Genomic DNA, 219,406 nt, shown 5'->3' with positions numbered 1-219,406 from the left:
ACTGTCCGGACCACCCGGTCCCAGGTGGGCTTCAGTAGCTTCCAACCTGCAAAGGTTGAGGCTAAGAAGTCTTTCTGGGGAGTTGACTCCGGGACCGGCCACTTGCGTGTCCGCGTCTCCCGCGCTGCCAACAGATGAAACTTTACGGTTGTGCGTCCAACGAGTCAAATCCAGGTGTCAAGGGCCGCCCGATCAGGCTAGATGGCGGTGTGGAATCGCGCCATCACAGAGTGGAACGGACTGGGGGCCCGTCCCCGGAACGGTGGACGGGCCCCCAGCGACGTCTGGCGATTTCGGGAGAGAGCTACTCCCCCACGAGCTCCAGAGCCGCCAGCTGACGCCGACCGCGACGCACCAGGATCCACCGGTCATGCAGCAGGTCCGCGGTACTGACCGTCGCGACCTCTCCCCCGGTCACCTTCACGTTGTTCACGTACGCGCCGCCGTCGGAGAGCGTGCGCCGGGCGTCGGACTTGCTCTTGGCCAGGCCCGCGGCCACCAGCACGTCGACGAGCAGGTGCTCGCCGCGTCGCAGCTGCGCCTTCGGCAGTTCCCCGAGCGCGTCGCCGAGCGTGCCGGCATCCAGGCCGGTCAGGTCTCCCCCACCGAAGAGCGCCTTGCTCGCCTCTTCCACCCGGGAGGCCGCCAGCTCACCGTGCACCAGCGAGGTCATGTCCCGGGCCAGGGCGCGCTGGGCCTCCCGGGCCTGCGGACGGCTGGTGGCCGACTCTTCCAGCTCGGCGATCTGCCCGGCCGTACGGAAGGTGAAGACCCGCAGGTAATCGATGATCTTCGCGTCCTCGCAGTTCAGCCAGAACTGGAAGAACGCGTAGGGCGAGGTCATCTCCGGGTCGAGCCAGACCGCGCCGCCCTCACTCTTGCCGAACTTGGAGCCGTCGGCCTTCGTGATGAGAGGGGTGGCCAGCGCGTGCACGGCCGCCTCGGGCCGGGCCTTGTGAATCAGGTCGGTGCCGGCGGTGAGGTTGCCCCACTGGTCGGAGCCACCGATCTGCAGCGTGCAGTCGTACCGCTTGTTCAGCTCCAGGAAGTCCATGGACTGCAGGATCTGGTAGCTGAACTCGGTGTAGCTGATGCCGGCCTCGGAGTTGAGACGGGTGCTCACGACGTCTTTCGCGAGCATCTTCCCGACCCGGAAGTGCTTGCCCACGTCGCGCAGGAACTCGATGGCGCTCAAGCCCGAGGTCCAGTCCAGGTTGTTCACCATGGTCGCGGCGTTCGGGCCGGTGAAGTCGAGGAACGGCTCGATCTGGCCGCGCAGGCGCTCCACCCAGCCGGCCACCACCTCGGGCGAGTTCAGCACCCGCTCCGCCGAGGGACGCGGGTCACCGATGAGGCCGGTGGCGCCACCGACCAGCGCGAGGGGACGGTGCCCCGCCTGCTGCAACCGGCGCATGGTGAGGATCTGCACGAGATGGCCGATGTGCAGGCTGGGCCCGGTCGGGTCGAACCCGGCGTAATAGGTGACCGATCCACTGCCGAGCGTCTTCCTCAGCTCTGCCTCGTCGGTGGAGATGGAGAGAAGGTTGCGCCACTTCAGCTCGTCAAGGACGTTGGCCGCCGGGGCGGAGGTCACGGGTTCGTCGGTGCTCACGGTCACGGGCCAACTCTAGGGCGGGGCGGCCACCACAGGAGAACCCCTTATCGGCGACGGCGCGGTACGGCCGGGCGATAGGCCGAGACCGTCGGGTCACCCTCGATCCAGTACCGCCACGGGGACTGCGCCCCGGCGGCGACCCCGACCCGCGGACCGCTCATCACCTTCCCTGCCCCCGAACCGGGCAGCACCAGAAGGGAACCGCCCCCACAGACGTCGCGACCGTCGTCCTCACGACCGAACCCCAGCGCACTGGCGAGCCGCGCCGGCCCCTGGGCCACATCGATGTCGCGTTTGCTGGCCGGGCGCCGCGAGCGGGCCACGTCGAGGCCGGTGATCACCTCCCCGGCCCGCAGCAGCACCCCGCCGGAGATGCCCTCGGGGCGGCAGACCAGGTTGGCGCAGTAGTGCATGCCGTAGGTGAAGTAGACGTAGAGGTGACCGGGCGGGCCCCACATCGTGGCGTTGCGGGGGCGCTTTCCGCGGTGGGAGTGGGAGGCGGGGTCTTCACCCTCACCGAGGTAGGCCTCCACCTCGGTCAGGCGGACCTCGACGACCTGGCCGGCCTGCGAGTGCCGGATCACCGTGCCGAGCAGGGCCGGTGCCACCACCAGGGGGTCGCGGTCGAAGAACGAGCGCGGCAGCGGGGTGGGTTCGGGCACGTCGGAGATGGTACGACGGGCGGCAAGAACCGACAGATGTAGGATTTGCGACCAGCCGACCTAGGGTTGTAAAGCCGCTTCAGGGGCCGCCGTTCAAGGATCTGAATGCGTGGACCGCGCCATTGCGACCCACGCACGGCTCAGTCTTGCCGCTGGTTCGCCGGCCGTAAAGACACCACTTTCCGCCCGGACGCGAAACCTCTTGATCCTCAAGAGGTTTGCTATTTCAGAAATGTTTCGCGGAGGGTTCGTGGCGATCGCTTTACGTAACAAACCTGACGGCTTGTCACCAGCGACCGCCACGGACCAGCAGTTTTACCGCTCATCTCCGTCCGGTGCGCCCCGGACGGATTCGATCACGGTTGCGTCTCAGCTGGACGCCCACTCCCGCAGGATCTTGATCTCGGCGGCGATTTCGGCCATCTGCTCGGCGACCCGGCGCGGTGACGTGCCACCCCGCCCGTCGCGGGAGCTGAGCGCACCCTCGAGGTTCAGCACCTCGCGCACGGCGGGCGTCAGGTGCGGCGACACCGCGGCCAGGTCTTCCTCGGTGAGGTCCCACAGCTCCACCGGGCGGCCCTCGGCGACGGCCCGCTGCTCACAGCGCTGCACGCAGGCCCCGGCGATCTCGTGCGCGTCGCGGAACGGCACCCGCTGCCGCACCAGCCACTCGGCGATGTCGGTGGCGAGCGCGAAGCCCTGCGGGGCCAGGTCGGCCATCCGCTCGGTGTGGAAGACCAGGGTCGAGACCAGGCCGGCCAGGGCGGGCAGGACCACCTCGAGGGTGTCGGCCGCGTCGAAGACCGGTTCCTTGTCTTCCTGGAGGTCACGGTTGTAGGCCAGGGGCAGGGCCTTGAGCGTGCCCAGCAGCCCGGCCAGGTCGCCGATCAGGCGGCCGGCCTTGCCCCGGGTCAGCTCGGCCACGTCCGGGTTCTTCTTCTGCGGCATGATGCTCGACCCGGTCGACCAGGCGTCGTCGAGCGACACGAAGGAGAACTCCTTCGTGGCCCAGATGACGATGTCCTCGGCCAGGCCGGAGATGTCGACGCCGACCATGGCGGCGACGAAGGCGAACTCGGCGCCCAGGTCGCGGGAGGCGGTGCCGTCGATCGAGTTCGCCACCGACGAGGCGAATCCCAGGTCGAGGGCGACGGCCTCGGGGTCGAGGCCGAGGGTCGAGCCGGCCAGCGCACCGGAACCGTAGGGCGAGACCGCGGCCCGGCGGTCGAAGTCCCGCAGCCGGTCGACGTCGCGCAGCAGCGGCCAGGCCCGGGCCAGCAGGTGGTGGGCCAGCAGCACGGGCTGGGCGTGCTGCATGTGGGTGCGTCCGGGCATCGGCGCGGTGGGGTGCGCGGCGGCCTGCCCGGCGAGGGCCTCGGCCAGGTCGAGCAGCAGGTTGGCGACCACCTTGGAGTGGTCGCGCAGGTACATCCGCAGGAGGGTGGCGATCTGGTCGTTGCGGGAGCGCCCGGCGCGCAGTCGTCCGCCCAGTTCCGGGCCGAGGCGCTCGATCAGGATGCGCTCCAGGGCGGAGTGCACGTCCTCGTCGTGCGGGGCCGGCGTGACGGCGCCGGAGGTGACGTCGGCGTCCAGACCGTCGATCCCGGTCAGCAGGCCGGTCAGGTCGTCGTCGGTCAGCAGCCCGGCGCGGTTCAGGGCGCGGGCGTGCGCCCGGGAGCCGGCCAGGTCGTAACGGGCCAGGCGCCAGTCGAAATGGGTCGAGACGGAGAGCGCGAACATGGCGTCCGCGGGACCGGCACTGAAACGTGAACCCCACAGGACCTTGGGCTCGGCGGTCACGATTGGCTCCTTCGTAGAAAGTCGGGGACGAAACACACCGGGCACCCAGGGCAGGGGCGACCCGTCGTCCAAAAGCAGATTAGTCAGGGCTACCGGTGGCGAGCGCCAGGAACCGGCTGGCGACCGCGTCGCCGCCCAGCGGGTCGCGGGTGACCACGAGGACGGTGTCGTCACCGGCGATGGTGCCGAGCACGTCGGGCAGCACCGAGTGGTCGATCGCCGAGGCGAGGAACTGCGCGGCGCCCGGGGGCGTGTGCAGCACCACCAGGTTGGCCGAGGCCTCGGCGGTGACCAGCAGTTCCTCGCAGAGCCGGGCCAGCCGGGCGACGAGCATCTCCTGTTCCTGGCCGGCCTGGGGAGTGCGGTCGCCTCCCTCCCCCGGCACGGCGTAGACCAGGCCGCCGTCGGGGTGGCGCACCTTCACCGCGCTCAGCTCGACCAGGTCGCGCGAGAGCGTGGCCTGGGTGACGGCCAGGCCGTCGGCGTTGAGCAGCTGCGCCAGCTCGACCTGAGAGCGCACCTGGCCCCGGCGCAGCAACTCGACGATGCGGCGATGCCGGGCGACCTTCGTGTGGGCCCGGCCCGCCGACTGGCTGGGAAACGTCATCCAGATCGCTCCAGCAACCAGACCAGCAAGGCCTTCTGGGCGTGCAGGCGATTCTCCGCCTCGTCCCAGACCACCGACTGCGGGCCGTCGATGACGGACGCGGAGATCTCCTTGCCGCGGTAGGCCGGCAGGCAGTGCAGCACGACGGCCTGCGGGTCGGCCTTGCCGAGCAGTGAGTCCTCGAGGCTGTAAGGAGCGAAGACCGAGACGTCGTCCTTCGTACCCTCCTCGCCCATCGAGACCCAGGTGTCGGTGGCGATCACGTCGGTACCGTCGACGGCCGCGGCCGGGTCGGTGGTGACCGAGACCGAACCACCGGTGTCGGAGGCCAGGGCCCAGGCCTGCTCGAGGATCGCGGGGTCGGGCTGGAAGGCCTGCGGGGCGCCGATCCGCACGTGCATCCCGGCATTGGCGCCGGCCAGCAGGTACGAGTGCGCCATGTTGTTGGCGCCGTCGCCCAGGTAGGACAGGGTCAGGCCGGCCAGCCGGCCCTTGTGCTCGCGCACGGTCTGCAGGTCGGCGAGCAGCTGGCAGGGGTGGTACTGGTCGGTGAGCGCGTTCACCACGGGCACGGTGGCCGCGGAGGCCATCGCCTCGATGCGGCTCTGGTCGCCGGTGCGCCAGACGATCGCGGCGGCCTGCCGGGTGAGCACGCGCGCGGTGTCCTCGATCGGCTCGCCGCGACCCAGCTGGCTGCTGCCCGAGTCGATGACCAGCGGGTACCCGCCCAGTTCGGCGATGCCGATGCTGAACGAGACCCGGGTGCGGGTGGAGGACTTGTCGAACAGGACGGCGACGGCCTTGGGGCCGTCCAGGGGACGCGTGTCGAGGACTCCGCGGGCGCGGTCGGCCTTGAGCCGGTCGGCCAGGTCGAGAACCTCGATCAGCTCGTCCGGGGAGAGGTCGTCGTCCTTGAGGAAGTGCCGGGTACTCATGAAAGCTCCTGCGCTGCAAGGTCCAGTGCGGCCGGGAGGGCCGCGGTGAACGAGTCCGCCTGGTCGGCGGTGAGAATCAGCGGCGGAGCCAGGCGGATCGCGTCGGGAGCCACCGGGTTCACGATGAAACCGGCATCCAGCAGGGCCGAGGCCACGGTCGCGGCCACCGGCTGCGTGAGCTGGATCGCCCGCAGGAGACCGAAACCCCGCACCCCGGAGACGAGAGGATGGCCGACCACCCCGTCTTCAATTCTCTGACCGACCGTGACCGCGTTGGCCAGCAACCCGTCCCGCTCGATCACGTGCAGGGTGGCCAGGCCGGCCGCGCACGCGACCGGGTTGCCACCGAACGTGGTGCCGTGCTGGCCGGGGTTCAGCAGGTGGGTGTTCGCGGTGCCGTAGACCACCGTCGCGCCCACCGGGATGCCTCCGCCGAGGCCCTTGGCCAGGGTCATGACGTCGGGGGTGACGTCTTCCCCACCGTTGAGTTCGGCCAGCTGGTGGGCGAACCAGGCGCCGGTACGGCCCACGCCGCTCTGCACCTCGTCGAGCACCAGCAGGGCGCCGTGCGCCCGGGTGAGACGCCGGGCCGCCGCCAGGTATCCGGCCGGGGCCGGGCGCACCCCGGCCTCGCCCTGCACGGGTTCCAGCACCACGGCGGCGGTCTCGTCGTCCACCGCCGCGGCCAGGGCGTCCACGTCGCCCCAGGGCACGTGCACGACGCCGGCCGGGAGCGGCTCGAACGGCTCGCGGTAGGCGGGCTTCCAGGTCATCGCCAGGGCGCCCAGGCTGCGGCCGTGGAACGCACCCTGGGCCGCGACGACCTTGGTGCGGCCGGTGCGCCGGGTCAGCTTGAACGCGGCCTCGTTGGCCTCGGTGCCGGAGTTGGAGAAGAAGACGGTCGAGCCCTCAGGGGCCTGGGCCAGCTCGAGAATCCGTTCGGCGAGCGCGATCTGGAGCGGGTTGGCGAAGAAGTTGGAGACGTGGCCGAGGGTGGCCAGCTGTGCGGTGACGGCCGAGACCAGGAACGGGTGGGCGTGGCCCAGGGCGTTCACGGCGATCCCGCCGAGCAGGTCGAGGTAGCGCCGGCCGTCGGCGTCCCAGACGTAGGCGCCCTCGCCCCGCACCAGCACGCGCTGGGGGGTGCCGAACACGCCCATCACGGAACGGGCGTACCGCTCCATCCACTGGGCCGAACCCTGTCCGGTGTCCACGAGTGCGTTGTTCTGTGCTGTGAGGTCGGTGCTCACGCCCCACCTCCGTCCTGGGTCGCCTTCTCGATGGGGGATGTTCCGTCCGGGCTGGTGCGGCGCTTCTCGCCGGGGACGGGGGACGGCACGACCATGGTGCCGACGCCGTCGGAGGTGAAGACCTCGAGCAGCAGGCTGTGCGGCACGCGGCCGTCGATGACGGTGGCGGTGGGCACTCCCCCGCGCACGGCGCGCAGGCACGCCTCCATCTTCGGCACCATGCCGGACCGGAGCTTCGGCAGCATGGCCTCGAGCTCGGTGTCGGTGACCTCGGCCAGCAGGGACGAGCGGTCGGGCCAGTTCGCGTACAGCCCCTCGACGTCGGTCAGCACCACGAACTTGCGGGCCTGCAACGCGATCGCGAGCGCGGCGGCCGCGGTGTCGGCATTGACGTTGAGCACCTGGCCGTCGTCGTCGGGCGCGACCGTGGAGACCACGGGGATGCGCCCGGCGTCGATCAGGTCGAGCACGGCGGCCGGGTCGACCTCCACCACGTCGCCCACCAGACCCACGTCAACGGGTGAACCGTCCACCACGGCGTCACGTTTCGCGGCGAGGAAAAGACCACCGTCTTCCCCGGACAGGCCGATGGCGAGGGGGCCGTGCTGGTTGATCAGGCCGACCAGCTCGCGGCTGACCTGACCGGTGAGCACCATGCGCACCACGTCCATGGTCTCGGGCGTGGTGACGCGCAGGCCGCCGCGGAACTCGCTCTCGATGCCCAGACGCTGGAGCATGGCCGAGATCTGCGGCCCGCCGCCGTGCACGACGACCGGCTTGAGGCCGGCCGCGCGCAGGAACACCACGTCCTCGGCGAAGGCCCGTTTCAGGTCGTCGTCGATCATCGCGTTGCCGCCGTACTTGATCACGGCGATCGCGCCCTGGAAGCGCCGCAGCCAGGGCAGCGCCTCGACCAGGACGTTCGCCTTCTGCTCGGCGGTCAGGTCCGGTAGGTCCATCATGACGAGTAGGCGCTGTTCTCGTGCACGTACGCGTGGGTGAGATCGTTCGTCCACACGGTCGCCGTCTCCGGGCCGGACTTCAGGTCGATCGTGACGCTGACGGCGCGGCCGCTCAGGTCGATGCCCTCGGGCGCCTGCGCGGGCGTGCTCTTGCGGCACACCCACACACCGTTCAGCGCGACGTCCAGGTCGGCCGGGTCGAACGTGGCCCGGGTGGTGCCGACCGAGGCCAGGATGCGGCCCCAGTTCGGGTCCTGGCCGAAGATCGCGGCCTTGAACAGGTTGCTGCGCGCGACCGACCGGCCGACCTCGAGGGCGTCGTCCTCGGTGGCGGCACCCCGCACCTCGATGGCGATCTCGTGGTCGGCGCCCTCGGCGTCGGCGAGCAGTTGCAGGGCCAGGTCGCGGCAGACCTCGGTGACGGCGGCGGCGAACTCGATCAGGTCGGGCGTGACCCCGGAGGCACCGGACGACAGCAGCACCACGGTGTCGTTGGTGGACTGGCAGCCGTCCGAGTCCAGGCGGTCGAAGGTGACGCGGGTGGCGGCGCGCAGCGCGGAGTCCAGCGCGGACGGCTCGACCTGGGCGTCGGTGGTGATGACGACGAGCATGGTGGCCAGGGCCGGCGCGAGCATGCCGGCGCCCTTGGCCATCCCGCCGATGCTCCAGCCGCCCGGCGAGGTGATCGCTGCCTGCTTGGCCACGGTGTCGGTGGTGCGGATGGCCTCGGCCGCGTCGGGGCCGCCCTCGGTGCGCAGCTTCGCGGTGGCGTCGGCGACGCCCGCGAGCATCTTCTCCTTCGACAGCCCCAGCCCGATCAGGCCGGTCGAGCACACCAGCACGTCCAGCGGGGACAGACCGCTGAGCCGGGCGACCTCCTCGGCGGTGGCGTGCGTGATCTGGAAACCCTCGGCGCCGGTGTAGCAGTTGGCCCCGCCCGAGTTCAGCACCACCGAGCGCAGGCGGCCGTCGGCGATGGCCCGCTCGCTCCACAGCACCGGGTTGGCCTTGCAGCGGTTGCTGGTGAAGACGGCAGCGGCCGCATCGTTCGGCCCGTCGTTCAGGACCAGCGCGAGATCGGGGGCGCCGGTGCTCTTCAGTCCGGCCGCAACCCCGGCGGCGCGGAAGCCCTTCGCCGTCGTGACGCTCATCTACGTTCCTTCCAGAGGTTCTTCATTCGGCGTCTTCGGTGACCGTGTAACCGGCGTGACGCCAGACCGAGGCCGCGACCACGGACTGGGCGGCCGGCACGAGCACCCAGTCGGTGTCGAAGGTGGACACGTTGAGCACCGGGATCCCGGCGTCGGCCAGCGGTTTCAGCAACCGCAGGAGCACGCCGATCTGGGAGAACTCCAGTGCCCCCGCGGCCCGGGTGACCGTGAACGGCCCCTCGACGGGGCCGGGGACCGGTTCGGGCAGGCTGTTGGTCGGGCAGACCACGCTGATCTCGTCGGTGGTGCGGGAGATGCTCACCAGCGGCGCCCCGACCGCCCAGGTGGGATCGGGACTGTCGGGCGCCAGGCGCACGAGGGCCATGGCCTGGCGGTACTGGATCAGATGCACGACAGCTCCTTGTTCCTGGTGGCGGTGTTCACGGCGCCACCCCCACCATCGGCAGGCCCAGGGTCTCGGGCAGGTCGAGCGCAAGGTTGGCCGACTGGATCGCCCCACCGGCCGTGCCCTTGGTCAGGTTGTCGATGGCGCTGACCGCGATCACGCGGCCCACCCGCTCGTCGACGGCGACCTGGATCAGCGCGGTGTTCGCGCCCAGGGTGTCAGCCGTGCGCGGCCACCGGCCCTCGGGCAGGACGTGCACGAATGCCTCGCCCTGATAAGTCTTTTCCCAGGCCTCGCGGACGGCTGCGCCGGTCACGCCCGGCTTCAGCTTCGCGGTGCCGGTGGCCAGGATGCCGCGGGACATCGGGGCCAGGGTCGGGGTGAAGGAGACCCGGACCTCTTCCTGACCCGCCAGACCCAGGTTCTGCTCGATCTCGGGGGTGTGCCGGTGCACGCCGCCGACGCCGTAGGGGCTCATCGAGCCCATCACCTCGCTGCCGATCATGTTCGGCCTGGCCGACTTCCCCGCGCCGGAGGTACCGCTGGCCGCGATCACCACCACGTCGTCGGGCTGCAGCAGACCGGCCGCGAAACCGGGGGCGAGGGCCAGGCTCGAGGCCGTCGGGTAACAGCCGGGCACCGCGATGCGCCGGGCGCCCCGCAGCTCGTCGCGCTGCCGGCCGCCGGGGCGGGGCAGTTCGGGCAGGCCGTAGGCCCAGGTGCCCGCGTGCTCGCCGCCGTAGAACTCTTCCCAGGCCTGCGCGCTCACCAGCCGGTGATCGGCGCCGCAGTCGACGACCACGGTCTCGGGCGGCAGCTGCGCGGCGATCTTCGCGCTGGCCCCGTGCGGGAGGGCGAGGAAGACCAGGTCGTGCCCCGCCAGCTCCTGCGGCGTGGTCGGCGCGAGCACCCGGTCGGCCAGGGGCAGCAGATGCGGCTGATGCTCGGCGAGCTTCGTGCCCGCGTTACCGCCTGCCGTTAGCGTGCCGATCTCGATCTGAGGGTGTTGCAGAAGGAGTCTCAGCAGCTCACCACCGGCGTACCCGCTTGCGCCTGCCACTGCCGCCGTGATGCCCATAACGTATGACTATACACACTGATGAAATTATATGCATAGGGCTTTTACGTCACACCCTGAATGCTGAACGGCACCCGTGGTGATGTCCAGGGGTGCCGTTCAGTATTTGTCGTTCGTTGTCACCTTTTTCGGTGACCCTTGAGCGTTCCGTCGTGATCCGCGTCCATAATCAGGGCTTTTGGACGCCGTCGGGCTCCCTTGGGTAGAGGGTCAGCTGCGCTGCACCGCGCCGGTACGCTCGGCGGCCGCCGCCACGGCGGCGTCGCGCGCGGACGCGGTCTCCTCCGCCGTCAGCGTGCGGTCGGGAGCCCGGAAGCGCAGGGCGAAAGCCAGCGACTTGTGGCCCTCCTCGATCGGCGCCTGGGCGTACACGTCGAACAGCCGCACCGACTCCAGCAGTTCACCCGCACCCTCCACCAGGGCCGCCTGCACGTCGCCGCTGGGCACCTCGTCCTTCACGACGAGCGCCACGTCTTCCTTGGCCAGCGGGAAGGTGGAGATCCGCTGTGCCGCCACGATGCCGCCCGACGCCTCGATCAGCACGTCCAGGTCGATCTCGGCCGCGACCGTGCGCGGGGGCAGTCCCAGGGCGGCGACGACCTTCGGGTGCAGCTCACCGGCATGACCGAAGAGCTTCCCGTTGATCTCCAGACGCGCGCAGCGACCCGGGTGCCAGGGAGCGTGGTTCTCCTCCTTGGTCACGGTCGGGGTCACGTGCACCGTACGCGCCACCAGGAGGGCGGCCTCCAGCGCGTCCGACCAGTCCGCGGCCCGGCCCGCACTGTCCCGGCCCGGCAGCTCCCGCTGACCGGTCAGGACGATCGCGGCGTGCAGCGGCTGGTGCGGGATCGCCGCGTTCAGCTGCTCCAGCTCCTGCGGCGTCGGGCGCTGCGACACGCTCGGGTGCCCGGCCTTCGGCTCGCCCCCGGCGGGACGGGTGACCGCGCCGACCTCGTACACCGCGAGATCGGTGAAACCCCGGCTGACATTGCGCTTCACCGCGTCGACCAGGGTCGCCAGCACCGACGTGCGCAGGTAGGGCTGCTCGTCGGACAGCGGGTTGACCAGCTTCAGGGCCGTGCGGCGCGGGTCGTCCGGCGGCAGGCCGAACGCGTCGTGCACCGCCGTGCCGATGAACGGGTAGGTGAGCACCTCGACCGCACCGTGCTCGGCCAGCGCCCGCGCCACCGAACGGCGCACCCGCTGGCCGTGCGTCAGACCCGTACCCGCCGGGGCGATCGGTAGCACCGACGGGATCTGGTCGTAACCGCGCAGCCGCGCGACCTCCTCGGCCAGGTCGACGCCCACGGTGAGGTCGGGACGCCAGCTCGGGGCCTTCACGGTGAGGACGTCGTCACCGGTGATCTCGCAGCCGATGGCCGTGAGGTTCTCGACGACCTGCTCGCGGGTCCAGTCCACACCGACAATGCGGCCCGGGAAGTCTGCCGCCATCTCGATGGTCGCGCCCGGCGCCGCCTCGCCGACATCGGTGGCCGCGCCGACCTCGACCCGGTCACCGCCGTACTCGACCAGCAGGCGCACCGTCAGCTCGGCGGCCACGTCGGCGAGCTGGGTGTCGACCCCGCGCTCGTACCGCTTGCCCGCCTCGGTGCTCAGCTTGTGCCGGCGCATCGTGCGGGCGACCGTGATCGGGTCCCAGTGCGCGGCCTCGATCAGCAGGTTCGTGGTGGTGGCGGAGACCTCGGTGTCCGCGCCGCCCATCACACCGGCGAGCGACAGCACCCGGCCGGCCGTCTTGCCGTCCGGGGAATCGGTGACCAGGAGGTCTTCGGGGTGAAGCTTGCGCTCGACGTCGTCGAGCGTGGTCAGCTTCTCCTTCGGCGCGGCCCGGCGCACCACGATCGGCGCGGCGAGCAGGTCCAGGTCGAAGGCGTGCAGCGGGTGCCCGACGGCGAGCATCACGTAGTTCGTGACGTCGACCGCGAGCGAGATCGGCCGCATCCCGGCCTGTTCCAGACGCCGCTGCATCCACCGCGGGCTCTGGGCCGTGGCGTCGACGTTTTTCACGATGCGCGCGACGAAACGGTCGCAGCCCGGCACACCGTTGATCGGGGCCTGGTCGTCGAGGACGACCTCGAAGCCGCCGTTCGCGGGGGCAGGCACCTCGATCAGCGCCGGGTCGGTGAACTCCGCACCGGTGGCGTGCGAGTACTCCCGGGCGATGCCGCGCAGGCTGAAGCAGTAGCCGCGGTCGGGCGTGACGTTGACCTCGACGGTCTCCTCGTCCAGCCCGAGCAGCGCGATCGCGTCGTCGCCGGGCTTGACGTCGTCGAGGCCCCACTCGGTCAGCCGGATGATCCCGTCGTGGTCTTCACCGAGGCCCAGTTCCAGCGAGCTGCAGATCATTCCGTCGGACTTGTGGCCGTAGGTCTTGCGCGCGGCGATCTTGAACCCGCCGGGCAGCACGGCGCCGGGCAGGCACACGACCACCAGGTCGTCCTTGAGGAAATTACCCGCGCCGCAGACGATCCCGCGCGGCCCGGCCTCACCGACGTCGATGGAGCACCAGCGGATCGTCTTGCCGTTCTTCTGCGGCTCGGGCGTGAAGTCGAGCACGCGGCCGACCACCAGCGGGCCGGTGACTCCGCCGCCGTGCACCGCCTCTTCCTCCAGGCCGACCTTCACCAGGTCGGCGGCGACCGCGAGAGCCGTTGTCCCGGCAGGGAGATCAACGTACTCGGCGAGCCAGGTCAGGGGGGCGCGCATCAGGCCTCCATTCCGTAGTGCAAGCTGAACCGGACATCGCCCTCGACCATGTCGTGCATGTCCTCGACGCCGTTGCGGAACATCAGGGCCCGCTCGATGCCGGCCCCGAAGGCGAAACCGGTGTAGACGTCCGGGTCGATACCGGCCGCGCGCAGCACGTTCGGGTTGACCATGCCGCAGCCCAGCCACTCGATCCAGCCGGTGCCCTTGCAGGTGCGGCAGTCGTCCTTGCGGCCGTCACAGACGAAGCAGCGCAGGTCGAGCTCGGCGCTCGGCTCGGTGAACGGGAAGAAGTTCGGGCGCAGCCGGGTGGTCACCTCGCGGCCGAGCAGCGACTTCACGAAGTGGTCGAGCGTGCCCTTGAGGTGCGCCATGGTCAGCCCCTTGTCCACGGCCAGGCCCTCGACCTGGGTGAACACCGGGGTGTGCGTGGCGTCGAGCTCGTCGGTGCGGTAGACCCGGCCGGGAACCACCACGTAGATGGGCGGCCGGCGGTCGAGCATCGTGCGCGCCTGCACCGGGGAGGTGTGGGTGCGCAGCACCAGGCCGCTGTCGACCGGCTCGACGAAGAACGTGTCCTGCATCTGGCGGGCCGGGTGGTCCGGGCCGAAGTTCAGGGCGTCGAAGTTGAACCAGTCGGCCTCGACCTCCGGGCCCTCCGCGATCTCCCAGCCCATCGAGACGAAGATGTCGCCGATGCGCTCGGAGATGGTCGAGATCGGGTGCCGGGCACCGGCCGGGCGGCGGTCGGCCGGCAGGGTGACGTCGACCGACTCCTCCACCAGCACCCGGGCGTCGCGCTCGGCCTCCAGCTCTTTCTGCCGGGCCGCCAGCGCCTTGCTGACCTGGCCGCGGGCCTTGCCGACACGCTTGCCCGCATCCGCCTTGGCGGCCGGGGGCAGGGCGCCGATCTCGCGGTTGGCCAGGGCCAGCGGGCTCTTGTCGCCGGCGTGCTCGAGCCGCGCCTGCTTCAGCGTCTCGAGGCTGCCGGCCGCGGCGAAGGCCTCCAGGGCCTGCGCGACGTATCCGGTCAGGGCGTCTTCGGAGAGCACCGCGACCTCCACCGGGTCGTAGTCCTTGGTACTCACAATGCGATCCTCACGTGCTTCATCGTCTCAGACGGCGGCCAGTGGATTTCCTCGCTGGCCTGCGGGCAGAAGTGAGTGGTCGGCGGAACCGGACCTCGATCAGAGTGCCCGGTCCGCCTTGGTAAATCGGCGTTCTTCCCGGCGCTGGGCGCGCGCGGTGGCGTAGAGGCAGACGGTGGCCGCGGTGCCGAGGTTCAGGCTCTCGGCCCGGCCGTGCACGGGTACCCGCACCACGGCGTCGGCCAGATCGCGGTCGGCCTGCGGGAGGCCCCAGGCCTCGTTGCCGAAGACCCAGGCGGCGGGGCTTTCCAGGTGCGGTTCACTGATTGAGGACGTCGTGGTCGCCCCGGTTGCGCCGGTCACCCGGGCGGGTACCCCGGTCGTGCGGTCCGGGCCGGACGCAGTGCGTCCGGCTTCGGCCTGGGTACCGGCTTCGGTCCGGGCACCGGGTTCGGTCCGGGCACCGGGTTCGGTCCGGGCACCGGCTTCGGTCCGGGCACCGGCTTCGGTCCGGGCACCGGGTTCGGCCTGGGCACCGGGTTCGGTCCTGCTGACGGCCCGGTCCTCGGCGTCGTCGGCCAGGTCGTCCAGGTCGTGGTCGCCCGCACCGTCCGCGGCCAGGATCTGCAGACCGGCCGCCCGGAGCCGCTCGACCGCCTCGGCCAGCGGGACACCGGTCACCACCGGGAGGTGGAACAGGCTTCCCGCGGTGGAGCGCACGCACTTGGGGTTGTGCACGTCGACGCTGGCGTCGGTGAGCACCACGGCATCGGCCCCGGCGGCGTCGGCCGCGCGGATCACGGTGCCGGCGTTGCCCGGGTCACGGACCTGTGAGAGCACGGCCACCAGCTTCGGCCGCCGCGCGAGGACCTCGTCCAGCGACACGGTGATCAGGTCGCACACCGCGAGCAGGCCCTGCGGGGTGGTCGTGCCCGCCCCGGCGAGCATCGTGGCCAGCACCTCGTCCGTGACGATGCGGGCCCAGACACCGGAATCGGCCGCGGCGTCGAGGATCTCGGGGTACCGGTCGGCGGCTTCCGGGGTGGCGTAGAGCTCGCGCAGGGCGCCCGGGGCGCTCCGGCGGGTCGCCCCGTGTTCGGCCACCGCTTCGCGCACACCCTGCGGACCCTCGACCAGGAACCGGCCGGCCCGCAGACGCGCGGAACGCCCGGACAGCCGGGCCACTGCCTTCACCCGGTCGGACCGGGGATTGGACAGTGCCTCGAGCGCCGGGCGTTCCGTCATCATGTTCGTCTCGCTGGTCCCGGGCCGATGCGGGGGCAGTTCAGCCCGGGGACGGCGAAAAGGCTCAGGCCGCAGTGGTGTCGGCGGTCGCCGGGAGGGCAGCCTTGGCCAGCACGACGAGGGCGGCGAACGCGGCCTCGTCGTTCACGGCCAGCTCGGCCAGCATGCGACGGTCGACCTCGATCTCCGCGGCCTTGAGGCCCTGGATGAACCGGTTGTAGGTCATGCCGTTCGCACGGGCGGCGGCGTTGATGCGCTGGATCCACAGCTTGCGGAAGTCACCCTTGCGCGCACGACGGTCGCGGTACGCGTAGACGAGCGAGTGGGTGACCTGCTCTTTGGCCTTGCGGTAGAGGCGTGAGCGCTGCCCGCGGTAACCGCTGGCGCGCTCGAGGACCTCGCGGCGCTTCTTCTGGGCGTTGACTGCCCGCTTGACGCGTGCCACGTGGAGTCTCCTTGGTTCTTGTCACCGGTCAGGACCGGCGACGGGGGTCAGTAAGCGGGGAATCAGCGGCCGAGCAGGCGCTTGGCGGCCTTCAGGTTGCCGGCGGCAACGGGCTCGTCCGAGGCCAGACGGCGCGTGCGGCTCGAGGGCTTGTGCTCGAACAGGTGGCGACGGTTGGCCTGCTCCCGCATCAGCTTGCCGCTGCCGGTCACCCGGAAGCGCTTCTTCGCACCGCTGTGCGTCTTGTTCTTCGGCACGTCTGTTTCTCCTCATCGATCCGCGCGCGGGGTGTCCGGCACGCGGAAGGTGGTCGGGACCGGGCGGACGGCACATCTCGTGTGTCCGCCCGGTCACCTGCTTAGCCTTCGTACAGGCTCAGCCTCTGCCCGTCAGGCGTCGGCTGATGTCTGCTCGGGGGTAGCTGCCGGCTTGGCGGCTTCCTCCGTGGGCTTGGTCTCCGCCGGCTTGGCCTCGGTGGGCTTCGCCTCGGCGGCCGGTCCCGGGGTGGGACGCGGGCCAGGCCCGGGGGCCGGACGCGGACCCGGTCCCGGGGTGGGACGCGGGCCGGGCCCGGGGGTGGGACGCGGGCCGATCGAGCCCGGGGTCGGGCGCGGTCCGACCGATCCCGGGGTGGGACGCGGCCCGGTGGCCGGGAGCGGACGCGGACCGGTGGCGGGACGGCCGGCGGCGGGAGCACCCGCACCGGAACCGGACGACACCGGACGCGGCGTACCCGTGGTCGCGGGCCGGGAGGACGGGCTCCCCGGACCGGAACCGAACGACGGACGCTCGCCCCGGTCGGGACGCGGACCGGACGGACGGTCGCCGCGGGGGCCACCGGGACCGGTACCGAACGACGGACGCTCGCCCCGGTCGGGACGCGGACCACGGTCCGGGCCCGAGCCGTACGGCGGGCGGGAACCACCCGGACGGTCGGAGCGGGGGCCGCCCCGGTCCGGGCGGGAGGACGAGTACGCGGGCGGGCCGGAGCTGCTCGAGGCGGGAGGCAGGGCCGACGGCGGCGGCGTCGCGCGCTTGATGAAGATGGGCTCCTCATCGCTGGCGGCAGCGTCCGGCGCGGCTGCCTCGTTCGCCTCGGCGACCTCGGCAGTCTTCTCCGCAGCCTGGGCGGCCTCCTCGCGGCGGCGCGCAACGCGTTCGGCCTTCTGCTCGGCCTGAATGTCCTTCTGCTCAGCCTTGGCGTCGGCCTTCTTCTTGTTCGGGCCGATCACCATGACCATGTTGCGGCCGTCTTGCTTCGGGTTGCTCTCGATGTAACCGAGCTCGACCACGTCGGCCGCCATGCGCTGGAGCAGGCGGTAACCCATCTCCGGGCGGGACTGCTCACGACCACGGAACATGATCATGACCTTGACCTTGTCGCCCTCATTGAGGAACCGCTCGACGTGCCCCTTCTTCGTGGAGTAGTCGTGCGGGTCGATCTTGAGGCGGAGCCTGATCTCCTTGAGGACGGTGTGGGCCTGGTTCTTCCGGGCCTCACGGTCCTTGATCGCAGACTCGTACTTGAACTTTCCGAAGTCCATGAGCTTGCAGACCGGCGGCCGCGCCTGGGGGGCGACTTCGACAAGGTCGAGGTCGGCCTCCTGGGCGAGACGCAGCGCGTCTTCGACCCGGACGATGCCGACCTGCTCCCCGTTGGGGCCGACCAGCCGCACCTCTGGGACGCGGATACGGTCGTTAATCCGGGGCTCGCTGATGTGTTACTCCTTCGTACGGTCTCGGTGACCGCCGGCAAACAGGAGAAGGCTCCCGGATGCAGGCGCTCGGGAGCCTCAGTAACGGTCGCACGGCAAACTGATCTTCCGTTCGCGTGCACCCCCACCAGTCACGGTAGAGGGCTCCTCCTGGTCGGGAGGAGCGGACCGGGACCCGATGTCATCGCACCGAAGTGCTGTGACGGCGGGTGGGAGAGACTCCACTTGGCGCACCAGGCTCTGTCGCGAACCCACCCGTGAGGGCAGGTCCAGCAGCGGAACTTGGTCGGTCAGTAGCCCAGGTTAGCAGGAGCAGGCCGATACCCGCGACACCAGCACCCCGGGGGACGCTCCCCCTTCGTTCGTGATCATGCACAAGGGGGGTGGATCAGACCGAGCGAACCGCCAGGCGGACCGAGTCGGTGCGCTCGGTGACGATCTGGTCGGTCAGCAGCAGCTCGCCGACCTGGGTGGTGGTGCTGCGGACCTGGTCGCGATCGAGGCCCGGGGGCAGGCCGAGCACGACCACCAGGCCGGCCTCCCCGTCGGGCTCGCAGCGGTGGGCCTTCACCTCGGGGACGGTGCCGATCAGGGCAGTGATGCCGTCGAGCAGCTCCGGGTCGTCGGCGGGCGGCAGCCAGTCGCGGCCCTGGGCCACGGCCCAGACGGCGGGGCGCGGCAGCTCGACCGCGGCGCCGGCCGGGTCGATGACGATGCGGGGGCACTCCTCGACCACCGCGGCCTGCGCGGCCCGGGCGGCCTCGACCGGAACCGGGCGGGCCTTCGGGTTCCACTCCAGCAACGCGGCGACGCTGGAGAAGACCGGGAGGATCCGGGACTCGTCCTCACCGACGAGGGTCACCAGGGCCATGTCGGAGCTCTTGTCCCCCTCCGACGCGACGAGCTCGGCGTCGTCGTCACCGAGCACGGCGACGATCGGGACCAGGACCCGGGTGGGGGCCCAGGCCCGGGTGATCGCGACCAGGTCGCCGTCGGCGAGCGCGGCGGTCAGGGCCGCGTCGGCGGTTCCGTCGTCACCCGGGAAGGGCTGCGCGGTCAGGGTGCGACCCGACCATGGGGTACCGGCCGAGTCGGTGTCGTGGTGCGGGTTGATGCCGTGTGCCATGTCGATCAGCTCCTGTCCGCTCCTGCCGGCCTGTTCAGCCGACTCAGCCGGCAACGTGCAGGGCCTGCTCCAGCGTGAAGGCCCCGTTGTAGAGCGCCTTCCCGACGATCGCCCCCTCGACGCCGATCTTCACCAGCGCGCGCAGGGCGGCGATGTCGTCGAGGTTCGCGATGCCGCCGGAGGCCACGACCGGCTTGCTGGTGCGGCTGCAGACCTCGGCGAGCAGGTCGAGGTTCGGACCCTGGAGCGTGCCGTCCTTGGTGACGTCGGTGACCACGTAGCGGGCACAGCCGTCCTCGTCGAGGCGGGCCAGGGTCTCGAACAGGTCGCCGCCCTTGCTGGTCCAGCCGCGGCCGGCCAGCTCGGTGCCGCGCACGTCGAGGCCGACGGCGATCCGGTCGCCGAACTCGGCGATGGCGTCACGCGTCCAGGACGGGTTCTCGATCGCGGCGGTGCCCAGGTTCACGCGGGCGCAGCCGGTGTCCATCGCGGCCCGCAGGCTCGCCTCGTCGCGGATCCCGCCGGACATCTCGACCTTCACCCCGAGCCCGCTCAGCTCGGCGCAGACCCGGGTGATCAGCTCGCGGTTGCTGCCCCGGCCGAACGCGGCGTCCAGGTCGACCAGGTGCAGCCACTGCGCCCCGGCCTTCTGCCAGGCCCGGGCCGCCTCCAGCGGATCGCCGTAGCCGGTCTCGCTGCCGGCTTCGCCCTGCACCAGGCGCACGGCCTGGCCGTCGGCGACGTCGACGGCGGGCAGCAGCTCGAGCCGGGCGGGAGCGGCGGCGGAGTCAGACATGGAAAACCCTTCGAAGGCGTGCGACCGGCCTGGTCATCCCGAGGCCGGTGAAGTCGGCGGCCACGCTATCGCGGCCCCCGGCAGCAGACAGGTGCAGCCCCGGGGACCGCGCGCGATCAAGAGCCGCCCGACCCCGTCGTGGTCATGCAAACGTTCCGGCGAGAGTTCTAGAACTCCGGGGAGGTTTTGCATGATCACGGACGAGAAAGTGGGCAGCGAGTCGCCAGGCCCATGCCCGGGCCCGTGCCCGGGCCAAGGCAGAACCTGGGCAGGGCGGGGTTCCGGGCCTGGGTTACAGGGTGGTCAGCCAGTTACGCAGGAGCTGGGCCCCGGCGGCGCCGGACTTCTCCGGGTGGAACTGGGTGGCGGTGAGGGGACCGTTCTCGACCGCGGCCACGAACCGGCCGCCGTGCTCGGACCAGGTGACCAGCGGCGGCTTGAGCGAGGCCAGGGGGTCGCCGGGGGACGGGAGTTCCCACTTCTGCACGGCGTAGGAGTGCACGAAGTAGAAGCGCTCGTGCTCGATACCGGCGAAGAGCCGAGAGCCCTCGGGGGTGTCGACGACGTTCCAGCCCATGTGCGGCACGACCCGGGACGGCAGCAGCTCGACGGTGCCGGGCCACTCCCCCAGGCCCTCGACATCATCGCGACCGAACTCGGCGGACTTCTCGAACAACACCTGCAGGCCGACGCAGATCCCGAGCACCGGACGGCCACCGGCCAGACGGCGCCCGATCAGCCGGTGCCCGCCGACAGCCCGCAACTGCTCGGCGACCGAGGCGAAGGCCCCCACACCGGGGACCACCAGGCCGTCGGCCTCCAGGGCGCGATGGAAGTCGGCGGTCAGCTCGACGGTCGCGCCGGCGCGCTCCAGCGCCCGCACGGCCGACCGGACGTTGCCGGAGCCGTAGTCCAGCACCACGACCTGGGGTGAAGTCATACCCAGAGTCTAGAAGAGCCCCGGACACCACCCGCACCGACCATGATCGCCGGGGAGGTTTTGCATGATCACGAGCAAAAGGAGAGCGGGGAAGGCCCGCATGATCATGCAGACCTTCCCCGCCCGGGCGGCTCAGGCCTTACGGCCGGACTTCACCGCGCGGCGGTACTCCTTGTTGAGGTTGGCGATGCTGACGAACGGGATCTCCTTGGGGCAGGACACCGTGCACATACCGGTGTTCGTGCACCCACCGAAGCCCTCCGCGTCCATCTGCTCGACCATGTCCAGCACCCGGGTCGTGCGCTCCGGCTGACCCTGGGGCAGCAGGTTGAGGTGCGTGACCTTGGCCGAGACGAAGAGCGAGGCCGAGCCGTTCGGGCAGGCCGCCACGCAGGCGCCGCAGCCGATGCAGGTGGCGTTGGCGAAGGCCTCGTCCGCGTCGGGCTTGGGGATGCGGGTGGAGTTGCCCTCCGGGGCCGAGCCGGTCGGGGCGGTGATGTAACCACCGGCGCCGATGATGCGGTCGAAGGCGCTGCGGTTGACCACCAGGTCTTTGATCACTGGGAAGGGGGCCGCGCGCCACGGCTCGATGATGATCTCCTCGCCGTCCGAGAAGGCGCGCATGTGCAGCTGGCAGGCGGTGGTCTGCTCCGGGCCGTGGGCCTCGCCGTTGATGACGACGCCACAGCTGCCGCAGATGCCCTCGCGGCAGTCGTGGTCGAACGCGACCGGGTCGTCACCATCGAGGATCAGCTTCTCGTTGAGCGTGTCGAGCATCTCCAGGAACGACATGTCCGGCGAGACGTTGTCGAGGTCGTAGTCGACCATGGCGCCGGCGTCGGCGCCGTTCTTCTGCCGCCAGATCTTCAGCTTGAGCTTCATCAGGCTTCCTTCAAAAATCGCAGGCTTAAAAGATCAGGCGTAGCTGCGCTGGGCCGGGTGGACGTAGTCGAAGATCAGCTCTTCCTGGTGCAGCACCGGGTCGCCGCTGACGGTGCCGAACCGGCCCTCGCCGCCGTACTCCCAGGCCGCGACGAACGAGAACTTGTCGTCCTGCCGCTCGGCCTCACCCTCGGCGGTCTGGCTCTCCTCGCGGAAGTGCCCGCCGCACGACTCCTCACGCATCAGCGCGTCGATGCACATCAGCTCGCCGAGCTCGATGAAGTCGGCGACCCGGTTGGCCTTCTCGAGTGACTGATTGAGCTCGGCGCCGGTACCGGGCACCTTCACCCGCTTCCAGAACTCGTCGCGCAGGTGCCGGATCTCGCTGATCGCCTTGCGCAGCCCGGCGTCGTTGCGGGCCATGCCGCAGTAGTCCCACATGATCTGGCCGAGCTCGCGGTGGAAGGAGTCGACCGTGCGGTCGCCCTGGATCGAGAGCAGTTTCTCGATCCGGTCTTTCACCAGGGTCTCGACCTCGGTGACCTCGGGCGCGTCGGTCGGCACCGGAGCGAACTTGTTGCTGCCGATGTAGTTGTTGAGCACCGTCGGCAGCACGAAGTAGCCGTCGGACAGACCCTGCATCAGCGCGGACGCACCGAGCCGGTTGGCGCCGTGGTCGGAGAAATTGGCCTCACCGGCGGCGAACAGGCCGGGGATGGTGGTCTGCAGGTCGTAGTCCACCCACAGGCCGCCCATCGTGTAGTGGACGGCCGGGTAGATGCGCATCGGCTGCTTGTACGGGTTCTCGGAGGTGATCCGGGCGTACATGTCGAAGAGGTTGCCGTACTTCTCCCGCACGGTCGCCTCCCCCATCCGCGCGATCGCGTCGGCGAAGTCCAGGTAGACGCCCTGGCCGCCGGGGCCGACGCCGCGGCCCTCGTCGCAGACGTTCTTCGCGGCGCGGGAGGCGATGTCCCGCGGCACCAGGTTGCCGAACGCCGGGTAGATGCGCTCCAGGTAGTAGTCGCGCTCGTCCTCGGGGATCTGGTCGGGCGAACGGGTGTCGCCCATCTCCTTCGGCACCCAGATCCGGCCGTCGTTGCGCAGCGACTCACTCATCAGCGTGAGCTTGGACTGGTGGTCGCCGGAGCGCGGGATGCAGGTCGGGTGGATCTGCGTGTAGCAGGGGTTCCCGAAGTAGGCGCCGCGCCGGTGGGCCCGCCAGATCGCCGAGGTGTTCGAGCCCTTGGCGTTGGTGGAGAGGAAGAAGACGTTGCCGTAGCCGCCGGTCGCCAGTACCACCGCGTCGCCGAGGTGGGTGGAGAGCTCACCGGTGACCAGGTTGCGCGCGACGATGCCGCGGGCCCGGCCGTCGATGATGATCAGATCGAGCATCTCGTGCCGGGCGTGCATCTCGACGTTGCCGGCGTCGATCTGCTTCGACAGCGCCTGGTAGGCGCCGATGAGCAGTTGCTGGCCCGTCTGGCCGCGGGCGTAGAAGGTGCGCTGCACCTGCACGCCGCCGAACGAGCGGGTGTCGAGCAGACCGGAGTACTCGCGGGCGAACGGCACGCCCTGCGCCACGCACTGGTCGATGATCTTCACGCTGTTCTCGGCCAGGCGGTAGATGTTCGACTCCCGGCCCCGGAAGTCGCCACCCTTCACCGTGTCGTAGAACAGCCGGTAGATCGAGTCACCGTCGTTGCGGTAGTTCTTCGCGGCGTTGATGCCACCCTGCGCGGCGATGGAGTGCGCGCGGCGGGGTGAGTCCTGGAAGCAGAACTGCACCACGTGGTAGCCCTGCTCGGCCAGCGAGGCACCCGCGGCGCCCCCGGCCAGGCCGGTGCCGACCACGATCACCTTGTGCTTGCGGCGGTTCGAGGGGTTCACCAGCTTGGAGGCGAACTTGCGCCGCTCCCAGCGGGTCTCGACGTCGCCGTCGGGCGCCTTGTCGTCGGCGATCGCCTCGCCGAGGCGGTAGAACTCACCCTCGCCGACGAATTTCGTCTGTTCCGACATCTCAATCCACCAACCCGAAGACGACGCTGTACGGAACGAGCAGGAAGCCGAAGCCGACGACCAGGGCCACGAACACCGCGAAGGTGCGGAACCCGGCCGTGGTGGCCCGGTTCCAGCCCAGCGTGTTGGCGGCGCTCCAGAGGCCGTGCCAGATGTGCAGGCACAGGGCCACCATCGCCAGCGTGTAGATGGCGACGTTCCACCACTGGTCGAACCCGGCGGTGATCCGCTCGTAGGGCTCGTGCGAGGTGGCCGGGTTCACCGTGCCGGTGGTCATGTCGAGGATGTGCCAGATGATGAAGAGCAGCAGCGTGACGCCGCCCCAGCGCATCGTCGAGGTGGCGTAGCCACCCTTGCGCTTGGCGTGGTATTTCACCGGCCGGGCGTTCACGTCGTGCCGCGACAGCGTCACGGCTGCCCAGATGTGCAGCACCAGCGCGACGGTGAGCACGGCCCTCTGGATCCAGAGGTACCAGGCCTCGTGCAGAGCGGGCTCACCGATGGTGCGCAGCCAGGCCGCGTACTCGTTGAACTCGGTCTCGCCGAAGAAGATCTTCAGGTTCCCGACCATGTGCACGACGACGAACGCCAGCATGATCAGGCCGGTGACGGCCATGATCATCTTCCGCCCGATGGTCGAGCGGTGGAGGGTGGCGAAGCCCGTCACACGCGGGTTCTTGCTCAGCGTCTCTACCACGATCGGCAAGGTATTCCCTAGAGGCTGATGAGGTCCAAGAGATGATGCGTAGGCTCTCAATAGTCAGGGCCTATCGATCTGGTTACGCTGTGCTCGTGCAACTGCAGCAGCTCGTATATTTCCTGACCGTCGCGGAGACGAAGCACTTCACCCGGGCCGCGCAGCTGCTCGAGATCGCACAACCATCGCTCTCGCAACAGATCCGGGCGTTGGAAGCATCACTGGGCGCGGAGCTCTTCGACCGGGTGCGCGGCAACATCACGCTGACCCCGGCCGGCGAGGCGCTACTGCCGATCGCCCAGCGGATCACCGTCGACGTGGAGTCGGCCCGCCAGGAGGTGCGCGAGCTGGTCGAGCTGCGCAGCGGGCGGGTGCGGCTGGGCGCCACCCCGAGTCTGCTCACCGGTCTGCTGCCGGAGGTCGCGCGTCGCTACCACCGTCGATACCCGGCGATCCGGCTCGTACTGGAGGAGAGCGGGTCACGCGACCTGGTGGCCAAGACCGCCTCCGGCCTGATCGACCTGTCCCTGCTCGTGCTGCCCCTGCACGCCGACGACCCGGCGCTGGAGACGGTACCCCTGCTGCGGGAAGACCTCGTCGTGGTGTCGTCCACCCGCGACCCGGGCCCCACCGACGGCCGCCCGATCGCGATCTCCCAGCTGCAGGGTCGTCCTCTGGTGATGTTCCGGGCCGGCTACGAACTGCGCGAGGTGACCGTGGGGGCCTGCCGCCGCGCCGGTTTCGCGCCCACCCTGGCGGTCGAGGGTGGCGAGATGGACGCGGTGCTGAGCATGGTCGAGGCCGGACTTGGGCTGGCCGTGGTGCCCAGCACCGTGGTCGCCGGACGCTCGGCCACCCACCGCGTCACCCCGATCGCCGCCCCCGGCCTGTCCCGCACGATCGGCCTGGCCCACCGCCGGGGGGCCCAGCCCTCCCGGGCCGCCCAGGAACTGCGGGCCGAACTGCTCGGCTACCTGGGCACCGCGTCCGTCGACGGCACTCTGCCCCAGGGCACCGAGCTGATCACCCCCTGAAACCCACCCACAACAAAATTGAGGACGAGTCGGCAGCTGCCGGCTCGTCCTCCATTTTGGGTCTACTACAGAGAGCCCTTGGTGCTAGGGATGCCGGTCACGCGCGGGTCGGGCTCGACCGCCACGCGCAGCGCCCGCGCGAGCGCCTTGAACTGGGCCTCGACGATGTGGTGCGGGTCGCGACCGCCCAGCACGCGCACGTGCAGGCCGATCGAGGCGTGGTGGGCGATGGATTCCAGCACGTGCCGGGTGAGCGAGCCGATGTACCGGTCGCCGATCACCACGTACTGCTGGCCCTCCGGCTCACCGGTCTGCACGCAGTAGGGACGACCGGACACGTCGACCACGGCGTGCACCAGCGCCTCGTCGAGCGGCACGGTGGCGTCGCCGAACCGGCGGATGCCGGCCTTGTCGCCGAGCGCGATCCTCAGCGCCTCGCCGATCACGATCGCCACGTCCTCCACCGTGTGGTGGGCGTCGATGTGCAGGTCACCGGTCGCGGTGACGGCCAGGTCGATCAGCGAGTGCTTGGACAGCGCGTTGAGCATGTGGTCGTAGAACCCCACCCCGGTGGAGATCTCGGCCTTGCCGGTGCCGTCCAGGTCCAGCTCGACGACGACACTGGATTCCTTGGTCGTCCGCTCGATCCGGGCGGTGCGGGACATCAGGTGCTCCTTGTTGTTGATTGAGGACGAAGTGGTCGGCTCACGCCGGTCAGGCGGGTACCGGCGCGTCGAGCAGGGAGTCCGCGAGAGCATCGAGGAACGTGGTGTTCTCGGCCGGGGTACCGGCGGTGACCCGGAGGAATCCGGGCAGGCCGACGTCGCGGATCAGCACCCCGCGCGAGAGCAGCGAGCGCCAGATCGCCTTCTCGTCGTTCAGGCCACCGATCAGGACGAAGTTGGCGTCGCTCGGGGCGGGGCTCAGGCCCAGCTCCCGCACCGAGGTGACGACGCGGTCGCGCTCGGACTTGATCACCTCGACGGTGTCGAGCAGCACGTCGGAGTGCCAGAGCGCGGCGCGGGCGGCGGCCTGGGTGAGCGAGGACAGGTGGTACGGCAGGCGCACCAGCCGGACCGCGTCGTTCACGGCAGGGTGTGCGGCCAGGTAGCCCAGACGCACGCCGGCCAGGGCGAACGCCTTACTCATCGTGCGGCTGACCACCAGGCGCTCCCGGCCCTCGAGCAGACTCAGGGCGCTGGGCGTACCGACGCGGGCGAACTCGTGGTAGGCCTCGTCGACGATCACGATGCCGTCGGTCGCGTCGTAGGCGGCCTTGACCACCTCGAGGTCGAGGGCGGTACCGGTGGGGTTGTTCGGGGAGCAGAGGAACGTGACGTGGGGCCGGTGCTCCTTGATCTGCGCGACGGTCTCCTCGACGTGCAGATCGAACTGGGCCGGGTCGTCCGTCGGCTGCACCTTCTTGCCCCGCTTGCCGTCGACCCAGGTGGCGCCGGTGCCGGCGGTGATGATCGGGTGCATCGAGTAGCTCGGGGTGAAGCCGAGCACCGTGCGCCCCGGGCCGGCGAATGCCTGGAGCAACTGCTGGAGCACCTCGTTCGAGCCGTTCGCGGCCCAGATCTGGTCGGCCTCCAGCTCGTGCCCGAGGTAGTTGGCCAGGTCTTCGCGCAGCCCGGTGAACTCCCGGTCGGGGTACCGGTTCAGATGACGGGCCTGCTGGCGGACGCCGTCGAGGATCGCGGCGACCACCTCCCCCGGCACGTCGTAGCTGTTCTCGTTGGTGTTCAGCCGCACCGGCACCTCGAGCTGTGGCGCACCGTAGGGAGTGCGTCCACGCAGATCGTCACGCAGGGGCAGACGGGCAAGAACCTCGGCCCGGGACTCGTTGCTCACGGTGGGGAGTCTAACGAGCGCAGCTGACACCGACACGTGTCGTTACAGGTCACGTGGCCCACACGCTCCTGGTGATCCAGATGTTCCCTACAGTGATCGGCGCAGGGGCGCGCGGTGGTTGCTCGGAGAAAGGCGGCTGGTGAACGAGGCCGACAGCAGTGGTGTGGTGACGGTGCTCGCGGCCGGCTGGGCGTTCCGGCGTCCGCAGGTGGCGACGGCCTACGAACGCGCGACCGGGGGCGACCGCGCCGAGGCGTACCTGACCTCGCGGGTGCTCACCCGGGAGGAGGTCACGGAACTCGCCGCCCTGGGCTGGACCCCGGCAGACCTGCGCCGGCTGGTGCGGTTCGAGCGCCCCCGCCGTCTGGTGCCCGACCCGGTGCCCGTCGACGCCGACCATCCGGACCCGGCCGCCCCCGAGCGCCGCTGGTCCCCGCCGCAGAGCCGCCCCGACCTGCCCCGACGGGCCCAGTTGCCGTTCGGGGACCTGGTGACCTGGGCCCGGGTCCGCCCGGGCGACCGCGCCTGGCTGGCCGGGATCACCAGCACCGAGCTGCGCTGGCTCGGGAAGCCGCACGTGCTCGACACCCTGCGGCCCTATCTGACCTCGGCCCTGGACGTCGACCCGGGCACCGCCCTGTTGCAGGCCCGCCGCTACGTGCCGTTCACCCTGTTCGAGACCGTGGTGAGGGCCCGCGGTGGTATCCAGGGCCTGCCCGGCGAGTGGATCGACCTGGTGCTCGGCGAGCGCTGGATCCATGAGGTGCCGGAATGGGAGACCGCGGGCTGGATCTCGCACCCGGCCCAGGCCCCGCTGCTGTTCGCGCCGGCCGGCGAGGGCCGGGACCCCTCCGAGCGCTGGGCCCGCTGGCACCCGGTCGCCCGCCTCGCCGGGCCCGGCGGCATCCACCCGGCCGACTGGTGGGCCGCCGGTTTCAGCACCGACGAGGCCCTGCGGGCGTTCGACCGGGGACGCGTGCCCGACCGTTCGGTGCTCGAGGCGATGGCCGTGGTACGGGGCAAGACCTCTCCTAGAGAACCCTGAGCGAGTACTCCCAGAGCCGCTGCGCCGCCTCGGGATCGAGCGCGTGCCCGGAGACCCCGTGCCGGGCCCCGATCCGGCCGCGCGGGGCCTCGTTGCAGTCGTCGAAGTACTTCCCGCTCACACCCTTCACCAGCGGTGAGGCCGCCAGCAGCACAGACGTCGCGGCTCCCTCCGGCGTGGTCTTCCAGCGCAGTTCCTCACCGTCGGAGGCCGCCGCCTTCCGCAGCGCCTCGAGTTCCGCGGGGTCGACGTGGCACTGCAGGTTCGTCCGGATCCCGCCCGGGTTCAGGGCGTTCACGGTGATGCCGTCGGGCGCCCAGCGCCGGGCCGCCTCCACCGCGAAGAGCACGTTGGCGGTCTTGGACTGCCCGTAGGCCGTCCACGGCCCGTATTCACGCCGCTCGAAATGGATGTCGTCGAAGTCGATGCCCGCGCGGTGGTGGGCGCTGCTGCTCACCGCGACCACCCGGGCGTCACCGGCCCGGGCCAGGGCGTCGTGCAGTCCCACCGCGAGCGCGAAGTGCCCGAGATGGTTGGTGGCGAACTGCGATTCCCAGCCCTCGGGGGTGCGGGCGAGAGGGCTGGCCATCACGCCGGCGTTGTTGACGAGGATGTGCAGCGGGCCTTCCCACCGCTGGGTGAAGGCCTTCACCGAGCCCTGGTCGGCCAGGTCGAGGAGCTCGACACGACTGTTCGGGATGCCCGCCGCGGTCTTCTCCCCCGCGTCGAGGTTCCGCACGGCCAGGGTGACCTCGGCCCCGACCGCCGCCAGGGCGCGGGCGGTCTCGACGCCGATGCCGCTGGCGGCGCCGGTGACGACGGCCCGCTTCCCGCTCAGGTCGGCACCCGCGATCACCTCGTCGGCGGTGGAGTATTCGCCGAAGGGGGTGGTGAACAGTTCTGACGTCATGATCGATGACCTTTCCGCCGTAATGGAGGCTCCTCCGGTTACAAACTAAGCGGAGGAGCCTCCGATAGGCAACCGGGCGTACTGGCGGGTCTGGCTCTGCGCCACAATGAGAGTTCGCGTCATCCAGGGCGCGGGTCCCAACGAACACGCGCGGAGGTGCGAGATGACGGCACCCGGCGAGCGGCCGCTGCGCGCGGACGCCCGGCGCAACCGGGAACGCCTGCTGCAGTCGGCGGTGAAGGCGTTCAGCGTGGACGGCACCGAGGCCTCGCTGGAGGGCATCGCCAAGGATGCCGGGGTGGGCATCGGCACGCTCTACCGCCACTTCCCCACCCGCGACGAACTGGTCGAGGCGGCCTACCGCAACGAGCTGGCCAAGCTCTGCGACTCGGCCCGGGAACTGCTCACCGAACGGGCCACCGACGAGGCCCTGCGCCGCTGGATGGACCGCTTCGTCGACTACATGGCCACCAAGCGCGAGATGGCCGACGCCCTGCGCGCGGTGATCGCGTCGGGCCGTAATCCCTACGCCACCAGTCGCGACCGGCTCACGACCGCGGTGCAGCTCCTGATCGAGGCCGGGGCCGCGGCCGGCACCCTGCGCGACGACGTGCAGCCGCTGGACGTACTCACGGCGGTGAGCGGTGTGGCGATGGCCGCGGGCACGCCCGAACAGGCCGGGCGCATCCTCGACCTGCTGATGGACGGGCTACGCCGTTGACGCGGCGAGCTTCTTCACCGTGTTCCAGTTCCGCGTGGTCGCAGGCACGCCCTTGACCTTGCCCACGGCGATCGCCAGCTTGCTGTCGGCGAAACCGTTCGGCAGGCGCAGGTACAGCTCGGTGCCGTGGGCGACGTACTCGTCCGGGGTGCAGGCCGCCGGGTCGAGCTTCGCCAGCTGCTCCTGATTCAGTGCACCCCGCAGGAAGACGACCGCATGACGGGAGCCGTCCGCGTCCGCTGTCGGGAAGGGGTTCGCCGCGACGACGCCCGCCATCTCGGGACCGGTGCGCACCATCACCTCGGTGCGCAGACCCGCCTCAGCGAGCAGCCGGGCCTCCAGCTCGGCGGCCACCTCCAGCGGGTCGCGGGAAGTGGTGACCACCGCCTGACCGCTCGCCAGGATCGTCGTCACGTCGGTGTGGCCGAGTTCGGTCAGCATCGAGCGCAGGTCGGCCATCGCCAGCTTGCGGCTGCCGCCGAGGTTGACGCCCCTCAGCAGCAGCGCGAGCCGGTTACTCACTGCGGGAAGCGGGCCGTGACGGCCTCACCGTGCGCCGGGAGGTCTTCGGCGTTGGCGAGGGCCACCACGTGATGGGCCACCCCCTCCAGTGCGGACCGGTCGTACGTCACGACGTGGATGCCCTTGAGGAACGACTGCACGCTGAGCCCACTGGAGAAACAGGCGCAGCCGCCGGTGGGGAGCACGTGGTTGGAACCCGCGCAGTAGTCGCCCAGGCTGACGGGTGAGTACGGGCCGACGAAGATCGCACCCGCGTTCCGCACGCGGGAGGCGACCTGGTCGGCGTCCCTCGTCTGGATCTCGAGGTGCTCCGCCGCGTAGGCGTCGACCACCGCGAGACCCGCGTCCACGTCGTCCACCAGCACGATCGCCGACTGCGGGCCGGACAGCGAGGTGGTGACGCGCTCGGTGTGTTTCGTGGCGTCGACCCGCGCGGCGACGGCGGTCTCGACCGTCGCGGCGAGCACCTCGGAGTCGGTGACCAGCACGGCCGCGGCCATCGGGTCGTGCTCGGCCTGGCTGATCAGGTCACTGGCGACGTGGTCGGCGTCGGCGCTGTCGTCGGCGAGCACCATGATCTCGGTCGGGCCGGCCTCGGAGTCGATGCCGATGATGCCCTTGAGTAAACGCTTGGCCGCCGTCACCCAGATGTTGCCGGGGCCGGTGACCAGGTCGGACGGCTCGCAGATCCAGCTGCCGTCGGTGTCTTTCACGCCGTAGGCGAACATCGCCACGGCCTGCGCGCCACCCACGGCGTACACCTCGTCGATGCCGAGCAGTGCGCACGCCGCGAGGATCGCCGGGTGCGGCAGACCCTCGAAACCGGCCGGGTTGTCGCGCTGCGGCGGGCTGGTGACCGCAATGCCCGGCACCCCGGCCGCCTGCGCGGGCACGACGTTCATCACCACGCTGCTCGGGTAGACCGCCCGGCCGCCGGGCACGTACAGCCCGACCCGGTCGACCGGCACCCAGCGCTCGGTGACCGTGCCCCCGGGCACGACCTGGGTGGTGGTGCTCTCGCGGCGCTGATCGTCATGCACCAGGCGGGCCCGGCGGATCGACTCCTCCAGGCCGGCGCGCACGGCCGGGTCGAGCTGCTCCAGCGCGCGCTTCAGGGCCTCTTCGGGCACCCGGATCGAGGTCAGCCTCACCCCGTCGAACTGCTCGGTGAGCTCGATCAGCGCGCTCACGCCCTGGTCCCGCACGCGCTCGCAGATCGGGCGCACGGTGCCCAGCGCATGCTCCACGTCCATCGCGGCGCGGGGAACCACGGCGCGCAGATCACGGGAGTTCAGGTGCTGGCCACGCAGGTCAAGTCGGCGGATCACGGGCAGCATTCTAAGGCTGCCGGGACCGGGCGGATGGCGACAGGTCGTTCGTCCTGGTGCTGAAGGGAACGCAAGGCCTGCGAGTTTGACTAGTTTGGTCCCGTGGCGACCCGGCTTCCCCTCTTTCCGCTCAGCACCGTGCTGGTGCCGGGTCTCGTACTGCCGCTGCACATCTTCGAGCAGCGCTACCGGATCCTGGTGCAGGCCCTGCTCGACCTGCCCGAGGGCGCGCCCCGGCACTTCGGGGTGATCGCGACGCGCCCGGGCCGTGACCCGGAGACGCTCGAGGGCCTGTACCCGGTGGGCTGCACGGCCCAGATCCGCGAGGCGACGCCCTACGACGACGGCCAGTTCGACCTGGTCACCGTGGGCAATGCGCGGTTCCGGCTGCACGGCCTGGACGACGAGGCGGGTGCGCCGTACCACACGGGGCTCGTCGACTTCCTCGACGAGCCGGACGGTCCCGGGGACCTGGACGCGGCCGCCGAGCTGGTTGCCCTGCGGTTCGCCGCCTACCGCGACCGGCTGCGGGTGGAGCAGTCCGGGGTGCCGACCGACCCGCGGGTGCTCTCCTACCTGGTGGCTGCCGCGGCCGTGCTGGAGCTGCCCGAACGGCAGTCGCTGCTCGAGGCGGCGAGCACCCACGAGCGGCTCACCGCCGAGCTGACGCTGCTGCGCCGGGAGATCGGGCTGCTCGACGCGTTCAGCTCACTGCCCGCGGTGGACCTGAACAAGGAACCCCCCACCCCGAACTGACGGCGTTGCGCCACAATCCCCTCGTGGCGAAGAAGAAGGACGCTGCCGGTGGCACCCCGGCGACCAAAGTGCTCACCGCTGCCGGCGTGACGTTCAGCACGCACACGTTCGAGGCCGAGGACCGCAGCCGGGCCGCGTCCTCGTCCACCCGTCTGGCGTTCGGTTCCGAGGCCGCCTCGGCCCTGGGTGTGGACGAGACGCGCGTGTACAAGACGCTGGTCGCCGAGGTGGACGGGTCGATGTGGGTGGCCGTGGTACCGGTCGCCGGGCAGCTCGACCTCAAGGCCCTGGCCGCGGCCGCGGACGGGAAGAAGGCCGTGATGGCCGACCCGGCCGCCGCCGAGCGCAGCAGCGGTTACGTGGTGGGCGGGATCAGCCCGCTCGGTCAGCGGCGGGCCCTGCCGACCGTGGTCGACGTCTCCGCACTGGACCATCCCACCGTGTTCGTCAGCGGTGGGCGGCGTGGACTCGATCTGGAGCTGACGCCGGCCGACCTGGTGCGCCTGACCCGGGCCCGGACCGCGCCGATCGGTCGTGCTTAGGGTTCCCGACGCCCGGGATGCTCCAGGCGCCGGGAGGTCCAGGGCAGGATCGCACCGACCATGATCACCACGGCCGTGGTGGCGGGCCAGACGAACGCCGCGCCGAGCGCCCGCAGGTGCGGGGTGCCCAGCTGGTCGCCCAGACCCCAGGAGATCGCGGCGCCGATCGTGCTCGTGATGAGCACCACCAGCACACGCCGCACCGGCGCGGCCCCGGGCCGGAACAGCGTGACCACGCTGATCACCACGCCCACGAACAGCCCCAGCCCTGCCAGCGTGCCGTCGACCGCGGCGGCGGTCTCCTGCTCGTCGCCGAACGACTCGGTGGTGGGCAGGAGCAGGCGCCAGGCCACGGCCAGCAGGATGCCCAGCATCAGCGGGCCGATCAGGGCAGCGGTCTCGCCGGCCAGCAGTTTTGGCGTGGCCGGCGACGGGGCCGGGCTGTCACCGGGGACACCGGGACGCTCTTCGATCATGCTCATCGGTCGTCGATCCTAGCCAACACCGGCATCCTTCGCCGGACGGGGGAGCCGGATCAGCCCGCGTCGCGGAGCCGTTCCAGGGCGACGGCCAGGTCGTCGGGGTACTCGCTCGCGTACTCGACCCACTCGCCCGTGCCCGGGTGGTCGAAGCCCAGCCGCACCGCGTGCAGCCACTGCCGGGTGAGTCCCAGCCGCGCGGTCAGGGTCGGGTCGGCGCCGTACATCGAGTCGCCCGCGCAGGGGTGCCGCAGCGCCGAGAAGTGCACGCGGATCTGGTGCGTGCGCCCGGTCTCCAGGTGCACCTCCACCAGTGACGCGGCCCGGAAGGCCTCCACCACCTCGTAGTGCGTGACGCTGGCTTTTCCCCCGGCCACGACCGCCCAGCGGTAGTCGTGCGTGGGATGCCGGCCGATCGGGGCGTCGATGGTGCCCCGCAGCGGATCGGGATGCCCCTGCACGACCGCGTTGTAGGTCTTCTCCACGGTGCGGTCACGGAACGCCTGCTTCAGCACCGAGTAGGCGTGCTCGCTCTTGGCCACGACCATCAGGCCACTCGTGCCCGCGTCGAGGCGGTGCACGATGCCCTGGCGTTCGGGGGCCCCCGAGGTGGCGATCGAGTACCCGGCCGCGGCCAGGCCCCGCGTCACCGTCGGGCCGGTCCAGCCCGGGCTGGAGTGCGCGGCCACACCGACCGGCTTGTCGATGACCACCAGGTCGTCGTCGTCGTGGACGATCCGCATGCCCTCGACCGGCTCCGGCGGGGCGGCGTCGGCCGGATCGGCGCCGGGCAGGGTGATCTCCAGCCAGGCCCCGGCGCGCAGCCGCTCGGACTTTCCGGCCGGCGAACCGTCGAGCAGGACCGCGCCGTCTCCGGCGAGGTCGGCGACCGCATTGCGGGACAGGCCGAAGAGACGGGACAGACCGGCGTCGAGCCGCTCCCCCGCCAGGCCGTCGGGCACGGGCATGGAACGGACGTCAGGCATTCTCGGGCTTCTCCGCAGTCTTCTTCTCCGAGGCTGTCTTCTCCGAGCTTGTCTTCTCCGAGCTTGTCTTCTCCGAGCTTGTCTTCTCCGAGCTTGTCTTCTCCGAGCTCACGCGCCGGCCGTCGATCCCGATGCCGATGATGCTGAGCACGGCGATGAGAACGGCCGCGCAGGTGATGGAGCAGTCGGCCAGGTTGAAGATCGGCCAGTTCGGCAGTTCGAGGAAGTCCACGACGTGCCCGCGGAACACCCCGGGCGTGCGGAACACCCGGTCGGTCAGGTTGCCGACGGCGCCACCGAGCAGCAGCCCGAGCGCCACGGCCCAGCCCCAGTGCCCGAGCGTGCGGGAGATCCGGATGATGAACACGGCCACCGCGATCGCGACGACCGAGAAGATCCAGGTCGAGCCGGTGGCCATGGAGAACGCGGCGCCGGGGTTGCGGATCAGGTAGAAGCCGAAGAGGTCACCGACCACGTCGACCCGGCCCTCGCCCGTCAGTTCCTTCACCGCGAGGTACTTGGTCAGCTGGTCAAGCCCCAGCACGACCAGGGCAATCAGTGGCACGGCGGCGGCGTAGGCCTTCTGACGCCGGGGTGTGGCACTCTCGGTGGGCCCAGGATCGACGGGTGATGTCGTGGGCGGGGTCGGCTCAGTCATCGTTCCCCTAGGGTGCCATGCCGCGACACGCCTTCATGCACCTGATGTCCCCCGGCTGTCTACCGGCGTTCCTGCCGCTGCTTGCACGTCACGCACAGGGCCGCCCGCGGGAAGGCCTCCAGCCGCGGCAGCGCGATCGGCTCCCCGCAGCTCTCGCAGACGCCGTAGGTACCCGCGTCGATCCGGGCGATGGCTTCCCGGGTGGCCCGGATCGCCTCGCTCACCCGGGTCAGCAGGGCCTGCTCGTGCTCCCGGCCGAAGGTCTTGCCGCTGGAGTCGGCCGGGTCGTCGCCGGAGCCGCCCTGGCTGTCGCGGATCACGTCGGCCAGCCCGTCCAGCACGACCTGGTGCTCGTTCTGGAGCTGGAGGAGTTCGGCGGCCAGCTCGTCGCGGATGCCGGCGAACGAGGTGACGGTACTGCGCTCGGCACCGGGCACGGGAGTGTCCTTTCCAGGGGCGGTCCAACGGGGCTGTTCGGCGGCAAACGCGAGCGGCGCCGGGCATGCAGGGGAAGCATGGGCCGGCACCGCGCGCAAAACGGCTCTGGCGGATTCAGACCAAGTCTGAACCCGCCGGGCCGTACTCGCTAGGGCTGTGTCAGTTCTGTCCGCCGAAGGGGTACTGCGCCGGCGCGTCGGAACCTGAGTCCGAGTATCCACCCCGCGTCGGGAGCGGCGCACCGTAGGGCGCGGCACCGACACCGGCGGGCTGGGACTGCGGCTGCTGCGGGCCCCGGGTGGGCACGACGGCCGCCTTGGACTCCAGCTCGCGGAGCTGACCTTCCAGGTACGACTTGAGCCGGCTGCGGTACTCGCGCTCGAAGGCCCGCAGCTCGTCGATCTTGCGCTCGAGGAGCGAACGCTCCTGCTCCAGGGAACCGAGCGTCTGGCGCTGCTTCTCCTCGGCCTCGCGGATCAGGCGGTTGGAGTGCTCACGAGCCTCACCGACGATGCGGTCGCGGGTCTGCTCACCGTTGCGCACGTACTCGTCGTGGAGCTTCTGGGCCAGGGCCAGCATGCCGGCGGCGGCCTCGGGACCCTGCGACTGGGCCTCCATGACGGCGGGGACCCGGATCGGCTCCGGCGCGACAGCGGCCACGGGCTGCGGCGCGGGCGGCGGGGTCGGCATCGGGGCGGGAGCCGGCTCCGGAGCGGACTCGCGGGCCACATTGGCGCGAGACAGTTCTCCGACGCGTCGCTCGCACGAGCTCAGCTTTCCGCGCAGCTCCTCGTTCTCCTCGCCCAGGCGGCGAAGTTCGTTGACGACCTCGTCCAGGAAGTCGTCGACCTCGTCCTGGTCGTAGCCTTCGCGGAACTTGGTCGCCTGGAAGCGCTTATTAACAACGTCTTCGGGCGTCAACGCCATCTGGTCACCTCGCGTTGGTCACTCATTCGGAAGTGCGGAGCCGCTGCTACGCCACCGTACCGGAACCAGACGCTACACAAGCCTGGCCCGGATCACCACTTCCGGAGCAACGGACGGTCATGTTTCACACACAATCTGTCACCTGAACGTGCGTCACCGAAGATCAGCGCGCTGCGTTCAGCACCTGCATCAAGATGCTCACTATGAGGAACAACACGATGAAGGCAAGATCCAGCTGAACTGCGCCGATACGGAGAGGTGGGAGCAGGCGACGCAGCGCCTTCAGCGGCGGATCGGTTCCCGAGTAGATCCCCTCGGCGATCACCAGCACCACGCCGCGCGGGCGCCAGTCCCGGGCGAAGACCTGGATCCAGTCGATCACCAGCCGGCCGATCAGGATGATGAAGAACAGGAAGACGACGTAGTAGAGCAGGTTGGCGATCAGGTTCACGGCGGTTGTGGCTCCGCTTGCACTCAGTGGTGGGACCGGGAGGCACCTGACCTGCCCGATGTGCTGCCGGCGATCGCCACCGGAATGGCGACCACAACCGTCAACGGGAGGTCAAGCCTGCCGCAGACGGACGAGCTGCGTCGAACTTCGTTCACCGTAGCGAACCGGACATGGCCAGAAGGCGCCCGGATCGCTTAGGATCACTGATGTTTCCCACGGGGTCGGCCGGATCGGCCACCCCCGGTCGGGATTCCATCGTCCTTCGCATCAGCCGGTACAACGTGCCGGCCCGCCGTCCGGTGCCCACCCTCGCCCGGACGGCCCTGTCCGGCCACCCCACCGGTACAGACCCGGTTCACCGGCCGGGCCGGTGAACTCTGCCCTTCCGGGCAGCGCTCAGCGCTGCCCGGTGCATGGTCATGCCCGCGAGCAGATCGTGGGCATGCAAAATAGAGCCGTCCGCACATGGTGCGACGGGAGTGCAGATCGGACCCGCTGACGCGGGCCTTCTCAGACCGTCAGGACTGGTTGAAGAAGGCCGCGCGATCGGGAGCCCGGGTCTTCTCCGGAGTCGCCACCTCGACGTTGGCCGGCGAGAGCAGGAAGACCTTGCCCGTCACCTTCTCGATCGAGCCGTGCAGACCGAAAACGAGCCCGGCGGAGAAGTCGACGAGACGCTTGGCGTCCGAGTCGTCCATGTCCGTCAGGTTCATGATCACCGGCGTACCCGAGCGGAAGCTCTCGCCGATGGTCTTGGCCTCGTTGTAGGTCCGGGGATGAATCGTCGTGATCCGGTGGATCTCGGCGGACGGGTGGGCAACCACCCGGGCCATCTGCCCCTGACCCTGAGCGCGGCCGATCGGCGTGACCGCCGCCCGGCGGGGCTCTTCACGTTCTTCTTCGTCGTCCACGACCGGATCGAAGTCCTCGTCCTCGTACTCGTCGTACGCCGAGTAGCGGTCGTCGTCCTCGGCAAGGCCCAGGTACACCATGGTCTTGCGCAGTGCGCCGCTCATCGAAACCTCCGCATGTTCGCTCACCCTGCGACGAAGCTACCCGAGCGGCGGCCTCTGGCCGAGGACCGCGCTTCCGACACGCAGGTGAGTTGCTCCGTGACGCAGAGCTTGCATGAAATCGCCGCTCATGCCACCCGAGATGTCAATTGCTTCGGGGTGTTGCTCTCTTAGATGCGCGGAGGCGTCCAAAAGATCTGAAAAAGCGCGATTTGGGTCCCAGGTCACAGGGGACACCGCCATCAGGCCCGCGAGCTGCAGGTTCTCCGACGCCGCGACGGCATCGGCGAGGGCCGGGACGTCTTGTGCAAGGGCCCCGCCACGGGAGGAGTCACCGTCGAGGCTGATCTGGAGGAAGCAGCGCACCGTGCGCCCGGCCTCGGCCGCACCGCGCTGCAGGCCGGAAATCAGGCCCGGGCGGTCGACGGAGTGTACGGAGTGTGCATAGCGGGCGACGTGCCTGGCCTTGTTGCTCTGCAGGCGGCCGATGAAATGCCAGTCCAGATTCAGGTCGGCGGACTCCTCGACCTTGGGGGACGCTTCCTGGTCACGGCTCTCGCCGACCTCGCGGACGCCCAGCCCGGCCAGCAATCTGATGTCACTGGCCGGGTAGGTCTTGGTGACGACGACGAGCGTTGCCCCCGCCGGGTCCCGCCCGGCCTCCGTACACGCCTTCGCCACCTGCGACCGGACCGATTCCAGGCCGATCGCCAGTTCTTCCTGCCGTTCCACCACGTCTCCTTAGAAAGGAGGGGTGACGTTACTTGAGGAAGTCGGGCACGTCGAGGTCGTCGTCGTCCAGAACGATCGGACGCGGGGTGCGCGGACGCGCGTCCGTCACCTCGATGACCCGGGGCGGCTCGGGCTGGGTCGGCTGCTCACCGGTCTGGGCCTCGAACTCCGGCTCCGGCGGGTTGAGCGGGGTCGGCTGGGTGTAACCGTTGGCCGGCGCGTAACCGTTGGTGTTCTGCTGGCCACCGATCTGCACGGGCACCGGCTGCTGCTGCGGCACCTGCGGGATCTGGCCGGTCGGGTGCTGACCGTGCAGACCGGGCTGGCCCGGCGGCGGGCTCGGGTTGAACTGGATCGCCGAGGCCGACTGCGGCTGCGCGTGGGCAGGACGCTGCTGGCCGGCCTGGTTCGCCTGGCCCCCGGAACCGGACTGACCCGACTGCGCGGACGACGGTAGCTGTTGCCGCCCGCTGACCTGGCCCAGCGCGTTCTCGTCCCGTCGCTTCGTCGGCGTACCCCCGTCGAAGCCGGCCGCGATCACCGTGACCCGCACCTCGTCGCCGAGGGCGTCGTCGATGACCGCACCGAAGATGATGTTGGCCTCCGGGTGCGCGGCCTCCTGCACCAGCCGGGCGGCCTCATTGATCTCGAAGAGACCCAGGTCGGAACCACCCTGGATGGAGAGCAGCACACCGTGGGCGCCGTCGACGCTGGCCTCGAGCAGCGGCGAGGAGATCGCGGTCTCGGCGGCCTGGATGGCGCGGTCCTCACCACGGGCCGAGCCGATACCCATCAGCGCGCTGCCGGCGCCCTGCATCACCGACTTCACGTCGGCGAAGTCGAGGTTGATCAGGCCCGGCGTGGTGATCAGGTCGGTGATGCCCTGCACACCGGAGAGGAGCACCTGGTCGGCCGACCGGAAGGCGTCGAGCACGCTGACGTGGCGATCGCTGATCGACAGCAGCCGGTCGTTCGGGATGGTGATGAGGGTGTCCACCTCCTCGCGCAGCGAGGTGATGCCCGAGTCGGCCTGCGTCGATCGACGCCGGCCCTCGAAGGTGAAGGGGCGCGTCACGACACCGATGGTCAGGGCGCCGAGGGAACGGGCGATCCGGGCGACCACGGGGGCGCCACCGGTACCGGTGCCACCACCCTCACCGGCGGTCACGAAGACCATGTCGGCGCCCTTGATCACTTCTTCGATCTCTTCGGCGTGGTCCTCGGCGGCCTTGCGGCCGACCTCCGGATCGGCGCCGGCCCCCAGGCCGCGCGTGAGCTCACGGCCGACGTCGAGTTTGACGTCGGCGTCGCTCATCAGCAGCGCCTGAGCATCGGTATTGATCGCGATGAACTCGACGCCCTTGAGTCCGACCTCGATCATCCGGTTGACTGCGTTGACGCCGCCGCCACCGATACCTACAACCTTGATGACCGCGAGGTAGTTCTGCGGAGCTGCCACGTCGGGGTGCCTCTCGCTCGCCGGATCCTTAGACCCTAACCCTCAACTGGAGGGTTATAGTTATGTCAGCCTGTACTGATAAGCGAACGTAGGTGCCCACCCGAGGCCTTTCAACGACCTCGCCGGTGTGTCGCCCGGCCGTCTCGATCAGCGTGATCGATCGAGCGGCGATGTGGGGACCGTCACCCACGGTCCGCCGGGCACTACGACGCGGTGGAAGGCATCTCCGGGGCCCGCACGTCGTAGGTCTTCGCCTTCTGCCGGAGCAGCGCGGTGAGAACCTTCGCCTTCTTGGCGCCCTGTTCCGAGTCGCCCCACTGCACGAGCACCGTGCGCTGTTTCGCGCCCTCGAGCGGTGCCGACAGCCGCAGCCAGATCCCGTCCGGCGAGCTGGTGCCGATCGCCTTCAGACGCGAGCTCAGGTTGCCGGGCAGCCCGTTCAGCACCGCCAGGGTGCCGCGCAGGTTGGCCACGCTCTGCTTCTCCCCCAGCGCGACCTCGATCCGGGGCAGTCCGGCCGGGATGCCCGGGGCCGGAACCGTCTCGATGACCACACCCTCGTCGTCCACCAGCTGCATCATCTGCACGGTGTCCGAGGTCTGGGCGTCTTCGTGGTTGCTGTTGGCCGCCACCTGGCTCGAGGGCAGGGCGGCCACCGGCTCGCGCTCGGTCACCTCGACCTCGAGCGTGCCCGGCCACGACCGGCTGACCTCGACGTGCTTCACCAGACGGAGCTTGCTCAGCTGCGCCGTGATGTCGGAGGTGCGGGCGAGCAGCATGGAATGACCGATCTCGGTGTCGGTGGTGTCGCGCACCGTCGACTCGGGCACCCGGTCCAGACCGGACACGGTCACCCGGTTCACCCGCGCCCACGGCGAGAGCACGGCCAGCCAGCTGCCACCACCGAGCACCATCACCGTGAACAGGCCGATCAGCAGCCGACGGCGACGGCGCGCCCGGGCCCGCGCGGCGAACCGCTTCGCGGACGTCTGCGAGACCACCGGCCGCGGGTACTGCGGCAGCAGCCCGGTCGAACGGCTCGCCGAGACCGGGCGGGTGCGCGAGGGCGGCTTCTTCCGGGCCACCGGCTTCTTGGCCACCGGCTTCCTGGCCACCTTCTGGGCCACCGGTTGCTTCGCAGCCGGCTTCTGGGCCACCACCTTCTTCACCGGCGGCTTCTTCGCCGCCGGGCGGGGAGTCGGCTTCGGGGTCGGCCTGGGTGTCTTCGCCGGCGGTTTCGGGGTCGCCTGGCCCGAGGACGCGGACGGGCCCGGCTTACGCCGGGGTGCCGGGTTCCGGGCGGCGGGGGCCCGGGCCGGGCGACGACCCGGCCCGCTCGACGAGGACGGCGTCATGCCGGCTGCTGGTCGCTGTCGCCGACGGAGCGGCCCGCCCGCAGGGCGTCCAGGATCACCGGGCCCAGGACGGTGACGTCACCGGCGCCGATGGTCATCACCAGGTCGCCCTTCTGGGCCCGTCGCAGCACCTCGTCGACGGCGGCCGACGCGGTGGGCCGGTACGCGACCTGCGCCGGGGGCAGCCGGACCGCGTTCGCCACGAGTTCACCGGTGACGCCGGGCTCGGGATCCTCCCGGGCGGCGTACACGTCGAGCACGATCACCTCGTCGGCCAGCGACAGGGCGGTGCCGAAGTCCTCGGCGAAGATCCGGGTACGGCTGAACAGGTGCGGCTGGAACACGGCCAGCACCCGGCCCTCGGTGACGCTGCGGGCCGCCTTCAGCACCGCGCGCACCTCGGTCGGGTGGTGGGCGTAGTCGTCGACGATGCGCACACCGTCGTGGGAGCCCTTGTCCTCGAACCGGCGACGGGTGCCGCCGAAGCTGCGCACCGCCGTCAGCGCGGGGGCCCCGGAGACCCCGAAGTGCCGGGCGACGCACCAGGCGGCGACGGCGTTCAGGGCGTTGTGCACGCCGGGCACGCGGAGGGTGACCGGGCCGATGCGGGTGCCGTCGGGCCGGGCCTCGATCGCGAAACTGACGCCGTCGGGGGTGTCGTCGATGTCGACCAGGCGCACGTCGTTGTCCTCGCCCAGGCCGTAGCGGCAGACCCGCACGGCGTGGACCGCGAGCTTGTCCGCAGCGCTCTCCATCACCCGGCGCACGCCCTCGTCGTCACCGCAGACCACGACCATGCCGCCGGGCTTGACCCGCTGGCAGAACTCGATGAAGGCGGCCTCGACCGCCTCCTGGCTGCCGTAGTGGTCGAGGTGGTCGGGCTCCACGTTGGTGATGACCGCGACCTCGGGCCGGTAGAGCAGGAACGAGCCGTCCGACTCGTCCGCCTCGGCCACGAAGATGTCGCCGGCGCCGTCGTGCGCACCCTGGCCACCCTCGGTCAGCTCGCCGCCGATCGCGAACGACGGGTCGAGCCCGCACTCGCGCAGCAGCACCGTGGTCATTCCGGTGGTGGTGGTCTTGCCGTGGGTACCGGCGATCGCCACCGGGCGGCGGCCGGTCATCAGCGCGGCCAGCGCCTCGGAGCGGTGCAGCACCCGCAGGTCCTGGGCCCGGGCCTCGACCAGCTCCGGGTTGTCCGGGCGCACGGCCGTGGAGATCACCACGGTGGACCCGGCCGGCACCTGGTCGGCGCGGTGGCCGATGAAGACAGCCGCGCCACCGGCCCGCAGGGCCGCCAGCACCGGGCTGTCCCGGTTGTCGCTGCCCGACACCACGACACCGCGCGCGAGGAGCAGCCGGGCAATGCCCGACATCCCGGCGCCGCCGATGCCGATCAGATGCGCGGACAGGATCGGGTCGTCCACCAGGGGAGCGCCGGAGGCGCTGGTGACGGTGGCCTCGTTGGACAGCCGGCCACCGACCCGGGAACCGGCCATGGTCGGCACGCTCGGGGTCGGGGAGCCGCCGGGCTCGCCTTCCACCTGGTCGTGGGGTTCAGGGCTCTGACTCATCGGGCTCCTCCACGTGAGGCCGCGACCTCGACCATCGACGCGAGCCGCTCATCGGCGTCGCGGATCCCGAACCGGGCGGCCGCGTCCCCCATGGCACTCAGCCGTCCCGGGTCGCTCAGCAGGGGCAACAGGGTGGTCTCGACCCAGCGCAGGTTGCACGCTTCGTTGTCGATCAGCAGGCCTCCGCCCGCCCGTACCACCGGCTCCGCGTTGAGGCGCTGCTCACCGTTGCCGATCGGCAGGGGCACGTACGCCGCGGGCAGACCCAGGGCGGTGACCTCGCTGACGTTGCCGGCGCCGGACCGGCACACCACGGCGTCGGCCGCCGCGTAGGCCAGGTCCATCCGGTCCAGGTACGGGGTGACGACGTAACCGGCCGGCTGCTCCCCCGGGAACGAAACGGTCTTGTCCCGGCCCGAGGTGTGCAGCACCTGGATGCCGGCGGCGGTCAGCATCTGCGCCGCCGCGCCGAACGTGTCGTTCAGCTGCTGCGCGCCGAGCGAGCCGCCGGTGACGAAGAGCGTGGTCTGGTTCGGCTTCAGGCCGAGGGCCACCCGGGCGGTCTCCCGCTGCTCCTGACGGTCCAGACCGGTGATCTGGGTGCGCAGCGGCAGTCCCATCACCTGTCCCCCGCGCAGCGGCGTGTCCGGGAAGGTGACGCCGACGTAGGGCGTGAACCGGGCGCCGAGCTTGTTCGCCAGGCCGGGCCGGGCGTTGGCCTCGTGCACCACGAACGGCACCTTCTTCAGCCGCGCCGCGATGTAGGCCGGCGACGACACGTAGCCACCGAAACCGACCAGCACGTCCGCGTCGTCCAGCACCGCGGCGGCCGCGTCGATGGCCGCCTTCAGGCGCTGGGGCAACCGGAGCAGGTCGGCCGAGGGCCGCCGGGGCATCGGCACGCGGGGCATCAGCTGGAGGTCGTAACCGGCGGCCGGGACCAGCCGGGCCTCCAGGCCCTCGGCCGTGCCCAGCGCGGTGATGCGGGTGTCCGGGTCACGGCGGCGCAGGCAGTCGGCCAGGGCCAGCAGCGGGGCGATGTGGCCGGTGGTTCCACCACCGGCGAGAACGACGGAGAGGCTCATCGGTTCCTCCCCTCACGCCGGACCGGGAGCACAGCCAGCGACCGCTGGACCAGGCCCACCCGGGCGGCCAGAGCCTGCGCGGCCCCGGTCTCCCGCCGGGCGAACCCGAGCACCATGCCCAGGGCCCCGAGCATCGTGATGAGCGCCGTGCCGCCGCTGGAGACCAGCGGCAGCGGCATCCCGACGATCGGCAGCAGGCCGATGACCCCACCGATGTTGATGACGGAGTGGGTGACCACCCAGATCAGAACTCCCGAAGTAGCAATTTTCACGAACAGGTCGTCGGTGCGCAGCACGATCCGGGCCAGGCCGAGACACAGGGTCAGCAGCAGGCCGATCACGAGCAGCGTCCCGACCAGGCCGAGCTCCTCGCCGACGATGGCGAAGATGAAGTCGTTGTGCGCCTCGGGCAGCAGGCCCCACTTCTCCCGGCTGGCGCCGAGGCCCACGCCCCACCACCCGCCGGAGGCCAGGGCCCACTGGCCGTGCACGCTCTGGAAGCAGGCACCCATGGCGTCCGCGCTGGTGGCGGAGCAGCCGTTCAGCCAGCTGCCGATCCGGTCGAGGCGGTTACCGGTCTGCGCCAGCGCGAGCACCGCCAGCAGCAGTACCCCCGAGGCCGCGGCGAAGATGCGCAGCGGGGCCCCGGCCACGAAGAGCAGCCCGGCCATGATCGCCATGACCACCATCGCCGTGCCCAGGTCTTTCCCGCCCAGGATGAGCAGGAGCAGTACACCGGCGCCCGGCACCACCGGGATCAGGGCGTGCAGCGGCTGGTCCATCAGCGGGCGCTTGCGCACCAGCACGGTGGCGCCCCAGACGATCAGGGCGAACTTGCCGACCTCGGCGGGCTGCAGGGTGAAACCGGCGATGAGGATCCAGCCGTGGTTGCCCTTGGCGCCGACACCGATGCCGGGCACGAAGGTGAGCATCTGCAGCACGAACGACAGGAGCAGCAGCGGCCACCCCAGCACCTGCCACGTGCGCACCGGGATGCGCATGGCCACGAGCATCGCCGGCACCCCGATCGCGGCGAACATCGCCTGCCGCCAGAACTCGGTGAACGGCGAGGCGCCGTCGGCGATCGACTCGACGCTGGAGCTGGACAGCACCATCACCAGACCGATGCAGGTCAGCGCGACAGTCGCCCCGAACACCAGGTAGTACGAGGTGAGCGGCGAGTTCAGCCGCCCGGCGACGCGCTGCGAGAGCGAGTCCCCGTCCCGGGCCCCGCCGACCAGCGGCGGTTCGACGGTGACCGTCACGCCGGCACGTCTTTCAGGGCGAGGGCGAACGCCTGGCCCCGGGCCGAGAACGGCTCACCCTCGCGGGCCGCGAGAACCGGTGAGTAGAGCACCGTGTCGCCGGGCCGGGCGAGGTCGCCGGCGCGTTCGACGGCAGACCGCATCACCGGCTCGATCTCAGGCATCCCCCCAGTCTCGGTGACGGCGGCATCCAGGACCGGGACATCCGGGGCGTGTCGGCCGAGGGCCTCCCGCAGCGCGGACGTGCCGTCGCCGGGCAGCAGCACGACCCCGCGCAGCCGGGCCGCGTACTTCTCGACCACCGCGTCCAGGTCGTCCGGAGCCGGTCCGTAGCCACCCGCGATCCAGACCACGGAGGCGAAACTCGCCAGCCCGGCCGCGGCCGCGTAGGCATCGGTGGCCGACGAGTCGTCCACCCAGTCCACGTCGTTCGTCTTCTGCAGCAGGTTCAGCCGGTGCGGCAACGGGTAGTAGTGACGCAGCCCGTCGCGCACGGCCGACGGGACGACGCCGAACGCCCGCGCCAGCGAGGCGGCGGCCAGGGCGTTGAGCACGTTGTGGGCGGCCAGCACGCCGGCCCCGGCGGTGCGCACGTCGTCGATCGTGCCCAGTTCGGCGGCCGCGGTGGCCCGCTGAGGCACGAACGCCCGATCGCAGAGCACGTCCTCGACCAGGCCGAGCATCGACACGGCGGGCACCCCACCGCTGAAACCGATGGCGCGGGCGCCCTCGATCACCTCGGCGTCGCGCACCAGCTGCTCGGTGGCCTCGTCGGCGACGTTGTAGACGCAGGCGATCTCGGTGTTGCGGTAGACCAGCCCGCGCGCGGCCAGGCTGCCGGTGTCGGCCGGGCCGACGTTCAGGCACACCGACGCCAGCGGCTGCACGCTGGACGACCAGCGCAGCTGGAACGCCGACAGCTGCACGGCGAGCACGTCGTACGGCTCCGGGTGCAGTACCGATTCCAGCAGCGAGGTGCCCGCCTGCCCGGTGGAGGTCGCGCGCCTGCCGTCGGCCGCCAGCATGGTGGCCAGCATCGTGGTGGTGGTGGCCTTGCCCCGGGTGCCGGTGACGGTCAGCCAGGGGGCCGGCCTCCCGGCGGGCCGCAGGCGCCAGGCCAGCTCGGCCTCGGCCCAGACCGGGATGCCCGCGGCGAGCGCGCCGGCGAGCACCGGCTGGTCGTCGGCCCAGCCCGGCGAGACGATCAGCAGCTGAGCGGGCTCGCCGTCCACGGCGGGCAGGGCGGTGACGTGCTCGGCGCCGAGGCGGATGTCCGCGCCCAGCATGCCCAGCACGGTGCCGCGCTCCCCGCGCGAGCCGGCATCGGTGTGATCCACCACGACGACCTGCGCGCCCCGCTCGAGCAGGGCGTCCGCACAGGCGAAACCGGAGATCCCGATCCCGGCGACGACGACCCGCAGGCCGTTCCACTCATGGGCCCGGGGGTCGCTCATATACCCACCACCCACTCGGCGTAGAAGACTCCGAGACCGAGCGCCACGAAGAGCCCGGCGATGATCCAGAACCGGATGACGATGGTGACCTCGCCCCACCCGACCAGTTCGAAGTGGTGTTGCAGGGGCGCCATGCGGAACACCCGTCTCCCGGTCAGTTTGAACGAGCCGACCTGGATGATGACCGACAGCGTGATCATGATGAACAGGCCGGCCAGCGGCACGAGAAGCAGCTCGGTGCGGGTGGTGATGGCCAGGCCGGCCAGGCCGCCGCCGAGGGCGAGCGAACCGGTGTCACCCATGAAGATCTTGGCCGGCGAGGCGTTCCACCAGAGGAAGCCGAAGCAGGCACCCATCACACAGGCCGCAACCACGGCCAGGTCACGCGGATCGCGCACCTCGTAGCACTGCGGTCCGGCGCCGGTGGCGAGCTGGCACGACTGGTTGGACTGCCAGATACCGATCATCACGTAGCCGCCGAACACCATCACGCTCGCGCCGGTGGCCAGGCCGTCCAGACCGTCGGTCAGGTTAACGCCGTTGCTGGCGCCCGCGATGATGATGTAGGTCCAGGCGATGTAGAGGATCAGACCGATCACCGGCCCGGCGAAGGCCAGGTCGACCGCGGTGTCACGGATGAACGAGATCGCCGTGGTGCCCGGGGTCCGGAAACCGTTGTCCGGGAACTGGAGCGTCAGGATCGCGAAGGTCACCGAGACGAACGACTGCCCGGCGAGCTTGCCGCCGGCCGTCAGTCCCAGACTTCGCTGCCTGCTGATCTTGATGAAGTCGTCGAGGAATCCGACCAGACCCAGACCCGTCATCAGGTAGAGCACCAGGACGCCCGACATCGTCGGGCCGTCCAGGGTGACGGCGTGCGCCACCGTGTAGCCGGTCAGGGTGGCGAGGATGATGACCGCGCCACCCATGGTCGGGGTGCCCCGCTTGACGTGGTGCGAGGTCGGGCCGTCGTCCCGGACGAACTGACCGTAACGGCGCTTGACCAGGAACCGGATGAAGATCGGGGTTCCGAAGAGCGCAAAGACCAGCGATACGGCCGCGGCGATCAGGACCGTTCTCACGACGCTGCCTCGGTCTCTCTCGTTCGTGTGGGGGTGGGAACCGGCGTGCTGCCGGGGGAAGCAGTGATCGAGCCGGACATCAGACGGACGGTCTCCTGTACCTGCCGGGGGCCCATGGGGCGGCGCTCACGGTACCGAGCCCGCGCGGTGCGCGCGTCACCGGTTCTGGCCCTGGGGCACCGGGGCGGCCACATTGCCGCCGGCCCGCCCGAGCACCTCGGCGAGCACCTCCCGGTCGTCGAACGGGTGCTTGACCCCCGCGATCTCCTGACCGCGTTCGTGCCCCTTGCCCGCGACCAGCACGATCCCGTCCGGCCCGGCGAGCCGGACGGCGGTCTCGATCGCCTGACGGCGGTCGGCGATCTCGAGCACATCAGGGGTGGCGGAGCCGGTTCCGCTCACCGATCGTGCCCCTTCGAGCACCGATGCGCGGATGTCGGCGGGGACCTCGGAACGGGGGTTGTCGTCGGTGACGACCACCACGTCGGCGTGCCGGGCGGCCTCGGCGCCCATCTTCGGGCGCTTGGCGCGGTCGCGGTCGCCACCGGCGCCGAGCACCACCACCAGCGGCCCCCCGGCAGCCCCCAGGGAGGGGCGCAGGGCGCGCAGAGCGGTCGCCACGGCGTCGGGGCTGTGGGCGTAGTCGACGACGGCCAGGGGCTGCCCGGGGGCGGCGCGGGAGATGAGTTCCATCCGGCCCGGCACCGCGGGGGCGTCGGCCAGCCAGCGGGCGGCATCGGCCGCCTCGATGCCTCCGGCCACCAGCATGAGCAGCGCGAGCACGGTGTTCGCCACGTTGAACTCGCCCGGCAGCGGGCAGCGGGCGTCCACGGTCACGCCGGCCGGGCCGGTCAGGACGAAGTCGGTGCCCCCGTCGTGCGGGCGGGCGGCGGTCACACGCCAGTCGGCCTCGATGATTGAGGACGAGGGTGGGCTCGCGTCGTCGGTTCCGGCCCACGGGCCGACGGTGGTGAAGGTCACGACCGGCACCCCCGCCTCCCGGGCCAGCCGTCGTCCCCACTCGTCGTCCACGCAGACCACGCCCTGCCGCGAGCGCTCCGGCGAGAACAGCTCCGCCTTCGCGGCGAAGTAGTCCTCCATCGTGGGGTGGAAGTCGAGGTGGTCCTGGCTGAGGTTGGTGAACCCGGCCACGTCGAAGCGGATGCCGTCGACCCGGCCGAGGGTGATCGCGTGGCTGGAGACCTCCATCGAGCAGACGTCCACACCCCGGGTCACCATCGTCGCCATCAGGGCGGCCAGGTCGGGGGCCTCCGGGGTGGTGCGCACGCTGTCGACCTGCTCGTCGAGGAACCGGGTGGTCACAGTGCCGATCAGCCCGGTGCGACGCTGCCCGGCGCGCAGCGCGCCGTCCAGCAGGAAGGTCGTGGTGGTCTTGCCGTTGGTGCCGGTCACGCCGAACATCAGCATCTTCTCGGCCGGGCGGCCGAACACCCAGGCGGCCAGGTCACCGAGCACCTGACGGGGGTGGGGAACGATCACCGCCGGCAATCCGGCGGCGGCCGCCAGTTCCGCCCCGTCGGGGTCGGTCAGCACCGCCGTCGCGCCCAGTTCTGCGGCACCGGCGGCGAAACGGGCGCCGTGGGTGCGCGCTCCGGGCAGCGCGGCGTACAGGTCACCGGGCCGTACTGCCCGGGAATCCAGGCAGACGCCAGTGATCACGACGTCACGCGCAGTGTCCGGCACGGTGGTACCGAGGACGCTCGCGACGTCGACGAGGGAACGGGCAGGCGCGGGTTCGCGCAGCGGGGCCGGCACAGTCGTGAATCTATCCGGTTTCGGGGACCTCTCAGGACCACTCGAGCGGAACGTCGGGCATCTTCGCCCCCGTCGGCTCGATGCCCTGCAAGGTCAGCGCGTAGGACATGATCTGCTGGAAGACGGGCGCCGCCAGGGTGCCGCCGTAGTGACCGTTCTGGGGCTGCTGCACGAAGACCGCGACCACCAGGGCCGGGTCGTCCGCCGGGGCCATCCCTACGAAACTGGCCGTGTACCCGTTGTAACAGCCGCAACTCTCGTCGTAGGCCTGCGCCGTACCGGTCTTGCCCGCCACCCGGTAGCCGGGGATCTCGGCGTTGACCGCCGTGCCGCCCTCACCGACGACGCTCTCCAGCATCAGGCGGACCTGCTCGGCCGTCCTGGTGCTGACCACCCGGGTCTTCTTGCCCTCGGGCTCCGGCTCGAGCTTGCCGTCGGCCCCGGTGACGGCCTTCACCAGTTTCGGCTGCACCCGCACACCGTCGTTGGCGATGGTGGCGAAGACCTCGGCCGACTGCAGCGCGGTCACCGACAGACCCTGACCGAACATCACGTTCAGCCGGGTGCGGCCGTCCCACTTGCCGGGCGGGCTGAGGATGCCCGCCGACTCGGTCATGCCGACCCCGGTCTTGCTGCCGATGCCGAACTTGGTCAGGTAGTCGTACATCGTCTGCGCGGACATCTTCTCGCCGACCTTGACCGTGCCGATGTTCGACGACTTGGCCAGAACCCCGGCGAAGGTCAGCTTCTCGACACCGTGCTCCTCGGAGTCGCGGATCACGCCGGCGGCGCCCCGGTCGAGCCGGTTGGGCACCGTGACGTGGGTCGACGGCGTCGCCACGCCCTCCTCGATGGCGGCCGCGGCCGTAATCACCTTGCTGGTCGACCCGGGCTCGAAAACATCGGTGAGGGCCCGGTTCCCGAGGTCGGCCGTCTTGGCCTTGTTGGGCGTGTTGGCGTTGTAGGTGGGGGCGTCGGCCAGGGCCAGGATCTCCCCGGTCCTGATGTTGAGCGCCACCAGCGTCGCGGAGGCGGCGTTGGCGTCCTTGACCACCTTGTCCAGCGCCTCCTGCGACTTCCACTGCAGGTCGCGGTCGAGGGTGAGCTGGACGTCCTTGCCGTCGACCGGTTCGGTCTCGGTGGTCATCCCGGTGGCGATCTGCTGACCGCCCTTGCCCTTCTCGTAGGTGAGCGTGCCGTCGGTGCCGTTCAGCAGCTCGTCCTGCGACCTCTCGATGCCGGACTGGGCCTCGCCCTGGCTGTTGATGAAACCGAGCACGTTCGAGGCGACCGAGTCGGCCGGATAGGTGCGGCGGCTGGCCGACTCGCTGAAGATGCCCGGGAGGCTGAGATCCGAGACATCGCGCCAGACGGTGGGTTCCACGTCCTTGGCGACGTAGTTGAAGCGCTTGTTGCCGGCCAGCGTCTGCGCGACCTCGGCGACCGGCTCGTTCAGGACCGGGGCGATCTTCCGGGCCGCCCCGACCGCGCCCTTCTCGTCGTTGGGCACCTTGGCCGTCTCGTTGTACGCGGACACCAGGGTCTGGTCGACGGTGATGTTGCGCCGTTCCACCGTGGTGGCGAGGACGCTGCCGTTCGTGTCGAGGATGTCGCCGCGGTGCGCGGGCAGGGGCTTGGTGATCGAGCGGCTCTCCAGCGCCTCGGCCGACAGCTTCTCGGCGTCGATGGCCTGTAGCTGCAACAGTTTTCCGGCGAACACGAGGAAGACCAGGACGACGGCACCGGTGACCCAGCGCAGCCGCACGTCCGGGCTGCCGGACCGGGGCGGGCCCAGCAGCGGGCGCCGGGGGCCGCCGGGACCCCCCGGGCCCCGCCCGCCGGTACGGCGTCTGGCTTGTGTACGAGCGGTTCTCACGGCCGGGCCGAGGGCCGAGCGAGTCAGCGTACGGGCCGTCTTCTTCGCACCCTGCCGCGAACTGCTCTTGCGGGCAACGGGTTTCGCGCCGGGCCGAGGAGCTTTATTCGGTAAGGGTTTCCGGCCGACGGCCTTCTTCGCCACCGGCCTCCCGGTGCCGGCCGGAGCCCGGCGGGGCTGGGAGCCCTGACGGGGCGGCTGGTTACGAGGCTGGCCACCACGGGCCGGAGAGGTGTCCCCACGCATGACGTTCCTGGCACTTCCCGACGAGCCGCCGGACGCGCCGGACCCGGATCCCGTCCTCGCGGACGACTGACCGCGTCCTGTTTTCTGCGCTTTCGGAACCGGCGTGGTGGCGCGTCCCGACTCCCGAGGGTCCCCGGACCGGGCGGCCGCGCCACCACCGGTACTCATCGCGCAGGCTCAGCCGACGCCGGGGAGGTCGCCGCCTCGGGCTCGCCCTTCACGCTGCCGTTGTCCGGGTCGAGGAACGCCGGGTTGGGCGCGGGCACCATGCCGAGCTTCTTGGCCTTGCCGGCGAGCTTGCCCGGGGCGCCCTGCGACTCGACCTGCTCGGTCAGCGACTGCTGCTGATCGGCGAGTTCCCGCTGCTTCTGCTGAAGCCCGGTGAGCTCGTAGGCACCCTTGCCGATGCTGATGTTGAGCAGCAGCAGGGCCAGGAGGCCGGCGCCGAGCAGGCCGACGCACAGCAGGGCGAGCCCGGTGCGCGAACGCCGGGGCGCGGGAACGACCCGCAGACGGGGACGCGGAACACGCAGCGGCGGCCGGGCCGGTTGCCGGGTGTTCTGCCGGGCCGCCGCGGCGCCCGAAAGGTATTCCGGTGCAACCCTCGCGGTCGCGGTGCTGGTGCTCATCCTGCGTCCCCTCCTCGTTGCCTGCGATAGCCCACAACATCTTTCGCGACGGCGGCCGGCGCCTCCCGGAGCCGTTCCACCGCCCGTAGCCTGGCCGAACCCGCGCGCGGGTTCTCCGCCGTCTCCGCCTCGTCCGGCACCTCGGCGCCCCGGGTCAGCAACTGCATGCGCGGGGCGTGCCCCTCGAGCTCGACCGGCAGGCCGGCCGGCGTGGTGCTGCGCACCTGGTCCGCGAACACCCGTTTCACGATGCGGTCTTCCAGGGAGTGGTAGGCCAGCACGGCGATCCGGCCGCCGACGGCGAGCGCATCCACCGCCGCGGGCACGGCCCGCTGCAGCACCTCGAGCTCCTGGTTGACCTCGATCCGCAGCGCCTGGAACGTGCGCTTGGCCGGGTTGCCACCGGTGCGCCGGGTGGCGGCCGGCACGTTGTCCCGGATCAGCTCGACCAGCCGGGCGCTGGTCGTGAACGGCCGGGCCGTCCGCTCGCGCACGATCGCCGAGACGATGCGCTTGGCGAACCGCTCCTCGCCGTAGTCACGCAGGATCCGGACCAGGTCGGCGGCGGCGTAGGTGTTGAGGACGTCGGCCGCGGAGACACCCTCGGTCTGGTTCATCCTCATGTCCAGCGGCGCGTCCACCGCATAGGCGAAGCCCCGGTCGCTCTCGTCCAGCTGGAGGGACGAGACGCCGAGGTCCATCAGGACACCGTCGACCTTGCCGATCCCCAGGTCGGTGAGGACCTGGGGGATGTCGTCGTAGACGGCGTGCGCCAGGCGCACGCGGTCACCGAAACCGGCCAGCCGGCGGCCGGCCAGTTCCAGGGCCTGCGGGTCGCGGTCGATACCGACCAGCGTGGCCTGCGGGCAGGCGCTGAGCAGGGCCTCGCTGTGGCCGCCCATACCGAGCGTGGCGTCCACCACGATCGATCCGGGCCTGTCCAGCGCGGGCGCCAGCAGTTCGACACAGCGGTCGCGCATGACGGGGACATGTCGTTCGTGGGCCTCGGCGACATCGTCGGCCGGGCCGGCCGGGTCAGGGCTGGTCATCGCGACCTCCCCTCGGGGGTGCGGCGCGGCCGGAGCATTTCTCCGGTCCGCAGAATGGTTTTCGTGGGCAGGGAAGCCGCTGGGGGCTGTGCGCGTTCGGCGATTACACTCCGTGACTGACTTCTTGTACGGGTCGTTGCGGGTGCGGCAGGGGTTCGCCGACCCGGCAGGGTGACAGAGATGTGGTGGGAAGTAGGCTGCAGGTGTCTCGTCAGAGGTGAGACCCGCGCTCCGGGGCGGGCCGACGTCCGCCGATCAGGTCTCCATCCGCTCCGACCGAACTGCGGCCTGACACCGGGGAAGGTGTGTCAGGACGCCTCGGGCGGCTGGAGACCTCATCGTCGGCGAGTCGGGCCGGCCATGAGTCAGCACTGGATGCTCGGTTCTGCTGCTGCGGCGTGGTGCTCCTGCGGGGTGGCACGAGATCAGGCGACATCAGAACAACCCGGGAACAACTTCCTCGGCCTGCTCGGCGAACGCCTGTTCCTGCTCCTCGAGGTACGACTCCCACGCCGCCAGGTCCCAGATCTCGATCCGCTGACCGGCGCCGATCACGGCGCAGTCGCGGGTCAGACCGGCATAGGTGCGCAACATGGCCGGGATGGTGATCCGGCCCTGTTTGTCGACCGCCTCGTCGGATGCCCCGGAGAGGAACACCCGTAGGTAGTCGCGCGCCTGCTTGCTGGTCACCGGTGCCTGGCGCAACTGGTCGGAGATCCGGGAGAACTCGTCGACGGGGAAGACATAGAGACAACGCTCCTGACCCCTGGTCACGATCACCCCTTCCTCCAGTTGCTCGCGGAACTTGGCCGGAAGGATCATCCGGCCCTTGTCGTCGAGGCGAGGTGTATGGGTACCGAGGAACATCTACGGTCCCCTTCCCTCGCCCCTCCCTATTCAGAACAGCTGGGGCGAGAGGTGTCATCCGTGAACTCCTCCCTGCTCCAGTGGCCTCCACATTACTCCACTTCCCCCCACACGCAATGGCGGAACGGTGGATTCCGCAGCCGCCAGTTGCACGAAAGTGCAGGTCAGCGGGCCGGATGCGAACGTGGGGGATGTTTGCGTCCGAGTGTCATCCACAGTCTTGACAGCGCTGCCCCAACGGTCATATGCCCCCTTCGGGGAGGGTCGGGGCACCCTCGACGGGCCGACGGGGAGCAAAGTGGGGACGCGGGGGGCGACAACTGCCCGCGGGTGGGGGGCGGTGGGGAATAGTGGACGAGGTGCTCTCCCGGCCCGCGCATGTGGGGGCGATCACGTGCGAACTGCGCGGGCCGCGCGCCGTCGCCGTCCGTATGTCCCGATAGGCCCTTCTTGCTGCGGATCGGCGAGTACCTATGAGTACGGACGGGTACCGGAGGGGCGGACGGGGCTACCGCTCCCCTCCTGACGCCCCGGAGGGACGCTGCAGGATGCTTCAGCGTTTGAGAGACTGATCAGCACCAAGCACCGCACACATATACCTGCACGACTTCTGCCGGGCCTACCCGGACGACAGGCACCCCCCGGACCGTGACGGTCCGGAGGCACGGAGGCTGCACACGTGACGACCATGGCCGGCCCGCGGGAACTCGAGTACCTCGCAGGCGTGACCGGAGCTATCAAGTCGGCGATCGAGTCGGTCATCGAGGGCAAACCCGACGTGGTGGACCTCGCCGTCACGGTTCTGCTGGCCGAGGGCCACCTGCTGGTGGAAGACGTGCCCGGCGTCGGTAAGACCATGCTGGCCAAGGCGCTCGGCCGGGCGGTCGACTGCACGGTCAAGCGCATCCAGTTCACGCCCGACCTGCTGCCCAGCGACGTCACCGGCGTCAGCATCTACCGGCAGGAACGGCACGAGTTCGAGTTCAAGCCCGGCGCCGTGTTCGCGAACATCGTGGTCGGTGACGAGATCAACCGCGCCAGCCCGAAGACGCAGTCCGCCCTCCTGGAGTGCATGGAGGAGCACCAGGTCACGGTCGACGGTGTGACCCACTACCTGGAGTCCCCCTTCATCGTGGTCGCGACCCAGAACCCGGTGGAGATGGAGGGCACCTTCCCGCTGCCCGAGGCCCAGCGCGACCGCTTCATGGCGCGGGTGTCGATGGGCTACCCCTCCGCCAACGCCGAGCTGGACATGCTCGGTCACCACGGCGAGCACGACCCGCTGTCCGGCCTGCGCCCGGCCTGCGACGCGAACACGGTGCGCTCCCTGATCGCGGTGAGCCGGTCGGTGTACGCCGCCGACGGCATCAAGGAGTACGTGGTCAACCTGGTCCGGGCCACCCGCTCGAACCCGGAGCTACGCCTGGGCGCCTCCCCGCGGTCGGCCCTGCACCTGCTGCGCGCCTCCAAGGCCCGGGCCGCGATGAGCGGCCGGGGTCACGTGATCCCCGACGACGTGCAGTCGCTCACCCCGCTGGTGCTGGCCCACCGCCTGATGCCGAGCGCCGAGGCGCAGCTGTCCCGCCGGGCCCCGGCCGACGTGCTCGCCTCGATCCTCAGCCAGGTGCCGGTGCCCGCCCCGCGCGCCGCCGCGAGCAACGGTTCCTGGCCGGCGTGAGGTCCGCCCTCTCCCGGGCCCGCGCGGCGCTGTCCGGGCTGACCACCCGGGGGCGGTCCTTCCTCTCCGCCGGGGTCGCCTCCGGCATCTGCGCGGTGGTACTCGGCCGTCAGGATCTGCTCCGGATCGCGGTCCTGCTGCTCGTCCTGCCGCTGGCCTGCGTGTACATGCTGACCCGGGCGCACTACCGGATCGGCCTGACCCGCACCACCACCCCGCCGCGGGTCTCGGTCGGCAGCCCGATGCGGGTGCGGCTGGAGCTGCAGAACCTGGCCTCGCTGCGCACCCGGGTGCTGCTGGCGGAAGACCGGGTGCCACCCGTGCTGGGTGCTCCCCCACGTTTCGTGCTCGACCGGATGCCCGGCGGCCAGCGGGCCGCCGTCACCTACTCGCTCACCGCGGCGATGCGCGGCAAGTACCCGATCGGCCCGCTGCGGCTGCGCGTCACCGATCCGTTCGGGATGTGCGAGCTGACCCGCTCCTTCACCGGTAACGACCACGTCGTGGTGGTGCCCCAGCTGCACCCGCTGGTGCCCCTGACCGCGGGCGGCACCTGGGGCGGCGCGGGCGACTCGCTGGCCCGGGCGGCCGCGGTCAGTGGTGAGGACGACATCGCCACCCGGGAGTACCGCGAGGGCGACGACCTGCGCCGCGTGCACTGGCGATCCACCGCCAAGCGCGGCGAGCTGATGGTGCGCCGCGAGGAACAGCCCCGGCAGATGCGCGCCACCGTGCTGCTCGACACCCGGGCCCGCGCCCACCGCGGGGACGGCCCGGGCTCCTCGTTCGAGTGGGCGGTCAGCGCGGCCGCGTCGATCGCCGTGCACTTCGCCGAAGAGAAGCACGGCATCCGCCTGATCGTGGACGGCACCCCCGCCGCCTGGTCCAACCCGCACTCCGGGGAGGCCTCCGGGGAGCTACTGGAACGGCTCGCCGTGGTACAGGCCGGCGACGACGACGTGCTGGACGACGCCGTGGCCACCATGCACCGTGCCGGGGGCGACGGTCTGGTCATCGCGGTGCTCGGCGACATCGACGAGTCGGTGGCCCTGAAGCTCGGGGAACTGGGCCTGGAGGGCCGCGGCGGGATCGCGGTGCTGCTGAACACGCCGGAGTGGGCGCAGAACGCGGCCCGGGGCTCCACCCAGAACCGCCAGCGGATGATGTCCCTGCTGCGGGGTGGCGGCTGGGCCGTCGTCGAGGCCGGGCCGCGGCAGATCATCACCGAGGTCTGGAGCAGCGCGGCGAGCACCGCGGTCGGAGCCGGCGCGGAGCTCGGGGCCGGGATCGGGGTCTCCCCACCGCCTGTGCCCGCGGGCGGCACAGCTTCGGCGTCTATGAATGGGACTCCGGGCTGGGCCGCGAACGGCGGGAACGGCCGTGCTGGTGGCCCGGCGAACGGCCCTGCGAACGGCCCTGCGAACGGCACGGCGAACGGCACGGCGAACGGCCAGAACGGTTCCGGCGACGGCTTTGGGCGGTTTCTGTGATGAGCAACGGTTCCGACGAGCGGATGGCGGTGACCGCCGCGGTCGCCAGCCTGGTGGCCGCGCTCACCCTCGCTCCCCTGATCAAGGGTTCCACCTGGCTGTTCGCCGCGGCGATCATGGTGCTGGCGGTGATGGTGACCGGCATCGTCGGGCGCCAGCTGGCCCGGGGCTGGTGGCCGGCCGTGGTCGGGCTCCAGGCCGTCGTGCTGTTCCTGGCGATCGTCGTGCTGTTCGCGCGCGGTGAGATCGCCGACCCGCCCGGCGCCGTCCGGATGCTCTCCGACCTGCTCGACACCGGTCTCCAGATCACCCAGAGCCAGTCCCCGCCGGTCGACGCGACGCGCGGGATCGTGCTGCTCGCCGCCGGGGGTACCGGGCTGGTCGCGCTGGCCGTCGACATCCTGGCCACCTCGTTCCGGCAGCCGGCCCTGGCCGGGCTGCCGCTGCTGGCGATGTACTGCGTGCCCGCCGCCCTTCTCGACGACGGTCTGCCCTGGTACCTGTTCCTGATCGCGGCCGCGGGTTTCCTGCTGCTGCTCTCCGCCGACGCCGGTGACCGGGTGCGCGCCTGGGGCCGGGTGCTGGCCTCGGCCGGGCAGCGTCCCGCCCGGGCCGGCGGCGACACCGGCCTGGCCCGGGGCGGTCGCCGGGTGGGCCTGGCCGCTGTGGCCCTGGCCGTGGCGATCCCCTCCTTCGTGCCCGGTCTGGACAACCAGCTGCTCGGCGGATCCGGCGACGGCTCCGACGGTTCCGGTGGCACCGTGATCACCCGGATCAACCCGATCCTCGACATGCGCCGCGACCTGAACGACCCGGTCGACACCGAACTGCTCGCCTACACCACCACGGTCGACAACCCGGACCCGCTGCGGATCGTCACCGACGACGAGTACGACGGCAAGACCTGGAAGCCGAGCGGGAAGAAGATCCCGCGCGCCAACAACATCAGCAAAGGGCTGCCCACGGCGCCCGGTCTGACCGCCGCGGTGAAGACCTCGAGTGAGACCAGTCAGATCCAGATCTACCGGCTGCGGGAGACCTACCTGCCCCTGCCCTACCCGGCGAGGACCGTCACCGGGCTGGACGGCGAGTGGCTGTACGACCCGGACACGCTGAACGTCATCGGCAACAAGGTCGACACCACCCAGGCCAACTACGGCGTCGAGTTCACCGAGGTCACGCCGACCGCCGACCAGCTGGCCAACGCCGGCACGGCCCCGGAGGGGATCGTCAAGCAGTACACCCAGCTGCCCGACGACATGCCCGCCGAGATCGAGCGGACCGCCCGTAACGTGGCCGGCAACGGATCCGCCTACGAGAAGGCCGTACGGCTCCAGGAGTGGTTCCGCACCGGCGGCGGCTTCGTCTACAACACCAAGGCACCCGAGACCAAGAACGGTGACGGCAGTGCCCAGGCGATCGTGGAGTTCCTCAAGGCCCGCGAGGGCTACTGCGTGCACTACGCCTCGACGATGGCCGTGATGGCGCGCCAGCTCGGCATTCCCGCCCGGGTCGCCGTCGGCTTCCTGCCCGGCAGCGTGCAGACCCAGAACACCCGCATCATCTCCTCGCGCGACGCCCACGCCTGGCCCGAGCTGTACTTCGCCGGTGTCGGCTGGGTGCGTTTCGAGCCGACGCCGCGCAGCGGTCAGGCTGCCCCCGACTGGACCCTGCCGAACACCGGCACGAACTCCGACACCCCCGACAGCCAGACCAGCACCACCACCGCGCCGGACACCAGCGAGGGCGACGCCAGTAGCACCGCCGAGGCCGAGGCCACGCAGGAGCAGCAGGAGGCCGCGGGTACCTCGTCCGACGGAGGCTTCTCGGTGCCGTGGCAGCCCGTGGTGCTGCTGCTGGTCGTGCTGCTCGGCCTGGCCGCGCCCCGCACGGCCTCCGTCGTGGCCGGACGGCGGCGCTGGCGGCAGGCCGTCACCGCGTCCGGCCTGGCCACCGCCGCGTGGGACGACCTGCGGCTCGGGCTGAGCGACCTGGGGGTGCGCTGGGCCGCGTCGTGGACGCCGCGCGCCGTCCGGCAACGTCTCAACGACGATTACCAGCTCGCACCCGAGCAGTCCGCCGCGCTGGACCGGCTGGTGGACGAACTGGAGAACGCCCTCTACGCCCCGCCGACCGACGAGCCGGGCCGGGCCGCGGCCGACCGGCGCCATGACGTCGCCCTCATTGTCGGGGCGGTGGCGGTGCAGAAGTCCGGCCGCACCCGGTGGACGGCCCGCCTGTGGCCCGGCTCCGGCCTCACCGCCCTGGCCGGGCTGACCCCCTGGATCACGTCACGCTTCCGGCGGGGATCGTCCTCCTCCGGACCGGACGAGGACGGAACCGCTGGGCGCAAGCCCCGGGAGAAGGCCGGCAGCACCCGCTCCTGACCCGGCCCGTCTCAGTCCCCCTGTTCGCGCGTCCCCCTTTTTGTGATCATGCAAAACCTCCCCGAGGTTCTAGAACTCTCAGCGACAGAGTTCTAGAACGCGGGGGAGGTTTTGCATGATCACGAACGAAAGGGCTGGGGACGCACCCAGGTGAGTTCGGGCGTCCACCATCAGGTTCTGTGCCCTGTTCTCCTCATGATCAGGCCCGGGCCGCCCCGTGGCAGGGCCGACCCGGGCCTGATCATGACGACGGGTTCGCTCGCCAAACAGCGCTAGGCGGCGCCGCACGAGTGCGGTACCGCCTCCATGAACCCTGCATTCAGCTTGTCGGCCCCGCCGGAGCGGGGCCCCTTGCCGTCAAGCATCTTTCATGTGCTGTCTGACGTGTTCACAGGAACGGTGCTGATCAGCGTTCATCCCTGCGACGATCCCAGCGCTGCTCTAGGCGCTGCATGAAGCTGCCCTTGCTGGCTTTGCGTTTCACCGGGGGACGGACGGCACCGGCCGCATTGACAACGCCTACTGGCCCTCTGCGCTTACTGGAAACGGCATAAGCCGTACCACCGAGCATGCAGACGAAGCCGAGCACCCCGACCGGGATGTTGTTATTGGCCACGCCAAAGACGAGCACTACGAGCCCGAGCACGATACCCGTGCCCCCAATAGCAAGCCGCCGACCGGCCCCTGGCCGTCGGTTGGCACCACGCATTGCCGAGGCGAACTTCGGATCCTCGGCATAGAGCGCGCGCTCCATCTGCTCAAGCAGACGCTGCTCGTTATCGGAGAGCGGCACTTCGACCTCCTGACGGTCACACCGGTCGTTCCACATGCGTTCCGGCGATGGTCACAGAATAGGTCGCACACGCCTACCGCGAAAGCCGATCGGCCATCCCACCCGGACGGTCTCCTCATTCTCGGCCATACGGATGTCTGGCTTGATACCGGAGGGGGCCATGACCGTCGCCGGAACGGGGGGCCCGGCGGTGCCGGGCAGTCTCCTCCGTCGCGGCAGGTTGTGCCACCAAGCTGGCCGGACGCACCGCCCCCGCACCGAACCGGGCACTGGCCCGGTCCACCGCCCTCTCTGCCTCCCGCCAGCCCAGGGGGCGTTCGTCCAGCGTCATCTGGTGGTGCCCCTCCGACGCCTCCCGGAGCCCTTCCAAACGCACTCCCACCAGCCTCAACCGTGCCCGGTCGAGGCCCAGCCGGGCATACAGGGCGAGCGCGGTGGCGTGCAGGACGCGCGCAAGATCGGTGTGCTCCGGCAGCGTGCGGGATCGGGTGATCGTGCTGAAATCGGCGAACCGGATCTTGATCACCACGGTGCGCCCGACCAGCCCGGCCGCCCGGGTCCGCGCCGCCACCCGCTCGCTGAGCCTTAGCAGTTCGCGGGATATCACGTCGGGGTCATCGATGTCTGTGCTGAAAGTCTCTTCGCCGCCGATGCTCTTCTCGACCGTTTCGGGTATCACCGGACGGGGGTCGAGGCCCCAGGCGAGGTCGTGCAGATGGGCGCCCGAGGCGTCGCCCAGCGCCCGGCGGAGGGTCGCCTTCGGGGTGTGGGCGATGTCGGCGACCGTCACCAGTCCCAGTCGCCGCAGCGCCTCCTCCGTCTTCTCCCCCACTCCCCACAGCGCACCGGCCGGCAGCCCGTGCAGGAACGTCACCGTCTCGTCGCGGGGCACCACCAGCACACCGTCCGGTTTGGCCTGGGCCGAGGCCAGCTTGGCCACGAACTTGGTGGCCGCGATCCCGACCGAGCAGGCGATGCGCTGCTCGTCCGCGATCCGGTCGCGGATCACCGCGGCAATCTGCGACGGCGTACCCGATCCCCGCACCGCGCCGGAGACATCGATGAACGCCTCGTCCAGGCTGAGAGGCTCGACCAGCGGCGTCACCGAGCGGAAGACCTCCATCACCCCGCGCGAGACCTCGGCGTACCGGTCGTGGTCGGGCTCGATCACCACAGCCTCCGGGCAGAGCCGCCGGGCCCGGCCCATCGGCATGGCCGCGTGCACACCGCTGCGCCGGGCCTCGTAGGTGGCCGAGAGCACCACCGACCGGCCTCCCCCGCCGACGATCACCGGCTGCCCCCGCAGATGCGGGCGGTCGATCAGCTCGACCGAGGCGTAGAAGGCGTCCATGTCCGCGTGCAGGATCAGGCATCCGCTGTCGTCCTGCGACAGACCCGCGCCGGTCCGGCGGTAGCTGCGGCGGCTCACCGGCCGGAACTTCCGGGGCTGGAGTGCCAGAGCTTGCGGGAAGGCTCACGCCGGCGGCGGGACTCCTCCTGACGGCGGAGGTTCTCCTGTTCCTCCGGCTCCGCGGTCATGTCCGGAGCCTCCTCCGTCCGGGTCCGATAGCGACGTTCCTCCTCCCGGCGCCGGCGTTCGCCCTGCGCGGCCTCCCGCTCGGTGGCCTGCATCCGGCGGGTCTCCCGGGTGTCGGTGCCCGCTGGTCTCAGGTCCGCGTAGGGCGACTGCCGGTAGCCACTGGGGTGCACGATCACGCGACGCGGGGACTGCTCCCCCTCTTTACCGGTTCTCTTCGCCGAGCCGTAGCTGTTCCGGTCTCCGCTGGGCAGACCGGTGGGTGCCTCCCAGTCGGTGGGCCCGGCGCCGGGCAGCGCACCGTCGTCGCGGCTGATGCCGAGCACCCGGCCGGGGGTCGCCTCCCCCACCTGGGCCGGGACGATCCCCGCGTGGAAGGCCGTCGCCGGCAGTCCGGCCGGCAGAGGGCGCCGGGACCTCCGCTCCGTCGGTTCGTCGGCCTGGAGAATTTCCAGCACCCCCGCCAGTCCGGACTCCACCCAGGCCTCCCACAGCACCGGCAGTTCCCAGGCCCCGGTCGCGCGCAGCGAGACCCCGCGCCGCCCGGTCTTGCGGAGCACCCCTCTCACCACCAGCAGCCAGGAGTGGAACACCGTGCCCGCGTACGGACCCTGCACGTCTTCGAAGAAGGTCGCGTCGACCGGGCCGGTCGAGTCGTCCAGGGTGAGGAACACGACGCGCCGGCCCGTCCGGACCGGTGGGGTCTGGGTGGCCACCTTCACCCCGGCGACGAGGATCTCCGCCCGGCTGCGCTGCCCGCGCACATCGCGGGCCCGGGTGATCGTGAGCGCCTTCAGCATCGGCTCGTAGAACTCCAGGACGTGACGGCTCGCATCCAGCCCCAGCACCTCCAGCTCGGCGCGGGTGCGCTCGGCGTTGGTCATCTCGGGCAGGCCGCTCGGGACGATCCGGTCCGGGGCATCGCCCAGGTCGAGCGCGAGCTGCACGGACTGGTCCGGGGCCGCGACCACAGGTAACGCCGACTGCGACTGCAACCCGGCGGCCCGGCGGACGCCGCTGCTGTCCCCGTCCCTACCTCCTCCATCACTCCCGCTCCGCAGGCCGTCCCTGACTCCGCTCCGGTTCCGGCCCTCGTCCCTGATGCCGTTCCAGCTCCCGGCGCCCGATTCCGATGGCCGTGGCGCCCCGGACCCTCCGGCCGGCCGGCCCGGACCTCTTCTCTTCCGGCTTCCGGCCCTCCCGTTCTCCAGGGAACGGCTCCACCGCTCCAGGTCGGCGAGCTGCAGCAACAGGTCACGACGGGTCGTCCGCCCGCGAGCCGGCACCGGCAGGGCATCGGTCAGGCCGTAGAGGGAGTCGAAGGCCCCGGTGATGATCAGCCTCTCCACGATCGGCCGGGAAATCCTGGCCCGCTGCCAGAAGTCGGCCAGCGACGGGTACGGACGGTTCGCCACCACCCGTTCCACCTCGGCCTCGCTGATGCCCTTCACCTCCGCCAGGGACAGGCGGATCCCGTACGGGCTGCCGTCGGGCAGGACCAGGGCACCGTTCTGGGACGTCGGGGTCGGGGAAGACGGAGTGGGGACGTCGGCCACGGCCAGCGGGTCTGTCGGAGCGGGCAGGGTGGTCGGGTTTGCCGGGATGCCAGAGGACGAGGTGGGTGCACCAAGCCGGTCGATCGAGTCCGGCGAGAAGATCGGGTGCTGTGGTCCGGTGTTCAGTGGATCAGCCTGATTCGAGGCCTCTTCGGGGTCGCTGGAGAAGCCCTCCGGAGTGCGGGAACCGGGGCGGATGTTCTGTCTGGGCTCTTCGGCCGGCCGGACCGCCTGTCCGGGCACGGCAGGAACGATCGATGCGGTGAGGACGCCGGATGCTGTCGGGTCCACGGGGTCACCGACGACGGCGGACGGGGTGGAGCCGGAAGGCGAGGCGCGGGGTTCGGAATGTGTGGTGCGGAGCGAGCCCGGGTCCCGCTCATCGAGCCGTTCCACCCGGTAGGAACCGTCGGAGTGGTTCACGTCGAGAGGGAGCACGGTGATGCCGAAATTGCGGGCGTCGTCGAGGATCAGGCGCTTGGGGTACATGCCCGGGTCGTGGGTGAGCACCCCGGCCAGGAACGCCGCCGGGTGGTGGGCCTTCAGCCAGGCCGACTGGTAGGTGGGCAACGCGAACGCCGCGGCATGGGCCTTACAGAAACCGAACGAGGCAAAAGCCTTCAGCACGGCCCAGATCCGGTCAATGTCATCGTCGTCGAACACCCGAGCACCGTCGGGGGTGTGCCGCCGGGCGGTGTGGTGCCGGAACCACGCCTCGTTCGTCTCGAGCTTGGCCGTCACACCCATCACCCGCCGGAACTCGTCCGCGTCGTCCAGACCGCAGCCGGTGGCGATACTGACGATCTGCAGCACCTGTTCGTGGAAGACGACCACCCCGCAGGTGTCTTCGAGGACCGACTTGAGGGCCGGGTGCAGGTACTCCGGTTCGTCCCAGCGCTGCCGGGCCCGCAGGAAGGGCGTGATCATGTCGGACTTCACCGGGCCGGGACGGAACAGCGAGATGTCGATGATCAGGTCGTGGAAGGTCTCGGGAGCGAACTTGCCCACGAGCTCCCGCTGACCGGGTGACTCGATCTGGAAACAGCCGAGCGTGCGGGTGCTCTGGATCAGGGAGAACGTGACCGGGTCGTCGTGCGGCACCGCGTCGAGGTCGATCAGGCCGGCCTGATCGATGAAGTCGGACGTCTCGTCGTGCTTCCCCGCCGCGACGGTGTCCGGACCGTCCACCCGGGCGATCTCCTGGATCGCGTAGGACATCGCGGACTGCATGCGGATACCGAGGATGTCGAGCTTGAGCAGCCCGAGCGACTCGACGTCGTCCTTGTCGAACTGGCTCATCGGGAAACCCATCCAGCTGGCCTCGACCGGTGTGCGATCGAGCAGCCGGTTGTCCGAGATCAGCACGCCGCAGGGGTGCAGCGCGACGTGCCGGGGCAGCCCGTCGAGGCGTTCGACCAGGTCGAACAGCAATCCCAGGCGGGGGTGGGCGAGCCCGGAGGCGCGTAGTTCGGGCAGTTCGGCGATGGCGGAACGGACGTCCCGGGCCCGGATGTGCGGGAACGACTTGGCGATGGTGTCGACCTCGCCGGGCGGCATGCCGAGCACGTTGCCGACGTCGCGGATGGCGTGCCGGGCCCGGTAGGTGTCCATCATCGAGACGCAGCTGACCCGGTCACCGCCGAAGACCTCGAGCAGCCTCTCGTACACGTCGGTGCGCCGGTCGGACTCGACGTCCAGGTCGATGTCGGGCAACTGGGCGCGGTGCCGGGTGGCGAAGCGCTCCATCAGCAGGTCGTGCCGCAGCGGGTCGACCCCGGAGATGCCGAGCAGGTGGTTGATCAGGCTGCCCGCCCCGGAACCCCGGGCCGCGACCCGGACCCCCATCTCCCGGATGAGGTCGCAGGCCTTCGCGATGGTGAGGAAGTACGTCGGGATGTCCATGGCCGCGACGAGATGCAGTTCCTGCTTCAGACGCTTGGTGATGCGCTCCAGATCGCGGCGGCTCGCCCGGGGGTAACACGTGTTGATCCGGTCGAGGCATCTCCGCTTCAGCTCGACGCCGGCGTCCTTGCCCGCCAGGCCGAGTACCTCGTCCTCGGGAAGGTGCGCCCGGCCCACTCCCAGTTCGAGCTCGGCGTTCATCAGGCAGCGCGAGGCCAGCGACTCGGTCAGGGCCAGCATCTGCCCCGCCGCCGCCGGGTCACCGGCCGCGACAGCGATGTCGTGCGCCCTGCGGGTCATCTCAGCGGCACCGACGAGGTAGCCCTCACTGGTGGTGCGGTCGAGGTGCCGGGAGTCGATGGCGACCAGGCGGCGGGCCGCGTCCAGCACGTCGACCGTGACCGCACCGTCGCGGCCGGCGTGCCGTACGGCATTGGTGAGAACGGTCGGCACCCCGGCCTGGCGGGCCAGGTTGAGCATCCGCGCGGCCTGCCCGAGACTGCCCGGAACCCCTTGCGGACCAAGGTGATACACGATCTCCACGGCCAGGCCGGCAGGTGGCAGCAGGGCGCGCCAGTGGTCGAGCACCGCCCGCGCCAGATCGGCCCGGCCGGCCAGCACCGCCCGGCCGTACTCGGAGGCGGGCCCGAGCAGGACGACGAGCGCGGGGACGCCGTCGAGCTGGGCGTGTTCGGTGATCAGTTCGACGGTGCTGACCGGCCGGCCCCGCTCACCTCTCAGGTGGGTGGCGGTGACCAGCCGGCACAGGCGACCCCAACCCTGGCCCGGCTGCAGTCCGGTGCCAGGGCCGGAGGCGAGTGCCAGCACGGTGACCCGGGGAAGACGAGGGTCCACGCTGGCACCGCCCCGCACCGGGACCCGTCGGACGGGCTCCGGAAGACCTTGCCCGGCGACCCCCGGCCGCCTCCTGCCGGCCGGAAGTACCGGCTCGACGGCAAGATCCACGCCGAGGGCCGGCTCGATCCCGGCCTCCTTGCAGGAGCTGAGGAACTTGACCGCGCCGTACAGGCCGTCACGGTCGGTCAGCGCCAGGGAGGTCAGACCCTCGGAGACGGCCTGCTCGACCAGCTGGCGCGGACTGGAGGCGCCGTACCGGAGGGAGTACCCGGAGGCGACGTGCAGGTGGGTGAAGGGGTGCGGCATCTCGTGGTCATTCGCAGCTCGGCAGGGTCAACGGGAGAACCTGCTGGTAGGGCAGGCCGAGCGTGGACTCGACCAGATGGTGGAAAGCCTCTGCCTCGCGGAGCAGATCGTCGGCCTCGCGGGCACTGACGACGCCGGTGCGACCGGCGTCGATCGCGGCCCGGCGGGAGGCGGTGGAGGCGAAGAACGAGGACCACTCGCCCAGTTCGGGAGCGACCCGGGGCAGGACCTCCCAGACGCTGCGGGGCCCGCCCCGGCCCCCGGGACGGCTGCGGACGGCGAGCACCGCGGCCGCGGCCCGCAGCGCCGCCAGGTGTGCGGTGACGTAGCGCTCGGACGCGGTGCGCGACGCACAGGCCTGCGCCAGGCCGGCCCGGGAACGGTCGAGCAGCATCCGGGCCGCGGTCGAGACGGGCGGCCGGGCCAGAGTGGTTGCCGACATGTCGGCCTCCTCGGGGTCGGGACGTTCAGGACGTTCGGACGGACGATCGGGTACGGCACCGCTGTGACCCTGATGAAGGGGCCGCCACGACGATGGAACTCGTGGGAGCTGCTGAGGTGGTGCCGTCCGTGGCGTGGGCCCTGACGGGCCTGGGTTTCCCGGGGCTGAGGTTTTCTGACACGGCGGCACGGAACCCGCCGGTGGACCGGATTCCGCGGGGCCGGAATCCTTGGGTCCAGAAGTGGTTCCGGAGTCGGTCATGAAGATCGGGCCGGAATTCGCGGGCGCTCAGTCGGCGACCTGGAGCAGGCGCCAGGAATCGGCCGACTGCTCCGTGGACGGTGTGCGGGAGAGGTCGTACACCCCGTTGCCGAAGGCCCGCCCGGTGCTCGCCTCCACCCTCCAGACCTCACACTCGCTGTCGAGCATGAACTCGTGGGGTTTTTCCGCAGATCCGGCCGATCCGGCCGGCCCGCTCGATCCGGCCTGTGCGCCCACCGGCCCGGAGTGGCGCCGAGCCGAGCCGGGCCGTTCGGCACCTCGCTCCGCCCCACCCCGTGACCGATGGTGAGAATGCTTGTGGGACCTGCCAACAGCGTCTTCAAGATGGTCTTCGCGGGCCCGCCCGGGAATACCGCCGGGCACTCCGCCAGGCAGTTCGCCGGAGGGTCCGGACGGCTGCCCGGACCAGACCGCGAAGGACGGCTCTTCCGTGGCCGAGGGTCGCCGGCCGTGCGAGTCCTCGCCGTGCAGGGCACGCGCGGCGGCGGTGGACCACCAGTCGCGCCGCTCGTGCCAGTGCCCGAGAACTTCACGCACAACGTAGAGACGACCTCGCCAGAGGAAGGCCATCGGCGCGTCACCCGTTTCCTGGACGACCCGGACATCAACCAATTCACTTACCCGACGAGCCATTTCGTTCTACACCTACGCTTCCCGCTACCGCTGCCGACTGGGATCGATGTGCCGACTGATACCTGACGCTGATCCGGATGCCGCACGAAAACTCTTACGGAGCAACCAGGCCCGGGGGAAGACGGGCTGCCACCGGCCCACGGTCCCCCTCTCCGCAGGCCGGTGAGACATGACACCGGGACGGCCGGCGACGAGGCGGGGTCGAGTTCGCCTCGTCACCGACCAACTCATCAAGGGCAGCCGGCGCGCTGTGATCCTTGACGAGCCCGTTCGAACACATGTTCGAACGATTCGAATGTACACCGACCTCCCGGGAATCCGTCAACCACAGATGCGCCCCCGTTCGGACGACGCTGGGTATCAGCCCGTTGACGAAGAGCGACCAGTGGTGGGAGTGCGGATGTAGAGAGGCCGGGCCGGAAGCAGGCTCAGGCCGCGCGCCACGCCGACGGGGCCACGGAGGGGTCGGCCAGGCCGTCGACGGCCCGCCCCAGACGCGCCAGCCACCAGGCCCGACGCGCCGGGTCGACCATCTCGGCCGCGGCGAGGGCGGCCTGGCCCGGAACCGGTGCAGCGGCCGGAACCCGAATGAAACCACCGTCCGGTCGCAGAGATTCACCCGGACGGGCGACATCCTCACGGAACAGGGAGACCGTGCCGAGGCCGCAGGCGAACGGGAGCTCCGGGAGCGCGGCCGCCAGGGCCACCTGGGCGGCCAGGCCCACGCTGGTCTCCAGCGCCGAGGAGACCACGCAGGGCAGCCCCGTCGACTCGGCCACCTCCATCGCCCGGCGAACGCCTCCGAGCGGCGTGCACTTGATCACCGCGACGTCCGCCGCCTCGCGCAGCCGAACCCGGGTGGGGTCGGCCGCCTGCCGGATGGACTCGTCGGCGGCGATCCGCACCTCCACCCGGCGGCGCACCTCGGCGAGCTCCTCGACGGTGCGACAGGGCTGCTCGGCGTACTCCAGCTCCCCCGCCACCCGGGTCAGCTCCCGCAGGGCGTGGACGGCCTCGTCGACGCCCCAGCGCATGTTCGCGTCCACCCGGACGGCCCCGTGCGGGCCGAGCGCCGAGCGCACCGCCTCGACCCGGGCCAGGTCGTCGGCGAGCGAGCCGGGCCGGTCCGCCACCTTGACCTTCGCGGTGGCGCAGCCCGAGGCGATCACCAGCTCGGCGGCGCGTTCGGGCGTGACGGCCGGAACGATGCAGTTCACCGGGATCAGGTCGCGCACCGGTGCCGGCCAGCCGACCGTGCAGGCCTCCACCGCAGTCGCCAGCCACCGGGACGCGACGGCGTCGTCGTACTCGGGGAACGGGCAGAACTCGCCCCATCCGTGAGGGCCCGACAGCAGGACCCCCTCGCGCACGGTGATCCCCCGGAACCGGTCGGTCAACCCGATCGCGTAGGGCACCACCGGGAAGTCTGCCTGGGCCGTCACCTGGGCAGGTTACGCCCGCCCCCAGACTGTCGGTGGGCCCGCGTAAGGTTGCGGCCGTTGGTGGGGAGAGCAGGATGACGACTCCGGCGAGACGGGCGGTGAGGTACCCATGACCTACGTGGTGCTCACGGTCTGGGGTGTGCCGATCTCCCGCCTGCCCCTGGCGCTGCTCCGGATGGGTACCGAGCGCCTGGCGCTGCGGTCCGTCCCCGGGCTGCGCTTCGCCAAACTTCTCGGCACCGGTGACGGGCGCACGTTCACCCTGCGCGACGCCGATCCCCGGCACTGGGGGCTGCTGACCGTCTGGGAGAGCCCGGAGCACGCCACCGCGTTCGCGGAGGGCGGGGTCCACCGCCGCTGGAACGCCATCGCCTCCGAGCGCCTCGAGATCACGATGAGCCCCCTGACCAGCCGGGGTGAGTGGGCCCGCACCGAGCCGTTCGGGACACCGGCACCACGCAGAATTGCAGACGACGCCCAGGTCGCCTCGATCACCCGGGCCCGCCTGCGGCCGAGTCGGGCGATGTCCTTCTGGCGTGCTGTCCCTCCGGTCTCGGCCGAGCTGTCCACCGTCGCCGGCCTGCGCCTGGCGCTCGGTGTCGGGGAGGCACCGATCGGCCTGCAGGGCACGTTCTCCCTGTGGGAATCGTCGTCCGCGCTGAACGACTTCGCCTACCATCGGGCCGGCCACGTCGACGTGGTCCGCCGCACCGGGCCCGAGCGCTGGTACGCGGAAGAGCTTTTCGCCCGCTTCGAGGTGCACTCGGTCACCGGGACCCTCGGCCCCTTCCGGGCCACCACACCGGCACCCGCGCCGGAGCCCAGCCGGCGGGGGGACGAATGACCAGGCCGCCGACGGCACCGGACGTTCCCGGTCACATCGTGATCGGCCTGCTGATCGCCGGCGTCCTGGCCCAGATCAGCTACCCGCTGCTGTCCGGCGCCCCCCTGCGCGTGGTCACCGTGCTCAGCGTGCTGCTGCTGACCTCGGCCGGGGTGCTGCACGCCGCCCTGCGCTGGAGCCCCCGGCACGCCGCGGTCCTGTTCGCGGTCGCGGGCGGCATCGGGCTGGCGGCCGAGACGATCGGCGTGCACACGGGATATCCGTTCGGCGAGTACGTCTACACCGGCCGGCTGGGCCTGAAGGTCGCCGGGGTGCCGGTGCTGGTCCCGATCGCCTGGACGATGATCGCCTACCCGGCCCTGTTGCTGGGCCGTCGCCTGGCCACCGGCATCGGCGGCACCAGGAGCCGGGCGCGTACGGCTCTGCTCGGCGGGTTCGCTCTCGCTGCCTGGGACCTCTACCTCGACCCACAGATGACCGCGCAGGACGCCTGGCGTTTCGCCGACCCGCATCCGGCGCTGCCCGGTGTGCCCGGCATCCCGCTGACCAACTACGCGGGCTGGCTGCTGGTGGCGCTGATCATCGTCGCCGCGCTCGACCGGGTGCTGCCCGACCGTCCGGACCGCCGACGAGGCTGGGAATGGCCCGCTGCCTCCGTGCTGGCCTGGACCTGGCTCGGGTCGGCCGTGGCCAACCTGTTCTTCTTCGGCCGGCCCTGGGTGGGGGTCTACGGAGGGCTGGTGATGGGCCTGACCGTCCTGCCCTACCTACACCGCCTGATCGCGGTCGCCGGGGCCGAGCCCGACGGCGAACCAGGATCCGGGTCGGACGCCGGACGTGGCGGGCAACCGGAGGCGGGACTGGGCCAGGGACTGGGCCAGTCCCTGGGTAACCGGCCGGACCATGAGCCAGATCAGGAGCAACGCCCTGACCGGGTGACCCACCGTGACCAGACTCGCACCCGCGAGCAGATCCCGGTGCCGGCCGGCAGACCGGGCCAGCGAGCGAGGACCGGGCAAGAAGCAGGATCTGGCAGCACCGGACCGGGCACCAGGCCGAGTTCAGCCGGTAGGCCGGGCTCGAGCGACAGGCCCGGCTCCGGCCATCGAGCTGGCTCGGGCAGCAGACCTGACCCCGGCAATCGGGCCGGCTCCGGTGGTAGGCCGGACCAGGACGACGACTCCAGGGACACGACCGCACGGATCGGGGAACGTTGACGAGACGGAGTACGGCACGCGCTGTCTGGCGCGGACTGGTTCGGGTAGGAAGCCTGACCGCGGTGGGGCTCACCGTGCACACGGCGTTCAATCTGCGGGCGTTACGGCAGCCGGAGAACGACCCCGACGAGGTCGGCGAGCGCGTCACCGTCCTGCTGCCGGTGCGTAACGAGGCCGGGCGGGTGGCGCCCTGCCTGGCGTCGTTGCTCGACCAGATCCGGGTGCCCTACCTGGAGATCCTCGTGATCGACGACGGCTCTACCGACGGCACGGCCGAGGTGGTACGGGCCACAGCGGCCGGGGACCCGCGGGTGCGGGTGATCAGTGCCGGGGACCCGCCCGAGGGCTGGCTGGGCAAGCCGAACGCGTGCCACGCCGGGGCCCGGCTGGCGTCGGGCTCGGTGCTGGTGTTCGTGGACGCCGACGTGCTGTTCGCGCCGCATGCCCTGGCCGCTGCCGTGAACCTGCTGAGAAAGTCTGATCTGCAACTGGTCTCGCCGTACCCGCGGCAGCTGGCCGGTACCGCGGGTGAGCGTCTCGTGCAGCCGCTGCTGCAGTGGTCCTGGCTCACCACCCTGCCTCTGAACAAGGCCGAGAACTCACCACGGGCGAGCCTTTCCGCGGCCAACGGCCAGTTCCTGGTGGTCGACACCGAGATCTACCGCGACAGCGGCGGGCACGCGGCGCCCACGGTGCGGGGCGCGGTGCTGGACGACATCGCCCTGCTGCGGTCCGTGAAGGCGGCCGGGGGGCGGGGCGGGGTCGTCGACGGCACCCACCTCGCGGTCTGCCGGATGTACGGCGACTGGGCGGAACTGCGTGACGGCTACACCAAGTCCCTCTGGTCGGCCTTCGGCGGCCGGGCCGGCGCCGGAGCGGTCGTCGCCGGGCTGGGCGTGGTCTACCTGGTGCCGCCCATCGCCGCGCTGACCGGCTCGTTGACCGGCTTCAGCGGATACCTGGCCGGAGTGGTCGGCCGTTACCTGGTGGCGGAACGCACCGACGGCCGCTCGCTGCCTGATGCCTTCGCACACCCGGCGTCGATCGGGGTGTTCGGCTGGCTGGTCGGGCGTTCGCTGCGGGCCAGCGGTCGCGGTGAGCTGTCGTGGCGCGGGCGGCCCGTCGGCCGTGGTTCCGCCCGGCAGCCGGCCTTCGTGCCGGGGACAGAACCCAGCACCACGACCAACCAGGTCTCTCCAGGCCTGCACACCGAACCCGAGCAGCCCGCCGTACCGAGCCTGCGCACCGAACCGGACCCGTCCGCCGTGCCTAGCCCACACCCCGAACCCAGCCAGCCCAGTACACCGGGCCCATACGCCGGGCCTGGCCAGCCTGCTGCCCCGGGCCCATACGCCGGGCCTGGCCAGCCTGCTGCCCCGGGCCCGCACACCCAACCCGACCAGCCCGCCGACTCTCCCAAGGGCCGCTGAGCATGGCCAGGGTGATCGTGGTCGGTGCCGGGCTCGGTGGGCTGTCCGCCGCGGCCCGTCTGGGGGCGCTGGGCCACCAGGTGACCGTGCTGGAGCAGGCCGAACAGATCGGCGGAAAGCTCGGGCTGCTGCGCCGTGAGGGGTTCGGCTTCGACACCGGGCCCAGCCTGCTCACGCTGCCGGCGGTCTATCGAGACCTGTTCCTGAAGACCGGTCAGCCGCTGGAAGACGTACTCGCGCTCGTGCCCCTCGATCCGGCGTGCCACTACCGCTTTCCCGGTGGACTCGAATGGGACATGCCGGGCAGCGGGCCGGCCGGGGTCTCCCGGGCCTGGGCCGAGGCTCTCGGGCCGAGGGCCGGGCAGGACTGGGCGGCCTTCCACCGGCGCGCGGCCGGCATCTGGGACCTGACCCGCGACCCGTTCCTGGAGTCGCCCCTCGACGGTATGCGCACGCTGCTCGGGCTGGCCCGCAACCCGGCCGACATCCGCACGGTCGCGCCCTGGCTCAGCTTGCGCGGGCTCGGCCGTCAGTACCTCCAGGCGCCCGAGCAGCGCATGTTCCTCGACCGCTACGCCACCTACACCGGCTCCGACCCGCGCCGGGCCCCGGCGGCCCTGGCCACGGTGCCGTTCGTGGAGCATGCCTTCGGCTCCTGGTACGTCCCGGGCGGGCTGTGGCAGCTCGGCGCGGCCGTGGCCGACCGGGCGACGTCGCACGGCGTCAAGATCCTCACCTCGTCGCCGGTCGAGCAGGTGATCGCCTCCCCCCAGGTCGAGGGGGTGCGGCTGGAGAGCGGCGAGACGTTGCCGGCCGACGTGGTGGTGTCGGGGGTCGAGGCAGCTCATCTGTACCGCGACCTGCTGCCCGGCGCCGAGGGCAAGGGCGGGCGGCGCGCGCTCGCGAAGGCCTCACCCTCGCTCTCGGGTTTCGTCATGCTCCTGGCCCTGCGGGGCCGCACGCCCGGCCTGCGGCACCACACCGTGCTGTTCCCCACCGACTACGACGCCGAGTTCGACCACGTGTTCGGCACCGGGAAACAGGCCGGGAAACCCTCACCGGTGCCTGATCCCACGGTGTACATCAGTGCCCCGGACGACCCGGCGCTCCGCCCGGACGACGACCACGAGGCCTGGTTCGTGCTCGTCAACGCCCCCCGCCACGCACCCGACGCCGGAATGGACTGGGACGCGCCCGGTCTCGCCGAGTCGTACGCCCACAAGATCCTGGGGCGGATGGCAGAGCGCGGCCTGGACGTGCGCGACCGCCTGCTCTGGAACGAGATCCGCACCCCGGCCGACCTGGAACGCAACACCCGCTCGACCGGCGGCGCGATCTACGGCTCGAGCAGCAACGGCGCGCGCTCGGCGTTCCTGCGCCCGGCCAACCGCAGCCCGGTACCCGGCCTGTTCCTGGTCGGCGGCTCGTCCCACCCCGGCGGCGGCCTCCCCCTGGTCGGGCTCTCCGCCGCCATCGTGGCCGACCTCATCGGCCCGGCCTGACCACCGGTACCGCCCGTCAGATCAGGCTGAGGTCCATCTCCACCGGAAAGGGAGCTGCCACCTTCAGAACACCGGCGACGAACTCACCATCGCGGTACCGCCCCGTAGCCGGATCAAGAACGTGAATGTACGCCAGAGAAACACCGGTAGCGGCCTGCTCGATCGGCCAGGAGAACTGAATTCCCGCCCGGGCGTCCTGCTCCGCCTTCACGGTCCGGTCGGTGGTCTCCGAACCAGGAGAAACGACCTCGATGACGAGCAGAACATGCTCGGGCCGGGTCGGGCTGACGTCGATCGTGTCGGCGCGACAGACCGTCACCTCTGGCCGGCGGTTGTTCAGCGGAGCATCCTGGAGCCGGGCATCGAAGTCGGTGTCCGCGTTCCACGACGCCCCCGCCGACACGTCCACGGCATTCGCCGGCACACGGGCCAGGCGGTGATGGCGCTTGGACCCACTCGGGCGCACGAGAACCATCCTGTCGCGAGGCCGGCGCACTGCTCCACGCCGCGTACTGCTCGGCCGTCACCTGATCATGCATCCCGGCCGGCGCCATCATCTCGACAGTCATCCGTATCTCTGGGGGCGGCCGGACGACCGAGCTCAAGGCTCCGCACGTAACTCCCCCGGTATCGGGCGCAGCGATCCGCACATCCACAACGCGACGGTCCTCGCCTCGCCCGTTCGGCTCCGCCAGGCGTCGCATCACCTGTCGTAGATCGGCCCAGGCCGCTTCGGGTCTTTCGCCATGTCAACGAGATTGCCAACCGCAGAAGCCACTTCACCCGACAGGAGAGAGACCTGGGAATATCCCGGACATCGTCTACGCCGGGGAATGCACGCCGACGATCAAGAAACCCTTGAGGTCACGAAAGCCCCCGCCGCACGGCCACAACCAACTGCAACAACCCAAGGGCCCCTGCCCCCGCCATGACGATTCCCCCGGCGGTGGACCAGGTTCCGGCCGACGCCGGGTAAACCCCCGCCGCCAGCACGAACATGGCCGCCACCAGCACCCGCGTCGGTCGCTCGGACACCGTGACGACACCGATCGACGTCATCCCCCGATGACGGGCCCACGAGCGCGTGAACTCGTGCAGCAGCCCGCAACAGGCGCCGGCCACCCACCAGACCCAGAACCCGCCCGCGAGTCCGAGACAGGCCGCGAAGCAGACGTCCGAACACCGGTCACAGACCCGGTCCAGCCGCGCCCCGAAGGACGAGACCCGGGAACTGAGCACGGCCACGGCCCCGTCCAGCCCGTCGAGCAGCGCGGACAGGCCGATCAGCGCCGCGGCGAGCAGAGGCCAGCGCGATCCCCCCGCCGCGGGCACCAGGGCGCACACCCCCACGAGCAGACCGAAGAACGTCACCACGTGCGGCGATATCCGCAGCAGCACCAGTGGTTTCGCCGTCAGATAGACAAAGCGCAGCCAGCCGCCGACCAGACCGGTGGGCGCCGCGTTCCCGTGCAGGGCCGACCATTCCGCGAATCCGGGCACCCGGCTGGGCTGTTCCGGGCCGGACCGCCCCGGGCCGGACTGCTCCGACATCAGAGTGCACCTTGGAACAAGAATGCCCCTTGGAGCAGAGGACGATGTGGGGTCTCCAGGGCGCGTTGTGAAAGTAGCGGCCGCAGCGAGGAGATGCCCGGGCAGCCCGGCAAACCCCTCCCCGACCGGCCCGCTCCCCCAGGTGACCTGGGAGACGCGGGCTGGTGGACGTCCACAAGCACCAAAACCCCTAGACGCGGGCGGTGAGCCCCAGCGCCTCGGCGACCTCGAGCGTCGCCGTGGACCGGTTCATGGTGATGAAGTGCAACCCGGGCGCACCTCCGTCGAGCAGCTCACGGGAGAGCTCGGTGGCGATCTCGACACCCACCTGCCGCACGGCCGCGGGCTCGTCGGCGACGGCGTGCAGCCGCTCGACGACGGGATCGGGAATGGCGACGCCGGTGAGCTCGGCGATGCGCGTGACCTGCTTCACGTTGGTGACGGGCATGATCCCCGGAATGATCGGGATGGTGCAGCCCAGGGACGCAGCGCGGTCGACCAGCTCGAAGTAGGTCGACGGCGTGAAGAACATCTGGGTGATCGCGAACTGCGCACCGGCCTCGGCCTTCATCGCCAGGACGCGGGCGTCGGCGTCCAGATCGGCGCTGGCGGGGTGGATGTCGGGGAAGGCCGCGACGCCCACACTGAAGTTGCCCAGTTCCCGCACCAGCGAGACCAGCTCGACGGCGTACCGCGGACCCCCCGGGTGCTGCACCCATTCGGCCCGCGGGCCACCGGCCGGGTCGCCCCGCACCACGAGAACGTTCTTCACACCCGCCGCGGCGTAGTCGGCGACCACGCCGCGCAGCTCCGCGAGGCTGGCACCGACGCAGGTCAGGTGGGCCATGGGCGTCAGCGTGGTGTCTTGCGCGATGCGCTGGGTGACGCGCGTGGTGCGATCCCGGCTCGACCCACCGGCCCCGTAGGTCACCGACACGAAAGTCGGGTTGAGCGGCTCGAGCCGACGGATCGACTGCCAGAGCGTCGCCTCCGCCTCGTCGGTCTTCGGCGGGAAGAACTCGAACGAGATCGAGGGGCGCTCTGCCGCGATGAGTTCGTGCAGCTGCTCGTGCAGGGCGGGTCGGTCCTGGGGCATGTCCGGGAGTTTACGCGTCCAGGGGTTCGTCACCCCGGTCGCGGCGTGCCCGATCACGAGCCGGAGGCCGGGAGTTGATCACGAACCGGTCAGCGGGTGGTCACGTTCGGGGTGGATCGCGGATGAACCGGCGGAAAACGTCGTTCTCACCAGGGTCGCAAGACCCTACCGACGCGCAGCGGGCGGGCGGACCTGAGAGGGTGGGACCCCGGCCGCCCACACGCCGGGCCCCGCGCGTCCCCCACCACGCGGGTGCAGGAGCAGCACGGAAGAAGGTCCCGCCAGCATGACGTCGCTCGCACCCTCGGCCGGCAGCCATCCCCTGCAGGCGGAGCATCTGCGGGAGCGGGTGGACACGGCGCTGCAGGACTTCCTGGCCCGCCGTTCGCTCGAGCTCGCCGAGGTCTCCCCGGAGTGCGTCGAGATCACCGACACCGTCTCGGTGATGACCAGCGCGGGCAAGCGCCTGCGCCCGGCGTTCCTCTACTGGGGCTGGCGGGGCGCGGGCGGTGAGAACTGCGAGGCTGCGGTGAAGGCGGCCGCGGCACTGGAGCTCTTCCAGGCGGCCGCTCTCATCCACGACGACCTGATCGACGCCTCCGACCTGCGACGCGGGATGCCCGCGGTGCACAAGCGGTTCGAGGGCCGGCACCGCGAACAGGGCTGGAACGGCGCCTCCGAGGCGTTCGGCCTGGCCGGCGCGGTGCTGGCCGGCGACCTGTGCCTGGTCTGGACCGAGGAGCTGTTCTCGGCGAGCGGCCTGTCGGCGGAGCAGCTGCTCCGGGCCCGGCCGATGTTCGACACGATGCGCACCGAACTGCTGGGCGGGCAGTACCTCGACGTGCTCAGCCAGGTGCTGCCGGAGAAAGACCCGGCCGTGATGGCAGAGCGTGCCCTGAGAGTGATCCGGTTCAAGAGCGCCAAGTACTCGGTGGAGCACCCCCTGCTCATCGGCGCCAGCGCGGCCGGGGCGGACGACAAGCTGCTGGCCGTCTACTCCGAGTTCGGCCTGGCGCTGGGCGAGGCGTTCCAGCTGCGCGACGACGTGCTCGGCGTGTTCGGCGACCCCGCCACCACCGGCAAACCCGCCGGTGACGACCTGCGGGAGGGCAAGCGCACCGTGCTCGTCGCCCGCACCCTGCAGAACAGCACTCCGACCCAGGCCGCGACCGTGCACCGGCTGCTGGGCGACCCGGCCCTGGACGCGGCCGGTGTGGAGACACTGCGTCAGATCATCGTCGAGACCGGCGCGGTGACGCAGATCGAGCAGATGATCGCCTCGTCCACGACCCGGGCCGAATCCGCACTCGCGGGGGCCGATCTCGCTGAGGGACCGGCCCGCGACGTGCTGGCCGGCCTGGTCGTCGCGGCCACAGCAAGGAAGCAGTGACTGATGCCCCTCCCCTCCATGAGCCGTAACCGCTTCGACGCCACCCCCCTGCGCAAGGGTCCCCGTACCGTCACCGGCCCCACCGACACCGTGGTGATCGTCGGGGCCGGTCTGGCCGGACTCTCGGCCGCCATGCGCCTGGCCCGCACCGGCCGCCAGATCATCGTGCTGGAGCGCGATCTGGTGCCCGGTGGACGGGCCGCGGTGCGCACGATCAGCGCCCCGAACGGCAATGGCGAGTACCGGTTCGACCCGGGCCCGACCGTGCTGACCATGCCCGACCTGATCGCCGACTGTTTCGACTCGCTCGGCGAGGACATGTCCGACTGGCTGAACCTGAAGCCGGTCGAGCCGCTGTACCGCACCACGTTCGCCGACGGTTCCTCGATCGACGTGCACTCCGACGTGGACCGGATGGCCGACGAGATCGAGCGCGTGATCGGGCCGGACGAGGCGGCCGGCTTCCGGCGCTACGTGAGGTTCGTGTCGCGGCTGTACAAGTACGAGATGCGGGACTTCATCGACCGCAACATCGACTCCCCGCTCGACCTGCTCACCGTGAACCTGGCCAAGCTGGCAGCGATCGGTGGCTTCCGGCGGATGGCGCCGAAGGTCGGCCAGTTCCTGAAAGACGACCGCACGCAGCGTATCTACTCGTTCCAGGCGCTGTACGCGGGCCTGTCACCCTACGACGCGATGGCCCTCTACGCGGTGATCGCCTACATGGACTCGGTGGCGGGCGTGTACTTCCCGGCCGGGGGCATGGCGGCGGTGCCGGCGGCGATGGCCGCCGCGGCGAAGAAGCACGGCGTGGAGTTCCGGTACGGCACCGAGGTGACGAAGGTCGAGCACTCCGGCGGCCGGGCCACGGCCGTGATCACCGCGGACGGCGAGCGCATTCCCGCCGACGTGGTGGTACTCAACCCCGATCTTCCCGTCGCCTACCGGGATCTGCTGGGCAAGACGCCGTTCCGGGTGAAGCGGCTGAAGTACTCGCCGTCCTGCTACCTGATGCTCGCCGGTACCCGGCAGAGCTGGCCGAGTGCGGCCCACCACAACATCCACTTCGGTGGGCCGTGGAAGGGCACGTTCGAGGAGCTGACGTCGGGCCGCCTGATGAGCGACCCGTCGTTCCTGGTGACGAACCCGACGGCCTCGGACGCGCGGCTCTCCCCGGCGAACCGGGAGATCTACTACGTGCTGTTCCCGACGCCGAACCTGGACTCGCCGATCGACTGGAAGCGCCTCAAGCCGGTGTACCGCGATCATGTGCTCGCACAGCTGGAGTCGCACGGGTACGAGGGTTTCGGCGACTCGATCGAGGTGGAAGACGTCACCACCCCGCTGGAGTGGGCCGAGCGCGGCATGGAGCGGGGCGCCCCGTTCGCGGCGGCGCACTCGTTCTTCCAGACCGGCCCGTTCCGCCCGGGAAACCTGTGGGGCGAGAACGTGGTGTTCACCGGCTCGGGCACCCAGCCGGGGGTCGGGGTGCCGATGGTGCTGGTGTCGGGGCGCCTGGCGGCGGAGCGGATCACCGGGCCCGATCCGGTGTACGCGTCGCGGGCGTGGCGCTGAGGGGCTTTCGGAGGGAATTGAGGACGCGCATGCCCACCGATGGTGGGTGTGCGGCGGTTGCGTCGGCCCTGGGTATGGAGGTCGGGCCTCCCCCGTTCTGACTACTCTCTGTTTCTGTCCGACCACCCCGGTAGTCTCTCCGGCGTGCGCCAGCCTGTCAGTCTTCACCCCCTCACGGGAGCACGCCGATGAGCATCATCGACAAGCTCGATCAACTGACGCCGCGAGCGATCGCGGAGATCCGGAAACTCACGCCCCGGGCGATCGCCGAGGCCCGGTTGGAGGCGCAGGCCGAGCGCCGGGCCGCTCAGGCCGCGGCCGCCGAGGCTGCCCATGAGGAAGCCACTCGGCTGGCCCACCAGGTCGAGGTCGCCGAGACGGTGAACCGGCCGTTCCTCCAAGCCACTGTCCGATGGGCAGAACCGGAATCCCTGGCGGCACGGCCAAAGTCCGTACGCGGTCCGCTGACCGAGATCACCCGGGCCGCACAGGCCCTACGCCAGGGGAACGATTCGGTCGCGATCATCTCCGGTGAACGCAGTTGGGTCGAGGCTCTTCCGTCCCTGGTGGAGAAGCTGCTGGAGGTTGCCGAAACGGCCCGGGGCAAAGACCCGCACCTCAGTCTGGAGATCACTGAAGTACTGCTGGCCGCCCGGCCCGCGTCACGGGCGTCGTGGCGGCAACGGGCACTCGCCGGTGAGCACGCCGGTGATCTGCCGACGGCCATGCACGCCCATCAGGCGTACCTGAATCTCACCTCCGGCGACCGTCTGGGTGTGAAGAACAAGCTGAGGGCTCTGGAAGAACGCGACGACCGGCGCCTGCGCCTGGTGACCGTGCTGGACGCCGCACTCAGGGCGGGCACGGGTCTGCGGGAACCGATGCAGCTGGTGCTCGGGCTGCTGAACCGTCCCACACCCCGCAAGGAACTGGACGCGGCCGTGGCCGTCCTGCTGGACCAGGTGCTGGCCCTCCCCCTCGCCGAGCTGGCCCGGCCCACCGAGCAAGACGTGTTGCACCACCTGAGCCGCTGGCAGCGCTACGCCACCCTGGACCCGGCCCCGCTGGCCGAGAACGTTGCCCGCAACCTGCGCGTGCTGCGACTCAACGACCTGCGTCAGCGGCTGGCCGGGAATCGGGTGTGCCTGGTGACGGACGACGCCCAGCGGTTGAAAGGATCCGGCCAGGGTGCCCGGGTGGACGACTACGACGTGGTGGTGCGCTTCGGACCCACGCGCAACAGCCCGGCGGACGGCGGCACGCGCACCGATGTCCAGGTGATCCGGCACGACGCGAAAATGGGCTGGAACACCCAGACCCGGTTGCGGCTGATCCTCTCCGACGATCCGGACGACGCCGACGACCTGGACGAGGCCGGGAGCCCCGGCGACTGGCTGGCTGCTGTGCGCTCGCAGCTCGTCCCTGGCCGCCAGCCGGCGATCGTCGAGAAGGCCCTGCGCAGGCCACTGCGCAACCCGGTGCGGGACGACACGGAACCGGTGGCCGGCACGGCGGAACAGCCTCTGCAGACCGATGCCTACCAGGTGCTCCGGCTGCTCGACCTGCTGGCCGTGTGCGAGGTGGTCGACCTGGTCGGTTTCCACCCGGAGCACGACTTCACCCATGCCGAGATGGCCTGGCTCAGGCCCCGGCTGGAACAGCTCGACGACCACGCGATCGGAGTGCGATGACCGCCCGGCCCGGCGACGTCACGAAGGACGACACGATCTCGGTGCAGAAAGACCTCGACCTGACCGTGTCGCCGGACGACCCGACCTCACCGGTGCCCACCGGCATACCCCGCTGGGGTGCCCGTCCGGCCGAGCTGCGCAAGGAGGGCAGCTTCCAGGAAGCCGCCCGGCTGGCCCGTGAAGAACTGCCGGAGAAACCTTCGGCGGCAGATCATCTCGAGGCCGGCCGGAGCCTGGCCGCGGTCTCGGACTACGACGCGGCGAACGCCCATCTTCTCCTGGCGAGCCTGGACCCGCGTCGAGCTCCGGATGCCCTGGCCAAGCTGGCCGAGATCGCCTGGGTGCGCCACGACCACGTTCGTGGGCGGGAGTTCGCCCTGGAGGGCCTGGAACTCGACCCGGGCCGGCGAGGCTGCCGGATTCAGTTGCGGCGCAACGAGAACTCCGAAGCGACGGCGAACGCGCTGGGCGACACCACCGGCATGGTCGCGCACGCCGCCTTCCACGCCGACCCGCACGGCAACGCGGGCGACCTGGCCCTGGTCGACTCGGTGCGGCGCGGTTTCGACCTGGAGTACGAACCGAAACCCCGCAAGGGGCTCGCGAAGAGCGCTCTGAAGAAGCCGGTCTCGTTCCCGCGCTGGTGGGACGTGCACGTGCACCAGCTGTTCGACGAGCAGCGCCTGGCCCAGGTGAACGCCGGTGACGGGCTCGTGCTCGGAGGTGGTGGGCTGTTCCTGCCCGACACCGCGCCGAACGGTAACTCCGGCTGGCAGTGGAACATCACCGACGAGATGCTGCGCCGGATCACGGTGCCGCTGGTGGTCTGGGCCGTCGGTTACAACACGTTCGAGGGTCAGGAGTTCGACGGCGGCCGGTTCGGCACCTCGCTGCGCACGCTGGTGGAGAGGGCCGGGTTCGTCGGTCTGCGTAACGCCGGGTCGGTGGAGCGGGTGCGGGCTCTGCTGCCGGACGCGCTGGCCGAGAAGGTGCGCTGGCAGCCCTGCCCGACCACGGTCATCTCGAAGCTCGGCGGACCGGCCTGGGAGGCGGAGCCGCACGACCGCGGCGAGACCGGGCCGGTGCTGCTGAACTGTGCCTACGACCGGTCGAACCGGCGCTTCGGCGACGGGTACGGAGAGTTCTTGGCCGGGATGCGCGACTGGATCCTGAGCATCCGGCACCGCGCCGAGGTGCGGTATGCGGCGCACTGCGTGGACGACGAGATCTTCGTCAACGACCTGCGCCGCGAGCACGGTCTGACGCTGCCGGTGATCCCGATGTACGACATGTCCGTCGAGGAGATCCACACCACCTACCGGCGCGCCGCGCTGGTGGCGGGGATGCGCGGGCACGCCGGGATGGTGCCGTTCGGCTGCGGCACCCCGATCATCAGCCTGATCTCGCACCCCAAGCTGACTTATTTCCTGGCCGACATCGGCCGCGAGGAGTGGGGCGTGCCGGTGAACGAGCCCGGTCTGGGGCGGCGGCTCGAGGAACTCACCGATCATCTGCTCGACCACCGGGCGAGCGTGGTGGACGACATCGGGCAGCTGCAACAGCGGTTGTTCGAGGTCACGCTGGAGAACCTGGCCACCGTGCCCGAGCCGTTACGGGTCATACCCACCCGTTGATCACCACCGACGGTGGCTGACCAGGGCGTTCAAGGTTAGTCTCCCGAAAGGGCTTGTATCAGGAGTGACGACGGGGAGCTTTTTGTGAGGCAGGAGGCGACATGCCGCGGGTGAGTGACAAGGCCCTGGACGCGGCCCGGATCGGCGATCTGAAGCTGCGTGCCGCTTATGAGCACTGCCGCCGGGTCAACGCCGAGCACGGCAAGACGTACTACCTGGCGACGATGCTGCTGCCGCCGGAGAAGCGCCCGTACGTCTGGGCGCAGTACGCGTTCGCCCGGTCCGCCGACGAGTTCGTCGACTCGCTGGTCGCGCCGAACCCGGCCGCCCTGGAGACGTGGGGCAACGAGTTCCTCGAGGCGCTGTCGGGTGGTGTGGTGCCGGAAGACCCGGCGACCGTGGCCATGCTGCACACGGTGCGGCGCTGGCAGGTGCCCCGGGTGCACATCGAGGCGTTCCTGGAATCCATGCAGATGGACGCCACGATCACCGGCTACCAGACGTATGCCGACCTGGAGCAGTACATGTACGGGTCGGCGGCGGTGATCGGCCTGCAGATGCTACCGATCCTCGAGCCGCAGACCCCGGAGGCCTCGGCCCGGGCCCGGGCCCTGGGCGAGGCCTTCCAGATGTCGAACTTCATCCGCGACGTCGGCGAAGACCTGCAGCGCGGTCGCGTGTACCTGCCGCAGGAAGACCTCGACAGCTTCGGCGTGACCCGCGAGGCCCTGCAGGCCGGCGAGGTCACCCCGATGATCCGCGAGCTGCTGAAGTTCGAGATCGAGCGCACCCGCCGGTTGTACGCGTTCGCCGAGCCGGGCATCGAGATGCTGCACCCGACCTCGCAGGACTGCGTGCGAACCGCGTTCGTCCTGTACGGCGAGATCCTCGACGCCGTGGAGAAGATCGACTACCAGGTGCTCAGCCGGAGGGCCTCGGTACCGCTGACGCGCCGGCTTTCCGTGGCCCTGCCGGCGGCCCGCCGGGCATCCCGGGCCCGGAAGGCGAACCGGCAGATCGTGCTGCCGTCGTCCCCCTCCTCGAAAGGCTCCAAGGAGGAGGACCCGGCGGGAGCTTCCCGCTGATCAGAACGCGAGGGCCTGCGCCCGGCGCCGCACCTCGGTCTTGCGGTGGCCGGTGCGCAGGGCGTCGACCGGCGTGCCGGGGTAGCCGTCCTCGGTGAACAACCAGCGCAGGGCCTCTTCGTCGGAGAAACCCGAGTCGAAGAGCACGACCAGAGTGCCCTGGAGATCGGGTAGCGGTGCCCCGTCGTTCAGCAGCTCCGCCGGCACGCTCATGATCTTGCGCTCGCCGCGGCGCAGGCCGATGAGCACGCGCTCCTGCAACATGCGGCGGACCTTGCCGACATCGGTACCGATCAGCTCGGCCACGTCGGGCAGGTTGAGCCAGACCCGCTCGCCGTCGGGGCCCTGGCTGAGGACGTCTTCGTTTTCGTGGGGTGTGTCTGACACGCGACTTAGGGTGCCACGTCCCACCGGCAAAACCAGAAACCACCCGGCCGCCGGTGGTGACGGCCGTCGGCAGAACATCCGCAGCTGAGAGGCCGACTCGGTGGCGGGCAAGGCCGGCGAGGGCCCCGCGTCCACCGGTTCTTCCGGGCACGTACACGTGACGCCAGCACCCGCCCGGAGTGGCGAGTACGCGTGGTTCGTCCCACCGGCAGCGAAAGAGAAGACCAAAGCCGTTGTTCTGTAAAGTAACTCGGAAGATCTGCGCCACCGGGCCATAGTCGTGCCCGGCTGCGCACGGATCGGCCCGGACCACGGCACAAGACATGCCCATGTCACCGGTCGTCGCTATTCCACTACCGTCTGTTGCACAATGACCTTGGAGTGACCGTACTGACCGAGGGACACGCACGAGACCGAGAGGATGCCCAGGCCCATGAGCGACCCGACCGCAGCTCTTCTCGGGGATCCCGCCGCACCGCGCCGACGGCGTGGGGCCGGCCCGAAACCCCTGTCCGACACCGTGCCCGACACCTTTGCGGAGCCCGAGACCCCCGGGGTGGTCGTCGCGGCGGCACACATCCAGGTCCCGCCACCACCGGCGCCCTCGGCACCCTCGTCCCGGCACCGCGTGCACCGGCCCGGCCCGGGCGTGCAGATGCTGCTGCGGCGCACCCGGCTCACGGTGCTCGTCGGTCTGGCACCGCCCGCCACCACGGTTCCTCCTCCCCCGGCGCCGCTGGTCCTGCTCAGCCGGCCCGGCACCACACCCGACTCGATCCCGCGCCTGGCGACGACGTCCACCATCGACGCACCGCCGCACCCGGCGGCCACGCTGCGCACCGTGGGCCTGCGCATCCTGTTCGACGCCCTGGTGAGCGCCGATCCCGATGACGCCGCCCTGGCCCGGCGCCGGGCGACCGCGGCCGGTCAGCCCCCGGCGGACGCCTCGGGCTCGCCGACCCTGGCCTACCGGGTCAAGCCCGGGGACGATCTGGAGAGCGTGGCGCGGGTGGCGGGGTGCTCGGGCCGGGCGGTACTCGCGGCCAACGACATGCGGCCCGGCGCGGTGCTGAAGACCGGCCAGCTGATCCGGCTCCCGGCCCTGGCGTCCGGGCCGGGGACGCAGGAGATCCCGGTCGGTACCGGGCCGCAGCGAAGACGGCCGTCCGCCGACACGACCCGGCAGATGGCCGCCCGGCGGCGCCGCACCCGGCGCGGTGAGGTGATCCCGGCAGGTGATCTTCCCCACCGTTCCTATCCGGCGGCTGTGACGACGGCGGCCTCGACCAACCGCGAGGTGCTGAAACAGGCGGACGTGCCCGACCGGGCCACGGTGAAGGGCCTGGTGCGGGCCACGGCCGTGCACTTCGGGGTCGACCCCGCCCTGGCCCTGGCGGTGGCCTCGATGGAGTCGGGATTCGACCAGCGGCTGGTCTCCCCCGCCAATGCGATCGGGGCCATGCAACTGCTGCCGTCGGTCGGCGCCTGGGCCGGTGAGCTGCTGGGACGTCCACTGGACCTGCTCGACACCAAGGACAACATCACCGCCGGGATGGTGCTGCTGCTGGCCCTGGGACGACACGCGGACGAGCAGACCGCGCTGGCCGGTTACTACCAGGGCCTGGCCTCGGTGCGGCGCCACGGCACTTTTCCTGACACCCGCCGGTACGTGGCCACCGTGCGCACTCTCAAGCTGCGTTTTCGCTGATCGCGGCCGATGAACGCCGTGCTCACAGGTAACGATGAGACCACCGGGATTCCCGGGATGTGGCAGAGCCGAACCCGGACGGCCTTAGACTGCCGAACGTGGACATGACACTCCAGGATCCACTGGTCGGCCGGCTGGTCGACGGGCGGTACCTGGTCCGGTCACGGATCGCGCGCGGTGGCATGGCTACGGTCTACCTCGCGGTGGACCGGAGGCTGGACCGGGAGGTCGCCCTCAAGGTCATGCACGAAAACCTGGCTGACGACCCCGAGTTCGTCTCCCGGTTCGTGCGTGAGGCCCGATCGGCCGCCAGGCTCTCCCACCCGAACGTCGTCGGTGTGTTCGACCAGGGCACCGACGAGACCTCCGGCGTGCTCTATCTCGCGATGGAGTACCTGCCGGGGCGCACGCTGCGTGACGTGTTGTCGGCACGTGGCGCGCTCACGCCCCGCGAGAGTGTCTCCGTGCTCGAACCGGTACTCGCCGCGCTCGGCGCCGCCCACCGGGCGGGCATCGTGCACCGCGACGTGAAGCCGGAGAACGTCATCCTCACGGACGACGGGCGCATCAAGGTCGCCGACTTCGGCCTGGCCGCCGCCGTCACCGCGCCGATCGCCACCGCTGCGACCGACGAGCTGCTCGGCACCGTCGCGTACCTGTCCCCCGAGCTGGTGGCCCACGGTCACGCCGACGCCCGGGCCGACGTCTACGCCGCCGGCATCATCCTGTTCGAGCTGCTCACCGGCCGTCAGCCGTTCACCGGCGACGACCCGCTGCAGGTGGCCTACCGCCACGTCTACGAGCGGGTGCCCACCCCCACCTCGATCGCGCCCAACCTGACCGGCGCTTTCGACCCGCTGGTGCTGAAGCTCACCGACACCAATCCGGACGTGCGCCCGCCCACGGCCGACGCCGCGCTCACCGAGCTGCGCATGACCCGGGCCTCGGTGCCCGCCGAGCTGCTCGACGTGCGCGCCGCCGACGCCGACGAGCTGCGCGGCCCGACGACCGACATCGACGACGTGACGCAGGAATTCGGCTCGGCGATGTCCGGGGCGGCTGCGGCCAATCAGACCGCGGTCTACTCGCGCTCGGAGCACCCGGAGTTCGGCTCGTCCGGACCCACGCGCGTCATCTCACCGAACAGCAGCGAGCTGACCGTGCGGCCCGGCGCCGACGACCAGGCCACCGCGCTCTACCAGCCGGTGCCCGGTGCGGCGCCGGCGCCCGCCCAGGGCCCGCAACCGACCCGCGCCCTGTCGCGGCGTCAGGAGAGGGGCATGACGCGGGAGCCGATGCTGCCGCGGCTGCGCGTGCACGAGGACGAGGAGGCACCTCCCGGCGACTTCGGCGGCGACCGTCGCCGCACGGCGATCACCGCCGCTGTCGGCTTGCTGATCGTCCTGGCCCTGGTGCTCACCGGTGTCTGGTGGTTCTCCGGCGGCCCGGGCTCCTATGTCCGGGTACCGGCCGTGGCCGGTCTGCTCCAGGCCGACGCCCAGCGGGTCGTGGTCGTGCAGGGCCTCACCGCCGAGGTGAATGAGGAGTTCAGCAGCGACGTCACCAACGGCATGGTGATCTCCTCGACCCCGGCCGGTGGCGACAAGGTCAAGAAGAACGGCACCGTGACCCTGATCGTCAGCAAGGGCCCGGAGATGACGACCGTGCCCAACGTGAAGGGCAAGACCCTCGACAAGGCCACGGAGGCCATCGAGGGCGCCGGCCTGAAGGTCGGCACGACCACGGAGAAGTTCAGCGCCAAGGTCGAAAAGGGCAAGGTCATCGCCAGCGCACCCACCGCCGGCAACAAGGTCACCCCGGGCCGCGAGGTCAAGCTCGTCATCAGCAAGGGCATCGAGCCGGTGGCGCTCGACAACGTGGTGAACCAGAACTTCGACCAGGCCAAGGCCCTGCTGGAGAGCAAGGGCCTCGTGGTCGAGCAGGTCGAGCAGGACTACGTGCAGGGCGGACCCAACCCCGGCACCGTGACCCAGCAGGAACCGGCGGCCACCGGCCAGCAGGTGGCCAAGGGCAGCACGGTGAAGCTCTACACGGTCAAGCAGCCCGCCCAGGTCGAGGTGCCGAACGTGGTGGGCCAGGACATCAACCAGGCCCAGGCCACGCTTCAGGGCCTCGGCTTCCAGGTGGAGCACCAGGGCTTCGGGTTCTCCAACACCGTGCGCGAGCAGAGCGTGACCGGGCCGGCCGACGTCGGTTCCAAGGTCATTCTGAAGACCTGGTGACGAACAAGGATGTGGTCCTCCGCGCCGTGGGCGTGGAGGACCTGCCCCTGCTGGAGCAATGGCGCGGCGACCGGGAGCACGAGACCGAGTTCGGCGATTTCCTGCCGATGGCCCGGCGCCAGAACACCTATCAGGATCGCTGGTACGCCGACGGGCTGCTCGGTGAGGACGAGGGTGTCATCCTGATCTGTCACGACGGCCTGCCGATCGGCTCGATCGGCTGGCACCCGGTGGGCTACGGCCCCAACCGCGGCAGCCAGGCCCTGAACATCGGCATCTCCATCGCCCCGGGCTCGCGGGGGAAGGGCATCGGCTCGATCGCCCAGCGCCTGGCCTACGAGTGGCTGTTCCGGCACATCCCGGTGCACCGGGTCGAGGCCAGTACCGATGTGGAGAACTTCGCCGAGCAGAAGGCTCTGGAGAAGGCCGGTTTCACCCGGGAAGGCATCCTGCGCGGCGCCCAGTTCCGGCGCGGCGAGTGGCACGACATGGTGTCTTACAGTCGGTTGCGCAGCGACCACTGACAACGGCGCCGGTTCCCTCGGGAACCGGCGCCGTTCGTCCGCCAAGGCAACTCAGACGTTCAGCGCCTGCTTCGCGATGGCCGGGAGTGCCTCGGTGGCCCGGCCCGCACCGCTCTCGTCGATGTCGAGATGGGTCACCAGGCGGACCACCCGGGCCCCGACCGCGCTGACCCGGATGCCCTCGTCGGCGCAACCGGCGATGAACGCCTGGGCAGCGGCCGCGGACGGCCATCGGGAGGCGACGATGTTGCTGCGCACCAGCTCCGGCTCGACGATCGAGTCGTCGACCCCGGCCAGAGCCTCCGCGATCGTGCGGGCCCGGGCGTGGTCGTCGGCGAGCCTTGCCACGTGGTGCTTCAGCGCGTACCGGCCGGCCGCCGCCAGCACGCCGACCTGCCGCATGCCGCCACCCATCCGCTTACGCCAGATACGGGCTTCGGCAATGCGCTCGGCGCTGGCCACCAGCAACGAGCCGACGGGCGCGCCCAGGCCCTTCGACAGGCAGACCGACACCGTGTCGGCGAACGAACCGTATTCCGACAGGGGGACGCCGGTGGCCACGTGGGCGTTCCACAGACGGGCACCGTCCATGTGCACGTCCAGTCCGAGAGCGGCCGCACCGGCCCGCAACCGGCGCAGCTCGTCCACGGACTGCACGGTGCCGCCACCGAAGTTGTGCGTGTCTTCGATGGCGATCGCGGCGGTGGAGACGAAGTACGGCCCGGCGTCGGGCACCGCCATACCGAGCGCCTGGTCCGCGTCGAGCTGCCCCCGCGAGGACTGCCAGGTGCGCGTGGTGACCTGACCGAACACGGCGTGGCCGCCCAGCTCGGCCCGCACGATGTGAGCCAGCGAGTCGCAGATGATCTCCTGCCCGGCGGGCACGAGGGCGCGCACGCCGAGCATGTTCGACATCGAGCCGGTCGGGCAGAACAACCCGGCCTCGTGTCCGAGCAGCTGCGCCACCTCGGCCTCAAGGGCGTTGACCTCCGGGTCTTCCCCGTAGACGTCGTCGCCCACCTCAGCGGTGGCAATGGCCTCGAGCATGCCGGTGGTCGGCCTGGTCAGCGTGTCGCTGCGCAGGTCGACGACGGGGTGCGCCATCCTCAGCGGCCCGTCAGCATCTCGGCCACCAGGAACGCCATCTCCAGCGACTGCTGGTGGTTCAGGCGCGGGTCGCACAGCGTCTCGTAGCGCATGGCCAGATCGGCGTCGTCGATGTGCTCGGCGCCCCCCATGCACTCGGTGACGTCGTCACCGGTGAGCTCGACGTGCAGGCCACCGGGGATGGTGCCGACGGCGTTGTGTACCTCGAAGAAGCCGCGCACCTCGTCCATCACGTCGTCGAAGCGGCGCGTCTTGTAGCCCGACGCCGACTCGAAGGTGTTGCCGTGCATCGGGTCACAGATCCAGAGAGCCGGCAGGCCCTCCTTCTTCGTGGTCTCGGCCAGGGCCGGCAGGTTGCTGCGGATCTTGCCCGCGCCCATCCGGCTGACCAGGGTCAGACGGCCCGGCTCGCGGTCGGGGTCGAGCTTGTCGACCAGGCGCATCAGGTCGTCGGGCGTGGTGGTCGGGCCGATCTTCACACCGATCGGGTTGCGCACGCGCGACATCAGGTCGACGTGAGCACCGTCGAGCTGACGGGTGCGCTCGCCGATCCAGACGAAGTGCGCGGACACGTTGTAGGGCGAGCCCGTGCGCGAGTCGATGCGGGTCAGGGCGCGCTCGTAGTCGAGCAGCAGACCCTCGTGGCTGGACCAGAAGTCGACGGTGCGCAGGGCGTCGGAGTCGCCACCGGCCGCGATCATGAACTTCATCGCGCGGTCGATGTCGCGGGCCATCGCCTCGTAGCGGGCGTTCGCCGGGCTGCTGACGAAGCCGCGGTTCCACTCGTGCACCTGGCGCAGGTCGGCGAAGCCACCCTTGGTGAAGGCGCGGATCAGGTTCAGCGTGGAACTGCTCGTGTGGTACGCCTTCAGCAGCCGCCTGGGGTCGGGCGTGCGCGACGCCTCGTCGAAACTGAAGCCGTTGATGGCATCGCCGCGGTAGGCAGGGAGGGTCACGCCCTGCCGCGTCTCCATCGTGCTGCTGCGCGGCTTGGAGTACTGCCCCGCCATCCGGCCGAGCTTGATCACCGGCATGCTGGCGCCGTAGGTCAGGACGACGGCCATCTGCAGCATCGTCTTGATCTTGTTGCGGATGCGGTCGGCCGTGGCCTCGGCAAAGGTCTCGGCGCAGTCACCGCCCTGGAGCAGAAATGCCTCGCCCCGCGCCGCGGCGGCCAGCTGGCCCCGCAGCAGGTCGCACTCCCCCGCGAACACCAGCGGCGGCACGGTGGCCAGCTCGGTGGCCACGGCCTCGAGCTCGGCCGGGTCGGGCCAGGCGGGCTGCTGTGCGGCGGGGAGGTCACGCCACAGGTCGAGCCCGGCCTCAAGAGCAGCGGCGGCCGTGTCCGGAGTGCTCGTGGGGTAGAGATCGGCACTGGTGATGGGATGCAGTGGGGCGCTCACGACGACAAGACTACGTGGCTGGCGCAAGCTCTTTCAGCATTATCACTTTTCGCGCCGGGAACGGCGTCCGGCCGGAGATTCTCCGGCCGGACGGGCGCCGGGCCCGCACCCTGACGGTTGCGGGCCCGGTCGGTGACGCCGGCCACTCAGGCCGCGTCGTCGTCCTTCTTCGCCTTCTTGACCTTGCGGCCCTTCTTCGCCTCGTCCTCGGAGCTCTCCTCGGCCGGGGCGCCGTGCCCGCCCGGGGTCACCGCCAGCTCGGCGTGACCGGAGGGCAGGCCCACGTCGGCACCACTGCGCTTGGCCGCGGCCAGGCGCTCTTTCATCGTGGCGGCGTAGATGTCCACGTACTCCTGGTTGGACAGCACCATCAGCTGGTACATGATCTCGTCGGTCACCGAACGCAGCACGAAGCGGTCGGTGCTCATGCCCTCGTAGCGGGAGAAGTCCAGCGGCTCGCCGATCACCACGCCGACCTTGCCCTTGGGCAGCAGCTGCGGGATGAGCTTGCCGGGGGGCTGCACCTCGAAGGTGGAGATCATCGCGACCGGGACGACCGGGATCCCCGACTCCAGGGCCATCCGGGCCACACCGGTGCGGCCTCGGTACAGCCGGCCGTCGGGCGAACGCGTGCCCTCCGGGTAGATACCCAGCAGCTCACCCTTGTCGAGCACCTTCATCCCGGTGCGCAGCGCGGCCTCGGAGGCCCGGCCCCCGGCGCGCTCGATCGGGATCTGGCCGACACCGCGGAAAAACATGGCCGTCAGACGTCCCTTGACGCCCCGGCCGTTGAAGTACTCGGCCTTGGCCAGGAAGGTGATCTTCCGGTTCACGTGCAGGGGCAGGAAGAAATGGTCCGAGAAGGACAGGTGATTGCTGGCCAGGATGACCGGGCCCTTCTTCGGGATGTTCTCCAGGCCTTTGACCCACGGCTTGTACAGCACCCGGATGAGAGGGCCGAGAAGAACGCGCCGCAGCAGCCAGTAGAGCATCGCCACCTCCTTGACCGCGTGCCAGTGCGCGTGCGCGCACCGGGCCACCGCGACCCGGCCGGCCGGGGACGCCTCACCCGACCGACGCACACTATCCATTGTTGCGCCCCGGACCGCCAAGATGCGTGGTCGTCAAATCCGCTTGGCGCGGATCGGGCGGCTCGCCGGACTTGACGTGAACGCGTACCTCGCCCACTTGTTCGCCGATCGCCGAACCACTCGATAAGTGCCCGGGTCCGTGTAACGATGGCGATCTGGCCCAATGATCGACGAGGGAGCCGCCGTGACCGTCCGTCCGGGAGCCGAGCCCTTCGCCCGGGACGGCGACGACGTCGGGGTGCTGCTCTGCCATGGCTTCACCGGCAACCCCTCCAGCCTCCTGAGCTGGGCCGAAGGTCTGGCCGAGGCCGGTCGTACGGTGCGTCTGCCCCGTCTGCCGGGCCACGGCACCAGCCCGCGCGACCTGGCCCTGACCGGCTGGTCCGACTGGTACGCGGAGGTCGACGCGGCTTTCCATGACCTGCGCCGGTCCTGCCGGGTGGTGGTCGTGGGCGGTCTGTCGATGGGCGGCGCCCTGGCCCTGCGACTGGCCCAGAAATACGGTCCGGCGATGAATCCCGGGCCGCTCCCGGGAGTGGACGGAGTGATTCTCGTCAACCCCGCGGTGCATCTGGACGACCGGCGGCTGGCGGCCCTGCCCGCGCTGCGGTGGGTACTGCCGTGGCTACCGCCTGTCGGTAACGACGTGAAACGGCCCGGCACGCAGGAAGACGCCTACGGCCGGATTCCGCCCCACGCCTTACACTCGATGCTGCGCGGCTTCCGCTCGGTGGCCGCGGACCTGCCCGCGGTGAGCCAGCCCGTGCTGCTCTTCCGATCAAGCGAGGACCACGTCGTGCCGGCCAGCAGCAGTGCTCTCATCCTTGACCGGGTGACCTCGGCCCGCGCCGGCGAAGTGATCCTGCGAGACAGTTATCACGTGGCGACGATCGACAACGACGCCGGCGAGATCCTCGGGCGCAGCCTGACCTTCATCGACGAACTCGCCGTCGGTACCCAGCCCACGACACGGACCACGGAAGGCGTGCGATGAGCACCGCCGGAGACCCGCCCGACCACGACGGCGACACCGAGCACACCCCCTCGAAGGGTGAGCCGGCCGACGCCGGGCGCCCCGGCGACGGTGAGAACCTCGACGTCGACGCCCGCTTCGCCGAGATCGTGGCGGGCTGGGGCGAGGAGCCGCCCACCTCCTGGCCGACGGCCGAGGAGGCCGCCGAGACCCGGCGGCACTACGAGGACGAGACCGACGCCCCGCCGGCCCCCGGCCGCGCGCCCGGGCCGGAGTGGGGCAACGACTGGGACTTCCCGGTCAAGGACCCGCTGCTCGGCAACCGTGAGGTGCGCGATCTCGGCCCGCTGGACGAGTACGACCCCGACGAGATGCCCGAGGAACTGCGCGGCGCCGGGCCCCGGGACTTCTCCCCCACGCCCGAGCCCGAGCACCGCTTCGAGCCGCCCGAGCCCCCGCCCCTGCCCAAGGGCGACCTGCTGAGCCGTCTGGCCTGGGCCGCGGTGATCGGCGGGCCGCTGTTCCTGCTCATCTCCGTGGTCGCCTGGCGCAGCGCCCCGCAGATGTATGTACTGGTGTCGCTGGCCTGTTTCGCCGGTGGTTTCGTCACGCTCGTCGCCCGGATGCCCAAGCACCGGGACGACGACGGTGACGACGGCGCAGTGGTCTAAGAGGCCAGTACCCGTAGCTCGGCGACCACCGGCAGGTGGTCGCTGGCGCGCCGGGCATCGGCCGGGTCCGGGCTCCACGCGCCGTATTCGAGCACCTCGATGCCCCGCCCGGCGAGGATCGCGTCGATGCGCCGGCGCGGTGACGCCGTGGAGTAGGTGACGGGCGCATCCGGCGCCGGGTCGGTGACGAGCGGTTCCAGCGCCTCCCAGGACGCGCCACCGGGGGGCTCGTTCAGGTCTCCGGCCAGCACCGCCGGCAGACCGAAGTCCCGTAGCTGCCGCGACAGCGAGCGCACGTGGGCCAGCCGCTGCCGGCCGTCGAGCGGCAGGTGCACCGAGGCGATGCGCAGCGGGTCACCACCGACGATCGGCTGCACGGTGGCCAGGACGGCACCGCGCCGGTTGTCTCGCCAGTGCCCGAGGGGGAAGGTGAAGGCCCCGACGTCGCGGGCCCGCACCCGGCCGGAGACGAAGATCGCGTTGCTGCCCGCGACTCGTCCCCCGGCCAGGTGGTGCAGACCGCAGGCTCCGGCCAGGCGCTGGAACTGCCGGTCGGAGCCCGGGAAGCGCGGTCCCTCCTGGACGCACAGCACGTCGGGCGCGGCGGCCTGCACCACCCGGTGCACCGCCAGGGGGTCGCCCTGGAGGTGCTGAAGGTTCCAGCTCATCACGCGGATCCGTGGTCCTGGCTCCAATGTCACTCCCCGGCCAGTGCGGCTGCCTGACGTCGCGCCAGGTCGGCGGCGCCGACCAGTCCTGCCTCGGGACCCAGATCGGCCTTCACGATGGAGGCGAACGGCCGGAACCCGCGGCCGGTCAGGGTGCGGCGGAAGGACGCCCGGGCCGGGGCGAGCAGCAGGTCGTCGGCGTCGGAGACCCCGCCGCCGATGACGAACAGGCCCGGGTCGAGAGCCGCGGCCAGGTTGGCCAGGCCGATGCCGAGCCAGTTACCGACCTCGTGGAACAGCTCGACCGCGGCCGGGTCGCCGTCCATCGCGGCCTCGGTGATGAGCGGCCCGACCAGGGCCGAGTGGTCGCCCTTCACACGCTGTACGAGGGGCACGGTGACCGGCGAGCCGGCCGCCGCCATCTCGCGGGCCTCGCGGCCGAGCACGTTGCCCGAGGCGTACTGCTCCAGGCATCCGCGGTTACCGCACTCGCAGCGACGGCCGTCGGGCACGACCACCATGTGCCCGAACTCGCCGGCCATCCCGTAGCGGCCGCGCTGGATCACGCCGTCGAAGACCATGCCGCCACCGATGCCGGTGCCGAGCGTGACCATGACCAGCCGGGACTCCGCGCGCCCGGCGCCGAAGCGCCACTCCGCCCAGGCCGCGGCGTTGGCGTCGTTCTCGACGACCACCGGCAGGCCGACGGCCGCCGCCACGCCGTCGCGCAGCGGCTCGTTGCGCCACGCCAGGTGCGGGGCGAACAGCACCCGGGCGCGGTCGGCGTCGACGAAACCGGCCGCGCCGATGCCGACACCGGTGATCTCGCGGCCCTGCCGCAATTCGTCGACCACGTCGGCGATGGTCGCCTCGACCACCCGGGCGTCCGCGTGCCGGGACGGCGTCGCCCGGCGGGCGCGGGCGATCACCGCACCGCTGGTGTCCACCACCCCGGCGGCCACCTTCGTACCCCCGATGTCCACACCGATGGCGAGGCCCCCCGCGGTGTCGGTCACCGCGACCGCGCCAGATCGGCCGCGCCGATGATGCCGGCGTCGTTGCCCATCAGGGCCGGGCGGATCTGCAGGTGGGGACGGTTGGCGCCACCGGACAGGTGCAGCGTGTAGGCCTTGCGGGCGGGCTCGAGCAGCAGGTCGCCGACCTCGGCCACGCCGCCGCCGATCACCACGACGGCCGGGTCGAGCACGTTGGCCAGGGCCGCGATGCCCTCGCCGAGCCAGCGGCCCAGCTCGCTGAACAGGCCGATCGCGGCCGGGTCACCGCTCAGGGCGACCTCGGTGATCATGCTGCCGACCAGCCCGTCGATCTTGCCGCCGGCGGCCTCGATCAGTGGGGCCGCGGCCTTCGGGTCGCGGATGGCCAGCTCGAACGCCGAGCGGGCCAGGGCCCGGCCGGAGGCGTACTGCTCCCAGCAGCCGGTCTGGCCGCAGCCGCAGGCGCGCCCGTTCGGCACGACCCGCAGGTGGCCGATCTCGGCCGCGATGCCGTAGGCGCCGCGGATCAGCTGGCCGTCGAGCACGATGCCGCCGCCCACGCCGGTGCCGACGGTGACGGTCGCGACGTCGGTGGAACCCCGGCCCGCGCCGAAGCGGTACTCGGCCCAGGCCGCGGCGTTGGCGTCGTTCTCGACGATCACCGGCAGCCCGGCCCGCTTGCCCACGGCCTCGGCCAGCGGGTGCTCACGCCAGGCGATGTTCGGCGCGAAGCGCACGACGGTGCGGTGCTCGTTCACGAAGCCGGCCGCGGCGACACCCACGGCGGCGACCTGACGACCTGTCTCGGTCTGCTTCAGCTGCTCGACGGCCTCGGCGATGCTGGCGTCGATCGCGTCGACGCTCTCCGGGGTCGGTACACGCAGCCGCTCGAGAATCCGCCCGTCGGCGTCCACGACGCCGGCGGCGATCTTCGTTCCGCCGACGTCCACCCCGATGGTCAGTTCCACGATCGGATACCCCTTGTTCAGTGTGCGGGTCCCGGTCTTCCCGGGACGGTCAGTGCCGGCGCTCAGTCAGAGACGTCGATCCGAACGGTAGTGGGCGGCTCCGGTCGGTGGGTGGGCAAGGTCCCCCGAACACCCTCCTGCCGGTCGTCCGTCGGTCCGGTTTCTCCCGGAACGCCCGCCGAACTCTCTTCCGGGGCGGCCTCGCGCAGGACCTGCGCCAGTCCGGCCGTCAGCGTCGAGACCCGGTCGAGCAGGCCGGGCCCGTGATCGCGGACCAGGGTCGCACCGAGGCAGACCGGGCAGGTGGTGCCCTCGCCGTCGTCGGAGGCCAGGGCGTCCTGGAGCGCGGTGATGGCCTGGCCGGCGTCGTGCGCCCATCCGGCGGGCAGACCGGCGGTGAGGGGGCCGGGATCGAGGTGACGATGACTCACAGCCGGATCACATCCATCGGGAGGGAAACTCGGCCGGATCGGGCACGAACGCGACCGCCAGCGTCCCCTCCCGCAGCGTGGCGTTCTCGACCCGGCAGCGGCGCAGCACCCCCGGAAGTGGCAGCACCTGCCGGTAGCCGTCGACGGTGACGACCAGGTCGTCGCCCCGGCGTCCCAGGTCGAGCGTCTCGCGGCGGGCCAGCGGCATCTCCAGGCGCAGGCTGAAACCGGTGTCGGTGCGCTCCACCCGAGGAGCCGCCGGCCCGGTCGGGGCCGGCGCCGGCCGGTCGCCGTAGAGCTCCAGCCCCAGGCGGGCCAGCTGCCCCGGCCCCTGGGGCTCGGCGGGCGCGTACGCCAGCCGCAGCACCGGTACCGGGTCGAACGCCGAGGCGATGCCGGCCAGCACGGCCTCCTGCGAGCGCCTCCAGCTGTCCAGCCAGTCGGTCGGCTGGCCCGTCGCCCGGCCAATGGTGGACGCGGGTGGGCCCGTCGGGAAGATCCGGTTCACCACGACGGCGTCGACGGTGAACCCGGACATCGTCAGGGCGGTGTACAGGCGCCGCGTCTGGGCCAGGGCGCTCGCCTCGGGGGTCAGGACCAGCCGCACCGAGGTGCTCCCGTCCACGAGCATCGAGCGCAGGCCGGCCAGTTCCCCGGTGAGCCGCTCGACGGCGTCCACCAGGGGATCGCCCTCCATCCCGCGGGCGCTGAGCCGGTCGAGACGCCGTTCCATCGGCAGCAGCCGGGCCAGCAGCCGGCCCAGCCGGCCGGGCGTCGCGAGCAGGCGGAAGGCCGCGGCGGAGGGAGCGCAGTCGACGACGACCAGGTCCCAGGGGCCGTCCCGGGTCTCCTCGCGCACGGCCAGCAGAGTGAGCAGGTCGTCCAGGCCGGGCAGGTCGGTGAGGTCCTCGGCGGCGAGCGGGTCGACGCCCAGGTCGTCCAGGGCGTCCAGGGCCGGGCGCCGGGCCGGTTCCCAGAGCCGCTGCGCCACCCGGTGCGGATCCACCTGCGACGCGAACAGCCCGGCCGCCACCTCGGACGGCTGCGGCCGTAGGGGCAGACCCAGCTGATCGGCCAGTGCGTGTGCCGGATCTGCGGACATCACCAGGGTTTTCACCCCCTGGGAGGCCGCGTGGGCAGCAGTCGCGGCGGCCGTCGTGGTCTTCCCCACCCCACCTTTACCGGTGAACACCACGAGGCGCACCGGTCAGGACTCCACGTGCTTCTTGAGCTCCTGGAGGGCCGTGTCGATGATCGTCTTCTCGGCCTTGCGGCGCAGCATGCCCAGCATCGGGATCCGCAGGTCGATGGCCAGGCAGTAGGTGACCTGGGTGCCGGCCGGGGTCGGCGTGAGCCGGTAGCTGCCGTCCATGGCCTTCATCACGCCGGACTGGTCGAGTTTCCAGGACAGTTCGCCGGTGCCGTCGTCCTCGACGTCCCAGGTGTAGTCGAGGGAGTAGGTGTCGCGCACCGCGCCCGCGTCGAGGATGAACCGCACCTTGGCGGCCCGGCCGTCGGGCAGCCGGTCGAGCACCTCGACCTCCTTCACGGCGCCGGTCCATTCGGGATAGCGCTCGAAGTCGGCGATGACACCGAGGACATCCCCCGGCTGTGAGTCGATGACGACGCTCGACTCGGTCTGGTCGGCCATGTGGGCCCTTCTCTGGCTCTGACTGCTGATCGGGAGGGGTGGTTCTGAACGTTACCGCCCAACTCACACCAGCACCGCCGCGCACGGTCGCACCTGTGTCAGAGCTGTTTCAGACCAGCAACCCCAGCACCGTCAGCCCGGCCATCAGGAGCACGAGCAGCAGCAGACCGCCGCCGAACGCGATCGCGTATTTTCCTCCCGGCAACTGCCCGAGCGCCAGGTGGGCCTTCATCACGGCCACGGCGGGACGGTTCGCCGACTCGTCCCGGGCCAGCCCGGCCACCAGTTCCGCGGGTTCCTCACCGGGTCCGGGATCGCGCACGTGCCGTCCCTTACGCCGTTCCGAGGGCCACACGACCTCACCCGCCGCCGGCGGGACCTCCCCGGGAGCCGCCCCCTCGGGACCGCCTCGAACCTCGTCCTCAATCACCGCGGCCACCGCCGTCGGGGTCAGGCACAGCGAGCACCACTCGACCCCCGGCGTGAGCCGGGCACCGCACTGACGGCAGCGCAGCGGGCCGCCGGTCGTCTGCGGTGGAGGTGGGGAGGCGGTCACGGCGACTACCTCGGCGGCCGGGGCCAGGAGCTTGAGCCGGGAGGTGATCCGGGGGACGCGATACCGGGTGGCACGAACTTCGGCCGGCATACCGTTCGCGGACCTTCGTCACGGTTTGCGCCGTGCGGTCGCCGAGAAACCCCGACCAGGACTCGGAATAAACCGGACGCGCAGCATAGGCTCGGCGTGTGCGAGAGATCATCGTCCCCCGGCAGTTCCACCTCGACGACGAGGAGAACCTCTGCGACGTCGTGGTGGGCAACGCCGAACAACGGCCCACCCACGTGGCGTTCCGTCGTCACGTCGCCGGCGCCTGGCAGGACGTGACGTCCGCCGAGTTCCTCGGTGAGGTCCTCGCCTCGGCCAAGGGCCTGGTCTCCCTGGGGGTGCAGCCCGGCGACCGCGTCGCCCTGATGGCCCGGACCCGTTACGAGTGGACGCTGCTCGACGTGGCCATCTGGTTCGCGGGCGCCGTCAGCGTACCGGTGTACGAGACCTCGTCGCCCGAGCAGGTGCGCTGGATCCTGTCCGACTCCGGCGCGGTCGCGATCGTGGTGGAGACCGCTGCGCACCGCGAGACCGTGGGGCAGCTGCGGGACGGTCTCAGCTCCCTGCGCGAGGTGCTGACCATCGACGACGGTGCGGTCACAACCCTCGCCGAGCTGGGCGCGGACGTGCCCGACGACGTGATCCACGCGCGCCGCCACCACGCGCGCCTGGACACGGTGCTGACGCTCATCTACACCTCCGGCACCACCGGCCGCCCCAAGGGCTGTGAGCTCACGCACAGCAACTTCGTGGCCGGCGGCCGCTCGGCCCTGGAGGCCTTCGGCGACCTGGTCGACCACCGGGCCAGCACTCTGCTGTTCCTGCCGCTGGCTCACGTCTTCGCCCGCTACATCCAGGCGCTGTGCCTGGTCACCGGCGCCACCATGGGCCACACGCCGACCACCTCGAACCTGCTCTCCGACCTGGACGGTTTCAAGCCGACCTTCTTGCTGGCCGTGCCCCGGGTGTTCGAGAAGATCTACAACGGCGCCGAGGCCCGGGCGATGGGGTCGGGCCGGGGCAGGATCTTCGCCCGCGCGGCCCGGGTCGCGATCAGCTACAGCCAGGCCCTCGACGCCTCCGGCCCCGGTCTGGGCCTGAAGCTGCAGCACACGGTCTTCGACCGGCTGGTCTACGCGAAGCTGCGCGCGGCCACCGGTGGCACGCTGCGGGCCTCGGTCTCCGGCGGGGCCCCGCTGGGGAAAGACCTCAGCCACTTCTTCCGCGGTATCGGCATGCCGGTGCTCGAGGGCTGGGGCCTGACCGAGACCACCGCGCCGGTCAGCTGCAACACCCCGGCCGAGAACCGGATCGGCACCGTCGGGCGTCCTCTGCCGGGCATGGGCGTCCGCATCGGTGACGACGGCGAGATCGAGGCCTTCGGCGTCGGCGTGATGCACGGCTACGCGAACAACCCGCAGGCCACGTCGGACGCGCTGCACGACGGCTGGTTCGGCACCGGCGACCTGGGCGCTCTCGACGCCGACGGCTTCCTGTCCATCACCGGCCGGAAGAAGGAGATGATCGTGACCGCCAACGGCAAGAACGTCATCCCCACCGTGCTGGAAGACGCGATGCGCAGCAACCCGCTGATCTCGCAGTGCATCGTCGTCGGTGACCAGAAACCGTTCATCGGTGCCCTCATCACCCTCGACGAGGAGATGCTGCCGACCTGGCTGACGAACCGCGGCAAGCCCGCGCTCGACGTCGCCGCGGCCACCAAGGACCCGGACGTGCTGGCCGAGCTCCAGAGTGCCGTGGACAAGGCCAACGGCCTGGTCAGCCGGGCCGAGTCGGTGCGCAAGTTCCGGGTGCTCACCGTCGACCTGACCGAGGAGTCGGGGCACCTCACGCCCAAGCAGAGCCTGCGGCGCGCCGTGATCCTCAAGGACTTCTCGGCCGACCTGGACGCGCTCTACTCCTGATCCGCCCACGAGCGGGTCGGCCAAAAAATACGGGAAAACCCCTCTTCGTTCAGAAAAATTGAGTCCCATTCCCCCACAAAATTGACACAAGCCCCACTGATCTCGTCAGCCCTGCCCTAAGTGCTCCGGAGATGGTGCAGACTGTCCGACACCGGATGACTGCGCAAAGTGAGCACGGATCGGGCAGGGAGGGTCGTGGTGCGCCTCGCAGAACCCAAGAACGCCGTGACCACGGCCGACCAGGGCGCCGTCGCCGTCGAGTTCGCCCTGGTGCTGCCGCTTCTCCTGTTGTTCCTGTTCGGCGTGATCCAGTACGGCTACGGGCTCTTCCAGCTCCAGTCGTTCGGCGCCGCGCTCGACGAGACCAGCCGCAACGCGTCGACCGGTATCACCGACTGCGCCGCCCTCGACCGGCTCCTCACCCGGGAGGTCAGCGAGAACGGGCTCAGCCCGGCCGATGTCAGCAGCGTGCAGCTGGAATGGCTGCGCGACGACAGCACGGTCACCACGGTTCCCGAGCGGATCCTCGGCCAGGTACGGGTCACAGCCACCTACAGGCCGTTCGACATCGGCATCCCCCTCATCCCCTTCCCCAGCACGATCACGCGCAGCTCCACCGCGACCGTGCAGAGCGTGCTGAGCGCCGACCTCACCGGCTGCGGAAGCTGATGGCCGTGCCGATTCTCCACGTGTCCCGGCCCGAATCGGGGGTGATCGCGATCGTGGTCACGCTGGCCGTCTCGACGTTCCTGCTCGGCATCGCGGCCCTGGCGGTCGACCTGGGCCAGGCCCATCTGCGGCAGAACGATTTACAGTCGCTGGCCGACCGCCTGGCACTCGCGGGGGCCAAGGGGCTGCCGGTGATCAACGAGCCGGAGGGGGCGATCGATCAGCTCACCACCACACTGTCCGCCGTCTGCGCCTCCGGCGAGGAGACCGGTGACCTGTGCCCGGCGGGCGGGATCACGGCGGCCCAGTGGACCGACGGCGACCCCACCAACGGCGAGCTCACCTTCTTCGCCGACCCCGACGCGGACGGCGCGGTCACGGCCTCGGACGTGGTGAGCGACCTGTCCACCCCGAGTCAGGCCCTGCGCGTCCTGCTGCCGCCCGCCACCGTGCAGTTCGGCCTGGCCGGGGTGCTCGGGTTCGACTCGGCGAAGATCCAGCGTTCGGCCACGGCCCGGGTCGGCACACCGCTCGGATCGGGGCTGCTGCCCTTCGCCCTCACGCCGGACGACGTGGCCCGGGGGACCTTCTGCATCGCCGGGGAACCGGCCCTCACCGAGGAATCCGGAAGCCTCTCCGCGTCCACAGGCACCTCGTCCCCCGTTCGCCTCACCCTGCGCACCCGCTTCCCCGACGGTGTTCCCGCCACCGGGGCCGACGCGTCCGTCACCCTGACCTCCAGCTCCTGGTCACGACTGCGGGGTGTGAGTTTTGAAGGGAGGACGCCCGGGGGCACCGAACGCTCGATGGTCGCGGTGCGCACGGGGTGGCGGACGTACCGGATCACCGTCCCACCGGGTGAGCCCGGGTCCACGGTGGAGATCCGGGCCCACGGACGCCGGGGACGCTCGTCCACCATTTTCACCACCGCCCCCCTCACCCTCACCTACACCGGCAGCCCACCCGCGACCGACCCGATCACCTGCGACAGCCCGCTCCCGATCCTCAACGTCGGCGATCTCGAGCGGAGCATCCGCTCCGGCCCCACGCCGCCGGTACTCGACAGCCTCCTGAACCTCACTTCCACACCGGAGATCTCGGACGCACTGACGAAGGGACTGCTCCAGAGCGAGGGCAACCGTCCGGGTCGTCTCATCGGCGACACCGGCCACGGCACCCTGACCACGAACGGGTACCCGAACGTGGACGCCACCGACCTGTTCAGGAGCGCCCACCTGATCGATCAGCGCTACGGGAGCGTGTCGTCCCTCAAGTCTCTTCTGCAACGCGGCAGCACGGCGAGCCCCACCGAACGGGGCTGGATCACCGCGGCCGCGGTGCGTAGCCACCGCCTGGCCGTACTTCCGGTGATGGACGACGAAAACTTAGAAAAAATAACGTCTTTCCGGTATATCTGGATCGACGGCGACTCCCCCGGCCGGGGACTTCTCTGGGAACAGGGGTATCTCACAGGACTGGAGGGGTACGTGATCGATCCCGGATACCTCCCGGCCGTGGTGTCCGGCTCGGGCTCGGTGGGCCCTTACCTGGGTTCCGGCATGCCCAAAGAAGCTCTCCTGACCAGTGATTTGGACAGCCGGCCGGGGTGAGCGCCACCATCGCACCGCTACAGCACAGCACTTCCACGGATCCGGGATGCGACAGACTGCCATCCCGACGAACAGAAACGACGGGACGGGCAGGGATGGGACGACGCACACTTCTCCTGATCACGTCGGTCCTGCTGGCCGCGGTCGGCACCGCCCTGGTCGCGGTCTACGTGCGGCAGGCGGACGAGCGCGCGGCCGGCGACGAGGCCACCGCGCTCTACCTGGTCGCGGCCCGGAAGATCGCGCAGGGCACCACGATCGCCGCCGGTGACCTGACCACGCGGGAGATGCGCGTGCGCGACGAGCCGACCACGAGCGTCACCGACCCGGACGCGGCGACCGGGCGGGCCGCCCTGACCGACATCCTCGAGGGCACCACGCTCGACACCCGCGATCTCGGGCGCCCCGGCGCCCAGGCCGAAGCCGCCATCCACCAGGGCGAACTCGGCGTCGACGTGTTGCTGCAAGATCCCAACCGGGCGGTCAGCCTGCTCGGGATCGGGTCGATGGTGCGCATCTACTACCTGGACGCCGACGGGCAGGCCCAGCAACTGGTCCGGCAGGCCCGGGTGATCTCGATCGGCGGCACGCTGCGGGAATCGGGGGCCGCCGGGCCGGACGGGACCAACCGCGTCGGCTCCGGCACCGTGCCCTCCTCGGTCGTCGGGCTGTCGGTGAGCCCGAAGGTGGCGCAGGCCGTCATCGGGGCCGTGGGGCGCCAGCAGCTGCTGTACTTCGCCGTCATCCCCAGCCGCGACGTGACCTCCGACCAGAGGAACGACTGATGCGCGGCACGGCGGTCTTCTTCGACCCGCATCCCCCGGTCGGGGCCGCGCTGGCCGTCGACAGCGGCAGCGTCGGGCCGGTGTTCAGCGAGGTCGTGGACCTGCGCGACCACGTGGAGGTGATGTCCGACGACGACACCCTGGTACTCGGGCCCGATCTGGCCGACGACGAGGCGTTCGAGGTCGCGCACTTCACCCGGGCCCACCGGCCCGGGGTGGAGGTGATCCTGGTGCGGCACGAGATCACCACGCCGCTGCTGCAAGAGGCCCTGCGCGCGCGGATGTCCGCGGTGATCGACCACCGCGACAGTCTTCAGCTGCGCACCGAGCTGCGGCGCAGCCTGAACCGCTCCCCCGGGCCCGACCAGCCGCTCCCGGAGAAGGCGGGCACCCGGCGCGGCCGCGTGCTGACGGTGTTCGCGGCCAAGGGCGGCTCCGGGAAGACCGTGCTGGCGGTCAATCTCGCGGCCACGCTGGCCGACCGGGGCCATCGCCGGGTCTGTGTGGTCGACCTCGACCTGGCCTTCGGCGACGTCGCCATCGCGATGCAGCTGTTCCCCGCCCACACCATCGCCGACGCGGTGCCGCTGGGCGGCGACATCGACTCCTCGGCGGTCGCGGCGATCCTCACCCAGCACTCGGCCGGGCTCAGCGCGATCGTCGCGCCGACCGAACCGGGCACGGCGGAATCGATTTCGCCGAAACTCATCGCGCACCTGCTCGACGTGCTGCGCGACGAGTTCGACTACGTCGTGGTCGACACCCCACCCGCGTTCGACGATCAGGTGCTGGCGGCCCTCGACGTCTCCGACCTGATCACCCTGATCGTCACTCCCGACGTACCGGCCCTGAAGACGCTGAAGATCACTGTGGAGACCCTGATCGAGCTGGGGTATCCCCGCGACCGGCTGCGGCTGGTGCTGAACCGCTCCGACTCCCGGGTGGGCATCAGTCACGCCGAGGTGGAGAAGACCGCGGTGATGCCCCTGGCCGGGCAGATCCCCAGCTCACGCGACGTGCCGGCCTCGGTGAACCGGGGCGTGCCGATCGTGCAGGACGACCCTCGGCACCCCGTCAGCCAGGCGATCGCCCAGTTCGCGCAGGACGAGGTGATCGGGGTCGGGGCACAGCGGCGGCCCCGACGGCGACGGTTCCTGCGATGAGCCTGGCCGACCGTCTGGCCCAGGCCCGGCTGGAGCGCACCGACCTGACGCCCGCCGGGCGCACGTCCCGGCCGCAGGCACCGCGTCCGCGCCGCCGGGCCGACCCGTTCGCCGACCTGCGCCGCACCGTGCACGTCACGCTGCTGGAGAGCCTGGGCCCGAAGCTCTACGACTCCCGGCTGAGCCAGCCCGAGCTGGAGCAGCGGGTGCGGACCACCCTGCAGGAGGTGTTGCAGGCCGGGCAGATCCCGCTGACGGTGACCGACCGCGCCCGCATCGCGCAGGAGATCGCCGACGACATCCTGGGTTACGGCCCGGTCGAGCCCTACCTGCGCGACCCGGAGATCACCGAGATCATGGTCAACGGGCCGGACCAGATCTACATCGAGCGCCGGGGCCAGATTTTCCCGGTGGACGGCCGTTTCGCCGACGAGGCGCACCTGCGGCGCACCATCGACAAGATCGTCGGGCGGGTCGGGCGGCGGGTCGACGAGGCGAGCCCGATGGTGGACGCGCGGTTGCAGGACGGCAGCCGGGTCAACGCGATCATCCCGCCGCTGGCGGTGGACGGGTCGCTGCTGACGATCCGGAAGTTCGCGGCCGACCCGTTCGAGGTGGACGACCTGATCCAGTTCGGCACACTGACGCGGGAGGTCGCCGGGGTGCTCGCGACGTGTGTGCGTGGCCGGCTGAACATCCTGGTCAGCGGCGGTACCGGGGCGGGCAAGACGACCACGCTGAACGTGCTCTCGGGCTTCATCCCGCCGACCGAGCGAGTGGTCACGATCGAGGACGCCGCCGAGCTCCAGCTGCACCAGGACCACGTGCTGCGCCTGGAGTCACGGCCGCCGAACATCGAGGGCAAGGGCGAGATCTCGATCCGCCAGCTGGTGCGTAACGCGCTGCGGATGCGGCCCGACCGGATCATCGTCGGCGAGATCCGCGACGCCGCCGCGCTGGACATGCTCCAGGCGATGAATGTGGGCCACGACGGCTCGATCTGCACGGTGCACGCCAACACCCCGCGCGACGTGCTGTCCCGGGTCGAGACGATGGTGCTGATGGCCGGGATGGACCTGCCGGTCAAGGCGATCCGCGAGCAGGTGTCGAGCGCGATCGACCTGATCGTGCAGCAGGCCCGCTTCCCCGACGGCACCCGCCGCATCACCGGGGTGGCCGAGGTGAGGGGTCTGGAGAACGACCTGATCATCCTGCAGGACCTGTTCCGCTACGACTACGCCGGGGGCGGGCTGCGCTGGACCGGTGTGTTCCCGGCCTTCCGGGAGAAGCTGTCCCGCGCGGGTGTCCACCTCGATCTGGATGCCTTCGAGGGGGACGCCCCGTGATGCTCATCGGTCTGCTGCTGCTCTTCGCCGCCCTCGCCCTCCTGATCTTCCTGACCGTCGGTGCCCTGACCGGCGCCGGACGGCAGGAGACGGAGGTGCTGCGGCGGATCTCGGTCTACTCGGCGGCCTCCCGCCGCCCGGGACCGGCGCCCGCCCTCGACGCCGGCTCGTCCGGTCTGGGCGACGGCCCGCTGACCCGTTCGGCGGTCGGGCTGATGGACCGCGTGGCCCGCACCGGCCGGGTCGACCGCGCGCTGGACGCCCGGCTGGAGTCGGCCGGGCTGCCCCTGCGCACCGGCGAGTGGATGCTGCTGCACGTCAGCGCCGCGGTCGGCACCGCGCTGCTGCTCGCCGTGATCGCCCGGGGCCGCCCGGCCGCCGCCGTGGCCGGCCTGTTCCTCGGCCTGGTCGTGCCGTGGGGGGTGCTGCTGGCGGCGAAGGCCCGGCGCGAGGCCCGGTTCCTGGCCCAGCTGCCCGACACGCTGCAACTGCTGGCCGGCGGCCTGGCCGTGGGCTACTCGCTCCCGCAGGCCATCGACTCGGTGGTGCGTGAGTCGCACGCCCCGATCCGTGGCGAGTTCAGCCGGGCCCTGATCGAGACCCGGCTGGGGATGCCGGCCGAGGACGCGCTGGACGGGATCGCCACCCGTACGAACAGCCGGGACTTCTCCTGGGTGGTCATGGCCATCCGGATCCAGCGCGAGGTCGGCGGCAACCTGGCCGAACTGCTCGGCTCGGTCGCGGAGACCCTGCGCGAACGCGAGCGCCTGCGCCGTCAGGTGGCGGCGCTGTCGGCCGAGGGCAAGCTCTCGGGGATCATCCTGGCCGCGCTGCCGGTGGTGTTCGCCCTCTACCTGATGGTGGCCCGGCCGGAGTACATCGATCCGCTGTTCAGCACCCCGCTGGGCCTCGCGCTGCTCGGGTTCGGGGTGTTCTCGCTGGCCGTCGGCGGGTTCTGGATGTCCAAGGTGATCCGGGTGGACGTATGACCCTGCTGCTCGCCGGTCTGGTCGTGCTGCTGGCCGGTCTGGCCGGGATCTTCGCCGTGCTGCTGCTGACGGGTGAGCAGCGCCACGCCGCCCGCACCCGCCGGGCCCTGCTGGAGAAGTTCCGGGCGGTGCCGGTGCCGTTGCGCCGGACCGAGCTCCAGGTGCCCTTCACCGAGCGGGTCGTCGCGCCGCTCGTCCGGCGGTTCTCCGGGGCCGGGCGGAAGCTGACCACCGACGGCCGGATCGAGCGGATCCGGGTTCGCCTGGACCTGGCCGGTAACCCCCCGGGGTGGGACGTCGACCGGGTGTTAGGACTGAAGGCCCTGGGCCTGGTGACCGGCGCATTACTGGGCCTGGCCCTCCCTCCCCTGTTCGGAGCAGGGCTCCGTGGGATGCTGCTCACATTCAGCGGGCTCTCAGCTCTCGGCTGGTTCGCTCCCTCGTTGTGGATCTATCAGGTCGGGTACGACCGCACGGAGCTCGTCCGGCGCGAGCTGCCGGACGCGATCGACCTGCTCACGATCTCCGTCGAAGCAGGTCTGGCCTTTGATGCCGCGCTCGCGCAGGTCGCCCGCAGCAGTGACGGGCCGCTGGCGAAAGAGCTCTTCCGCGTGCTCCAGGAGATGCAGCTGGGCACCGGAAGGCTCGACGCCTTGAGGGCCCTGGCCGATCGCACGGACGTCGAGGAGCTGCGGATCTTCGTCGCCGCTATGGTTCAGGCCGATACGTTGGGGATCCCCGTCGCCGGAGTACTGCGAGTGCAGTCGAAGGAGATGAGGGTCAAGAGAAGCCAGCGGGCAGAGGAGAAGGCACAGCAGGTGCCGGTCAAAATTCTCTTCCCCCTGATTTTCTGCATCCTGCCGGCCTTGTTTATCGTGGTCATGGGCCCGGCCGGGATCAAGATCTTCGAACAGTTCCGAGGTATGTGAGGGCGGATGGCGCGACTGCTGATCATCTCCCGTTCGCTCGCGCTCGGGATGCGGCTCACCGATCTGCATGAGGTGGACGAACGCTCGGCCGACGACCTGGAGCAGCACCTGCCCCAGGTCGAGGGTTTCGACGTGCTCGTGCTCGACGTGGGCGACCCGGTACTCGCCGTCAACACGGTCAACTCACTGCGTGAGGACGAGCAGGCCATCCCGGTCATGCTGATCTCCGGCTATCAGCCGGAGTGGGAGCAGGTCGAGGCGCAGCAGGTCGAGGGTGTCCACGTGGTGCCGCTGCCGATCACCCGGCAGGCGCTGCACCGTGGGGTGGGGGTACTGCTCGACGGCGACCCGGACGAGTTCATCGTCGAGCCGGCCGGTGCGATGCCGCCGGTCTCCCGGCCCGCGGTCGCTCCGGTTCCCGCCTCCTCCGCGGCGGACGACGAGGAGACCGTGCGGGTACCCACCGTTCCCACATCCACCGAAAAGCCGACAATGGTAGACGTTTCGGTCGCCCCGGCGGCGTCGCCCACCCATAACGCGTCCCGGCCCGGTCCGGCCCGGACGAAGGCCGGCCAGCCGGCCGTGAAGGCCGCGCCGCCCGAGACCGGCCCGGCTCCCGGCCCGGCCGACATCGCGGCGGCCAGGGCCGTGCAGAAGGCGCCCCCGGCGCCCGTCGAGCCGAACGCCCCGGCCACCGGCCCGATGTCACCCAGCACGGGCCGGCTCGGTCAGCAGATCGCGGCCCGCCGCTTGCAGCAGACCCAGTCGATGGAGCGGTTCGGCAGCCCGCAGCACGACCGCAACCGCCCGATGGGCCCGCGTCCGCAGATCCCGCGTCCGCCGACCGAGGCGATCGAGGTGACCGCCTCCCAGGTCGCCGGTCTGTCGTACTCCTCGCCAGTGGTGCGCCCGTTCTCCGAGCAGCCCCCGACCGGTCACCGGCCCGCCCCACAGCGCGACCAGAACCCGGCCGCACCGGCGGGTCAGGACGGTCAGTCCGCCCCCAGTCGCTGGCGTCCCGCGCCGGCGCCGGAGACCGGCAGCATCAACCTGAGCGGCAACATGGCGGCCAACCGGCGCATGCAGCGCCTGGGTGACCGGCCGCGCAAGTTCCAGCGACGCACCGGCCCGGCCGAGAACTCACCGCGCACCCCCGGTCGCGGTCTGGTCACCGACCCGCTGGGCCCGCGCACTGATCCCTATGGCTTCCCGGTCAGCGCCCTCGAGCGCCGGCTGGACGCCGAGGCCGCCGCGAGCCTGCGCCCGGGCCCCGACGGCGAGCCCGCCCTGCGCACCGGCGACCTGATCCGGATGCTGGCCGAGCGCACGAGCGAGCTGTACGGCGTCAGTGACACCTCGCAGGTGCTGGCCGACGACGTGATCGAGCGGGCCTCCGCCGACGCCGCCGCCGTGCTGGTGCCGGACGGCCCGCTCTGGCGGGTCAGCGGTGGTGTCGGGCTGCGCCCGGCCGAACGCCGCCTGGAGCTGAACGACACGCACTGGCTGATCACCGAGATCGGCGCGGGCGGGCGGGCGGTGCTGATCGACGACACCGACATCGTGCGGCAGCAGCTGGCGGGCGCTCCCCTGGCGGCCTGGCGGCACCTGCTCGCACTGCCGATGCCCGATGTGCGCGTCGTTGTCGTGATGGCGCGGGGAGACGAGGGCGAACCCTTCAGTCAGCGCGACCTGTCGGCCGTGTACCCACCCGTACGGGAGTCGGCGGTACTTCTCGCCCAGGCGATCGAGACCCGGCGACTGGCACGGGCTCTCGCACCGCTGCGGGAACCGGGGCCCGAGACCGACCGCTGAACCACCTCCCTAACGATGATCATGAAAAGTGTCCCCGGCGTTCACGAACGCCGGGGACTCTTTTCATGATCACCCAAGGACGAGGGGGCCACTTCGTCCTTCATCAGCGAGTCACCCTGTCGGCGGCTGGCGCTCCCCCGGCTGTCGTGCGTCCGGGCCGGAACGGATGAACCGGGGCCCGGTCCGGCCCGCGAAACGATCAAGAACAAATCCACCGGCACCGGGACCGAACCGGCAGATCGGTTCGTGGCATTCCCGAAACCTTGGGGGATCTAACGGTCGTATTGGACGATCCCAAGCCATGAGTATCCCTCGTGTGGCAGATTGTCACCGTGGCCGTGCTGGAACTCCGAGTGAAGAGCATCTTCGTGCCTCTCGTGATCCGCGCCGGAATCATTCTGATCTTCGCCAGTACCGCGGTTGCCCTCGGGATCCTGGCGGGCAGTTCGTTCGGTGACGGAGGGGGCGTCTCCCCCCGCGAGGCCGTGATCCCGGCGCTGATGCTGTTCTGCGTGGCGGCGCTCGCGTCGCTGCCCCTGCCCAGAGCCGTGCCCCCGATCATCCCGGCCCTGGCGGAAACCCTTTCGGCATCGGTGATCATCGGCGGCATCGGCACCAGCGGCCTGCTCTTCCTGCCCTACCTGACGGTTCCGCTCTTCATCGCCGGGCTGAGCACCGGGCTGGTCGCCGGGCTGGCCGCGGCGGCGACCGCCGTGGTGGCCTTCGGCGGCACGATCATCACGTCCAACGAGATCGACATCGACGAGCTGAACGGCAACAACTCGCTGCTCGCCTGGGTGTTCATCCTGGTCGCGGTGCCCGCCGTGGGTGCCTGGATCCGCCGGCTGCGGGCCGACGTCGCCCCCGACACCGAGCCCGCCTACGCCGACGCCCACCGCCTGCTCTCCGAGCTTCACGTGGTGGCGCGGCAACTCAGCCTCGGGCTGGACCCGCGCACGCTGGCCACGGCGCTCGCCGAAGACATCCGCGCGGTGGTGCCGCAGGCCGACGCGGTGGTGCTGGTGCGCTCGACCGGCGGCCGGTTCGTGGCACTCTCCGGGCACGAGGCCCCGGAGGCCGCCGAGCTGGCCATCGAAGACGCCTGGGTCAGTGCCCAGCCGGTGAAGCGCGAGGCGTCGGGCCGGTCGTTCGCCGCGGTGCCGGTGCTGATGGGCGAGCGTGTGGTGGCCCTGGTGCTGGTGATCACCGCGACCGGGCTGGACGCGGCGTCGCTGCGCAGCTGCCGCACGGTGATCGAGCAGTCCGGACCGCGACTGGCCTCGGCCATGCTCTTCGACGACGTGCGCCGGCTGGCCACCTCCGACGAGCGCATGCGCCTGGCCCGCGAGATCCACGACGGCATCGCGCAAGACCTGGCCTCGGTCGGCTACGCGCTCGACGACATCCGGCAGAACTCCGACCCGCAGGTGGCCCAGCAGGTCATGACCGTGCGCGAGCAGCTCCAGGCGATGGTGGCCGACCTGCGCATGAGCATCTTCGACCTGCGCCACGGCGTCAACGACACGGTCGGGCTGGGAGCCGCGCTGAGTGAGCACGCCCAGCGCATCGCGGCGCAGTCCGACCTCGCGATCCATCTGTCCATGGACGAGTCGCCCAAGCGGCTCCCGATCACCGTGGAGGTGGAACTGCTGAGGATCGTCCAGGAGGCGATCACCAACGTCCGCCGGCACGCCCAGGCCACGAACCTCTGGCTCACCGTGACCGTCGAGCCACCTCGTGCCCACATCACCGTCATCGACGACGGTCGTGGGCTGAAGCCCGGCCGGGCCGACAGTTTCGGCATCCAGGGGATGCGCGAACGGGCCCGCCGGATCGGTGCGAACCTGCACGTCGGCCCGGGGCCGGAGAACGGCACCCTGGTCGAGGTCGGGCTCGGCACCGAGACCGCGGCCTTCGAGCCGCGGCACCTGGCCCGTCCGGCGGTGACCCGCGTGGCACTCACCGACCCGCACGGTATTCCGACCATCAATCCGGCGGGTAATCCAGCCGGTCCAGCCAATCGGCAGACAACAAGACGGCCCCGGACGGCCTCACACGCCCGGGCCGACCAGGAGGTGACTAATTGACCAGCGCAACGGCGAACCTCCGGGTGGTGCTCGTCGACGACCATCAGCTGATCCGGGAAGGCCTTCGACGGGCCTTCGACCGGGCAGGTGACATCGAGGTCGTCGGTGAAGCGGCCTCGGTCGCGGACGCGCTCAGTGCCCTGGACCGGCTCCGGCCGGACGTTCTCGTGACCGACGTGCGTCTGCCGGACGGCGACGGGATCACGCTGACGACCCAGGTGCGGGCGAACAATCCGGCGATGGGCATCGTCGTCCTCACCATGTACGCCGGGGACGAGCAGGTTTTCGCCGCTCTGGACGCGGGCGCCTCGGGTTTCGTCGGGAAGGACGCTCCCGCCGAGGAGGTCGTGGCGGCCGCCCGGCACGCGGCGGCCAACCCACGGGCCTTCACCGCACGCGACCTGGCCGGCGCCATGCAGCGCCGGATGAGTGCCCCCGCGGGGCCGAAACTGTCTCCGCGGGAACGGGAAGTGCTCGACCTTCTGGTCGACGGCCTGGCCATCGCCCAGATCGCCCGGCGGCTCTACATCAGCGAGTCGACGGCCAAGACCCACGTGGCCAACATCTACGAGAAGCTGGGTGCGGGTAACCGCGCGCAGGCCGTCATGGCGGCCGTCCGGCTTGGTCTCGTGGACGACGCCAAGCGTCGCTAGTCACACGAGTTCTTTTCTGCAACAAGGGTTTTCGTAACACCAGCCCCAGTTCTCGCCCATTCGGACGAGGACTGGGGCTCTCTCTTTGCATGATCCCTTTCGCACCATGGGTACACACCGCGACGCACCTGGCACGCTGAGCCTGTCTTCGGAGGGATACACCCACCGATCACCCCCTCGAGCGCCCATTCAGGAGCACCCCCTCGAGTACCCAGGAAGGGATCCGCATGCTCAGCAACCTCCGTAAGGTGATGTCCGGCGCCAAAGACCGGGGCGCCTCGGCCGTCGAGTACGGCCTGATGGTCGCGGCGATCGCCGCCGTGATCGTCGCGGTCGTCTTCGGCCTCGGCACCATCGTCCAGAAGACATTCAGCGACACGTGCAACTCGTTCGCGAGCGGTGTGACGCCGTCCGGCAGCACCTCCGCCGACAACGGGTGCGACACCCCCGCCAAGACTGGGTAGGCAGCCTTCCCGCACGCCTCCTCCTCGACCGCCGTAGGCGAGCACAGAAAGAACCCGGAAAGCCCTTCGAGGCTTCCGGGTTCTTCTGCGTCCGGGCACTTTCACGGATTCGCAGCGGATGACGGCCCCTGGTCCGGTGTTACAAAAGTGAACACTGGGATTCGTTGACCCCCGGCAGATTCAGCTGGCGGTTAAGCCACGATCAAGGCACTCCCCTACTGATCGGGTGTTCAGCCGATCATTCCGGAGATGACTGAATGTCACGCCGGGCGTGTGTCAGTGTGTAGGTAGTGACGGGGGGCTACACCGGTGCGGTCCGCAGCCGCGCCGGACTCAAAGGAGGCACGGATGATTTCCCGGACCCGCCGGATAGTGCGCTCGGCCGGCGACCGAGGCGCCTCCGCCGTCGAATACGCCCTGATGGTTGCCGCCATCGCCGCCGTGATCGTCGCCGTGGTGTTCGGTTTCGGCAACCTGCTCAACAAGACCTTCCAGGGCACCTCGAACTGCATCGAGCACCGGCAGACGATGCCGAACTGTGACCCCAGTGAGGCGACCACCCCGTAAGACCTCCCCGTCGGCCCTCGCTCACGACGACCCCGTTCACCAGAGGCTTTTCGCAGCCGGTGACCGGGGTCGTCGAGGTTTCACGGTGCTTTCCACAGGCCGCGCGAGGGCTGCTCCACGGCCCTTAAGCTGGCCGCATGGTTCCACCCGCCGCCGATTCCCCTCCGCGCCGACAGCCCCGGCCGGGCCTGCGCCGCAGCTCTCCGCTGTCCACCGCCCTCGCCCTCGCGCTGCTGACCGCCGGCATGGCGGTGGCTACGCACAGTGTTGTTCGCTACCGGCTGTGGATCGTCGTGATCTACATCGTCATCGCCGTGGCTCTCGGCCTCTGGGTGGTCTCCGGCAGCGCCCGCCGGCCGGCCGACTCACCCGCCCCCTCCCTCACACGCGGTCTGCAACGCTCGGCCCAGGCCTCACCGTTGCCGTGGACCGGCGGTGCCCTGGCCCTCGCACTTGTCGTGATCGCCGGGCTTCACGTGACCATGCGGCCGTACACCTACCTCACCACCGGCCAGGGCTGGACGGTGCGCTGGCTCTTCGCGGCGGCCGCGCTGGTGCTGGCCGCGGGCGTCGCGGTCTCGACGGTGCGGCGCAGCCCACTGGCGGCCCACGGCGCTCTCGCGGTCACGGCCGCGATCTACGTGGTGGCCGCGGCCCTGCTGATCCATGGGGACCCGACCCCGAAGATCGACGTCTGGGTCACGCTCCAGCAGGCCGCCGACGGCATCCTCGACGGCAAGAACATGTACGCGCAGAACTGGACCAACTCCCCAGGCGTGCAAGACGCGTTCACCTACCTCCCCTTCACCGCGCTGCTCCTGGCGCCGGGCCGCTGGCTCGCCGGCGACGTGCGGTGGGCCCTGGTAGTCATCACGCTGCTCGGGGCGCTGGCCGTGCTGCTGCTCGGCCGCACCGGTAAACCCTCGTCCACCATGTCGATCCGCAACCTCGTCGGCCCCGCGGCCGCCGGGCTGCTGCTGGTGCTGCCGGGCACCGCCACCCAGGTCGAGCAGGCCTGGACCGAGCCGCTGCTGATGGCCTGCCTGGCCGGCTGGGCGCTGGCCGTGCGCCGCCGCCGGATGGTGCTCGCGATGGTCTTCCTGGCGCTGGGCCTGGCCAGCAAGCAGCACCTGGCCGTGCTGCTGCCGGTGCTCGCGGTCTGGCCGGTGTTCGGCTGGCGGCGCGCGATCGGCACGGCGGGCCTGGCCGGGGTGTTCGTGGCGCCCTGGTTCATCGCCTCGCCGAGCGACATGATCCACGACACCGTGACCATGCTGATCAACTTCCAGCCGCTGGTCTTCGCGAACACCGTGTTCATCGCGGCCATCAACGAGATCGACTGGACCCCGCCGTTCTACCTGACCGGCGCGGCCGTCCTCATCACCCTGGGCTCGGCGATCCTGCGCGTGCACCGGCAGCAGCCCGACCTCGCGAACGTGCTGCGCTGGGCCGCGATGGTGCTGCTCGTGGCGAACCTGGTGAACAAGCAGGCCTTCTACAACCAGTACTGGCTGGTGGCCGCGCTGATCGTGATCTCCCTGGCCGCAGCCCGCTACCCGCAGGTCTCCGCGTCCGAGGAGGCCGACCCGGTGACCCCCGCCGAGGAGACAGCCTCGGTCAGCTCCTCCACCACAACCTGACGCCCCCCAAACCCCTGTTCGTGATCATGCAGAACCTCCCCGGTGTTCCAGAACGCCGGGGAGGTTCTGCATTGTCACGGATGGGTCGGGGGTCAGTTGATCACGCGGTCGCCGGCGAGCATGCGCTGTAGCTGCACGGCGAGGTCGTCCCAGCGCCACTTCTCGCCGACCCACTCCCGGCCGCGCCGGCCGAACTTGGCGGCCAGGTCGCGGTCGAGCAGGAGCTCGGTGCAGCGATCGGCGACGGCCCGCGCGTCCGTGCCGTCGACCACGAAGCCGTTCTCGCCCTCCAGCACCGCGTCGGGCGCACCACCGGAGTCACCCGCCACCACGGGCAGGCCGGTCGCGGCCGCCTCGAGATAGCAGATGCCCAGGCCCTCCAGGTCGAACCCGGCCAGGCGGGTGCGGGCGGGCATGCAGAACACGTCACCGGCGGCGAAGTACTCGGGGATCCGTTCCCAGGACACCCGGCCCGTCACGAACACATGCTCGCCCAGCCGCGCCGCCGCGACCCGGCGCTCCACCTCGGACCGGTACGGACCGTCGCCGACCAGCAGCAACGCGGCACCGGGCACCTTCTCACGAATCAGCGGCAGCGCCTCGACCAGCACGTCCTGCCCCTTACGGGCGACCATCCGGGACACGCACACCACCACCGGGCGGTCTCCCAGCCCGAGCTCGGCCCGGACCTGGGCACCGTCGACGCCGGGATTGAACAAGACGTCGTCCACCCCCGGCGTCAGCTGCCGGAAGCGGGTGCGCGAGGCCGGGTCGAGAGCCGGTGCGATCCGGCTGCGGGTGTAGTCGCCGAGGTAGGTCAGCACGTCGACGTGCCGCCCGATCCGCCGCATCAGGCCGCGGGTGAACGGCACGACCGCCCACCACACCTCGTGCCCGTGCGTGGTCGCCACCATCCGCTCGATGCCGGCCGCGCGCAGTTTCGGCGCCATCAGGGCCAGCGGTGCCGCGGCGCCGAACCAGACCCGGTCGCAGCCGTGCTCCCGCGCGATCGCGATCGAGCGCCGGGTGATGCCCGGCGTCGGCAGCATGATCGGCGACTTGTCCCGGATCACCGGAAAATCCAGCTGCTCGTCGAACTCCGCCCCACCCTTGCGCCGCGCCGTGTGCACCACCACCTGGCCGGGCGGGAAGCGCTTGGCCAGGGCCAGTACGAACGACTCGATTCCGCCGGGCCGCGGCGGAAAATCATTCGTGATGACGAGAGTCCGTCCGCTCACAGCCCTACCACCCCGCCCGTTCCACGATCATCTGCCGCCCAACTCTCCCACCCGGCCCCGAATTCCCCCAACCTGCCAGAAAGTGGCGACACCTTGCGGCCAAAAGCGCCCCGGCCCCCATTCGTGATCATGCAAACCTTCCCGGCCGCCCTGGTCCACCGGGGCGATCCCTGCGGTCCCTCCCCATGTCCACCTTCTGCGAAAGCCTGTTATCGATCGAGGTGCGTCATCCGCTGTCGCACTGCCCGCACGAGAGCAGTGCGGCTAACGAAGCCCGCCGAGCGCAGCGCCTCGTCCGTCCCACTGTGCGCAGCCTTCTCGTACAGGCGCTTCAGCGCCGCATCGCTGCCGAGCCGGTCGGCGAGCACCGTGACCGCCACCCAGGCCTGCCCGTACGCGACCGCCGCGCCGGCATCCGAGGCGTCGAAGTCGTCCACTGCTGGAAGGGATTGCGGCAGTGGCGCAGCCAGCGCCTCACCGGCGATCTCGCGGGCCGACAGCCCGGTGCCGCGATAGGCCACGTAGTCCGCATAACCCTCCTCCAGCCACAGAGGAGCATCCGAGTCACCCGCGGCGCGGGCGGCCACATGCACCAGCTCGTGGGTGAGCACGACCTGACGGCCGAGATCGGTCAGCCCGTCGAACGCGGGACCGTTGATGAACACGGCATCGGCCGGGGCGTCGTGCGGGCCCACGGTGACAGCTGCGGTGTCGGTGAGGCCTTTGGTGTCATCGCGGCCGAGAAGCCCGGCCAGCTCGTTGATGTCACCGGCCACCACGAGCCGGGTGAGAACGCCGCCCCACTCCTCGCCCCAGGCCCGGTCGACGGTGCGCGCCGAACGCACGCACAGCGCGGCGAGCTCGTTCACGAGGGTTCGGGTGACGGCCGGGCCGGCCACCCGGCACCGGCTCGAGGTGGCGGTCACCTGTGCACTCATGGTGGACGAGGTCGAGCTCGCACCCGCAGTGGTCCGGGGGGCCGTAGAGGTACCCGGGTTCCGGGTGGCGGCCGGGACCGTCGTGCCGGTCCCGTTCCCGCCGGTCAGGGCGAAGGTCAGGGCGACGAGGAGGACGAAGGCGCCGATCGGGAGGAGACGGCGCATCCGCCCAGGTTACCCAGCACGACCACTGACCCGGCACGACCACGAAACTCGTGGGGTGCGTCCTCTGCTGAGATTCGCTGTCGGCAGATCTGCTGGTGCGGGGCTCCGGGAACCGGCGATGCTCGACTCAAGCCACGGGGAGGATGCACATGAGAGTCGCGGTTCTGGCCGACATCCACGGTCATCTGCCGGCGCTGGAGGCAGTGCTGGCCGATGCCGAGCGGGAGGGCGTCGACGCCTTCGTACTCAACGGGGACATGACGATCGGGCCGATGCCCGCACAAACCCTCGACCGGCTGGCCGAGCTCGGGGACCGCGCGGTATGGGTGCACGGCAACTGCGAGCGCGAAGTGCTGCACGCGATGGACGGCGGCGCCCCGTACGGGTCGATGCCCGCCGAGGTGTGGGCCACGTGCGCGTACACGGCCTCACAGCTGACCGGACGCCACCGTGACCTGATCGAGAACCTGCCGCTGTCGGTGGTACTGACGGTGGACGGTCTGGGTCCGGTGCGCTTCTGCCACGCCACCACCCGCAGCGACATCGAGATCGTGCTGGTCGACTCGCCGGTGATTGACTTCTCGCAGGGGTTCGCCGACTGCGACGAGCCGACGGTGGTGCTCGGTCACACCCACATGCCGTTCGACCGGCTCGCCGATCGGCGGCGCTTCGTCAATCCGGGCAGCGTCGGCATGCCGTACGGCGCCGGGCCGGGCGCGCACTGGGCCCTGCTGGGGCCGGGGGTGCAGCTGAGGCGCAGTGCGTACGACGTCGCGGCCGCCGTGCGGCAGTTCGAGGCCGAGGCGTCCGGGTATCCGGGCCTGACGGAATTCGTCGCGCAGAACGTGCTGGAGGTGCCGTCGGACGCGGAGGCGCTGGCAGTGTTCTCCGCGATGGCCCGCAAACAGTGAAACGGCCCTGACCATCGGGTCAGGGCCGTTTCCAGCAGTTCAGCGAGCCGTGATCAGCCGAGGCGGGCCGCGGCGGACGGAGTGGTCCAGACGGTGGCCACCTTCACCACGTCACCGGTCTGCGGTGCGTGCACCATCATGCCGTTGCCCAGGTAGATGCCCACGTGGTTGATCGGCGAGCCGAAGAACAGCAGGTCGCCGGCCACCGCCGCGGACGGGCTGACCGAGGTGCCGTACCCGGCCTGCATGCGGGAGCTGTGCGGCAGCGAGACGCCACCGGCCGCAAAGGCCTTCATGGTCAGACCGGAGCAGTCGTACGAGCCCGGGCCGTCGGCCGCCCAGACGTAGGGCAGACCACGCTGGTTGCAGGCGAACTGGATGGCTGCCTTCGCCGCGGAGGACGGGGCTGCCGCGATACCGCTGGCGCAGTCGCCGCCGCCACCACCGGTCGGGGTACCCCCACCGGAAGAGCTACCGCCACTGGGGTCGACGTCGGCCGCCGCGCGCTCGGCCGCCTGGAGGGTGCTGAGTTCAGCCTCGGCCGCGGCCAGCTTCCTCTCCGCGGTCTCCTTGGACTTCTTCATCTTGACCTGAGAGGCCTGGATGGTCTTGACCTGCTTCTCCATGGACTTCTGGGTGTCCAGGAGCGCCGTCTGCGCGTCGGCGAGGTTGTTCAGGGCGCCGCTCTGACGCTCGGCCAGCGAGGGCAGGTAGCCGGACTGGGCCAGCAGCGACTCGGGGTCGTCGGAGAGCAGCAGGCTGAGCGTGGAGAGCTCACCGCGCTTGTAGCTCTCGGAGGCCAGCAGACCGACCTGCTTCTTGAGCGCCGTGACCCGGTCTTCCTGCTTGCCGACGTTCTTCTTCGCGGCCTGCAGCTTGATCTTGGTCGACTTCAGCTTCTCGCGGGTCTCGACGTAGTCCTCGGCGGCGGTGTCCGCCTCCGACCGGAGCTTCTCGACCTTCTTCTTGACGCTGCTGACGCTCGGGTTCGGCGCCGCCGACGCGGTCGGCGAGGCCAGAACGGCCGAGCCGGCCAGGGCCAGCGGGAGCAGCACCCCGGCGAAGCGACGCCAGCCGGTCAGGCGCAGCAGGTTCGCGGGGTTACGGCGGCGGAAGAAGGAGATACCGCGGGGAGCGGTACCGCCCGTGGATCCGGGGCTGCTCGCGGAACGGGGGCTGCTCACGGGTCCGATCTCGGTGAGAGTGTCGGTCCCGGAGTCGCGCACGTTCTCACGCGTCTCGGAGTTGTGGGCCGCAGACCGCATTTCCGCAGGCTGCCCAAGTTTCGGACCGTCCGATCGCAAGGCGCGGGATCTCCGTTCTGGTGCCCGCGCGACGTTGTCTCGTCGCGGCGGGGACTGAGCCGTGCCACAGGTTCAGAGCGCAAAACTCTCATGACCCCGACAACGGTCTGTGAACGGAGGAAACATAGCGGGCGCGGACACGCCTACCAAAGCCAGCACATTGCCCCGGTAAGAGTGCAGAGCGTCATCTCCCCTGCTAGAGCGGTACTCAGCGGCATCATCCTTAACATTTCACAGGAATTTTTAACGTTCTGTAAATCTAGCCTTGAACCCTTTAGTCCGTTTTCGACCCAGTGACGCCCGGTATGCCTCAGCCGGCCGCCCGGTGATCGCTCCCTGACCCATAGTGACCACGGTGGCGTTCAGGGCGGACGGATTCGCCGGGCTCGTGCTCCCAGCTCAGAACACCCGCCTCATCGGGATCCACGGGACGGGCCACCAGACGCAGCGGTGGCACCAGCCCGGAGCCGGCGAGGGCAGCGATCGCCGCCTGCTCCTGGCGGTCCAGATCGATACCGGTGGCGGGTACGGGGCCACCGGGGACAGACGGGTGGCCGACGTGCCGGACCGGCGCCGCGGGCGCCCCCAGCAGAACGGAGACGACACAGTCACGGCAGGCCGGGCCACGGACGGCACAGGCGTCACAGTCGATCAGCATGGAGCCCCTCCGAAAATGCTCACGGGCCCGTGCAACTGCGATGGCCCGACCGGCTGGGTGCCGATGACAGGAACGCTAAGGGCGACCACCGACAGTCTTGGCCCGGCCACCGTCCGGAGAGCACCCGGAGCCCCCGGTGAGCGCGCCGGGGATGCCCGCCCCAAGACTGTCGGTGGCCGGGCATACCGTCCTCTCCATGAGCACCACACCCGAGGCCCCCACCCAGGAGGCGCTCTGGCCGGAAGAACTCGTGGTGTCCGGCGCGAGCGAGGCCGATCCGCAGATCCTGTCCGAGGTCACCTTCGTGGTGTTCGACCTGGAGACGACCGGCGGCGCCCCGGCCGACGGCGGCATCACCGAGATCGGCGCGGTGAAGGTCCGTGGCGGCGAGGTGCTCGGCGAGTTCCAGACCCTGGTCCGGCCCGAGAGCCCCATCCCCGCCTTCATCTCGCTCCTGACCGGCATCACCGACTCGATGGTCGCGGGCGCGCCCTCCCTGGGCGGCGTGCTGCCCTCGTTCCTGGAGTTCTGCGCCGGCAGCATCCTGGTGGCACACAATGCCCCGTACGACGTGGGTTTCGTGAAGGCGGCGTGCGACCGTCTGGGGCACGAGTGGCCGGCGCCCACGGTGATCGACACGGTGAAGCTGGCTCGGCACATCGTCAGCCGCGACGAGGCTCCCAACCGCAAACTGCACACCCTGGCCGCGCTCTTCGGCTCCCCCATCGAGCCCGACCACCGCGCCCTGCAGGACGCGCGGGCCACGGTGCACGTGCTGCACGCCCTGCTCGGCCGGATCGGCACCCTCGGTGTCACCACCCTCGGCGAGCTCCGCGGCTTCTCCGCGAAGGTGCCCGAGAGCACGCGCCGCAAGCGGCATCTCGCCGACGGTCTGCCGTCCGGCCCGGGCGTGTACATGTTCCGCGACGAGAAAGACCAGGTGCTCTACATCGGCACCTCGGTGAACATCCGCACCCGGGTGCGCAATTACTTCACGGCGTCCGAGCACCGCAGCCGCATGCGCGAGATGGTGGCCCGGGCAGCCCGGGTCACCCCGGTGCCGTGCGCCACCACGCTCGAGGCCCGGGTACGGGAGATCCGGCTGATCGCCGAGCATGCGCCGCCCTACAACCGCCGGTCCAGGAAGCCCGAGCGCAAGCCCTGGCTGAAGCTCACGGCCGAGGCCTACCCAAGACTCTCGGTGGTGCGTGACGTCCAGGCCGACGGTGCCACCTACACCGGGCCGTTCTCGTCGCAGGAGCAGGCGGAGCAGGCCGTGGCGGCCCTGCACGAGGCCTACCCCCTACGCCGCTGCACCCCGCGCCTGCCGAAGCGCCCGGCCAAGAACGCGAGTGCCTGCATCCTGGCCGAGATGGGCCGCTGCGGAGCCCCCTGCGTCGGCGGCATCGACATCATCGGCTACTCCGAGATCGTCACGCAGGTGCGCGAGGCCATGATCTCCGACGCCGGGCCGGTGGTGGAGGCCTCTCTGCGCCGCGCCACGTCGCTCTCGGAGCTACAGCGCTACGAGGAGGCCGCGGAGCACCGCGACCGCCTGCTTTCGTACCTGAAGGGCGCGGCCCGGGCCCAGCGCCTGGCGCCGATCGCGGCCGTCCCCCACCTCGTCGGCGCCCGCCGCCGCGACAGCGGCGGCTGGGAGTTCGCCCTCGTCCGCCACGGCCGTCTGGCCGGCACCAGCGTCTCCCCGCCCGGCGCCGACCCGATGCCCTACGTCGACGCCCTGAGCCTCACCGGCGAGATCGTCACGCCCCGCGAGGTGCCCTACCCCTCCGCCCACCCGGAAGAGACCGAGATCGTGCTCAACTGGCTCGAGCAGCCCGGCACCCGCCTGGTCGAGCTCGAGGGCACCTGGGCCTGGCCCGTGCGCGGCGCCGCCCACGCCCGGCACAGCCTGCCCCAGGAGGTCCACCGGACGATCGTCCTGGAGTAAAAGCCCCTGCCCGCACGGCAAGAGGAACAGTCAGAACGCTCACGCCGACCAGACTCGCACGCGGCCACGTTCGCGAGGCGGGACCGGCAACGGTGAAGGTCCTTGTCGGCGACACACCGTCCAGTTCGGTGGCCCGGCCCCGGTTCCCGCCCGGGCCCGCATCCACGATCGGGGAGATTGCGTGCGCCATCACCGCACGGAATCTCCCCAACCATGACTTGTTCGGCCCGCCCGGCGTACGCCGGTGGCATCGCACCAGACCTGCTTCATCAGTCGCTGCCGCGACACAGGCGGTGTCCGGCAACAGGCGTGTCTTGACCTGGAAAACAGACTCTGGCCCACCGCTGGTGTGAGGCCCTGGCCGTGGCGCGATGAGGCCCAGGGGTGTGCGGACGTGCACGTTACCCGGAACCGATCCTCCACTCAGCGGGCATCAGACCCCCGTCGGCTCGGCCTCCCGCGACACTCGATCGACGAACGTCGTTCACCACCCGCAACGAGTACACGCGACCACCGCGGGAGGGGAGCTCGTTGGCGTCCACCATCAGGAATGCCTCCCAAAACCCGAGGGCCGGCACCGATCCGGAGTGGATCGGTGCCGGCCCTCGCGAGGCTCAGCCGGAATCAGTGCCCGCTGCTGATGGCGTGCTTCTCGTCGCCACCGCCGCTGGCGGAGATCTCCTCGTGGTCACCGTGGTGGTGGGCCTCGGCCAGCTCGGCCGGGGTCACCGGGGCGACCCGGTCCTCGAAGTAGAACTTGCTGATCTTCTGGCGCACCTTCTCCAGCGCACCGCCCGGACGACGGACACCGGAGGAGTCCGTGGCCGGGAGGGCCTGGGCCGGCTCCGGGGAGTCGAAGCCGACGAGCAGCCAGCGGTCGTTGGCGGAGAGCGGGGCGTGCAGCTCGAACACCTCACCCTCCTCCGTGCGGAAGACACGGCCGGTCTCGCGGCCGTGCAGCACCTTCTCGCGGTCCTTGCGCTGCAGACCCAGGCAGATGCGCTTGGTGATCAGGTAGGCCAGCGGCGGGAAGACGAACACGATGACACGCAGCACATGCGTGATGTCGTTGATCGACAGGTGCAGGTGCGTGGCCACGATGTCGTTACCACCACTGATCCACAGCAGCGTGTAGAGCGTGATCGCCATGACGCCGAGACCGGTACGGGTCGGCTGGTTACGCGGGCGGTCGAGCAGGTGGTGCTCGCGCTTGTCACCGGTGACCCAGGCCTCGATCCACGGGTACAGCAGCGCCGGCGTCACCATCAGACCCGGCAGCACCAGGGTCGGCAGGAAGATGTTCGGCGAGACCGTGTGGCCCCAGACCGTGAACTCCACGAAGCCCGGCATGATGCGCACCGCGCCGTCGAGGAAGCCCATGTAGAAGTCGGGCTGGGCGCCGGCGCCGATCGGCGAGGGGTCGTACGGGCCGTAGACCCAGATGCCGTTGATGGTGAACAGCGCACCCATCAGGGCAGTGACACCGAACACGATGAAGAAGAACCCGCCGGCCTTGGCCGTGTAGATCGGGAACAGCGGGAAGCCGACCACGTTGCTGTTGGTCTTGCCCGGGCCGGGGTACTGCGTGTGCTTGTGCACGACCACCAGGATCAGGTGGAACGTGATCAGGGCCAGCATGATGGCCGGGATCAGCAGCACGTGCAGCGTGTAGAAGCGCGGGATGAACGCCTCGCCGGGGAACCCGCCCCCGAAGAGGAAGAAGCTGACGTACGAGCCGACCACCGGGATGCCCAGGACGATGCCCTGGGCGATGCGCAGGCCGTTACCGGAGAGCAGGTCGTCCGGCAGGGAGTAGCCGAGGAAGCCCTCGACCACGGCCAGGATCGCCAGGATCATGCCGATGACCCAGTTGATCTCGCGCGGCTTGCGGAACGCGCCGGTGAAGAAGATCCGGAACATGTGCACGATCATCGAGACGACGAAGATCAGCGCCGCCCAGTGGTGGATCTGCCGCATGAGCAGACCGCCACGGACCTCGAACGAGAGGTGCATCGTCGAGTCGAACGCCTCCGAGACGTGCTGTCCCGCGAGCGTCGTGTACGGGCCGTCGTAAACCACTTCGGCCGCACTGGGAACGAAGAAGAACGTCAGGAACGTTCCACTCAACAGCAGGATGACGAAGCTGTAGAGCGCGATCTCACCCAGCATGAACGACCAGTGGTCGGGGAAGACCTTGCGGGAGAAGCCCTTGACCACACCCGAGGCGCCGAGGCGCTCGTCGAGCCAGTTACCGGTCGTGGCTCCGACCTTGTTGATAGCACTGTCACTCATGAGCGCTCCCAGTAACTCGGGCCGGTGGGCTCGCTGAACGGCGCCGCGGCAACCAAGTATCCCTCGTCGTCCACAGTGATCGCGAGCTGAGGCAAAGCCCGTTTGGCCGGGCCGAAGATGACCTTGCAGTTCTGCGTGAGGTCGAAGGTTGACTGGTGGCACGGGCAGAGCAGGTGGTGGGTGCGCTGTTCGTACAGCGCCACCGGACAGCCCATGTGGGTGCAGATCTTGGAGTAGGCCACGATGCCGCCGTGCGCGCCCGGGAGCGACTCCGGCGCCAGCAGGTCTTCTTCCAGACGGATCAGGAGGACGGCGGCCTTCGCCTTCTCGTTCAGCGGGTGCTCAGCCTCCTCGATGCCCTCGGGGAGAACGTGCGCGACCGAGCCGAGGACCATGTCGGAGGCCTTGATCGGGCCACCCTCCGGGTCCAGCATGAGCCGGTCGCCGGCCTTCCAGAACGTGGTGGCCAGGTACTTGCCCGGCAGCGGGCCGGTGTCGCGGAACAGGATCAGGCCGGGCAGCGGGAACAGCGCCATGGCGCCGATCAGCGTGTTGCGGATCAGCGGACGGCGGGCGAAACCGCTCTCCTCGACACCGGTGGCCAGCATGTCGACGGCCTCGGCGCGGACCTCGTCCGAACCGCGCTGCAGGTGCCGGTAGTCGATGCGCTCCTCGTCGGGCATGAGCGTCTTGGCCCAGTGCACCGCACCGACGCCGATACCGAGCAGCGAGATCGCCATACCGATGCCAAGCAGCTTGTTCGACAGCTCGAGCCGGTTGAGGTAGTCGATGAAGCCCAGGTCGTGGTCCATCTTCACGGCGAAGTAGCCGACGATCATGACCAGCGTGCCGACCATCGACAGCACGAAGAGGAAGGCGACCTGACGCTCGGCGCGCTTGGCCGCCTTCGGGTCGGTGTCGGCCATCCGGTGCTGGTGCTCCGGGATACCCGGGTTCTCGAACCGGGCGGGAAGGTCACCCTCCTGGAGGGCCACGCCGTCCCCGCCGTGGTCCGGGTCGTTCGTACTCATCGTTCCACCCGTTTCGTTGCTCACGAGGACTTCGCCCCTAGCCAGACCGCGAAACCGATCAGCAGCGTCAGGCCGACGATCCAGGCGACGAGACCCTCGGACACCGGGCCGAGCTTCCCGAGGGCCATGCCACCGGGGTTCGGGGTCTCCCGGATCGTCGCGAGGTACGCGATGACGTCCGTCTTCTCGTCGGGCGTGATCGTCGTGTCCGGGAAGACCGGCATCGACTGCGGGCCGGTGACCATGGCCTCGTAGATGTGCTTGTAGCTGACGTCGTCCAGGTTGGGGGCGAACTTGCCCCGGGTCAGCGCACCGCCCGCGCCGGCCGCGTTGTGGCACATGGCACAGTTGGTGCGGAAGATCATGGCGCCCTTGGACGCGTCGCCCGCTTCGGGATCGAGCACGTCCTGCGACGGGATCGAGGGACCGGCACCGAGGCTGGCGACGTAGGCCGACAGCTGGGCGGTCTGCTCGTCGGACAGGCGGACCGGGGCCTCCTGGGCCTGCGGGCCGCTCATGGCGAGCGGCATGCGACCGGTACCGACCTGGAAGTCGACCGAGGCCGCGCCGACACCGATCAGCGAGGGGGCCTGGTTGCGGCCCTCCGCGTCGATGCCGTGGCAGGTCGAGCAGTTGGCCAGGAAGAGCTTCTTGCCCTGCTCGATGTCGTCGGCAGAGGCCGTGCTGGTCGACGCATCCGCCGTGCTGGGCATGACGGCGGCATAGCCCACGCCCGTCACGAGCAGGCCGAGCAGCACGATCAGTGCTGTGGCCAACGGGTGCCGCCGCCGGGCAGCGAGTGCGCTCACGATGTGAAACTCCTACGTTCCGAGGTACGAACGGCTGTCATCGACGGAATCACTTGATGACGTAGATGACGAAGAAGAGGCCGATCCAGACCACGTCGACGAAGTGCCAGTAGTACGACGTGACGATGGCACTGGTGGCTTCGGCGTGACCGAATCGCTTGGCCGCGAAGCTGCGGCCGATGATCAGCAAGAAGGCGATGAGACCACCGGTCACGTGAAGACCGTGGAAGCCGGTGGTCAGGTAGAACACTGAGCCGTACCCCGAGCTGCTGAGGGTGAGGCCCTCGGAGATCAGGTTCGCGTACTCGAAGACCTGGCCGCAGATGAAGATCGCGCCCGCGACGTAGGTCAGCAGGTACCACTCGCGCATGCCCCAGTTACGGAACCCGTGTTCCCGCGTCCACGGTGCCCACCAGGTGCCCAGGGCACTCGGCTGGAACCGCTCGGCGGCGAACACACCCATCTGGCACCAGACCGAGCTGAGCACCAGGTTGATCGTGTTGGCGGTCGAGAAGGGGATATCGAGCTTGAGCGGCTCTGTCGCCCACAGGTCGGGCTGCACGGCACGGATCGTGAAGTACATCGCGAAGAGACCCGCGAAGAACATCAGCTCACTGGAGAGCCAAACGATCGTGCCGACCTGAACCATGTTGGGTCGGTTGAGAGTCGCATGAACGTTCGGCCCAGCCGGGCCGTCTACTGCCGCTACGGATGCCACGGGCGTCATTATGGCCTCACGCCGATCCGGATGAAGGGCGGGGGGCCCTTGTGTGCCCCGCGCCGTGTCCTAACCGTGTCCTGATAGGGCTTCCCGCAGGTGATGCGGGGTTTCGCAAGTCCGGTGTTCCCTAATTTCCCGCCCCTGCGCGGAGAAGTGTCACCGGTCGCGAGGACCTGCTCGTCAAGGGACATCACGTCAGGCTTCTTCGGCGCTCTTGACGCATTTCTGTTGCCCCCACGGCCGTTCGGTCGGCAAATTCCGCCGACACGCCGGGATGTTCACCAGGCCTCCGCGTGATTTCCCCCGCCTCCGGCGTGTCGCCCGGCCGGCGACGGTCTTTCGCGGGGATTCGGGACCGGGACGGGACCAAGGTCACGGGTCCACGACGGCCGGTGACGCACTGATCCTCCGCTTCGGTACGATCGACCGTGACAGGCAGGCACTCGCCCGAGGCCCCCCGGCGTAGGGCGGACACACGGCCATCACTCCTGTCACAGCGACCAGGAGACGATCGATGACGACGACCCCGACCCGACCCGGCGCCGTGGCCACCACCGGGAACCACTCCGGTTCCGGGCTCGACCACGTGGCGACCGCACCGGCTGCCGATCACGAGGACGCCCGGCTCACCGGGGGTGCCCCGGTCTCGGGCACCCGGCCGATCTCGCTGCTGCTCTACAGCGACGATGTTGACACCCGCACCAAGGTCCGTACGGCCATCGGCAAGCGCCTGGCCGCCGACCTCCCCCCGGTCGAGTGGACCGAGGTGGCCACCCCGGCCGCCGTGGTGTCCGCGGCCGACGCCGGTGGTTTCGACGTGCTGATCCTCGACGGCGAGGCCGTGCCCGCCGGTGGCATGGGAATGTGCCGTCAGCTCAAGGAAGAGATCTTCGAGTGTCCGCCGGTGCTGGTGCTGACCGGCCGCCCCCAGGACGCCTGGCTGGCCACCTGGTCGCGCGCCGACGCCGCCGTGCCGCACCCGCTCGACCCCCGTGCCCTGGCCGAGGCCGTCTCGGTCCTCGCCCGTCGTCGTAGAGGCTGATCAATCGCATGCCCGCCACCTCCTGGCCCCTGCTCATCACCACGCTGATCTCCGGACAGGACCTGTCCCGGCCGGACACCGAGTGGGCGATGGAACAGGTCATGACCGACCGCTCCAACCCGGTGCAGCTGGCCGCCTTCCTGGTCGCGCTGCGGGCCAAGGGTGAGACGGTGCAGGAGCTGGGCGGGCTGGTCGACGTGATGCTGCGTCACGCCGTCCGGATCGAGATCCCCGGCCCCGCGGTCGACATCGTCGGGACCGGCGGTGACATGCACAAGACCGTGAACATCTCGACCATGTCGGCGATCGTCGCGGCGGGCGCCGGCGTGCAGGTGATCAAGCACGGCAACCGGGCCGCGTCCTCGTCCTCGGGTGCCGCCGACGTGCTGGAGTCGCTCGGCCTGCGGCTCGATCTGCCCAACGACCGGGTCGTGCAGGTCGCGCAGGAGGTCGGCATCACCTTCCTGTTCGCGATGAAGTTCCACCCGGCCCTGCGTTTCGCCGGCCCCACCCGGGCCGAGCTGAAGGTGCCGACCGCATTCAACTTCCTCGGGCCCCTCACCAACCCCGCGCAGCCCGGTGTCTCGGCGATCGGCTGCGCGAACCTGCGGATGGCCCCGATCATGGCCGGGGTGCTGGCCGAGCGGGGCGACCGGGCCCTGGTCTTCCGCGGGGAAGACGGCCTGGACGAGCTCTCCACCACCGGCCCCTCCCGGGTCTGGCAGGTGCGCGACGGGTCCGTCACCGAGTCCCTCTTCGACCCGGCCGACCTGGGCCTGCCCCGGGCCACGCTCGACGACCTGCGCGGCGGCGACCCGCAGCACAACGCCCAGGTGGTGCGCGACCTGCTGGGCGGCAAGACCGGTCCGGTGCGCGACGCCGTGCTGCTCAACGCCGGCGCGGCCCTGGCGGCCTCTGGGCCCGCCGACGGCGATCTGGTCAAGCAGATCAGCGAGAGTGTGCAGAAGGCCGCCGAATCGATCGACAGCGGCGCCGCAGCGGCGGTTCTGGAGCGCTGGGTGGCGGCCACCCACGCCTGAGTCCTGCCTTCGAAGGCCCGGTCGCGGTGCGGCCGGGCCTTCGTGCTGGGAGGACGAGGGTCACGGCGAGCGTTCGCCGTGGCCCTCGTCCTCCCGGCACGAAAGAAAAAGCCCGGTCCGCCTGAATCAGGCGGACCGGGCCTTCACGTTCTGGTGGCTCAGGCCTTCCAGTCCGAGTACGACTCGTTCCAGACGGTGTAGCCGTTGCCCCACTCCAGCTTGCGGGTGCTGTTCTTGTAGATCACCACGTCACCGACCTTGGAGCGGTCGAAGAGCCACTTGGCCGCGGCCGTGGTCATACCGGTGCAGCCGTGACTGACGTTCGCACTGCCCTGCGAGCTGCTCGACCACGGGGCGGCGTGGATGAACTCACCGCTGTAGGTGAGACGCATGGCGTACTTCGCGACCAGGTCGTAGCCGTCCGGGTCGTCCTCGTCGATACCGATCGTGGACGACCGCATGCGGTGTGAGGTCTCCCGGCTCATGACGACCTTGATGCCGTTGCGGGTGGCCATGTCGGCCTTGCCGGTGGTGACCGGGATGGTGCGGATGACCTTGCCGTTCTTGCGCACGGTCATCGTGTGGCCGGACACGTCGACGGTGCTGATCATCGAGTCGCCGATGGTGAACGCCGACTTGGCCTTCTGCTTCTTGCCCCAGACGCCGTCCTGCACCTCGACGCCGGTCAGGTCGGCCGTGACCTTCACGTCGGTACCGGGCTCCCAGTAGTCCTTCGGGCGCCACCAGACCTGCGTGGCGCTCATCCACTGCCAGGCACCCTCGACCTTGTCGTCGCCGGTGTCGACCTTCAGCGCGTCCACCACACCGTCACGCTTGCTCTGACTGACCGACTTGGACAGCTCCACGACGACGGGCATGCCGACGCCGACCTTCCACCCGTTACCGGGCACCACGTAGGCCGTGACCTGACCGTCGGGGACCAGCGTGGAGAACGACGAGGTCTTCTCCGCGTCGACCCCGTCGGCGTTCGCCGCGGTGACGGCGACCGTGTAACCCATGGCCGCCTTCAGAGCGGTCTTGCTGGTCCACTCCGTCTTGTCTTGGCTTAGGGTTCCCTTGAGCTTCTTGCCGGTCGCCGTCGCAACGTTGACCTCGGAAATGGTGCCCTGGGCGACGGAGACCTTGACCTTCTTCGCGGTCTTGACCTTCTTGTTGCCGTCGTCCGGCGTGATCGTGATCTCCGCCGGAGCGGCTGCGGCCTTCGTTCCGGACCCGCCCGAACCGCCCGAACCGGAGGCCCCGGAATCGCCGGACTGGCACCCGGCCAGGGCGATCATGGTCGCCATCGCTACCGCGACCACCATCGACCTTCGGGATCGGCCCCGACCGATGGCACGACTGATCACTTCGCTACCTACCTGACTCAAGAGGCTCCGACTGCACGTGCAACGTTTGTATAGACGCGTCGAACCGCGCATCGGTTGCAATGCTGCGCTAAATGAAGTCTATCGGTACCTCATGAGAACCACCTGAATCAATGCAGAATCGTCAAGCATTCCTGGGAAACCGACACGTTCGGCCTATCCATCATGACGCTTCGGGCATCGTCAGGACCGCAAAACGACCGGCGCCCACGGCCAGAAGACCGTGGGCGCCGGAACGCGGGAGGAGCGTCAGTGCGCGTGCTCGCCCCGGTAGAACTCGAAGACCCATCCGACCAGGGCGAGGCCCATCAGGACGGCGCCGATGGCCACCAGCCAGAAGCCGATCGCGGCACCGGCGAACACGATCGCGGCGCTGAAGGAGATCGCCAGCGGCCACCACGAGTGCGGTGCGAACTCACCGAGCTCACCGGCACCCTCGGCGATCTCACCGTAGGCGTTGTCCTCCGGGCGGGCGTCGATGTGCCGGGCCGTGAACGCCAGGTAGGCACCGATCATGATCGACAACCCAGCCGTGAGGAACAGGCAGGCCACGCCGACCGGCTCGTCCCACCCGGTCACCAGACCGTAGGCGATGGCGAAGGCCAGGAAGAGCGGCGTACCGCCGATGAAAATCCCGCTCTCGATCTTCACTTCTGCACCCCCTGGTTCCCGGCGTTGTTACCGGGCTCGTCGTCACCGTTCAGTCCCGGGCCCCGCTCGTGCACGTCACCCTCGCCGTAGACCTTGGCGAGCAGGCCCTTGTTCGGCGTGGGGTGATCGGCAGCCGCGATCTCGGGGTGGTGCAGGTCGAACGCGGGACGCTCGGACCGGATCCGCGGCAGCGAGTTGAAGTTGTGCCGCGGCGGCGGGCAGGACGTCGCCCACTCCAGCGTGCCGGCGTAGCCCCACGGGTCGTCGACCGTGATCATCGGGGCGGACTTCCAGGTCTTGTAGATGTTCCACGCGAACGGGACCACCGACAGCGCCAGGATGACCGAGCCGATCGTGGAGATCTGGTTGTAGAGCTCGAAGCCGTCTTCCGGCAGGTAGTCCGCGTACCGGCGGGGCATGCCCTCGACACCCAGCCAGTGCTGGATCAGGAAGGTTGTGTGGAAGCCGATGAACGTCAGCCAGAAGTGCACCTGGCCGAGCCGGTCGTCGAGCATCCGGCCGGTGAGCTTGGGCCACCAGAAGTAGAACCCGGCGTACATCGCGAACACCACGGTGCCGAACACCACGTAGTGGAAGTGCGCCACCACGAAGTACGAGTCCGACAGCGGGAAGTCCAGCGGCGGCGAGGACAGGATGACGCCGGTCAGGCCACCGAAGAGGAAGGTCACGAGGAAGCCGATGGCGAAGACCATCGGGGTCTCGAAGGTGATCGACCCGCCCCACATGGTGCCGATCCAGTTGAAGAACTTCACGCCGGTGGGCACCGCGATGAGCATCGTCATGAAGGCGAAGAACGGCAGCGCCACCTGGCCCGTGACGTACATGTGGTGGGCCCACACCGACACCGACAGGGCGGCGATGGTGATGGTCGCGAAGACCAGGGTCTTGTAACCGAAGATCGGCTTGCGACTGAAGACCGGCAGGATCTCGCTGATGATGCCGAAGAACGGCAGGGCGATGATGTAGACCTCGGGGTGCCCGAAGAACCAGAACAGGTGCTGCCACAGAATGGCGCCACCGTTCTCCGGTTCGAAGACCTGGGCCCCGAAGCGCCGGTCGGCACCCAGCGCGAGCAGCGCGGCGGCCAGCGGCGGGAAGGCCATGATCACCAGGATCGAGGTGATCAGCACGTTCCAGGTGAACAGGCCCATCCGGAACATCGTCATGCCCGGTGCGCGCATGCAGATGATCGTGGTGATGAAGTTGACCGCACCCAGGATGGTGCCCAGACCGCTCATCGCCAGACCGAAGACCCACAGGTCACCGCCCAGACCGGGCGAGTAGACCGCGTTGGACAGCGGCGCGTAGGCGAACCAGCCGAACGAGGCCGCACCCTGCGGGGTGAGGAAGCCGGAGACCGCGATCAGGCTGCCGAACAGGTAGAGCCAGTACGACAGCATGTTCAGACGCGGGAACGCGACGTCCGGGGCACCGATCTGCAGCGGCATGATCGCGTTGGCGAAGCCGGCGAACAGCGGTGTCGCGAACATCAGCAGCATCACCGTGCCGTGCATGGTGAAGAGCTGGTTGTACTGGTCCTTGCTGCTGACGACCTGTAGCCCGGGCTCGAAGAGCTCCAGACGGATCAGCACGGCCATCAGGCCGCCCAGCAGGAAGAACATGAACGAAGAGATCAGGTACAGATTCCCGATCACCTTGTGGTCGGTACTGGTCAGCCACTTGACCGCACTGCGGCCCGCGGTGAGCGGCACCGGCCGGGCGACATAGCTGCCATCGACTGCGTCTGCGTTGAAGGCTGCGGTCATTACTTCACCTCTGCCGTCGTCTTCGTGGCCGGCAGCGCATTGCTGTTGCCGGCTTCTTCTGCGTCCGAGTCCGACGGCGCCATCTCGCTGCGGTTCAGGTCTTCACCGAGCTGCCCGGTGTTGCCCTGGGCCTCGAGCTCGGCCATGTGCCGGTCGTAGTCGGCCTGGCTCACGACCCTGACGTTGAACAGCATCTCGGAGTGGTACTCACCGCACAGCTCCGCGCACTTGCCCTTGAACGTGCCCAGACGCTGCGGACGCACCTGGAACTTGTTCTCGAGGCCGGGAACCGTGTCCATCTTCATGAGGAACGCGGGCACCCAGAAGGAGTGGATGACGTCACGAGCGGTCAGGTCGAACTGGACCAGCCGGTTGATCGGCAGGTAGAGCGTGGGCAGTTCTTTCTCGGCCCCGTCGTTGCCGTCCAGCTGACCCATGACGCCGGTCTCGTAGACGTCGGAGTCCTTGTAGTTGAAGTCCCACGACCACTGCTTGCCCACGACGCCGATCGTGACGTCGGGCTTGGTGTCGGTGGAGATGAGGTCCGACTGGACGCTCGCGGTGTGACCGAACAGCACCGCCACCATCATCACCGGAATGATCGTGTACATCACCTCCAGCGGGAGGTGGTAACGGATCTGAGCCGGGAACCCGGTCTCGTCCTTACGGCGCCGGTAGACGATCATGCACCAGATCGTCAGGCCCCAGACGATGACGCCCACGATCAGGGCGGCGATCCAGGACCCGACCCACAGGTCCATGATCTTGGTGGTCTGGTTGGTCGTGCCCTTGGTGCTGGGCAGCCAGCCTCTCTGCACCTGATCGGTGCAGCCGGACAAAGTCAGTAGAGCAGCGCCGGTCAAACCCACGGCAACTGCACGGGCGCGCCGACGCGCCATGCCGAACCCCTCGTGCGAACGCAACGGCGGCCTTCCCACGGTCTCGTCCCGGTGCTGGATCAATGCCTGCGCACCGGGTGCTTTTGCTGAATGTTTCATGCTCCCGATTTCTCGTTCGTGAGCAGGGTAGCGGGTGCCCCGAGGCGGGCCCGCGATGGGTCGGGTTGGTTATCGGCGTGGCGCGCCAGAGACGAGAGACACTGCCGGGATGACTTCCGGCCCTCCTGCACGAGCCCCCCTCTCCCCCGGCCATCCTCACCCGTCCGGAGCATCGACACAACGGGCCTATCTGGACGCTTCGACGGTCGCGCCCCTCCTGCCCGCCGGCCGGGACGCCTGGCTGGCCGCGATCGACGAGGGCTGGGCCGACCCGCGACGCCTGCACCGTGAGGGACGCACGGCGCGGCTGCTGCTGGAGGGGGCCCGGGAGTCGATCGCCGCCGACCTGGGCGCCCGCACCGAGGAACTGGTCTTCACCGGCTCCCACACCGAGGCCGTGCACGCGGCCGTGCTCGGCACGCTGCGCGCCCGGCGGCGGGTGGGCACGCGTGTGGTGCTCTCCGCCGTCGAGCACTCCGCCGTTCTTCAGGCTACCCACTTCGCGGGTGAGCCACTTCTCATCGGTGTCACGGAGTCCGGGCGTGTCGATGTTTCAGGCTTCACGGACGAGGTGGGCGCCGAGGGCGTGGCCCTCGCCTGCCTGCAGAGCGCGAATGCCGAGGTGGGCACCCGGCAACCGGTGGCCGAGGTGGCCGAGGTGACCCGCTCGTCCTCCATTCCCCTTCTCGTGGACGCCGCGGCGACCGCCGGGCACGCCGCGGTGCCGGCGGGCTGGGACCTGCTGACCGCGGACCCGCGGTCGTGGGGCGCGCCGGCCGGGCTGGGCGTGCTGGCGATCGGGGCGAACACCCGGTGGGTGTCCCCCTCCCCCGCCGACGACGGCACCGAACGGGTTCCTGGTGCGGTCTCGGTACCGGCGGCCCTGGCCGCGGCGGTCGCACTGCGCACCGTGACGGCCGGCCGGGCGGAGTCGGACCGGCTGCGGCGCGGGCTCACCGACCGGATCCGGGCGGTGGCGGCGACGATCCCCGACACCGAGGTGGTGGGCGACCCGGAGCAGCGGCTGCCCCACCTCGTCACCTTCTCCTGTCTCTACGTGGACGGGGAGGCGATCGTCGACGACCTGGACCGGCTGGGGTTCGCGGTCGGGTCGGGCTCGGCCTGCACGGCCTCGACCCTGGAACCCAGTCACGTGCTGGCGGCGATGGGGGTGCTCACCCATGGCAACATCCGGGTCGGGCTCCCGGTGGGCGTCACCCCGGAGGCCGTCGACGAGTTCTGCGCCGTTCTGCCCGGCGCGGTCGCGCGGGTGCGGGCGATGCTGGGTGCCGAGGGTCTGTGAGGGGTTTCAAATGGTGGACGCGGATGAGCTCGGTTCCGAGGTGGACGCCAGGGGGATGAGGTGTCCCCTGCCGATCATCCGGCTGGCCGCCGCGGCGCGCCTGGCTGTACCGGGCAGCGTGGTGACCGTGCTCAGTACCGATCCGGCCGCCGAGCCCGACATCGCGGCCTGGTGCCGCATGCGGAACGCGGAACTGGTGGGTCAGGAATGGACGGCCGACGACACCGGCGATTTTCTGCGTAGCCGGGTGCGGGTGGGTTAGAGCCGGTCGAACGCGGCGGGCCGGGGCAGGTGCAGGGCCTGCTCGAGGCGTTCCCGGTAGTCGTGCCGCGGGATCTCCACGACCCCGAGCCCGGCCAGGTGATCGGTGCGCCACTGCACGTCCAGCAGACGGCGCTCGTCACCGTCCTCGAAGAGCATCCCGACCAGGGCGACCAGGGCGACCTTGGACGCGTCCGTCTCCCGGTGGAACATCGACTCCCCGGCGAACAGCCCCCCGCTGGCGACCCCGTACAGGCCACCGGCCAGCCGGCCGTCGCGCCAGCACTCGACCGAGTGCGCCCAGCCCAGGTCGTGCAGGCGGCGGTAGGCCTCGGCGATGCGCGGCGTGATCCAGCGGCCGGGCCGGCGCACGTCGGCACACCCGGCCACCACCTCGTCGAAGGCCGTATCCACCCGGATCTCGAAGGTCTTCACGGCCTTGCGCAGCGATCGGCTGACCTTCAGCCCGGCCAGCGGCAGCACGCCCCGCGGGTCGGGCGACCACCAGCCCAGCGGACCCCGGCCGTGCCGGCCCAGGCCCATCGGGAACACCGCGGACCGGTACCCGGCCAGCAACGTGCCCGGTTCCAGGTCGGCGCCGACACCGATGAGGTCTTCGCCCGGCACCGCCACCGACAGGTCGAAGGCGTATCTGCTCGGCACCGGTTCCACGGGCTGCGCGGTCATCTCAGCAGAACTCCCGAGGCTCCCGAAGAACGGTTCGTCACGCCGCGGCTGGTTCAGCCCGTGCTCCTCCTCGTCGGCCCGGTGGTGTGTCACTGCTGCGCCACGACCCGCCTACGGCCGGAAGGTGGTGAGGTGGGGCTCCAATTCTGCCGCCGCGGCTGCGCCGTAGACGGAGGCGAAGCGCTCGACGAAGGACGCGCGGGTCAGGTTGTATTCCTGCGGCCCGACTGTCTCCAGCACCAGGGTGGCGAGGGTGGCGCCGACCTGGGCGCTGCGCTCGGGGCTGAGCCCCCACGCGATACCGGCCAGGAAACCGGCGCGGAACGCGTCGCCGATGCCCGTCGGGTCGGCCAGCCGGGCGGCCGGGACGATCGGTACGTGCACCGTCTCGGCGCCCTTGACCTCGATGAACACGCCCTTCTCACCGTGGGTGGTGACGCGCATGCCCACCCGGTCGAGGATCTCGGCGGGGCTCCAGCCGGTCTTGGACTCGATCAGCCCGGCCTCGTAGTCGTTGCTGAAGAGGTAGGTGGCGCCCTCGACGTACTGGCGGATCAGCGGGCCGTCGGCCCAGGCGAGCTGCTGCGAGGGGTCCGCGGCGAACGGGATACCCCGGCTGCGGCACTCCTCGGTGTGGCGCAGCATCGCCTCGGGGTCGTTCGGGCTGATCACGACCAGGTCGATGGGAGCGTCGGCGCCGAGCGGGCCGAGCTCGATCTGGTTGGCCTCGGACATCGCCCCCGGGTAGAAGGAGGCGATCTGGGCCTGCTCGGAGTCGGTGGTGCAGACGAAGCGCGCGGTGTGCTGAGTCTGCGAGATCCGCACCCCCGAGCAGTCCACGTGGTGCCGCTCGAGCCACGAGCGGTAGTCGGCGAAGTCCTCGCCGGCCGATCCGACCAGCAGCGGGCGCAGCCCGAGGTTGCCGAGGCCGAAGGCGATGTTGCAGCCCACCCCGCCGCGCCGGATCTGCAGATCACCGACGAGGAACGAGAGGGACACCTTCTCCAGCTGCTCTTTCAGCAGGCTGTCGGCGAACCGGCCGTCGAAGGTCATCAGGTGGTCGGTCGCAATGGACCCGGTAACCGCGATACGCACAAGTGGGAACCTTACCCGTGCAGATGCCCCGGAATCCCTGCCCATGCCCACGATGTGCCGCGCAAAAGTGAAACCGGCCGCGCCCCAGGACGGGATACGGCCGGTTTCGTCGAACGATCAGTGGAAGCTGTCACCACATGCGCAGCTGCCCGCGGCGTTCGGGTTGTCGATGGTGAAGCCCTGCTTCTCGATCGTGTCGGCGAAGTCGATGGAGGCACCCTCGAGGTAGGGGGAGCTCATCCGGTCGACGACGACGCCGACACCGTCGAAGTCACGCACCAGGTCACCGTCGAGCGAACGCTCGTCGAAGTAGAGCTGGTACACCAGACCGGAGCAACCACCGGGCTGGACGGCGATGCGCAGGCGCAGGTCGTCGCGGCCCTCCTGCTCCAGCAGGCTCTTCACCTTGCCGGCGGCGACATCGGTGAGCAGCACACCGTGGGTCTTGGTCTCCGCGGAGGTCTGCTCGGTCTCGTTGACGGTCATGGGTAGATCTCCTGCTCGTCCGAACGGTCAGGTCGGCCAGTTCACTTGGGGGTGTGCCCATGCCCGGGCGGGCGTGAGCACCACGTCTGCACACCGATCAGCAGCGAGCCTTTCCGGGTAATTCCCGGTTCTCGCAGCGAATCTGCTGGCAGATCCACACTGAACGGCGGCGGCGTCACCGTGTCCGTGCCGTTCCAGCCTACGTCACCGGCGCGGCGACCAGGTGCGGGCCACCCGCTGGGCCCGGTCGGCCAGCCGCCCGGCCGGGTCGGCGAGCGATGCCCGCACCTCGGCCGGGTTGCGGGCCACCGGATAGGCCGACTCGACCCCGACCGTGAGCAGTTCGCGGCGCCCGACCTGGATCTGACCGGCGACCGCGACCGTAGGGACCGCCTGCTCCTGCGCGAGCCGCGCGACGGCGGTGATCACCGTGCCCCGCAGCGACTCCCAGTCCAGGTTGCCCTCACCGGTGACGACCACCCCGGCCCCCGCGAGCCGCCGGGACAGGCCCACGGCGTCCGCCACCAGCACCGCCCCGATCTCCCGGGTGGCGCCGAGCAGGAACAGCCCGAAGCCCAGGCCCCCTCCCGCGCCCGCACCGGCCAGGGCGACGAGTTTCTGCGGCTGGGCGGTGGCGTCGACCGCGGCCCGGGCGAAGTCGGCGAGGGCCAGGTCGAGTTCCTGGGCCTGCTCCGGGGTGGCTCCCTTGGCGGCCGCGTGCAGGGCGCTGACGCCCTTGAACCCGAGCAGCACCACGTCGGAGTCGGTGGCCGCGACCAGCTCGATACCGGCCAGGCGCTCGCGCAGGGGGTTGAGCACCTCCAGGTCCGCCGGGGTGATGCCGCGCAGAGCGGTGACGCCGCCGGTCAGCCGGCCGGCGAGAGCCTGGGCGCCGGGCAGGCCGAGGGCGGTGGCCAGGCCGGCGAGCAGGCCCGCACCACCGTCGTTGGTGGCCACTCCCCCGACGCCGACGACGATCCGGGTGGCCCCGGCCTCGAGCGCGGCGGCGATCAGGGTGCCCAGGCCGGTGCTGGTGGCCGTGCCGGGATCGCGCTCGGCGGGCGGCACCAGGTCGAGCCCGCAGGCCTGGGCCGACTCGAGATATGCGGTGACCTGCCCGGATTTCTCCGTTGTGACGAAAAGCACGGCGAGAGCGGGGAAACCGGCCGGACCGGTGACCTCGAGCGGGATCAGGCGGCCGTCCAGACCGGCGGCCAGGGCGTCGACGAAGCCCTGGCCACCGTCGGACAAAGGACAAAGATCCAGGTCATCGTCGGGTGCATGACGTCGCCAGCCGACGGCGAGCGCCTCCGCCGCGGCCGGGGAGGTCAGGGTGCCGGAGAAGCTGTCCGGAGCAATTACCACACGCACGCGAAAATCATGTCATGGGATGATGACCGAATGACTACGAGGACCGATGGACCGGTCGCGACGCTCGCACCGGCGTCCCTGGATCAGGGCACTCCCTCGTTCGCCGAACCGGCCTCCACCCCCGCTGCTCTGCTTCTCCTGGGTCGTGCGCAGGACCTGGGCAGCGAGCGTGGTGTGGAGTGCCCCGGCGACCTGCCTGCCGCCTCCGACCCCGACCTGGTGGCCCGGGCCCACGCCGCGCGCCAGACCCTGGGCAGCAACGCCTTCGTGCTCGGCCACCACTACCAGCGCGACGAGGTGATCGACTTCGCCGACGTCACCGGAGACTCGTTCAAGCTCGCCCGTGATGCCGCGAACCGGCCGGACGCCGAATTCATCGTGTTCTGCGGTGTGCACTTCATGGCCGAGAGCGCGGACATCCTGACCGCCTCGCACCAGCAGGTCGTGCTGCCCGACCTGGCCGCGGGCTGCTCGATGGCCGACATGGCCGCGATCGCCCAGGTCGAGGAGTGCTGGGACACCCTGGTCGAAGCCGGCATCGCCGAGGACGTCATCCCGGTCACCTATATGAACTCCTCGGCCGCGATCAAGGCCTTCACCGGTCGTCACGGCGGCACGGTGTGCACGTCGTCGAACTCGCGGGTGGCGCTGACCTGGGCCTTCGGCCGCCGTCCGGAAGGCCGGGGCAAGGTCCTGTTCCTGCCCGACCAGCACCTGGGCCGCAACACGGCGGTCTCGCAGATGGGTTTCTCGCTGGACGACTGCGTGGTCTACGACCCGCACAAGCCGATGGGTGGCCTCACCGTCGAGCAGCTGAAGAACGCCCGGATGATTCTGTGGCGCGGGCACTGCTCGGTGCACGGCCGTTTCACCGCCGAGAACGTCACCGCGGTGCGCGAGCGCGTGCCGGGCGTCAACGTGCTGGTGCACCCCGAGTGCCGGCACGACGTGGTCACCGCGGCCGACCAGGTCGGGTCGACCGAGTACATCATCCGCACGATCGAGGCGGCTCCCGCCGGTAGCTCGTGGGCCATCGGCACCGAGCTGAACCTGGTGCGGCGCCTGGCCCGCACCCACCCCGAGCTGGAGATCACCTACCTCGACCGCACGGTGTGCTTCTGCTCGACGATGAACCGCATCGACCTGCCGCACCTGGTGTGGACCCTGGAGTCGCTGGCGGCCGGGCGCAGCGTCAACCGCATCGTGGTCGACCCCGACGTCGCCCACTGGGCCCGGGTGGGCCTGGACCAGATGCTGGCCCTGCCGGGTATCTGAGACCGGGTCGGCCGGGGAAGGACCGCATGATCACGGAACCGTTTCCCGGTTCGCGATCAGGCGGTCCTTCCCCGTGCTGACTACTTCTCCGCGAGGGCCGCGAGCAGCAGGGCCTCGGCCAGGCAGGCCCGCTCGAACTCGCCCAGGTGCAGCGACTCGTTGGCGCCGTGGGCCCGGGAGTCCGGGTCCTCCACCCCGGTGAGCAGCACCGTCGACTTCGGGTAGAGCTCCTTCAGGTCGGCGATGAACGGGATCGACCCGCCGACACCGATGCTGACCGGGGCGGTACCCCAGGATTTCTCCAGGGCCCAGCGGGCGGCGTCGTAGACCGGCCCCTCCAGGTCGGCCCGGAACGACTGCCCCTGCTCGCCGTCGCCCACCTCGACCTGCGCGCCGAACGGGGCGTTGGCCTCGACGTGCGCGCGGATCGCCGCCATCGCCGCGGCCGGGTCCTGCCCGGGGGCGATGCGCATCGAGAACTTCACCGTGACGGCCGGGTTCAGCGTGTTCGACGACTCCGCCACGGTCGGCGCGTCGATGCCGATGACGGTCATCGCCGGGCGGGTCCAGATCCGCGACGTCAGCGTGCCGGTGCCGATCAGCTCCACACCGTCGAGAACGCCCGAATCCGAACGGAAGTCCGCCTCGGGGTAGTCCAGCGGCGCGCTCTCGCCCGACACCAGGCCGGCGATCGCGAGGGTGCCGTCCGGCGTCCAGAACGAGTCGAGCAGGCGCACCGTCGCCATCATGGCGTCGGGAACCGGGCCACCGTAGAGACCGGAGTGCACCGCGTGCTTGAGGGTGCGCACCGTGATCGTGCCGTCGACCAGGCCACGCAGCGTGGTGGTCAGGCCGGGCACGCCGACCTTCCAGTTCGCCGAGTCGGCCACGACGATCACGTCGGCCTCGAGGCGCTCGCGGTACTCGTGGAGGAAGGCGGAGAAGGTCGGCGAGCCGATCTCCTCCTCACCCTCGGAGAAGACGACCAGCCCGACGCCGAGCTCGTCGCCCAGCAGGCGCAGCGCGGCGATGTGGGCCATGATCCCGGCCTTGTCGTCCGCGGCACCCCGGCCATAGAGCCGGCCGTTGCGCTCGGTGGGCTCGAACGCCGGTGTCTCCCAGGCATCTTCGTCACCGGGAGGCTGAACGTCGTGATGTGCGTACAGCATCACGGTGGGGGCACCCTCGGGGCCGGGACGGCGGCCGACCACGGCGGGGCGGCCACCCTCGACCCGGAGGATCTCGACGTCGTCGACGCCGACGTCCCGCAGCAGGCCGGCGACCGCGGCCGCGCTGTCTTCCAGCGTGGACTGGTCGAACGCATCGGCAGACACGCTCCGGATCCGGACAAGTCGCTCCAGATCGGCCCGTACCGCGGGCATCAGCCCGGTCAGGCGCAGACGGAGGGACTCGACATCGGGGGAATACGGCTCGTGGCTCATCCCCCGAAACTATCCAGCAGCGACGGTGCGGCGCGAAACACCGTCGCTGCGCTGTGCGTGTGACCCACGTTCGGTCTGGATGTGAACCGGTGTGGTGTCTTCATCCGGAAGCAGGTGGCAACCGTGATGACCTCGTCGAGCTACTGCTGAAACCACTGCCCGGACCAAGTCGGCCCGGGTGCCCTACTCAGCCCAGAAGCTGTTTTCAGCCTGGCTGTTCGGCCAGGTCACGCTCGCGGTGGCCGACCGGCCGGCAGAGCCGGTCGAGCATGCCCACGAGATCTTCGGTGAAGGCGGCCGCCGCGAGCGAGTCGGCCTGGTTGGTGACCTCCCGGGCCCCGGCCGCGATGACCGAGCCGATGACCAGCAGATGAGCCTGGTTCAGCGGACGGCCGTCGGCCGACCTCAGGCCGGCCCCGCTGCGCTGCGCCCAGCCGGTGAAGCCGTTGCGCAGCACCTCGTCGAACCCGGGCGGACCGTCGCCGGTGAGGAACAACCGGGCCAGATCCCGCTCGGCCCAGGCTCCCTGGAGGAACGCCCGGGAACCGGCGGCCATCAGGGCGACCGGGTCCCACTCACCCTCCGCCATGGCCTCACGCACGGCGCCGTCGGCACGGGCGTCCTGCCTGGTCTGGAAACCGTCGTAGAGCGCGGTATACAGATCGGCCTTACCACCGAAATGGTGGTACATGCTGCCCACACTGGACCCGGCCCGCGACACCACCTCGGCAACGCTCGCATCGCTGTACCCCACGTCGGCGAACACCTGCCGAGCGGCGTGCAGCAACGCTGAGCGGGTGTCCTGGGCACGCCGCTGGATGACCGGCATCTCGACCCCCATTAGCTGTTGTTGCTCGAATACGGACAGTGCACGACACCTCGGATCCCAACGAGCCCGGGCACCGAGAGGTTCGGGCCCGGGAGCTGTCCCACGAATGCCCGTCGGGCGGGCGGGACATGCCTCCCGTTGTGCAACGCCGTGCCGTGCGTGATTCCTGACGCCCGCGGCGAACCGGCCCGGTGACGCCGCGGTCCCTCCACGCGTCGTTCCGTTGCCACCCCGTTGCTGCCGGCCCGCATTCCTCGGCCGGCCATTCCCCGCGTACGGCACCGTGCACCATCGCTGCCGACCCGCCCGGCGGGCTGCGGAAGCACGATGACCGCGGATCAACATTCCCACGTCCGGGGGGCCCTTGTCCGCTTCTTCGCACAGCCGGTTCCGGTCCGGTTCCTCTCCGTTGCCGAACCGGTGCCCCTCCCGTCCCGCACTCACCGCGAGATCCGCCGCTCGATCCGTCACCGCATCCGGAACCGGTTCGAGACCTTCCCGGGCCCGGGGGCCGGGCCCAGCACGTACTCAGGGCAGTTACCCTGATGGCGTGTTCGGACGTGACAAGACCGCCGCTCCTGAGGAGCCCCAGGCCGATCAGGTGGTCAAGGCAGGGGGCAAAGGCCGCCCCACCCCCAGCCGCCGTGAGTCGGAGGCGCGCAACCGGCGTCCCCTGATCGGTACGCCGCCGGCCCCGAAGGGGGCCACCCGGGCCGAGCGTAAGGCTGCCCGCCAGGCACGCTCCGCCGCCTCCCGCGAGGAGCGTCTCAAGGCCCGCGAGGCGATGAACCGCGGCGACGAGCGGTACCTGCCCGCCCGCGACAAGGGCCCGGCCCGCCGTTACGTGCGCGACTACATCGACGCCCGCCGCAACATCGGCGAGTACTTCCTGCCGATCGCGCTGTTCTCCCTGGTGCTCGGCATGGTGAATGTGCCGGTGCTGCGCCTGGTCTCACTGGTGCTGCTGTACGGCTTCGTGCTCGTCGTGGCCATCGACTCGTACCTGCTGCGCCGGCGTATCCAGAAGCGGGTCGACACCAAGTTCGAGGGTCGTACCGGGGTCGGGGCGCCCGGGGCCGGCACCTACGGCATGATGCGCGCGCTGCAGTTCCGCCGCGGCCGCATGCCCAAGCCGATGGTCGCGCGGGGCGAGTTCCCCTCCTGAACCGCCTCTGACCAGTGCCGACGCAAGTCTGTCGGGGGAGCGCAATAGGCTCCCCCGCATGGAGTATCGGTATCTCGGCCGCAGCGGCCTGAAAATCAGTGAGCTGACGTACGGCAACTGGATCACCCACGCGTCCCAGGTGGGCAACGACGTGGCCACCCAGTGCGTGCGGGCCGCGCTCGACGTCGGCATCACCTCGTTCGACACCGCGGACACGTACGCGAACACCGCCGCCGAGGTCGTGCTGGGTGACGCCCTGGCCTCCGAGCGCCGGGAGAGCCTGGAGATCTTCACCAAGGTCTACTGGGCCACCGGGCCCCAGGGCGCGAACGACGGCGGGCTCTCGCGCAAGCACATCATGGAGTCGATCAACGGCTCCCTGCGCCGGCTGAAGACCGACTACGTCGATCTCTACCAGGCCCACCGCTTCGACTCCGAGACCCCGCTCGAAGAGACCATGCTGGCGTTCGCCGACGTGGTGCGGTCGGGCAAGGCGCTCTACATCGGGGTCAGCGAGTGGACGGCCGACCAGATCCGGGCCGGCCGCGTGCTCGCCGACGACCTGGGCATCCACCTGATCTCGAACCAGCCGGAGTACTCGATGCTCTGGCGGGTCATCGACGACGAGGTGGTGCCCACCAGCCGTGACCTGGGCGTGTCGCAGATCGTCTTCTCACCGCTGGCCCAGGGCATCCTGACCGGCAAGTACCTCCCCGGTCAGGCCCCGCCCGCCGGGTCCCGCGCGACCGACACCAACGGGGGCGCCGACTTCATCTCCCGCTGGATGAAAGACGACGTGCTGCAGCGGGTTCAGGGCCTGGCCCCGATCGCCGCGGAGGCCGGTCTGTCGCTGGCCCAGCTCGGTGTGGCGTGGGTGCTGCAGAACCAGAACGTCGCCTCCGCCATCATCGGTGCCTCGCGGCCCGAGCAGGTGAAGGAGAACGTCAGCGCGGTCGGGGTGAAGCTCGACGCGGACCAGCTCTCCCGCATCGACGAGGTGCTCGGCGACGTCGTCAACCGCGACGCCACCTGGACCAGCCGGCGCGCGCCGAAAGGCCGCCCACCGGTCAGGCCACGCGTCTGAGAGTTCTCACCGGGGCCGGCCCGCGAACGGTGGGCCCCGGTGGGACTCCGGGTGGGACTCAGGCCAGAGGGCGCAGGCTCATCGGGCCGTAGATCTTGTCGTCGGCGTTGAACAGGTTCACCTGTTCCACACCGGCGGCGAGCAGGTCGTGCCAGCTCTCGCCGACCCAGCTCTCCGCGTCGGCCTGATTCGGGAATCCGGTGCGGGGAAGCTCCGGCCCCGTCATGACCGAGCCGTCCGCTGCCTCGTACTGCCAGGTCCATGAATTCACGTGCCTACGGTACGTGTGAATCCCGCCCCGGAGCCATCAGGTTCCGCACCTGTTCCTCCCGGTTTCCGGCGGCCGCCGGTCCGGACCGTTCGGCGAAAGAGGCGACGCATGCGGCTCACACTCACCGGAACCGGTCCGGCCGAGGGTTTCCCGGTGCCGGACTGCCCCTGCGCCGTGTGCGCCCGGGCCCGGCGCGACGGGGTCACCGCCGAGCCGGCCCGGCTCGTCTCCTCCGGCGGGTGGGAGATATCGGTGGACGGTGTGGTCACGGTGGACGATGCGGTCACCGGGCACGCTGCGGTCACCTCCGGCGGAACGGTCGACACGGGCCGGCCCGCAAGCTTCGCGACCGGCGCTCCCGCCCCGAACCCCCGGACCGGTGTCGCCCCGGACACCCCGGACAGCCACGCCGGTAAGAGCAGCGAGCCTCACCCCGGCACGTCCCGGCACTCCACCGGCGCCTCGCACGAGCTCGGGCCGGGAGAGGTTCTGACGCTCGACCGCCCGGCGCGCGGCACCCGATTCGAGGCCCTGGGCGAGGGTGTCGTCCTGATCCGCACCGCCGACCTGACCGTGGTGTGGGCACCGCAGGCGGGCGAGATCAGCGACTCCACGCTCGACGCGCTCGCAGCCCTGCTGCCTGCCCCTCTCCCGACCGCCCCCCGGACAGTGAGCCGGCCACCCGACGCCCTGGTGCTGGGGCCCGAGCCGGAGTCCTCCGCACCGCCCGGGGAGATGCCGTCGCTGGGCTGTGCCCGCACGATCGCCCGGTTGCGGGCCCGCGGAGTGATCGGCCGGCGCACCCGTTGCCTGCTCGTCGGGTTCGGGCACCGTGAGACCCATCCGGCCCGGCTCCAGGCCTGCCTGCCCGCCTGGGGGGCCGAGCTGGCCGTCGCCGGAACCGCTCCCGGCCTCCCGCATCCGCAGCACTCCCCGCTCCCGCACCTCGGGCGCGTCCTCGTGCTCGGTGGGTCGGGATCGGGCAAGTCCGCGTTCGCCGAGCAGTTGCTGTCCGCGGCCCCCCAGGTGGTCTACCTGGCCACCGGCCCGAAACCCGGGCGGTCCGGTGAGGAGACCGCGTCCACCGGCGACGACTCGTCCCCCACCGAGCACCCCGAGGACGACGAGTGGGCCTCCCGGGTGCGCAGGCACCAGGAACGGCGCCCCGGCTGGTGGAGCACGCTGGAGACCATCGATGTCGCCGGACCCCTGACCGGCGACGGCCGGGCGATCCTGCTGGACTCGGTGGGCACCTGGCTCAGCGGCGTCCTCGACCGCTGCGGCGCGTGGGACGACCGGCCGGGCTGGAAGGAACAGCTCGACGCCGAGACCGCGGCCCTGCTCACGGCCTGGCGCGAGTGTCCGGGACCGCTGGTGGCCGTGTCCGACGAGGTGGGCTGGTCGATCGTGCCGTCGACGGAGTCGGGACGGCTGTTCCGCGACCAGCTCGGGCGGCTCAACGGCAAGCTGGCCGAAGCCAGTGAAGACGTCCACGTCATCGTCGCCGGACGGTTGCTGCGGGCGGACGCGTGAGCGCCGGGCCCGGTTCACCGGCCCCGTGCGGCAGCACCGCTCCGGGACCGTCATGATGGGCGCCGTGCAGGTGGATGAACTCAACCGGATCGCGGCCCTCGTCACCACGCCCGACGGATCGCCGGGCGGTATGCGGGCCCGGCCGCGGGGCGGTGTGCCCTCGCCGGGCGGTGACCGGCTCGACGAACTGACCCGGTGGTGGGCCGGAGTGGTCGGCCGCGAACTCCCCCGGCGGGTCGAGCACTTCTGGCTGCCGCACACCGGCACCGCCGGGCCGGTGCGCTCGCAGGTCGTGCTGCACCGCTTCACCGCGCCCCGCGAGGCACAAGATGCCATCGACTGGGGCCTGGCCACCGCCGACGACGCCGTGGACGACGGCACCGACCTGATCCTGCTCAGCATCCCCGCCCGCCCGGACGACATCGCCTGGCAGGTCGCGGCGGCGCAGGTGCTCGGGCTGGACGCGGTCGAGGCGATGGGCTGGCCCACCCCGGGCCTGACCGACCGCACCTGGATCGAGCGGGTCACCCGGATCCGCGACGGTCTGAAGGCCGTGCACGGCAACCGTAAAGACCCGCTGCGTCTGCTCCAGCTCCTGGAACACCGAGAGCTGCTGGCCGGCACCGGTCTGCTGTTGCAGGCCGCCGCGCGCCGCACTCCCGCGATCATCGACGGCCCGATCGCCACCACGTGCGCCCTGCTCGCCGCCCGCCTGGCCCCCGCCGCCCGCAGCTGGTGGCTGGCCGCCGACTCCGGCGGTGCCGCGCTCACCCGCCGGATGCTCGAGGAACTACGCCTCGTCGCCGTCACCGACCTCGGCCTGGACGACGGCGACGGCACCGGCGCCCGGCTGACCCTCCAGCTCCTCGAGACCGCCGTGCTGCGGGCGCAGGAACGCAACGACGAAATTGAGGACGACTCCTCTGCTTCCGCCGGCATCGAACCGGCCGCCGGGGTCGGGGAAGCAGGAGTGACCGAGGCCCGGCCGGCGGAAGAGACGCTGGTCACCGAGGAAACGCCGGCCACCGAGGCGTCGGCCACCGGACGGACGCAGGAGCCGGACGCCGCGGCGATCGACGGTGCGGCGATCGACGCTGCGGCGATCGACGGTGCGGACTTCGTGAGCGCGCTACCGGATCCGGACTTCGACGGCGGGTCCACCTTCGCGGCGATCCCCGACCCGGACGAGCAGGCGACGCCGGATCCCGCCGTCCCCAGTAACCCCGGCGTCGCAGACCACCCACCGGCCGACGCAGCAGACCGCGAGCCCCTGCCCGACGAGTCCGATCTGGCCCCAGGGCCGCCCCCGGGCACCGCATCCGACACCAGCCGCCCCACCGGCAACGGCGAACGGCGCTGAGTGCCCGAGTCGCGCAATGCCGCGGGCTCTCCCGGGAGCACCCTGACTGATGCCCTGAGGCTCGCGTTCGGGACCTTGACCGCGTTCCCTGTCCCCCCACCGACCACCGTCGCCCCACCCGTCCCGGGCCGGGCCATGGCCCTCGCTCCGCTGGCGGGGGTCGTCCCCGGACTGACCGGCTGGCTGGTGGCGTTCGGGGCGATCCGGCTGGGCCTCACCCCCCTGGTGGTGGCCGTGCTGGTGGTGGGGGTGTTCGCGCTGAGCACGCGGGCACTGCACCTGGACGGTCTGGCCGACACCGCCGACGGTTTCACCGCGAGCTACGACCGCGACAAGGCACTGACCGTGATGCGGCGCGGCGACAGCGGACCGGCCGGTGTGGTGATGGTCGTGATCGTGCTGATGCTCCAGGTCACCGCCCTGAACCAGGTGCTGGTGACCGCCGGCATCAGCACGGTCGCGGTCGGCTGGCGCAACGAGCTGGCGGCCACGTTCGCCGTGGTGACCGTGGCGGTGACGGCCCGGGTCGCGATCCCGGTGATCTGCCGTTCGGGTGTTCCCCCGGCCCGGCCGGAGGGTCTGGGGGCGATGGTCGCCGGCGCCGTGCCGAACCCGCTGCTGGCGACCTGCCTGATCGTGACCGCCCTGGTCACCGCCTGGTCCGGGTGGGCCGCCGGGCTGACCTGGTGGGCCGGGCCGGTGGCCGTCGGGGCGACCGTCGTCGCAGCTGCGGTGCTGGTGCGGCGCTCGACGAGGCGCCTGGGCGGCATCACCGGCGACATCATCGGCGCGGGCGTGGAGATCGGCACGGCGGTGGCTGCGCTGGCCCTGATCGCGTCCACCCACGCAAGCTGAGACGCGTCCTCAATTCCGGGTAGTGGTCGCCCCCTACGCACGGCGGGCACCCGGGCGGAACCATGTTCTGCGGTCCGACCGGGGACAGGCCTAGGATTCTCGACGGAAAGCCCGTTGACGTCGAAGGATTCTCGTTGCCCACGCTCAGTGTCACCGCCAAGGAAGCTGTCAGTCAGTCCGCCGATGCCCTCGTCATCGGGGTCGGCACCAACAAGGCCGGTGCCGTGCTCGCCGGGGCGCCGGCCCTCCCCGCACCGGTGCGCACGGCGCTGACCCAGGCGGTCAAGGCCGTGGGCGCCACCGGCGCCAAGGGCACGCTGCACCGCATCCCGCCCGTGGCCGGGGTGTCCGCCAAATCGGTGGTCCTCGTCGGCCTCGGCGCACCGGCGCAGATCGACCACGAGACCCTGCGCCGCGCCGCCGGTGCCGCCACCCGCGAGCTCGCGGGCCTGGCCAAGGTCGTGTTCGGTCTGCCCACCACCACGGGTGAAGACGTCACGGCGGTCGCCGAGGGCGCCCTGTTCGGCGCCTACGCGTACAACCGCTACCGCACCGGTGACTCGGTCAGGACGCCCGTCGGCACGATCGTCGTGTCCGCCCCGGCCGCCGCGAACACCGCCGCCCGGGCCGGGATCCGCCGCGCCAAGGTGCTCGCCGACGCCGTGCACGGCACCCGTGACCTGATCAACGCGGCGCCGATCGACCTGTTCCCGGCCCAGTTCGCCGACGACGCCCAGCGCGTGGTCAAGGACCTGCCGGTCACGGTCACCGTGCTCGACGAGAAGAAGCTGCTCAAGGGCGGTTACGGCGGCCTGATCGGGGTCGGCCAGGGCTCGTCGCGCCCGCCGCGCCTGGTGAAGCTGGAGTACAAGCCGGCCGGCGCCGCCACCCACGTCGCACTTGTCGGCAAGGGCATCACGTTCGACTCCGGCGGTATCTCGATCAAGCCCGCCGCGAGCATGGACGACATGAAGAGCGACATGTCGGGTGCGGCCGCGGTGCTGCACGCGGTCGCCGCGATCGCCGAGCTCCGCCTGCCCGTGCACGTCACCGGCTGGCTCGCGCTCGCCGAGAACATGCCCTCCGGCACCGCCCAGCGTCCCTCCGACGTGATCACGATCCGCGGCGGCCGCACGGTGGAGGTGCTCAACACCGACGCCGAGGGCCGGCTGGTGCTCGCCGACGCGATCGTCGCCGCCGGTGAGACGAACCCCGACGTGATCGTCGACATCGCCACCCTGACCGGTGCGCAGATCGTGGCGCTCGGCAGCCGCACGTCCGCGATCATGTCCAACGACGACGACCTGCGGAACCTGGTGCACACCGTGTCCGGCGAGGCCGGTGAGGCCTTCTGGCCGATGCCGCTCCCGCCGGAGCTGCGTCCCAGCATGGACTCCCGGGTCGCCGACATCGCGAACATCGGCGAGCGGTTCGGCGGCATGCTGGTCGCCGGGCTGTTCCTGAAGGAGTTCGTGCCGTCCACCGACGACGGCGCGCAGACCCCGTGGGCGCACCTGGACATCGCCGGCCCGTCGTACAACACGGGTTCCGCCTACGGCTACACGCCGACCGGTGGCACCGGGCACGGCGTGCGCACGATGGTGGCGCTGTGCGAGTCGCTGGCGACCACGCCGCTGCGCTGAGTCCGGTCACCGCCCTCTCATGACTGCCGGCCCGGCCGGTACCGGCCGGGCCGGCAGTCATGTTTGAGGACGATCTGGTCGCCTATTGCGGCCAGGGTGGCAGTTCGGTGTCTTCCACCGGCTGCGGCTCGCCCCGCTTGGCGCGCGCGTTCCAGTCCCGCATGCGCTGCGGGTAACCCACCTGCTGAATGTCGTAGACCGGGATCATCAGTCGCTCCGACAGCTCGCGCAGTACCCCGGGGTGCAGCACCCGGCGCCTCGTCCACTCCCCCGTCGACGCGATGAGCAGCACCGTCGGCGGGTTCATCGTGGTGGCGGGCTCGACGAACGCCTCCACCCCACGACGGGTCCGGATGAACTCCTCGAGGTGCTCACGCACCCGGTTCACCTCGGCCCGCTGCTCGGCCCGGCTCTCCACCGGGGCCGCCTTACGTCGTGAAAACCAGCCCATGCGCCACCTCCCTCACCGGGCGAGAGTTTCTCACGCGACTCCTCACCTTTTCTCCCACCGTCAACGATGCGCCCGGCGGCACCGTTCCCGATCGCCGGCCCACCGGGCTGCTACCGGCCCTGGACCTGCCCATGATCATGGCGTGGATCGGGGGCCGGGCGTTCATCAGGCCCACCGGTCCCGGGGCCCTCCGGACGCCACCGAAAGCGACGACCGGCCCGTTCGGTACCGGGGTGTTTGTGTCCCACGACTCATTGACGTGACGAATGACGCGGCCCGGGCACGCCGGATCCGACGTGACCACCCATCCCGGTGATGACAGGATGGCGGGAGGCTCACCGGCAACCAGGGCGCCGGTGGCGTTGAAACGCGAGGGAGCACCCAGGTGTCCGAATCCGGCCCCGGCCAGATCCACGACGTTGTGATCCTCGGAGGCGGCAGCGGCGGTTACGCCGCGGCACTGCGTGCTTCCCAGCTGGGTCTCGACGTCGTGCTGATCGAGAAGGACAAGGTCGGCGGCACCTGCCTGCACCGGGGGTGTATCCCGACCAAGGCCCTGCTGCACGCGGCCGAGGTCGCCGACTCGGCCCGCGAGAGCGAGCGCTTCGGGGTCAAGGCGAGCTTCGAGTCGATCGACATGCCTGGTGTGAACAAGTACAAGGACGGCGTCATCGGCCGCCTGTACAAGGGCCTGCAGGGTCTGGTCTCCGCTGCGAAGGTGACCTACATGGAGGGCGAGGGCCGGCTGGTCGCGCCCGGTACGGTCGAGGTCGCGGGCACCCGCTACCAGGGCCGCAACGTCGTCCTGGCGACCGGTTCGTACTCGCGCTCGCTGCCCGGCCTGGACATCGGCGGCCGGATCGTCACCAGTGACCAGGCCCTGAACCTCGACTCCGTCCCGCAGAGCGTCATCGTGCTCGGCGGCGGCGTGATCGGGGTCGAGTTCGCCAGTGTGTGGCGGTCGTTCGGCGCCGAGGTGACGATTGTCGAGGCGCTGCCGAGGCTCGTTCCCGCGGAAGACCCGGCCGCGTCGAAGGCCCTTGAGCGGGCCTTCCGCAAGCGTGGCATAGCGTTCAGGACAGGGATCCGGTTCTCCGGGGCCCAGCAGGACGACGAGGGAGTCACCGTCTCGCTGGAGTCCGGTGACACCCTGCGGGCGGATCTGCTGCTGGTCGCGGTCGGGCGGGGCCCGAACGCGGACGGTTTCGGTTACCAGGAGGCGGGGGTGAACATGGACCGGGGCTTCGTGCTCACCGACGAGCGGCTGCGCACGAACGTGGAGGGAATCTTCGCGGTCGGCGACATCGTCCCGGGGCTCCAGCTCGCCCACCGTGGTTTCGCCCAGGGCATCTTCGTCGCCGAGGAGATCGCCGGGCTGGCCCCGGCCCCCCTGGTCGAGTCAGGCATCCCCCGGGTCACATACTGCGACCCGGAGGTCGCCTCGGTCGGACTGACCGAGGCACAGGCGCGCGAGCGTCACGGCGACGACAACGTGCAGACCTACGAGTACAACCTGGCGGGCAACGGCAAGAGCCAGATCCTGGCCACCGCCGGCTTCGTCAAGCTGGTCCGCCAGAAGGACGGCCCAGTGCTGGGTGTACACATGGTCGGCGCACGGGTCGGGGAACTCATCGGGGAGAGCCAGCTGATCGTCAACTGGGAGGCCTTCCCGGAAGAGGTCGCCCAGCTGGTGCACGCCCACCCCACCCAGAACGAGGCTCTGGGCGAGGCGCACCTCGCACTCGCCGGGAAGCCGCTCCACGCGCACGCCTGACCGCCCTCACAGCACGACCTGAAAACAAATGTGCACCACCAGATGTACCCGCTCTCCCAGTACCCCGAGCGGTTGACCACAACACTTCAACGGCGCCATTGACGCCGACGAAACACGAAGGAGAGCGGAGAACAGATGTCGGACTCCGTGCAGATGCCCGCGCTGGGTGAAAGCGTCACCGAAGGCACCGTGACCCGGTGGCTGAAGCAGGTGGGTGAGCGGGTCGAGGTCGACGAGCCCCTGCTGGAGGTCTCGACCGACAAGGTCGACACCGAGATCCCCTCGCCGTTCGCGGGTGTGATCGAGCAGATCCTGGTCTCGGAGGACGAGACCGTGGAGATCGGCGCTCAGCTCGCCGTCATCGGTGACGGCTCCGGTGGTGGTTCTGCCCCCGCGCAGGAGACCCCGGCCGCAGCCCCGGCTGCCGCCCAGCCCGAGCCTCAGGCCGCTCCCGAGCAGCCCGCTGCCCCCGCCCCAAAAGACTCCTCCGCCTCTTCCGACGGTGGAGAGGGCACCACGGTCTCGATGCCGGCCCTCGGTGAGAGCGTCACCGAAGGCACCGTCACCCGCTGGCTGAAGCAGGTCGGTGAGTCGGTCGAGGTCGACGAGCCCCTGCTCGAGGTCTCGACGGACAAGGTCGACACCGAGATCCCCTCGCCTGTCGGCGGCACCGTGCAGAAGATTCTGGTGAACGAGGACGAGACCGTCGAGGTCGGTGCCGCCCTGGCGGTCATCGGCTCCGGCGCCGCGGCCCCGGCTGCACCCGCTGCCCCGGCCCAGCCCGCTGCCGCTCCGGCACCGGCTCCGGCGCCCACTCCGGCACCGGCTCCCACTCCGGCACCGGCCGCTGCTCCGGCTCCGGCCGCTGCTCCGGCTCCGGCGGCCGCCCCGGCCCCCGCTGCCGCTCCGGCCCCCTCGGCTGCTCCGGCCGAGTCCAACGGCTCGTCGCAGGACGGCCCGGGTTACGTCACCCCGCTGGTGCGCCGCATGGCCGCCGAGCAGGGTGTGGATCTCTCCGCCATCACCGGTACCGGTGTCGGCGGACGGATCCGCAAGCAGGACGTGATCGACGCCGCAAAGGCCAAGGAGACCAGCCCGCCGGCTGCTCCCGAGGCCGCCCCGGCCCCGGCGGCCGCTGCTTCCCCGAGCGCCCCGGCCAAGCCGAAGCAGATCCAGGTCTCGGAGCTGCGCGGCACCACCGAGAAGATGTCGCGTCTTCGCAAGGTGCTCGCCAAGCGCATGGTCGAGTCGCTGCAGACCTCCGCCCAGCTGACCAGCGTGGTCGAGGTCGACGTCACCCGGATCGCGCGCCTGCGCGACCGGGCCAAGGGCCCGTTCCTGGCCCGCGAGGGCGTGAAGCTCTCGTTCATGCCGTTCTTCGCCCTGGCCGCGATCGAGGCGCTGAAGCAGCACCCGAAGCTCAACGCCAGCATCGACGGCGAGAACGTGGTTTACCACGCGCAGGAGAACCTGGCGATCGCCGTGGACGCCGAGCGGGGTCTGACCGCGCCGGTCATCCAGAACGCCGGTGACCTCAACATCGCCGGTCTGGCCCGCAAGATCGTCGATGTCGCCGAGCGCACGCGCACCAACAAGCTCAGCATGGACGACCTGGCCGGCGGCACGTTCACGCTGACGAACACCGGCAGCCGCGGCGCCCTGTTCGACACGCCGATCCTGTTCCCGCCGCAGACCGGCATCCTCGGCACCGGTGTCGTGGTCAAGCGCCCGGTCGTGGTGAAGGACGCAGACGGTGCGGAGAGCATCGGCATCCGCTCAATCGTCTACCTGGCGCTGTCGTACGACCACCGCCTGGTCGACGGCGCCGACGCCGCCCGGTTCCTCGGCACCATGAAGTCCCGGCTCGAAGAAGGCGCCTTCGAGGGCGACCTCGGTCTCTGAGAATCTCACCTCGGAGAACGGCTCTGACCGAACGGCCGGTTCCTGTCCCCTTCGGGACGGGGGCGGCCGTTCGGCCTTTGCCTGCTCGGCGGGCGGGATCGCCGGCGGCACGGCAGGCTGGACCATCCGGGCCTGCCCGGAAAGACATTCCCTGAGAACGCAAAGGACACACCCATGAAGGTCGCGGTCACCGGCTCGCACGGCCTGATCGGCTCCGCCCTCGTCGAGCGCCTGAGCGCGCGCGGGGACGAAGTGATCAAGCTGGTGCGCTCAACTCCCTCCGGACCCGGTGAGGTGCAGTGGGACCCGGCCGGCGGCAGCGTCGACCTGGCCGGCCTGGCCGGCGTCGAGGGCGTGGTGCATCTGGCCGGCGCCGGCGTGGGTGACCACCGCTGGACAGCCGCGTACAAGCGTGAGATCCGGGACTCCCGGGCCCTGGGTACGCGCACCCTGGTCCGGGCGCTGACCGCGCTCGAGACCCCGCCCCGGGTGCTCGTGAGTGGTTCGGCCATGGGCTACTACGGCGAGCGCGGCGAGGAGATCCTCACCGAGCAGTCCGGACCGGGCGAGGGTTTCCTGGTCAGCGTGGTCGAGGTGTGGGAGGCCGAGGCCGCTCCCGCGGCCGACGCCGGAATCCGGGTCGTGCACCCGCGCTTCGGGCTGGTCATGGCCCGGAACGGCGGCGCCTTCAAGCAGTTGCTGCTGCTCGCGAAGCTCGGTCTGGCCGGGCCGATGGGCAACGGACGCCAGTGGTGGAGCTGGGTCACCCTGCCCGACGCCCTCGCCGCCCTGGAACTCATGCTCGACGGCGACCTGACCGGCCCGGTGAACGTGGTCGGCCCCGAGCCCGCCCGCAACGTCGACGTGATGAAGGCCGTCGCCGGGGCCCTGCACCGCCCCGCGCTGGTACCCGCCCCCGCCTTCGCCCTCAAGGCCGTGCTCGGGGAGTTCGCCGGTGAGGTTCTCGCCAGCCAGCGGGTGGACCCGGGAAAGCTGCGCGCCGCGGGCTTCCGGTGGGAGCACGACACCCTCGCCAAGGCCGCGACCTGGACCGCCGGTCAGTAGTCCGCCCGGACCTGGCCCGGGCCTTCACTCGGGGACACCGGCCAGGGCCTTCACTCGGGGACACCGGCCAGGGCCTTTCCGCGACACCGCCGGATCTGCGGACGCAGGACACCTCGCTCGGGTCACCCAGCCAGGTGACTTTCGGTCCGCTCGCTCCGCGCACCGCCCAGGTCGTCTCCCGGGCAACGTCAGGAGACCGTCTTCGCCGCCGCACATCACTCGCCGTTGCGGATGTCGTACACCCGCCAGCGCCCGGCCCCTTCCTCCGCCGGACCGACCGCGCGGAGTGTGAACACCAGCGGTGCCGCCTCGGCCGGGGGCACACCGGCGGAGAAGTCACCGCTCACGCGTACCTGCCGATGGGCCGTGGTGCTGACCACGGCGCGCACCTGTGCCGTGCTGTCCCCCGCCGTCAGCACCTCCACCCGACCGAACCGGTAGTCCAGGGCCTCCAACCGGTACCCATTGCGACGCAGGCGTTTCAACAGCCCCTGATCGGCTCCTTCGGCGGGCGAACCCGGATCGTCGGCCAGAGCCAGCTTCTGCTGCGACACCATCTCGAACGCCTGCGCCCGGGCCCGGCCGATCCGGGTGAGGGCCTCGGCCAGTTCGACGTCGAGCGGTTCCCTCTGCCGGATCCCGCCTTGCCTGGCTCCCCCTGGCCCGGCCTCTCCCTGCCCGGTCCTCTCCTGCCCGGTCCTCTCCTGCCTGGCTCCTTCCCGCCGGCTCCCTCCCTGCTGAACCTCCGCCTCGGTGAGCCGGACCGACGGAGCCTTGGCGGTGTCTTCCGGCCGGCTCCCGTTCGCCGTGGCCGGACCCTCACCCGTCGCCCGCAGCATGTGCCGGCCCACCCCCGCCGTGACGGCGCCGAGCAGGCCGACCGCCGCCAGGAGGGCCAGCAATCGGGTCATCGGGACCGTTCGCCGCGCCGGAGCAACCTCTGGGAGAGGAACTTTCGCTGCGCCAAGGACGCTCTGACGGGGTGGCGGAACCCGGCGCGTCGTCAGCACTTGTACGGGCGGAGCGCCGGCCCCGCTCTTCAGCCGGATCGGTGCGGGACGAGCCGCCCGCCACGCCAGATCGGCGAACTCGGCCAGGCCGGGCCGCTGTTGCGGATCCGTCGCCAGACAGCGTGCCAGCACCTGGCGCAGATCGTCGGGCGGCTCGGTCGGGTCGACCGTATCGACCGAGCCGACCTCGGGTGGATGGACCGGCGAATGGCCGGTCAAGGCGAACCAGCACGACGCCGCCAGGGCCCAGACGTCCGCGGCGCGCAGGACCGCAGCATCCACCGGACCGTCTCCAGCCTCCGCCGCCGCTGGATCTGTGAAACCGGGTGTGCCCCAAAGATCTTCATGACGCTCACCCAGTATCCGGGCCACCCCCAGATCGCCCAGCCGCGGGCAGCCGTCGGCCGCCAGCAGGATGTTGCCCGGCGAGACATCACCATGGGTGAGCCCACTCCGGTGAAGGTGCTCCAGGGCGGAGACCATCGGGATGACCACGGTGACGACCTCTTCCGGCGTCAGCGGGCCCCGGGCCGCCACCAGCGCGGCGAGACTGCCGCCGCCGGCGAGGTCGAGCACGAGCGCCAGGCGGTCGTCGGGAAGCACGACCACCCGCTGCATCCTCACGATGTGCGGGTGCTCGATGCGGGAGAGCAGGGCAGTCTCGTACTCCGGGCCGGAAAACGATTGCTCGGAGCCGAATTCGACCGGGTCGCGGCGGCGGCCGATCTTCAGCGCCACCTCGTCGCCCAGGACCAGGTCTTCCGCTCGCCAGACCTCGCCGTGCGCGCCGAATCCCAGCAGCACGGACAGGCGGAAGCCGGGCACCTCGGGCGGTTCGGCGAAGGGCGTGAGATCCATGCCGCCACTGTGCCCCGAAGTACCGACTGCCCGTTTTGGATATCCACAGGGGCCCGGTTATCCACAGGCCCGAGAGGCCGCCCTTGCCGGAGCCGCCGAACCTGACATGCTTCGAGGCGGAAACGCATCGCTGACAACGAGCACCGGAGGCCGCCGTGTCCGAGCAGAGCCCACCGCAGACCGTACCGCCGCGCGACCTACCCACGGCGGCCGATGTCGTCGTGGTGGGTGCGGGTCTCGCCGGTCTGGCCTGCGCCCGGCAGCTCTCCCGCCGGGGTATCGACGTGGTCGTGCTGGAAGCCTCCGACGCTCCCGGTGGCCGCGTCCGCACCGACGTGGTCGGCGGTTTCCTCTGCGACCGGGGTTTTCAGCTGCTCAATCCCGCGTATCCCGAGGTACGCCGGGCGCTCGACGTCGGCGCACTGCGACTGCAGTCCTTCCCGGCCGCCCTGGTGGTCACCGGATCGCGTGGCCGCCAGGTCCTGGCCGACCCGCGTCGCTCCCCCGGCCTGCTGCCGCTCACCGCCGCCGGTCTGGTCCGCGAGCGCACCGGAAGCTGGCGCGAGAAGGCCGCTTTCGTCCGGTGGGCACTGGAGGCCGCCCAGAAAGACCCGGAAAGGCTGCTGTCCGAGCCGGATCTGCCCTGGGGCGAAGCGCTCGCCCGGCGCGGGGTCGACGGCGAACTGCGCAACCGGGTGGTCGTGCCGTTCCTGGCCGGGGTGCTGGGTGAGGACGCCGGGGTCACCTCGCACCAGTTCGTCCAGTTGCTGGTGCGGTCGTTCGTGCGGGGCACGCCGGCGGTGCCGTGGCGCGGCATGCGAGCCGTACCGGAACAGCTGGCCGCCCAGGTGCCCAGCATCCACTACGGGGTACGGGCCGGGTCGGCCGGTCCCGGGCTCGTGCGGTCCGAGGCCGGTGACATCCAGGCCCGGGCCGTGGTGGTGGCGACGGATCCGAGCAGTGCCACCGCCCTGCTGGACCTGCCCGCGGTGCAGTCGCGCGGCCTCACCACCTACTGGCACGCGGCCCCCGAGGCCCCCACCCGCTCCGGCGCCCTGCACGTCGACGGCGAGCGGCGCGGCCCGGTGGTCAACACCATCGTCATCAGCAACCGGGCCCGCAGCTACAGCCCGGACGAACGAGCCCTGATCGCGACCACGGTGCTCGGCGGAGACCCGGACCTCAGCACCGAGCGCGCGGTCATGGCCCAGCTCGGCGAGATCTACAGCCGGCCCACGCACTGGTGGGAGCTGGTCCGGCGCGACGCCGTGCCCGAAGCCCTGACGGCCATGCCCGCACCGCTCCAGGTGCGCAGGCCGGTCGCCCTGGGCGAAGGGGTCTTCGTGACGGGCGACCACCGCGACACCGCCTCGCTCCAGGGCGCTCTGGTCTCCGGCCGCCGCACCGCCGACGCGGTGCTGGCCGATCTGGGCCTGCCCGCCGTCCCCCGGGAACCACTCAGAACCAGATGAACGGCTCCCCAGGTCGGTGGCACGGGCCAGTACAGGCCGCCCGGCCCCGTTCGTTCCGGTCCTGCGCCCGACCGGACCGGGGCCCGGGTCTGAGCGGGGCCCGGGTCTGAGCGGGGCCCGGGTCTGAGCGGGGCCCGGGTCTGAGCGGGGCCCGGGTCTGAGCGGGAAGCCTGCTGCGCTACTGCACGACCATCCGCCGGACCAGCCCGTCACGGAACCAGTACCGGTGGCGGAGCTCGTACTGATCGGCCAGGACCTCACCGCCCAGACCGCGCACCTCGTGCTCGACCACGGCCACGATCTCGTCGTCGGTGGCACCGGGTTCGAAGTCCGTCGGCACGGCCTGGGGGTCGGAGACCGCGAACTGGCCCTGCCAGTACTCGCGGATCTCGTCCTTGCCCCGCAGGACCCTGCCCCCGGGCAGGTCGGGCCATTCCACGTCGTCCGTCATCATTGACAGCAGCCCCTCGACGTCCCGCCCGTTGAAGCAGCGGTACGCGTCGATCAGAAGCGCCTTGCGAGCGTCCATGGTCCACCAGCGTAGTGATCTTCCCTGAGCATCCGTGCCCGTGCTCACAGATCACCCGGCCGATCCGGCCCCGAACGCCGCGTAGGCTCGACGGCATGGGTTCGCTGCGGATCGAGCATCTGGGTTTCGGCGCCGGCGCCGTGGAGTACACGGCCGGCTGGGAACGTCAGCGTGAGGTCCATGCCGAGGTCGCGGCGGGAGCCGACGACACCGTGCTGCTGCTCGAGCACCAAGCGGTCTACACCGCGGGCAGACGCACCGAGCCGCACGAGCGTCCGTTCGACGGCACCCCGGTGATCGACGTCGACCGCGGCGGCAAGATCACCTGGCACGGTCCGGGCCAGCTGGTCGGCTACCCGATCGTCCACCTGGCCAAGCCGGTCGACGTGGTGGCCTACGTGCGCCGCATCGAGCAGCTGATCATCGACGTCTGCGCCGGAATCGGCGTGCACGGCACCCGGGTCGAGGGCCGTAGCGGCGTCTGGATCCCGGCGGGCGCGGGCCGGCCGGAGCGCAAGGTGGCGGCCATCGGCATCCGCGTCGCGCGCGGCGTCACCATGCACGGCTTCTCCCTGACCTGCGACTCCGACCTGGGCGCCTTCGGTCAGATCGTGCCCTGCGGCATCGCCGACGCCGGGGTGACCTCGCTCAGCGCCGAGGCCGGCCGCGTCGTCACCGTGCAGGAGATGCTGCCCCTGATCGAGGCCGCCCTGCCCGACGGCGACCTGCCCGGTCACCACCACCGGCGCGTACCGAAGAACCGGAAGCCCGACGCCCCGAAGATCGAGACGATCAGCGGCGCCATCAGCACTCTGACCCAGGAACTGAGCCGGTCGCCGCGCTGAGTGCGGCGACCCCGGAGGCCAGCCACCTTCGGTTCACCATCAGGCGATCCCCCTGCTTCCGGCCGCGATCAGGCAGACCTCCCCCGGGAAAGTTTGCCTATCACGCTCAAGAGAACGGGCGAGTGTTCGCGCCCCTGCACGACTACTGCGCGCCTTCAAAGCAACACTCCAACAGACTAAGGTCAACCTAACCAGCCGCTGGCTCCCACCCCGCCCGCTCGCTATCATCGGCACATGGCGATACCAACCGGGCTGACCAATGCCGCACACGGACAGAAGGCCAGCGCCGCCTCCCCCGAGGGCGATGAGGACGTGACCGCGGCGGCCTACCTCTTCCGCACCCTCGGCGACCCGACCCGGTTGCTGATCCTTCGCCATCTGGCCCGCGGCGAGCACCGAGTCGTCGATCTGATGTCCCACCTCGGCCTGGCCCAGTCCACGGTCTCCGGTCACCTGGCCTGCCTGCGCGACTGCGGCCTGGTGCAGTCCCGGGCCCGGGGCCGGGCGTCGCTGTACTCGCTGGCCCGGCCGGAGCTCCTGGCCCTGTTCGGCGCCACCGAGTCGTTCCTGGAGGCCACCGGCGAGCGCGTCGTCCTGCACCACACCTCGGTGCGCGCCCGCACCGGCCACGAGCACGACGGCCCGCACGATCACGCCCAGCCGCGCAACGGCGAGCCGCGCCCCGGGCTTGAACTGGCCCACGAGAACGTGGAGCGCACCGCATGACCACGCATCCCGGCCAGGAGCACGAGCCCCGTCACGACCACGAGCACGGGACGACGAGACGAACGTCCTGCGGTCCCGGCGGTCTGAAGGCTCCCTGCGCCCCGGAGAGCAAGGCCCCGAAACCCGAGAACGACGACGCGGGCCATGGTCACGGACATGGGCACGGACACGCCCTTCCGCGGGGAGCGGGAGCCCGCAAACGCCTGTCCCTCGTACTGGGCCTCACCGTCGCGGTGCTGATCCTGGAGACGATCGGCGCAGTGGTCACGGGCAGCCTCGCCCTGCTGGCCGACGCCGGGCACATGCTCACCGACACCGCCGGCCTGACCCTGTCGCTGATCGTCGCGATGCTCGCCGAGCGCCCGCCCACGGCCCGGCTGACCTGGGGCTGGAAGCGGGCCGAGGTGCTGTCCGCAGCGCTTCAGGCCACCGCACTGCTGGCGATCGGCGTCTACATCCTGGTCGAGGGCGTGCAGCGGCTGATCGACCCGCCCGAGGTCGCCAGCGCCGGGATGATCGTGTTCGGGGCGATCGGCCTGGCGGCCAACGCCGCGGCGATCCTGATCCTGCTCAAGGGGCAGGCCGAGAACATGAACACCCGCGCGGCCTTCCTCGAGGTGGTGAACGACGCGCTGGGCTCGGTCGCCGTGCTGATCGCGGCGGCGGCCATCTGGATCACCGGCTGGGACCGCGCCGACGCCGTGGCCTCGATCCTGATCGGATCGCTGATCCTGCCCCGCTGCTGGATGCTGCTGCGCCAGGCGGTGACGGTGCTGCTGGAGGCCACCCCGATGACGGTCGACCTGGACGAGGTGCGCACCCACGTGCTCGGGGTGCCGCACGTGCGCGGGGTGCACGACCTGCACGCCTCGATGGTCGCGACCGGCCTGCCGATCCTGTCGGCACACGTGGTGGTCGAGGACGACTGTTTCCACGACGGGCACCTCACCGTGATGCTCGACGAACTCCAGAGCTGCCTGGCCGGGCACTTCGACGTCGAGCACTCCACTTTCCAGTTCGAGGCGGAGACGCACGCCGACCACGAGCACCCCACGCACGCGTGATCACCCCCACGTCCGCACCGGGCCTGGAATGAGGCACCCGCGGGGGCGCTTAGAGTTGGGGCAGGGCAACGGCCGGCCAGGTGCGGGTCGCTGCCCACCAGACCGGCGGTCAACGGCAGGCCGGTGAGTAGCCAGACCCGGGTGACCCCCGGGAACGTGCGAACAGGGAGCACAGGTGACGATCGCACCCGAGGGCAGGCGGCTTCTGAGGGTCGAGGCCCGCAATGCCGAGACCCCGATCGAGCGGAAGCCCCCGTGGATCCGCACCACCGCGAAGATGGGCCCGGAGTACACCTCGCTCACCAGCCTGGTGAAGAAGGAGGGCCTGCACACGGTCTGCCAGGAGGCGGGCTGCCCCAACATCTTCGAGTGCTGGGAAGACCGCGAGGCCACCTTCCTGATCGGCGGCGACCAGTGCAGCCGCCGCTGCGACTTCTGCCAGATCCACAGCGGTAAGCCCTCCCCGCTCGACCGCGACGAGCCGCGCCGCGTGGCCGAGAGCGTGGCCACGATGGGCCTGCGCTACGCCACGGTCACCGGTGTCGCCCGCGACGACCTGGAGGACGAGGGCGCCTGGCTGTACGCCGAGACGATCCGGGCGATCCACCAGCAGTCCCCCGACACCGGGGTCGAGATCCTGGTGCCCGACTTCTCCGGCCGGCCCGAGCTGCTGCAGCAGGTGTTCGACGCGCGGCCGCAGGTGTTCGCCCACAACCTGGAGACGGTGCCGCGGATCTTCCGTCGCATCCGCCCCGCCTTCAAGTACGAACGGTCGCTGGAGGTCCTGCGGCTGGCCCGGGAGAAGGGCCAGGTGACCAAGTCCAACCTGATCCTGGGCATGGGCGAGACCCGTGAAGAGGTCTCCCAGGCGCTGGCCGACCTGCACGACAACGGTTGTGACCTGATCACGATCACGCAGTACCTGCGTCCCTCGCCGCTGCACCACCCGGTCGACCGCTGGGTGCGGCCCGAGGAGTTCGTCGACTTCAAGGACGAGGCCGAGGCCCTGGGTTTCGCCGGGGTGATGGCCGGGCCGCTGGTGCGCTCGTCCTACCGGGCGGGCCGGCTGTGGGCGCAGGCGATGACCAAGCGCGGCGAGCAGATCCCGGCCGGCCTGGCGCATCTCGCCCAGGAAACCACCGCGCGCCAGGAGGCCACGAGCCTTCTGGGACGCGCGTCACTCTGACCACCCCCGCGGAAGTATCCTTCGCTCATGGCTCGCAACACTCCCTCACAACCCGTCGACCCGGAGTCGATGGGCCGGTTCGCCCAGTTCCGCGCGGTGTTCTCGATGCTGCGCAAGGCCGACCCGATGGCGGTCGTCTGGATGCTGGTCGCGCTGGTCGGCCTCACGGCCGCCGGCATCCTCATCGGCCTGGCCGTGGGGCACCCGATCTACGTGGGCATTCTCGGCTTCATGGTCGGGCTCCTGCTCGCGATCGTCATCATGGGCCGCCGCGCCGAACGCGCCGCGTACACCCAGATCGGTGACCGCAAGGGCGTCGTCGGCTACGCGCTGAAGGGCCTGCGGCGCGGCTGGAACGTCGAGGAGCAGCCGGTCGGCGTCGACCCGCGCACGCAGGACCTGCTCTTCCGCGCCGTGGGCCGTCCGGGTGTCGTGCTGGTCACCGAAGGCCCGATGCCCCGCGTCGCGAGGCTCGCCGAGACCGAGCGCAAGCGCACGGCCCGGCTGCTGCCCGAGGTCCCGGTCATCGTGGTCCACGCCGGCGAAGGCCCCGACCAGGTCCCGATGCAGAAGCTCGTGCGTCACCTGATGCGCAAGAAGCCGGTGATCACCAAGCAGGAGGTCTCCGAGGTGAGCAAGCGACTGCGCGCCCTCGGCGCCGCCCGCCTGCCCATCCCCAAGGGCGTCGACCCGACGCGCATGCGGCCCGACCGTCGCGCCAGCAAGGGCCGCTGACCTTCCCGAGCCACACCACAGAATTGAGGACGTTGTCGAGACTCGAGTCTCGACAACGTCCTCAATTGGTTGGGTTCAGTTCTTGGTGACGACCGAACTCGAGAGCAGGTCGTGCAGGCCCCGCCGGTCGACGTCCCATCCCATCGTCAGCGGCGGGATCACCAGCGACAGCAGCACGGCGCGGTAAAAGCTGCGCACCAGGCCGATCGGCCCCCCGCCGACCACCCGCTCGACGTGCACGCCCATCACCCGCTGACCCACCGTGTAGCCCGCCGTGCCGACGAGCAGCAGGTTCTCCAGGGCCAGGAGGGCAACGGGGATGAAGGTGCCCAGGCCCTGGGTGACCGTCTCGGCACCGAAGAAGCCCCGCGCGATCACCAGGCAGAGCACCCAGTCGATGAGGACGCCGGCGAACCGGCGCCCGGGGCGGGCCAGCGATCCGGGACCGTGTTCCGGCCGTTCCAGACGCTCGCCCGGATACCCGGAGACGCCCGTCACCGCCTCGGGTCCCTGGAGCCACGACCCGACGTCCCGCCTGTCAACCGCCACGCCTCGAGCATAAGGGGCGGCCTGCCGGAAGGCGCCGGGCCTCCCGGTCGGGGCGCTTACCAGAACTTCTGGGTACAAGTAAAAGTGAGATACGCGCCATTGCTGATTAATTGTTTCCACCGTGTCACGTGGAAATTTCCTGGCGATGTCAAAAACACTCGCCGGGGCCGGAGAGTGACCGGGAGAGACCCATTTCGCGTAGTTGGAAGTCGTGAGAAGAACGTGTTCCGACCCGTGACCCCCGTGTTGCCCACGAGCGATAGGGTCAGGTCCACGTACCCCACGATCAGCGTCGATCGCAGGTGACGGCACTTCCAGGTCGCTCTGCGCCTGAAGATCGGAGCAGCCCGGAACCGTCACCTGCTCGACATGACGGGGCACGGCCGAAAATCGCCGGTAAATGTCCGGAGCTCTCCCCCGGACGTAAACCGGCGGTATAAGACGTCAGCACCACCGACGGTTCCCGCCCCGTAGACCGCGACCGATCCCCGACCGTGGAGGTTGGATTGTTCAGCAACGCCGAAGAGGTGACCAAGTTCATCGCAGAGAACGACGTCAAGTTCGTTGACGTCCGGTTCTGCGACCTGCCCGGTGTGATGCAGCACTTCAATGTGCCGGCGTCCACCGTGGGCGAGGACTTCTTCAACGACGGCCAGATGTTCGACGGTTCCTCGATCCGCGGCTTCCAGGCGATCAACGAGTCCGACATGAAGCTCATGCCGGACCTGCACACCGCCTACATCGACCCGTTCCGTGTCGAGAAGACGCTCAACATCAACATGAGCATCGTCGACCCGTACACGAACGAGCCGTACAGCCGCGACCCGCGTCAGGTCGCCGCCAAGGCCGAGGCCTACCTCAAGTCGACGGGGATCGCCGACACGGCGTTCTTCGCCCCCGAGGCCGAGTTCTACATCTTCGACGACGTGCGCTTCGAGACGAAGCAGAACCTGTCGTTCTACGAGATCGACTCGATCGAGGCCGCCTGGAACACCGCCCGTAAGGAAGACGGCGGCAACCTGGGCCACAAGACCCCCTACAAGGGTGGCTACTTCCCGGTCCCGCCGGTCGACCACTACGCCGACCTGCGTGACCAGATGGTCATCGCGCTCGACAACCTGGGCCTCGAGGTCGAGCGGAGCCACCACGAGGTGGGCACCGCCGGTCAGGCCGAGATCAACTACCGCTTCGACAGCCTGGCCAAGTCCGCGGACAAGGTCATGCTGTTCAAGTACGTGATCAAGAGCGTCGCGCACGCCGCGGGCAAGACGGTCACGTTCATGCCCAAGCCGATCTTCCAGGACAACGGCTCGGGTATGCACTGCCACCAGTCGCTCTGGAAGGACGGCTCGCCGCTCTTCTACGACGAGAGCGGTTACGGCGGCCTGTCCGACATCGCCCGCTGGTACATCGGCGGCCTCCTGCACCACGCCCCGTCGCTGCTGGCCTTCACCAACCCGACGGTGAACTCGTACCACCGTCTGGTGCCGGGCTACGAGGCGCCGGTCAACCTGGTCTACTCGGCCCGTAACCGCAGCGCCTGCGTGCGTATCCCGGTCACCGGCTCGAACCCGAAGGCCAAGCGCATCGAGTTCCGCGTGCCCGACCCGTCGAGCAACCCGTACCTGGCGTTCTCGGCGATGCTGATGGCCGGCATCGACGGCATCAAGAACCGCATCGAGCCGCCGGCCCCGGTCGACAAGGACCTCTACGAGCTGCCGCCGGAGGAGCACGCGGGCATCGCCCAGGTGCCGGCGTCGCTCAGCGAGGCCCTCGACAACCTCGAGAAGGACCACGCCTACCTCGTCGAGGGTGGCGTCTTCACCGAGGACCTGATCGAGACCTGGATCGCGTTCAAGCGCGAGGCGGAGATCGACCCGATCCGTCTGCGCCCGCACCCGCACGAGTTCGAGCTGTACTACGACGTCTGATCCAGACGCAGGTCAGCCCGGCTAGCCGGGTCCTGGGCCGTCCTGGGGCCGTCGGCCGTGGTGTTCCGCTTCCGGAACACCACGGCCGACGGCCCCTCGTGCTTTCGGCCCGGTCCTCCGCGGCAGGTGGTCGTGGCAGGTGACGGCCGGTCCGGCCCCGGCACGAGAACCACTCCGGACCTCCCATCCGCGCAGTGGCCTACAGCACAGCCATTGCTGCATCCGGAATCGGGTCCTGCCGGTCTGGCTGGGCATATGCGAGCGCGACGCCCGGCCCCTCCCGGGTCAGACCCCAGACATTCACCCATGACGCGTGGCGGCATCGGGAAGTAGAGCGTAGAACCGGCTTATGACTGTCGAGCGCGCTCTCGCGACGGTGCGGGACGCACCCTTCATCGTCGACGTCCTGCGAGCCGCGGACGACCTCGCCCTCGCCGCCTCCCGCAACGGAGGGCGACGGGCAGCCCGCACGCTGACCCGAGCGATCCACGATCCCGCCGACCAGCTCACCGCCATCGCCGCCGTCCACGCCCTCGGCCGGGTCTTCGACGACGAGGCCGACGCCGTGCTCTCCGACCTGCTGTCCCACCCGCAGGGCTTCCTGCGGGAGCACGCGTCCTGGACGCTGGGGGCTCGGCTGCCCCGGCTGGACGCGATCGGACGGCTCGTCGCCGTGGTCGCCACCGGCGGGGGTTTCGCCGGCATGCTGGCCCAGCGCACGCTGATCAGCTGGGCCCGTTCGGCGTCCGATCACGTCGCCCTGGCTCTGGAAGGAGCAATCGCGGCCGACCTCGACCACCAGGCCCGGGCCCGGCTGGTGGAGACGCTCGGCCTGGTCCCGGGCGAGCTGGCCGGCCGGGCCGTGATCCGGATCGCCGCCGACCCGGGCGAGCAGCCCGCCAGCCGGCTGGCGGCGCTCGCCGCGCTGGGCGAGCGTGGGTCGGACCCGGCCGCCGTGGAACTGGTCCGCCGACTGACCGGTCGCGACACCATCGGCGCGACGGGCCAGGGGCCGGCGGACGACGGCACCGACGATGCGCAGCAGCTTCGGGCCGTCGCGCGGCTGGCCGCCCTGGACCTGGGCCTGATCCGGCCCGGGCCGCCCTCCGCATCACCGGTCCGCCCGACGGTGGCCCAGCTCTTCCTGCACGCCGACATCGACCGCGAACTGACCCGCTCCGGGGTCGGTGACAACGGCGGGGTGGCTACCCTGCTGCTGCGCCTGGGCGATGCGCTCGCCGCCGAGACCCAGGTCGGACGAGTTCTGACGCTGTCACGCGGATCGGCCGCCGCCTCGTTCGCCGCGCTGACCGAACCGGCGGACGGCGGGCCGGATCATCTGCTCTCCCCGGTGCCGCTGTTGCAGACCCCCAGCGGGGCCGCCGCGGCCTGGCCGACCCGGATCGCGGCCGAACGTGCCGTCCGCCGGGCCCTGCGGCATCACGGACCGGTCGATGTCCTGCACCTGCGGATGGCCGACGTCGGCAGCCTGGCCGCGGATGCGGTGGCCCACGAGCTCGGTATCCCGGTGGTCTTCACCCTGGCCCCCGATCCCCATGCGGTGATCCACTCGCTGGACATGACCGGCGCTCTGTCCCGGGCCGACTTCGGTGTCGTGGACGAGCAGGAGCACTACTGGTTCCGCGCGCGCCTGGTGCAGCGACTGGCCGCCAACGCCGCGCACAACGTCCTGTTCCCCCGCCCGGAACTGGAGCACGACCTGCACGATCTGCTCGGGATCGACATCTCGGCCGAGCCGCACCGATACACCGTGGTGCCCGAGGGGATCGACATCGCGGTCAGCGCTGCTGCCCACGCCGACCTGGTCACCGCCACCACCACCGCCACCGGTGGTGCACCGGCACTGACCGCCCTGAGCGAGCAGATCGCCGGGTTACCGGTTCATCGGCACGGCCTGCCGCTGGCGATCAGCGTCGGCCGGCTGCACCGGGTGAAGGGAATGGCCACCGTGGTCGAGGCCTGGGCCACCGACCCGGAGCTGCGGGAACGCTGCAACCTGGTGATCGTCGGGGGTGACCTGGCCAGTCCTTCCCCGGACGAGCAGGGACAGCTGGAGCTGATCCGGACGCTGCTGGCCAGCAACCCGGCCGCCGCCGAGGGTCTGGTTCTGGCCGGGCACCGGCCGAACGACGACGTCGCCCGCTGGCTGGCCGCGGCCCGCTCCGGTCTGCCGCCCCTGCTCGGCGCCCATGGCATCTACGTCTGCGGAAGCCTGAAGGAGGAATTCGGGCTGGCTGTTCTGGAGGCGATGGCCGCCGGTCTGGTCGCTGTCGCTCCCGACGGCGGTGGCCCCGCCACCTACATCGAGTCAGGCGTCACCGGTCTGCTGGTGAACACCCGGGAACCGGCCGCCGTGGCCGCCGGGATGGCTGCGGCGCTGGAACTGGCCGCCCGCCCGGACCGCGATCAACGGGTCGAAACCGCCACGACGCTGATCCGCGACCGGTTCACCGTCCAGGCCATGGCCGCGACCCTGGCCGGCGTGTACGCCGGCGTCACCGAACCCTCGCGCCGATGACGCTCTTGGTGATCAGCCCCGACTACGCCTCGCACCTTCTGCCGCTGGCGACCATCGCCACCGCCCAACGGCGGCCCGGGGAGCGGGTGGTGGTGGCCACCGGTCCGGCAACGACCGCGGTGGTTGCCGACTTCGGCTTCGAGCGCATCCATCTGGTCCTGGGACGGGGGTCGAACCCGGGCGTCATCCGGGCCGAGCAGCAGCCCACCGGCGAGGACGACGCGCTGCGCGGCTTTTTCGCCGCGACCCACCACGGGATGGTGGCGACCCTGACCTATCAGGCCGAGGCCCGGCGCAACGACCTGCTCTGGGCGCCGGTTCCGACGGCCCGGGCGGTGCTACAGGTCGTCGAGCAGGTGAAACCGGACCGGATCATCGTCGACCATCTGGCCTTCAGTGCCACCCTTGCCCTGCGCACTGCCGGGATTCCCTTCCAGGATGTTGTTCTCGGCCATCCGACGGCACTACCGGTCGGAACCGAGATCTACGGGTACCCGTCCACCTGGCCCGATCAGTTCCACCCCGAACCGGTGGAACTGGATTCTCTGCAACGGCTCTGCCGCAGCGTTCGGGACGAGTTCACGGACGAGGTGAACGCCGTGGTGGCAGTCCTCGATCCGGGCGCCGCCGCGTCGGACGATGCGTTCGCCGACCACGGCCACACCGTCCTGTTCAACTACCCCGCCGCGCTGCACCCGGCCCGGCGGACGGCCCTCCTGCCCCCGCACCACTTCCTGGGATCGTCGATCCGGACCGAGAAGGTGGCGCAGGACGTCCGTCGATGGCTGGACGAGGACGACGACCGGCCTGTGGTGTATGTCAGTTTCGGCAGCTTCCTGTCGGCCCGCGCCGACGTGCTGGCCCGCGTGGTCGAGGCCTTGCGGAAACTGCCGGTGCGGGTCGCCCTGGCCACCGGTTCGGCCGACTCGGCGGTGCTCGGCGAGTTACCCGCTGCCTGGCTGGTCCGGAGCTTCTTGCCCCAGGTCGCGATCCTGGAACGGTCTGCGCTGGCGATCAGCCACGGGGGCAACAACAGCATCACCGAGGCGCTCCATTTCGAGGTCCCGTTGCTGGTGCTGCCGTTCTCCACGGATCAGTTCGCCGGGGCCGCCGCGATCGAGACCGCCCACCGTGGTGTGGTTCTCGACCCCAACACGGCCACCCCCGGAGACCTTCTCCGGGTGGTCGGCACCGCTCTACGGCGCTGAGTAAGATCCAGGCCGACCCGGGGTCGGAGGCTGAGCGGCGAGAGCACGCGCCAGGCCGTACGGATCACTTCTTCGACGTCTGATCGTCACCCCGGCTCGACCGACCGCCGCTCCTGTCTTTCCAGCCGGGGCGGCGGTCGGTTTTGCCGGGCCCACGCATGCAACATTCCTGCCCTCAGATCCCTCTTGACGGCATGGACACCTCATCGCTGGGTTTCGTCGGCGTCGGCCTCTTCGTCATCATCTGGCTCGCCGTGCTCGTCGCCATCATCGCCCTGACGGTCTACGGGGCGATCGTCACCTACCGGCTGACGCAGTTCTACGTCCAGCCGCAGTCCCCCGAGCAGGCCGGCCTCATCGCGGCCCTGGTCACCGTCGCCTCCGTCATCTTCGGGCTGGCCCCGGTCGTGGGCCTCGTCGGCCTCGTCCTGCAGTTCACCGGGAACCTGCCCTACGCGCCGAAGGTGCGCTGAGTCTTCTCAGACCCGCCGCGGCAGCTGCCCGGCCGGATGGGTCCCGGCCAGGTCGTCCGGCTGCGGTGAGATTTCCGCCAGGAGACAGGCGATCTCGACGTTCGGCGGGTAGGCCACCCGGGACTTCACATCGGCCCAGCGCCCCGCCTCGAGCAGACGCTGGATGAATCCCCGCAGCGGCTCCCCGGCCGGCGGCTCCACCGCCGGCAGGTCGGTGTCCGGGTCATCGGTCGCAAACACCTGGGCACCGTCGCGCGAATAGACGAATTCCGCCTCCGCGTTGGGGCCCTCGGCGGCGGCAGCCACCTCGAACCCGCCCTCCTCCAGCTGCTCCACCGAGTCCCACATCATTCCCAGCGGCTCGAAAAGCATCGTCCACCCGCCGAAACCGATGGCCAGCACGAGCCGCGTCGTCTCATCGGCACGGTCGTAGGCCTCCGCGATCGTCATCCGGGTCAGCTCGCCCGCGCCCAGAGCCTCCAGCGCGGCCTGCGGCTCCAGTCCCCGCACCAGCATGATCGCGAACCAGTCCACCTCGGTCGATTCCAGCCACGCGCCGTCCTTCCTCACCTGTTCCAGCGCCTCCGGGGCCATCCGCCACGGCGTTGGATCCCCGAACTGGCACGACCAGACGCGGGCCCCGTCAGCGTCGACGAGCTCCACCAGCCGCCCGTCCCGCAGGATGAACTCAGTCCCGAACTTCTGGTAGAAGTCCTGCCCGTAGAACCACGACCACGACCGGCCGTCCGGACCGAGCAGCCGGGGAGTGCCCGCCTCGTCCAGGCCCAGGCGGGTCGGGACATTGCTGACGCCGCCCATCGTGATCAGCATCCGGTGGCCGTCCACGTGCAGCCAGGTGATGCCGTCGGGGTGATGACTGAGCACCGTCCGCCCGTCCGGCGAGGTCAGAACGTCGTCCCCACCGATGGACTCGCCCCGGCGCAGCCGATCGCGCACCACCGGGCCGTCCGCCCGGGCACCGGGACGGACCAGCACCTCATAGACCGACGCGACCCGCTCGTCCCCACCGACGGCGATGTTGGCCCCGCCGAAACCCGGCCGGATCTTGCCGGGCAGCAGCACGCGGGCGCCCGTCGCCTGGTCCGTCACCCGGGCGCGGGCGGCGTACAAGACCTCACCCCCGCCCTCGGCACCCACCGGGTAGGCCTCGTCCGGCACCGCGCCGTCGTGGTGACGCACCCACACCCCGGCGTCCAGCAGGACCTCGTAGCTGTCCGTCAGCTCCTCGCCGCCCCCGTAGGCGATCACCGCGCCGCCCCGCCGGGGGCTCACCAGGCCCGGGTGCACACCCCCGCCCAGACGCGCCCGGGCCACCCACACCGGCTTGCCCTCCGCGTCCCTCCCGTGTGACACCGCGCCTTCCGGCACCGCGCCACCGGAGGCGGCCACCCACGCATACTCCGCCGGTGCGTCGCTCTCCTCCACCACGACCGCGCGCCCCCGGTAGCCCAGCGCCCCCTCGTTGGGGTTCTGGGCGTGACCGACGAACGTCCGCGCGTCGTCCGCCAAGACCACCACCGCCGAACGACCCGTCGCCTCGCGCCACCCCACCCGAGCCGTCTGCGCGTTCCCGATCCTCACGAAAACGCTCAGCTCGCCCGCGTCATGCCAGGCGTTGCCCCAGTTCACCTCGACGGTGAACCGCTGCCCCGGCTCGTCGAACGCCGCCCGCCGGTCCACCAGGGCACCCCGCCACTGCGACAGCGTGCCGTCGGCCTCCCGGAACTCGCCCAGGAATACGTTCCGCTCGGCCGTGAAACAGGCGCTGCCCTCCTCACCCGCACGGCCCCGCCACGAGAGGTCCGACGGAAGCACCGGCAGGCCACCCTGCACGATGCCCATCCGCACCGTCGGACCGGGCCGCCACTCGCCACCGTCCTCGCCCAGACGAGTCTCGTACGTCAGCGCCGGCTCGCGCGTCTCCTCGGCCCGGAAAGCGTTCTCGGCCGCGTCCCGGTCCCACACCGACTCCAGGAATACCTGGTAGAGCCACAGCATCGACCGGGCGTCCGCACCCGAACGGATCTCCAGGATGTTCGCCTCCCCCACCAGACAGAAACCCGGCACGGAGAACGTCATCGTCTGCGGCAGGTCACCCCCGCCCGGGATCCGCAGCCGATCGGCCACCACCTGCCCGTTCACCAGCACGGTCAACGGCGCGAACCCGGTCTGCGCACCCAGTTTCGACACCAGGGCGCGGATCTTCAGGGTGAGCTCGTCGTCCTGGCGGTCACCGGCGAACAGCAGACGCACGTGGCCACCCGCGCCGATCAGGCCCCGGCCGCCGGTCGCCGACGCTCCCGACAACCTCACCTCGGTACGACCTGTACGCGGTGGGGACGAGGTGAAATCGGCGAACAACGGATTCAAGGTCATATCCGATCCACGAGCCGGGACCGGTTCGCGGTTCGCGGTGCGACGGGCCTTGCCCGGGAACGGGATCGACCGGTGCTCTCATCAGCCCTTTCAGGCACCTACCGATTTACCGACATCACAGCGCGTGAAGGTGCATGATCGTTGGGTCAACGTAGACACACTGGGACGGGGTGGGGCATGGACCTGGATGTGCTGGACAGTGGTCAGGTGACGGGGCACATGGTGCTGCGGGCCGATCTGGGGGTGCTGGGGCGGCAGCTGGTGGTGCTGTCAGGCATCGCCAACCCCGGCTGGGAGGTCGACGGCGACGAGGTGCAGCGTGACGTCTGCCGGGTGCTGCTGCGCGAGACCGCCGAGCAACTGGAGCAGGCGACGGTACATGTCGGCCTGTCCAGCGTGGCCAACGAAGACACCTCGTTCGTGTTCGCCACCGACCAGGCCACGCTGGAAACCGGGCCGGACGGCCTGCTCGTACTCGTCACGAACCTCGCCGTGCAGGGCGAACCTTCTACCCTGCAAGGGTTCTCGTACCAGGTGGTGCTGACCAAACGGGTGGTCACCACGGAGATCTCGGGCACGATCAGCTGGCCGACCGCGTGGCTGCGGCCCCCCTCCCCCACCCCGGCCGGGATCTCGGGCGTCTTCACGATCCTCGCGAACCTGCGCACCACCACGACCGGTCCGGGCCCCTTCGGCGGAGAGATCGAGCACCTGGTCCCGGTCACGCCGGGTGAGATCCTGTCGGTCACGATCGCCGGTGACACCTGCCACGCCATCTACCGGATCACCGAGCCCCCGAAAAACGCCGAGCTGCGGGTCATGGTCACCCAGAACGGGCTCCCGGGAACTGTCTTGATGGCGAGCACCGTCGCCGGCAGCGACATCTTCACCCTGACCCCGGTCTTCCCCACCCGCACCGGCGTCGACTTCCACGCCATCGCGCCCCGGGCGCCGAAATGAGCGGCGAGATCATCGACGGGTACTCCCATCTGCCGTACCCCTACCCGCTGATCGACCTCCAGCCGGTGGTGCGGATCCCGGTCGCCGGACCGGCGCCGTACAACACGCTCGCGGTAGTGCGGACCGTGACCTTCCTCGGCGAGATCTCCTACAGCGACGGAACACTCCGCCATCACACGTTCGACGTGGCCACTGCGCTGTACCTCACGGACTACCGGCCCGACCGACCGCAGCAACAGCAGGTCCAGCACTCCAGCACCGGCACCGTCCGGCTGATGGACGTCGGGAAGCAGGGCGGCGGCAACCCCTTCCTCGACTCCAACACCGACTTCGTCATCTCCCTCGACAGCATCGACACCGAGTCCTCGATCGATGAAGACGGGCGCTGGTCCGTGCGCTGTCACGCCTCCGATTCCTACGACCAGGTCTGGGCCACCGCACAGGCCGAGATCACCAGCTGGGTGCTGTGTTACGAGCCACCAGACGCCAGACCCCGGCCCCGGCCCTGACCTCAGACCACCTCGAAGTTGGCCATCATCATCATGTCCTCGTGCTCGAGGTTGTGGCAGTGCAGCACGTATTTACCCCGGTGACCGTCGAAGCGCACGAGAAGCTCGGCCTGGCCACCGTTGTCGAGGTTCACGGTGTCTTTCCAGCCTCTGGTCCCGCCTCCCGGACCGGACCGGGCCACCACCTGGAAGGCGCCCAGATGCACGTGGAAGGGATGCTCGGCGTTCTGCGCCGTCACGATCCACTTCTCCACCGTGCCCAGGCGCGGCCGGGCGATCACGTGGTCGGGGTCGAAGGCCAGGTTGTTGACCGTCCAGAGATTCAGGCCGTGGGCCTGGGCCCCTCCGCGGCGGAACGTGAACTCGCGGGTGGCCACCACGTCCGCCTCCCGGAGCGTCTCCAGCTCGGGCAGACCGGTCAGCTCAGCGGGCGGCACGCTCGGGTCGTCTGCCGTCCCGGTCACCACGAACCGCATGACCTGCGCCGTTCCCCCCGAACCACGCTCGTTCACCATCGTCACCTCGTCCCCGGCCCGCCGCCCGGAGAAGTCGACCACCACGTCGAACCGCTCGCCCTGGGCCACGTCGATCCGCACCTGCTCGACCGGCTCGGGCAGGAGCCCCTGGTCGCTGCCGATCTGGACGAACGCGGGACCGTCCTGCAGGCGCAGCCGGAACCGGCGGGCGTTGGCCGCGTTCAGGATCCGGAAGCGGTACCGCACGGCCCTGACCTCCATCACCGGCCACGGCGCACCGTTGACCAGCACACAGTCGCCGAGCACCCCACTCATGTAGTCCTCGCTCACCCCCGGCGTCCTGGTCAGGGTCGGGTCGGTCGAGGGGTAGAGGAACGAGCCATCGGCGGCGAACGAGCGGTCGGCGATCAGCAAGGGGACGTCCCGGTCGCCTTCGGGTAGTCCGAGCCCCTTTTCGACGTCGTCGGTGACCAGGTGGAAACCGGCCAGGCCGCGGTAGACCTGCGGGCCGGTGAAGTCCATCCGGTGATCGTGGTACCAGAGCGTGGCCGCGGGCTGGTCGATGTCGTAGACGTAGTCGCGGGCACCCGTGCGCGCGACCATCTCGCCCTGCTCGTCCAGGTCCCCCTGGCCGGCGTCGGCGGGGTGCAGCAGGTCGGTGGGGTACCCGTCCTGGTCGGCCGCGATCCGTCCGCCGTGCAGATGCACCGAGACCGGTACGGGCAGTTCGTTCACGTGCCGCACCACGGTGCGCGCACCCCGGCGGGAGACGATCGTGGGCCCGGGAAAGGTGCCGTCGTAGCCCCAGACCGGGGTCTTCGGGCCGTCGAGAATCTGCGAGTTTCCCGCCTTCTGGGTGATCTCGTAGTACTCGGTGGTGCCGTCGGTCCGAACCGGCGCCAGGACGCGGGGCACGGGCAGGGCGCGCACGAACGGTTCCGGCAGGGTCGCCTCACTGGGCAGGAGCCGGCCGGCGCTGCCCTGCGTGCTGACGTTCGCGCTCTCCCGCACGCCCGAACCGCATCCGGCCAGAAGCACCGGGGCCGTCAGCGCCAGGCCACCGATCCGGAACAGGTCACGACGGCTGGGGGCCGCAAGAGCAGGCATGGGACCAGTGTCCCCTCACCCGTCCGGTGTACTCCGTCCGGGTCGGGGAGCCCGGAATGCCCGTTGCCCGGTCACCCTGAGCTTCCTGAATCAGCTTCCACGTGACGATCGTTACCACCGAACGGAGCAAACGTAACCCCGGGCAATCATTCACACTCGAACCGTGACCGCCTTCGCTACGCCCGAACCGACCTGGACCGCCATCGTCAACGCCCTGGACGAGGACCCGTCCGACGCCGTCTGGGCCCTCAAACTGATCGTCCAGTGCCGTAATCACCTGCGGCACGCCCTGCACCAGGCCGGGAACGACGCCGACCTGGTCCCCACCTCGGACCCGGCGAGCTGGTCGAAGGACCCGGCCCGCAAGGCACCGCGCCGGACCGAGAACCCCCACCGGGTGCGGCGTCCGTCGACGGACATCCCGGGCGGACCGGAGGGGGCCAGGGGCTTCTACGAGCGCTGGCACGTGCTGCTGGGAGTGCTCATCGCCCACGAGTACGAGGAGGTCGGCCGCCCGGCGCCCGCCTGGACCGGGCGGCTGCGCATGAAGAAGGACTGGGTGCTGCCGACCCCGTCGATGACCGACACCCAGGTCCGCAACAGCACCCCGCCCTGGCTCGCCGAGCGCGGCCTGTTCGTCAGCCCCCGCGAGCTCGCGCACGCCTGAGGCTCACCACCCCGGGTAGCGCGTGGCCCAGTTCGGGTCGTCCGGGGCACTGACCGACGACCCGCCCGGGTTGGCGTTCAGCTGCCGCACCAGGTCACGGGCGAGAGTGTCGAGGGCCCAGACCAGTTCGTGCCGCACCAGCATCGGCACCGGCCAGACCTCGACACCGTACAGCGAGCCCAGCACCGCTCCGGTCATCGCCGACACCCCCTGCCCGGCCCGTGCGGTCGCAGCGAATTTCAAGGCCTGATCGATGTTTTCCGGTCCGGGAAAACTAGCGGCGGCGTAGATGCCGCCCATCAGCACCGACGGCGCACCGGCGCTCGGCGCCAGACTGAAGAGCACCTCGCGCTGGCCCGGCCGGGTGCCGGCCGCCCACAGGGCCGTGCGCAACCCGGCGGCGACCTCCTCATCCAGTCCGGGAAGGGCGTCCGTAACCAGGGCGGGCAGGTCGTCGTCACCGGTCCCGGCGGCGAGCAGACGGTTGAGCAGACGGACGCCCGCGGCGGCGGTCGTCCACGACCGCGGGTGCCCATGGGTGAGGGCGGCGCACTCGGAGGCCATCAGCACGTCCGACCAGTGCGCCTGCGCGGACAGGGCCGCGAACGGCAGGCCCCGCACGAGGGCGTGCCAGCCCAGGCTGCCGCCGGCCGGGGCGTCCGGACTACCTGGCCGGTTTCCCTGCAGGGCCGAGACGGTGGCCGGGGCGTCCCCGGCGCGACGGCCCAGCTGGGACACCTGGGCCAGCCAGCCGTCCGGCGGCGCGTCGCGCTCGAGCACCCCCTGGAGCTGCCCCCATCGGCCGTAGGCCGACCAGAGCACCGACGGCGGGTGGCAGATGCCGCGGTGCAGCGAGCGCATCGCGGCCCGGATCGTTCCTTCGACAGTGAAAGCGGCCAGCTGGGTACAGGTTCCAGCGGGCAGGGGATCTGACTCGAGCCGGTCGAAGGCCAGGCTCTCACCGAGCGCGAGCCCGAGAAGGCTTCCGCGGACACGGCTCTCCCAGACCAGCGGGTGGGGCTCCAGGGCGTTGGTCACGGTCCCGATTGTGACTTACCCGGCATCCGGCAGAAAACCTGAGCAGATCGTGGCGATCAGGTCACTGCATCCAGTCGACGACCTCGTCCATCAACGTCGGGTGACTCTCCTCGATCCGGCGGGCGTAGTCGCTCATGTGATCGCCCATCACCCGCTCCGCCTCCTGCGCCCGGCCGCCCCGGATGGCGTCGGCGATCTGCCCGTGGGTACGCAGGATCTCTGCCCGGTCGGCACCGGGCACGATCAGTTCCCGCACCCGGACCCGGAAGACCTCCTTCAGCGCCAGCGCGAACATCCCGATCACGCCGCTGCTCGCCGTCTCCACCACCAGGGTGTGGAAATCGTCGGTGGCCCGGCGGTACTCGGAGTCCTGCAGGGGGTCGGCGGTCGCGGCCAGGCCGAGGCGAGCCGCGTCCTGGCTCGAGCGCCGGGTGGCCGCGAGCCGCGCGGCGACCGGTTCCAGGAGCAGCCGGGCCTCGACCAGCTCGCGCAGCGTCAGACCGCGCGACTGCAGGAACAACGATGCGGTGCGGCCGAAGTCGTGGGCCGAGAACTCACGCACCATCGGGCCGCCCCCGGGCCCCGGGCGGATCGCGATCAGCCCGTTCACCTCGAGGATGCGCAGGGCCTCGCGCAGGGTGCTGCGCCCGACCCGGTACTCCGTCATCATTTGCGCCTCGGGCGGCAGACGGGTACCGGGCGTGAGGCGCTGCCGCGTGATCCGGCTCAGGATCTCGCGGGCCACGGCATCGCCGACCTTCACCCCTCGACCGCTCCTGCCCGCTCTGCCGGGTCCTCCGGCCGATCCAACATCGGACATAAGGGGCATCGTAGGGGAAAATGTGCATCATTCGGAGGGTAAGAAGGCCTTGATTCCCGTTCCACCCCCACCGACGGGGTTCAGGGGACACGTTCAGGCGGAGCGATCCCTTCCTGATGCTCTTCTACCCTCGGGCTCATGACCTCGCCCATCACGGCCCGGCAGCTGAACCGGGCCACGCTCGCCCGCCAGCATCTGCTCGCCCGGGCACCTCTGACCGCTCTGCAGATGATCGAGCACCTGGTCGGGATGCAGTCACAGGATCCGCAGGCGGCGTACGGCGGGCTCTGGGCCCGGATCGAGAACTTCGACCCGCACGAGCTGTCCGCGCTGATCGAGACCCGGCAGGCCGTACGGATCATGGCCATGCGCAGCACCATTCACCTGTTCAGCGCCGACGACTGCCGGGGCCTGCGGCCGTTGATGCAGCCGATGCTCGACCGGGTCTGCCTGCCCGTCCGGGTGCGGCAGGCCGTCGGTGACGTGGACGAGCTCGAGCAGCGCACCCGGGAGCTCCTGTCGGCCGGTCCGCTCAACGCCACCGTACTGAACCGGGCCGTCGCTGCGCACTACCCCGACGCGACGGTCGACCAGATCGGCCTGGCCGTGCGCGGTCACGTGCCGCTGGTGCAGGTGCCGCCGCGGGCCCTGTGGGGCCGGGGCGGGCAGACCACCTACGTGACGGCCGAGGACTGGCTCGGCGCCCCGCTGCGGGCCCACGACCTGAAAGACGTGATCCGCCGCTACCTGGGTGCCTTCGGACCGGCCTCGGTCGCCGACGTACAGGCCTGGTGCAAGCTCACCCGGTTGCGCGAGATCACCGATGCCATGACCGATCTCGTGCACCTGCAGGACGGCCTCCTGGATCTGCCGGATGCTCCCCGGCCGCCCGAAGATGCTCCCGCGCCGGTGCGGATGCTGTCCGAGTTCGACAATCTCCTGCTCTCCCACGCCGATCGCACCCGGGTGGTGAGTGACGACGACCGGCAGCGCATGGCCACCCTGAACGGCATCGTGCCGGCCACCGTGCTCGTGGACGGCCGGGTCGCGGCCTCCTGGCGCCTCGACCGCCGGCAGAAACTGCTCACGGTCACGCCCTTCCGCCGCCTGCCGAAGCGCGACCTCAGCGCTATCGAGGACGAGGCCCACCGGGCCGCGGGCTTCCAGCAGCCGGGCTCCGAGGTACGGATGCTGCCCTTCGATCGTTGAGGCCATCTATGTGGACAGCGCTTGCCATCCATATAGACCGAGCGCATCATCGCGACTATGACCACCGTCACACTGACCTTCGACCCTGACAACCCGGCCGAGGTGGAGAAGGCCCGGGCCCTGCTCGACCGCCTGGTCCCGGCCCGGTCGGCGCCCGACCCGGAGACCGTGCGCCAGCGGGTGATCGCCCTGCTGCGCGGTTACGGCGAGAAGCGCACGGAGTACATCCGCCACGTGGCCCGGGCCTCTCCCGGCTCCGCCGACTACGACGACCTGGTCGCCATCGTCGGTTCACCCAAGGCCGTCGGGGGCACCCACTCGGCCATCGAGAGGGCCTGGCGCGCGAAGAACATGCCCGGCCCCTTCATCGCCACCGACGACCTGGGCAGCGCCCACATGGACGAGACCCTCGCCGACATCGTGCTCGCGGTCCTGCACGACGTGATCGACGAACCGGACCCGTTGCGGGCAGCCACTTTCTGAGCTGATCGGCGGCACGTGCAACGCCCCGAACCGCAACTCCCGTGACCTCACCGACCGATCATCCCCCGGTGCGCACCACCCCGGCGTTCGCGTCGCCGCCACTGCCCGTACCCCGCCATCATCGGCAGGATCATCCCCTACCGGTGACCGGTGAGACCGGCGCTCACCGTCGTCCTCAATTCCGGAGACAGACGCGAGAGGCCCGCGACCGGTGACCGGCCGCGGACCTCTCTGACGGGCCGGCGGATCACTCGCCCGCGAGCGCCGCGCAGCAGGTGGTGATCAGCAGGCGCGAGACCACGTAGGGGTCGACGTTGGCGTTGGGGCGGCGGTCTTCGAGCCAGCCCTTCTTCGCCTTCTCGACGGCCCACGGGATGCGGATGGACGCGGAGCGGTCGGAGGCGCCCCAGCTGAATTCCCGGTAGCTGGCGGTCTCGTGGGCGCCGGTGAGACGGTCTTCGATGCCGGAGCCGTAGGCGGCGACGTGCTCGGCGGCCTTCTTGCCCAGGGCCTCGCACGCGGTGACGATGGCGTCGTAGCTCTCCATCGTGGCGGCGGTGGAGAAGTTGGTGTGGGCGCCGGCACCGTTCCAGTCGCCCTTGACCGGCTTGGCGTCGAAACTGACCTCGACGTCGTAGTCCTCGGCGATCCGGGCGAGCAGCCAGCGGGCGACCCAGATGTGGTCACCGATGAGCGGGGCGGGGAGCACGCCGATCTGGAACTCCCACTGGCCCATCATCACCTCGGCGTTGGTGCCCTCGATGGCCAGGCCGGCCTTCAGGCACGCGTCGGTGTGCTTCTCGACGATCTCGCGACCGACCATCTTGCCGCCGCCGACACCGCAGTAGTACGGGCCCTGCGGGGCCGGGTAACCGACCGCGGGCCAGCCCAGGGGCCGGCCGTCCTGGATGAACGTGTATTCCTGCTCGATGCCGAACATCGGGCTCTGGTCGGCGTACTTCTCGGCGGCCGCGACGTTGGCGGCGCGGGTGTTGGTGGGGTGCGGGGTGAAGTCGGTGAGCTCGACCTCGCAGAGCACGAGCACGTCGTTCTCGCCGCGCAGCGGGTCGGGGCAGGTGAACACCGGACGCAGCACGCAGTCCGAGTTCTCGCCCGGCGCCTGGTTGGTGCTGGAGCCGTCGAAGCCCCAGATCTCCGGTTCGGTGCCGTCGGCGACGATGCGGGTCTTGCTGCGCATCAGCGGGGTCGGCTCGGTGCCGTCGATCCAGATGTATTCAGCGCGGTAGGGCATTCTTCGGGCTCCTCGTACTCAGTGGCGTCTCCCCCGCAGTTGCCTGCGGGGGAGACACTTTCCTGGTCCGAGCCTCGTGCGAAGATGCTGCGAAATGATTGCCGCAGCGTGAAGAACTGGTTTCCCCGGTTACGAGGAGGTTTCCGCCTTCACCGGGGAACCCCGGTCGACACCCTCCCCGTCGTCGTTGCCGGGCATGTCGGTCATCAGTTCCGGGCGCTCCGGCAGCCAGCGGCCGAAGCCCTTCTCCACGAGCACCGCGAACTCGTCACTGCGGCTGGCCGCCAGCGGGCCGAGGATGGCCAGGATCAGCACGTAGCCTGCGACGAACGCGGTGATTCTCGGGTCCAGTCCGGCAACCGCCGCCATCGAGGCCAGGATCAGCGCGAACTCACCCCGGGCAAGTACGGTCAGCGAGACGAAACTTGCTCTCTGCGGCCCGAATCCGTAGATCCGGGACGACAGGGTGCCGGCCAGCAGGTTGCCGAACACGGTGACCAGGACGGCCAGGGTGATCGGGATCCACACGCCCAGGATGTCTCCCGGGTCGATGGTCAGGCCGAAGGTGAAGAAGAACAGGGCGGCGAAGGCGTCGCGCAGCGGGTGCACGAGCTTCTGGATCCGGACGCCGGCCTTGCCCGACCCGAGGATCAGGCCGATCATGAACGCGCCGATCGCGTCGGACACGCCGAGCTTCTCGGCGACACCGGCGCTGAGCACGGCCAGGCCGACGAAGGTGACGATCAGCAGCTCGTCGTCGCGGGTCTCGACCAGGCGCCCGACCAGACCGGCACCCCAGCGGGCGATCGCGGTGAGCACGACCAGGAACCCGAAGGCGATACCGAACTTCTGCGCGGCCTCGCCGAATCCGCTGGCGTCACTAAGAACCGGCTGCAGCAGAGCCAGGTACAGGGCCAGGAAGACGTCCTCGACGACCACGATGCCGAGCACCAGCTTGCTCTCCGGACGGCCGAGCCGGCCGGTCTCGACGAGCACCTTGGTGACGATCGCCGAGCTGGAGATGCCGATCACACCGGCGAGGACGAACGCCTCGCGGCTGCCCCAGCCCAGGGCGAACCCGAAGCCGAGACCGAGACCGACGTTGATCAGCAGGTAGATACCACCGGCGGCCAGAAGTTTGCGGCCACCGCCGATCAGGTCGTCGAGGTGGAACTCCAGGCCCAGGTAGAAGAGCAGCAGGATCAGGCCGAGCGAGGACAGCAGGGCGAACTCGGTCGGGTCCTCGACCAGGGCCAGACCGGGGGTGTTGGGGCCGAGCAGCAGCCCGGCCAGCATGAAGAGGGGGATGGTGGGCAGGCCGACGCGCCGGCCCAGGCGGGCGGCCAGCCCGGCGGCGAGGAACGCGCCGCCCAGGGCGATCAGAGTTTCAGCGAGGTGCATCTACAGTCCTGTCGTCGGTTCGACCGGAAGGGATATGGGCATAGGGGTCAACGGACGATCGGGTCACCGGACGAGGTCCGGGGCGGTTGTCGTCGGGGTCGGGGTCGAGGTCGGTCCGGGTGTCGTCGGGCCAGAACCGTTCCAGCCCGATGGCCAGCGGCGAGGCCGTGAAGACGCTGGACAGGGTGCCGACGACCAGGCCGATGAGCAGCGCCAGGGCGAAGTCGGTGAGCGAGTCGCCACCCAGCACGGTCAGTGCGGCGAGGATGAACATGGCACCCAGGCCGGTGTTGATCGTGCGCGGAACCGTCTGCAGGATGGCGTTGTTCACCACCCGGCCGAACGGTTCACCGGGTTGCGAGCGCCGCATCTCCCGCACCCGGTCGAACACGACGACGGTGTCGTTGACGCTCAGGCCGATGACGGTGAGGGCCGCGGCCAGGAACACGCCGTCGATCGGCTTGCCCAGCCAGGCGAAGATTCCGACCACCGCCAGCACATCGTGGAACATGGTCAGGGCAGCCGATATTCCGAAGGTCCAGCGGAAACGTAGTGCCAGGTAAATCATCTGGGCCAGAATGGCGGCCCCGAGGGCGATCAGGGCCTTGGTGCGCAGTTCGTCGCCGAGGCTCGGGCCGATCAGCTCGTCGGTCTCCTTGCTGACCTCACCGCCGATCGAGCCCAGGGCCTCCTGGATCGAGAGGGCCTCGTCGTTGGTCAGTTCCTCGGTGCGCACGCTGATGGTCTCGGCCGCTCCCCCGGTCGGGGACGACGTCTGCACCACCGCGCGCGGGAAACCGGCCTCACCGACCACTTCTCGCGCCTGGTCGGCCGTGACGGCCTGGCTGGTGCTGAAGGTCAGCAGCCGGCCGCCGGTGAACTCGACCCCGAGGTTCAGGCCGCGCACCAGGATGCCCGCGACCGACACGACCACGATGGCCAGCGAGACGCCGAGCCAGATCCGGCCCCGGCCCATCAGGTCCGGGCCGCTCGTCTCCAGCCACTGCCGCAGCCGGCCGTTGCCGGCCAGACCGCTGAGGCCGGGCCGCCGGCGCAGCATCTGCCGCCGCACCGCCCATTCGGTGAACACCCGGGCGATGATCAGCGCGGACACCATCGAGGCGATCACGCCGATGGACAGCGTGACCCCGAAACCCCGGACCGGGCCGGTGGCCAGGAAGAAGAGCAGGCCGGCGGCCAGCAGGGTGGTGACGTTGGTGTCGATGATCGCGGTCCAGGCCTTGTCGAAGCCCGTCTTCAGGGCGTTCGGCAGAGCGCCCTGGCCGTTGCGCCGTTGCGGCGGCAGGGCCCCGAACTCCTCCCGGGCCCGCTCGAACACCAGCACGTTGGCGTCGATCGCCATCCCGATGGCCAGCACGAATCCGGCCAGGCCGGGCAGGGTCAGGGTGGCCCCGAGCATCACCAGGAAGGCGTACGAGATCAGCGCGTAGCAGGCCAGGGCCAGCGTCGCGAGGAACCCGACCACCCGGTAGACGAGCGTGATGAACAGACCGGTGAGGATCAGGCCGACGATCGCGGCCTTGATCGAGGCGTCGATCGCGTCCGCGCCCAGCGTCGGGCCGACGGTGCGCTGCTCGATCACCTCGACCGGGATCGGCAGGGCGCCACCCTTGATCAGCACGGCCAGGTCCTGCGCCTGCCCGGCGCTGAACTGCCCGGTGATCTCGGTGCTGCTGCCGGTCATCCCGACGTCGCAGGCGATCGAGGGATCGACCTGCGGCGAGGAGATCACCTCGTCGTCCAGCACGATGGCGATCCGCCGCTGCGGGTCGCCGGCCACCGCGCAGGCGGCGTCGGCGGTCAGCTGACGCCAGGCGTCACCCCCCGCGTCCTTGAAGTCGATCGTGACGAACCAGCCGGGGCCCCGGGACGGGTCGTTGAGGCCGGCGGCGTCGCCGACCCCCTCGCCCGTCATCACCGAGGCGCCGACGACCAGGGGCTGCCCGTCCTCGTCGACGAGCCGCTGCTGGCCCTTCGGGAGCTTCTCGTCCTCGGCCGCCGGCTGCGCCGAGACCACCGGATGGAAGGTGAGCTGCGCGGTGCGGCCCACCACCTCGGCCGCCTCGCGCGGATCCTGCACACCGGGAAGTTCGATGATGATGCGGTTCTCGCCCGAGCGGGTGACGCTCGGGTCGGTGACGCCGAGGGCGTCGATGCGGTTACGCAGCACACTCAGGGCCCGGTCGGTCGCGTCGGCGTTCGCCTCGACGGTCTCGGTGCTCTTGCCCTGCAGCACGATCTGGGTTCCGCCGCGCAGGTCGAGTCCCAGACGGGGGGACATCGTCAGGGCGACGAACAGGGATGTGGCGATGACGGCCAGTGCCAGGGCCGCGCGCACCACGGGGACAGCTCTCATGGCTCCTCCGGGTAGGGGTGAGGCACCCCGCCCGGACGATGTCAGGAGGGGTGTGTCAGGTGCTGTACCCGGATGCCGGTGGCGCGCGGCCTCGGTGCGAGACGCTCACGGTGGCCGCGACCACCTGGGCGAACGCGTCGATCGGCAGGTCGATCAGATCGGTGGGCGGGAACCACGGACGGCCGGAGAGAGTGGCCGGTACGTCGGGCGATCCGCCCGGGAAGTGGATTTCCGCGCCCTGGCCCGCGACCGTGGTCGTCAGCCGCCGCTCGGCGGTCTGGACGGACGAGCGGTGGGACGCGGGTGAGGCGATCGGGTGGGGAGGGTTCTGGACGCGGTGTGACGGGAGGGCGTCGGTCGAGACGGTGCTCACGGCAACCGGGTCGTGCCCGTTCCGGGTGACCAGACCGGTCACACTCAGCAGGGCCAGGAGGACGGCGACAAACGTGATCAGCGCGGCTGGGCGCGCGCTGATACGGGAAGTCATCACGGCCAGTCTACCGGTGAACCCTCAACCGTCTCGTCGGCCACCCCCGTGAACCTGAACACGAGCTGTGCCCCGCCTCAGACATCCCAGCCGTAGAACAAACGCTCGACGACCGTGCGGGCCCGCCGCGTCGTCCTCTGGTAGTCGTCGTCGAACCGGCCCGCGCTGGCGGGCGGATAGCCCATGATCCGCGCGATGCCGTCCAGCGAGGTGTGGTTGGTCGGCGGCACGTCGCCGGCGTTGCCCTTCCACAGCATGATCGCGTTGCGGAAGCGGGCGGCGAAACGCCAGGCCTGCGCCAGCACCTCCCCGTCCCCCTCGGAAACCAGACCCGACGAGACCGCGGCGGCCAGCGCGTCCATCGTTCCCGTCACCCTCAGCCCGGGGATTTCGTGGGCGTGCTGCAACTGGACCAGCTGGACGGTCCACTCCACGTCGGCGAGCGCGCCCCGGCCGAGCTTGAGGTGGCGGTGGGGGTCGGCGCCGCGAGGCAGCCGCTCGCTCTCGACCCGGGCCTTGATCCGGCGGATCTCCTTGAGCTCGGCGGCGTTCAGGCCGCCCCGACGCCAGCGCAACGGGTCGATCAGCTCGACGAACTGCTCACCGAGGTCGGCCTCCCCGGCGATCGGGCGGGCACGAGTGAGTGCCTGGGCCTCCCAGGGCGCCGACCAGCGGGCGTAGTAGTCGCGGTAGGACGCCAGCGAACGGACGAGGGGCCCGTTGCGGCCCTCGGGACGCAGGTTGGCATCGACGGCGAGGGCCGGCTCCGGACCGGTCATCGAGAGCAGGCGGCGCAGTTCCGAACACAGGTGGACGGCGGCGGCCTGGGCCTCGTGGGCCGGCACGCCGGGAATCGGGTCGGCGACGAACATGACATCGGCGTCGCTGGAGTAGCTGATCTCGCGCCCGCCGAGCCGGCCCATCGCGATCACGGCCATGCGTACCGGCAGGCCGCCCCGTTTCGCGCGCACCGAGTCGGCCGCCGCGACCAGGGCCCCGTCGAGCGCCGCGACCGCGCAGTCGCTGAGCGCGTGGCCGACCGTGTCGACGTCGCTGAGCCCGACCACGTCGGCGACCCCGGTGCGGATGATCTCGCGCCGCCGCACGGCCCGCGCCGCCGTCGCCGCGGCCACCGGATCACCCTCGTGCCGGGCCGCTCCCCGGCGCACCGAGCTGATCATCGCCTTCAGCGGCTGCGGCTGGAGCACCTCGTCGGTCTCCAGCAGGGCCACGGCCTCGGGACTGCGCTGCAGCAGCTCGGCGACCAGCTGGCTGGACGACAGCACGTGGGCCAGGCGCTCGGCCGCGGCGCCGGAGTCCCGCAGCATCTTCAGGTACCAGTGGGTGGAGCCGAGCGCGTCGGACAGGCGGCGGAAGTCGAGCAGCCCGGCGTCGGGATCGGCGCCGTCGGCGAACCAGCCGAGCATCACCGGCAGCAGCTGCCGCTGGATCGCCGCGCGCCGTGAGACACCGGTGGTGAGGGCGCTGATGTGGCGCAGCGCACCGGCCGGGTCGCGGTAGCCGAGGGCGGCCAGGCGCACCCGCGCGGCCTCCGGCGTGAGCCGGGCCTCATCGCTGGTGAGCTCGGCCGCGGCCGCGAGAAGCGGCCGGTAGAAGAGCTTCTCGTGCAGCCGACGGACCTCGCGGGCCTGTCGCCGCCAGAGGTCGGTGAGCTGGTCGGCCGGATCGGCGCGGAACCCGAACTCGCGGCCCAGGCGACGCAGGTCGTTGGTGCCGCTGGGCACCACGTGGGTGCGCTGCAACCGGAACAGCTGGATCCGGTGCTCCAGCGCGCGCAGCATGCGGTAGGCCCGGTCGAACTCGGCCGCGTCGGCCCGGGCCACGTAGCCGAAGGTGCTCAGGGCCTCCAGGCCGAGCAGGGTGTTGGGGGTGCGCAGCCGGGAGTCGATGCGCCCGTGCACGAGTTGCAGCAGCTGCACCGAGAACTCGACGTCGCGCAGCCCGCCGGCGCCGAGCTTGAGCTCGCGGTCGGCGTCGGGCCCCTTGAGCTGCTCCTCCACCCGGCGGCGCATGGCCTGCACGTCGGGCACGAAGTTCTCCCGCTCGGCGGCCTGCCACACCATCGGCTCGATACCGGCCAGGTACCGCGCGCCCAGATCGGCGTCGCCGGCGACCAGGCGGGCCTTGAGCAGGGCCTGGAACTCCCAGGTCTGCGCCCAGCGCTCGTAGTAGGCCAGGTGGCTGGCCAGGGTGCGCACCAGCGGGCCGTTACGGCCCTCCGGGCGGAGGTTGGGGTCGACCGGCCAGAGGGTGCCCTCCGGCGTGGCCTTCGAGCAGACCAGGCCAAGAGTGCTGGCCAGCCGGGTGCCCTCGGAGATCGCCTTCTGGTCCTCCGCCCCCTCGACCGGTTCCACCACGTAGATCACGTCGACGTCACTGACGTAGTTGAGCTCGCGCCCGCCGCACTTGCCCATCCCGATCACGGCCATCCGGCAGTTCGAGCCGTGGCCCGGCAGGGCGCCCCGGGCCACCGCGAGCGCGGCCTCCAGCGAGGCCGAGGCCAGGTCGGCGAGGATCGCGGCGACGGTGGGCAGGATGCCCAGCGGGTTGTCGGCGGCCAGGTCGCGGGCGGCCAGGCCGAGCAGGCGGCGGCGGTAGGCCACGCGCAGGGCGTCGGTGCCCTCGTCCTGCGTGAGGGTGCTGACGGGGGTCGCGGCGCCGGGATCGGCGCCGACCGCACGCAGCAGCTCGGCCCGCAGCCCGTCCGCGGTGAACGAGGAGAAAGGCGGCGGCGGAGCCCCTTCGAGGTACTCCCGGGCGTGGCCGTGGTGGTCGACGGTGTGGTCGGCCTGATCACCCGGCCGGGTCACCGGGAAGTCGTCGTCACCGCCCAGCTCGCCGTCGATGACGGGCCACTGCCAGGGATGACGGACGAGGTGGTCACCCAGGGCGCCCGATCCCCCGAGGACGGCGAACAGCCGGCGGGCGGTGAGGTCGTCGCGGTGCAGGGCGTGGGACAGCTGGACGACGGCCCCGCCGCCCTGCGACAGACGTTCCAGCACGTCGGGTGTGAGACCACCCAGACCGCCGGGCACCTTGTCGCAGTTGGCCAGCGACTCGACCATCCGGCCCAGCGCGGTCAGGGCCAGGTCGGGGTCGGGGCTGTCGGCCAGGGCGCTCAGCAGCCGCTCACCGGGCAGGGGGCGTTCGCCGGTGAGCACGCCCGGCTCACCGGCCGGCTCGGCCTCGAGCATCTCGATCAGGCCCGGCGTGCCCAGCACCCGCTCCGCGGCGCCGGGATCGGCGAAGCCGAACCGGGCCAGACGGGCGGCGAAACTTGCCTGGCGCGCAGTTGTCACACGACCCACCGTAATGCGCCCGTGCTCGCCACGCGGAGGAGACCGCCGGTAAACGCCATTTCCTCCGTGATCATGCAAAACCTCCCCAGAGTTCTAGAACTCTGGGGAGGTTTTGCATGATCACGGAAAAGAAAATGGGGGACGCGTGTCAGCTCGGTTCGGCTTCGGCTTCGATTCGGTCAGCTGAGCTGGGCGGCGAAGGCCGCTGCGTGGGCCAGGGAGGTCCGGGCCTGGATCGCTTGCGTCGCGTGGATCTGGGCCATCACGGCCTCCGGGTCGGCCGGCCGGCCGTTGCTCGCGAATCCCTGGTCCACCCACTCACCGAAGCCGGCGTCGGGGACCTCCGGGTGGTACTGCACCGCCCAGGCGTTCTCCCCCACCCGGAAACCCTGATGCGGATACACCTTTCCGGTCACCAGGAGTTCGGCGTCGGGCGGCAGGACGGTGACGGCGTCGCCGTGGAAGTTCCGCACCGGCCACTGCGCGGAGCCCAGCCGGTCGCCGACGGCACCGAAGTACGGGTCGGCGCCGGCCTGCGGCAGCGCGGTCACAGTGGTCACGCCGATCTCGAAACCGGCGCTCCCCCTCGCGACCTCACCGCCGCAGGCGAGCGCCAGCAGCTGAGCGCCCAGGCAGATGCCCAGGGTCGGCACCCGGTCCGTGACCGCCCGCGCCATCAGCGTGCGGACGGCCGGGAGCCACGGGGCGACCTCGTCGTCCCACGCCGCCATCTCGCCACCCAGCACGACCAGGCCCGTGTACCGGTCCAGGTCGTCGGGCAGCCGGTCACCGCGATACGGGCGCACGACCTGCGAACCGACGCCGGAGGAGTCCAGCCCGGCACCGAACAGCGCGGGCGGACAGGTGCTCTCGTGCTCGACAACCAGGATCACAAGCAGCATCCAAGCATGCGTCCGAACGTCCCGGCCGCCCGGATCGGCCCCGATCGGGTCTCAGAGCAGGGGCAGGTAGCGCTTGAGCTCGAACGGCGTGACCTGGCTGCGGTACTCGGCCCACTCCGCACGCTTGTTGCGCAGGAAGAAGTCGAACACGCCCTCGCCCAGGGTCTCCGCGACGAACTCGGAGTCCTCCATGATCGAGATCGCCCGGTCGAGGTTCTCCGGCAGCCGGGTGATGCCCATGGCCCGGCGCTCGGCCTCGGTCAGCGACCAGACGTTGTCGTCGGCGCCCTCGGGCAGTTCCAGGCCCTGCTCGATGCCCCGCATACCGGCCGAGAGCATCAGCGCGTAGGCCAGGTACGGGTTGCAGGCGCTGTCCAGGCCGCGGTACTCGATGCGGGTGGACTGGCCCTTGCCCGGCTTGTACATCGGCACCCGGATCAGCGCCGAGCGGTTGTTGTGCCCCCAGCAGACGTAGGCCGGGGCCTCGGCGCCGCCCCAGATGCGCTTGTACGAGTTCACCCACTGGTTGGTGACCGCGGTGATCTCGGCGGCGTGCGTGAGCAGACCGGCGATGAACTGCCGGCCGATCTTGCTGAGCTGGTACTCGGCGCCGGCCTCGTGGAAGGCGTTCTGGTCGCCCTCGAACAGCGAGACGTGGGTGTGCATGCCCGAGCCCGGGTGCTCGTTCAGCGGCTTGGGCATGAACGAGGCGAACAGCCCCTGCTCCAGCGCCACCTCCTTCACCACGGTGCGGAAGGTCATGACGTTGTCGGCCATGGTCAGCGCGTCGGCGTACCGCAGGTCGATCTCGTTCTGGCCCGGGCCGGCCTCGTGGTGGCTGAACTCGACGGAGATGCCCATCGACTCCAGCACACCGATCGCGGCGCGGCGGAAGTCGTGCGTGGTGCCGCGCGGCACGTGGTCGAAGTAGCCCGCCTGGTCGACCGGCTCCGGCTCCACGCCGTCCGAGTTCGGCTCCTTGAAGAGGTAGAACTCGATCTCGGGGTGGGTGTAGAAGCTCAGGCCGTGCTCGGCGGCCTTGTTCAGCGAGCGCTTGAGCACGTTGCGCGGGTCCATCATCGCGGGTTCGCTGCCCGGGGTGAGGATGTCGCAGAACATCCGGGCGGTGCCGTGCGACTCACCGCGCCAGGGCAGCACCTGGAACGTCGAGGGGTCGGGCTTGGCCAGCATGTCGGCCTCGTGCACGCGGGCCAGGCCCTCGATGGCCGAGCCGTCGAAGCCGATGCCCTCCGCGAACGCGCCCTCGAGTTCAGCCGGGGCGATCGACACGCTCTTCAGCGAGCCGAGGATGTCGGTGAACCAGAGCCGGATGAACCGGATGTCCCGCTCCTCGATCGAGCGGAGGATGAACTCCTGCTGCCTGTCCATGCCGGTCCCTTCCTTGTTCCGTAGCGCGTGCCGGTGTGATTCCACCGGTACTGCGGAGCCTGCCAGATCCAGGGTTCATCAGAGCACTCGCCGTACCGCTCCGTTGCCCCCAGGCACCCTACGGTGGCGTAACTACTCCCCCGGCTCCAGGGGGCCGGAGGGTGTCCCCACTCCCCCTCAGGTCGGTTCGGTACCCGGAACCCCCAGGTGAACGGAAAGGGTGTGATCGCCCGCACGCTCCACCCCGTCCCCGGGAGTCCACGCAGGAGGACCATGGAGACGGGCCCGCCCGACCGGCGGGCGCATCCAGGTCTGCCACGGAAGGACACCGCTGATGAACCAGCAGCCCGAGGAACCGGCGCCGTACGGCGGCGCCCGGACCACGCCCGACGCCACCGATGTCGTGCTGAAGAAGATCCGCATCCCGCACCTGCACCAGATGAAGGCCCGCGGCGAGCGCTGGGCGATGCTGACCGCGTACGACCAGCTGTCGGCGGCCGTGTTCGACGCCGCGGGCATCCCGGTGCTCCTGGTCGGCGACTCGGCCGCGAACAACGTCTACGGCCACAGCACCACGCTGCCGGTCACGCTCGACGAGCTGATCCCGCTGGTGCGGGCCGTGGCCGGGGCCGCCTCGCACGCGCTGGTGGTGGCCGACCTGCCGTTCGGCAGCTACCAGGGCTCACCCCAGCAGGCGTTCGAGAGCGCCGTGCGGCTGATGAAGGAGGGGCTGGCGCACGCGGTGAAACTGGAGGGCGGCGCGGCGATGGCCCCCACGGTCAGGCTGCTCACCGACGCCGGCATACCGGTGATGGCGCACATCGGTTTCACCCCGCAGAGCGAGCACACGCTGGGCGGTTACCGGGTGCAGGGGCGCGGTGAGAACGCGCAGAGCCTGGTGGACGACGCCCTGGCGCTCCAGGAGGCCGGGGCGTTCTCACTGGTGATGGAGATGGTTCCGGCCCCGGCGGCGGGTGCGGTGACCAAGGCCCTGGACATCCCCACCGTGGGGATCGGGGCCGGGCCCGACTGCGACGCGCAGGTGCTGGTCTGGACCGACATGGCCGGCTTCACCGACCATCCGGCGGGGAAGACGCCGCGCTTCGTGAAGAAGTACGCCGACCTGCGCGGCATCCTGACCCAGGCTGCGCAGGAGTACGCCCGCGACGTGCGGCACGGCACCTTCCCGGCACCGGAACACTCCTTCGAGGAGTAGCTCCTACTTGTCGTCCCAGCGACGGTCTTCCTCGTCCCACGCCTCGGTGCGGGCGCGGGCCGACTCCAGGGCCTGCTGGGCGGCAGCGCGGGTGGGGTAAGGACCCATCACGTCCTTGCCCTGCCCCTTGCCGGTGGCGGACTCCACCTGTCCGGTCGACAGGTTGTACCAGTACTGCACAGCACCTTCGCTCATGATCACGACGATAGCCCGGGCCCGCCCGGCCCGCCCCCGCAGCGACATCGTGACTGGCCACGGGCACGGCAGGTGCCACCTCGTCCTCAATTTCGGGCTCGGGGGAAAAAGGCGTTCAAGCACCCGCGGGTAGGCACCGATGTTGGCTGCATCACCTTCCGCTCTCACGGATGAGACCGGCCGTGAGACACCTTGCCCGGGGGAATCTTCGTCATGGACCTACGCATCGGTGGGACACCTCTGTCCGCCGCCCAGATCGCCCTGTCGTCGGCCAACCCCGACGGCAACCCGGCCGGTTCGCAGCCCGGCGCCGGGTCGTCGGCCACCGGCGACCCGGACCAGAACCCTTCTCGGGGAAAGGGCTTCGGCTCGATCGCGGACGGGTTCGGCGAGGCCGCGGCGACCGACGGCGACACCTACCTGACCGCGATGTTCGAGCAGTACGTCAACTACCGCGGCCCCAAGCGCGGCACCGTGGAGAACCCGTTCTCCCCGAACCGCATCACCGCCGTGCAGACCGTCGCCATGAACCGCCTGGAGGGAGGCCGGCTGGACGTCCGCGTCTGAGGCCCGGCCGACACCGCCGGCACCGGCATCCACCTGCACCCCCTGGCATCTCCGAACTGCCCGACCCGCCCACAGCCCTAGACTGCCGGGCTATGAGCACGATGTCGGGAAGCAAGCCGTCCGCCCCGCTGGGCACGCTGGTGCCCGGAACGGTCAGCCCGCGCCGGGCCGTGCCCGCCGACATCCCCCGCCCGGAGTACGTGGACAAGCCCGCTCCGGCGAAGTACACCGGCTCCGAGATCAAGGACGCCGCCACCATCGAGCTGATGCGCGAGGCCGGCCGGATCGCCGGCGCCGCGCTCGCCGAGGTGGGCCGGCACGTCGAGCCGGGCGTCACCACCGACGAACTCGACCGCATCGGGCACGAGTTCCTGCTCGACCATCACGTGTACCCGTCCACGCTGGGCTACAAGGGCTTCCCGAAGTCGTTGTGCACCAGCCTGAACGAGGTCATCTGCCACGGCATCCCGGACTCCACGGTGGTGCGTGACGGCGACATCATCAACATCGACATCACCGGCTACCTGACCCGCGACGGGCTCGGCGTGCACGGCGACTGCGACGCGACGTTCCTGGCCGGAGACGTGGACGAGGAATCGCGCCTGCTGGTCGAGCGCACCCACGAGGCGATGATGCGCGGTATCAAGGCCGTGCGCCCCGGCCGCCAGATCAACGTGATCGGGCGCGTGATCGAGGCCTACGCCAAGCGTTTCGGCTACGGCGTGGTCCGTGACTTCACCGGGCACGGCATCGGCACCGGGTTCCACACCGGCCTGGTGATCCCGCACTACGACGCGGCGCCCCGGTTCGACACCGTGATCGAGCCCGGCATGACCTTCACCATCGAGCCGATGCTCACCCTCGGCCCGCCCGAGTACGACATGTGGGCCGACGCCTGGACGGTCGTCACGAAAGACCGCAGGCGCACGGCCCAGTTCGAGCACACGCTCCTGGTGACCGAGACCGGCGCCGAGATCCTCACCCTGCCCTGAACCTCCCTGACTGTCAGCCTGTCGAAGGAAGTCATGAGCTCTTCTGAAATTAACGTTCCCACCGGCGGTTTCGGTATCGACATTGGCGGGTCCGGCATCAAGGGCGCCCCGGTCGACCTGACCGCGGGCCGCTTCGCGGCCGATCGCCTGCGCATTCCCACGCCGTCGCCGTCCACCCCCGGTGCGGTCGCCGACGTGGTGGCGCAGATCGTCGAGAGCTTTGCGGACGAGTCGGGCACCGGTCCGGTCGGCGTCACCTTCCCGGCGGTGATCCAGCACGGGATCGCCCGCACCGCGGCGAACGTGGACGACGCGTGGATCGACACCGACGTGGACACGCTGTTCAGCGCCCGGCTGGGCCGCAGCGTGCACGTGGTGAACGACGCCGACGCGGCCGGGGTGGCCGAGGCCCGCTTCGGCGCCGCGAAGAACACCAAGGGCCTGGTCATCGTGGCCACGCTCGGCACCGGGATCGGCTCGGCCGTGCTGCTCGACGGCCGGCTGGTGCCCAACACCGAGCTGGGGCACCTGGAGATCGACGGGCACGACGCCGAGCACCGGGCCGCCGACAGCGCCCGCGAGCGCGAAGACCTGTCCTGGGAGAAGTGGGCCCACCGCCTGCAGACCTATTTCCGCACGGTGGAGAACCTGTTCTGGCCCGACCTGTTCGTGATCGGTGGCGGGGTGAGCAAGAAGAGTGCGAAGTTCCTGCCGCTGCTCGACATCCGCACACCGATCGTGCCGGCGGAGCTGCTGAACGACGCGGGCATCATCGGGGCGGCGGTGCTGGCGGCCGAGGCCCCCGAGGCCCCGGCCACACCGGCTGTCTGATGCCTTCGGGCCGGGCTGCTCAGTCGAGCGGCTCGGCCAGGCTGGCGCTGGTCTCGGCGACCATGCGGAAGTAGTCCATCGCGCCGTCCTCCCCCATGTGCTTGCTGGCGATCGTCGCCGACAGCGAGGCGAGAGCGGTGACGAAGGACAGCTGCTCGGTGCCCTCCAGCTCGCGCAGGATGAAGGACATCGCCTCGTGGTCGCCCAGCATCTGGAACCGGATGAAGGCGGCGGCACGCTGATTCGCGAGGGCGGCAGCCCGTTGCTCTGCGGAAAACACGAGAACCCTTCTGGTCGACTCCCCGTGTCACCAGTATGCGGACGCCCCGGTCCCCGCAGTCACTATTCGTAGACAAACACCCGCCAGGGTGAATGCCGTCGGTGACAGCGCGTGGCGTTCAGTGGCGAACGAGGTGGACTGTAAGCCGGATCTTGTACCGGACCGGGTGAACCCGGGCCGGCGACGACCATCCATCTCGGGGCGACGTTGCCGTCACCCTCATGCGGCCTACCCGGATGCTCGGCGGGCAGCCTCGAACGCATCCTGTCTGGCCTTGCTCCGGGTGGGGTTTACCTAGCCGCTCCGGTCACCCGGAGCGCTGGTGGTCTCTTACACCACCGTTTCACCCTTACCGGCGGCTCTTGCGAGCAGCCGGCGGTCTGTTTTCTGTGGCACTGTCCCGCGGGTCACCCCGGGTGGGCGTTACCCACCACCCTTGCCCTGTGGAGTCCGGACTTTCCTCGGCGAACGGCAAGCCGTCCGACGCGGTCGCCCGTCCACCTCGTCCGCCGGGGACATCCTAGGGCCTGCGTTGTCGACCCGGCGCAACCCCCACCGGTTCGTGCCTTCATTGCGCCGTCACCGCGACAACCGCACACGATCCGATCGTCCCGCCACCCCACCGCCACTGTCCCCGGACATCCCCGGCGCTCACCCGCGTCCTCCGGCCCGGAGCCTCGTTCATCTCGCGGCCTCTCTCCCGTCATTGCTGCCCCACGCGTCATTTGTCCCTTAACCACCTCATCCTTCCCTTCGCCTACTGGTCGCTCACTGCACACGTTCGTTCACCCGGCGCTTAACGGACTTGGACAAGCTTGGTGGGACGGGGGTGCGTCCGGGTGGACCGCTCCCTCCCTGACGAGCTGCGCGGAGGTACGGGACATGACTGCTTCAGACGGGGCGGCGGGCGGTAAGGGCCGACGGGTGAGGATGGGCGTCGTGCTGAGCGTGGCGGCGACGATCGGGATCACCACCTGGGCGACGACCACCGCCCACGCGACGGTTTCCGCGCCGGCGAGTACGACGTCCACCATCCCGGCGAAGGCCGCGGCGAAGACCGTGACCGCCCAGCTGCTGGCGTTCAACGACCTGCACGGCCACATGACCTCGGACGGCCTGTCGATCAGCGCGAAGACCTCCACCTCGAAGGGCGCGGGCTACGTCACCGCGGGCGGGGTGGCCTGGCTGGCCGCGAAGATCGCGAAGGCGAAGAAGGACAACCCGAACTCGCTGGTGCTGTCGGTCGGTGACCAGATCGGTGGCAGCCCGCTGATCTCGGGGTATTACCACGACGAGGGCACGATCGAGTCGATGAACAAGTTCGTCGACGTCGCCGTGGTGGGTAACCACGAGTTCGACGAGGGCACGGCCGAGCTGCGCCGCATCGTGAACGGCGGCTGCCACCCGACCGACGGCTGCTCCCCCGTGTCGCCGAAGTTCAAGGGCGCCTCGTTCGACATGCTCGCGGCCAACGTGATCAGCCGCAAGACCGGTAAGTCGATGCTGCCGGGCTACGTGATCAAGAAGGTGGGCGGGGCGAAGATCGGCATCATCGGCACGGTCACCCCCGACACGGTCGACCTGGTCGACAAGGCCGGCATCAAAGACGTGAAGTTCGTCGCCGAGGCCCCGGTGATCAAGAAGCTGGCCAGGCAGCTGCGGGCCCAGGGCGTGGACGCGGTGATCGCCATGACCCACAACGGCGCCGACCCGACGCCCCGCAGCCCGATCAACTCCTGCGTGAACCTGGCCGGCCCGGTGAAGGACCTGACGAAGCAGGTCGCGGGCTCGGTGGACGCCGTGCTCAGCGCCCACACCCACCAGGCCTTCATCTGCAAGGTCAACGGCACCCTGCTGACCAGCGCGGCGTCGTACGGGCGGCTGCTGACCAAGATCAAGGTCACGATGAACACGACCACGCACCAGGTCACGAAGATCAGCGCGGGGAACGTGGTGATCAGCCACTCGGGCACGAGCAACAAGACCGTGCGCACGGTGGTGAACCGCTACCAGAAGGCCACCGACAAGATCGCGGCGAAGAAGGTCACGACGCTCAAGCAGGACCTCAACCGCACCCTGACCCGCAACGGTGAGTCGTACCTGGGCCGCACCATCGCCGACGCCCAGCTGGCCGCCACGAAGCCGAAGTCCAAGGGCGGGGCGCAGATCTCGATCATCAACCGCGGCCTGGCCCGGATGAACCTGGAGAAGGGCAAGGTCACCTACGGCCAGGTCTACGACGCCCAGCCGTTCGGGTTCCACCTGGTCACGATGACCATGACCGGCACCCAGATCGACGCCATGCTGGAGAGCACGTTCTGCCAGGAAGCCGCGGTGGACAACGACAACCGCATGCCCATCGAGGTGAGCAAGAGCTTCTACTACAGCTTCGACATGGACAAGAAGTGCGGGCACATGATCCGGATCCGCGACATGCGCCTGGGCGGCAAGCGCATGTACGCGGCGAAGAAGTACCGGGTCACGACCATCGACTTCTTCTCCAACGGCGGTAGCAGCCTGAAGGGCTTCAAGGACGGCACGAACAAGGTCACCGGGATCCTCGAGCGCGACGCCCTGGCGCAGTACCTGAAGAAGCACCCGAACCTGGGCCTGCCGCACGGCACCCGGATCAAGTCGCTGTGAACCCTGTCGTGATCATGCAAACTTTCCCCGGGGAGAGTTTGCATGATCACGACGTTGGTTGCGGACGACGTAAACTCCCGGCGTGCTCGTCTTGCTACCCCCCTCGGAGTCCAAGGCCGTTCCCCCGAAACGGGGTACGGCCGTCGCGGTCGACCAGCTGTCGTTCCCCGAGCTGACCGATCTGCGCAAGCAGGTGCTGGAGGCGCTCACCGAGGTCAGCGCCCGCCCGGACGCCCTCGAACGGCTCGGGGTGGGTGCATCCCTCGCCGACGAGGTGGCGCGTAACCTCACGCTGCACACCGCCCCGGCCCGGCCGGCCCACCAGGTCTACACCGGCGTCCTCTATGACGCCCTGGACTGGGCCACGCTCTCCACCGAGGCCCGACGGCGGGGCAACAAGCGGGTGCTCGTCATCTCGGCGCTGTGGGGAGCCCTGCGCCCCGGCGACAAGGTGCCCTCGTACCGGCTGTCGATGGACGGTGAACTCCCCACCCTCGGCCCGCTGGCCCGGCACTGGCGCAGTGAGCTGCCCGGGGTGCTGGCCGCGGCCGCCGGGAAGCGCGGCGTGATCGTCGACTGCCGGTCCGGTCCTTACGTGGCCGCCGCCCCGGTCTCGTCGTTCCCCACCGACGTGGCGGCGCGTACCGTCGCCGTGCGGGTGCTGCGCGAGACCGACGGCAGGCGCTCGGTGGTGAGTCACCTGGCCAAGCACACCCGCGGCGAGGTCACCCGGTACCTGCTGGAACAGGACGCCGATCCGCGGTCGGCGCCCGAGCTGCAGGAAGTCGTCGGCGGACGCTGGCCGGCGGAGCTGACCGAACCCGCCCGGCCCGGCGCCCCCTGGACGCTCGACGTGATCCTGCGCGGCTGACCCGTGTCCCCCTACCCGTCCCCGTGATCATGCAGAACCTCCCCGGGGAATCCTGGCCTGATCACGAACGAGGAGATGCCCCATGAACCCCGAGGAGTTCCGGACCGCCGGCCACGAGCTGATCGACTGGATCGCCGACTACCGCACCCGCATCCCCGATCTACCGGTGCAGGCGCAGGTGACGCCGGGTGAGGTGACGGACGCGCTGCCCTCGACACCTCCTGCGGAACCGGTCGGGATCGACTCGCTGCTCAAGGATCTCGACGAGATCATCGTGCCCGGCCTGATGATGGTGCAGCACCCGCGGCACACCGGCTGGTTCCCCTCGAATGCCTCTCTCGCATCGGTTCTCGGGGACATCGCCGCGTCGGGCATCGGGGCGCTGGGCATCTCCTGGCAGTCGGCGCCCGCGCTGACCGAGCTGGAAGAGGTGGTCTGCGACTGGATGCGGCGGCTCACCGGCCTTTCCGAGGGCTGGAAGGGCGTCATCCAGGACACCGCGTCGACCGGTTGCCTGGTCGCGCTGCTGGCCGCCCGCGAGCGCGCCGCCGACTACGTGAGCGAGCGGGGCGGGATGCAGTCGCTGCCCGCCCCGCTGACCGTGTACGCGTCCGAGCACGCCCACTCGGCCATTCCGAAAGCCGCTCTGCTGGCCGGTTTCGGTCGGGACAACATCCGCAGTATCCCGACCGGCTCGTCCTTTGCTCTCGACACCGCCTTGCTGCGCGCGGCGATCGAGAAAGACGTCCATGAAGGACGCGTACCAGCAGCGATCGTGGTCAGCCTCGGCACTACGGCGACAACGGCTTTCGACCCGCTCGCCGAGATCCTGGAGATTGCCGCCGGGTACGGCATCTGGGTGCACGTCGACGCCGCGATGGCCGGATCGGCCCTGCTGCTGCCCGAGTACCGCTGGATCGTCGAGGGGATCGAGGGTTTCACGACCCCTGACGGCGTCGTGGTGCCGCCCGCCGACTCCCTGGGCTGGAACCCGCACAAGTGGATGGGCACGATCCTCGATACCTCGCTGCTCTACGTGCGCGAGCCCGAGCGGCTGGTGCGGGTGATGTCGACGAACCCGAGCTTCCTGCGCAACGCCGTACCGGGCGAGCGCGTCGCGACCGAGTACCGTGACTGGGGAATCCCGCTGGGCCGCCGTTTTCGCGCCCTGAAGCTGTGGTTCCACCTGCGGCTGGACGGGGTGGCCGCGATCCAGGACCGCCTGCGCCGCGACCTGGCCAATGCCCACCGCCTGGCCGCGCTGGTCTCGGCGGAACCGGGCTGGACCGTGGTGGCCCCGGTGCAGTTGCAGACCGTGTGCGTGCGGCACGAACCGCTGGTGGCGAGTCAGATGGTGGACGCGGGTGGGCTCCGCAGCACAGCTGGGCCCGGCACGATGGCCGGGTCCGACAGCATGGCCGGACTCGACAGCATGGCCGGGCCCAACAGCATGACCGGATCCGACGCCGTTGCCGGGCCCGACGCTGTCAGCGAGCCCAGCACTGTCGGCGAGCCCAGCACTGTCGGCGAGCCCAGCACTGTCGGCGAGCCCAGCACTGTCGGCGAGCCCAGCACTGTCGGCGAGCCCAGCACTGTCGGCGAGCCCCGGAACCTGGAGGGTCGGCCCCTGAGCGGCGAGGCCCTGGACGCGCACACCCTGGCCTGGGCCGATGCCCTCAACCGCAGCGGCGTGGGCACGGTGACTCCCGCGGTGGTGGGCGGACGCTGGATGGTGCGGATCTCCATCGGCGTGGAGACCACCGAGTGGCCGGACGTCGAGGCGGTCTGGGCCGCCGCCAGGAAGCTGGCCGCCGAGCGGGCGGTCAGCCTGTCGGCCGGGTGATGATGAGGGCATGCCCGATTCAGCGCCGAATGCCGAGCCGAGGTCTGTGCCACACGCCGAGCCGAGTTCCGCGCCATACCCCGAGCCGAATTCCGCGCCACACCCCGAGCCGGCCTCCGGTCGCCGCACCGCCGTCGAGCTGATCCGTGCGCCCGCCCTGTCCGACGTGGCCGAATACGCCTACGCCGCAACCGCTCCCCCGGGTGCCCGGCTGATCTTCCTGGCCGGGTCCTGTCCGCTGAACGACGACGGCTCCACCGCGGCCGTCGGTGACCACGCGGGGCAGGCCGCGGTCTGCCTGCAGAACCTGGTCGTGGCGCTGGCGGCCGCCGGGGCCCGGCTCCACGACGTGATCAGCACCCGGGTGCTGGTGGCGTCGTCACGGCAGCCCGATCTGGTGGCCGCGTGGCAAGTCGTGCGCGATGCGTTCGGCGACCACGACGTGCCGAGCACCCTGATGGGTGTCACGGTGCTCGGCTACGACGATCAGCTCGTGGAGATCGAGGCAATCGCCGCCGTCGTGGACTGAACCGCCCGGGCCGGTCAGCGCTGTTCCGGTCAGCCCAGGGCGCGGTCGAGGTCTTCGAGCAGGTCGTCGATGTCTTCCAGGCCCACCGAGATGCGCACCGTGCCGTCGGTGATGCCGGCGGCGAGGCGGGCCTCGGGGGTGAGGCGGCGGTGGGTGGTGGTCGCCGGGTGGGTGGTCATCGACTTGGAGTCGCCCAGGTTGTTGGAGATGTCGACGATCTGGAGCCGGTCGAGGAAGGCGAACGCGGCGTCCTTGCGGCCCTCACCCGACCCCAGCTCGAAGGTGACGACCGTGCCGCCGGCGCTCATCTGCGTCTTCGCCAGCTCGTACTGCGGGTGGCTGGGCAGGTGCGGGTAGGTGACCCGGCCGACGCGGGAGTCGCCCTCGAGGAACTCCGCGATCCGCAGCGCCGAGACGCACTGGTGATCGACGCGCAGGCGCAGCGTCTCCAGGCCCTTCAGCAGCACCCAGGCGTTGAACGGGCTCATCGAGGGGCCCGTGTGGCGCATCAGGTTCTGCACCTTCTCGTTGATGAAGTCTTCCGGGCCGAGGATGGCCCCACCGAGCACGCGGCCCTGGCCGTCGATGTGCTTCGTGGCCGAGTAGACGACGATGTCGGCGCCCAGCTCCAGCGGCTTCTGCAGCAGCGGGGTGGCGAACACGTTGTCCACCACCACCTTCGCGCCCGCCGCGTGGGCCAGCTCGCTGACGGCCCGGATGTCGACCAGCTCCTGCGAGGGGTTGGACGGCGACTCGAAGAACACCGCCTGGGTGGGCACGCTCAGCGCCTTCTCCCACTGGGCCAGGTCGGGACCGTCGACGAACACGGTCTCCACACCCCAGCGCGGCAGGATCTCGTCGAGGATGACGAAGCACGAGCCGAACAGCGCCTTCGACGCCACGATCCGGTCACCGGCACCGAGCAGCGCGGCCAGGGCGTTGAACACCGCGGACATACCGGTGGCGGTGGCGAACGCCGCCGGGGCACCCTCGATGAGCCGCAGGCGCTCCTCGAACATCGACACCGTGGGGTTGCCGTAGCGCGAGTAGACGAAGTGGTCGAGCTCGCCCTTGAACGCGGACTCGGCCTCCCCCGCCGACTCGTAGGTGTAGCCCTGCGTCAGGAACAGCGCCTCGGACATCTCCGCGAAGTTCGACCGGACGAGGCCACCCCGCACGCTGAGCGTGGCGGGACGGCGGGTGTCGGGAGTATCGGGGGTGTCGTTGGTCATCTGCTCGTCTCTCGAAAATGGTGGACGTTCTGCGCACCCGGCGAGGATCCGCCGGGTTGCCGTGGGTGGCCGGGTTCGGACCGGCCGGGTCAGCCCTGCTTCCAGGGCAGGCCCCGCACCTTCCAGCCGGCCGAGTTGCCCCGGTGGTTCTGGCCGTCGGGCGGGCCCTCGAAGCCTTCCAGAATGTTGTACGCCTCGGTGTAACCGGCGGCCGTGGCGGCCTCGGCGGCGGCCACCGACCGCACCCCGGACCGGCACAGGAACAGCACCGGCGCGGACTTGTCGGCCGAGGCGGCACCCACCTGGTCGAGGAACGACCCGTTGCGCGCGCCCTCGGGGAAGGTCGTCCACTCCACCAGGGCCACGTCCTTGGCCAGGGCGGTCAGATCGGGCACCCCGACGTACGACCACTCGGCGCGGGTGCGTACGTCGACCAGCACCGCGGCCGGGTTCGACTGCACCAGCTCCCAGGCCTGCTCGGGGGAAAGATCACCGGCGTATGCCATGTCGTCATGCCTCCTGGATGTTGGCCACGGCGGGTGCGGGCAGGACCACGGCCTGCCCGGCGACCACCCGCTCGCCGTCGAAAGTCAGGGTGGGCGGACCGTACAGCTCGTACCCCTCGGCCAGCGCCGCACTGACACGTTCGCAGAACGAGCGGTCGTCGGGGCCGGTCAGCAACCTGTACCTGAGCCGCTCGTCGTCTGCCACGGATCCAGTTCTACCCCAGCCCCCTGACAGCCATAAGACCAGGACCCATTCGCATGCGTGATCAACCCGCCGGAACGAAGGCCCCGAGCCCTCGTCGAACCCCACCCAAACCTCCGTGATCATGCAGAACCTCCCCGGCGTTCTAGAACTGTGGCGGTAAGAGTTCTAGAACTCCAGGGAGGTTTTGCATGATCACGGAGAAGGAAAGGGGGTGGCGGCTGCGTTCACCGCTGCCACCTCGACCCCGCCGTCCGCCCAGTACCTCAGGGTTGTGACGCTGGCCGGGTCGATGCGCAGGCGCCAGAAGGCGGCCGGGCCGGCGTCGAGAGCGCTCGCGACCGCGGCGCGGATCGGGCCGGTGTGCGTGACCACGACCACCGACCGGCCGGCGTGCTCCGAGCGCAACCGGGCCACGGCGTCCGCAATTCGGCTCTGCAGGTCGAGCACCGACTCACCCCCCGGGGGCCTCGCCGCTGCGGACTCGCGCCACTGCGCGTACTCCTGGGGCCAGCGGGCGGCGATCTCCCGGTAGGACAGGCCGTTCCAGTCGCCCAGCCGTAGCTCGGCCCAGTCCGGCGCGACCCGCGACGGCAGGCCCAGCGCCTCGGCCGTCTGCCGGGCCCGCAGCATGGGCGAGGACAGCAGGACGCCGGTGGAGGGCAGGGACAGGGCCCGGGCCTCGGAGAGACCCGACGGGCTCAGCTGCGGGCCGACCTCGTCACCACCGCTGGGCACCCGGCCGGTGACCGCGGTGCTCGCGTGCCGGACCAGGCGCAGGGTGAGCGGCTCACCCAGGTCGGCTGTGCTCAGAGCCCGGATTCCGCCGTGCGCACCAGGATCCGGCTGCACTCCTCGCAGCGCACGACCTCGTTCTGCGGGGCGTTGCGGATCCGGGCCAGGTCGTTCGGCGGCAGGGTCATCCGGCAGCCCTCACAGCGGCGCTGGTAGAGCTTGGCCGCCCCGACGCCGTGGTTGCTCTCCCGGATGCGCTCGTACAGGGCGAGAAGATCTTTCGGGATGCCGGCGGCGGCGTTCTCGCGGTCGTGGGCCTCGGCGTCGCTCTCGTCGGTCAGGGCCTCGAGCGCCTTGTCGCGGGCGGCGGCCACCACGGCGACCTCGGCGACGACCTGCTCACGCTTCTCGGTGGCGCCCCGGACGGCCGCCTCGGCGGTCTCCTGGCGCTCCATCACCTCGAGCTCGGCGTCTTCCAGCACACCCTGCCGGTTCGCGAGACTCTCCAGCTCGTGCTGGATGGCCTGGAGGTCTTTGGAGTTGCCCTGACCGGAGTCGAGCCGGGCCTGGTTGCGCGCGACCCGCTGGCGCACCTGCTCGACGTCACCCTCGGCCTTGGTCAGGTCGCGGGCCGCGTCGGTGGCCACCGTACGGGCCTTGATCAGCACGTCGTCGACGTCCGCGAGCTTCTTCTCGAGCTCGGCGATCTTCGCGAGCTCGGGCAGCGAACGCTGCTTGTGCGCGATCTGGGTGAGCCGGATGTCGTGCGCCTGCACGTCCAGCAGCCGCCACTGATCCTGAGCCGCCGCGGTCACCACAGAAATAATCCTCCTAGCCGAAACATCCCCCCGGATACCCCCAGCTTAGGGGGTTCAACGGACCATGCTGCCCGGGCTCGGGACGCGGAAGGTCCACGGGTCGGTGCTGCGGGTGGAGACGAGCACCTCGACCGGCTGCCCGGCGTCGGCCAGGGCACCCTCCAGCCGGTTGGAAACACCGGCCAGCCAGGGCCATTCGCTGGCCCAGTGCGCCACGTCGACCAGGTAGGGCGGACCGTCGCCGGCCGTGTCGCGGGCCTCGGACGCCGGGTGGTGCCGCAGGTCGGCGGTGACGTAGACGTCGGCGTCGGCCGCGCGCACGGCGTCGAACAGCGAGTCACCGGCGCCCCCGCAGACCGCCACCCGGCGCACCTCGGCGGTCGGGTCACCGGCCACGCGCACCCCCTGGGACGTGCTGGGCAGGGCCTCGGCGACGAGCATCGCGAACTCGCGCAGGCTGGTCGGCTGCTCCAGCGTGCCGACCCGGCCGATCCCCCGGGGGCGCGACCAGGCGGCCAGCTCGTACAGGTCGACGGCGGGCTCCTCGTAGGGGTGCGCGGTACGCAGCGCGGCCAGGGCCTCGTGACGGCGGCGGCGCGGCAGCACCATCTCGATGCGGCGCTCCTCGACCGTCTGGCGCTCACCCGGCGAGCCGACCGCGGGACCGGCGCCGGAACCCGGCACGAAGGTGCCCGTGCCCACCGCGGTCCAGGCGCAGCGCCCGTACTCGCCGATCTCCCCCGCACCGGCCGCCGAGAGGGCGTCGAGCACCTTCTCCACGGCCGTCTCGGGCACGAAGGTGACGAGCTTGTCCACCGGGTCGGCGGGGTCGGCCGACAGCGGCACCAGGTCGGTCAGGCCGAGCACGCGAGCCAGGGCGTCGGAGACGCCCGGCGCGGCCGCGTCGGCGTTGGTGTGCGCGGTGTAGAGCGCGCAGCCGCCGCGGATGAGCTGGTGGATCGTGCGGCCCTTGGGCGTGGTGACCGGCACGCCGTGGACGCCGCGCAGCAGCAGCGGATGATGGGTGATGAGGAGGTCGGCGCGCCAGGCGAGCGCCTCTTCGATGACCGCCGGGGCCGGGTCGATCGCGAGCAGGATCCGGCGCACCTGCGCGCCCGGGTCACCGCACACGAGACCCACGGCGTCCCAGTCACGCGCCCAGGCCGGGTCGTACATCCGCTCCATGACGGCAATGACGTCGGAGAGGGAAGGAGAAACGGCTTCGGAGGTCACTCTCAGACTCTATCGGGCACAGCGCGTTCATGTGTCATGACTTGGCGTGGTCTTCGACAAGCGTCCAAAGACATTAGTCAAAGCTTCAGGAACCGGGTTCGGTGGGACGGGCGGCCAGTTCCGTCCCACCGGGGAACACCGGAAACTCAGAACTCGGTCTGCCCCAGGCGCAGTCCGTCGACGAACGATGCGGCGTCATCGTCGACCATGGCTTCGAGCTCGAGCACCACGAGGCGGTTCTTGCCCGCCCTCGTCACCGGGCCGGGTACGTACAGGGTCTGCGTGGGTCCCTTGCGCCAGTACCGCCCGAGGTTGAACCCGTTGATCCAGGCCAGCCCCTTACCCATGTCATCGGTCGTGAGGAACAGGTCACTCGGGGCGTCCAGCTCGAACTCGGCGGCCAGCACGGTGGGACCGTTGTCCGTCATCCGGCCGGAGAGATCCAGCGAGGGCAGGAGGTCCACGTCGAGCGGACGGGCCGTCCAGCCCAGAAGCTTCTCGCCGTTCAGCCAGGCCGGCCCGATGAGCCCCTTCGCCTCGCCCAGCCGTTCGCCGTAGTTCACCCGGCCCTGGTCCTCCACCAGGATCGACAGCGTGGAACCGGCGAGCGGCAGACGGATCGCCCGCTCGTGTGCGTCCCGCGCCATCACCCCGACCGGAACACCGTCGATGTAGACGTAGGCCCGGTCGCGCACCTCCTCCTCGATGACCAGCACGCCCGGCGCCCGGCCCTCGATCGAGGTCTCGTAGAGCACGAACCCGGTGTCCTGCCCGAGCTCCTCGTACGTGGGCGCGACGTCGGCGGCGACCGGCTCGCCCAGCGAGCCCACCGATCCCAGGAGGCCTGCCTTCTCCGTGAAGACCACCGAGAAACCAGGCGCCGGAGTCGCCTCCGCCGGCACCTCGTCCGGCACCGGCGCGTACTTGGCGATGGTCTTGCGGAACGCGTGGTACTTCGCGGTCGGGTTACCCGCCTCGTCCAGCGGGGCGTCGTAGTCGTACGACGTCACCAGCGGCACGTAGGCGCCCTTGTCGTTGGCACCGTTCGTCATCCCGAAGTTGGTGCCGCCGTGGAACATGTAGAAGTTCACCGAGCCGCCGGCCGAGAGGATCTCGTCCAGCGCGGTGTCGGAGTCCTCCACCGTGGTGGTGTGGTGGTGGAAGCCCCAGCTGTCGAACCAGCCGTTCCAGAACTCCATGCACATCAGCGGCCCGGTGGGCTGGAATTCCCGCAGCGTCCGGAACCGCTCGGTGCTGCGCGATCCGAACGACGCCGTCATGTGCAGACCGGGCAGGCTGCCGTCGGCGAGCATGTCCGGCTGCGGCTGGTCGATCGTGTTGAGCGGCACGGTGATACCGGCCTCGCGGGTGACGCGCGCCAGCTCGGCCAGGTACTCCTTGTCGGAACCGTAGGCGCCGTACTCATTCTCGATCTGGACCAGGAAAACCGGACCGCCCCGGTCGATCTGCAGCGGGGCGACGATCCGGTAGACGGACTCCAGGTACTCGGTGACCGCCTCCAGGTACTGCGGCTCGGAGCGGCGCAGACCGATGCCCGGGATGCGCAGCAGCCACGGCGGCAGGCCACCGTTGCTCCACTCCGCGCAGATGTACGGGCCGGGCCGCACGATCGCGTGCATGCCTTCCGCCGCCACCAGTTTCAGGAAGCGCTCGAGGTCCAGGCCGCCCTCGGTGACGAACTCGCCCCGCGAGGGCGAGTGCGCGTTCCAGGGCACGTAGGTCTCGATCGTGTTCAGGCCCATCAGGCGGGCCTTGTGGATGCGGTCGGCCCACAGGTCCGGGTGCACCCGGAAGTAGTGCAGGGCACCGGAGAGGATCTGGTAGGGCTCGCCGTCGAGAAGGAAGTCCTTCTCGCCGATGGTCAGCTCAGACAAGGGGGTTCTCTTTCACAGCGGCAGCCGGGCGCAGCGTGAGCACCGACCAGGAGATGGGGGGCAGGGTGAGCGACAGCCGGGTGGCGTCACCGGCGGTCGAGCAGTGGACGCCGTCGAGGGTCACGGGGGCGACCGGCTGCGAGGTCTGGGTGTTGGTGGAGAAGCGGTCTCCGCCCTCCGGCACCGTCAGCACCTGGGCGTCCTGGAGAATGAGGGACGCACCGGTCAGTTCGGTGGTCAGCGACACCGTTTCGGTGGTGGAACGGTTGACGACGAACAGCGAGACGGAACCGTCGTCGGCGACGACGCTCACCGCGTCCACCAATTCGACGTCACCGTACCGGCTCGTCCCGACAGTGGGCGCCGTGAGATCGGAGCGCACCACCCGGCCCCGGCCGCGGGCCGAGGTCAGGGCGAAGGGGAAGAAGGTGGTCTGGCGCCACGCCGGACCGTCGGGCTCGCAACGGATCGGGGCGATCACGTTGACCAGCTGGGCCAGGTTGGCCATCGACACCCGGTCGCTGTGCCGCAGCAGGGAGATCAGCAGCGAGCCGACGACCACCGCGTCGGTGACGTTGTACTCGTCCTCGATCAGGCGGGGGGCCTGCGGCCAGTCGCCGGAGAGCACGGAGTCCTTGTGGTTCTCGTTCCAGTCGCGCTGGTACCAGACGTTCCACTCGTCGACGCTGATCCCGATCTGCTTGTCCAGACCCAGCTCCCGCAGGACCTCGTCGATGATGCCCGCGACGGTGTCGAGGTAGCGGTCCAGCCCGGCCCCGGAGGCCAGGAAGCTGGCGGCGTCGCCGTCGAACTCCTCGTAGTAGGCGTGCACCGAGATGTGGTCGGCCAGCTCCGCGGTGTGCCGCAGAACGGTGCGCTCCCACTCCCCGAAGGTCGGCATCTCCATGTTCGAGCTGCCGGCCACCACGAGTTCGACCCGGTGGTCGAGAAAACGCATGTAGCGGGCGGTCTCGGCGGCCAGACGACCGTACTCGTCCGCCGTCTTGTGCCCGATCTGCCAGGGGCCGTCCATCTCGTTGCCCAGGCACCACAGGGTGATGCCGAACGGCTCGTCGGCGCCGTTGGTGCGGCGCTGCTCACTGAGGGCGGTACCGGCCGGGTGGTTGGAGTACTCCAGCAGGTCACCGGCCTCCAGAACGCCCCGGGTGCCGAGGTTCACGGCCTGCATCACCTCGACGCCGGCGCGCTGCGCCCAGCCCGCGAACTCGTGCAGGCCGACCTCGTTGGTCTCGGTGCTGTGCCAGGCCGCCTCCAGACGCACGGGCCGCTGCGCGAGCGGGCCCACCCCGTCCTCCCAGCGGTATCCCGACACGAAGTTGCCACCCGGGTACCGCGCCACGGTGACCCCGAGCTCGCGGACCAGCTCCAGGACGTCCTCGCGGAATCCGTGGGCGTCCGCGCTGGGATGACCCGGTTCGTAGATGCCCTGGTAGACGCACCGGCCCATGTGCTCGACGAAACCGCCGAACAACCGGGGCGGAACCGCCGCCACCGTCTCGCCGAGGTGGACCCGTAGGTCGACCGGGATCATCGCTTACCTCGTTCCTGCTGTTGCTCAGAGCGTTTTTGGGCAAAGAACGGGCCGGGCCATGGTGCAGCCCGGCCCGTTCTCGTGCAGAACTACTTGACGGTGAAGCCCTGCTGCTTCGCGTAGGTGTCGAGCGCAGCCTTCCACTTCGCCAGACCGGCGTTGATGTCGCCGTTCTTGGTGTAGGACTCCTTGCCGGCGGTGTCACCGAAGATGGTGAACGCGTACGCCTGGATCGGCAGGTAGTTCCAGTTCGGCGCCACGGTGCTGGCCGCAGCGGCCAGAACCTTGTTGACTTCCTGGTTGCCGAAGTACTTCGACTTGGTCTCGGTGAAGGCCGGGTCGCCGAGCTCGGCGGTGGTCGACGGGAATCCGCCGCTCTTCAGGAAGACCTCGATGCTGGCCGGGTCGTGGTTCAGCCAGCGGACGAACGCCGTGGCCAGGGCCGGGTTCTTGCTCTGCTTGATGACGGACTGCGCAGAGCCACCGTTCTCGGCCGTGACAGCGGTGGTGCCGTCGTAGGTCGGGATCGGCGCGACGGCCCAGTCACCGGACGCACCGGCGGCGTTGGCCTCCAGGTTGCCCGGCATCCAGGCACCCGTGATCAGCGAGGCGATGCTGCCGTCGGTCAGGCCCCGGAACCACTCGTCGGTCCAGCCCGGGGTGTCGGACAGCAGTCCGGCCGTGTGGAGCTGGTTCCACATCGTGGTGAACTTCTTGGTGCCCTCGTCCTCGAAGTTGACGTTGAGGGTGTTGCCGTCCACGTTGAACGGGTGGCCGCCGGCCTGCCAGATCATGCTGCTGGTGAAGCCGCCGTCACCGCTGTCCGCGGTGATGAAGTTCTTCGGGTTCTTGGCGTGGATCTTCTTCGCCGCGTCGATGTACTCGGCCCAGGTGGTGGGGGCCTTGGTGACACCGGCCTCGGTGAAGATCTTCTTGTTGTAGAACATCGCCATGGGGCCCGAGTCCTGCGGAAGGCCGTAGAGCTTGCCGTCGACCGAGACCGAACCCCAGGTCGAGGCCGTGTACGACGACTCGAGCTCGTTCAGGCCGTAGGTGTTCAGGTCGAGCAGCGAGTCCGACAGCGCGTACTGCGGCACCGCGTAGTACTCGATCTGGGCCACGTCCGGGGCGCCGGAACCGGCGTTGATCGCGTTCGTCAGCTTCGTGTACTGGTCCGTGTTGGTACCGGCGTTGACGAGCTTGACCTTGACCTTGGGATAGGCCTTCTCGAACGCGGCGACCTGGTCCTTGGCCGAGGGCGTCCAGCTCCAGTACGTGATCTCGCCACCCTTGGCGAGCGCGGCGTCGAGGTCGGACTGGGTACCGGCGACGGTTCCCTCGTCACTGCCCGAGCTGGAGCCGCCGCCACAGGCGGCCAGGGAGCCGAGCGCGAGGACGGCGCCGGTGACGACGACCAATCGCGTCAGGGGGTTACGGAACTTACGGGACATCGGGGGGTGTTCCCTTCACTTCGCTGTGGTACGGGAGCCCGGCGCAGGGGGGTACGCCGGGACGACGGGGAGTTGGCTGATCGCGTGGAGCAGCTACTTCAGGCCTTGACGCTTCCGGCAGACAGACCGGACTGCCACTGACGCTGCAGGACGAGGAACGCGGCGATGATCGGGATGATCGACAGCAGCGAACCGGTCAGGACCAGGTTGAAGATCGGCTGTGATCCGGCACTCTGGGCCTGGGCATTCCATTGGTTGAGACCGACGGTCAATGGGTACCAATCCGGGTCGCTCAGCATGATCAGTGGCAGGAAGTAGTTGTTCCAGGTCGCCACAGTAGTGAACAACAGCACCGTCACGATGCCGGGGGCCAGGAGCCGTATCGAAATTGTGAAGAAGGTCCTCAGCTCACCCGCCCCATCGACCCGCGCCGCCTCGAGAATCTCGTTGGGGACAGCCTCCACCGCGTAGGTCCACATGAGATAGAGGCCGAAAGGGCTGATCAGCGACGGGATGATGACGGCCCACGGGGTGTTCGTGAGGTCCAGCTTGCTGAACATCAGGAAGGTCGGGACGGCCAGGGCGGTACCGGGCACGGCCACCGCGCCGAGGACGATCGCGAACACCGCGCCGCGCCCCGGGAACCGGAACTTGGCCAGGCCGTAGCCGGCCAGCGTGGACAGCAGGGTGGCGCCACCGGCGCCGACCACCACGTAGAGCAGGGTGTTCAGGATCCAGCGGACGAAGATGCCGTCGTTGTACGACAGGGTGTCGCCGATGTTGGTGAACAGCGAGAACGAGCTGGAGAACCAGAGACCGAACGAGTCGAACAGGTCGGCCTGCGTCTTGGACGCGTTGATCACCAGCCAGACCAGCGGCAGCACGGTGTAGACCAGGAACGCGACCATGAGGATGGTCAGCGCGACGGACTTCTGGGCACCGGGACGACCCGGTTCCTTGGCCCCACGGGCGTGCCGGCTGGCCTTGTTACGACCGCGGGCCTGCGCCCGGGTGATGGTGGGTGAGCTCATCTCAGAGGTCCTCCGTCCGCGAACCGCGCAGCTGCACCACGTACGCGATGACGGCCGTGACGACACCCATCACGATCGCGACGGTGGCGGCGTAGTTCTGCTGCTGCCCGCTGAAGGCCAGGTTGTAGGCGTACATGTTCGGGGTGTAGTCGGTGGTGATGATGTTCTCCTTCAACGGCCGCAGGATGTTCGGCTCGTTGAAGAGCTGGAAGCTGCCGATGATCGAGAAGATCGTCGCGATCACCAGCGAACCCCGCAGGGCCGGCAGCTTGATCGCGCGGATGATCCAGAACTGGCCCGCACCGTCGAGTTCCGCGGCCTCGTAGAGCTCGGCCGGGATCGTCTTCAGCGTGGTGTAGAAGATCAGCATGTTGTAGCCGACGAACGACCAGGTGACGATGTTGCCGATCGAGACCAGGATCCAGCTGCTGGAGAACGGGTCCAGCCCGGTGCCGATGGCGTCGTTCAGCTGGCCGACGAGGCCGAACTGGTCGCCGTAGATGAAGCCCCACATCAGCACGGCCACGACGGCCGGCACGGCGTAGGGAAGGAAGAGGGCGATCCGGAACAGGTTCGCGCCGTAGAGCCGGGCGCTGTCGATCGCCATCGCCGCGCCGAGCGCGATGATCAGCATGATCGGGACCTGGATCACCAGGAACAGCAGGACGCGGATCAGCGAGTGCCAGAAGCTCGCGTCATGCAGGAGCTGCGTGTAGTTGTCGAGCCCGACGAAGCTGTTCCCGCCGATGAGCTGGTTGCGGAAGGTGCTCAGGTACACCGCGTAGGCCAGCGGCGCGATGAACACCAGAGCGAAGACAGCCATGAACGGTCCGACGAAAATCCAGCCACGCCAGTCCTTGCGCGACTTACGCCGTACCGGCGGCCGCGAGGGCGGGACCGAACGAACGGTGCCCGACGCCATCGTCATCTCTTTACCTCTCTGGAAAGAACACCAGAATGTTTACGTCAACATTTTGGTGTGGGGAAGCTAGCATGTTTACGTGAACATGACCAAGGGCCGACGACGATGACGCCTCCGGAAGACACGGTAGAAGCACACGAAAGCCCCACCGTGGAACCAGGAATTCGCCGACGTGGCCCATCCATGGCGGACGTGGCCCGGGAGGCCGGAGTCTCCGGGCAGACAGTCTCCCGCGTGGCGAACGGTCGATCGAACGTGGACGAGGGCACGCGCAGTCGCGTACTGGATGCGATGCGCAAGGTCGGCTACCACCCGAACAATGCCGCTCGCGCTCTGCGACTGGGCCGTTTCGGCAACATCGGCGTGATCATGTTCACGCTCTCGTCGTTCGGCAACATGCGCACGCTGGACTCCATCGCCATGGCGGCGTCGGACCACAACTACTCGCTCACGCTGATACCCGTTCGGCGCCCCTCACAGAAAGACGTGACCCGGGCCTTCGCGCGGCTGCACCGTCAGGCGGTCGACGGCGTCATCATCGTCATCGAGACTGCCCTCATAGACACCGCTGAGGTGCACTGGCCCGCAGGCCTGCCGGTCGTGGTCATCGACGCCGGGGCCGATCTCCCGCACCCGATCGTCGACACCGACCAGTCCGAGGGCGCCCGGCTGGCCACCGAGCACCTGCTCGATCAGGGTCACTCGACGGTCTGGCACGTGTCCGGGCCGGCGAACTCCTACTCGGCCACCCGCCGCCGGCAGTCGTGGTCCGACACCCTCCGGCACCACGGCCGATCAGTGCCGGCACCGGTCGACGGCGACTGGACCTCCGACTCCGGCTACCGGGCGGGGCTCGTACTGGCCGAGAACAGCGACGTCACCGCGGTCTTCACCGCCAACGACCAGATGGCGCTGGGAGTGCTGCGGGCCCTGCACGAACGCGGGCGGGCGGTACCGGGCCAGGTCAGCGTGGTGGGCTTCGACGACATGTCCGAGTCGAAGAACTTCTGGCCGCCGCTGACCACCGTGCGGCAGAACTTCGAGGGGGTCGGGCGGCGCAGCGTGGAGATGCTGCTGCACGGGATCCGGCACGGCACCAGCACGCCCGCGAACGTGCTGGTGCCCACCCACCTGGTCCGGCGGGAGAGCACGGCTCCCCCGGCTTCCTAGACCTGCCTAGTCGTCGTCCTTCTTGCTGGAGCCCGCCATGTCAAGAGCCAGGACGGAGGCGAGGATCAGCAGGTGGTCCTCGCCCTCGGCGACCCGCACGGCATAGGTGTCACGGATCCTGAACCACCGCTTGGACACGTTCGCGACCTCCCGGCCGCCCCGTTCGACCGAGTACTCGTGGTCGAGCAGGTTGCCCTTCATCGTCAGGTCGTCCGGTCCGGGCACGTCGATGGTGAAGCGGTCACCGAACGGGGTGAAGAACTTCTTCTTCACCTCGGCGGCCTTCTGGTCGCCCACGGTGATCGTGTAGGTCTCGCGCAGGGAGATCAGCTGCCGGTGCACCGAGGCCACCTCCTGGCCGGAGGGGTCCTCGATCACCAGCCGCCCACGCAGACTCAGGACCTTGCCGTCGACGTGCAGCACCGGACGGCCGTCCTCGTCGGTGATGTCGAAGTCGTCACCGATGTCGAAGAAACGTTCCTTGATCAGGTACATGCCGTTCATTGTGCCGCGAGCTCATCCGTCACGCCTTCCCCAGTGCCATGAGCGCCGCCATGGCCTCCGGGCGGCAGGTCCGGGTCATCGTCCAGACCTGACCCACCAGGGCCGTCTGCCGGGCCTCGGGCAGGGCCCGCAGGGCCTGGATCGCCCGGTCGGCCTGGTCGATCTCGTCGGGCCCCCAGATCAGCACCGTGCGGTCGCCGAAGTTGTCGTCCGGGTGCGGCTCGAGCAGCGATCCGGCCCCGGCCAGCCAGGCCCCGACCACGGCCACGCCCAGGTAGTAGTCGTCCTCGATCGTGCTGACGTCACAGTCCGGTGCGAATGCCTGATCGGCCAGACCCTGCTGGAAAGCCGCGACGCTGAAGCCCTCGTCCGAGCGGTAGGTGGCGTAGGCGTCGGTGAAGGAGATCGTGTCGGCGGGACCCGTCACGGGCAGGCCGGACCGGTCGTCCATCATCGTCTCAGCCGCCCGGGTGGGCGCGCCGGGCACGACGGTCAGGCGGGTCAGCACCTGCTGGGCCGGGGCGGTGATCTCGTCCAGCTGGTAGTCGTGCACCGCGATGACGCAGACCGACGGCCCGGCGTCGGTGCAGCGCGGTACGAGCGCCCGGGCGTCGTCGGCCAGGGCGGCGCCGCTCGTCGCGGGAAGCAGCAGCGCGGCCCCGGCCAGTCCGGCCACCGCCGGGACCAGAGCCGGTGCGATCCCCCGGCGACCGACCGAGGCCAGCAACAGGCCGGTGGCGGCCAGACCCAGCAGCGCGATCGTCTGGAGCAGGCCGATCCGGCCGGTCACGGTCTCGAAGTCCTGCACGGTGAAGGTCCAGACCGGGGTCAGCCACAGGGCCGGTGGCACCGAGTCCACGTCGAACGAGGAGTCGTGCACGAGCATGGGCCCGATCCCCGTGAGACCGGCCGTCAGCACCACGAGCACCGGGATCACGATCAGCCGGGGCAGGGCGCGGCCGGCGGCCAGGCCGAGCCAGCCGGCGGCGACGAGGGAGAGCGCCCCGACGGCCGTCAACGACAGCGTGGCCACCGGGAAATAGCCGGCGCGGCCGAGCACGAAGGGCATTCCCGCCGCGAAGCCGGCCAGGTAGGCCGCCGCGACCAGCCCGGCCAGGCCGATCGCCAGCGGCCGGATCCGCCCGGCGCGGGGCCGGGGGGTACTGGCGAGCAGTTCGCCCAGATGATGGCGGTGCTCCCGCATCCCCAGCCAGGCCCCGCCGCCGACGACCAGGGGAAGAGCCAGCTGCAGCACCGTGCGCACGGCGACGGCGAGCCGCAGCCACCGCCCGTCGTAGTAGGAGGTGGAGGCGATCATCAGGGCCGCCGCGGGCACGGCCACGAGCAGTGCCACCGGCACGACGCCCGAACGTCGTGTCTCGATGCCGATGATCCGGTTCAGAGAGGTCACGCCGCACGCTCCGGGCATCCGTAGAAGGTGTAGGCCGTGGCTCCGGCGACCGCCAGTACCGCGGCGCAGACGGTCGCGGCCGTGGTGCCCGAGGTCTGCACGGTCCAGGTCGCCGCCTGGGTCAGGACGTCCGGGCTGGGCCCGCTGAACGGGAGCACCCCGATCAGGGTCCACACCGCCGCCCCGAGCCAGGACAGGTCGGGCCCGAGCACGACGGCGCCGAGCGCCGTCAGGCCGAGCAGGCCGACGACGTTGCGCAGCACGACCGGGAAGGGTTCGAAATGGGCGGGGCCCAGACGGGTGGCCAGCGCCAGGGCCACGAGCACGCCGAGGGCCAGCAGCAGGTGCAGGGCGCGGCGCCGCGGCCAGTGGTGGGCCGCCGGCCGGTTCAGCTCCTCGTCGACGGTGCCGAGGGTGAGCCCGAGCACCGCCGCACCCAGCATGACGCTCGTCGTCATCAGCCGGTCGCTGACCGTGGGGTCGTCGCTGAACACGGCCCAGAGCAGACAGGCGAGCGCCACGGAGGCGAGCGCGACGAACAGCGACCGGGGTACCTGCCGGGACCGGGCGTAGAGCGTCATCCACCTCATCGGACGGCCTGCTCACGGTAGCGGCCCAGCACCGTGGCGTAGCCGCGCTCGGTCGGGCTGTCGCCGGGAGCGCTGTCGGCCCCGGCGGCGGCGAGCTCTTCGGGCGTGCCGGTCCAGGCCGTGCGGCCCTCGTGGATCATCACCACGTCGGTGCAGGCCGCCGCCACGTCCTCGACCAGGTGGGTCGACACCAGCAGGCAGCTCTCGACGCCGAGAGTGCGCAGCAGGTCGCGGAAGTCGAGGCGCTGCTCGGGGTCCAGGCCGACGGTCGGCTCGTCGAGCAGCAGCACCGCGGGGTCGTTGACGATGGCCTGGGCGATGCCGGCCCGGCGCAGCATGCCGCCCGAGAGCGACTTCATTTTCGCGTCGGCCTTGGCCTCCAGCCCGACCCGCTCGACCGCGCGCTGCACGGCCCCCGGGATATCTTGCGCGGGCGTCTCTTTCAGCCAGGCCACGTACTCGACGAACTCCCGCACGGTGAATCGCGGGTAGTAGCCGAACGCCTGGGGCAGGTAGCCCAGGTCGCGGCGGATCCCGCGCAGCCGGGAACCGCGCGACACCTCGGCGCCGAGCAGGCTCAGTTCTCCTCCGGCGGGCTGGATCACGGTGGCGAGGCAACGCATCAGGGTGGTCTTCCCGGCGCCGTTGGCACCGAGCAGGCCGTGCACACCGATGCCCAGGCTCAGGTCGAGACCGTTGACGGCCTGGTGCCGGCCGGCCTTGACCGTGAGATTGCGGGCCTCGATCGACCATCGGTAGGTCTGCGGCGCGATGTCGGCCGCGCGGACGGTACGCATGAAGGGCTCTCCAGGTAGTAGGTCTTGCTCAGTGCGAGAAATCGCCGCGGTGTCG

At 70.4% G+C, this 219,406-nt stretch carries 194 protein-coding genes, 1 other RNA gene and 2 pseudogenes (1 of these 197 only partly in view); 76 read left to right on the top strand and 121 right to left on the bottom strand.

What is annotated here, in order from left to right; translation table 11 throughout:
- Nucleotides 1–304: 304 nt before the first annotated feature.
- The 22 genes from tyrS to LR393_RS16515 all read right to left on the bottom strand — a co-directional run bounded on the left by tyrS (nt 305) and on the right by LR393_RS16515 (nt 24,071).
- Entirely contained in the window at nt 305–1,612 is a 1,308-nt protein-coding gene (tyrS, locus tag LR393_RS16620) for a tyrosine--tRNA ligase (protein ID WP_345718805.1), read from the bottom strand.
- A gap of 47 nt (nt 1,613–1,659) precedes the next feature.
- Nucleotides 1,660–2,286, bottom strand: a complete 627-nt coding sequence (locus LR393_RS16615; protein WP_345718804.1) for a DNA-3-methyladenine glycosylase — start codon at nt 2,284–2,286, stop codon at nt 1,660–1,662.
- A 360-nt stretch (nt 2,287–2,646) separates the two neighbouring features.
- Nucleotides 2,647–4,077: an argininosuccinate lyase gene (gene argH, locus LR393_RS16610; protein WP_231484835.1), complete on the bottom strand. Its 1,431-nt coding sequence runs from the start codon at nt 4,075–4,077 to the stop codon at nt 2,647–2,649.
- 79 nt (nt 4,078–4,156) lie between these two features.
- Nucleotides 4,157–4,684 (bottom strand): arginine repressor, encoded by a 528-nt coding sequence (locus LR393_RS16605; protein WP_231484834.1) that lies wholly within the window; start codon nt 4,682–4,684, stop codon nt 4,157–4,159.
- Nucleotides 4,681–5,619: an ornithine carbamoyltransferase gene (argF, locus tag LR393_RS16600; protein ID WP_231484833.1), complete on the bottom strand. Its 939-nt coding sequence runs from the start codon at nt 5,617–5,619 to the stop codon at nt 4,681–4,683. The genes LR393_RS16605 and argF overlap by 4 nt, the downstream gene beginning before the upstream one ends.
- Entirely contained in the window at nt 5,616–6,869 is a 1,254-nt protein-coding gene (locus LR393_RS16595) for an acetylornithine transaminase (RefSeq protein ID WP_231484832.1), read from the bottom strand. Before LR393_RS16595 ends, argF begins: the two co-directional genes overlap by 4 nt.
- Nucleotides 6,866–7,831, bottom strand: coding sequence for an acetylglutamate kinase (gene argB, locus LR393_RS16590; protein WP_231484831.1), 966 nt, complete (start codon nt 7,829–7,831; stop codon nt 6,866–6,868). Before argB ends, LR393_RS16595 begins: the two co-directional genes overlap by 4 nt.
- The gene (gene argJ, locus LR393_RS16585) at nt 7,828–8,982 is read right to left on the bottom strand and encodes a bifunctional glutamate N-acetyltransferase/amino-acid acetyltransferase ArgJ (protein ID WP_231484830.1); all 1,155 of its coding nucleotides are present in this window, start codon (nt 8,980–8,982) and stop codon (nt 7,828–7,830) included. The genes argB and argJ overlap by 4 nt, the downstream gene beginning before the upstream one ends.
- A gap of 22 nt (nt 8,983–9,004) precedes the next feature.
- Entirely contained in the window at nt 9,005–9,394 is a 390-nt protein-coding gene (locus LR393_RS16580) for an ACT domain-containing protein (RefSeq protein ID WP_231484829.1), read from the bottom strand.
- 28 nt (nt 9,395–9,422) lie between these two features.
- The gene (gene argC / locus LR393_RS16575) at nt 9,423–10,466 is read right to left on the bottom strand and encodes an N-acetyl-gamma-glutamyl-phosphate reductase (protein ID WP_269327325.1); all 1,044 of its coding nucleotides are present in this window, start codon (nt 10,464–10,466) and stop codon (nt 9,423–9,425) included.
- A 210-nt stretch (nt 10,467–10,676) separates the two neighbouring features.
- Complete coding sequence (gene pheT, locus LR393_RS16570) at nt 10,677–13,193, bottom strand: phenylalanine--tRNA ligase subunit beta (RefSeq protein WP_231484827.1); 2,517 nt, start codon at nt 13,191–13,193, stop codon at nt 10,677–10,679.
- Nucleotides 13,193–14,281 carry a phenylalanine--tRNA ligase subunit alpha gene (pheS, locus tag LR393_RS16565; protein WP_231484826.1) on the bottom strand — a complete coding sequence of 363 codons (1,089 nt, stop codon included), beginning with the start codon at nt 14,279–14,281 and terminating at the stop codon, nt 13,193–13,195. The genes pheT and pheS overlap by 1 nt, the downstream gene beginning before the upstream one ends.
- Nucleotides 14,282–14,380: 99 nt before the next feature.
- A complete protein-coding gene (locus LR393_RS16560; protein ID WP_231484825.1) occupies nt 14,381–15,529 on the bottom strand; it encodes a TrmH family RNA methyltransferase in 1,149 nt (382 codons plus the stop codon).
- 61 nt (nt 15,530–15,590) lie between these two features.
- On the bottom strand, nt 15,591–15,971 hold the full coding sequence (gene rplT / locus LR393_RS16555; protein ID WP_231484824.1) for a 50S ribosomal protein L20: 381 nt from the start codon (nt 15,969–15,971) through the stop codon (nt 15,591–15,593).
- A gap of 62 nt (nt 15,972–16,033) precedes the next feature.
- On the bottom strand, nt 16,034–16,228 hold the full coding sequence (gene rpmI, locus LR393_RS16550; protein WP_231484823.1) for a 50S ribosomal protein L35: 195 nt from the start codon (nt 16,226–16,228) through the stop codon (nt 16,034–16,036).
- 132 nt (nt 16,229–16,360) lie between these two features.
- On the bottom strand, nt 16,361–17,647 hold the full coding sequence (gene infC / locus LR393_RS16545; RefSeq protein ID WP_231484822.1) for a translation initiation factor IF-3: 1,287 nt from the start codon (nt 17,645–17,647) through the stop codon (nt 16,361–16,363).
- Nucleotides 17,648–18,074: 427 nt separating this feature from the next.
- Complete coding sequence (locus tag LR393_RS16540) at nt 18,075–18,812, bottom strand: SseB family protein (RefSeq protein WP_231484821.1); 738 nt, start codon at nt 18,810–18,812, stop codon at nt 18,075–18,077.
- Nucleotides 18,813–18,855: 43 nt separating this feature from the next.
- Nucleotides 18,856–19,608 (bottom strand): bifunctional 1-(5-phosphoribosyl)-5-((5-phosphoribosylamino)methylideneamino)imidazole-4-carboxamide isomerase/phosphoribosylanthranilate isomerase PriA, encoded by a 753-nt coding sequence (gene priA, locus LR393_RS16535; protein ID WP_231484820.1) that lies wholly within the window; start codon nt 19,606–19,608, stop codon nt 18,856–18,858.
- Between the two features lie 292 nt (nt 19,609–19,900).
- Nucleotides 19,901–20,548 carry an imidazole glycerol phosphate synthase subunit HisH gene (gene hisH / locus LR393_RS16530; protein ID WP_231484819.1) on the bottom strand — a complete coding sequence of 216 codons (648 nt, stop codon included), beginning with the start codon at nt 20,546–20,548 and terminating at the stop codon, nt 19,901–19,903.
- A gap of 132 nt (nt 20,549–20,680) precedes the next feature.
- Nucleotides 20,681–21,430 (bottom strand): succinate dehydrogenase/fumarate reductase iron-sulfur subunit, encoded by a 750-nt coding sequence (locus LR393_RS16525; protein WP_231484818.1) that lies wholly within the window; start codon nt 21,428–21,430, stop codon nt 20,681–20,683.
- A gap of 33 nt (nt 21,431–21,463) precedes the next feature.
- Complete coding sequence (locus LR393_RS16520; protein ID WP_231484817.1) at nt 21,464–23,449, bottom strand: fumarate reductase/succinate dehydrogenase flavoprotein subunit; 1,986 nt, start codon at nt 23,447–23,449, stop codon at nt 21,464–21,466.
- 1 nt (nt 23,450) lies between these two features.
- Nucleotides 23,451–24,071, bottom strand: coding sequence for a succinate dehydrogenase cytochrome b subunit (locus LR393_RS16515; RefSeq protein ID WP_407937326.1), 621 nt, complete (start codon nt 24,069–24,071; stop codon nt 23,451–23,453).
- A 170-nt stretch (nt 24,072–24,241) separates the two neighbouring features.
- Here LR393_RS16515 and LR393_RS16510 point away from each other — a divergent pair, with 170 nt between their 5' ends.
- Nucleotides 24,242–25,180, top strand: coding sequence for a LysR family transcriptional regulator (locus LR393_RS16510; protein WP_231484815.1), 939 nt, complete (start codon nt 24,242–24,244; stop codon nt 25,178–25,180).
- A 65-nt stretch (nt 25,181–25,245) separates the two neighbouring features.
- Here LR393_RS16510 and hisB read toward each other — a convergent pair whose 3' ends face one another.
- Both hisB and LR393_RS16500 read right to left on the bottom strand, forming a co-directional pair.
- Nucleotides 25,246–25,845 carry an imidazoleglycerol-phosphate dehydratase HisB gene (gene hisB, locus LR393_RS16505; RefSeq protein ID WP_231484814.1) on the bottom strand — a complete coding sequence of 200 codons (600 nt, stop codon included), beginning with the start codon at nt 25,843–25,845 and terminating at the stop codon, nt 25,246–25,248.
- Nucleotides 25,846–25,894: 49 nt separating this feature from the next.
- Nucleotides 25,895–27,034 (bottom strand): histidinol-phosphate transaminase, encoded by a 1,140-nt coding sequence (locus LR393_RS16500; protein WP_231484813.1) that lies wholly within the window; start codon nt 27,032–27,034, stop codon nt 25,895–25,897.
- A 139-nt stretch (nt 27,035–27,173) separates the two neighbouring features.
- Here LR393_RS16500 and LR393_RS16495 point away from each other — a divergent pair, with 139 nt between their 5' ends.
- Nucleotides 27,174–28,079 (top strand): hypothetical protein, encoded by a 906-nt coding sequence (locus LR393_RS16495; protein WP_231484812.1) that lies wholly within the window; start codon nt 27,174–27,176, stop codon nt 28,077–28,079.
- On the opposite strand, the gene LR393_RS16490 is transcribed toward LR393_RS16495, so the two are convergent.
- Nucleotides 28,066–28,989, bottom strand: coding sequence for an SDR family NAD(P)-dependent oxidoreductase (locus LR393_RS16490; RefSeq protein WP_231484811.1), 924 nt, complete (start codon nt 28,987–28,989; stop codon nt 28,066–28,068). The genes LR393_RS16495 and LR393_RS16490 overlap by 14 nt on opposite strands.
- 163 nt (nt 28,990–29,152) lie before the next feature.
- Here LR393_RS16490 and LR393_RS16485 point away from each other — a divergent pair, with 163 nt between their 5' ends.
- The gene (locus tag LR393_RS16485; RefSeq protein WP_231484810.1) at nt 29,153–29,710 is read left to right on the top strand and encodes a TetR/AcrR family transcriptional regulator; all 558 of its coding nucleotides are present in this window, start codon (nt 29,153–29,155) and stop codon (nt 29,708–29,710) included.
- Here the strand turns inward: LR393_RS16485 and LR393_RS16480 are convergent.
- Both LR393_RS16480 and hisD read right to left on the bottom strand, forming a co-directional pair.
- Nucleotides 29,699–30,232: a DUF1697 domain-containing protein gene (locus LR393_RS16480; RefSeq protein ID WP_231484809.1), complete on the bottom strand. Its 534-nt coding sequence runs from the start codon at nt 30,230–30,232 to the stop codon at nt 29,699–29,701. The two genes, LR393_RS16485 and LR393_RS16480, sit on opposite strands and share 12 nt — an antisense overlap.
- Nucleotides 30,229–31,560, bottom strand: coding sequence for a histidinol dehydrogenase (gene hisD, locus LR393_RS16475; RefSeq protein ID WP_231484808.1), 1,332 nt, complete (start codon nt 31,558–31,560; stop codon nt 30,229–30,231). The genes LR393_RS16480 and hisD overlap by 4 nt, the downstream gene beginning before the upstream one ends.
- A 102-nt stretch (nt 31,561–31,662) precedes the next feature.
- Here hisD and LR393_RS16470 point away from each other — a divergent pair, with 102 nt between their 5' ends.
- Together LR393_RS16470 and ybaK are read left to right on the top strand one after the other, a co-directional pair.
- Nucleotides 31,663–32,316 (top strand): LON peptidase substrate-binding domain-containing protein, encoded by a 654-nt coding sequence (locus LR393_RS16470; protein ID WP_231484807.1) that lies wholly within the window; start codon nt 31,663–31,665, stop codon nt 32,314–32,316.
- Nucleotides 32,317–32,339: 23 nt separating this feature from the next.
- The gene (gene ybaK / locus LR393_RS16465) at nt 32,340–32,858 is read left to right on the top strand and encodes a Cys-tRNA(Pro) deacylase (RefSeq protein ID WP_231484806.1); all 519 of its coding nucleotides are present in this window, start codon (nt 32,340–32,342) and stop codon (nt 32,856–32,858) included.
- On the opposite strand, the gene LR393_RS16460 is transcribed toward ybaK, so the two are convergent.
- The 20 genes from LR393_RS16460 to mraZ all read right to left on the bottom strand — a co-directional run bounded on the left by LR393_RS16460 (nt 32,855) and on the right by mraZ (nt 54,259).
- Nucleotides 32,855–33,340, bottom strand: coding sequence for a hypothetical protein (locus tag LR393_RS16460; protein WP_231484805.1), 486 nt, complete (start codon nt 33,338–33,340; stop codon nt 32,855–32,857). The genes ybaK and LR393_RS16460 overlap by 4 nt on opposite strands.
- A 53-nt stretch (nt 33,341–33,393) precedes the next feature.
- Nucleotides 33,394–34,323, bottom strand: coding sequence for an RluA family pseudouridine synthase (locus tag LR393_RS16455; protein ID WP_231484804.1), 930 nt, complete (start codon nt 34,321–34,323; stop codon nt 33,394–33,396).
- Entirely contained in the window at nt 34,316–34,981 is a 666-nt protein-coding gene (gene lspA, locus LR393_RS16450) for a signal peptidase II (protein ID WP_231484803.1), read from the bottom strand. Before lspA ends, LR393_RS16455 begins: the two co-directional genes overlap by 8 nt.
- Before the next feature lie 59 nt (nt 34,982–35,040).
- A complete protein-coding gene (locus LR393_RS16445) occupies nt 35,041–35,418 on the bottom strand; it encodes a TraR/DksA family transcriptional regulator (RefSeq protein ID WP_231484802.1) in 378 nt (125 codons plus the stop codon).
- Nucleotides 35,419–35,578: 160 nt separating this feature from the next.
- Complete coding sequence (locus LR393_RS16440; RefSeq protein ID WP_231484801.1) at nt 35,579–36,346, bottom strand: DivIVA domain-containing protein; 768 nt, start codon at nt 36,344–36,346, stop codon at nt 35,579–35,581.
- A 163-nt stretch (nt 36,347–36,509) separates the two neighbouring features.
- Nucleotides 36,510–36,797 carry a YggT family protein gene (locus tag LR393_RS16435; protein ID WP_231484800.1) on the bottom strand — a complete coding sequence of 96 codons (288 nt, stop codon included), beginning with the start codon at nt 36,795–36,797 and terminating at the stop codon, nt 36,510–36,512.
- Between the two features lie 518 nt (nt 36,798–37,315).
- Nucleotides 37,316–37,813, bottom strand: coding sequence for a cell division protein SepF (locus tag LR393_RS16430; protein WP_231484799.1), 498 nt, complete (start codon nt 37,811–37,813; stop codon nt 37,316–37,318).
- A 36-nt stretch (nt 37,814–37,849) separates the two neighbouring features.
- A complete protein-coding gene (locus LR393_RS16425) occupies nt 37,850–38,542 on the bottom strand; it encodes a YggS family pyridoxal phosphate-dependent enzyme (protein WP_231484798.1) in 693 nt (230 codons plus the stop codon).
- Nucleotides 38,543–38,570: 28 nt separating this feature from the next.
- Nucleotides 38,571–40,001 (bottom strand): cell division protein FtsZ, encoded by a 1,431-nt coding sequence (gene ftsZ / locus LR393_RS16420; RefSeq protein WP_231484797.1) that lies wholly within the window; start codon nt 39,999–40,001, stop codon nt 38,571–38,573.
- A 203-nt stretch (nt 40,002–40,204) separates the two neighbouring features.
- Nucleotides 40,205–41,356 carry a cell division protein FtsQ/DivIB gene (locus tag LR393_RS35425; RefSeq protein WP_269327321.1) on the bottom strand — a complete coding sequence of 384 codons (1,152 nt, stop codon included), beginning with the start codon at nt 41,354–41,356 and terminating at the stop codon, nt 40,205–40,207.
- Nucleotides 41,353–42,930 carry a UDP-N-acetylmuramate--L-alanine ligase gene (gene murC, locus LR393_RS16410; RefSeq protein WP_269327320.1) on the bottom strand — a complete coding sequence of 526 codons (1,578 nt, stop codon included), beginning with the start codon at nt 42,928–42,930 and terminating at the stop codon, nt 41,353–41,355. The genes LR393_RS35425 and murC overlap by 4 nt, the downstream gene beginning before the upstream one ends.
- On the bottom strand, nt 42,927–44,015 hold the full coding sequence (murG, locus tag LR393_RS16405) for an undecaprenyldiphospho-muramoylpentapeptide beta-N-acetylglucosaminyltransferase (RefSeq protein WP_231484796.1): 1,089 nt from the start codon (nt 44,013–44,015) through the stop codon (nt 42,927–42,929). Before murG ends, murC begins: the two co-directional genes overlap by 4 nt.
- On the bottom strand, nt 44,012–45,280 hold the full coding sequence (gene ftsW / locus LR393_RS16400; RefSeq protein ID WP_231484795.1) for a putative lipid II flippase FtsW: 1,269 nt from the start codon (nt 45,278–45,280) through the stop codon (nt 44,012–44,014). Before ftsW ends, murG begins: the two co-directional genes overlap by 4 nt.
- Nucleotides 45,277–46,734: a Mur ligase family protein gene (murD, locus tag LR393_RS16395; protein ID WP_231484794.1), complete on the bottom strand. Its 1,458-nt coding sequence runs from the start codon at nt 46,732–46,734 to the stop codon at nt 45,277–45,279. Before murD ends, ftsW begins: the two co-directional genes overlap by 4 nt.
- Nucleotides 46,731–47,816, bottom strand: coding sequence for a phospho-N-acetylmuramoyl-pentapeptide-transferase (gene mraY, locus LR393_RS16390; protein ID WP_231484793.1), 1,086 nt, complete (start codon nt 47,814–47,816; stop codon nt 46,731–46,733). The genes murD and mraY overlap by 4 nt, the downstream gene beginning before the upstream one ends.
- 156 nt (nt 47,817–47,972) lie before the next feature.
- Complete coding sequence (locus tag LR393_RS16385) at nt 47,973–49,592, bottom strand: UDP-N-acetylmuramoyl-L-alanyl-D-glutamate--2,6-diaminopimelate ligase (RefSeq protein WP_231484792.1); 1,620 nt, start codon at nt 49,590–49,592, stop codon at nt 47,973–47,975.
- Nucleotides 49,593–49,623: 31 nt separating this feature from the next.
- Nucleotides 49,624–51,357, bottom strand: coding sequence for a peptidoglycan D,D-transpeptidase FtsI family protein (locus LR393_RS16380; protein WP_231484791.1), 1,734 nt, complete (start codon nt 51,355–51,357; stop codon nt 49,624–49,626).
- 521 nt (nt 51,358–51,878) lie between these two features.
- Nucleotides 51,879–52,343, bottom strand: coding sequence for a hypothetical protein (locus tag LR393_RS16375; RefSeq protein WP_231484790.1), 465 nt, complete (start codon nt 52,341–52,343; stop codon nt 51,879–51,881).
- Nucleotides 52,340–53,392: a 16S rRNA (cytosine(1402)-N(4))-methyltransferase RsmH gene (gene rsmH, locus LR393_RS16370; RefSeq protein WP_231484789.1), complete on the bottom strand. Its 1,053-nt coding sequence runs from the start codon at nt 53,390–53,392 to the stop codon at nt 52,340–52,342. The genes LR393_RS16375 and rsmH overlap by 4 nt, the downstream gene beginning before the upstream one ends.
- A 435-nt stretch (nt 53,393–53,827) precedes the next feature.
- Nucleotides 53,828–54,259 (bottom strand): division/cell wall cluster transcriptional repressor MraZ, encoded by a 432-nt coding sequence (gene mraZ / locus LR393_RS16365; RefSeq protein ID WP_231484788.1) that lies wholly within the window; start codon nt 54,257–54,259, stop codon nt 53,828–53,830.
- A gap of 688 nt (nt 54,260–54,947) precedes the next feature.
- Here mraZ and LR393_RS16360 point away from each other — a divergent pair.
- Genes LR393_RS16360 through LR393_RS16350 form a run of 3 tightly spaced genes read left to right on the top strand, consistent with a single transcriptional unit; the run spans nt 54,948 to nt 59,814 of the window.
- Nucleotides 54,948–55,937: an AAA family ATPase gene (locus LR393_RS16360; RefSeq protein ID WP_231484842.1), complete on the top strand. Its 990-nt coding sequence runs from the start codon at nt 54,948–54,950 to the stop codon at nt 55,935–55,937.
- On the top strand, nt 55,934–57,427 hold the full coding sequence (locus LR393_RS16355) for a DUF58 domain-containing protein (RefSeq protein WP_231484787.1): 1,494 nt from the start codon (nt 55,934–55,936) through the stop codon (nt 57,425–57,427). Before LR393_RS16360 ends, LR393_RS16355 begins: the two co-directional genes overlap by 4 nt.
- Nucleotides 57,427–59,814: a transglutaminase TgpA family protein gene (locus tag LR393_RS16350; protein ID WP_231484786.1), complete on the top strand. Its 2,388-nt coding sequence runs from the start codon at nt 57,427–57,429 to the stop codon at nt 59,812–59,814. The genes LR393_RS16355 and LR393_RS16350 overlap by 1 nt, the downstream gene beginning before the upstream one ends.
- Nucleotides 59,815–60,220: 406 nt before the next feature.
- Here LR393_RS16350 and LR393_RS16345 read toward each other — a convergent pair whose 3' ends face one another.
- From LR393_RS16345 to LR393_RS16320, 7 genes and pseudogenes are all read right to left on the bottom strand, one after another.
- Entirely contained in the window at nt 60,221–60,607 is a 387-nt protein-coding gene (locus LR393_RS16345; RefSeq protein ID WP_231484785.1) for a DUF3040 domain-containing protein, read from the bottom strand.
- A 115-nt stretch (nt 60,608–60,722) separates the two neighbouring features.
- Nucleotides 60,723–62,036 carry a DNA polymerase IV gene (gene dinB, locus LR393_RS16340; RefSeq protein ID WP_231484784.1) on the bottom strand — a complete coding sequence of 438 codons (1,314 nt, stop codon included), beginning with the start codon at nt 62,034–62,036 and terminating at the stop codon, nt 60,723–60,725.
- The gene (gene dnaE, locus LR393_RS16335) at nt 62,033–66,766 is read right to left on the bottom strand and encodes a DNA polymerase III subunit alpha (RefSeq protein WP_231484783.1); all 4,734 of its coding nucleotides are present in this window, start codon (nt 66,764–66,766) and stop codon (nt 62,033–62,035) included. Before dnaE ends, dinB begins: the two co-directional genes overlap by 4 nt.
- A gap of 7 nt (nt 66,767–66,773) precedes the next feature.
- Nucleotides 66,774–67,208, bottom strand: a complete 435-nt coding sequence (locus LR393_RS16330; protein ID WP_231484782.1) for an SAV_6107 family HEPN domain-containing protein — start codon at nt 67,206–67,208, stop codon at nt 66,774–66,776.
- A 288-nt stretch (nt 67,209–67,496) separates the two neighbouring features.
- On the bottom strand, nt 67,497–67,706 hold the full coding sequence (locus tag LR393_RS36475; RefSeq protein ID WP_331282952.1) for a hypothetical protein: 210 nt from the start codon (nt 67,704–67,706) through the stop codon (nt 67,497–67,499).
- Between the two features lie 264 nt (nt 67,707–67,970).
- Nucleotides 67,971–68,123: pseudogene (locus LR393_RS37075) on the bottom strand (DUF6504 family protein); the annotation flags it as partial.
- Nucleotides 68,124–68,551: 428 nt separating this feature from the next.
- Nucleotides 68,552–69,565, bottom strand: a complete 1,014-nt coding sequence (locus LR393_RS16320; protein WP_231484780.1) for an o-succinylbenzoate synthase — start codon at nt 69,563–69,565, stop codon at nt 68,552–68,554.
- A 109-nt stretch (nt 69,566–69,674) separates the two neighbouring features.
- Between LR393_RS16320 and LR393_RS16315 the strand changes: the two genes are divergently transcribed.
- The 4 genes from LR393_RS16315 to LR393_RS16300 all read left to right on the top strand — a co-directional run bounded on the left by LR393_RS16315 (nt 69,675) and on the right by LR393_RS16300 (nt 74,558).
- A complete protein-coding gene (locus LR393_RS16315; RefSeq protein WP_231484779.1) occupies nt 69,675–70,409 on the top strand; it encodes a monooxygenase in 735 nt (244 codons plus the stop codon).
- Nucleotides 70,406–71,626, top strand: coding sequence for a carotenoid biosynthesis protein (locus LR393_RS16310; protein WP_231484778.1), 1,221 nt, complete (start codon nt 70,406–70,408; stop codon nt 71,624–71,626). Before LR393_RS16315 ends, LR393_RS16310 begins: the two co-directional genes overlap by 4 nt.
- 62 nt (nt 71,627–71,688) lie before the next feature.
- Nucleotides 71,689–73,056, top strand: a complete 1,368-nt coding sequence (locus tag LR393_RS16305) for a glycosyltransferase (RefSeq protein WP_231484777.1) — start codon at nt 71,689–71,691, stop codon at nt 73,054–73,056.
- Nucleotides 73,057–73,058: 2 nt separating this feature from the next.
- Nucleotides 73,059–74,558 carry a phytoene desaturase family protein gene (locus LR393_RS16300; RefSeq protein WP_231484776.1) on the top strand — a complete coding sequence of 500 codons (1,500 nt, stop codon included), beginning with the start codon at nt 73,059–73,061 and terminating at the stop codon, nt 74,556–74,558.
- Between the two features lie 16 nt (nt 74,559–74,574).
- Here the strand turns inward: LR393_RS16300 and LR393_RS16295 are convergent.
- From LR393_RS16295 to metF, 3 genes and pseudogenes are all read right to left on the bottom strand, one after another.
- Nucleotides 74,575–75,127, bottom strand: a pseudogene (locus LR393_RS16295) (Uma2 family endonuclease).
- Between the two features lie 295 nt (nt 75,128–75,422).
- Nucleotides 75,423–76,109, bottom strand: coding sequence for a CDP-alcohol phosphatidyltransferase family protein (locus tag LR393_RS16290; protein WP_231484774.1), 687 nt, complete (start codon nt 76,107–76,109; stop codon nt 75,423–75,425).
- A 190-nt stretch (nt 76,110–76,299) separates the two neighbouring features.
- Nucleotides 76,300–77,205, bottom strand: a complete 906-nt coding sequence (metF, locus tag LR393_RS16285) for a methylenetetrahydrofolate reductase [NAD(P)H] (protein ID WP_231484773.1) — start codon at nt 77,203–77,205, stop codon at nt 76,300–76,302.
- A gap of 286 nt (nt 77,206–77,491) precedes the next feature.
- Here metF and LR393_RS16280 point away from each other — a divergent pair, with 286 nt between their 5' ends.
- From LR393_RS16280 to LR393_RS16260, 5 genes are all read left to right on the top strand, one after another.
- Nucleotides 77,492–78,595, top strand: coding sequence for a polyprenyl synthetase family protein (locus LR393_RS16280; protein WP_231484772.1), 1,104 nt, complete (start codon nt 77,492–77,494; stop codon nt 78,593–78,595).
- 18 nt (nt 78,596–78,613) lie between these two features.
- Nucleotides 78,614–80,170 carry a phytoene desaturase family protein gene (gene crtI, locus LR393_RS16275; protein WP_345718802.1) on the top strand — a complete coding sequence of 519 codons (1,557 nt, stop codon included), beginning with the start codon at nt 78,614–78,616 and terminating at the stop codon, nt 80,168–80,170.
- Between the two features lie 188 nt (nt 80,171–80,358).
- On the top strand, nt 80,359–81,861 hold the full coding sequence (locus LR393_RS16270) for a glycosyltransferase family 29 protein (protein ID WP_231484770.1): 1,503 nt from the start codon (nt 80,359–80,361) through the stop codon (nt 81,859–81,861).
- Nucleotides 81,858–83,495: a polysaccharide pyruvyl transferase family protein gene (locus LR393_RS16265; protein ID WP_231484769.1), complete on the top strand. Its 1,638-nt coding sequence runs from the start codon at nt 81,858–81,860 to the stop codon at nt 83,493–83,495. The genes LR393_RS16270 and LR393_RS16265 overlap by 4 nt, the downstream gene beginning before the upstream one ends.
- Nucleotides 83,496–83,596: 101 nt before the next feature.
- Nucleotides 83,597–84,580 carry a phytoene/squalene synthase family protein gene (locus LR393_RS16260; protein WP_231484768.1) on the top strand — a complete coding sequence of 328 codons (984 nt, stop codon included), beginning with the start codon at nt 83,597–83,599 and terminating at the stop codon, nt 84,578–84,580.
- Here the strand turns inward: LR393_RS16260 and LR393_RS36470 are convergent, their stop codons facing one another.
- On the bottom strand, nt 84,581–84,967 hold the full coding sequence (locus tag LR393_RS36470) for an Rv2175c family DNA-binding protein (protein WP_231484767.1): 387 nt from the start codon (nt 84,965–84,967) through the stop codon (nt 84,581–84,583).
- A 433-nt stretch (nt 84,968–85,400) separates the two neighbouring features.
- Here LR393_RS36470 and LR393_RS16250 point away from each other — a divergent pair, with 433 nt between their 5' ends.
- From LR393_RS16250 to LR393_RS16240, 3 genes are all read left to right on the top strand, one after another.
- The gene (locus tag LR393_RS16250) at nt 85,401–86,675 is read left to right on the top strand and encodes a LysM peptidoglycan-binding domain-containing protein (RefSeq protein WP_231484766.1); all 1,275 of its coding nucleotides are present in this window, start codon (nt 85,401–85,403) and stop codon (nt 86,673–86,675) included.
- A gap of 104 nt (nt 86,676–86,779) precedes the next feature.
- A complete protein-coding gene (locus LR393_RS16245) occupies nt 86,780–88,918 on the top strand; it encodes a Stk1 family PASTA domain-containing Ser/Thr kinase (RefSeq protein ID WP_231484841.1) in 2,139 nt (712 codons plus the stop codon).
- Nucleotides 88,915–89,442, top strand: coding sequence for a GNAT family N-acetyltransferase (locus LR393_RS16240; protein WP_231484765.1), 528 nt, complete (start codon nt 88,915–88,917; stop codon nt 89,440–89,442). Before LR393_RS16245 ends, LR393_RS16240 begins: the two co-directional genes overlap by 4 nt.
- 51 nt (nt 89,443–89,493) lie before the next feature.
- On the opposite strand, the gene LR393_RS16235 is transcribed toward LR393_RS16240, so the two are convergent.
- The 3 genes from LR393_RS16235 to LR393_RS16225 form a co-directional block, all read right to left on the bottom strand.
- The gene (locus LR393_RS16235; protein WP_231484764.1) at nt 89,494–90,546 is read right to left on the bottom strand and encodes a threonine aldolase family protein; all 1,053 of its coding nucleotides are present in this window, start codon (nt 90,544–90,546) and stop codon (nt 89,494–89,496) included.
- A gap of 2 nt (nt 90,547–90,548) precedes the next feature.
- Nucleotides 90,549–91,931 carry a class II 3-deoxy-7-phosphoheptulonate synthase gene (locus LR393_RS16230; protein WP_407937325.1) on the bottom strand — a complete coding sequence of 461 codons (1,383 nt, stop codon included), beginning with the start codon at nt 91,929–91,931 and terminating at the stop codon, nt 90,549–90,551.
- A gap of 167 nt (nt 91,932–92,098) precedes the next feature.
- The gene (locus LR393_RS16225; protein WP_269327355.1) at nt 92,099–92,944 is read right to left on the bottom strand and encodes a lysophospholipid acyltransferase family protein; all 846 of its coding nucleotides are present in this window, start codon (nt 92,942–92,944) and stop codon (nt 92,099–92,101) included.
- Nucleotides 92,945–93,227: 283 nt separating this feature from the next.
- Here LR393_RS16225 and LR393_RS16220 point away from each other — a divergent pair, with 283 nt between their 5' ends.
- Both LR393_RS16220 and LR393_RS16215 read left to right on the top strand, forming a co-directional pair.
- Nucleotides 93,228–94,037 carry an alpha/beta hydrolase gene (locus LR393_RS16220; RefSeq protein WP_231484761.1) on the top strand — a complete coding sequence of 270 codons (810 nt, stop codon included), beginning with the start codon at nt 93,228–93,230 and terminating at the stop codon, nt 94,035–94,037.
- The gene (locus tag LR393_RS16215) at nt 94,034–94,687 is read left to right on the top strand and encodes a hypothetical protein (RefSeq protein WP_231484760.1); all 654 of its coding nucleotides are present in this window, start codon (nt 94,034–94,036) and stop codon (nt 94,685–94,687) included. The genes LR393_RS16220 and LR393_RS16215 overlap by 4 nt, the downstream gene beginning before the upstream one ends.
- Here the strand turns inward: LR393_RS16215 and LR393_RS16210 are convergent.
- From LR393_RS16210 to LR393_RS16180, 7 genes are all read right to left on the bottom strand, one after another.
- Entirely contained in the window at nt 94,684–95,355 is a 672-nt protein-coding gene (locus LR393_RS16210) for an endonuclease/exonuclease/phosphatase family protein (protein WP_231484759.1), read from the bottom strand. The genes LR393_RS16215 and LR393_RS16210 overlap by 4 nt on opposite strands.
- Nucleotides 95,356–95,384: 29 nt before the next feature.
- Nucleotides 95,385–96,371: an ROK family glucokinase gene (locus LR393_RS16205; protein ID WP_231484758.1), complete on the bottom strand. Its 987-nt coding sequence runs from the start codon at nt 96,369–96,371 to the stop codon at nt 95,385–95,387.
- Nucleotides 96,368–97,318 (bottom strand): ROK family glucokinase, encoded by a 951-nt coding sequence (locus tag LR393_RS16200; protein WP_231484757.1) that lies wholly within the window; start codon nt 97,316–97,318, stop codon nt 96,368–96,370. The genes LR393_RS16205 and LR393_RS16200 overlap by 4 nt, the downstream gene beginning before the upstream one ends.
- 62 nt (nt 97,319–97,380) lie before the next feature.
- Nucleotides 97,381–97,749, bottom strand: coding sequence for a hypothetical protein (locus tag LR393_RS16195; RefSeq protein WP_231484756.1), 369 nt, complete (start codon nt 97,747–97,749; stop codon nt 97,381–97,383).
- Nucleotides 97,750–97,756: 7 nt separating this feature from the next.
- Nucleotides 97,757–98,953, bottom strand: coding sequence for an ArsA family ATPase (locus LR393_RS16190; RefSeq protein ID WP_231484755.1), 1,197 nt, complete (start codon nt 98,951–98,953; stop codon nt 97,757–97,759).
- A gap of 3 nt (nt 98,954–98,956) precedes the next feature.
- Nucleotides 98,957–99,400 carry an SRPBCC family protein gene (locus LR393_RS16185; protein WP_231484754.1) on the bottom strand — a complete coding sequence of 148 codons (444 nt, stop codon included), beginning with the start codon at nt 99,398–99,400 and terminating at the stop codon, nt 98,957–98,959.
- A 109-nt stretch (nt 99,401–99,509) separates the two neighbouring features.
- The gene (locus tag LR393_RS16180) at nt 99,510–100,046 is read right to left on the bottom strand and encodes a hypothetical protein (RefSeq protein ID WP_231484753.1); all 537 of its coding nucleotides are present in this window, start codon (nt 100,044–100,046) and stop codon (nt 99,510–99,512) included.
- A 98-nt stretch (nt 100,047–100,144) separates the two neighbouring features.
- Between LR393_RS16180 and LR393_RS16175 the strand changes: the two genes are divergently transcribed.
- The 14 genes from LR393_RS16175 to LR393_RS16110 all read left to right on the top strand — a co-directional run bounded on the left by LR393_RS16175 (nt 100,145) and on the right by LR393_RS16110 (nt 116,643).
- Nucleotides 100,145–101,929 carry an AMP-dependent synthetase/ligase gene (locus LR393_RS16175; protein WP_231484752.1) on the top strand — a complete coding sequence of 595 codons (1,785 nt, stop codon included), beginning with the start codon at nt 100,145–100,147 and terminating at the stop codon, nt 101,927–101,929.
- 198 nt (nt 101,930–102,127) lie between these two features.
- Complete coding sequence (locus tag LR393_RS16170) at nt 102,128–102,598, top strand: TadE/TadG family type IV pilus assembly protein (protein ID WP_231484751.1); 471 nt, start codon at nt 102,128–102,130, stop codon at nt 102,596–102,598.
- A gap of 5 nt (nt 102,599–102,603) precedes the next feature.
- Nucleotides 102,604–104,208, top strand: coding sequence for a Tad domain-containing protein (locus LR393_RS16165; RefSeq protein ID WP_231484750.1), 1,605 nt, complete (start codon nt 102,604–102,606; stop codon nt 104,206–104,208).
- Nucleotides 104,209–104,303: 95 nt separating this feature from the next.
- Nucleotides 104,304–104,993, top strand: coding sequence for an SAF domain-containing protein (locus tag LR393_RS16160; protein ID WP_231484749.1), 690 nt, complete (start codon nt 104,304–104,306; stop codon nt 104,991–104,993).
- Nucleotides 104,993–106,156 carry an AAA family ATPase gene (locus LR393_RS16155; RefSeq protein WP_231484748.1) on the top strand — a complete coding sequence of 388 codons (1,164 nt, stop codon included), beginning with the start codon at nt 104,993–104,995 and terminating at the stop codon, nt 106,154–106,156. The genes LR393_RS16160 and LR393_RS16155 overlap by 1 nt, the downstream gene beginning before the upstream one ends.
- Nucleotides 106,153–107,502: a CpaF family protein gene (locus LR393_RS16150; protein WP_231484747.1), complete on the top strand. Its 1,350-nt coding sequence runs from the start codon at nt 106,153–106,155 to the stop codon at nt 107,500–107,502. Before LR393_RS16155 ends, LR393_RS16150 begins: the two co-directional genes overlap by 4 nt.
- Nucleotides 107,502–108,491, top strand: a complete 990-nt coding sequence (locus LR393_RS16145) for a type II secretion system F family protein (protein ID WP_231484840.1) — start codon at nt 107,502–107,504, stop codon at nt 108,489–108,491. The genes LR393_RS16150 and LR393_RS16145 overlap by 1 nt, the downstream gene beginning before the upstream one ends.
- Entirely contained in the window at nt 108,488–109,420 is a 933-nt protein-coding gene (locus LR393_RS16140; RefSeq protein WP_231484746.1) for a type II secretion system F family protein, read from the top strand. The genes LR393_RS16145 and LR393_RS16140 overlap by 4 nt, the downstream gene beginning before the upstream one ends.
- Nucleotides 109,421–109,426: 6 nt before the next feature.
- Nucleotides 109,427–111,232 (top strand): DNA-binding transcriptional response regulator, encoded by a 1,806-nt coding sequence (locus LR393_RS16135; protein ID WP_231484745.1) that lies wholly within the window; start codon nt 109,427–109,429, stop codon nt 111,230–111,232.
- A gap of 314 nt (nt 111,233–111,546) precedes the next feature.
- A complete protein-coding gene (locus LR393_RS36465) occupies nt 111,547–113,319 on the top strand; it encodes a sensor histidine kinase (protein WP_231484744.1) in 1,773 nt (590 codons plus the stop codon).
- Nucleotides 113,316–113,972, top strand: a complete 657-nt coding sequence (locus LR393_RS16125) for a response regulator transcription factor (RefSeq protein ID WP_231484743.1) — start codon at nt 113,316–113,318, stop codon at nt 113,970–113,972. The genes LR393_RS36465 and LR393_RS16125 overlap by 4 nt, the downstream gene beginning before the upstream one ends.
- Before the next feature lie 227 nt (nt 113,973–114,199).
- Nucleotides 114,200–114,436, top strand: coding sequence for a Flp family type IVb pilin (locus tag LR393_RS16120; RefSeq protein WP_231484742.1), 237 nt, complete (start codon nt 114,200–114,202; stop codon nt 114,434–114,436).
- A 348-nt stretch (nt 114,437–114,784) separates the two neighbouring features.
- Nucleotides 114,785–115,003 carry a Flp family type IVb pilin gene (locus LR393_RS16115; protein WP_231484741.1) on the top strand — a complete coding sequence of 73 codons (219 nt, stop codon included), beginning with the start codon at nt 114,785–114,787 and terminating at the stop codon, nt 115,001–115,003.
- A gap of 137 nt (nt 115,004–115,140) precedes the next feature.
- A complete protein-coding gene (locus LR393_RS16110) occupies nt 115,141–116,643 on the top strand; it encodes a glycosyltransferase family 87 protein (RefSeq protein WP_231484740.1) in 1,503 nt (500 codons plus the stop codon).
- Between the two features lie 92 nt (nt 116,644–116,735).
- Here LR393_RS16110 and LR393_RS16105 read toward each other — a convergent pair whose 3' ends face one another.
- Both LR393_RS16105 and LR393_RS16100 read right to left on the bottom strand, forming a co-directional pair.
- Entirely contained in the window at nt 116,736–117,881 is a 1,146-nt protein-coding gene (locus tag LR393_RS16105; RefSeq protein WP_231484739.1) for a glycosyltransferase family 4 protein, read from the bottom strand.
- A 209-nt stretch (nt 117,882–118,090) separates the two neighbouring features.
- Nucleotides 118,091–118,984 carry a gluzincin family metallopeptidase gene (locus LR393_RS16100; protein WP_231484738.1) on the bottom strand — a complete coding sequence of 298 codons (894 nt, stop codon included), beginning with the start codon at nt 118,982–118,984 and terminating at the stop codon, nt 118,091–118,093.
- Nucleotides 118,985–119,133: 149 nt separating this feature from the next.
- Here LR393_RS16100 and LR393_RS16095 point away from each other — a divergent pair, with 149 nt between their 5' ends.
- Nucleotides 119,134–119,895 carry a metallophosphoesterase family protein gene (locus tag LR393_RS16095; RefSeq protein ID WP_231484737.1) on the top strand — a complete coding sequence of 254 codons (762 nt, stop codon included), beginning with the start codon at nt 119,134–119,136 and terminating at the stop codon, nt 119,893–119,895.
- A gap of 53 nt (nt 119,896–119,948) precedes the next feature.
- Here the strand turns inward: LR393_RS16095 and LR393_RS16090 are convergent, their stop codons facing one another.
- A complete protein-coding gene (locus LR393_RS16090; RefSeq protein WP_231484736.1) occupies nt 119,949–121,160 on the bottom strand; it encodes a C40 family peptidase in 1,212 nt (403 codons plus the stop codon).
- A 349-nt stretch (nt 121,161–121,509) separates the two neighbouring features.
- Nucleotides 121,510–121,857, bottom strand: coding sequence for a hypothetical protein (locus tag LR393_RS16085; protein WP_231484735.1), 348 nt, complete (start codon nt 121,855–121,857; stop codon nt 121,510–121,512).
- A 196-nt stretch (nt 121,858–122,053) separates the two neighbouring features.
- On the opposite strand from LR393_RS16085, the gene LR393_RS16080 reads away from it, so the two are divergent.
- Nucleotides 122,054–123,808, top strand: a complete 1,755-nt coding sequence (locus tag LR393_RS16080; protein WP_231484734.1) for a DEDD exonuclease domain-containing protein — start codon at nt 122,054–122,056, stop codon at nt 123,806–123,808.
- 624 nt (nt 123,809–124,432) lie between these two features.
- Here LR393_RS16080 and qcrB read toward each other — a convergent pair.
- Genes qcrB through ctaE form a run of 4 tightly spaced genes read right to left on the bottom strand, consistent with a single transcriptional unit; the run spans nt 124,433 to nt 128,667 of the window.
- Nucleotides 124,433–126,100 carry a cytochrome bc1 complex cytochrome b subunit gene (gene qcrB, locus LR393_RS16075; protein ID WP_231484733.1) on the bottom strand — a complete coding sequence of 556 codons (1,668 nt, stop codon included), beginning with the start codon at nt 126,098–126,100 and terminating at the stop codon, nt 124,433–124,435.
- Complete coding sequence (gene qcrA, locus LR393_RS16070; protein ID WP_231484732.1) at nt 126,097–127,131, bottom strand: cytochrome bc1 complex Rieske iron-sulfur subunit; 1,035 nt, start codon at nt 127,129–127,131, stop codon at nt 126,097–126,099. Before qcrA ends, qcrB begins: the two co-directional genes overlap by 4 nt.
- A 20-nt stretch (nt 127,132–127,151) precedes the next feature.
- Nucleotides 127,152–127,940 (bottom strand): cytochrome bc1 complex diheme cytochrome c subunit, encoded by a 789-nt coding sequence (gene qcrC / locus LR393_RS16065; RefSeq protein WP_231484731.1) that lies wholly within the window; start codon nt 127,938–127,940, stop codon nt 127,152–127,154.
- Nucleotides 127,941–127,989: 49 nt separating this feature from the next.
- Entirely contained in the window at nt 127,990–128,667 is a 678-nt protein-coding gene (ctaE, locus tag LR393_RS16060) for an aa3-type cytochrome oxidase subunit III (RefSeq protein ID WP_407937323.1), read from the bottom strand.
- Nucleotides 128,668–129,322: 655 nt separating this feature from the next.
- Here ctaE and LR393_RS16055 point away from each other — a divergent pair.
- Complete coding sequence (locus LR393_RS16055) at nt 129,323–129,703, top strand: response regulator transcription factor (protein WP_345718801.1); 381 nt, start codon at nt 129,323–129,325, stop codon at nt 129,701–129,703.
- A gap of 8 nt (nt 129,704–129,711) precedes the next feature.
- Nucleotides 129,712–130,743 carry an anthranilate phosphoribosyltransferase gene (gene trpD / locus LR393_RS16050; RefSeq protein WP_231484728.1) on the top strand — a complete coding sequence of 344 codons (1,032 nt, stop codon included), beginning with the start codon at nt 129,712–129,714 and terminating at the stop codon, nt 130,741–130,743.
- Nucleotides 130,744–130,901: 158 nt separating this feature from the next.
- On the opposite strand, the gene LR393_RS16045 is transcribed toward trpD, so the two are convergent.
- The 4 genes from LR393_RS16045 to ctaC form a co-directional block, all read right to left on the bottom strand.
- Nucleotides 130,902–132,068, bottom strand: coding sequence for a L,D-transpeptidase (locus LR393_RS16045; RefSeq protein ID WP_231484727.1), 1,167 nt, complete (start codon nt 132,066–132,068; stop codon nt 130,902–130,904).
- Nucleotides 132,069–132,377: 309 nt separating this feature from the next.
- The gene (locus LR393_RS16040; RefSeq protein ID WP_231484726.1) at nt 132,378–132,779 is read right to left on the bottom strand and encodes a cytochrome c oxidase subunit 4; all 402 of its coding nucleotides are present in this window, start codon (nt 132,777–132,779) and stop codon (nt 132,378–132,380) included.
- Nucleotides 132,776–134,566, bottom strand: a complete 1,791-nt coding sequence (gene ctaD, locus LR393_RS16035) for an aa3-type cytochrome oxidase subunit I (protein WP_231484725.1) — start codon at nt 134,564–134,566, stop codon at nt 132,776–132,778. Before ctaD ends, LR393_RS16040 begins: the two co-directional genes overlap by 4 nt.
- Nucleotides 134,566–135,465 carry an aa3-type cytochrome oxidase subunit II gene (gene ctaC / locus LR393_RS16030; RefSeq protein WP_269327313.1) on the bottom strand — a complete coding sequence of 300 codons (900 nt, stop codon included), beginning with the start codon at nt 135,463–135,465 and terminating at the stop codon, nt 134,566–134,568. The genes ctaD and ctaC overlap by 1 nt, the downstream gene beginning before the upstream one ends.
- A gap of 208 nt (nt 135,466–135,673) precedes the next feature.
- Here ctaC and LR393_RS16025 point away from each other — a divergent pair, with 208 nt between their 5' ends.
- Nucleotides 135,674–136,867 carry a cysteine desulfurase family protein gene (locus tag LR393_RS16025; protein ID WP_231484723.1) on the top strand — a complete coding sequence of 398 codons (1,194 nt, stop codon included), beginning with the start codon at nt 135,674–135,676 and terminating at the stop codon, nt 136,865–136,867.
- Between the two features lie 55 nt (nt 136,868–136,922).
- Nucleotides 136,923–137,129: a sulfurtransferase TusA family protein gene (locus tag LR393_RS16020; protein WP_231484722.1), complete on the top strand. Its 207-nt coding sequence runs from the start codon at nt 136,923–136,925 to the stop codon at nt 137,127–137,129.
- Here LR393_RS16020 and aat read toward each other — a convergent pair.
- The 4 genes from aat to LR393_RS16000 form a co-directional block, all read right to left on the bottom strand.
- Nucleotides 137,126–137,815: a leucyl/phenylalanyl-tRNA--protein transferase gene (gene aat / locus LR393_RS16015; RefSeq protein ID WP_231484721.1), complete on the bottom strand. Its 690-nt coding sequence runs from the start codon at nt 137,813–137,815 to the stop codon at nt 137,126–137,128. The two genes, LR393_RS16020 and aat, sit on opposite strands and share 4 nt — an antisense overlap.
- A 111-nt stretch (nt 137,816–137,926) precedes the next feature.
- Nucleotides 137,927–138,910 carry a carbohydrate kinase family protein gene (locus LR393_RS16010; protein ID WP_231484720.1) on the bottom strand — a complete coding sequence of 328 codons (984 nt, stop codon included), beginning with the start codon at nt 138,908–138,910 and terminating at the stop codon, nt 137,927–137,929.
- 117 nt (nt 138,911–139,027) lie between these two features.
- Entirely contained in the window at nt 139,028–139,396 is a 369-nt protein-coding gene (locus LR393_RS16005) for a HesB/IscA family protein (protein WP_231484719.1), read from the bottom strand.
- Nucleotides 139,397–139,600: 204 nt separating this feature from the next.
- A complete protein-coding gene (locus tag LR393_RS16000) occupies nt 139,601–140,767 on the bottom strand; it encodes a glycerate kinase family protein (RefSeq protein WP_231484718.1) in 1,167 nt (388 codons plus the stop codon).
- Between the two features lie 30 nt (nt 140,768–140,797).
- On the opposite strand from LR393_RS16000, the gene nadA reads away from it, so the two are divergent.
- Nucleotides 140,798–142,042, top strand: a complete 1,245-nt coding sequence (gene nadA, locus LR393_RS15995; protein WP_231484717.1) for a quinolinate synthase NadA — start codon at nt 140,798–140,800, stop codon at nt 142,040–142,042.
- An 80-nt stretch (nt 142,043–142,122) separates the two neighbouring features.
- Here the strand turns inward: nadA and LR393_RS15990 are convergent, their stop codons facing one another.
- Nucleotides 142,123–143,484, bottom strand: coding sequence for a dipeptidase (locus LR393_RS15990; protein WP_231484716.1), 1,362 nt, complete (start codon nt 143,482–143,484; stop codon nt 142,123–142,125).
- Nucleotides 143,485–143,689: 205 nt separating this feature from the next.
- Entirely contained in the window at nt 143,690–144,313 is a 624-nt protein-coding gene (locus LR393_RS15985; RefSeq protein ID WP_231484715.1) for a TetR/AcrR family transcriptional regulator, read from the bottom strand.
- 550 nt (nt 144,314–144,863) lie between these two features.
- Between LR393_RS15985 and LR393_RS15980 the strand changes: the two genes are divergently transcribed.
- On the top strand, nt 144,864–145,478 hold the full coding sequence (locus LR393_RS15980) for a DUF3043 domain-containing protein (RefSeq protein ID WP_231484714.1): 615 nt from the start codon (nt 144,864–144,866) through the stop codon (nt 145,476–145,478).
- Between the two features lie 58 nt (nt 145,479–145,536).
- A complete protein-coding gene (locus LR393_RS15975; protein WP_231484713.1) occupies nt 145,537–146,562 on the top strand; it encodes an aldo/keto reductase family protein in 1,026 nt (341 codons plus the stop codon).
- Nucleotides 146,563–146,620: 58 nt separating this feature from the next.
- Here the strand turns inward: LR393_RS15975 and LR393_RS15970 are convergent, their stop codons facing one another.
- Nucleotides 146,621–146,833, bottom strand: a complete 213-nt coding sequence (locus tag LR393_RS15970) for a hypothetical protein (protein ID WP_231484712.1) — start codon at nt 146,831–146,833, stop codon at nt 146,621–146,623.
- A 108-nt stretch (nt 146,834–146,941) separates the two neighbouring features.
- Between LR393_RS15970 and LR393_RS15965 the strand changes: the two genes are divergently transcribed.
- From LR393_RS15965 to LR393_RS15950, 4 genes are all read left to right on the top strand, one after another.
- Nucleotides 146,942–148,366, top strand: coding sequence for a bifunctional adenosylcobinamide kinase/adenosylcobinamide-phosphate guanylyltransferase (locus tag LR393_RS15965; protein WP_231484711.1), 1,425 nt, complete (start codon nt 146,942–146,944; stop codon nt 148,364–148,366).
- Nucleotides 148,367–148,430: 64 nt separating this feature from the next.
- A complete protein-coding gene (locus tag LR393_RS15960; RefSeq protein ID WP_231484710.1) occupies nt 148,431–149,726 on the top strand; it encodes a nicotinate-nucleotide--dimethylbenzimidazole phosphoribosyltransferase in 1,296 nt (431 codons plus the stop codon).
- Between the two features lie 75 nt (nt 149,727–149,801).
- Nucleotides 149,802–150,581 (top strand): adenosylcobinamide-GDP ribazoletransferase, encoded by a 780-nt coding sequence (locus tag LR393_RS15955; RefSeq protein WP_231484709.1) that lies wholly within the window; start codon nt 149,802–149,804, stop codon nt 150,579–150,581.
- Between the two features lie 134 nt (nt 150,582–150,715).
- The gene (locus LR393_RS15950; RefSeq protein WP_231484708.1) at nt 150,716–152,224 is read left to right on the top strand and encodes a leucyl aminopeptidase; all 1,509 of its coding nucleotides are present in this window, start codon (nt 150,716–150,718) and stop codon (nt 152,222–152,224) included.
- Between the two features lie 82 nt (nt 152,225–152,306).
- On the opposite strand, the gene LR393_RS15945 is transcribed toward LR393_RS15950, so the two are convergent.
- Nucleotides 152,307–152,675 carry an oxidoreductase gene (locus LR393_RS15945; protein WP_231484707.1) on the bottom strand — a complete coding sequence of 123 codons (369 nt, stop codon included), beginning with the start codon at nt 152,673–152,675 and terminating at the stop codon, nt 152,307–152,309.
- 385 nt (nt 152,676–153,060) lie between these two features.
- Between LR393_RS15945 and lpdA the strand changes: the two genes are divergently transcribed.
- From lpdA to LR393_RS15930, 3 genes are all read left to right on the top strand, one after another.
- Complete coding sequence (lpdA, locus tag LR393_RS15940; RefSeq protein WP_231484706.1) at nt 153,061–154,449, top strand: dihydrolipoyl dehydrogenase; 1,389 nt, start codon at nt 153,061–153,063, stop codon at nt 154,447–154,449.
- A gap of 135 nt (nt 154,450–154,584) precedes the next feature.
- Nucleotides 154,585–156,351 carry a 2-oxoglutarate dehydrogenase, E2 component, dihydrolipoamide succinyltransferase gene (gene sucB / locus LR393_RS15935; RefSeq protein WP_231484705.1) on the top strand — a complete coding sequence of 589 codons (1,767 nt, stop codon included), beginning with the start codon at nt 154,585–154,587 and terminating at the stop codon, nt 156,349–156,351.
- Nucleotides 156,352–156,525: 174 nt separating this feature from the next.
- Nucleotides 156,526–157,416, top strand: coding sequence for a TIGR01777 family oxidoreductase (locus LR393_RS15930; RefSeq protein ID WP_231484704.1), 891 nt, complete (start codon nt 156,526–156,528; stop codon nt 157,414–157,416).
- Between the two features lie 215 nt (nt 157,417–157,631).
- On the opposite strand, the gene LR393_RS15925 is transcribed toward LR393_RS15930, so the two are convergent.
- The gene (locus LR393_RS15925) at nt 157,632–159,284 is read right to left on the bottom strand and encodes a serine/threonine protein kinase (RefSeq protein WP_231484703.1); all 1,653 of its coding nucleotides are present in this window, start codon (nt 159,282–159,284) and stop codon (nt 157,632–157,634) included.
- A gap of 155 nt (nt 159,285–159,439) precedes the next feature.
- Here LR393_RS15925 and LR393_RS15920 point away from each other — a divergent pair, with 155 nt between their 5' ends.
- Nucleotides 159,440–160,756: an NAD(P)/FAD-dependent oxidoreductase gene (locus LR393_RS15920; protein WP_331282951.1), complete on the top strand. Its 1,317-nt coding sequence runs from the start codon at nt 159,440–159,442 to the stop codon at nt 160,754–160,756.
- 178 nt (nt 160,757–160,934) lie between these two features.
- Here LR393_RS15920 and LR393_RS15915 read toward each other — a convergent pair whose 3' ends face one another.
- A complete protein-coding gene (locus LR393_RS15915; protein WP_231484702.1) occupies nt 160,935–161,285 on the bottom strand; it encodes a nuclear transport factor 2 family protein in 351 nt (116 codons plus the stop codon).
- A 95-nt stretch (nt 161,286–161,380) separates the two neighbouring features.
- Here LR393_RS15915 and lipB point away from each other — a divergent pair, with 95 nt between their 5' ends.
- From lipB to LR393_RS15890, 5 genes are all read left to right on the top strand, one after another.
- Nucleotides 161,381–162,130 carry a lipoyl(octanoyl) transferase LipB gene (gene lipB / locus LR393_RS15910; protein WP_231484701.1) on the top strand — a complete coding sequence of 250 codons (750 nt, stop codon included), beginning with the start codon at nt 161,381–161,383 and terminating at the stop codon, nt 162,128–162,130.
- A gap of 234 nt (nt 162,131–162,364) precedes the next feature.
- Nucleotides 162,365–162,856, top strand: a complete 492-nt coding sequence (locus LR393_RS15905; protein ID WP_231484700.1) for an ArsR/SmtB family transcription factor — start codon at nt 162,365–162,367, stop codon at nt 162,854–162,856.
- A complete protein-coding gene (locus LR393_RS15900) occupies nt 162,853–163,920 on the top strand; it encodes a cation diffusion facilitator family transporter (RefSeq protein WP_231484699.1) in 1,068 nt (355 codons plus the stop codon). Before LR393_RS15905 ends, LR393_RS15900 begins: the two co-directional genes overlap by 4 nt.
- 175 nt (nt 163,921–164,095) lie before the next feature.
- Nucleotides 164,096–165,106 carry a lipoyl synthase gene (lipA, locus tag LR393_RS15895; protein WP_231484698.1) on the top strand — a complete coding sequence of 337 codons (1,011 nt, stop codon included), beginning with the start codon at nt 164,096–164,098 and terminating at the stop codon, nt 165,104–165,106.
- Between the two features lie 27 nt (nt 165,107–165,133).
- Nucleotides 165,134–165,841, top strand: coding sequence for a DUF4191 domain-containing protein (locus LR393_RS15890; protein ID WP_231484697.1), 708 nt, complete (start codon nt 165,134–165,136; stop codon nt 165,839–165,841).
- Nucleotides 165,842–165,916: 75 nt separating this feature from the next.
- On the opposite strand, the gene LR393_RS15885 is transcribed toward LR393_RS15890, so the two are convergent.
- On the bottom strand, nt 165,917–166,390 hold the full coding sequence (locus LR393_RS15885; RefSeq protein WP_231484696.1) for an RDD family protein: 474 nt from the start codon (nt 166,388–166,390) through the stop codon (nt 165,917–165,919).
- Nucleotides 166,391–166,896: 506 nt separating this feature from the next.
- Here LR393_RS15885 and glnA (LR393_RS15880) point away from each other — a divergent pair.
- From glnA (LR393_RS15880) to LR393_RS15865, 4 genes are all read left to right on the top strand, one after another.
- Nucleotides 166,897–168,321, top strand: a complete 1,425-nt coding sequence (gene glnA, locus LR393_RS15880) for a type I glutamate--ammonia ligase (protein ID WP_231484695.1) — start codon at nt 166,897–166,899, stop codon at nt 168,319–168,321.
- A 349-nt stretch (nt 168,322–168,670) separates the two neighbouring features.
- Complete coding sequence (locus LR393_RS15875) at nt 168,671–170,860, top strand: glycosyltransferase (protein ID WP_231484694.1); 2,190 nt, start codon at nt 168,671–168,673, stop codon at nt 170,858–170,860.
- On the top strand, nt 170,857–172,068 hold the full coding sequence (locus LR393_RS15870; protein ID WP_231484693.1) for a nucleotide disphospho-sugar-binding domain-containing protein: 1,212 nt from the start codon (nt 170,857–170,859) through the stop codon (nt 172,066–172,068). The genes LR393_RS15875 and LR393_RS15870 overlap by 4 nt, the downstream gene beginning before the upstream one ends.
- A gap of 194 nt (nt 172,069–172,262) precedes the next feature.
- Nucleotides 172,263–172,541, top strand: coding sequence for a hypothetical protein (locus LR393_RS15865; protein ID WP_231484692.1), 279 nt, complete (start codon nt 172,263–172,265; stop codon nt 172,539–172,541).
- Nucleotides 172,542–172,547: 6 nt separating this feature from the next.
- Here the strand turns inward: LR393_RS15865 and LR393_RS15860 are convergent, their stop codons facing one another.
- The gene (locus tag LR393_RS15860) at nt 172,548–174,875 is read right to left on the bottom strand and encodes a DM9 repeat-containing protein (protein WP_231484691.1); all 2,328 of its coding nucleotides are present in this window, start codon (nt 174,873–174,875) and stop codon (nt 172,548–172,550) included.
- A 240-nt stretch (nt 174,876–175,115) separates the two neighbouring features.
- Between LR393_RS15860 and LR393_RS15855 the strand changes: the two genes are divergently transcribed.
- On the top strand, nt 175,116–175,898 hold the full coding sequence (locus LR393_RS15855) for a hypothetical protein (RefSeq protein ID WP_231484690.1): 783 nt from the start codon (nt 175,116–175,118) through the stop codon (nt 175,896–175,898).
- The gene (locus LR393_RS15850; RefSeq protein WP_231484689.1) at nt 175,895–176,407 is read left to right on the top strand and encodes a hypothetical protein; all 513 of its coding nucleotides are present in this window, start codon (nt 175,895–175,897) and stop codon (nt 176,405–176,407) included. Before LR393_RS15855 ends, LR393_RS15850 begins: the two co-directional genes overlap by 4 nt.
- 2 nt (nt 176,408–176,409) lie before the next feature.
- On the opposite strand, the gene LR393_RS15845 is transcribed toward LR393_RS15850, so the two are convergent.
- Nucleotides 176,410–177,990 carry a multicopper oxidase family protein gene (locus LR393_RS15845; protein ID WP_231484688.1) on the bottom strand — a complete coding sequence of 527 codons (1,581 nt, stop codon included), beginning with the start codon at nt 177,988–177,990 and terminating at the stop codon, nt 176,410–176,412.
- A 163-nt stretch (nt 177,991–178,153) separates the two neighbouring features.
- Between LR393_RS15845 and LR393_RS15840 the strand changes: the two genes are divergently transcribed.
- Nucleotides 178,154–178,657: a hypothetical protein gene (locus tag LR393_RS15840; protein WP_231484687.1), complete on the top strand. Its 504-nt coding sequence runs from the start codon at nt 178,154–178,156 to the stop codon at nt 178,655–178,657.
- A gap of 3 nt (nt 178,658–178,660) precedes the next feature.
- Here the strand turns inward: LR393_RS15840 and LR393_RS15835 are convergent, their stop codons facing one another.
- Together LR393_RS15835 and LR393_RS15830 are read right to left on the bottom strand one after the other, a co-directional pair.
- Nucleotides 178,661–179,695 (bottom strand): ADP-ribosylglycohydrolase family protein, encoded by a 1,035-nt coding sequence (locus LR393_RS15835; RefSeq protein WP_231484686.1) that lies wholly within the window; start codon nt 179,693–179,695, stop codon nt 178,661–178,663.
- Between the two features lie 61 nt (nt 179,696–179,756).
- On the bottom strand, nt 179,757–180,458 hold the full coding sequence (locus LR393_RS15830) for a FadR/GntR family transcriptional regulator (RefSeq protein WP_231484685.1): 702 nt from the start codon (nt 180,456–180,458) through the stop codon (nt 179,757–179,759).
- A gap of 195 nt (nt 180,459–180,653) precedes the next feature.
- Here LR393_RS15830 and LR393_RS15825 point away from each other — a divergent pair, with 195 nt between their 5' ends.
- A complete protein-coding gene (locus LR393_RS15825; RefSeq protein ID WP_231484684.1) occupies nt 180,654–181,724 on the top strand; it encodes a winged helix DNA-binding domain-containing protein in 1,071 nt (356 codons plus the stop codon).
- A gap of 57 nt (nt 181,725–181,781) precedes the next feature.
- Nucleotides 181,782–182,207: a hypothetical protein gene (locus LR393_RS15820; RefSeq protein WP_231484683.1), complete on the top strand. Its 426-nt coding sequence runs from the start codon at nt 181,782–181,784 to the stop codon at nt 182,205–182,207.
- 247 nt (nt 182,208–182,454) lie between these two features.
- Here the strand turns inward: LR393_RS15820 and glnII are convergent, their stop codons facing one another.
- The 7 genes from glnII to glnA (LR393_RS15785) all read right to left on the bottom strand — a co-directional run bounded on the left by glnII (nt 182,455) and on the right by glnA (LR393_RS15785) (nt 193,335).
- Nucleotides 182,455–183,459, bottom strand: coding sequence for a glutamine synthetase GlnII (gene glnII, locus LR393_RS15815; RefSeq protein ID WP_231484682.1), 1,005 nt, complete (start codon nt 183,457–183,459; stop codon nt 182,455–182,457).
- Between the two features lie 129 nt (nt 183,460–183,588).
- A complete protein-coding gene (locus tag LR393_RS15810) occupies nt 183,589–184,860 on the bottom strand; it encodes a cation:proton antiporter (RefSeq protein WP_231484681.1) in 1,272 nt (423 codons plus the stop codon).
- Complete coding sequence (gene secD, locus LR393_RS15805) at nt 184,847–187,237, bottom strand: protein translocase subunit SecD (protein WP_231484680.1); 2,391 nt, start codon at nt 187,235–187,237, stop codon at nt 184,847–184,849. The genes LR393_RS15810 and secD overlap by 14 nt, the downstream gene beginning before the upstream one ends.
- A 55-nt stretch (nt 187,238–187,292) precedes the next feature.
- On the bottom strand, nt 187,293–187,724 hold the full coding sequence (locus LR393_RS15800; RefSeq protein WP_231484679.1) for a hypothetical protein: 432 nt from the start codon (nt 187,722–187,724) through the stop codon (nt 187,293–187,295).
- A 77-nt stretch (nt 187,725–187,801) separates the two neighbouring features.
- On the bottom strand, nt 187,802–191,044 hold the full coding sequence (locus LR393_RS15795; RefSeq protein ID WP_231484678.1) for a bifunctional [glutamine synthetase] adenylyltransferase/[glutamine synthetase]-adenylyl-L-tyrosine phosphorylase: 3,243 nt from the start codon (nt 191,042–191,044) through the stop codon (nt 187,802–187,804).
- Nucleotides 191,045–191,223: 179 nt separating this feature from the next.
- Nucleotides 191,224–191,946 carry a type 1 glutamine amidotransferase gene (locus tag LR393_RS15790; protein WP_231484677.1) on the bottom strand — a complete coding sequence of 241 codons (723 nt, stop codon included), beginning with the start codon at nt 191,944–191,946 and terminating at the stop codon, nt 191,224–191,226.
- Between the two features lie 51 nt (nt 191,947–191,997).
- Entirely contained in the window at nt 191,998–193,335 is a 1,338-nt protein-coding gene (gene glnA / locus LR393_RS15785) for a type I glutamate--ammonia ligase (protein ID WP_231484676.1), read from the bottom strand.
- Nucleotides 193,336–193,669: 334 nt separating this feature from the next.
- Between glnA (LR393_RS15785) and panB the strand changes: the two genes are divergently transcribed.
- Complete coding sequence (gene panB, locus LR393_RS15780) at nt 193,670–194,551, top strand: 3-methyl-2-oxobutanoate hydroxymethyltransferase (protein WP_231484675.1); 882 nt, start codon at nt 193,670–193,672, stop codon at nt 194,549–194,551.
- Between the two features lie 3 nt (nt 194,552–194,554).
- Here panB and LR393_RS15775 read toward each other — a convergent pair whose 3' ends face one another.
- Nucleotides 194,555–194,746: a hypothetical protein gene (locus LR393_RS15775; protein ID WP_231484674.1), complete on the bottom strand. Its 192-nt coding sequence runs from the start codon at nt 194,744–194,746 to the stop codon at nt 194,555–194,557.
- A 213-nt stretch (nt 194,747–194,959) separates the two neighbouring features.
- Here LR393_RS15775 and LR393_RS15770 point away from each other — a divergent pair, with 213 nt between their 5' ends.
- From LR393_RS15770 to ppgK, 3 genes are all read left to right on the top strand, one after another.
- The gene (locus tag LR393_RS15770) at nt 194,960–195,313 is read left to right on the top strand and encodes a hypothetical protein (RefSeq protein ID WP_231484673.1); all 354 of its coding nucleotides are present in this window, start codon (nt 194,960–194,962) and stop codon (nt 195,311–195,313) included.
- Between the two features lie 101 nt (nt 195,314–195,414).
- Nucleotides 195,415–196,305, top strand: coding sequence for a type I methionyl aminopeptidase (gene map / locus LR393_RS15765; protein WP_331282953.1), 891 nt, complete (start codon nt 195,415–195,417; stop codon nt 196,303–196,305).
- 33 nt (nt 196,306–196,338) lie between these two features.
- Nucleotides 196,339–197,136 (top strand): polyphosphate--glucose phosphotransferase, encoded by a 798-nt coding sequence (gene ppgK / locus LR393_RS15760; protein ID WP_231484671.1) that lies wholly within the window; start codon nt 196,339–196,341, stop codon nt 197,134–197,136.
- Between the two features lie 19 nt (nt 197,137–197,155).
- Here the strand turns inward: ppgK and LR393_RS15755 are convergent, their stop codons facing one another.
- Both LR393_RS15755 and rnpB read right to left on the bottom strand, forming a co-directional pair.
- Nucleotides 197,156–197,416, bottom strand: coding sequence for a hypothetical protein (locus LR393_RS15755; RefSeq protein WP_231484670.1), 261 nt, complete (start codon nt 197,414–197,416; stop codon nt 197,156–197,158).
- Between the two features lie 125 nt (nt 197,417–197,541).
- An RNA gene (gene rnpB / locus LR393_RS15750) (RNase P RNA component class A) lies at nt 197,542–197,921 on the bottom strand.
- 377 nt (nt 197,922–198,298) lie between these two features.
- Between rnpB and LR393_RS15745 the strand changes: the two genes are divergently transcribed.
- The 4 genes from LR393_RS15745 to LR393_RS15725 all read left to right on the top strand — a co-directional run bounded on the left by LR393_RS15745 (nt 198,299) and on the right by LR393_RS15725 (nt 203,302).
- A complete protein-coding gene (locus tag LR393_RS15745) occupies nt 198,299–200,059 on the top strand; it encodes a bifunctional metallophosphatase/5'-nucleotidase (RefSeq protein WP_231484669.1) in 1,761 nt (586 codons plus the stop codon).
- Between the two features lie 82 nt (nt 200,060–200,141).
- Nucleotides 200,142–200,930, top strand: coding sequence for a YaaA family protein (locus LR393_RS15740; RefSeq protein WP_231484668.1), 789 nt, complete (start codon nt 200,142–200,144; stop codon nt 200,928–200,930).
- Between the two features lie 82 nt (nt 200,931–201,012).
- Complete coding sequence (locus LR393_RS15735) at nt 201,013–202,773, top strand: pyridoxal-dependent decarboxylase (RefSeq protein WP_269327307.1); 1,761 nt, start codon at nt 201,013–201,015, stop codon at nt 202,771–202,773.
- Between the two features lie 139 nt (nt 202,774–202,912).
- Nucleotides 202,913–203,302: a RidA family protein gene (locus LR393_RS15725; RefSeq protein WP_345718800.1), complete on the top strand. Its 390-nt coding sequence runs from the start codon at nt 202,913–202,915 to the stop codon at nt 203,300–203,302.
- Nucleotides 203,303–203,331: 29 nt separating this feature from the next.
- Here the strand turns inward: LR393_RS15725 and LR393_RS15720 are convergent, their stop codons facing one another.
- The 11 genes from LR393_RS15720 to LR393_RS15670 all read right to left on the bottom strand — a co-directional run bounded on the left by LR393_RS15720 (nt 203,332) and on the right by LR393_RS15670 (nt 214,885).
- On the bottom strand, nt 203,332–204,534 hold the full coding sequence (locus LR393_RS15720; RefSeq protein WP_231484666.1) for an O-succinylhomoserine sulfhydrylase: 1,203 nt from the start codon (nt 204,532–204,534) through the stop codon (nt 203,332–203,334).
- Between the two features lie 89 nt (nt 204,535–204,623).
- The gene (locus LR393_RS15715; protein WP_231484665.1) at nt 204,624–205,040 is read right to left on the bottom strand and encodes a rhodanese-like domain-containing protein; all 417 of its coding nucleotides are present in this window, start codon (nt 205,038–205,040) and stop codon (nt 204,624–204,626) included.
- Nucleotides 205,041–205,044: 4 nt separating this feature from the next.
- Nucleotides 205,045–205,245 (bottom strand): DUF1737 domain-containing protein, encoded by a 201-nt coding sequence (locus tag LR393_RS15710; RefSeq protein WP_231484664.1) that lies wholly within the window; start codon nt 205,243–205,245, stop codon nt 205,045–205,047.
- 192 nt (nt 205,246–205,437) lie between these two features.
- Nucleotides 205,438–206,094: a histidine phosphatase family protein gene (locus LR393_RS15705; protein ID WP_231484663.1), complete on the bottom strand. Its 657-nt coding sequence runs from the start codon at nt 206,092–206,094 to the stop codon at nt 205,438–205,440.
- Complete coding sequence (locus LR393_RS15700) at nt 206,052–206,792, bottom strand: zinc ribbon domain-containing protein (RefSeq protein ID WP_231484662.1); 741 nt, start codon at nt 206,790–206,792, stop codon at nt 206,052–206,054. Before LR393_RS15700 ends, LR393_RS15705 begins: the two co-directional genes overlap by 43 nt.
- Before the next feature lie 57 nt (nt 206,793–206,849).
- The gene (locus LR393_RS15695) at nt 206,850–208,028 is read right to left on the bottom strand and encodes a Nif3-like dinuclear metal center hexameric protein (RefSeq protein WP_231484661.1); all 1,179 of its coding nucleotides are present in this window, start codon (nt 208,026–208,028) and stop codon (nt 206,850–206,852) included.
- 146 nt (nt 208,029–208,174) lie between these two features.
- Complete coding sequence (locus LR393_RS15690) at nt 208,175–209,923, bottom strand: glycoside hydrolase family 35 protein (RefSeq protein ID WP_231484660.1); 1,749 nt, start codon at nt 209,921–209,923, stop codon at nt 208,175–208,177.
- Nucleotides 209,916–211,475 carry an arabinosylfuranosidase ArfA gene (gene arfA, locus LR393_RS15685; protein WP_231484659.1) on the bottom strand — a complete coding sequence of 520 codons (1,560 nt, stop codon included), beginning with the start codon at nt 211,473–211,475 and terminating at the stop codon, nt 209,916–209,918. The genes LR393_RS15690 and arfA overlap by 8 nt, the downstream gene beginning before the upstream one ends.
- A gap of 89 nt (nt 211,476–211,564) precedes the next feature.
- Nucleotides 211,565–212,926: an ABC transporter substrate-binding protein gene (locus LR393_RS15680; RefSeq protein WP_231484658.1), complete on the bottom strand. Its 1,362-nt coding sequence runs from the start codon at nt 212,924–212,926 to the stop codon at nt 211,565–211,567.
- 98 nt (nt 212,927–213,024) lie between these two features.
- The gene (locus LR393_RS15675) at nt 213,025–213,957 is read right to left on the bottom strand and encodes a carbohydrate ABC transporter permease (RefSeq protein ID WP_231484657.1); all 933 of its coding nucleotides are present in this window, start codon (nt 213,955–213,957) and stop codon (nt 213,025–213,027) included.
- A gap of 1 nt (nt 213,958) precedes the next feature.
- A complete protein-coding gene (locus tag LR393_RS15670) occupies nt 213,959–214,885 on the bottom strand; it encodes a carbohydrate ABC transporter permease (protein WP_231484656.1) in 927 nt (308 codons plus the stop codon).
- A 99-nt stretch (nt 214,886–214,984) separates the two neighbouring features.
- On the opposite strand from LR393_RS15670, the gene LR393_RS15665 reads away from it, so the two are divergent.
- A complete protein-coding gene (locus LR393_RS15665) occupies nt 214,985–216,049 on the top strand; it encodes a LacI family DNA-binding transcriptional regulator (protein WP_331282950.1) in 1,065 nt (354 codons plus the stop codon).
- Nucleotides 216,050–216,055: 6 nt separating this feature from the next.
- Here LR393_RS15665 and LR393_RS15660 read toward each other — a convergent pair whose 3' ends face one another.
- The 5 genes in view from LR393_RS15660 to LR393_RS15640 are tightly spaced (at most 28 nt apart) and all read right to left on the bottom strand, a layout consistent with a single transcriptional unit that may run on beyond the window.
- Complete coding sequence (locus LR393_RS15660) at nt 216,056–216,544, bottom strand: LURP-one-related/scramblase family protein (RefSeq protein ID WP_231484654.1); 489 nt, start codon at nt 216,542–216,544, stop codon at nt 216,056–216,058.
- A gap of 28 nt (nt 216,545–216,572) precedes the next feature.
- Complete coding sequence (locus LR393_RS15655) at nt 216,573–217,964, bottom strand: hypothetical protein (RefSeq protein ID WP_231484653.1); 1,392 nt, start codon at nt 217,962–217,964, stop codon at nt 216,573–216,575.
- A complete protein-coding gene (locus LR393_RS15650) occupies nt 217,961–218,545 on the bottom strand; it encodes a hypothetical protein (protein WP_231484652.1) in 585 nt (194 codons plus the stop codon). Before LR393_RS15650 ends, LR393_RS15655 begins: the two co-directional genes overlap by 4 nt.
- A gap of 5 nt (nt 218,546–218,550) precedes the next feature.
- Nucleotides 218,551–219,351, bottom strand: coding sequence for an ATP-binding cassette domain-containing protein (locus tag LR393_RS15645; protein ID WP_231484651.1), 801 nt, complete (start codon nt 219,349–219,351; stop codon nt 218,551–218,553).
- 28 nt (nt 219,352–219,379) lie between these two features.
- Nucleotides 219,380–219,406, bottom strand: the 3' end of a protein-coding gene (locus LR393_RS15640; protein ID WP_231484650.1) for a zf-HC2 domain-containing protein. It continues 759 nt past the right edge of the window; only the last 27 of its 786 coding nucleotides appear in the window; its start codon lies off the right edge, out of view; its stop codon occupies nt 219,380–219,382.

It is taken from the genome of Kineosporia mesophila (genome assembly GCF_021129235.1).
Taxonomy (GTDB): domain Bacteria; phylum Actinomycetota; class Actinomycetes; order Actinomycetales; family Kineosporiaceae; genus Kineosporia; species Kineosporia mesophila.
Note: the sequence above shows the minus strand (reverse complement) of the source record. Positions and strands in the feature narration are given on the sequence as shown.

Coding starts and splice junctions, on each gene's coding strand:
- LR393_RS16605 (WP_231484834.1), bottom strand. CDS start 4,684: ATGACGTTTCCCAGCCAGTCGGCGGGCCGGGCCCACACGAAGGTCGCC.
- argF (WP_231484833.1), bottom strand. CDS start 5,619: ATGAGTACCCGGCACTTCCTCAAGGACGACGACCTCTCCCCGGACGAG.
- argB (WP_231484831.1), bottom strand. CDS start 7,831: ATGATGGACCTACCGGACCTGACCGCCGAGCAGAAGGCGAACGTCCTG.
- argJ (WP_231484830.1), bottom strand. CDS start 8,982: ATGAGCGTCACGACGGCGAAGGGCTTCCGCGCCGCCGGGGTTGCGGCC.
- argC (WP_269327325.1), bottom strand. CDS start 10,466: ATGGGCATCACGGCGGCAGTGGCAGGCGCAAGCGGGTACGCCGGTGGT.
- pheT (WP_231484827.1), bottom strand. CDS start 13,193: ATGCGCGCCCCCCTGACCTGGCTCGCCGAGTACGTTGATCTCCCTGCC.
- LR393_RS16560 (WP_231484825.1), bottom strand. CDS start 15,529: ATGATGACGGAACGCCCGGCGCTCGAGGCACTGTCCAATCCCCGGTCC.
- LR393_RS16540 (WP_231484821.1), bottom strand. CDS start 18,812: ATGGCACACGGCATCAACCCGCACCACGACACCGACTCGGCCGGTACC.
- priA (WP_231484820.1), bottom strand. CDS start 19,608: ATGTCTGACTCCGCCGCCGCTCCCGCCCGGCTCGAGCTGCTGCCCGCC.
- hisH (WP_231484819.1), bottom strand. CDS start 20,548: ATGACTTCACCCCAGGTCGTGGTGCTGGACTACGGCTCCGGCAACGTC.
- LR393_RS16525 (WP_231484818.1), bottom strand. CDS start 21,430: ATGAAGCTCAAGCTGAAGATCTGGCGGCAGAAGAACGGCGCCGACGCC.
- LR393_RS16520 (WP_231484817.1), bottom strand. CDS start 23,449: ATGTCGGAACAGACGAAATTCGTCGGCGAGGGTGAGTTCTACCGCCTC.
- LR393_RS16515 (WP_407937326.1), bottom strand. CDS start 24,071: ATGATCATGGCCGTCACCGGCCTGATCATGCTGGCGTTCGTCGTCGTG.
- hisB (WP_231484814.1), bottom strand. CDS start 25,845: ATGTCCCGCACCGCCCGGATCGAGCGGACGACCAAGGAATCCAGTGTC.
- LR393_RS16490 (WP_231484811.1), bottom strand. CDS start 28,989: ATGACGTCAGAACTGTTCACCACCCCCTTCGGCGAATACTCCACCGCC.
- LR393_RS16485 (WP_231484810.1), top strand. CDS start 29,153: ATGACGGCACCCGGCGAGCGGCCGCTGCGCGCGGACGCCCGGCGCAAC.
- LR393_RS16460 (WP_231484805.1), bottom strand. CDS start 33,340: ATGAGCATGATCGAAGAGCGTCCCGGTGTCCCCGGTGACAGCCCGGCC.
- LR393_RS16455 (WP_231484804.1), bottom strand. CDS start 34,323: ATGCCTGACGTCCGTTCCATGCCCGTGCCCGACGGCCTGGCGGGGGAG.
- lspA (WP_231484803.1), bottom strand. CDS start 34,981: ATGACTGAGCCGACCCCGCCCACGACATCACCCGTCGATCCTGGGCCC.
- LR393_RS16440 (WP_231484801.1), bottom strand. CDS start 36,346: ATGGCGTTGACGCCCGAAGACGTTGTTAATAAGCGCTTCCAGGCGACC.
- LR393_RS16430 (WP_231484799.1), bottom strand. CDS start 37,813: ATGAGCGGCGCACTGCGCAAGACCATGGTGTACCTGGGCCTTGCCGAG.
- LR393_RS35425 (WP_269327321.1), bottom strand. CDS start 41,356: ATGACGCCGTCCTCGTCGAGCGGGCCGGGTCGTCGCCCGGCCCGGGCC.
- murC (WP_269327320.1), bottom strand. CDS start 42,930: ATGAGTCAGAGCCCTGAACCCCACGACCAGGTGGAAGGCGAGCCCGGC.
- murG (WP_231484796.1), bottom strand. CDS start 44,015: ATGAGCCTCTCCGTCGTTCTCGCCGGTGGTGGAACCACCGGCCACATC.
- murD (WP_231484794.1), bottom strand. CDS start 46,734: ATGAGCGACCCCCGGGCCCATGAGTGGAACGGCCTGCGGGTCGTCGTC.
- LR393_RS16375 (WP_231484790.1), bottom strand. CDS start 52,343: ATGAGCACCAGCACCGCGACCGCGAGGGTTGCACCGGAATACCTTTCG.
- rsmH (WP_231484789.1), bottom strand. CDS start 53,392: ATGACCAGCCCTGACCCGGCCGGCCCGGCCGACGATGTCGCCGAGGCC.
- mraZ (WP_231484788.1), bottom strand. CDS start 54,259: ATGTTCCTCGGTACCCATACACCTCGCCTCGACGACAAGGGCCGGATG.
- LR393_RS16360 (WP_231484842.1), top strand. CDS start 54,948: ATGGCCGGCCCGCGGGAACTCGAGTACCTCGCAGGCGTGACCGGAGCT.
- LR393_RS16350 (WP_231484786.1), top strand. CDS start 57,427: ATGAGCAACGGTTCCGACGAGCGGATGGCGGTGACCGCCGCGGTCGCC.
- dnaE (WP_231484783.1), bottom strand. CDS start 66,766: ATGCCGCACCCCTTCACCCACCTGCACGTCGCCTCCGGGTACTCCCTC.
- LR393_RS16330 (WP_231484782.1), bottom strand. CDS start 67,208: ATGTCGGCAACCACTCTGGCCCGGCCGCCCGTCTCGACCGCGGCCCGG.
- LR393_RS16315 (WP_231484779.1), top strand. CDS start 69,675: ATGACCTACGTGGTGCTCACGGTCTGGGGTGTGCCGATCTCCCGCCTG.
- LR393_RS16310 (WP_231484778.1), top strand. CDS start 70,406: ATGACCAGGCCGCCGACGGCACCGGACGTTCCCGGTCACATCGTGATC.
- LR393_RS16300 (WP_231484776.1), top strand. CDS start 73,059: ATGGCCAGGGTGATCGTGGTCGGTGCCGGGCTCGGTGGGCTGTCCGCC.
- LR393_RS16290 (WP_231484774.1), bottom strand. CDS start 76,109: ATGTCGGAGCAGTCCGGCCCGGGGCGGTCCGGCCCGGAACAGCCCAGC.
- metF (WP_231484773.1), bottom strand. CDS start 77,205: ATGCCCCAGGACCGACCCGCCCTGCACGAGCAGCTGCACGAACTCATC.
- LR393_RS16280 (WP_231484772.1), top strand. CDS start 77,492: ATGACGTCGCTCGCACCCTCGGCCGGCAGCCATCCCCTGCAGGCGGAG.
- crtI (WP_345718802.1), top strand. CDS start 78,614: ATGAGCCGTAACCGCTTCGACGCCACCCCCCTGCGCAAGGGTCCCCGT.
- LR393_RS16270 (WP_231484770.1), top strand. CDS start 80,359: ATGAGCATCATCGACAAGCTCGATCAACTGACGCCGCGAGCGATCGCG.
- LR393_RS16265 (WP_231484769.1), top strand. CDS start 81,858: ATGACCGCCCGGCCCGGCGACGTCACGAAGGACGACACGATCTCGGTG.
- LR393_RS16260 (WP_231484768.1), top strand. CDS start 83,597: ATGCCGCGGGTGAGTGACAAGGCCCTGGACGCGGCCCGGATCGGCGAT.
- LR393_RS16250 (WP_231484766.1), top strand. CDS start 85,401: ATGAGCGACCCGACCGCAGCTCTTCTCGGGGATCCCGCCGCACCGCGC.
- LR393_RS16245 (WP_231484841.1), top strand. CDS start 86,780: ATGACACTCCAGGATCCACTGGTCGGCCGGCTGGTCGACGGGCGGTAC.
- LR393_RS16235 (WP_231484764.1), bottom strand. CDS start 90,546: ATGGCGCACCCCGTCGTCGACCTGCGCAGCGACACGCTGACCAGGCCG.
- LR393_RS16225 (WP_269327355.1), bottom strand. CDS start 92,944: ATGCTCTACTGGCTGCTGCGGCGCGTTCTTCTCGGCCCTCTCATCCGG.
- LR393_RS16215 (WP_231484760.1), top strand. CDS start 94,034: ATGAGCACCGCCGGAGACCCGCCCGACCACGACGGCGACACCGAGCAC.
- LR393_RS16210 (WP_231484759.1), bottom strand. CDS start 95,355: ATGAGCTGGAACCTTCAGCACCTCCAGGGCGACCCCCTGGCGGTGCAC.
- LR393_RS16185 (WP_231484754.1), bottom strand. CDS start 99,400: ATGGCCGACCAGACCGAGTCGAGCGTCGTCATCGACTCACAGCCGGGG.
- LR393_RS16180 (WP_231484753.1), bottom strand. CDS start 100,046: ATGCCGGCCGAAGTTCGTGCCACCCGGTATCGCGTCCCCCGGATCACC.
- LR393_RS16160 (WP_231484749.1), top strand. CDS start 104,304: ATGGGACGACGCACACTTCTCCTGATCACGTCGGTCCTGCTGGCCGCG.
- LR393_RS16155 (WP_231484748.1), top strand. CDS start 104,993: ATGCGCGGCACGGCGGTCTTCTTCGACCCGCATCCCCCGGTCGGGGCC.
- LR393_RS16150 (WP_231484747.1), top strand. CDS start 106,153: ATGAGCCTGGCCGACCGTCTGGCCCAGGCCCGGCTGGAGCGCACCGAC.
- LR393_RS16145 (WP_231484840.1), top strand. CDS start 107,502: ATGCTCATCGGTCTGCTGCTGCTCTTCGCCGCCCTCGCCCTCCTGATC.
- LR393_RS16140 (WP_231484746.1), top strand. CDS start 108,488: ATGACCCTGCTGCTCGCCGGTCTGGTCGTGCTGCTGGCCGGTCTGGCC.
- LR393_RS16135 (WP_231484745.1), top strand. CDS start 109,427: ATGGCGCGACTGCTGATCATCTCCCGTTCGCTCGCGCTCGGGATGCGG.
- LR393_RS16120 (WP_231484742.1), top strand. CDS start 114,200: ATGCTCAGCAACCTCCGTAAGGTGATGTCCGGCGCCAAAGACCGGGGC.
- LR393_RS16115 (WP_231484741.1), top strand. CDS start 114,785: ATGATTTCCCGGACCCGCCGGATAGTGCGCTCGGCCGGCGACCGAGGC.
- LR393_RS16110 (WP_231484740.1), top strand. CDS start 115,141: ATGGTTCCACCCGCCGCCGATTCCCCTCCGCGCCGACAGCCCCGGCCG.
- LR393_RS16100 (WP_231484738.1), bottom strand. CDS start 118,984: ATGCGCCGTCTCCTCCCGATCGGCGCCTTCGTCCTCCTCGTCGCCCTG.
- LR393_RS16095 (WP_231484737.1), top strand. CDS start 119,134: ATGAGAGTCGCGGTTCTGGCCGACATCCACGGTCATCTGCCGGCGCTG.
- LR393_RS16090 (WP_231484736.1), bottom strand. CDS start 121,160: ATGCGGTCTGCGGCCCACAACTCCGAGACGCGTGAGAACGTGCGCGAC.
- LR393_RS16085 (WP_231484735.1), bottom strand. CDS start 121,857: ATGCTGATCGACTGTGACGCCTGTGCCGTCCGTGGCCCGGCCTGCCGT.
- LR393_RS16080 (WP_231484734.1), top strand. CDS start 122,054: ATGAGCACCACACCCGAGGCCCCCACCCAGGAGGCGCTCTGGCCGGAA.
- qcrB (WP_231484733.1), bottom strand. CDS start 126,100: ATGAGTGACAGTGCTATCAACAAGGTCGGAGCCACGACCGGTAACTGG.
- qcrA (WP_231484732.1), bottom strand. CDS start 127,131: ATGAGTACGAACGACCCGGACCACGGCGGGGACGGCGTGGCCCTCCAG.
- ctaE (WP_407937323.1), bottom strand. CDS start 128,667: ATGACGCCCGTGGCATCCGTAGCGGCAGTAGACGGCCCGGCTGGGCCG.
- trpD (WP_231484728.1), top strand. CDS start 129,712: ATGCCCGCCACCTCCTGGCCCCTGCTCATCACCACGCTGATCTCCGGA.
- LR393_RS16045 (WP_231484727.1), bottom strand. CDS start 132,068: ATGGTGGTCGCGGTAGCGATGGCGACCATGATCGCCCTGGCCGGGTGC.
- ctaD (WP_231484725.1), bottom strand. CDS start 134,566: ATGACCGCAGCCTTCAACGCAGACGCAGTCGATGGCAGCTATGTCGCC.
- ctaC (WP_269327313.1), bottom strand. CDS start 135,465: ATGGCGCGTCGGCGCGCCCGTGCAGTTGCCGTGGGTTTGACCGGCGCT.
- LR393_RS16025 (WP_231484723.1), top strand. CDS start 135,674: ATGACTTCCGGCCCTCCTGCACGAGCCCCCCTCTCCCCCGGCCATCCT.
- LR393_RS16020 (WP_231484722.1), top strand. CDS start 136,923: ATGAGGTGTCCCCTGCCGATCATCCGGCTGGCCGCCGCGGCGCGCCTG.
- aat (WP_231484721.1), bottom strand. CDS start 137,815: ATGACCGCGCAGCCCGTGGAACCGGTGCCGAGCAGATACGCCTTCGAC.
- LR393_RS16005 (WP_231484719.1), bottom strand. CDS start 139,396: ATGACCGTCAACGAGACCGAGCAGACCTCCGCGGAGACCAAGACCCAC.
- nadA (WP_231484717.1), top strand. CDS start 140,798: ATGACTACGAGGACCGATGGACCGGTCGCGACGCTCGCACCGGCGTCC.
- LR393_RS15990 (WP_231484716.1), bottom strand. CDS start 143,484: ATGAGCCACGAGCCGTATTCCCCCGATGTCGAGTCCCTCCGTCTGCGC.
- LR393_RS15985 (WP_231484715.1), bottom strand. CDS start 144,313: ATGCCGGTCATCCAGCGGCGTGCCCAGGACACCCGCTCAGCGTTGCTG.
- LR393_RS15975 (WP_231484713.1), top strand. CDS start 145,537: ATGGAGTATCGGTATCTCGGCCGCAGCGGCCTGAAAATCAGTGAGCTG.
- LR393_RS15965 (WP_231484711.1), top strand. CDS start 146,942: ATGCGGCTCACACTCACCGGAACCGGTCCGGCCGAGGGTTTCCCGGTG.
- LR393_RS15945 (WP_231484707.1), bottom strand. CDS start 152,675: ATGGGCTGGTTTTCACGACGTAAGGCGGCCCCGGTGGAGAGCCGGGCC.
- sucB (WP_231484705.1), top strand. CDS start 154,585: ATGTCGGACTCCGTGCAGATGCCCGCGCTGGGTGAAAGCGTCACCGAA.
- LR393_RS15930 (WP_231484704.1), top strand. CDS start 156,526: ATGAAGGTCGCGGTCACCGGCTCGCACGGCCTGATCGGCTCCGCCCTC.
- LR393_RS15925 (WP_231484703.1), bottom strand. CDS start 159,284: ATGGATCTCACGCCCTTCGCCGAACCGCCCGAGGTGCCCGGCTTCCGC.
- LR393_RS15915 (WP_231484702.1), bottom strand. CDS start 161,285: ATGGACGCTCGCAAGGCGCTTCTGATCGACGCGTACCGCTGCTTCAAC.
- lipB (WP_231484701.1), top strand. CDS start 161,381: ATGGGTTCGCTGCGGATCGAGCATCTGGGTTTCGGCGCCGGCGCCGTG.
- LR393_RS15905 (WP_231484700.1), top strand. CDS start 162,365: ATGGCGATACCAACCGGGCTGACCAATGCCGCACACGGACAGAAGGCC.
- LR393_RS15900 (WP_231484699.1), top strand. CDS start 162,853: ATGACCACGCATCCCGGCCAGGAGCACGAGCCCCGTCACGACCACGAG.
- LR393_RS15890 (WP_231484697.1), top strand. CDS start 165,134: ATGGCTCGCAACACTCCCTCACAACCCGTCGACCCGGAGTCGATGGGC.
- LR393_RS15875 (WP_231484694.1), top strand. CDS start 168,671: ATGACTGTCGAGCGCGCTCTCGCGACGGTGCGGGACGCACCCTTCATC.
- LR393_RS15870 (WP_231484693.1), top strand. CDS start 170,857: ATGACGCTCTTGGTGATCAGCCCCGACTACGCCTCGCACCTTCTGCCG.
- LR393_RS15865 (WP_231484692.1), top strand. CDS start 172,263: ATGGACACCTCATCGCTGGGTTTCGTCGGCGTCGGCCTCTTCGTCATC.
- LR393_RS15855 (WP_231484690.1), top strand. CDS start 175,116: ATGGACCTGGATGTGCTGGACAGTGGTCAGGTGACGGGGCACATGGTG.
- LR393_RS15850 (WP_231484689.1), top strand. CDS start 175,895: ATGAGCGGCGAGATCATCGACGGGTACTCCCATCTGCCGTACCCCTAC.
- LR393_RS15845 (WP_231484688.1), bottom strand. CDS start 177,990: ATGCCTGCTCTTGCGGCCCCCAGCCGTCGTGACCTGTTCCGGATCGGT.
- LR393_RS15825 (WP_231484684.1), top strand. CDS start 180,654: ATGACCTCGCCCATCACGGCCCGGCAGCTGAACCGGGCCACGCTCGCC.
- LR393_RS15820 (WP_231484683.1), top strand. CDS start 181,782: ATGACCACCGTCACACTGACCTTCGACCCTGACAACCCGGCCGAGGTG.
- glnII (WP_231484682.1), bottom strand. CDS start 183,459: ATGCCCTACCGCGCTGAATACATCTGGATCGACGGCACCGAGCCGACC.
- LR393_RS15810 (WP_231484681.1), bottom strand. CDS start 184,860: ATGCACCTCGCTGAAACTCTGATCGCCCTGGGCGGCGCGTTCCTCGCC.
- secD (WP_231484680.1), bottom strand. CDS start 187,237: ATGAGAGCTGTCCCCGTGGTGCGCGCGGCCCTGGCACTGGCCGTCATC.
- LR393_RS15800 (WP_231484679.1), bottom strand. CDS start 187,724: ATGACTTCCCGTATCAGCGCGCGCCCAGCCGCGCTGATCACGTTTGTC.
- LR393_RS15790 (WP_231484677.1), bottom strand. CDS start 191,946: ATGCTGCTTGTGATCCTGGTTGTCGAGCACGAGAGCACCTGTCCGCCC.
- glnA (WP_231484676.1), bottom strand. CDS start 193,335: ATGGACAGGCAGCAGGAGTTCATCCTCCGCTCGATCGAGGAGCGGGAC.
- panB (WP_231484675.1), top strand. CDS start 193,670: ATGAACCAGCAGCCCGAGGAACCGGCGCCGTACGGCGGCGCCCGGACC.
- LR393_RS15775 (WP_231484674.1), bottom strand. CDS start 194,746: ATGAGCGAAGGTGCTGTGCAGTACTGGTACAACCTGTCGACCGGACAG.
- LR393_RS15770 (WP_231484673.1), top strand. CDS start 194,960: ATGGACCTACGCATCGGTGGGACACCTCTGTCCGCCGCCCAGATCGCC.
- map (WP_331282953.1), top strand. CDS start 195,415: ATGTCGGGAAGCAAGCCGTCCGCCCCGCTGGGCACGCTGGTGCCCGGA.
- ppgK (WP_231484671.1), top strand. CDS start 196,339: ATGAGCTCTTCTGAAATTAACGTTCCCACCGGCGGTTTCGGTATCGAC.
- LR393_RS15745 (WP_231484669.1), top strand. CDS start 198,299: ATGACTGCTTCAGACGGGGCGGCGGGCGGTAAGGGCCGACGGGTGAGG.
- LR393_RS15735 (WP_269327307.1), top strand. CDS start 201,013: ATGAACCCCGAGGAGTTCCGGACCGCCGGCCACGAGCTGATCGACTGG.
- LR393_RS15720 (WP_231484666.1), bottom strand. CDS start 204,534: ATGACCAACGACACCCCCGATACTCCCGACACCCGCCGTCCCGCCACG.
- LR393_RS15715 (WP_231484665.1), bottom strand. CDS start 205,040: ATGGCATACGCCGGTGATCTTTCCCCCGAGCAGGCCTGGGAGCTGGTG.
- arfA (WP_231484659.1), bottom strand. CDS start 211,475: ATGATCCCGGTCGACCTACGGGTCCACCTCGGCGAGACGGTGGCGGCG.
- LR393_RS15680 (WP_231484658.1), bottom strand. CDS start 212,926: ATGTCCCGTAAGTTCCGTAACCCCCTGACGCGATTGGTCGTCGTCACC.
- LR393_RS15675 (WP_231484657.1), bottom strand. CDS start 213,957: ATGAGCTCACCCACCATCACCCGGGCGCAGGCCCGCGGTCGTAACAAG.
- LR393_RS15670 (WP_231484656.1), bottom strand. CDS start 214,885: ATGACGATGGCGTCGGGCACCGTTCGTTCGGTCCCGCCCTCGCGGCCG.
- LR393_RS15665 (WP_331282950.1), top strand. CDS start 214,985: ATGACGCCTCCGGAAGACACGGTAGAAGCACACGAAAGCCCCACCGTG.
- LR393_RS15660 (WP_231484654.1), bottom strand. CDS start 216,544: ATGTACCTGATCAAGGAACGTTTCTTCGACATCGGTGACGACTTCGAC.
- LR393_RS15650 (WP_231484652.1), bottom strand. CDS start 218,545: ATGACGCTCTACGCCCGGTCCCGGCAGGTACCCCGGTCGCTGTTCGTC.
- LR393_RS15645 (WP_231484651.1), bottom strand. CDS start 219,351: ATGCGTACCGTCCGCGCGGCCGACATCGCGCCGCAGACCTACCGATGG.